Source organism: Billgrantia sp. NRB1, assembly GCF_056921725.1.
In genome coordinates this window covers 2,940,208-3,169,184 of the sequence record NZ_CM167783.1, presented here as the reverse complement: position 1 = coordinate 3,169,184, position 228,977 = coordinate 2,940,208, and the positions used below count along the sequence as shown (strand labels likewise).

Annotated in this window: 203 protein-coding genes, 1 tRNA gene and 2 pseudogenes (2 of these 206 only partly in view); 160 read left to right on the top strand and 46 right to left on the bottom strand. The window is 66.4% G+C overall.

The window, feature by feature from the left end; all coding sequences use genetic code 11:
• From surE to lpxL, 8 genes are all read left to right on the top strand, one after another.
• Window positions 1–133 carry the final stretch of a 5'/3'-nucleotidase SurE gene (surE, locus tag ACZIYR_RS14375; RefSeq protein WP_473034432.1) on the top strand. It extends 614 nt beyond the left edge of the window, so the window shows 133 of its 747 coding nt (coding positions 615–747); the start codon falls outside the window, past its left edge; the stop codon is at window positions 131–133.
• Window positions 120–800 carry a protein-L-isoaspartate(D-aspartate) O-methyltransferase gene (locus tag ACZIYR_RS14370; protein WP_473034431.1) on the top strand — a complete coding sequence of 227 codons (681 nt, stop codon included), beginning with the start codon at window positions 120–122 and terminating at the stop codon, window positions 798–800. The genes surE and ACZIYR_RS14370 overlap by 14 nt, the downstream gene beginning before the upstream one ends.
• Complete coding sequence (locus ACZIYR_RS14365; protein WP_483527163.1) at window positions 797–1,795, top strand: DUF368 domain-containing protein; 999 nt, start codon at window positions 797–799, stop codon at window positions 1,793–1,795. Before ACZIYR_RS14370 ends, ACZIYR_RS14365 begins: the two co-directional genes overlap by 4 nt.
• Window positions 1,788–2,828, top strand: coding sequence for a peptidoglycan DD-metalloendopeptidase family protein (locus tag ACZIYR_RS14360; RefSeq protein WP_483527162.1), 1,041 nt, complete (start codon window positions 1,788–1,790; stop codon window positions 2,826–2,828). The genes ACZIYR_RS14365 and ACZIYR_RS14360 overlap by 8 nt, the downstream gene beginning before the upstream one ends.
• A gap of 147 nt (window positions 2,829–2,975) precedes the next feature.
• Window positions 2,976–3,971 carry an RNA polymerase sigma factor RpoS gene (gene rpoS / locus ACZIYR_RS14355; protein WP_473035068.1) on the top strand — a complete coding sequence of 332 codons (996 nt, stop codon included), beginning with the start codon at window positions 2,976–2,978 and terminating at the stop codon, window positions 3,969–3,971.
• A gap of 667 nt (window positions 3,972–4,638) precedes the next feature.
• Window positions 4,639–6,084 (top strand): TolC family outer membrane protein, encoded by a 1,446-nt coding sequence (locus ACZIYR_RS14350; RefSeq protein ID WP_483527161.1) that lies wholly within the window; start codon window positions 4,639–4,641, stop codon window positions 6,082–6,084.
• 180 nt (window positions 6,085–6,264) lie between these two features.
• A complete protein-coding gene (gene alr, locus ACZIYR_RS14345) occupies window positions 6,265–7,377 on the top strand; it encodes an alanine racemase (RefSeq protein WP_483527160.1) in 1,113 nt (370 codons plus the stop codon).
• Window positions 7,378–8,204: 827 nt separating this feature from the next.
• A complete protein-coding gene (gene lpxL, locus ACZIYR_RS14340) occupies window positions 8,205–9,119 on the top strand; it encodes an LpxL/LpxP family Kdo(2)-lipid IV(A) lauroyl/palmitoleoyl acyltransferase (RefSeq protein ID WP_483527159.1) in 915 nt (304 codons plus the stop codon).
• Between the two features lie 194 nt (window positions 9,120–9,313).
• Here the strand turns inward: lpxL and ettA are convergent, their stop codons facing one another.
• The 4 genes from ettA to ACZIYR_RS14320 form a co-directional block, all read right to left on the bottom strand.
• Window positions 9,314–10,975 (bottom strand): energy-dependent translational throttle protein EttA, encoded by a 1,662-nt coding sequence (gene ettA, locus ACZIYR_RS14335; protein ID WP_473034428.1) that lies wholly within the window; start codon window positions 10,973–10,975, stop codon window positions 9,314–9,316.
• A 156-nt stretch (window positions 10,976–11,131) separates the two neighbouring features.
• Entirely contained in the window at window positions 11,132–11,335 is a 204-nt protein-coding gene (locus ACZIYR_RS14330; protein WP_483527158.1) for a PA3496 family putative envelope integrity protein, read from the bottom strand.
• Between the two features lie 388 nt (window positions 11,336–11,723).
• Window positions 11,724–12,158 carry a PAS domain S-box protein gene (locus ACZIYR_RS14325; RefSeq protein WP_483527157.1) on the bottom strand — a complete coding sequence of 145 codons (435 nt, stop codon included), beginning with the start codon at window positions 12,156–12,158 and terminating at the stop codon, window positions 11,724–11,726.
• A gap of 109 nt (window positions 12,159–12,267) precedes the next feature.
• A complete protein-coding gene (locus tag ACZIYR_RS14320; protein WP_473034425.1) occupies window positions 12,268–13,581 on the bottom strand; it encodes an MFS transporter in 1,314 nt (437 codons plus the stop codon).
• 55 nt (window positions 13,582–13,636) lie between these two features.
• Between ACZIYR_RS14320 and ACZIYR_RS14315 the strand changes: the two genes are divergently transcribed.
• From ACZIYR_RS14315 to ACZIYR_RS14305, 3 genes are all read left to right on the top strand, one after another.
• Complete coding sequence (locus ACZIYR_RS14315) at window positions 13,637–13,906, top strand: Rdx family protein (protein ID WP_473034424.1); 270 nt, start codon at window positions 13,637–13,639, stop codon at window positions 13,904–13,906.
• Between the two features lie 50 nt (window positions 13,907–13,956).
• Window positions 13,957–14,259: a nucleotidyltransferase domain-containing protein gene (locus tag ACZIYR_RS14310; RefSeq protein WP_473034423.1), complete on the top strand. Its 303-nt coding sequence runs from the start codon at window positions 13,957–13,959 to the stop codon at window positions 14,257–14,259.
• Between the two features lie 107 nt (window positions 14,260–14,366).
• A complete protein-coding gene (locus ACZIYR_RS14305) occupies window positions 14,367–15,260 on the top strand; it encodes a DMT family transporter (protein ID WP_473034422.1) in 894 nt (297 codons plus the stop codon).
• Here the strand turns inward: ACZIYR_RS14305 and ACZIYR_RS14300 are convergent.
• The gene (locus ACZIYR_RS14300; protein ID WP_473034421.1) at window positions 15,248–15,445 is read right to left on the bottom strand and encodes a hypothetical protein; all 198 of its coding nucleotides are present in this window, start codon (window positions 15,443–15,445) and stop codon (window positions 15,248–15,250) included. The genes ACZIYR_RS14305 and ACZIYR_RS14300 overlap by 13 nt on opposite strands.
• Window positions 15,438–16,076 carry an arylesterase gene (locus ACZIYR_RS14295; protein ID WP_473034420.1) on the bottom strand — a complete coding sequence of 213 codons (639 nt, stop codon included), beginning with the start codon at window positions 16,074–16,076 and terminating at the stop codon, window positions 15,438–15,440. Before ACZIYR_RS14295 ends, ACZIYR_RS14300 begins: the two co-directional genes overlap by 8 nt.
• A 25-nt stretch (window positions 16,077–16,101) precedes the next feature.
• Here ACZIYR_RS14295 and ACZIYR_RS14290 point away from each other — a divergent pair, with 25 nt between their 5' ends.
• Window positions 16,102–16,854, top strand: coding sequence for an ABC transporter ATP-binding protein (locus ACZIYR_RS14290; protein ID WP_483527156.1), 753 nt, complete (start codon window positions 16,102–16,104; stop codon window positions 16,852–16,854).
• A complete protein-coding gene (locus ACZIYR_RS14285; RefSeq protein ID WP_483527155.1) occupies window positions 16,851–19,439 on the top strand; it encodes an ABC transporter permease in 2,589 nt (862 codons plus the stop codon). Before ACZIYR_RS14290 ends, ACZIYR_RS14285 begins: the two co-directional genes overlap by 4 nt.
• A gap of 327 nt (window positions 19,440–19,766) precedes the next feature.
• Here ACZIYR_RS14285 and ACZIYR_RS14280 read toward each other — a convergent pair whose 3' ends face one another.
• Window positions 19,767–20,195, bottom strand: coding sequence for an REP-associated tyrosine transposase (locus ACZIYR_RS14280; RefSeq protein WP_473034419.1), 429 nt, complete (start codon window positions 20,193–20,195; stop codon window positions 19,767–19,769).
• Between the two features lie 249 nt (window positions 20,196–20,444).
• Here ACZIYR_RS14280 and ACZIYR_RS14275 point away from each other — a divergent pair, with 249 nt between their 5' ends.
• A complete protein-coding gene (locus ACZIYR_RS14275; protein ID WP_483527154.1) occupies window positions 20,445–21,860 on the top strand; it encodes a hypothetical protein in 1,416 nt (471 codons plus the stop codon).
• A 107-nt stretch (window positions 21,861–21,967) separates the two neighbouring features.
• On the opposite strand, the gene ACZIYR_RS14270 is transcribed toward ACZIYR_RS14275, so the two are convergent.
• Window positions 21,968–22,222, bottom strand: coding sequence for a hypothetical protein (locus ACZIYR_RS14270; RefSeq protein ID WP_483527153.1), 255 nt, complete (start codon window positions 22,220–22,222; stop codon window positions 21,968–21,970).
• Window positions 22,223–22,475: 253 nt separating this feature from the next.
• Between ACZIYR_RS14270 and glyA the strand changes: the two genes are divergently transcribed.
• The 35 genes from glyA (at window position 22,476) to ACZIYR_RS14095 (ending at window position 73,361) form a co-directional block, all read left to right on the top strand.
• The gene (glyA, locus tag ACZIYR_RS14265) at window positions 22,476–23,741 is read left to right on the top strand and encodes a serine hydroxymethyltransferase (RefSeq protein ID WP_473035066.1); all 1,266 of its coding nucleotides are present in this window, start codon (window positions 22,476–22,478) and stop codon (window positions 23,739–23,741) included.
• 288 nt (window positions 23,742–24,029) lie between these two features.
• On the top strand, window positions 24,030–25,052 hold the full coding sequence (locus tag ACZIYR_RS14260) for an NAD-dependent epimerase (RefSeq protein WP_483527152.1): 1,023 nt from the start codon (window positions 24,030–24,032) through the stop codon (window positions 25,050–25,052).
• A gap of 131 nt (window positions 25,053–25,183) precedes the next feature.
• Window positions 25,184–25,531 (top strand): four helix bundle protein, encoded by a 348-nt coding sequence (locus ACZIYR_RS14255; RefSeq protein ID WP_483527151.1) that lies wholly within the window; start codon window positions 25,184–25,186, stop codon window positions 25,529–25,531.
• 174 nt (window positions 25,532–25,705) lie between these two features.
• A complete protein-coding gene (locus tag ACZIYR_RS14250; RefSeq protein WP_483527150.1) occupies window positions 25,706–27,058 on the top strand; it encodes a UDP-glucose dehydrogenase family protein in 1,353 nt (450 codons plus the stop codon).
• A 29-nt stretch (window positions 27,059–27,087) separates the two neighbouring features.
• Entirely contained in the window at window positions 27,088–28,542 is a 1,455-nt protein-coding gene (locus tag ACZIYR_RS14245) for an MBL fold metallo-hydrolase RNA specificity domain-containing protein (RefSeq protein WP_483527149.1), read from the top strand.
• Window positions 28,543–29,168: 626 nt separating this feature from the next.
• Window positions 29,169–30,476 (top strand): oligosaccharide flippase family protein, encoded by a 1,308-nt coding sequence (locus ACZIYR_RS14240; RefSeq protein WP_483527148.1) that lies wholly within the window; start codon window positions 29,169–29,171, stop codon window positions 30,474–30,476.
• A complete protein-coding gene (locus ACZIYR_RS14235) occupies window positions 30,460–31,464 on the top strand; it encodes a nitroreductase family protein (protein WP_483527147.1) in 1,005 nt (334 codons plus the stop codon). Before ACZIYR_RS14240 ends, ACZIYR_RS14235 begins: the two co-directional genes overlap by 17 nt.
• Window positions 31,465–31,475: 11 nt before the next feature.
• On the top strand, window positions 31,476–32,591 hold the full coding sequence (locus ACZIYR_RS14230) for a polysaccharide pyruvyl transferase family protein (RefSeq protein WP_483527146.1): 1,116 nt from the start codon (window positions 31,476–31,478) through the stop codon (window positions 32,589–32,591).
• Between the two features lie 11 nt (window positions 32,592–32,602).
• Window positions 32,603–33,460 carry a glycosyltransferase family 2 protein gene (locus ACZIYR_RS14225; RefSeq protein ID WP_483527145.1) on the top strand — a complete coding sequence of 286 codons (858 nt, stop codon included), beginning with the start codon at window positions 32,603–32,605 and terminating at the stop codon, window positions 33,458–33,460.
• Entirely contained in the window at window positions 33,457–34,590 is a 1,134-nt protein-coding gene (locus ACZIYR_RS14220) for an EpsG family protein (protein WP_483527144.1), read from the top strand. The genes ACZIYR_RS14225 and ACZIYR_RS14220 overlap by 4 nt, the downstream gene beginning before the upstream one ends.
• A gap of 9 nt (window positions 34,591–34,599) precedes the next feature.
• Entirely contained in the window at window positions 34,600–35,649 is a 1,050-nt protein-coding gene (locus tag ACZIYR_RS14215) for a glycosyltransferase family 4 protein (protein ID WP_483527143.1), read from the top strand.
• Window positions 35,650–35,709: 60 nt separating this feature from the next.
• Complete coding sequence (locus ACZIYR_RS14210) at window positions 35,710–37,083, top strand: undecaprenyl-phosphate glucose phosphotransferase (RefSeq protein ID WP_483527142.1); 1,374 nt, start codon at window positions 35,710–35,712, stop codon at window positions 37,081–37,083.
• A 17-nt stretch (window positions 37,084–37,100) separates the two neighbouring features.
• The gene (galE, locus tag ACZIYR_RS14205) at window positions 37,101–38,114 is read left to right on the top strand and encodes a UDP-glucose 4-epimerase GalE (protein WP_483527141.1); all 1,014 of its coding nucleotides are present in this window, start codon (window positions 37,101–37,103) and stop codon (window positions 38,112–38,114) included.
• A gap of 517 nt (window positions 38,115–38,631) precedes the next feature.
• Window positions 38,632–40,776: a putative bifunctional diguanylate cyclase/phosphodiesterase gene (locus tag ACZIYR_RS14200; protein WP_483527140.1), complete on the top strand. Its 2,145-nt coding sequence runs from the start codon at window positions 38,632–38,634 to the stop codon at window positions 40,774–40,776.
• A gap of 167 nt (window positions 40,777–40,943) precedes the next feature.
• Window positions 40,944–42,725 carry a type I secretion system permease/ATPase gene (locus tag ACZIYR_RS14195; RefSeq protein ID WP_483527139.1) on the top strand — a complete coding sequence of 594 codons (1,782 nt, stop codon included), beginning with the start codon at window positions 40,944–40,946 and terminating at the stop codon, window positions 42,723–42,725.
• The gene (locus ACZIYR_RS14190; RefSeq protein ID WP_483527138.1) at window positions 42,725–44,107 is read left to right on the top strand and encodes an HlyD family type I secretion periplasmic adaptor subunit; all 1,383 of its coding nucleotides are present in this window, start codon (window positions 42,725–42,727) and stop codon (window positions 44,105–44,107) included. Before ACZIYR_RS14195 ends, ACZIYR_RS14190 begins: the two co-directional genes overlap by 1 nt.
• Window positions 44,107–45,573 carry a TolC family outer membrane protein gene (locus ACZIYR_RS14185; protein ID WP_483527137.1) on the top strand — a complete coding sequence of 489 codons (1,467 nt, stop codon included), beginning with the start codon at window positions 44,107–44,109 and terminating at the stop codon, window positions 45,571–45,573. Before ACZIYR_RS14190 ends, ACZIYR_RS14185 begins: the two co-directional genes overlap by 1 nt.
• A gap of 19 nt (window positions 45,574–45,592) precedes the next feature.
• A complete protein-coding gene (locus tag ACZIYR_RS14180; RefSeq protein WP_483527136.1) occupies window positions 45,593–46,927 on the top strand; it encodes an exopolysaccharide biosynthesis polyprenyl glycosylphosphotransferase in 1,335 nt (444 codons plus the stop codon).
• 133 nt (window positions 46,928–47,060) lie between these two features.
• Entirely contained in the window at window positions 47,061–48,500 is a 1,440-nt protein-coding gene (locus ACZIYR_RS14175) for a mannose-1-phosphate guanylyltransferase/mannose-6-phosphate isomerase (protein ID WP_483527135.1), read from the top strand.
• A 19-nt stretch (window positions 48,501–48,519) separates the two neighbouring features.
• Window positions 48,520–49,641 (top strand): glycosyltransferase, encoded by a 1,122-nt coding sequence (locus tag ACZIYR_RS14170; protein ID WP_483527134.1) that lies wholly within the window; start codon window positions 48,520–48,522, stop codon window positions 49,639–49,641.
• Between the two features lie 106 nt (window positions 49,642–49,747).
• Window positions 49,748–50,542, top strand: a complete 795-nt coding sequence (locus tag ACZIYR_RS14165) for an ABC transporter permease (RefSeq protein ID WP_483527133.1) — start codon at window positions 49,748–49,750, stop codon at window positions 50,540–50,542.
• A 10-nt stretch (window positions 50,543–50,552) separates the two neighbouring features.
• A complete protein-coding gene (locus tag ACZIYR_RS14160; RefSeq protein ID WP_483527132.1) occupies window positions 50,553–51,839 on the top strand; it encodes an ABC transporter ATP-binding protein in 1,287 nt (428 codons plus the stop codon).
• Entirely contained in the window at window positions 51,832–54,744 is a 2,913-nt protein-coding gene (locus ACZIYR_RS14155; RefSeq protein WP_483527131.1) for a glycosyltransferase, read from the top strand. Before ACZIYR_RS14160 ends, ACZIYR_RS14155 begins: the two co-directional genes overlap by 8 nt.
• Before the next feature lie 21 nt (window positions 54,745–54,765).
• On the top strand, window positions 54,766–55,788 hold the full coding sequence (gene gmd, locus ACZIYR_RS14150; RefSeq protein ID WP_483527130.1) for a GDP-mannose 4,6-dehydratase: 1,023 nt from the start codon (window positions 54,766–54,768) through the stop codon (window positions 55,786–55,788).
• On the top strand, window positions 55,788–56,729 hold the full coding sequence (locus tag ACZIYR_RS14145; protein WP_483527129.1) for an NAD-dependent epimerase/dehydratase family protein: 942 nt from the start codon (window positions 55,788–55,790) through the stop codon (window positions 56,727–56,729). The genes gmd and ACZIYR_RS14145 overlap by 1 nt, the downstream gene beginning before the upstream one ends.
• Before the next feature lie 416 nt (window positions 56,730–57,145).
• Window positions 57,146–60,304: a DUF4214 domain-containing protein gene (locus ACZIYR_RS14140; protein ID WP_483527128.1), complete on the top strand. Its 3,159-nt coding sequence runs from the start codon at window positions 57,146–57,148 to the stop codon at window positions 60,302–60,304.
• Between the two features lie 269 nt (window positions 60,305–60,573).
• Window positions 60,574–63,231 (top strand): DUF4214 domain-containing protein, encoded by a 2,658-nt coding sequence (locus ACZIYR_RS14135; protein WP_483527127.1) that lies wholly within the window; start codon window positions 60,574–60,576, stop codon window positions 63,229–63,231.
• A 107-nt stretch (window positions 63,232–63,338) separates the two neighbouring features.
• Complete coding sequence (locus tag ACZIYR_RS14130) at window positions 63,339–64,115, top strand: SapC family protein (RefSeq protein WP_483527126.1); 777 nt, start codon at window positions 63,339–63,341, stop codon at window positions 64,113–64,115.
• Between the two features lie 251 nt (window positions 64,116–64,366).
• Window positions 64,367–66,829, top strand: a complete 2,463-nt coding sequence (locus ACZIYR_RS14125; RefSeq protein ID WP_483527125.1) for a DUF4214 domain-containing protein — start codon at window positions 64,367–64,369, stop codon at window positions 66,827–66,829.
• Between the two features lie 122 nt (window positions 66,830–66,951).
• Window positions 66,952–67,773: a SapC family protein gene (locus tag ACZIYR_RS14120; RefSeq protein WP_483527124.1), complete on the top strand. Its 822-nt coding sequence runs from the start codon at window positions 66,952–66,954 to the stop codon at window positions 67,771–67,773.
• 131 nt (window positions 67,774–67,904) lie between these two features.
• Window positions 67,905–69,830 carry a hypothetical protein gene (locus ACZIYR_RS14115; RefSeq protein WP_483527123.1) on the top strand — a complete coding sequence of 642 codons (1,926 nt, stop codon included), beginning with the start codon at window positions 67,905–67,907 and terminating at the stop codon, window positions 69,828–69,830.
• Complete coding sequence (locus ACZIYR_RS14110) at window positions 69,827–70,816, top strand: glycosyltransferase family 2 protein (protein ID WP_483527122.1); 990 nt, start codon at window positions 69,827–69,829, stop codon at window positions 70,814–70,816. The genes ACZIYR_RS14115 and ACZIYR_RS14110 overlap by 4 nt, the downstream gene beginning before the upstream one ends.
• Window positions 70,806–71,213, top strand: a complete 408-nt coding sequence (locus ACZIYR_RS14105) for a GtrA family protein (protein ID WP_483527121.1) — start codon at window positions 70,806–70,808, stop codon at window positions 71,211–71,213. Before ACZIYR_RS14110 ends, ACZIYR_RS14105 begins: the two co-directional genes overlap by 11 nt.
• A gap of 458 nt (window positions 71,214–71,671) precedes the next feature.
• Window positions 71,672–72,730 carry a DUF4214 domain-containing protein gene (locus tag ACZIYR_RS14100; RefSeq protein ID WP_483527120.1) on the top strand — a complete coding sequence of 353 codons (1,059 nt, stop codon included), beginning with the start codon at window positions 71,672–71,674 and terminating at the stop codon, window positions 72,728–72,730.
• Window positions 72,731–72,842: 112 nt separating this feature from the next.
• Window positions 72,843–73,361, top strand: a complete 519-nt coding sequence (locus ACZIYR_RS14095; RefSeq protein ID WP_483527119.1) for an opioid growth factor receptor-related protein — start codon at window positions 72,843–72,845, stop codon at window positions 73,359–73,361.
• A gap of 20 nt (window positions 73,362–73,381) precedes the next feature.
• Here ACZIYR_RS14095 and ACZIYR_RS14090 read toward each other — a convergent pair whose 3' ends face one another.
• Entirely contained in the window at window positions 73,382–74,011 is a 630-nt protein-coding gene (locus ACZIYR_RS14090) for a hypothetical protein (RefSeq protein WP_483527118.1), read from the bottom strand.
• A 526-nt stretch (window positions 74,012–74,537) separates the two neighbouring features.
• Here ACZIYR_RS14090 and ACZIYR_RS14085 point away from each other — a divergent pair.
• The 9 genes and pseudogenes from ACZIYR_RS14085 to ACZIYR_RS14045 all read left to right on the top strand — a co-directional run bounded on the left by ACZIYR_RS14085 (window position 74,538) and on the right by ACZIYR_RS14045 (window position 78,975).
• Window positions 74,538–74,780 (top strand): hypothetical protein, encoded by a 243-nt coding sequence (locus ACZIYR_RS14085; protein ID WP_483527117.1) that lies wholly within the window; start codon window positions 74,538–74,540, stop codon window positions 74,778–74,780.
• A gap of 248 nt (window positions 74,781–75,028) precedes the next feature.
• A pseudogene (locus ACZIYR_RS14080) lies at window positions 75,029–75,199 on the top strand (Rpn family recombination-promoting nuclease/putative transposase); the annotation flags it as partial.
• Between the two features lie 115 nt (window positions 75,200–75,314).
• Window positions 75,315–76,046 (top strand): Rpn family recombination-promoting nuclease/putative transposase, encoded by a 732-nt coding sequence (locus ACZIYR_RS14075; protein ID WP_483527116.1) that lies wholly within the window; start codon window positions 75,315–75,317, stop codon window positions 76,044–76,046.
• 263 nt (window positions 76,047–76,309) lie between these two features.
• Window positions 76,310–77,278 carry an Rpn family recombination-promoting nuclease/putative transposase gene (locus tag ACZIYR_RS14070; RefSeq protein ID WP_483527115.1) on the top strand — a complete coding sequence of 323 codons (969 nt, stop codon included), beginning with the start codon at window positions 76,310–76,312 and terminating at the stop codon, window positions 77,276–77,278.
• Between the two features lie 207 nt (window positions 77,279–77,485).
• A complete protein-coding gene (locus ACZIYR_RS14065) occupies window positions 77,486–77,740 on the top strand; it encodes a DUF4258 domain-containing protein (RefSeq protein WP_483529089.1) in 255 nt (84 codons plus the stop codon).
• Between the two features lie 2 nt (window positions 77,741–77,742).
• On the top strand, window positions 77,743–77,934 hold the full coding sequence (locus ACZIYR_RS14060; protein WP_483527114.1) for a DUF2283 domain-containing protein: 192 nt from the start codon (window positions 77,743–77,745) through the stop codon (window positions 77,932–77,934).
• Between the two features lie 212 nt (window positions 77,935–78,146).
• Window positions 78,147–78,286: pseudogene (locus ACZIYR_RS14055) on the top strand (transposase); the annotation flags it as partial.
• A gap of 108 nt (window positions 78,287–78,394) precedes the next feature.
• Window positions 78,395–78,628: a DUF2281 domain-containing protein gene (locus ACZIYR_RS14050; RefSeq protein WP_483527113.1), complete on the top strand. Its 234-nt coding sequence runs from the start codon at window positions 78,395–78,397 to the stop codon at window positions 78,626–78,628.
• Window positions 78,625–78,975, top strand: coding sequence for a type II toxin-antitoxin system PemK/MazF family toxin (locus ACZIYR_RS14045; RefSeq protein WP_483527112.1), 351 nt, complete (start codon window positions 78,625–78,627; stop codon window positions 78,973–78,975). The genes ACZIYR_RS14050 and ACZIYR_RS14045 overlap by 4 nt, the downstream gene beginning before the upstream one ends.
• 183 nt (window positions 78,976–79,158) lie before the next feature.
• Here ACZIYR_RS14045 and ACZIYR_RS14040 read toward each other — a convergent pair whose 3' ends face one another.
• Entirely contained in the window at window positions 79,159–79,722 is a 564-nt protein-coding gene (locus ACZIYR_RS14040; RefSeq protein WP_483527111.1) for a hypothetical protein, read from the bottom strand.
• A 247-nt stretch (window positions 79,723–79,969) separates the two neighbouring features.
• Between ACZIYR_RS14040 and ACZIYR_RS14035 the strand changes: the two genes are divergently transcribed.
• The 3 genes from ACZIYR_RS14035 to ACZIYR_RS14025 all read left to right on the top strand — a co-directional run bounded on the left by ACZIYR_RS14035 (window position 79,970) and on the right by ACZIYR_RS14025 (window position 83,276).
• On the top strand, window positions 79,970–80,182 hold the full coding sequence (locus ACZIYR_RS14035; RefSeq protein ID WP_483527110.1) for a DUF6447 family protein: 213 nt from the start codon (window positions 79,970–79,972) through the stop codon (window positions 80,180–80,182).
• A gap of 53 nt (window positions 80,183–80,235) precedes the next feature.
• The gene (locus ACZIYR_RS14030; protein ID WP_483527109.1) at window positions 80,236–80,763 is read left to right on the top strand and encodes a ScoMcrA-related endonuclease; all 528 of its coding nucleotides are present in this window, start codon (window positions 80,236–80,238) and stop codon (window positions 80,761–80,763) included.
• A 338-nt stretch (window positions 80,764–81,101) separates the two neighbouring features.
• A complete protein-coding gene (locus tag ACZIYR_RS14025) occupies window positions 81,102–83,276 on the top strand; it encodes a CHASE2 domain-containing protein (protein ID WP_483527108.1) in 2,175 nt (724 codons plus the stop codon).
• A gap of 3 nt (window positions 83,277–83,279) precedes the next feature.
• Here the strand turns inward: ACZIYR_RS14025 and ACZIYR_RS14020 are convergent, their stop codons facing one another.
• The 8 genes from ACZIYR_RS14020 to ACZIYR_RS13985 all read right to left on the bottom strand — a co-directional run bounded on the left by ACZIYR_RS14020 (window position 83,280) and on the right by ACZIYR_RS13985 (window position 94,957).
• Entirely contained in the window at window positions 83,280–85,646 is a 2,367-nt protein-coding gene (locus tag ACZIYR_RS14020) for a FecR domain-containing protein (RefSeq protein WP_483527107.1), read from the bottom strand.
• Window positions 85,647–85,682: 36 nt separating this feature from the next.
• Window positions 85,683–87,092: a tetratricopeptide repeat protein gene (locus ACZIYR_RS14015; protein WP_483527106.1), complete on the bottom strand. Its 1,410-nt coding sequence runs from the start codon at window positions 87,090–87,092 to the stop codon at window positions 85,683–85,685.
• Window positions 87,093–87,140: 48 nt separating this feature from the next.
• Window positions 87,141–87,902 carry an MBL fold metallo-hydrolase gene (locus ACZIYR_RS14010; protein WP_483527105.1) on the bottom strand — a complete coding sequence of 254 codons (762 nt, stop codon included), beginning with the start codon at window positions 87,900–87,902 and terminating at the stop codon, window positions 87,141–87,143.
• A 90-nt stretch (window positions 87,903–87,992) separates the two neighbouring features.
• Entirely contained in the window at window positions 87,993–88,625 is a 633-nt protein-coding gene (locus tag ACZIYR_RS14005) for a cyclic nucleotide-binding domain-containing protein (RefSeq protein ID WP_473034324.1), read from the bottom strand.
• A gap of 167 nt (window positions 88,626–88,792) precedes the next feature.
• Window positions 88,793–92,755, bottom strand: coding sequence for a DUF4347 domain-containing protein (locus ACZIYR_RS14000; protein WP_483527104.1), 3,963 nt, complete (start codon window positions 92,753–92,755; stop codon window positions 88,793–88,795).
• A 108-nt stretch (window positions 92,756–92,863) separates the two neighbouring features.
• Entirely contained in the window at window positions 92,864–93,541 is a 678-nt protein-coding gene (locus tag ACZIYR_RS13995; RefSeq protein ID WP_483527103.1) for a phage tail protein, read from the bottom strand.
• A 179-nt stretch (window positions 93,542–93,720) separates the two neighbouring features.
• Window positions 93,721–94,260 carry a FlgO family outer membrane protein gene (locus ACZIYR_RS13990; RefSeq protein ID WP_483527102.1) on the bottom strand — a complete coding sequence of 180 codons (540 nt, stop codon included), beginning with the start codon at window positions 94,258–94,260 and terminating at the stop codon, window positions 93,721–93,723.
• A 4-nt stretch (window positions 94,261–94,264) separates the two neighbouring features.
• Window positions 94,265–94,957: a hypothetical protein gene (locus ACZIYR_RS13985; protein WP_483527101.1), complete on the bottom strand. Its 693-nt coding sequence runs from the start codon at window positions 94,955–94,957 to the stop codon at window positions 94,265–94,267.
• A 166-nt stretch (window positions 94,958–95,123) separates the two neighbouring features.
• Here ACZIYR_RS13985 and ACZIYR_RS13980 point away from each other — a divergent pair, with 166 nt between their 5' ends.
• The 19 genes from ACZIYR_RS13980 to ACZIYR_RS13890 all read left to right on the top strand — a co-directional run bounded on the left by ACZIYR_RS13980 (window position 95,124) and on the right by ACZIYR_RS13890 (window position 112,168).
• Complete coding sequence (locus ACZIYR_RS13980) at window positions 95,124–95,345, top strand: DUF6447 family protein (protein ID WP_473034321.1); 222 nt, start codon at window positions 95,124–95,126, stop codon at window positions 95,343–95,345.
• Between the two features lie 113 nt (window positions 95,346–95,458).
• Window positions 95,459–97,138, top strand: coding sequence for a DUF4214 domain-containing protein (locus ACZIYR_RS13975; RefSeq protein ID WP_483527100.1), 1,680 nt, complete (start codon window positions 95,459–95,461; stop codon window positions 97,136–97,138).
• Between the two features lie 30 nt (window positions 97,139–97,168).
• The gene (locus ACZIYR_RS13970) at window positions 97,169–98,419 is read left to right on the top strand and encodes an O-antigen ligase family protein (protein WP_483527099.1); all 1,251 of its coding nucleotides are present in this window, start codon (window positions 97,169–97,171) and stop codon (window positions 98,417–98,419) included.
• 60 nt (window positions 98,420–98,479) lie between these two features.
• On the top strand, window positions 98,480–99,889 hold the full coding sequence (locus ACZIYR_RS13965; RefSeq protein ID WP_483527098.1) for an MBL fold metallo-hydrolase RNA specificity domain-containing protein: 1,410 nt from the start codon (window positions 98,480–98,482) through the stop codon (window positions 99,887–99,889).
• Between the two features lie 212 nt (window positions 99,890–100,101).
• Entirely contained in the window at window positions 100,102–100,689 is a 588-nt protein-coding gene (locus tag ACZIYR_RS13960; protein WP_473034314.1) for a rhodanese-like domain-containing protein, read from the top strand.
• 73 nt (window positions 100,690–100,762) lie between these two features.
• Window positions 100,763–101,239 (top strand): DsrE family protein, encoded by a 477-nt coding sequence (locus ACZIYR_RS13955; RefSeq protein WP_483527097.1) that lies wholly within the window; start codon window positions 100,763–100,765, stop codon window positions 101,237–101,239.
• Window positions 101,240–101,327: 88 nt separating this feature from the next.
• Complete coding sequence (locus ACZIYR_RS13950; RefSeq protein WP_473035060.1) at window positions 101,328–101,519, top strand: YgaP family membrane protein; 192 nt, start codon at window positions 101,328–101,330, stop codon at window positions 101,517–101,519.
• Window positions 101,520–101,719: 200 nt separating this feature from the next.
• Window positions 101,720–102,367 (top strand): peroxiredoxin, encoded by a 648-nt coding sequence (locus ACZIYR_RS13945; protein ID WP_483527096.1) that lies wholly within the window; start codon window positions 101,720–101,722, stop codon window positions 102,365–102,367.
• A 259-nt stretch (window positions 102,368–102,626) separates the two neighbouring features.
• A complete protein-coding gene (locus ACZIYR_RS13940; RefSeq protein WP_483527095.1) occupies window positions 102,627–103,535 on the top strand; it encodes an MBL fold metallo-hydrolase in 909 nt (302 codons plus the stop codon).
• Between the two features lie 120 nt (window positions 103,536–103,655).
• Window positions 103,656–104,522, top strand: a complete 867-nt coding sequence (locus tag ACZIYR_RS13935) for an MBL fold metallo-hydrolase (RefSeq protein ID WP_483527094.1) — start codon at window positions 103,656–103,658, stop codon at window positions 104,520–104,522.
• Between the two features lie 22 nt (window positions 104,523–104,544).
• Window positions 104,545–104,976, top strand: coding sequence for a protein tyrosine phosphatase family protein (locus ACZIYR_RS13930; protein WP_483527093.1), 432 nt, complete (start codon window positions 104,545–104,547; stop codon window positions 104,974–104,976).
• A 3-nt stretch (window positions 104,977–104,979) separates the two neighbouring features.
• Window positions 104,980–106,737, top strand: a complete 1,758-nt coding sequence (locus tag ACZIYR_RS13925) for a SulP family inorganic anion transporter (protein ID WP_483527092.1) — start codon at window positions 104,980–104,982, stop codon at window positions 106,735–106,737.
• A gap of 176 nt (window positions 106,738–106,913) precedes the next feature.
• On the top strand, window positions 106,914–107,375 hold the full coding sequence (locus ACZIYR_RS13920; RefSeq protein WP_483527091.1) for a YeeE/YedE family protein: 462 nt from the start codon (window positions 106,914–106,916) through the stop codon (window positions 107,373–107,375).
• On the top strand, window positions 107,372–107,800 hold the full coding sequence (locus tag ACZIYR_RS13915; RefSeq protein WP_483527090.1) for a DUF6691 family protein: 429 nt from the start codon (window positions 107,372–107,374) through the stop codon (window positions 107,798–107,800). Before ACZIYR_RS13920 ends, ACZIYR_RS13915 begins: the two co-directional genes overlap by 4 nt.
• 168 nt (window positions 107,801–107,968) lie before the next feature.
• Entirely contained in the window at window positions 107,969–108,667 is a 699-nt protein-coding gene (locus ACZIYR_RS13910; RefSeq protein WP_483527089.1) for a response regulator, read from the top strand.
• Window positions 108,664–109,983: an ATP-binding protein gene (locus ACZIYR_RS13905; RefSeq protein WP_483527088.1), complete on the top strand. Its 1,320-nt coding sequence runs from the start codon at window positions 108,664–108,666 to the stop codon at window positions 109,981–109,983. Before ACZIYR_RS13910 ends, ACZIYR_RS13905 begins: the two co-directional genes overlap by 4 nt.
• 40 nt (window positions 109,984–110,023) lie before the next feature.
• The gene (locus tag ACZIYR_RS13900; RefSeq protein WP_483527087.1) at window positions 110,024–110,674 is read left to right on the top strand and encodes a c-type cytochrome; all 651 of its coding nucleotides are present in this window, start codon (window positions 110,024–110,026) and stop codon (window positions 110,672–110,674) included.
• A 12-nt stretch (window positions 110,675–110,686) separates the two neighbouring features.
• On the top strand, window positions 110,687–111,718 hold the full coding sequence (locus tag ACZIYR_RS13895) for a c-type cytochrome (protein WP_483527086.1): 1,032 nt from the start codon (window positions 110,687–110,689) through the stop codon (window positions 111,716–111,718).
• Window positions 111,719–111,847: 129 nt separating this feature from the next.
• On the top strand, window positions 111,848–112,168 hold the full coding sequence (locus tag ACZIYR_RS13890) for a hypothetical protein (RefSeq protein ID WP_483527085.1): 321 nt from the start codon (window positions 111,848–111,850) through the stop codon (window positions 112,166–112,168).
• Between the two features lie 242 nt (window positions 112,169–112,410).
• Here the strand turns inward: ACZIYR_RS13890 and ACZIYR_RS13885 are convergent, their stop codons facing one another.
• The 4 genes from ACZIYR_RS13885 to ACZIYR_RS13870 all read right to left on the bottom strand — a co-directional run bounded on the left by ACZIYR_RS13885 (window position 112,411) and on the right by ACZIYR_RS13870 (window position 115,008).
• A complete protein-coding gene (locus ACZIYR_RS13885) occupies window positions 112,411–112,725 on the bottom strand; it encodes an addiction module antidote protein (RefSeq protein ID WP_483527084.1) in 315 nt (104 codons plus the stop codon).
• Between the two features lie 4 nt (window positions 112,726–112,729).
• A complete protein-coding gene (locus ACZIYR_RS13880) occupies window positions 112,730–113,014 on the bottom strand; it encodes a type II toxin-antitoxin system RelE/ParE family toxin (RefSeq protein WP_483529088.1) in 285 nt (94 codons plus the stop codon).
• Between the two features lie 221 nt (window positions 113,015–113,235).
• A complete protein-coding gene (gene dsbG / locus ACZIYR_RS13875) occupies window positions 113,236–113,991 on the bottom strand; it encodes a thiol:disulfide interchange protein DsbG (protein WP_473034301.1) in 756 nt (251 codons plus the stop codon).
• Window positions 113,992–114,024: 33 nt separating this feature from the next.
• Entirely contained in the window at window positions 114,025–115,008 is a 984-nt protein-coding gene (locus ACZIYR_RS13870; RefSeq protein ID WP_473034300.1) for an OmpA family protein, read from the bottom strand.
• A gap of 395 nt (window positions 115,009–115,403) precedes the next feature.
• On the opposite strand from ACZIYR_RS13870, the gene nrdR reads away from it, so the two are divergent.
• The 9 genes from nrdR (at window position 115,404) to lon (ending at window position 124,917) form a co-directional block, all read left to right on the top strand.
• Entirely contained in the window at window positions 115,404–115,892 is a 489-nt protein-coding gene (nrdR, locus tag ACZIYR_RS13865; RefSeq protein WP_483527083.1) for a transcriptional regulator NrdR, read from the top strand.
• Window positions 115,882–117,021 (top strand): bifunctional diaminohydroxyphosphoribosylaminopyrimidine deaminase/5-amino-6-(5-phosphoribosylamino)uracil reductase RibD, encoded by a 1,140-nt coding sequence (ribD, locus tag ACZIYR_RS13860; RefSeq protein ID WP_483527082.1) that lies wholly within the window; start codon window positions 115,882–115,884, stop codon window positions 117,019–117,021. Before nrdR ends, ribD begins: the two co-directional genes overlap by 11 nt.
• Window positions 117,022–117,285: 264 nt before the next feature.
• Complete coding sequence (gene ribBA, locus ACZIYR_RS13855) at window positions 117,286–118,443, top strand: bifunctional 3,4-dihydroxy-2-butanone-4-phosphate synthase/GTP cyclohydrolase II (protein ID WP_483527081.1); 1,158 nt, start codon at window positions 117,286–117,288, stop codon at window positions 118,441–118,443.
• Window positions 118,444–118,491: 48 nt separating this feature from the next.
• Complete coding sequence (gene ribH, locus ACZIYR_RS13850) at window positions 118,492–118,995, top strand: 6,7-dimethyl-8-ribityllumazine synthase (RefSeq protein ID WP_473034296.1); 504 nt, start codon at window positions 118,492–118,494, stop codon at window positions 118,993–118,995.
• A complete protein-coding gene (gene nusB / locus ACZIYR_RS13845) occupies window positions 118,992–119,498 on the top strand; it encodes a transcription antitermination factor NusB (protein ID WP_473034295.1) in 507 nt (168 codons plus the stop codon). Before ribH ends, nusB begins: the two co-directional genes overlap by 4 nt.
• A 10-nt stretch (window positions 119,499–119,508) precedes the next feature.
• Complete coding sequence (thiL, locus tag ACZIYR_RS13840; RefSeq protein ID WP_483527080.1) at window positions 119,509–120,477, top strand: thiamine-phosphate kinase; 969 nt, start codon at window positions 119,509–119,511, stop codon at window positions 120,475–120,477.
• The gene (locus ACZIYR_RS13835) at window positions 120,474–120,947 is read left to right on the top strand and encodes a phosphatidylglycerophosphatase A family protein (RefSeq protein ID WP_473034294.1); all 474 of its coding nucleotides are present in this window, start codon (window positions 120,474–120,476) and stop codon (window positions 120,945–120,947) included. Before thiL ends, ACZIYR_RS13835 begins: the two co-directional genes overlap by 4 nt.
• A gap of 48 nt (window positions 120,948–120,995) precedes the next feature.
• Window positions 120,996–122,234, top strand: a complete 1,239-nt coding sequence (locus tag ACZIYR_RS13830; protein WP_483527079.1) for a DUF945 family protein — start codon at window positions 120,996–120,998, stop codon at window positions 122,232–122,234.
• Between the two features lie 250 nt (window positions 122,235–122,484).
• The gene (gene lon, locus ACZIYR_RS13825; protein ID WP_483527078.1) at window positions 122,485–124,917 is read left to right on the top strand and encodes an endopeptidase La; all 2,433 of its coding nucleotides are present in this window, start codon (window positions 122,485–122,487) and stop codon (window positions 124,915–124,917) included.
• Here lon and ACZIYR_RS13820 read toward each other — a convergent pair.
• Window positions 124,914–125,648, bottom strand: coding sequence for an SDR family NAD(P)-dependent oxidoreductase (locus tag ACZIYR_RS13820; protein WP_483527077.1), 735 nt, complete (start codon window positions 125,646–125,648; stop codon window positions 124,914–124,916). The genes lon and ACZIYR_RS13820 overlap by 4 nt on opposite strands.
• 105 nt (window positions 125,649–125,753) lie before the next feature.
• Here ACZIYR_RS13820 and ACZIYR_RS13815 point away from each other — a divergent pair, with 105 nt between their 5' ends.
• From ACZIYR_RS13815 to ACZIYR_RS13805, 3 genes are all read left to right on the top strand, one after another.
• Window positions 125,754–126,719: a TAXI family TRAP transporter solute-binding subunit gene (locus tag ACZIYR_RS13815; protein WP_483527076.1), complete on the top strand. Its 966-nt coding sequence runs from the start codon at window positions 125,754–125,756 to the stop codon at window positions 126,717–126,719.
• Between the two features lie 50 nt (window positions 126,720–126,769).
• Entirely contained in the window at window positions 126,770–128,575 is a 1,806-nt protein-coding gene (locus tag ACZIYR_RS13810; RefSeq protein WP_483527075.1) for a TRAP transporter permease, read from the top strand.
• 459 nt (window positions 128,576–129,034) lie between these two features.
• Complete coding sequence (locus ACZIYR_RS13805) at window positions 129,035–129,583, top strand: hypothetical protein (protein ID WP_473034289.1); 549 nt, start codon at window positions 129,035–129,037, stop codon at window positions 129,581–129,583.
• A 35-nt stretch (window positions 129,584–129,618) separates the two neighbouring features.
• Here the strand turns inward: ACZIYR_RS13805 and hepT are convergent, their stop codons facing one another.
• Both hepT and ACZIYR_RS13795 read right to left on the bottom strand, forming a co-directional pair.
• Window positions 129,619–130,050 (bottom strand): type VII toxin-antitoxin system HepT family RNase toxin, encoded by a 432-nt coding sequence (gene hepT / locus ACZIYR_RS13800; RefSeq protein WP_483527074.1) that lies wholly within the window; start codon window positions 130,048–130,050, stop codon window positions 129,619–129,621.
• On the bottom strand, window positions 130,043–130,468 hold the full coding sequence (locus ACZIYR_RS13795; RefSeq protein ID WP_473034288.1) for a nucleotidyltransferase domain-containing protein: 426 nt from the start codon (window positions 130,466–130,468) through the stop codon (window positions 130,043–130,045). Before ACZIYR_RS13795 ends, hepT begins: the two co-directional genes overlap by 8 nt.
• 202 nt (window positions 130,469–130,670) lie before the next feature.
• On the opposite strand from ACZIYR_RS13795, the gene ilvD reads away from it, so the two are divergent.
• Together ilvD and ACZIYR_RS13785 are read left to right on the top strand one after the other, a co-directional pair.
• Window positions 130,671–132,515 (top strand): dihydroxy-acid dehydratase, encoded by a 1,845-nt coding sequence (ilvD, locus tag ACZIYR_RS13790; RefSeq protein ID WP_473034287.1) that lies wholly within the window; start codon window positions 130,671–130,673, stop codon window positions 132,513–132,515.
• 57 nt (window positions 132,516–132,572) lie between these two features.
• Window positions 132,573–133,658, top strand: coding sequence for an oxidoreductase (locus ACZIYR_RS13785; RefSeq protein WP_483527073.1), 1,086 nt, complete (start codon window positions 132,573–132,575; stop codon window positions 133,656–133,658).
• 28 nt (window positions 133,659–133,686) lie between these two features.
• Here the strand turns inward: ACZIYR_RS13785 and nudE are convergent, their stop codons facing one another.
• Window positions 133,687–134,274 (bottom strand): ADP compounds hydrolase NudE, encoded by a 588-nt coding sequence (gene nudE, locus ACZIYR_RS13780; protein ID WP_483527072.1) that lies wholly within the window; start codon window positions 134,272–134,274, stop codon window positions 133,687–133,689.
• A gap of 80 nt (window positions 134,275–134,354) precedes the next feature.
• Here nudE and yrfG point away from each other — a divergent pair, with 80 nt between their 5' ends.
• The 9 genes from yrfG (at window position 134,355) to rsd (ending at window position 145,202) form a co-directional block, all read left to right on the top strand.
• Window positions 134,355–135,056 carry a GMP/IMP nucleotidase gene (gene yrfG, locus ACZIYR_RS13775; protein WP_483527071.1) on the top strand — a complete coding sequence of 234 codons (702 nt, stop codon included), beginning with the start codon at window positions 134,355–134,357 and terminating at the stop codon, window positions 135,054–135,056.
• Window positions 135,049–135,435 (top strand): ribosome-associated heat shock protein Hsp15, encoded by a 387-nt coding sequence (hslR, locus tag ACZIYR_RS13770; RefSeq protein ID WP_483527070.1) that lies wholly within the window; start codon window positions 135,049–135,051, stop codon window positions 135,433–135,435. Before yrfG ends, hslR begins: the two co-directional genes overlap by 8 nt.
• 234 nt (window positions 135,436–135,669) lie before the next feature.
• A complete protein-coding gene (gene hslO / locus ACZIYR_RS13765; protein ID WP_473034283.1) occupies window positions 135,670–136,545 on the top strand; it encodes an Hsp33 family molecular chaperone HslO in 876 nt (291 codons plus the stop codon).
• A gap of 277 nt (window positions 136,546–136,822) precedes the next feature.
• Window positions 136,823–138,379, top strand: a complete 1,557-nt coding sequence (locus tag ACZIYR_RS13760) for a phosphoenolpyruvate carboxykinase (RefSeq protein ID WP_483527069.1) — start codon at window positions 136,823–136,825, stop codon at window positions 138,377–138,379.
• Between the two features lie 124 nt (window positions 138,380–138,503).
• Window positions 138,504–139,001: a peptide-methionine (R)-S-oxide reductase MsrB gene (gene msrB / locus ACZIYR_RS13755; protein WP_473034282.1), complete on the top strand. Its 498-nt coding sequence runs from the start codon at window positions 138,504–138,506 to the stop codon at window positions 138,999–139,001.
• 503 nt (window positions 139,002–139,504) lie between these two features.
• Window positions 139,505–141,880: a Tex family protein gene (locus ACZIYR_RS13750; RefSeq protein ID WP_483527068.1), complete on the top strand. Its 2,376-nt coding sequence runs from the start codon at window positions 139,505–139,507 to the stop codon at window positions 141,878–141,880.
• Window positions 141,881–142,261: 381 nt separating this feature from the next.
• Complete coding sequence (gene gshA, locus ACZIYR_RS13745; protein WP_483527067.1) at window positions 142,262–143,884, top strand: glutamate--cysteine ligase; 1,623 nt, start codon at window positions 142,262–142,264, stop codon at window positions 143,882–143,884.
• A 2-nt stretch (window positions 143,885–143,886) separates the two neighbouring features.
• Window positions 143,887–144,426: a disulfide bond formation protein B gene (locus tag ACZIYR_RS13740; RefSeq protein WP_483527066.1), complete on the top strand. Its 540-nt coding sequence runs from the start codon at window positions 143,887–143,889 to the stop codon at window positions 144,424–144,426.
• A gap of 275 nt (window positions 144,427–144,701) precedes the next feature.
• The gene (rsd, locus tag ACZIYR_RS13735) at window positions 144,702–145,202 is read left to right on the top strand and encodes a sigma D regulator (protein ID WP_473034279.1); all 501 of its coding nucleotides are present in this window, start codon (window positions 144,702–144,704) and stop codon (window positions 145,200–145,202) included.
• 9 nt (window positions 145,203–145,211) lie between these two features.
• On the opposite strand, the gene ACZIYR_RS13730 is transcribed toward rsd, so the two are convergent.
• On the bottom strand, window positions 145,212–148,334 hold the full coding sequence (locus ACZIYR_RS13730) for an efflux RND transporter permease subunit (protein WP_483527065.1): 3,123 nt from the start codon (window positions 148,332–148,334) through the stop codon (window positions 145,212–145,214).
• A gap of 2 nt (window positions 148,335–148,336) precedes the next feature.
• On the bottom strand, window positions 148,337–149,479 hold the full coding sequence (locus ACZIYR_RS13725) for an efflux RND transporter periplasmic adaptor subunit (protein WP_483527064.1): 1,143 nt from the start codon (window positions 149,477–149,479) through the stop codon (window positions 148,337–148,339).
• 452 nt (window positions 149,480–149,931) lie between these two features.
• Here ACZIYR_RS13725 and ACZIYR_RS13720 point away from each other — a divergent pair, with 452 nt between their 5' ends.
• On the top strand, window positions 149,932–150,906 hold the full coding sequence (locus ACZIYR_RS13720) for a malate dehydrogenase (protein WP_483527063.1): 975 nt from the start codon (window positions 149,932–149,934) through the stop codon (window positions 150,904–150,906).
• 291 nt (window positions 150,907–151,197) lie between these two features.
• Here the strand turns inward: ACZIYR_RS13720 and ACZIYR_RS13715 are convergent, their stop codons facing one another.
• Entirely contained in the window at window positions 151,198–151,854 is a 657-nt protein-coding gene (locus ACZIYR_RS13715; RefSeq protein ID WP_473034274.1) for a histidinol-phosphatase, read from the bottom strand.
• A 197-nt stretch (window positions 151,855–152,051) separates the two neighbouring features.
• Here ACZIYR_RS13715 and ACZIYR_RS13710 point away from each other — a divergent pair, with 197 nt between their 5' ends.
• From ACZIYR_RS13710 to ACZIYR_RS13645, 14 genes are all read left to right on the top strand, one after another.
• Window positions 152,052–152,543: an RNA pyrophosphohydrolase gene (locus tag ACZIYR_RS13710; RefSeq protein WP_473034273.1), complete on the top strand. Its 492-nt coding sequence runs from the start codon at window positions 152,052–152,054 to the stop codon at window positions 152,541–152,543.
• A gap of 108 nt (window positions 152,544–152,651) precedes the next feature.
• Window positions 152,652–154,913 (top strand): phosphoenolpyruvate--protein phosphotransferase, encoded by a 2,262-nt coding sequence (gene ptsP, locus ACZIYR_RS13705; RefSeq protein WP_483529087.1) that lies wholly within the window; start codon window positions 152,652–152,654, stop codon window positions 154,911–154,913.
• Between the two features lie 5 nt (window positions 154,914–154,918).
• Window positions 154,919–155,728 (top strand): NRDE family protein, encoded by an 810-nt coding sequence (locus tag ACZIYR_RS13700; RefSeq protein ID WP_483527062.1) that lies wholly within the window; start codon window positions 154,919–154,921, stop codon window positions 155,726–155,728.
• Between the two features lie 115 nt (window positions 155,729–155,843).
• Window positions 155,844–157,247 carry a response regulator gene (locus tag ACZIYR_RS13695; RefSeq protein ID WP_483527061.1) on the top strand — a complete coding sequence of 468 codons (1,404 nt, stop codon included), beginning with the start codon at window positions 155,844–155,846 and terminating at the stop codon, window positions 157,245–157,247.
• Window positions 157,244–158,038, top strand: coding sequence for a sulfite exporter TauE/SafE family protein (locus ACZIYR_RS13690; protein WP_483527060.1), 795 nt, complete (start codon window positions 157,244–157,246; stop codon window positions 158,036–158,038). Before ACZIYR_RS13695 ends, ACZIYR_RS13690 begins: the two co-directional genes overlap by 4 nt.
• A gap of 9 nt (window positions 158,039–158,047) precedes the next feature.
• The gene (lgt, locus tag ACZIYR_RS13685) at window positions 158,048–158,833 is read left to right on the top strand and encodes a prolipoprotein diacylglyceryl transferase (protein ID WP_483527059.1); all 786 of its coding nucleotides are present in this window, start codon (window positions 158,048–158,050) and stop codon (window positions 158,831–158,833) included.
• 46 nt (window positions 158,834–158,879) lie between these two features.
• A complete protein-coding gene (locus ACZIYR_RS13680) occupies window positions 158,880–159,179 on the top strand; it encodes a nucleotidyltransferase domain-containing protein (protein ID WP_473034269.1) in 300 nt (99 codons plus the stop codon).
• 20 nt (window positions 159,180–159,199) lie between these two features.
• Window positions 159,200–159,718: a hypothetical protein gene (locus ACZIYR_RS13675; protein ID WP_473034268.1), complete on the top strand. Its 519-nt coding sequence runs from the start codon at window positions 159,200–159,202 to the stop codon at window positions 159,716–159,718.
• Between the two features lie 45 nt (window positions 159,719–159,763).
• Window positions 159,764–160,585: a thymidylate synthase gene (locus ACZIYR_RS13670; protein WP_483527058.1), complete on the top strand. Its 822-nt coding sequence runs from the start codon at window positions 159,764–159,766 to the stop codon at window positions 160,583–160,585.
• 38 nt (window positions 160,586–160,623) lie between these two features.
• Window positions 160,624–161,148 carry a dihydrofolate reductase gene (locus ACZIYR_RS13665; RefSeq protein ID WP_483527057.1) on the top strand — a complete coding sequence of 175 codons (525 nt, stop codon included), beginning with the start codon at window positions 160,624–160,626 and terminating at the stop codon, window positions 161,146–161,148.
• A 301-nt stretch (window positions 161,149–161,449) separates the two neighbouring features.
• Entirely contained in the window at window positions 161,450–162,565 is a 1,116-nt protein-coding gene (locus tag ACZIYR_RS13660) for a ProQ/FINO family protein (RefSeq protein WP_483527056.1), read from the top strand.
• A gap of 421 nt (window positions 162,566–162,986) precedes the next feature.
• The gene (locus tag ACZIYR_RS13655; protein ID WP_483527055.1) at window positions 162,987–163,985 is read left to right on the top strand and encodes a porin; all 999 of its coding nucleotides are present in this window, start codon (window positions 162,987–162,989) and stop codon (window positions 163,983–163,985) included.
• A 283-nt stretch (window positions 163,986–164,268) separates the two neighbouring features.
• Entirely contained in the window at window positions 164,269–165,018 is a 750-nt protein-coding gene (gene fnr, locus ACZIYR_RS13650) for a fumarate/nitrate reduction transcriptional regulator Fnr (RefSeq protein ID WP_473034264.1), read from the top strand.
• Between the two features lie 166 nt (window positions 165,019–165,184).
• Window positions 165,185–167,164, top strand: a complete 1,980-nt coding sequence (locus tag ACZIYR_RS13645) for a sensor domain-containing diguanylate cyclase (protein WP_483527054.1) — start codon at window positions 165,185–165,187, stop codon at window positions 167,162–167,164.
• A gap of 4 nt (window positions 167,165–167,168) precedes the next feature.
• On the opposite strand, the gene ACZIYR_RS13640 is transcribed toward ACZIYR_RS13645, so the two are convergent.
• A tRNA-Arg gene (locus ACZIYR_RS13640) sits at window positions 167,169–167,245 on the bottom strand.
• A 172-nt stretch (window positions 167,246–167,417) separates the two neighbouring features.
• Here ACZIYR_RS13640 and ACZIYR_RS13635 point away from each other — a divergent pair.
• Genes ACZIYR_RS13635 through ACZIYR_RS13615 form a run of 5 tightly spaced genes read left to right on the top strand, consistent with a single transcriptional unit; the run spans window position 167,418 to window position 175,287 of the window.
• The gene (locus tag ACZIYR_RS13635) at window positions 167,418–168,677 is read left to right on the top strand and encodes an efflux RND transporter periplasmic adaptor subunit (RefSeq protein WP_483527053.1); all 1,260 of its coding nucleotides are present in this window, start codon (window positions 167,418–167,420) and stop codon (window positions 168,675–168,677) included.
• Window positions 168,674–171,814: an efflux RND transporter permease subunit gene (locus ACZIYR_RS13630; RefSeq protein WP_483527052.1), complete on the top strand. Its 3,141-nt coding sequence runs from the start codon at window positions 168,674–168,676 to the stop codon at window positions 171,812–171,814. The genes ACZIYR_RS13635 and ACZIYR_RS13630 overlap by 4 nt, the downstream gene beginning before the upstream one ends.
• Before the next feature lie 15 nt (window positions 171,815–171,829).
• Window positions 171,830–173,362, top strand: a complete 1,533-nt coding sequence (locus tag ACZIYR_RS13625; protein ID WP_483527051.1) for an amidase — start codon at window positions 171,830–171,832, stop codon at window positions 173,360–173,362.
• Between the two features lie 33 nt (window positions 173,363–173,395).
• A complete protein-coding gene (locus ACZIYR_RS13620) occupies window positions 173,396–174,214 on the top strand; it encodes a methyltransferase domain-containing protein (RefSeq protein WP_483527050.1) in 819 nt (272 codons plus the stop codon).
• A gap of 2 nt (window positions 174,215–174,216) precedes the next feature.
• Entirely contained in the window at window positions 174,217–175,287 is a 1,071-nt protein-coding gene (locus ACZIYR_RS13615; RefSeq protein ID WP_483527049.1) for a methyltransferase, read from the top strand.
• Here ACZIYR_RS13615 and ACZIYR_RS13610 read toward each other — a convergent pair whose 3' ends face one another.
• The 3 genes from ACZIYR_RS13610 to greB are packed head-to-tail and all read right to left on the bottom strand — an operon-like array spanning window position 175,288 to window position 176,318.
• Window positions 175,288–175,542: a DUF2442 domain-containing protein gene (locus ACZIYR_RS13610; RefSeq protein WP_473034256.1), complete on the bottom strand. Its 255-nt coding sequence runs from the start codon at window positions 175,540–175,542 to the stop codon at window positions 175,288–175,290.
• Window positions 175,517–175,768 (bottom strand): DUF4160 domain-containing protein, encoded by a 252-nt coding sequence (locus ACZIYR_RS13605; protein ID WP_473034255.1) that lies wholly within the window; start codon window positions 175,766–175,768, stop codon window positions 175,517–175,519. The genes ACZIYR_RS13610 and ACZIYR_RS13605 overlap by 26 nt, the downstream gene beginning before the upstream one ends.
• A 10-nt stretch (window positions 175,769–175,778) precedes the next feature.
• Complete coding sequence (gene greB / locus ACZIYR_RS13600; protein WP_473034254.1) at window positions 175,779–176,318, bottom strand: transcription elongation factor GreB; 540 nt, start codon at window positions 176,316–176,318, stop codon at window positions 175,779–175,781.
• Window positions 176,319–176,496: 178 nt separating this feature from the next.
• On the opposite strand from greB, the gene ACZIYR_RS13595 reads away from it, so the two are divergent.
• The 10 genes from ACZIYR_RS13595 to ACZIYR_RS13550 all read left to right on the top strand — a co-directional run bounded on the left by ACZIYR_RS13595 (window position 176,497) and on the right by ACZIYR_RS13550 (window position 183,737).
• Window positions 176,497–177,132 (top strand): tetratricopeptide repeat protein, encoded by a 636-nt coding sequence (locus ACZIYR_RS13595; protein WP_483527048.1) that lies wholly within the window; start codon window positions 176,497–176,499, stop codon window positions 177,130–177,132.
• 275 nt (window positions 177,133–177,407) lie between these two features.
• Window positions 177,408–178,052 (top strand): NUDIX domain-containing protein, encoded by a 645-nt coding sequence (locus tag ACZIYR_RS13590; RefSeq protein ID WP_473034252.1) that lies wholly within the window; start codon window positions 177,408–177,410, stop codon window positions 178,050–178,052.
• A 1-nt stretch (window position 178,053) separates the two neighbouring features.
• Window positions 178,054–178,500, top strand: a complete 447-nt coding sequence (locus tag ACZIYR_RS13585; protein WP_483527047.1) for a DUF1249 domain-containing protein — start codon at window positions 178,054–178,056, stop codon at window positions 178,498–178,500.
• 31 nt (window positions 178,501–178,531) lie between these two features.
• Window positions 178,532–179,266 carry a phosphodiesterase gene (locus tag ACZIYR_RS13580; protein ID WP_483527046.1) on the top strand — a complete coding sequence of 245 codons (735 nt, stop codon included), beginning with the start codon at window positions 178,532–178,534 and terminating at the stop codon, window positions 179,264–179,266.
• A 126-nt stretch (window positions 179,267–179,392) separates the two neighbouring features.
• Window positions 179,393–180,358, top strand: coding sequence for a sulfate adenylyltransferase subunit CysD (gene cysD, locus ACZIYR_RS13575; protein ID WP_483527045.1), 966 nt, complete (start codon window positions 179,393–179,395; stop codon window positions 180,356–180,358).
• Between the two features lie 78 nt (window positions 180,359–180,436).
• Complete coding sequence (locus ACZIYR_RS13570; RefSeq protein WP_473034249.1) at window positions 180,437–180,796, top strand: four helix bundle protein; 360 nt, start codon at window positions 180,437–180,439, stop codon at window positions 180,794–180,796.
• A gap of 53 nt (window positions 180,797–180,849) precedes the next feature.
• Window positions 180,850–182,274, top strand: a complete 1,425-nt coding sequence (cysN, locus tag ACZIYR_RS13565; protein WP_483527044.1) for a sulfate adenylyltransferase subunit CysN — start codon at window positions 180,850–180,852, stop codon at window positions 182,272–182,274.
• Between the two features lie 166 nt (window positions 182,275–182,440).
• Window positions 182,441–183,115 carry a zinc metallopeptidase gene (locus tag ACZIYR_RS13560; protein ID WP_483527043.1) on the top strand — a complete coding sequence of 225 codons (675 nt, stop codon included), beginning with the start codon at window positions 182,441–182,443 and terminating at the stop codon, window positions 183,113–183,115.
• A 68-nt stretch (window positions 183,116–183,183) separates the two neighbouring features.
• A complete protein-coding gene (locus ACZIYR_RS13555; RefSeq protein WP_473034248.1) occupies window positions 183,184–183,423 on the top strand; it encodes an AbrB/MazE/SpoVT family DNA-binding domain-containing protein in 240 nt (79 codons plus the stop codon).
• A complete protein-coding gene (locus tag ACZIYR_RS13550) occupies window positions 183,411–183,737 on the top strand; it encodes a type II toxin-antitoxin system PemK/MazF family toxin (RefSeq protein WP_483527042.1) in 327 nt (108 codons plus the stop codon). Before ACZIYR_RS13555 ends, ACZIYR_RS13550 begins: the two co-directional genes overlap by 13 nt.
• Window positions 183,738–183,750: 13 nt before the next feature.
• Here the strand turns inward: ACZIYR_RS13550 and cmoB are convergent, their stop codons facing one another.
• From cmoB to cmoA, 3 genes are all read right to left on the bottom strand, one after another.
• Window positions 183,751–184,737: a tRNA 5-methoxyuridine(34)/uridine 5-oxyacetic acid(34) synthase CmoB gene (gene cmoB / locus ACZIYR_RS13545; RefSeq protein WP_483527041.1), complete on the bottom strand. Its 987-nt coding sequence runs from the start codon at window positions 184,735–184,737 to the stop codon at window positions 183,751–183,753.
• 228 nt (window positions 184,738–184,965) lie between these two features.
• The gene (locus ACZIYR_RS13540; protein WP_483527040.1) at window positions 184,966–186,396 is read right to left on the bottom strand and encodes a phospholipase D-like domain-containing protein; all 1,431 of its coding nucleotides are present in this window, start codon (window positions 186,394–186,396) and stop codon (window positions 184,966–184,968) included.
• Window positions 186,397–186,405: 9 nt separating this feature from the next.
• A complete protein-coding gene (gene cmoA / locus ACZIYR_RS13535) occupies window positions 186,406–187,146 on the bottom strand; it encodes a carboxy-S-adenosyl-L-methionine synthase CmoA (RefSeq protein WP_483527039.1) in 741 nt (246 codons plus the stop codon).
• A gap of 82 nt (window positions 187,147–187,228) precedes the next feature.
• Here cmoA and pgi point away from each other — a divergent pair, with 82 nt between their 5' ends.
• The 8 genes from pgi (at window position 187,229) to leuA (ending at window position 198,925) form a co-directional block, all read left to right on the top strand.
• Entirely contained in the window at window positions 187,229–188,908 is a 1,680-nt protein-coding gene (gene pgi, locus ACZIYR_RS13530) for a glucose-6-phosphate isomerase (protein WP_483527038.1), read from the top strand.
• A gap of 39 nt (window positions 188,909–188,947) precedes the next feature.
• A complete protein-coding gene (locus ACZIYR_RS13525; RefSeq protein WP_483527037.1) occupies window positions 188,948–189,595 on the top strand; it encodes a YqiA/YcfP family alpha/beta fold hydrolase in 648 nt (215 codons plus the stop codon).
• On the top strand, window positions 189,592–191,472 hold the full coding sequence (gene parE, locus ACZIYR_RS13520; protein ID WP_483527036.1) for a DNA topoisomerase IV subunit B: 1,881 nt from the start codon (window positions 189,592–189,594) through the stop codon (window positions 191,470–191,472). The genes ACZIYR_RS13525 and parE overlap by 4 nt, the downstream gene beginning before the upstream one ends.
• Window positions 191,473–191,869: 397 nt before the next feature.
• On the top strand, window positions 191,870–194,122 hold the full coding sequence (parC, locus tag ACZIYR_RS13515) for a DNA topoisomerase IV subunit A (RefSeq protein WP_483527035.1): 2,253 nt from the start codon (window positions 191,870–191,872) through the stop codon (window positions 194,120–194,122).
• Window positions 194,123–194,316: 194 nt separating this feature from the next.
• Window positions 194,317–195,537 carry a phosphoserine phosphatase SerB gene (gene serB / locus ACZIYR_RS13510; protein ID WP_483527034.1) on the top strand — a complete coding sequence of 407 codons (1,221 nt, stop codon included), beginning with the start codon at window positions 194,317–194,319 and terminating at the stop codon, window positions 195,535–195,537.
• Window positions 195,538–195,616: 79 nt separating this feature from the next.
• Window positions 195,617–195,877, top strand: a complete 261-nt coding sequence (locus tag ACZIYR_RS13505; RefSeq protein ID WP_473034241.1) for a TIGR02647 family protein — start codon at window positions 195,617–195,619, stop codon at window positions 195,875–195,877.
• Window positions 195,878–196,028: 151 nt separating this feature from the next.
• Window positions 196,029–196,886 (top strand): ion transporter, encoded by an 858-nt coding sequence (locus ACZIYR_RS13500; RefSeq protein WP_483527033.1) that lies wholly within the window; start codon window positions 196,029–196,031, stop codon window positions 196,884–196,886.
• A 332-nt stretch (window positions 196,887–197,218) separates the two neighbouring features.
• Window positions 197,219–198,925, top strand: a complete 1,707-nt coding sequence (leuA, locus tag ACZIYR_RS13495) for a 2-isopropylmalate synthase (protein ID WP_473034240.1) — start codon at window positions 197,219–197,221, stop codon at window positions 198,923–198,925.
• Between the two features lie 326 nt (window positions 198,926–199,251).
• Here the strand turns inward: leuA and epmB are convergent, their stop codons facing one another.
• Window positions 199,252–200,298, bottom strand: a complete 1,047-nt coding sequence (epmB, locus tag ACZIYR_RS13490; protein WP_483527032.1) for an EF-P beta-lysylation protein EpmB — start codon at window positions 200,296–200,298, stop codon at window positions 199,252–199,254.
• 102 nt (window positions 200,299–200,400) lie between these two features.
• On the opposite strand from epmB, the gene efp reads away from it, so the two are divergent.
• A complete protein-coding gene (efp, locus tag ACZIYR_RS13485) occupies window positions 200,401–200,967 on the top strand; it encodes an elongation factor P (RefSeq protein ID WP_473034238.1) in 567 nt (188 codons plus the stop codon).
• Window positions 200,968–201,185: 218 nt separating this feature from the next.
• Window positions 201,186–202,172 carry an EF-P lysine aminoacylase EpmA gene (gene epmA, locus ACZIYR_RS13480; protein WP_483527031.1) on the top strand — a complete coding sequence of 329 codons (987 nt, stop codon included), beginning with the start codon at window positions 201,186–201,188 and terminating at the stop codon, window positions 202,170–202,172.
• A 126-nt stretch (window positions 202,173–202,298) separates the two neighbouring features.
• Here epmA and asd read toward each other — a convergent pair whose 3' ends face one another.
• From asd to rsgA, 3 genes are all read right to left on the bottom strand, one after another.
• Window positions 202,299–203,141: an archaetidylserine decarboxylase gene (asd, locus tag ACZIYR_RS13475; RefSeq protein WP_483527030.1), complete on the bottom strand. Its 843-nt coding sequence runs from the start codon at window positions 203,139–203,141 to the stop codon at window positions 202,299–202,301.
• Window positions 203,142–203,259: 118 nt separating this feature from the next.
• On the bottom strand, window positions 203,260–204,090 hold the full coding sequence (locus ACZIYR_RS13470; protein ID WP_483527029.1) for a sulfurtransferase: 831 nt from the start codon (window positions 204,088–204,090) through the stop codon (window positions 203,260–203,262).
• A gap of 66 nt (window positions 204,091–204,156) precedes the next feature.
• Window positions 204,157–205,188: a small ribosomal subunit biogenesis GTPase RsgA gene (gene rsgA / locus ACZIYR_RS13465; RefSeq protein WP_483527028.1), complete on the bottom strand. Its 1,032-nt coding sequence runs from the start codon at window positions 205,186–205,188 to the stop codon at window positions 204,157–204,159.
• Window positions 205,189–205,277: 89 nt separating this feature from the next.
• Between rsgA and orn the strand changes: the two genes are divergently transcribed.
• Window positions 205,278–205,862 (top strand): oligoribonuclease, encoded by a 585-nt coding sequence (gene orn, locus ACZIYR_RS13460; RefSeq protein ID WP_483527027.1) that lies wholly within the window; start codon window positions 205,278–205,280, stop codon window positions 205,860–205,862.
• A 153-nt stretch (window positions 205,863–206,015) separates the two neighbouring features.
• On the opposite strand, the gene queG is transcribed toward orn, so the two are convergent.
• Window positions 206,016–207,128: a tRNA epoxyqueuosine(34) reductase QueG gene (gene queG / locus ACZIYR_RS13455; protein WP_483529086.1), complete on the bottom strand. Its 1,113-nt coding sequence runs from the start codon at window positions 207,126–207,128 to the stop codon at window positions 206,016–206,018.
• A gap of 101 nt (window positions 207,129–207,229) precedes the next feature.
• Here queG and ACZIYR_RS13450 point away from each other — a divergent pair, with 101 nt between their 5' ends.
• From ACZIYR_RS13450 to ACZIYR_RS13400, 11 genes are all read left to right on the top strand, one after another.
• The gene (locus tag ACZIYR_RS13450) at window positions 207,230–208,807 is read left to right on the top strand and encodes an NAD(P)H-hydrate dehydratase (RefSeq protein WP_483527026.1); all 1,578 of its coding nucleotides are present in this window, start codon (window positions 207,230–207,232) and stop codon (window positions 208,805–208,807) included.
• Window positions 208,808–208,835: 28 nt separating this feature from the next.
• Window positions 208,836–209,336, top strand: coding sequence for a tRNA (adenosine(37)-N6)-threonylcarbamoyltransferase complex ATPase subunit type 1 TsaE (gene tsaE / locus ACZIYR_RS13445; RefSeq protein ID WP_483529085.1), 501 nt, complete (start codon window positions 208,836–208,838; stop codon window positions 209,334–209,336).
• Complete coding sequence (locus ACZIYR_RS13440; protein WP_483527025.1) at window positions 209,333–210,796, top strand: N-acetylmuramoyl-L-alanine amidase; 1,464 nt, start codon at window positions 209,333–209,335, stop codon at window positions 210,794–210,796. Before tsaE ends, ACZIYR_RS13440 begins: the two co-directional genes overlap by 4 nt.
• 140 nt (window positions 210,797–210,936) lie before the next feature.
• Window positions 210,937–212,907: a DNA mismatch repair endonuclease MutL gene (mutL, locus tag ACZIYR_RS13435; protein WP_483527024.1), complete on the top strand. Its 1,971-nt coding sequence runs from the start codon at window positions 210,937–210,939 to the stop codon at window positions 212,905–212,907.
• A gap of 207 nt (window positions 212,908–213,114) precedes the next feature.
• Entirely contained in the window at window positions 213,115–214,053 is a 939-nt protein-coding gene (gene miaA / locus ACZIYR_RS13430) for a tRNA (adenosine(37)-N6)-dimethylallyltransferase MiaA (protein ID WP_483527023.1), read from the top strand.
• A gap of 87 nt (window positions 214,054–214,140) precedes the next feature.
• Window positions 214,141–214,389 (top strand): RNA chaperone Hfq, encoded by a 249-nt coding sequence (gene hfq, locus ACZIYR_RS13425; RefSeq protein ID WP_473034231.1) that lies wholly within the window; start codon window positions 214,141–214,143, stop codon window positions 214,387–214,389.
• A 9-nt stretch (window positions 214,390–214,398) separates the two neighbouring features.
• Window positions 214,399–215,721 carry a ribosome rescue GTPase HflX gene (gene hflX / locus ACZIYR_RS13420; RefSeq protein WP_473034230.1) on the top strand — a complete coding sequence of 441 codons (1,323 nt, stop codon included), beginning with the start codon at window positions 214,399–214,401 and terminating at the stop codon, window positions 215,719–215,721.
• Between the two features lie 141 nt (window positions 215,722–215,862).
• A complete protein-coding gene (hflK, locus tag ACZIYR_RS13415; protein WP_483527022.1) occupies window positions 215,863–217,089 on the top strand; it encodes an FtsH protease activity modulator HflK in 1,227 nt (408 codons plus the stop codon).
• A complete protein-coding gene (gene hflC / locus ACZIYR_RS13410; RefSeq protein ID WP_473034228.1) occupies window positions 217,090–217,974 on the top strand; it encodes a protease modulator HflC in 885 nt (294 codons plus the stop codon).
• Window positions 217,975–218,135: 161 nt separating this feature from the next.
• Window positions 218,136–219,311: an ATP phosphoribosyltransferase regulatory subunit gene (locus ACZIYR_RS13405; protein ID WP_483527021.1), complete on the top strand. Its 1,176-nt coding sequence runs from the start codon at window positions 218,136–218,138 to the stop codon at window positions 219,309–219,311.
• Between the two features lie 99 nt (window positions 219,312–219,410).
• Window positions 219,411–220,706 carry an adenylosuccinate synthase gene (locus ACZIYR_RS13400; protein ID WP_483527020.1) on the top strand — a complete coding sequence of 432 codons (1,296 nt, stop codon included), beginning with the start codon at window positions 219,411–219,413 and terminating at the stop codon, window positions 220,704–220,706.
• A gap of 87 nt (window positions 220,707–220,793) precedes the next feature.
• Here ACZIYR_RS13400 and cobO read toward each other — a convergent pair whose 3' ends face one another.
• Both cobO and ACZIYR_RS13390 read right to left on the bottom strand, forming a co-directional pair.
• Window positions 220,794–221,393 (bottom strand): cob(I)yrinic acid a,c-diamide adenosyltransferase, encoded by a 600-nt coding sequence (gene cobO, locus ACZIYR_RS13395; RefSeq protein ID WP_473034225.1) that lies wholly within the window; start codon window positions 221,391–221,393, stop codon window positions 220,794–220,796.
• A 62-nt stretch (window positions 221,394–221,455) separates the two neighbouring features.
• Window positions 221,456–222,994 (bottom strand): RimK family protein, encoded by a 1,539-nt coding sequence (locus ACZIYR_RS13390; RefSeq protein WP_483527019.1) that lies wholly within the window; start codon window positions 222,992–222,994, stop codon window positions 221,456–221,458.
• 166 nt (window positions 222,995–223,160) lie between these two features.
• Between ACZIYR_RS13390 and ACZIYR_RS13385 the strand changes: the two genes are divergently transcribed.
• The 5 genes from ACZIYR_RS13385 to pepN all read left to right on the top strand — a co-directional run bounded on the left by ACZIYR_RS13385 (window position 223,161) and on the right by pepN (window position 228,116).
• Window positions 223,161–223,628 (top strand): GNAT family N-acetyltransferase, encoded by a 468-nt coding sequence (locus tag ACZIYR_RS13385; protein ID WP_473034223.1) that lies wholly within the window; start codon window positions 223,161–223,163, stop codon window positions 223,626–223,628.
• A 68-nt stretch (window positions 223,629–223,696) separates the two neighbouring features.
• On the top strand, window positions 223,697–224,182 hold the full coding sequence (locus ACZIYR_RS13380; RefSeq protein WP_473034222.1) for a YajQ family cyclic di-GMP-binding protein: 486 nt from the start codon (window positions 223,697–223,699) through the stop codon (window positions 224,180–224,182).
• 147 nt (window positions 224,183–224,329) lie between these two features.
• Complete coding sequence (locus tag ACZIYR_RS13375; RefSeq protein WP_483527018.1) at window positions 224,330–224,863, top strand: Hsp20/alpha crystallin family protein; 534 nt, start codon at window positions 224,330–224,332, stop codon at window positions 224,861–224,863.
• Between the two features lie 142 nt (window positions 224,864–225,005).
• Window positions 225,006–225,413 (top strand): YbaN family protein, encoded by a 408-nt coding sequence (locus ACZIYR_RS13370; protein ID WP_473034220.1) that lies wholly within the window; start codon window positions 225,006–225,008, stop codon window positions 225,411–225,413.
• Window positions 225,414–225,482: 69 nt separating this feature from the next.
• Entirely contained in the window at window positions 225,483–228,116 is a 2,634-nt protein-coding gene (pepN, locus tag ACZIYR_RS13365; RefSeq protein ID WP_483527017.1) for an aminopeptidase N, read from the top strand.
• 73 nt (window positions 228,117–228,189) lie between these two features.
• On the opposite strand, the gene ACZIYR_RS13360 is transcribed toward pepN, so the two are convergent.
• The 3 genes in view from ACZIYR_RS13360 to ACZIYR_RS13350 are tightly spaced (at most 23 nt apart) and all read right to left on the bottom strand, a layout consistent with a single transcriptional unit that may run on beyond the window.
• Window positions 228,190–228,477 carry a hypothetical protein gene (locus ACZIYR_RS13360; RefSeq protein ID WP_473034218.1) on the bottom strand — a complete coding sequence of 96 codons (288 nt, stop codon included), beginning with the start codon at window positions 228,475–228,477 and terminating at the stop codon, window positions 228,190–228,192.
• Window positions 228,478–228,497: 20 nt separating this feature from the next.
• On the bottom strand, window positions 228,498–228,884 hold the full coding sequence (locus ACZIYR_RS13355) for a CBS domain-containing protein (RefSeq protein WP_483527016.1): 387 nt from the start codon (window positions 228,882–228,884) through the stop codon (window positions 228,498–228,500).
• Between the two features lie 23 nt (window positions 228,885–228,907).
• A protein-coding gene (locus ACZIYR_RS13350; RefSeq protein ID WP_473034216.1) for a P-II family nitrogen regulator crosses the window boundary here: on the bottom strand, window positions 228,908–228,977 show its 3' portion. It continues 281 nt past the right edge of the window; the window shows 70 of its 351 coding nt (coding positions 282–351); its start codon lies beyond the right edge, outside the window; it ends in the stop codon at window positions 228,908–228,910.

Below are 228,977 nucleotides of genomic sequence, written 5' to 3'. Positions count from 1 at the left end.
CGCCGATGATGGGCCGGATACCGACTTCGCCGCCGTAGAGGCGGGCTATGTATCGATCACGCCGCTGCAGACCGACCTGACCCGGCGCGGCGCCATCGAGGATGTAAAGGGCTGGCTGGATGCACTCACCTGATACCTTGCCCGACCTGTTGCGCGGGGTCGGCATGACATCGCAGCGCACGCGCGACCGCATGGCGGCTCGGCTGGCCCGCCAGGGCATCGAGGATGCCCGGGTGCTCAGCGTCATGGCCGCCGAGCCGCGCCACCTGTTTCTCGACGAGGCGCTCGCGCACCGCGCCTACGAGGACACCTCGCTGCCCATCGGCCACGGCCAGACCCTCTCCCAGCCGTGGATGGTGGCGCGCATGACCGAGCTGGTGCTGCGCGAATCCCCCCGGCGGGTGCTGGAGATCGGCACCGGTTCGGGCTACCAGACGTTGATCCTGGCGCGGCTGGTGCCGGAACTCTACTCCCTGGAGCGAATCAATGCCCTGCACCATCGGGCCGCGTCGCGGCTGCGCCTGCTGGGAGCGTCCCAGGCGCAGCTGCGCCTGGCCGACGGCGGTCACGGCTGGCCGGAGGCGGCGCCGTTCGAGGTCATTCTGCTCACCGCCTGCGCTGGCGAGCTGCCCGAGGCGCTTTTGTGTCAGCTCGCCGAGGGCGGGGTGATGATTCTGCCGCTGGCGGACGCCGACGGGGAGCAGTGGCTGACCCGGGTGCGTCGCCAGGGCGACCAACATGAAGTCCAGCGGCTGGAGAAGGTTCGCTTCGTGCCGCTGCTGCAAGGAGTCATTCGTTGAAGCCACATTTTAGCGTGTTCCTCAAGGGCGCGGGCATGGGCGCCGCCGATGCGGTGCCCGGTGTGTCCGGCGGCACCATCGCCTTCGTCACCGGCATCTACGAGGAGCTCATCCACACCATCAAGCAGTTTGGTCCCAGCGCTTTCACCGCCTGGCGTCGCGGCGGCCTGGCGCAGCTTGCCGCCCACCTCAACCTGACCTTCCTGATCCCGCTGCTGGTCGGCATCCTCGCCAGCCTGATCAGCGTGGCCCACCTGGTGGTGTGGCTGATGGACGACCATCCGCTGCTGCTCAACGGCTTCTTCTTCGGCTTGGTGGCAGCCTCGGCCCTGGTGGTTAGCCGCCACCTCGACGACTGGAAACTGTGGCACGTGCTGCCGCTGGTGGGGGGGCTGCTGCTGGCCCACTGGCTGCCCTCGCTGATGCCGCTGATCACCCTGATGGGCAGCCCCTCGCTGATGCTTGTCGTGGGCGGCGCCATCGCCATCAGCGCCATGCTGCTGCCGGGGGTTTCCGGCAGCTTCCTGCTGCTGACCATGGGGCTCTACGGCCCCGTGATGAACGCCATTCGCGAGTTCAACCTGGAGCTGCTGGCGATCTTCGCGGTGGGCTGCGCGATCGGTCTGGCCGGCTTTTCGCGGCTGCTCTCCTGGCTGCTGCGCCGCTTCCATACCGCCACCCTGCAGCTGCTGCTCGGCTTCATTCTCGGCTCGCTGCCGGTACTCTGGCCATGGCGCGAACTGGTGCGCTATCAGCTGGGGCCGGAGGGCCAGATGATCCCTCTCGACTACCGCTACCTGCTGCCGTCAGACTATGCGGTTCTGACCGACCAGTCCGGTCTGCTGCTGCCGGTGCTGACCGCCATGCTGGTCGGGGCCGCGTTGGTCCTGACCCTGAGCCACTACCAGGGGAGCAGGCCGACCGCTGCGGCGGCGCCGTCCCCCTCGCCCGGCTCTCGAATGACACCCGACAAGGAGGATGGTCCCCATGCGTAAGGTGTTTCTGGTTTCCGCCATCGCGCTGGCGATGGCCGGCTGTGCGGCCCAGGAGGAGCGTTCCGCGCCGCAGGTCCGGGACCTCTCCGCCAGCCGCGAACGCGCGCCCGACAGCCACTACACCGTCGAGGCCGGCGACACCCTCTACGGCATCGCCTGGCGCCACGACATGGACTACCGCGATCTGGCCCAGCTCAACCAGATCAGCCCGCCCTACCGCATCCACCCGGGCCAGCAGCTGCGCCTGAGCCGGGAGGCCGGCGCGCCCTCATCCCGCCCGGCGGAGGCGAGCGGCCGCGACCGGCAGGTAGCCACCGCCACGCCGCTGGGCGAGGCACCGGCCGACTCGGCCGACACCGACTGGCTGCAGCCCGACGATGCCGCCATCGAGCGCAGCCGGCGCCTTACCGCCGAGCCGCTGACCCCGGACGACTCGGGGCCCAGCCAGGTGGCCGTGGAGGGCGCCGAACAGCTGGCCGCCGCATCCCCCCAGCCGGAGCCCGACCCCGAGCCCCAGCCTGAACCGCAGCCCGAGCCCGAGCCGGAACCCGAGCCGGAACCCGAGCCGGCAGCCGAACCCCAGCCGGAGGTGGGCACCGAGGTGGCCGGGGCCCCGGAGCGGCAGCCGGATCGCAGCGACCGCAGCTACACGCCGGTGGCCGAGGTCGAGTGGCAGTGGCCGGCGGACGGCGACATCGTTGGGCGTTTCGGCGAGGGCGGAAGCATCACCGCCGGCATTGATATCGCCGGGCAAAAGGGGCAACCTGTCAGGGCAGCCGGGCCGGGGATCGTGGTCTATGCCGGCAGCGGGGTGAGGGGCTACGGCAACCTGATCCTGCTCAAGCACAACGACCAGTACCTGAGCGCCTACGCCCATAACGACAGCCTCAGGGTCACCGAGAACGACGTGGTCGAGGCCGGCGAGGTCATCGCCACCATGGGCGACAGCGACGCTGAAGACGTCAGGCTGCACTTCGAGGTGCGCCGGGATGGCCAGCCTCAGGATCCCCTGAACTATCTTCCGGAACGATAGGGCTGCCGGAGCGTTCGCCGCGGCTTCGGCCCTCCGGGTAGTCTCGGCGGCGGACGAGATCGACACAATAACAACAGCCGGCGTTGCCACTGATGTCGAGGCCATGCCGGTATCCAGGACGCAACCATGGGGTAGCCACCGATGAGTATGCTTGAACGGAACCTTCAGGACGTGAGTCTCGACGATGCCACCGAGACCGACGATGGCCTCGATCGTGATGCGGCGGTTGAGGACGAAGACGAGGAGAGCGCGGTTCGCGACGAGGACGCCTTCGAGAAGGCACTGAGCCGCGAGGATCGCCACTACCACCATAGCCTGGACGCCACCCAGATCTATCTCAACGAGATCGGCTTCTCGCCGCTGCTGACGCCCGAAGAGGAGGTTCATTACGGCCGCCTGGCGCAGCAGGGCGACCCCGCCGGTCGCGCGCGGATGATCGAGTCCAACCTTCGCCTGGTGGTCAAGATCGCCCGGCGCTATCTCAACCGCGGGCTGACCCTGCTCGATCTGATCGAGGAGGGCAACCTGGGGCTGATTCGCGCGGTGGAGAAGTTCGACCCCGAGCGCGGCTTCCGCTTCTCCACCTACGCCACCTGGTGGATTCGTCAGACCATCGAACGGGCGCTGATGAACCAGACGCGCACCATTCGTCTGCCCATCCACGTGGTCAAGGAGCTCAACATCTACCTGCGGGCGGCCCGCGAGCTGACCCAGAAGCTCGATCACGAGGCCTCCGCCGAGGAGATCGCCGACTACCTCGACAAGCCGGTGGAAACCGTCAAGAAGATGATGGGGCTCAACGAGCGGGTCTCCTCGGTGGACTACCCGGTGGGCGGCGAGAGCGACAAGCCGCTGATCGAGACCCTGGCCGACGACAACGAGCAGGGCCCCGAGTCGTCGCTGGTCGACGTCGACGTCAAGCAGCACGTCGACGACTGGCTCGCCGAGCTCACCGAGAAACAGATGGAAGTGGTGGTGCGCCGCTTCGGCCTGCGTGGCCATGAGGCTGCCACCCTCGAAGAGGTCGGCGACGAGATCGGCCTGACCCGCGAGCGGGTACGCCAGATCCAGGTCGAGGCGCTCAAGAAGCTGCGCCGCGTGCTGGAGAAGCAGGGGCTCTCGCTGGACGCCATCTTCGAGTAGCGCCTGGGCTGGGCCTAAAAATGACTCTTCGCATACTGGCGTGAATGGGCCTGTGGGAGGGACGGTTCGACGTCTCGACTTCAGCTCGCGAAGCAGCGCGCAGCGCTGCCGGAAGATACCGGGGCGCCTGCGGCGCCTTCGCCCGGTAAACCGGCCTCCCACAACTGAGCGCGCTTTTGCCGCTGTGGTAGGGAGCTTTAGCTCGCGAAGTAGCGCGCAGCGCTACCGGAAGATACCGGGGCGCCTGCGGCGCCTTCGCCCGGTGAACCGGCCTCCCACAGCTGAGCGCGCTTTTGCCGCTGTGGGAGGGAGCTTTAGCTCGCGAAGCAGCGCGCAGCGCTGCCGGAAGATACCGGGGCGCCTGCGGCGCCTTCGCCCGGTGAACCGGCCTCCCACAACTGAGCGCGCTTTTGCCGCTGTGGGAGGGAGCTTTAGCTCGCGAAGTAGCGCGCAGCGCTACCGGAAGATACCGGGGCGCCTGCGGCGCCTTCGCCCGGTGAACCGGCCTCCCACAGCTGAGCGCGCTTTTGCCGCTGTGGGAGGGAGCTTTAGCTCGCGAAGTAGCGCGCTAACGTGCGATGAACCAAAAATTAGGGGGCCATCAGGCGTCAGGCATCCGCCTGAGGCCACTCAGGCATCCGCTTGCCGCTACAGGGAATTGTCGAACATGCCACGCTTCAGCTCTCACCCCTCTCACCGCCGGCGCTGGCTGGTTGGGCTCGCCACCCTGGCGATGGCCGGCAGCGTCCAGGCCACCGACCTCTGGACCATCACCCGCGACGCCCTGGACAACGATGCCGATCTGGCCGCCGCCCGCGCCGGCTTCCAGGCCACCGAGGCGGCCCGCGACGTCCAGCGCGGCTCGCTGCTGCCCCAGGTCTCGGCCGGCGGCAATCTCGCCCACTCGCGCCTCTACAGCAACCAGGCCACGGCCGTACCGAGCGGTCAGCCCGGCGCGACGGTCGACAGCGACGACAACGTCACCAGCATCGGCCTTAGCCTGGAGGCCGAGCAGGCGCTCTACGACCCCACCCGGCGCGCCCAGCTGGCGCAGGCCGAGCGCGAGATCGAGCGCGAGACCCTGTCGCTGAACGTGGCCGAGCAGGCGCTGCTGTTCGAGGTGGCCGAGGCCTACTTCGAGATCCTGCGCGCCCACGACATCCTCGCCGCGCGCCGCTCCCAGGAGACGGCCATCGAGCGCCAGCTGGAGCAGGCCCGGGAGCGCTTCGAGGTGGGGCTGATCGCCATCACCGACGTGCACGAGGCCCAGGCCTCCTTTGACCTGGCCCGCGCCCAGCGCATCGCCGCGGAAAGCGCCATGCAGGTCAGCTTCGAGGCCCTGGAGCGGCTCACCGGCCAGCGCTACGAGAGCATCGACGCCCTGGCCGAGGAGATTCCCATCGAGGCGCCGACCCCGGTCGATCGCGACGACTGGGTAACGCTCGCGCTGGACAACAGCCCCATGCTGCAGATGGCCGAGGCCGGCATCGAGGTGGCGCGCAGCCAGCTGGACATCTCCCGCGCCGGCCAGCAGCCGGTGCTCTCCGCCTTCGCCAGCTACAACTGGTCCGAAAGCGATCGCAGCGGCCCCTCCGAGCGTTCCGAAAGCCAGGTCGGGCTACGCGCCAGCCTGCCGCTCTATACCGGCGGCTCGACCCAGGCGCAGATTCGCCAGAGCGGCTTCGCCCTGGAGGTCAGTCAGTACGATTTCGAGGCCCAGCGTCGCGACACCATCCAGCAGGTGCGCTCGCTGTTCACCCGGGTCAGCAACGACGTGGAAACGGTCGAGGCGCGCCGCCAGGCGATCGTCTCCAACCAGAGCGCCCTGGAGGCGACCCGCTCCGGCTACGAGGTGGGGACGCGCAATATCGTCGACGTGCTCAACGCCGAGCGCAATCTCTTCAATGCCATTGCCGATCACGCCGAGGCGCGCTACGACTACGTGCTCGGGCTGCTGCAGCTGCAGCAGCAGGCCGGCCTGCTGGGGCCCGAGGCGGTTCGTGCGGTCAACGACTGGCTGACCCCCGAAGGGGCCGTCTCCCTGGAGCTGCCCGACGTGGGCAACGACGACCCGGTGATGAACATCGGCGAACGCCCCAGGGCGCCATCCTGATAAACGCCTGCATGGCAGCGCATATTCAATAATTCACGCTGAAAACCATCGAATATACGGTGGTTTTCTTCGTGATATTGGCTTCTGTCTTGTCGATAATTTCGGCTCTTTACACATTGGCGTGAAGCCGTGCTGCACCGCCGTGTCTCGACCCCGACCCCATGCCTTCAGGAGGACGCCATGGCCCGGCCGCTGGTTGCCGATATCGACCTTGACGCCCTGCGTCACAACTACCGCCTGGCGCGTGGCCTGGCGCCGCACAGCCGCGCCGTGGCGGTGATCAAGGCTGACGGCTACGGCCACGGCGCGTTGGCCTGCGCCCGGGCCCTGGAGGCCCAGCCCCCCGAAGCGTGCCCCCCGGCCTTCGCCGTGGCCTGCCTGGAGGAGGCCGAAACCCTGCGCGAAGGGGGCGTGCGCACGCCCATCGTGCTGCTGGAGGGCATCTTCGAGGCCGCCGAGCTGGCCCGGGTCGAGGCGCTGGGGCTGTGGATGGCGGTGCACAGCGACTGGCAGGTCGAGGCCCTGCTGGCCTACCGCCCGGCGCGGCCGATCCCGGTGTGGCTCAAGGTCGACTCCGGCATGCACCGGCTGGGCTTCTCCCCCGAGGTGGCGGTCGGTGTCTGGCAGCGTCTGGCCGCCGCCCCCGACTGCGCCACCGACCTTCAGCTGATGAGCCACTTCGCCACCGCCGACGCCGTGGAGGCGGACTACTTTCGCCGCCAGCTGGCGCGCATGCAGGCCCTCGGCGAACGGCTGGGGGCGCCGTTGTGCCTGGCCAACTCCCCGGCCACCCTGGCCTGGCCCGACGCCCACGGCGCCTGGGTGCGTCCCGGGGTGATGCTCTACGGCAGCGACCCCCTGGAAGTGGCCAGCGAGGCCAGCCGCCGGCTGCAGCCGGTGATGACGCTGCGCTCGGAGATCATCGCCGTGCGCGAGCTGGAGGCGGGCGAGCCGGTGGGCTACGCGGGGCGTTGGCGCGCTCCCCGCCGCTCACGCATCGGCGTGGTGGCGGCAGGCTACGGCGATGGCTACGACCGCCACGCCGTGGACGGCACCCCGGTGCTGGTGGCCGGGCGACGCACCGCCATCGCCGGCAAGGTCTCCATGGACATGCTCACCGTGGACCTCACCGAGATCCCCGAGGCCGAGATCGGCAGCGAAGTGGTGCTGTGGGGGCGGGCGGCCAGCGGCGAGGTGCTCAGCGTGGATGAGGTCGCCCGCCACTGCGACACCATCAGCTATACGCTGCTCACCGGAATCCTGCCCCGCGTGCCCCGGCGCTACTCTCCTTAACGGGGTAGTTATCGCCAGCCTCGCCAACGCCGCCGGGAGGCTGACGCCTCCAGTCGCGAGCTGAAGCTGCTCCTACATTAGAAAGTTTCGGCTGTAGGAGCGCCGCTCTGCGTCGCGACTGGCGCCGCCAGGCGCCCCGGCGGAGGCACCGGCGTCGGCATTGATCGCCAGCGCAGGCAACACCGCCGGGAGGCTTCGCCTCCAGCCGCTAGCTAAAGCTTCTCCTACATTAGAAAGTTTCGGCTTTAGGAGCGCCTCTCTGCGTCACGACTGGCGCCGCCAGGCGCCCTGGCGGAGGCACCGGCGTTGGCATTGATCGCCAGCGCAGGCAACACCGCCGGGAGGCTTCGCCTCCAGTCGCGAGCTGAAGCTTCTCCTACATTAGAAAGTTCCGGCTGTAGGAGCGCCGCTTTGCGTCGCGACTGGCGCCGCCAGGCGCCCTGGCGGAGGTGCCGGCGTTGGCATTGGTCGCCAGCGCAGGCAACACCGTCGGGAGGCTTCGCCTCCAGTCGCTAGCTAAAGCTGCTCCTACATTAGAAAGTTCCGGTTGTAGGAGCGCCTCTCTGCGTCGCGACTGGCGCCGCCAGGCGCCCTGGCGGAGGTGCCGGCGTTGGCATTGGACGCCAGCGCAGGCAACACCGTCGGGAGGCTTCGCCTCCAGTCGCTAGCTAAAGCTGCTCCTACATTAGAAAGTTTCGTCTGTAGGAGCGCCGCTTTGCGTCGCGACTGGCGCCGCCAGGCGCCCCGGCGGAGGCCGCCGCGGCCCCCTGCCTTCAGCAAGGCCGGGCATCGCGGTATGATGCGCCTTTTGACCGAAGGGAACTCGCATGCCCAAGCGCAACTGGCCCGCCTCCTTCGCCCATCCCCGCTACTGGCCCGCCTGGCTCGGCATCGGCTGCATGCGGGTCGGCGCCTGGCTGCCGTGGCGGCTCAAGCTGGCCGTGGGGCGCGGCATCGGGCTGTTCGCCTGGTGCGTCGCCCGGCGGCGGCGGCATATCACCGATACCAACCTGCGGCTCTGCTTTCCGGAACTGGATGAGACACAGCGCCGTCGCCTGGTGCGCGAGGCCTTTATCGCCAACGGTATCGGCATTCTGGAGACCGCCACCGGCTGGTGCCGCGACCCCGAGCACCTGCGCCATCGGGTCACCTACAAGGGCCAGCACCATCTCGCCGAGGCTCATGCCCGGGGCAAGGGGGTGCTGGTGGTGGGCATCCACTTCTCCACCCTGGACCTGGGCGGAGCGCTGCACTCGCTCTACTTCCCCTCCGACGTGGTCTACCGCCCCCACAACAACCCGCTGTTCGACCGCTTCATGACCCGGGCGCGCTCGCATATCTTCGGCCAGGCCATCGACCGCCACGACCTGCGCGGCGTGGTGCGCCGCATCAAGGAGGGGCATATCGTCTGGTACGCGCCGGATCAGGACTACGGCCGCGAGGTCAGCGTCTTCGCCCCCTTCTTCGGCATCCCGACCGCTTCGATCCGCCTCACCGCCAAGATTGCCCGCATGACCGGGGCGCCGGTGGTGCCGCTGATGTTTCACCGCAACCCGGACAACCGCACCTATACCATCGAGTGCCATCCGCCCTTCGAGGACTTCCCCAGCGGCGACGAGGTGGCCGACGCCGCCCGGGTCAACGCCTATGTCGAAACGGCCATCCGCAAGCACCCCGAGCAGTACATGTGGCTGCATCGCCGCTTCAAGACCCGGCCCGAGGGCGATCCCGGTTTCTACTGAAGCGGCGCTTCAGGAGAAACCGGGCCGGGAGCTGTAAGCGTTAAGCCGTAAGCCATAAGCCGTAAGCCGTAAGCCGTAAGCCGTAAGCCGTAAGCCGTAAGCCGTAAGCCATAAGAAAACCCCACTAACCTTCTCGGTTGTGGGGTGTTCTCTTACAGCTTAAAGCTTACAGCTGGCAGCTGGCGCGCAGCGCCCTAGGCGTCGATGCGCTTGTACTTCATGCGGTGCGGGGTATCGTTGCCCACCCGCTTCTTGTGGTCCGCCTCGTAGTCGGTGTAGTTGCCCTCGAAGAACTCCACGTGGGAGTCGCCTTCAAACGCCAGGATATGGGTGGCGATGCGGTCGAGGAACCAGCGGTCGTGGGAGATCACCAGGGCGCAGCCGGGGAAGGCCAGCAGCGCCTCTTCCAGTGCCCGCAGGGTCTCGATGTCCAGGTCGTTGGAGGGCTCGTCGAGCAGCAGCACGTTGGCACCCTGCTTCAGGGTCTGGGCCAGCTGCAGGCGGCCGCGTTCCCCGCCGGAGAGGTCCTTGAGGAACTTCTGCTGGTCGTTGCCCTTGAAGTTGAAGCGCCCGACATAGGCCCGCGAGGAGACCTCGTAGCCGTTGATGTTGAGCATGTCCTGGCCGTCGGATACCGCTTCCCACACCGTCTGCTTGTCGTCCAGGGCGTCACGCAGCTGCTCCACATAGGCGATGTCGACGGTCTCGCCGATCACCACCTCGCCGCCATCCGGCTGCTCCTGGCCGTTGATCAGCTTGAACAGCGTCGACTTGCCCGCGCCGTTGCCGCCGACGATGCCGACGATGGCGCCCTTGGGCACGCTGAAGCTGAGATCCTCGTAGAGCAGCTTGTCGTCGAAGCGCTTGGAGACGCCGTTGAACTCGATCACCTTGTCGCCCAGGCGCGGGCCAGGCGGAATGTAGATCTCGTTGGTCTCGTTGCGCTTCTGGAAGTCGCCGGACTGCATCTCCTCGAAGCGGTTCAGGCGCGCCTTGCTCTTGGCCTGGCGGCCCTTGGCGTTGGAGCGCACCCACTCCAGCTCGTGCTTGATCGCCTTCTGGCGCGAGGCCTCCTGCTTGGCCTCCTGCTCCAGGCGCTTCTCCTTGGATTCCAGCCAGGCGGAGTAGTTGCCCTCGAAGGGGATGCCCTGGCCGCGGTCGAGCTCGAGGATCCAGCCGGCCACGTTGTCGAGGAAGTAGCGGTCGTGGGTGATCGCCACCACGGTGCCGGAATAGTCGTGCAGGAAGCGCTCCAGCCAGGCCACCGACTCGGCGTCCAGGTGGTTGGTGGGCTCGTCGAGCAGCAGCATGTCGGGGCTGGAGAGCAGCAGCCGGCACAGCGCCACGCGGCGGCGCTCGCCGCCGGAGAGATGGCCGACCCGGGCCTCCCAGGGCGGCAGCCGCAGCGCCTCGGCGGCGACTTCCAGCTTGCGCTCCAGGTTGTGGGCGTCGGCGGCCTCGATGATGTTCTCGAGCCGCGCCTGCTCGCTGGCCAGGGCGTCGAAGTCGGCGTCCGGCTCGGCGTAGGCGGCATAGACGGCGTCGAGCTTCTCCTGGGCGGCCTTGATCTCGCCCAGCGCCTCTTCCACCGTCTCGCGGACGTTCTTGTCGTCCTCGAGCTCGGGCTCCTGGGGCAGGTAGCCGACGTTGAGCCCCGGCATCGGGCGCGCCTCGCCCTCGAACTCGGTATCGACGCCGGCCATGATGCGCAGCAGGGTCGACTTGCCCGCGCCGTTGAGGCCCAGCACGCCGATCTTGGCGCCGGGGAAGAAGGAGAGCGAGATATCCTTGAGGATCTGCTTCTTGGGGGGCACGACCTTGCCCACCCGATTCATGGTGTAGACGTATTGCGCCATGGAATTCCACTGGGTTGAGGATTTCAGTGGCCACGATGATAGAGCCCAGGCAGGGGAAAGGCTAGGCCCTGGGGTCAGGAGGCGAGGCTCGAGGTTCGAGGTTCGAGGAAAACAGCATTGCTCGCCCCTCGCCCCTCGCCCCTCGCCCCTCGCCCCTTACTCTTCCTCGTCCAGGGCCCAGTCGTCCTCGATGGCGCGCCTCAGGCGACGCTCTTCCAGCAGCGCTTCGACGCGGCGACGGGCGCGCAGGGTCTCGGCACGGCTGGAGGGGCGGGGGCGGGTGTAGTCTTCGTCGTTGACGGCCTCGAAGACGTCCTGATCGTCGTCGAGCGAGTCATCCAGAAGGGGTTTGCGGCTCATGCGATGTCCTCCCATGGCCATGGCCGACCGCTCTGGCGGTCGCGGCATCACAGTTTCGCCTCGTGTCCGAAGCGACGGACCGGAAGCGCCATGGCGCCGCGCGGCGGCACCTGACGGCTATATAAAGCGGGAGGCCGCGAACTGCAATACCCCGGGGCGACTTTTTTGGGGCTTCGCACTTTCGCGTGAAAATGTTTGGCAGGTTTTTCGGTGGGAGGCCGCGGTTCGACGTCTCGACTCTGCCGGCGGTTCGACGCTTCGACGAAGGCGCCCCTTGGGTAGCGCTGCGCGCTACTTCGCGAGCTGAAGCTCCCTCCCACCTCCCACAACGCCACTTCACGCCAGTCTGCGATGAACCACTTTTGTCGGGTGGGGCGGTACTCGGCGCTTAGCTCAGGCCGTGCTCGGCCTTCAGCCGCTCCAGCTCCTGCTGCGCCTCGACCCGCTCGGTGACGTCCTTCTGCACGCCGATATAGTAGGTCAGCTTGTCGTTTTCATCGTACATCGGGGTGATCGACAGCTCGTTCCAGAACAGCGTGCCGTCCTTGCGGTAGTTGCGCAGCACCTCGCGGCAGGGGCGGCCTTCGGCGAGGGCCTTGCGGATGTTGTCGAGGGCCGGCTGGTCGCGATCCTCGTTCTGCAGGAAGCGGCAGTCCCGATAGAGGATCTCGTCGGCACTGTAGCCTGTCAGGCGCTCGAACCCCTGATTCACGTAGATCAGGATGTTCTCGTCGCCCTCCTGCTCGGCGACCACGATGCCGTCTTCCGAGGCGTCGATGATGCGCTCGAGCAGTTCCGGGCTGATCAGTGGGGATCGTTTCATACTAGGTGTTCCTGTCGCGGTTCCTGGCATACGGGCGTGCCGCAGCGGTTCGTTTCCATGCTATATCATGGCCAGCCGGCGGCGCGTTGACAATCACAACGCGCCGCGACTACTCCACTTCCGGCAGCTGCTGGGCGCTGGCGGCGGCGGCCAGCGCCATGACCGCCAGCACCACCAGCAGGGCGGCGGCCCCCAGCCACTGGGCCAGGGCGCCCACCGCGCCCCCCACCACCAGCATCAGCACCCCGGTCAGGGAGTTGGAGAGGGCCACGTAGAGTGCGCGCTTGTCGCTGCCGGCCATGTCAACCACATAGGTCTTGCGCCCCAGTCGCACCCCGGCATGCACCACCACCAGCAGCGCATAGACCAGCGCGTAGGGCCACACGGTGGCGCTCCAGGTCCCCGGCAGCCAGGCGAAGGCGGCGCCCAGCAGGCAGCAGGCCGCCGCCCCCAGGCCGGCGTCGCGCATCACGCGGCGGCTGGAGGCATCGGCGCGCTTGCCCCAGATGGGGCTCGCCAGCATGCCCGCCACCCCCGAGACCACGATCAGGATGCCCAGCCCGCCCAGCTCGGCGCCGCTCTGCTGCTGGCCCAGCAGCGCCACATAGGGCAGCGCCAGGGCGCTGGCCAGCAGCAGCGCCCGCGACAGGTTGAAATGCAGGAAGGTGCGGTCGTCGCGCAGCAGGCGCAGCCCCAGCTTGACGCTCTCCCAGGCGTTCTCGCCGCCTTCCACGGCGCCGGGCGCCTCGGCAATACGCGCCGCGCACAGGGCGTTGAGTGCCCAGCCAAGGGCCGCCACGCCGAGCAGCACCGCCAGGGCCAGCTCCCCGGGGCGGTCGTCGAAGAGCATCAGCACCGCCCCGGCGGCCAGCGTTACCGCCCCCGCCACGCTGCCGCTCCAGCCCATTAGGTTGCCGCGGCGCCGCTTGGCGATGGTCTTGCCCAGTACGTCCTTGGTGGCGATCGAGGAGATCCCGCGGGCCAGGGAGAGCAGCACCAGCGCCGCCAGCACCAGACCGCCGCCGACACCGCCGCTGCCCATGAGGGCCAGCAGCGCCAGAGCCGCCGCCGCCAGCGCCTGCAGCAGGCCACCCACCACCCAGGCCCACTTGCGCTGCGGCTTGAGGCGGATGAAACCGGCCACGAACAGCTGCGGCAGCAGCGCGCCGGCCTCGCGGATCGGCACCAGCAGGCCGACCATCCACAGCGGGGCGCCGATCACCCCCAGCAGCCAGGGCAGCACCAGCCGGGCGCTGGACAGCTCGTCGGCCAGCTTGTTGCCCAGCGAGGCGAACAGGTGCAGAAAGAAGTTGCGCGGCTGCTCGTCGCAGGCCTCGTCGGGGATGTCCTTGCACATGCGGCTGTCGTCGTCGCCGGTCAGCCATTCATAGAGGCGGGACTGGCTGATATCGGGTTCGGCCATGCGGGGTCCTTGGCTGGTATCATCAAAGGAACCATTGTTGCGACGGAAAGGGCCTATGTCACGGATTCGTATCCACTACTGCACCCAGTGCCAGTGGCTGCTGCGCAGCGCCTGGCTGGCCCAGGAGCTGCTCTCCACCTTCGGCGAGTCGCTCGATGAGGTTGCCCTGGTGCCCTCCCACGGCGGCTATTTCGAGATCTTCTACGACGACGAATCGATCTGGGAGCGCAAGCGCGACGGCGGCTTCCCCGACAGCAAGGTGCTCAAGCGCAAGGTTCGCGACCGCCTCGACCCCGAACGCGACCTGGGGCATGTCGATCGTTAGCGGGGAGGGAGATATACCATGATCAAGCCAAGTATCAGCGGGAGAGCGCCATGAGACTGTCAGACCAGCAGATCGAGGCGATCAAGGAAGTCGTGGCCGAGGTGCTGGGCCCCGATGCCCGGGTCTACCTGTTTGGCTCGCGGGTCGACGACAGCCGGCGCGGCGGCGATATCGACCTCTATATCGAGGTCCATGCCTCGCCCATGCCCTCCTGGCTGGATGCCAAGGTGGCGCTGCAGCGCCGCCTCTGGGAGCGGTTGGGAGCGCGACGTATCGACCTGCTGATCCGCAGCGATGACCAGCCGCTGCGGCCCATTCATCGCGACGCCTTGCAACAGGGAGTGCGCCTGTGACCTCCACACCGGAAAAGATTCTTCTCGATCAGCTGGAAGTGGCAGCGCGAATGGCGCAGCACCTGGATTTCCAGCGTCGCCATATCGCACGTTAGACAGGGGAAAGCATGACACAGGATCGTCAGGCGATGCTCTTCGGACTGGGCGCGGTGGCGCTCTGGTCTACGGTGGCCACCGCCTTCAAGGTGGCGCTGGGCTACATGTCGCCGCTGGCGCTGATGTGGCTCGCCTCGCTGGTCTCCTGGGCGCTGATCGGCGCGCTGGTGGTGCGCCAGGGGCTCGCCGGCCAGGCGCTTAGGCAGGGCTGGCGCACCGCCGCCTGGGCCGGGCTGATGAACCCGGTGGCCTACTACCTGCTGCTGTTCGGCGCCTACGACCGCCTGCCGGGGCAGGAGGCCATGGCCCTCAACTACACCTGGGCGCTGGCCATGGCGCTGCTGGCCGTGCCGATCCTCGGGCAGCGCCTCACCCGCATCGATGTCCTGGCCGGGCTGATCGCCTACTCGGGCGTCTGGGTGATCGCCACCCGCGGTGCCGTCCTGGATGTCGCCTTCGCCGACCCCCTGGGGGTGGGGCTGGCCCTGGCCTCGACGCTGATCTGGGCGCTCTACTGGCTGCTCAACGCCCGCGATCACCGCCCGCCGCTGGTGGCCCAGTGGCAGAACTTCAGCGTCGGGGTACCGGTGCTCACGCTGCTGCTGCTGGCCGGCCCGGGCTTTCCGTGGCCCGGCTGGGCGGGGCTCACCGCCGGCATCTACGTGGGGCTGTTCGAGATGGGCATCGCCTTCGTGCTGTGGCAGCTCGCCGTGCACCGGGTGTCGCGCACCGCCAAGGTCTCCAATCTGATCTTCCTCTCGCCGCCGGTGTCGCTGCTGCTGCTCTTCTTTATCGTCGGCGAGCCGATCCTGCCCTCCACCCTGGTGGGGCTGGTACTGATCCTCGGCGGGCTGGGCCTGCAGCAGCGCCAGAAGAGCCCGGCGCCGGCGGCTCAGGTTGAATGATCGTGTTCGCTGGACAGTCTCTGTTGATCCCGCTGCCACTCTTGCCGAGACCGCAGTTTGGCCATGAACTCATCAGGGGTCATGCTCTTGCCGGCTGCTCGGCTCTCTTCGCCTAGCTGTAGCAGTTCCAGCAAGGCTTCAGCCTGTTCCTTACGTTCCTGCTTGTCCCAATCTGGATTACCCATGGTTCATCTCCTCTATCATGGGTTTCAGTTTAGGCCAGACGTTATCGAGGATGATCGGCTGGGCCTCGGCGGTGGGGTGGATGCCGTCGGACTGCATCAGCCCCTCCTCCAGGGCCACGCCGTCGAGCAGGAAGGGCACCAGCGCCACCTCGTAGGCCTCGGCGAGCTCGAAGAAGACCCCGGTGAAGGCGTCGCGGTAGGCCTGGCCGTAGTTGGGCGGAATATCGATGCCCAGCAGCAGCACCTCGGCCTCGGCTTCGAGGCTCGCCTCGATCATGCGGGTCATGTTGGCCCGGAACTGGCCCGGCGGCAGGCCGCGCAGGCCGTCGTTGCCGCCCAGCTCGAGCAGAACAATGTCCGGCTCGTGCTGTCCGATTAGCTCGGGAAGCCGGCTGGCACCGCCGCTCGAGGTCTCGCCGCTGATGCTGGCGTTGACGACGCTGGCCTTTCCGTCGAGTCGCGCTTCCAGCAAACTGACCCAGCCCTGCTGCTGCTCGATGCCGTAGGCGGCGCTCAGGCTGTCGCCCATCACCAGCAGCCGCGGGCGATCGTCCGCCACGGCTACCAGCGCGGCCAGCCACAGCGCGGCACCGGCCATGATGGCCAGGCCAAGCCGGCGATATGTCACCATCCAACCTCTGGGGAAGCCCTTCACCATGTCCCACTCCTCGACTCGTGATGCTGTTTCGACGCCCGATGCCCCGGCAGCGGGGGAGATCAGGCCGATTCTACACGCCGAGCGGCTGGTCAAGCAGGTCACCAGCGGCGAACGGCAGCTCACCATTCTGAGTGGTCTGGACATGACGGTGTTCCCCGGCGAGAGCGTGGCGATCCTCGGCCAGAGCGGCGCCGGCAAGTCGACCCTGCTGGGGCTGCTGGCCGGCCTCGACCAGCCCAGCGGCGGCACCCTGGCGCTGTTCGGCCAGTCGCTGGGCGATCTGGACGAGGACGGCCGGGCCCAGCTGCGCGCCGGTCGGGTGGGCTTCGTGTTCCAGAACTTCCAGCTGCTGCCGACCCTCACCGCCCTGGAGAACGTGCTGCTGCCGCTGGAACTCTCGCCGCTGCCGGACACCGCCACCCGGGCCCGCGACTGGCTGACCCGGGTGGGCCTGGCCGAGCGCCTCGACCACCTGCCCAAGCAGCTCTCCGGCGGCGAGCAGCAGCGGGTGGCCCTGGCCCGCGCCTTCGTCACCGGCGCCGAGCTGGTGTTCGCCGACGAGCCCACCGGCAACCTGGACCAGGCCACCGGGGCGCGCATCATCGACCTGCTGTTCGCGCTCAATCGCGAGGCCGGTACCACCCTGGTGCTGGTGACCCACGACCACGCCCTGGCCCGGCGCTGCGACCGCTGCCTGTCGCTCGAGAACGGGCGTCTGAGCGAGATGCGTCTGGACGAGGTGAGCGCATGAGCCAGGCCGCCGCCCATCCCACCCCCGAGGCCCGGGGCGCGGCGGGGCGCACCCTGCGCCTCTCGGCCCGGGGCCTCTTGCGCGACCTGCGCGCCAGCGACGTGCGGGCGCTATTCCTGGCGCTGGCCCTGGCGGTGGCCGCCTCCACCATGATCGGCTTCTTCCTCGACCGCCTGGACCGCGGCCTGACCCGCCAGGCCGGTCAGCTGCTGGGCGGCGACCTGGTGCTGGAGCAGAGCCGCCCCTTCGAGGCCGAGCTGCGCCGCACCCTGGCGCAAGCGGGCCTCGAGCTCAGCGACCAGACCGGCATGGTCACCATGGTCAGCTTCGACGACGCCTTCCACCCCGCCAGCCTCAAGGCGGTGGACGGACGCTACCCGCTCTACGGCGAGGTGCTGGTGGACCTGGGGCAGGGCGAGGAGAGCGTCCCCCATGGCCCCGCCCCCGGCGAGGCCTGGCTGGCCCCGCGCCTGGCGCTGCTGCTGGAGGCCGAGCTCGGCGACCGGGTGCAGGTGGGGGAGGTGGCGCTCACCGTGGCCGGCCTGATCGAGCGCGAGCCCGACCAGCAGGGCGGCTTCGGCAACTTCAACCCGCGGCTGATGATGCACGCCGACGACCTGGAGGCGAGCAACCTGGTCCAGGACGGCTCCCGGGTCAGCCATACGCTGCTCGGCGCCGGCGAGCCCGCCGCCCTGGACGCCCTGGCCCCGCGGCTGCGCGAGCTGGCCCGGGACGGCGTGGAGGTGCGCGACGTGCGCCGCGACCGGCCTCAACTGGGCAACGCCCTGGAGCGCGCCGAGAAGTACCTGAGCCTGGCCGGGCTGGCGGCGGTGCTGCTGGCCGGGGTGGCGGTGGCCATGGCCACCCGCCGCTACGTGGACCGCCACCTGGACACCGCGGCGCTGCTGCGCTGCTTCGGCGCCACCCAGCGCGAGCTCACGCGGCTGTTCGCCCTGCAGCTGCTGTGGCTGGCGCTGGCCGCCTCGCTGCTGGGCGCCGTCCTGGGGCTGGTCGGCCAGGCGCTGCTGCTGCGCCTGCTCACCGCCTTTCTGCCGCTGACCCTGCCGCCGCCGGGCATGCTGCCCCTGGCGCTGGGCGTACTCACCGCCCTGGCGGTGCTGGTGGGCTTCGCCGGGCCCACCCTGCTGCGGCTCAAGCGGGTCAGCGCCCTCAAGGTGCTGCGCCGCGAGCTCGACCCGTTGCCGGCCTCCGCCTGGCTGGTGGTGGCCGTGGCCAGTCTGGTGTTCGGCGGCCTGCTGTGGCTCTACTCCGGCGATCTCGGGCTGGCCGCGGCGCTGCTGGTCGGTGGCCTGGCGATGCTGGTGGTGCTGTGGGGGCTGGGGGCGCTGCTGCTCGCCGGGGTGCTGCGCCTCGCCGCCCGGCTGCCCCGTGCCGAAGGCGGGCGCGGCGAGGTCTACCAGGCGCTGCGCCTGGGCGGGCGCCAGCTGGCGCGGCGGCGCAGCGCCAGCCTCGGCCAGCTGCTGGCCTTCGCGGTGACCTTCTTCGCCATGGCGATGATCGCCATGGTGCGCGGCGACCTGCTCACCACCTGGCAGGCCCAGCTGCCCGAGGACACCCCCAACTACTTCGCCATCAATATCCAGCCCGCCGAGCGCGACCCCTTCATCGCCGCCCTGGAGGACGCCGCCGACGACCGCACCGCCCTCTATCCCATGGTGCGCGGGCGCATCAGCGCCATCAACGACCAGCCGCCCCGGGAGGCGGTGCCGGTGGAGTCCCGCGGTGACAACGCCCTGCGCCGCGAGCTCAACCTCACCTGGCAGGCCGAGCTGCCCGAGGGCAATCGCCTGGTGGCCGGTGAGTGGTTCGATGCCCTGGACGACGGCGCCTTCGCCAACGGCGAGCGGGTGCCGATCTCCATGGAGGATGGCCTGGCGGCGCGCTTCGGCCTGTCGCTTGGCGACACCCTCACCTTCGCCATCGGCGGCCAGGAGATCGTCGGCGAGCTCACCAGCCTGCGCAACCTGGACTGGGACAGCTTCCGGCCCAACTTCTACGTGGTCTTCCCGCCCGAGGTGCTGGAGCGCTTCGGCCACAGCTATATCACCGCCTTCCATCTGGAGGCCGACCAGAGCGACACCCTGCGCCGCCTGGTGCGCGACTTCCCCGGGGTCTCGCTGCTCAACGTGGACGCCATCCTCGGCCAGGTGCGCGAGGTGCTCACCCAGGTCACCCGGGCGGTGGAGCTGGTGCTCGGCTTCGTGCTGCTGGCCGGCGTCAGCGTGCTCTATGCGGCGCTCACCGCCAGCCGCCCCCAGCGCGCCCACGAGAGCGGCCTGCTGCGGGTGTTCGGCGCCGGCAACCGGCTGATCTCGCGGGTCCAGGGGGCGGAGTTCGCCATCCTCGGCCTCGCCAGCGGGCTGATGGGGGCGCTGCTCGCCGAGCTCGCCACCGCCGGCATCTATATCGCCTGGCTCGACCTGGCGCCGCGCCCGCACCCCTGGCTATGGCTCGTCCTGCCGCTGGGCGGCGCGCTGCTCATCGGCACCATCGGCCACCTGCTCTCCCGCGGCCTGCGCCGCCAGGCCCCCACCGCCAGCCTGGGGCTGCTGGGGGAGGCGTGATTCGGGGGAGTGGAGCAAGGCCGTGTTGTGGGAGGCCGGCTGTTGTGGGAGGCCGGCTCCGCCGGGCGAAGGCGCCGCAGGCGCCCCGGTGTGGCAGGCGCCCCTTAGGTAGCGCTTCGCGCTACTTCGTCGAAGCGTCGAACCGGAGCTGAAGCGCCCTCCCGCGGTGCCGCCTGCTGACTGTTGTGGGAGGCCGGCTCTGCCGGGCGAAGGCGCCGCAGGCGCCCCGGTGTGGCAGGCGCCCCCTGGGCAGTGCTGCGCACTGCTTCGCGCGCTGAAGCGCCCTCCCACGAAGGCGCCGCAGGCGCTCCGGTTGGCAGCACTGGCTCAGAGCCAAATAGCATTCCAGTAAGGATAGTTGCCAATGTCTTTGACCAAGCCAGCGCGTAACGGATTGGCCACGATGTATCGAGCAACCTGCCTTAAGTCGTCGTCATCACGAAGGGCATGATCGTGGAAACCATCCTGCCAGAGTCGAGTGCCCACGCTGAGGGATACCTTGGCCTTGTAGAGCCTCACGGCCTGTGACAGGTCTCCTTCTAGTCGCAACAACCAGTGAATGTGGTCCGGCATCACGACAAAGCTCAAAGTTTGTCCATGCCGCTCCACTGCCTCGGCATAGAATTGTTGGCATGCTGAACAGGCAGGTTGGAATTCTGCAAAATAGGGTTGGCGTTTTCGAGTCACGATGGTGATGAGATAGTCATGTCCGGGCAGTGATCGTCGCCCAAGCCGGAGGCTCTGGCTGTTGAACATCGCGTTTCATCCTTGAAGACGTTTGGTCTCAGCCTAGTTCACTTCAGCCTTCTGGGGATTGGCAGTGCTGGCTGTTGCGGGAGTGGGAGGCCGGCTGTTGTGGGAGGCCGGCTCCGCCGGGCGAAGGCGCCGTAGGCGCCCCGGTGTGGCAGGCGCCCCGGTGTGGCAGGCGCCCCGGTTGGCAGCACCGACTCGCATCTTTCGGAGCGGCTGTTAGACTCAAGGGTTCCATCACAACGGAGGTGACGAATGACCATTGCAACCTGTACCCGTCCGGCCCGGGCCGGCTCCGCTCTGGCCCTGGCCGCGTTGCTGGGGGTCTCCGGCAGCGCCCTGGCCGATGCCGAGCGTCTGGAAGCCGACCTGCGCGCCATGTTCGGCGGCTACGGCAGCGTCGAGATCGGCGATGTCTCCAGCGCCATGATGCGCTCGCGGGTGACCGCCGAGGACTTCGTCTTCGAGGCCGATGAGGGTGAGCGCCTGATCATCGACCGCTACGTGGTCAGCGGCGACTACGACAGCCCCGACGAGGTGACCCTGGAGGGGGTGCGCATCGAGGATGGCCTCACCGACCTGACGTTGATGAGCGCCGCGCGCATCGTGCTGGGCGAGCCCTCCCGGGCGGTCTTCCCGCTCGACGACAGCCTGGCGCCGGAGGACTTCCGCCTGGGCCGCCTGGCCATCGACGATATCGTCGTCGACCTGGCCTCGGAGATCGCCGAGGACCTCTTCTACGGCACCCCCTTCACCGCCAGCGAGGGTCGCCTGACCATCGACAGCCTGCGCGGCGAGGCGCTGGCCCATGACGCCATCGGCATGCTGGAGATCGAGGGCGTGGCCGGTGCCGGCGAGAATCTCGACGAGCTGGGCTCGGGCTCCTTCAGTCTGGCCTCGCTGCGCATCGATGGCCTCGCGGGCCTGGACGGCGATGAGGAGCGCCTCGACGCGCTGCTGATGCGCGACTTCGCGGTGGAGTCCGACCGCCTGGTGGGCAGCCTGTCGCGGCTCGAGATCGACGGCGACTTCAGCGACGGCGAGGGTGGCCTGCGCCTCGAGGCGTTCGCCCTCGACCTGGCCAAGATGATCGAACTGGCCCCGGAGAGCGAGCGCGCCCAGCTGCGCATGGCCAGCAACGTGCTCACCGACGGCAGCGGCACGCTGCGCCTGGACGCCGCCTTTCTCGGCAACTGGGAGGAGGGCGGCGACCACAGCCGGGTGAAGAGCGACAGCCATATCACCGCCCATGACGCCGTGCGCCTGCTGTTCGATATCGACCTGCCGCTGCTGCTGCCCGAGGGCGCCGAGCCGGCCGACGTCTTCGCCGATACCGGCCTGATCGAAACCGCCACCCTGCTGGGCGGCGACATCCGCCTGACCATCGGCAACGAGGGCCTGTTCGGCCGCCTGGCCACCCTGGGCGCCGCCATGGAAGGGGTCACCGAGGCCCAGTTCATCGAGCAGGCGCGCACCCAGGCTGAAGGCTTCGGCATGATGTTCGGCCCCGAGGCGCAGGCGGTCCTGATGGGGCTGGTGGAGCTGCTGGAAGGCAACGCCAGCGAACTGGAGGTCGCTATCGGCCTGCCGGCGGAGAGCAACCTGGCCACCTACACCGGCGACCCCCTGGGCCTGCCCGACAAGGTCTCGTTCAACGTGGAGACCCGCTGAGGCGGTCGCCACTCGTCAGCCGCCGGTCGATGGCGGCTGACACAAGCCAACACGCCCCGCTCGGCATGGTCGAGCGGGGCGTGTTGATGCTGGCACAGCGCGTCTCGTCAGTGCGTCGAAAGCACCTGCTGGGAGCGGCGCAGGTGGCGAAACGCCGCCAATGCCGTCAGCCCCGAGAGCACGATCACGGCGGCCACCAGGGCCGGCTCCAGGGTGGTGCGCCAGGCGAGATCAGTGGTGACGAGCAAGGGCACCAGTTGCAGCCCGATACAGGCGATCGAGGTGGCAACGGTGGCGATCAGGCAGGCGCAGAACAGGCGATCTTGCGTCAAGGCAGGCAGCGGTACGTCGGGCGTCATCATGAGGGAGTCCTTCCGGTTGTCGAATCGGGTAGTCGGAACCGCGGATAGGACGACTCTATTGCAAATGAAAACTGTTATCAATAGTTGGCGTAATGTTGCCGCCATCCCCGCACACCCGCCTGTGACCGCGCTCTCTCTAAACCTCGCATGAGAATTCTTGCACCCACCCATGACGCCCTTTCATGTGAAAGGCGTCATGGGCTGGGGTATCATGCCCGCTCAGATTCTCCCCGAGATGCGAGGTTTCCCGCCGATGTTCAGCCGTGACATGCAGATTGCCGGTTTCGATGACGCCCTGTTCGATGCGATGCAGAAGGAAGTCGCTCGCCAGGAGGCGCACATCGAGCTGATCGCCTCAGAGAACTATGCCAGCCCGCGTGTGCTGGAAGCCCAGGGCAGCCAGCTCACCAACAAGTATGCGGAAGGCTACCCCGGCAAGCGCTACTACGGCGGCTGCGAATACGTCGACATCGTCGAGCAGCTGGCCATCGACTACGCCAAGGAGCTGTTCGGCGCCAGCTACGCCAACGTCCAGCCCCACTCCGGCTCCCAAGCCAACAGCGCCGTCTTCCAGGCGCTGGTCAAGCCGGGCGACACCGTGCTGGGCATGAGCCTGGACGCCGGCGGCCACCTCACCCACGGCGCCAAGCCCAACTTCTCGGGCAAGCACTACAACGCCGTGCAGTACGGCATCGACGACAGCGGCCGCATCGACTACGCCGAAGTCGCCCGCCTGGCCCGCGAGCACCAGCCCAAGATGATCATCGCCGGCTTCTCCGCCTACTCCCAGATCATCGACTGGGCCAAGTTCCGCGAGATCGCCGACGAAGTGGGCGCCTACCTGCTGGTCGACATGGCCCACGTGGCCGGCCTGGTCGCCGCCGGCGTCTATCCCACGCCGCTGCCCCACGCCCACGTGGTCACCACCACCACCCACAAGACCCTGCGCGGCCCCCGCGGCGGCCTGATCCTCTCCAGCGAGGGCGACGAGGCCATCGAGAAGAAGCTGCAGTCGGCGGTCTTCCCCGGCGGACAGGGCGGCCCCCTGGAGCACGTCATCGCCGCCAAGGCGATCTGCTTCAAGGAGGCCATGGACCCCGAGTTCAAGACCTACCAGCAGCAGGTGGTGAAGAACGCCCAGACCATGGCCGGGGTGTTCATCGAGCGCGGCTACGACATCGTCTCCGGCGGCACCGAGGACCACCTCTTCTTGCTCTCGCTGATCAAGCAGGGCCTGACCGGCAAGGACGCGGACGCCGCCCTGGGCCGCGCCCATATCACCGTCAACAAGAACGCCGTGCCCGGCGATCCCCAGAGCCCCTTCGTGACCTCGGGCCTGCGCATCGGCACCCCGGCGGTGACCACCCGCGGCTTCGGCGAGGCCGAGTGCCGCGATCTGGCCGGCTGGATCTGCGACATCCTCGACGCCATGGCCAAGGGGCAGGACACCGCCGCCCTGGAAGCCGAGGTGAAGGGCAAGGTCGAGGCCGTCTGCGCCAACTTCCCGGTCTATCGCTGAGGGGCGAGGCCGGGGTATGCCGGGCATGGAGCGATCGGCGCCATGCCCGGCAGCCTGCTAGCCTGGTGGAGTGAAAGATTTGGTTCTTCGCACTTTAGCGTGAACATGTTTGGCAGGTTGTATTGTGGGAGGCCGGCTCTGCCGGGCGAAGGCGCCGCAGGCGCCCCATGGGTAGCGCTGCGCTGCGCGCTACTTCGCGAGCTGAAGCTCCCTCCTACAGGGCAAGTTCACGCCAGTCTGCGATGAGCCAAAAATTCTCCGCCGCAGCTTGATCGAGGACGCCACACCATGAAACTGCTGGTTACCGGAAACGCCGGGTTCATCGGCTACCATGTGGCCAGGCGGCTGCTCGAGCGCGGCGACAGTGTGGTCGGCTTCGACAGCGTCAACGACTACTACGATGTCTCGCTGAAGGAGGCCCGGCTGGCCCGGCTGGAAGCGACGGCCCGCCAAACCGGCAGCGACTACGCCTTCATTCGCGCCGATCTGGCCGACCCTGCGGCGGTGGAGCAGTGCTTCATCGATCACGCCTTCGACCGGGTGATCCATTTGGCCGCCCAGGCCGGGGTGCGCTACTCGCTGGAAAACCCCCACAGCTACGTGCAGAGCAACCTGCTGGGGTTCACCAATATTCTGGAAGCCTGCCGCCACGGCAAGATCGCCCACCTGACCTACGCCAGCACCAGCAGCGTCTACGGCGCCAACACCGCCATGCCGTTCAGCGAGCACCACGGCGTGGACCACCCGCTGCAGTTCTACGCTGCCACCAAGCGCGCCAACGAGCTGATGGCCCACAGCTACAGCCATCTGTTCGGCCTGCCGACCACCGGCCTGCGCTTCTTCACCGTCTACGGCCCCTGGGGCCGGCCCGACATGGCGCTGTTCAAGTTCACCCGGCATATCCTGGCCGGCGAGCCGATCCCGGTGTTCAATCACGGCCACCACAGTCGCGACTTCACCTATATCGACGACATCGTCGAAGGCGTGATTCGCGCCAGCGACGATATCGCCACGCCCGACCCCGAGTGGCGCAGCGGCGCCCCCGACCCCGCCAGCAGCAACGCCCCGTACCGGCTGTTCAATATCGGCAACAACGCCCCGGTCAAGCTGAGCGACTATATCGAGGCCATCGAGGAAGCGCTGGGCAAGCCCGCCATCAAGGAGCTGCTGCCGCTGCAGCCTGGCGACGTGCCCGACACCTACGCCGACTCCAGCGCCCTGGCGCAGGCGGTGGGCTACCGGCCCTCGACGCCGGTCAAGGAGGGGGTAGCGAACTTCGTGGCATGGTATCGGGACTTTTACGGGGTGTGAGGGGCGAGGGACGAGGAGATAGGGACGAGGGGGCGAGGGACAAGGGGCGAGGAGCGAGGGGCGAGGAAATAGGGGCGAGAGGCGAGGAAGCTTCTTGGATATCATGCGTCATTCAAGGATGAGGGGGCGTCATGCAGTTCGAGGATCTGGAGGTATGGAAGCGTGCTGCGCGCCTTTGCACGTGTATCTACCGTCATTTCGGGGATTCTCGGGACTATGGCTTCAAGGATCAGACCACCCGCTCATCGCTCTCAGTTGCGAGTAACATTGCTGAAGGATACGAACGTGTCGGTGAGAAAGATCGCATCCGTTTTCTCAACTACGCAAAAGGCTCGTGTGGCGAGCTGCGCACTCAGATATATATAGGCATGCAGGTCGGTTATATCGACAGAGCTTCTGGTAAGCAGTGGGTGGAAGAAACCCACGAACTCTCCCGGATGCTCTACGGCCTGATGCAACACTTCCGGCAGCGTCAATAGCTTTCTCGACCCTCGAACCTCAACCCTCGACCCTCGACCCTCGACCCTCGACCCTCGAACCTCGAACCTCGAACCTCGAACCTCGAACCTCGGACCTCGAACCTCGAACCTCGAACCTCGAACCTCGAACCTTGGCCCTCGAACCTCGAACCTCGAACCTCAACGGAGTGATCAATGAACATCACCATCTTCGGCACCGGCTATGTGGGCCTGGTCACCGGCGCCTGTCTCGCCGACGTGGGCCACGACGTGATGTGCATGGACGTGGACGCCGCCAAGATCGAGCGCCTGACGCAGGGGGAGATCCCCATCTACGAGCCCGGCCTGGAAGGGCTGGTCAAGGAGAACGTTGCGGCGGGGCGGCTCTCCTTCACCACCGACCCTGCCGCGGCGGTGGCCTTCGCCACCGTGCAGTTCATCGCCGTGGGCACCCCGCCGGACGAGGACGGCAGCGCCGACCTGCAGTACGTACTGGCCGTGGCCGCGACTATCGGCGAGCACATGGCCGACTACAAGGTGATCGTCGACAAGTCGACGGTGCCGGTGGGAACCGCCGACCGGGTGCGCGAGACCGTGGCCGGCGTCCTCGACTCCCGGGGCAAGGCGCTGGTCTTCGATGTCTGCTCCAACCCGGAGTTTCTCAAGGAAGGGGCGGCCATCAACGACTTCACCCACGGCGCCCGAATCGTGGTGGGCACCGAGGCCGAGCGGGTAAAGGCGCTGATGCGAGAATGCTACGCGCCCTATATTCGTCAGCAGGAAAAGCTGATGTTCATGGACGTGCGCAGCGCCGAGCTCACCAAGTACGCCGCCAACGCCATGCTGGCCACCAAGATCAGCTTCATGAACGAGATCGCCAACCTCGCCGAGCGGCTGGGCGCCGACGTGGAGCAGGTGCGCCTGGGCATCGGCTCCGATCCGCGCATCGGCTACCAGTTCATCTACCCCGGCTGCGGCTACGGCGGCTCCTGCTTTCCCAAGGACGTCCAGGCGCTGGCGCGCACCGCCGGCCAGGTGGGGTATCGCGCCGAGCTGCTCGGCGCCGTGGAGGCGGTCAACCAGCGCCAGAAGCGCAGCCTGTTCGCCAAGCTGCTGCAGGCCTTCGACGGCGAGCTGGCCGGCAAGACCGTTGCCCTCTGGGGGCTCGCCTTCAAGCCCAATACCGACGACATGCGCGACGCCCCCAGCCGCACCCTGATGGAGGCGCTGTGGGAAGCCGGCGCCAGGGTGCAGGCCTACGATCCCCAAGCCATGGCCGAATGCCGCCGCCTCTACGGCGAGCGCGACGACCTGATGCTGGCCGGCGATCGCATCCAGGCGGTGAAGGGTGCCGACGCCCTGGTGATCTGCACCGAGTGGAAGGACTTTCGCGCCGTGGACTTCCACTGGCTCAAGGCCCAGCTCGCCACCCCCGTGGTGGTCGACGGCCGCAACCTCTACGACCCGACGCTGGCGCGCCAGGCCGGCCTGCTCTACTACGCCGTGGGGCGGGGCGAATCGCTGGCTGCCGTGCCGCAAGGCGTGTGAGCCCGGCCCCACCCACAAGGAAACCGGTCATGGACGACTACCCTCGCATCATTCACCACGGTGGCGCCTCGGGTGTCACCGGCAGCTGCCACCGCCTGCAGCTCGCCCCCGACCGGGCGCTGCTGTTCGACTGCGGCCTGTTCCAGGGCCAGGACGTGGCGGACCAGGCCGCCGAGGGCCACGGCGGCGCAGGGCAGGGCGCGTTCGAGCAGCACCAGGTGCGCTTCCCCGTCGACGACGTGCGGGCCCTGGTCGTCACCCACGTGCATATCGACCATATCGGGCGGCTGCCCTACCTGCTGGCCGCCGGCTACCAGGGGCCGATCCTCTGCTCGGTGCCCTCGGCGCGGCTGCTGCCGCTGGTGATCGAAGATGCTCTGAAGATCGGCTTCACCCGCGACCGGGCGCTGATCGAGCGCTTTCTTGCCGAAGTGGAATCGCGCCTGGTCGCCCTCGACTACAAGAGCTGGCACACCCTCCTCGACGACGAGCGCCACCGCCTCAGGGTCCGGCTGCAGCGCGCCGGGCACATCCTTGGTTCCGCCTATGTGGAAATGGATACGCAAGACAAGAGCAGTGGGAAACGCCAGCGCACGGTGTTCTCCGGCGACCTGGGCGCGCCCCATGCGCCGCTGCTGCCCGCGCCCCGCCCGCCCAGCCGCGCCGACGTGCTGGTGCTGGAAAGCACCTACGGCGACCGCCTGCACGAGGACCGCCGCCGGCGGCAGGCGCGGCTCAAGGCCGCCATTGACGGCGCCCTGGAAGACGGCGGCACCGTGGTCATCCCCGCCTTCAGCATTGGCCGCACCCAGGAGCTGCTCTACGAGCTGGAAGGCTTGTTTCACCGCGCGCGGGACAGCCGCTGGCGCGAGCTGGAGATCGTCGTCGACTCCCCCCTGGCCGCCCGCTTCACTCAGGTCTACCGCGACCTCAAGCCCTGGTGGGACGCCGAGGCCCACCGGCGCCTGCGCAGCGGCCGCCACCCGCTCAGCTTCGAGAATCTCTACACCGTCGAAAGCCACGAGGAGCACGAACGCAGCGTCGACTACCTGGCCACCAGCCACCGCCCCGCGGTGGTCATCGCCGCCAGCGGCATGGTCAGCGGCGGGCGGGTGGTCAACTACCTCAAGCGCATGCTGCCCGACCCGCGCCACGCCGTGCTGTTCATCGGCTACCAGGGAGAGGGCACCCCCGGCCGCACGATCCAGCGTTACGGGCCACGGGGCGGCTGGGTGGAACTCGACGGCGAGCGCATCGACATCCGTGCCCGGGTGGCAACCGTCAGCGGCTACTCCGCCCACGCCGATCAGCGCAACCTCCTGGATTTCATAAGGCGCATGCGCCGCCCGCCACAGGAGGTGCGGCTGGTACACGGCGACCCCGACGCCCAGCGGGCCCTCAAGGCCGCCATCGACGCCTGGGCCGAGGCGGCGGGGCATCCGATCACGGTGGTAGAGGGTTACAAAAAGCCACCCGATAGCTGATCTGACGTATCGAGTTCCCCTGAGGCATTGGTTAGAATCGCCCCACTTTTGGACGTCCCTTTTTGGCTACCCTTATTTTCCTGAATGTGCAGGATGCCTAGAATCGATCTTCCATCTATAGGGTATGGGAATGCGCCCGGCATCAATCCCCGGGCGGTAGCGTGCCTGAATAATGTATTAGAGAAGACCCATGCGAAACCACTCCTTGGCGAGTAGCCATCGTATTCTCCAGATGACGTGCTAAGGGGGATGGGGCTGCTGTTGCGGGCGTAACGGAGCGTGCTGGCTGAGTACGTGCGAAGCTGCCATGACGTGATCGAGGGCGCTAGTGAGGTTCTGTGCTAATAGCAGCATGCTGATTGGATGTACTGCTACTCCAAGGGGAGGGATGGTCAGTACCTTCGGCTTCGGAGCGACGAATGGTAGATGGATCGATATGGCTGAGAGGCCCAATTGAGGTCATGATACCCCCAAATTGCTATACTTTCTCATGCTGCAATACTACCAGGTGACAGTCGATATCATGCTGTCCAAGGGAAGAAAAGAGTTGGCATGCGCTATGCGCCGAATTTCCGGCAACGTTTTATATTTCTGGTACATTTGGATGAACTTGAGATGCATGAATAATGGTAAAGACTAGTGCTTTTCGTGCAATTTCTTTCCTTTGGCTAGGGTCTCTTCTGGGTGCAGGATGTGCATTTTTTGCTCAGGTGATTTTAGCTCGTGTTTTGGGGAAGACTGACTTTGGTATCTTCGCATCTTCCTTGGCAATGGTGACTTTATTGGTGCCTCTTGCTGGATTTGGAGTGGCCCCATTCTGGCTGAAAGTGTTTGGCGAAGAGGGATGGAATGCAAGACGCTGGTGGCGTGGCTCGTTTAAGTTTGTAGCTTTCTCAACGCTTCTCGTAATGCTGGCACTAATTTTTTGGGCTACTTTTGGACCCCATGATGATGCAATGAAATCGGTTCTTTGGTTGTTGCTTTTCTACGTATTTGGTCAGTTGGTTATTGAGCTGGTGAGTAGTAAGTTGCAACTTGAAGAAAAGTATATGAGGTTGGCGCTATGGCAATTTTTTCCACATTTCTTTCGATTGGTTATAGTGATGGCGGGGGCTTGGTTTTTTTCCAGTAGGTTTGATGTTTATCAGGCTGCCTTGGCTTACTCTGTAGTGTCAATGTTGATTTTTTTTACAGGCTTCTGGGTGTTGTCAAGGATGTGGTGCGGTAACTTTTCGCTGCATGGACATGGGGGGGCAGGTGAGAGACTAGATGGTGAGTTATCTTCACCCTCTGCTATGCATGTCGCTTGCAATGCATGGCCGTTCGGTGTTGCCGGTTTGTTCCACCTAGTGCTTTTTCAAAGTGTAGTCATTCTGTTGCAGTACCTTGATGGTGCTGATTCGGCAGGTGTTTATAATGCAGCCTTTGTGGTAATGATGGCTGTTTATCTTTTCCCATCAGTCATCTATCAGAAGTTTCTTTTGCCAAAATTGCACCGCTGGGCTAGTCATGATAAAGAGGCACTGATTCGTAGCTATCAGCGCGGAAATCTATATATGCTCCTTATTGGAGTTGTTGCCCTGGTTATGCTGGTTGCGAATTCTTGGTGGGCAATGCCTTTATTGTTTGGCGAAGAGTTTGTTGATTCCGTTTATATTATTAATATTTTAGCACTAGGTGTGCCTGTGCGCTTTTTGGCAAGTAGCGTTGGGTCGGTCCTGGTTACCCAGAATAATATGAGGCTGAAGGTCCGGTGTATGGGGGTTGTGGCTGCATTCTGTGTCACGATGAATATTGTCATGATTCCAATGGTTGGCGTGATAGGAGCTGCCTTGTCGGCTGTGTTGAGTGATATTTTACTGTTGATGTTGTATTATTGGGCGGCCCAGAAGTATGTGGTAAATCCAGCAGTGGTTCATGAGATTGTGGAGTGAGGTCCAGGTGGCGAAAAAATTGCTTAAATGGCTTGCGCAGACGGTGTGGTTAGAGGTCAATGCGACATATGACTATTGGCGATTCAAGAGGTTTTATGCCAAAAAAACTTCAATAAAAAGTGACCGGCAGACTCTTGAAGCATGGGTTCTTCAGGATAAGCACCGTCTTGAAAAAGCCTTCTCTCTCCCTTCACCCCGTTTGGGTTTTGGGAAAGAGGTAATTGCTCGTTTATGTGAAAATTTGGTGCTTTATCGTGATAAATATGGCAAGCAAGAAGTGTACTATATAGGATTGGGTGCGCTTAAGGCCTATCGTTTATTTCATGTAAAGCACCAAGTGGCTGAGCCTGATTTCTTTACAGGTGCGGTGCAGCCTTTCATAATAGATTTTGATCATTCCATATGCGAGCGTGCAGGCTTTTATGCCCTTGAGGTGTGGTCTGATAATGGCACCAACTCTGGTTTCAAGAGTCTTTGTCACTCTCGTCGCTCTTGTCGTCACTACGATTTGGAGAGAAGCCGTAATATTGGAGAAGCTGAGTTGGCTGAAATAATGTCGATGGCAATTACTTCTCCTTCAGTGTGTAATCGTCAGCACTGGCGTGTTCATTTTTTTACGGGTAGCAAGGTTGCCGACGTTCTTCGATATCAGAATGGTAATGCCGGTTTTAATGAAAATATACCATGGTTGGCGCTTGTGACCAGTGATGTGCGGGCATTTTATAGTCCAGATGAGCGTAACCAGCCATATGTGGATGGGGGGATATTCTCAATGAACCTGATGTATGCAATTCAGGCGATGGGTATGGCCTCCTGCCCTTTGAATTGGTGCAATTCATTCTTCAAAGATTGGTCATTTCGCAAGATGAGATATGTGCCAAAAAACGAAGTCGTTGTCTTGGCCATAGCTTTTGGGTATCCCTTCGATGAAGCTATTTATGCTAAGTCTCCAAGGCTTTCATTGTCAGAGTTTTATAAAATACATTGAGTGGGATCGAGATGTTGCATAAATCATGGGCTAAAAGAGTCGGTGTTTTAACCCTGCCTTTAAAGGATAATTATGGTGGGATTTTACAGGCAGTTGCGCTGTATGGTTACCTTGACCGGATAGGGTGTCAGCCTGTTCTTATCAGGAAGGAGTTTTATCATCCTTTATGGAAGAGGCTGTTGATAAAATGCCTTGAGATGCTACCTGTCCAGAATTTTAAGAAGTTTCGGTCAGTGCGTATAAATAGTGCCCTGCATAAGCCATTTATTGATTCTGCCTTTCCCCGTCAAACACGATTCGTGGTGACAAAGGAGGAGCTTAAGGCCGTTGTTCAGGAGAGCAATCTTGATGCTGTTGTGGTCGGCAGTGATCAGGTATGGCGGATGCAATACATTGACAAAGTGTATTATGGTGCATATTTTTTGGATTTTTTAGAAAGCTCTAGGGTGCGCCGTGTTTCCTTTTCCGCCTCTTTTGGAGTGGATCACTGGGAATATCCAGAAAAAGCAAATGAGGTAAAACACTGGCTGGCTGCTTTTGATGCTGTTTCGGTACGTGAGACGTCAGGACTGGCTTTGTGTGAAGAGTTCGGCCGGACTGATGCTGTTCATGTTCTTGACCCGACCTTATTGGTAGGGCTTGAGTTCTATGAGTCCATGATTCAGGATATTCCTGACGCCGAACATCAAAGTTTCCTGTACTACGTGCTGGATGAGTCTTCCTTTAGTGAATCGCTCCTTGATGACTTATTATCGGAGCTTAATGGCTCGGGTGGAGTTGAGCGAATTTACGAAAAGCATAATGCATTTCAGACCTACTCTATTGCCGAATGGGTGAAAGCTTTTTCTGATGCCAGCTTTGTGCTTACAGACTCGTTCCACGGCATGCTGTTTTCTGTTCTTTATAATAAGCCTTTTGTTGTGATTGCAAATAAGAAGCGTGGAGCTAGCAGGTTCGAGTCATTTCTTGGACGGCTGGGACTACAGGATCGTTTGGTGAACGAAGGTGGTAGCATTTCAGTTGCAATATTGATGAATCGTCCGATCAATTATGAGGCAGTAAATGCTGAGCTCGAGCATTGGAGATCTGAATCTGAAAATTTCATTAAAGAAGCGCTTGCGTTGTGAGGGGGCAACGCATGAAGAATGAGCAACTTGTTCATGGATATACTATCCCCGTCAGTGTAGTTATCCCTTGCTTTTGTTCAGGTGATGTTATCCAGCGTGCCGTAGACTCAGTGTTGGCACAAACCCTGCAACCCCTAGAAGTGATTGTGGTGGATGATTGTAGTAGCGATAATACGTTGGATAAGCTTTATGAGCTGGTCAGGCGCTATGATGATGGCTGGTTAAAGATCATTGCATTGCCTGAGAATAAAGGCCCAGGAACTGCACGTAATACGGGTTGGGCTGCTGCCAGTGGTGATTATATCGCCTTTCTGGATGCCGATGATGCTTGGCATCCTAATAAACTGGAGATTCAGTATAGTTGGATGAAAGCTCATCCGGAGGTGGTGCTATCCGGTCACGCATTTGTTCTTCGCTCAGAGAGCGAAGCTGAAGACAGTGTCGTGCCTTCAAGAGGAAGTATCCATACAGCATTTTTTCCGATTAGTAAGTTTCGCTTGCTGGCGAAGAATTATTTTCCTACTCCCACGGTCATGGTGAGGCGCGATGTTTCGGAACGCTTCTTGGAGGGGAAAAAGTATAGTGAAGAATACCTGTTAGCATGCGAAATATGTTCCAAGGACTATTTGTGCGCCGCATCGGCCTTTCCGTTGACGTACATTTACAAAGATGCTTATGGGGCTGGTGGGCTGAGTGGTGACCTTTGGGAAATGGAAAAAGGGGAGCTGGAGGTTTACTATCTGTTGTTTAAAAGAGGGCGTGTGAGCTCGATAGAATTTATGGGGTTTAGTGCTTTTTCCTTTTTGAAGTATATTCGGCGATTTATGATTGTTGGTTTCCGTAGGTTTTTTTCTAGGAGATATGGTTGATACTGACTTTAGCAGTTTTTCTGCTTTTTTCTTTTATGGCCCATTTTTATGCTGATCATGGGCGACTTGTCTGTGGGCGAAGAAGCTCGCTTTTGCGAAGTGATCGTATTGTTGACTTGGCGTTTCTGGTCTTCCCCGTTTTTTCTGTTGGGCTGATTATTATTGGTTTTCGTCCTCTTGATGCGGGTTTTGATACTCAAAATTATGTAAGGGCGTGGTTGGCTTTGGATGGGGCATGGTCAGCTTGGAGTGTCGGAGCTGCTGAGTATGGCAATACGGAATTTTTATGGTGGCCTTTTCAAAGTTTGTTTTCAGGGTGGCTCTCAGCCAGAGGCTGGTTGTTGGTAAACTATGTACTGGCTTTTGCGATGGTGTTTTGGGCATATCATAAAGTATGTCGATACTATACAATAAACCCTTTGATCTTTGCTTTGGTGTTTTTGACATATTATTTCGTATACAGTGGAAATGCAATGCGTCAGACATTGGCTCTTCCTGTGGGGCTGCTTGCATTTTGCTGGTTTTTTGAGCGCCGCTATTTTAAGTTTTTAGCGGGCGTGATTGTGTCGGTTGGAATGCATTGGTCCGCGTTGCTGCTGATTATTGTTCCTTTGCTAAAGATTTCGGTTTTTAAGAAACACGTTGCTCTTCTTGGCATTCCGATGCTGATGCTGGTTGGAGCGTTCCTATTCGAGGATGTCGCTAGACTAGTTGTGGGTTTTGTAGGAATTTCAGGGCTCGATGAAAAGTATTTTCTCTATTTTGAGGGAGGTAGGGAGGCTCATGTTGGTGCGGTGTGGACTCGGCTGAATTTTTGGTTATGTGCCGTGGTTTCGCTGCTGTTTCTTTATGTTTGCCCTCCAGAAAGATATTCATCGGCAGTGTTGCAGTTATATGTTATGCTTTTTTTAAGTTTAATGTTTTTTAGTATGTCTGTTGGCGATGTTTCTGAGCGCTTCTTTCCAGCTATTTTCCTTGTGATGCCGGTTATGGTTGCACTAGTTGTTCAGAGGCTTTGGTTTCTGAGAAGTATATCAGGGTTTGTTTTGATGTTCTCTTTTCTGGCACTTTGGGTTATGATTGTCTCCACGAAGAGTGCCCGGGATACGTTGGGATATACATTTTTCTGAGGTGTTGGTGTGAATATTGTTCATGTTGTCGAGGCGTGGAAAGGTGGCATTGCTAGCTACGTAGAGGTGCTGATTAGAGATCAAGTCGCCCGTGGCTATCGTGTCCACTTGCTTGCAGACTCGGATCAACTTGCATTGGATAGTCGTGAGCTGGACGTCTCTGTCTTGGGGTATCGGTCATCCCGAAAACCGTGGGAATTCGGTCGGATTTCTAAGAAGCTGGAAGGAATAATTAGAGATTTGGGCGCTGATGTAGTGCATTGTCACAGTACATTTCCCGGTCTGTATGTTAGGCTAAGGCGTCATCAGGCAAAGGTTATATATACGCCACATTCGTGGAGCTTCTTCAAGCAGGACGTGACTAAAGCTGTTAGAATGTCTTTCAGGTTTGTGGAAAGGTGGCTGGCGGGGCGGTGTGATAATATTGTTTGCATGTCTATGGAAGAAATGATCGCAGCCACTAAGGTAGGGTTTCCTCCAGAGAAGATTAGCCTCGTTTATTCCGGAATTCCAGACCTCAGTTATGAACAGGTGAGTCTGCTCGAAGCACGTCCCGAGGGGCCTTTGAAAGTGGGCTTTTTTGGGAGGTTTGATTATCAGAAGGGGTTTGACCTCCTCGAGAGGGCTGTCTCTTCTTTAGATGATAGAATAGAAGTTCACCTGTTTGGTGGCCCAGTGAGAGGTAAGGAGCGTGACATCGATCCGGCCTTTTTTAATCACGGCTGGGTTGGGCATAAAAGTATTCTAGAAAAAATGGCCTCAATGGATGTGATAATAATTCCTTCACGATGGGAAGGATTTGCTCTAACACCTCTAGAGGCAATGCGTGTAGGCAAGCCTGTGATAGTATCAAATTGCACCTCCCTGCCTGAGGTCGTGATTCACGGTTTTAATGGCCTTGTCTTGTCAGATGGAACTGCTGATAACTTGGCTGGCGTGCTAGAAAACCTCTCTCGCGATGAATGTCTTCGGATGGGGAGGAATGCCAGGCTGGTGTTTGAGAATTCATTTAGGTATGGTGACTTTTTGGATAATATGAATTCAGTTTATTTGGCATAGTGTGCCAGTTTTTTCTTAATTGATGCTATATTGAGACAAATGATAAGTCCGGCTAAAGGTTTGACAGAGCGCTATCCCGCTCAGTTAATAGTGCCCGTCGTTGATGCGCTTGCCGTCGCTTTGGGCGGCTTGCTGGCACATTGGTGGCGTTTTGGCAATATTCAGCTACCAGAGCGCTTTGTTCTGGCCATGGTCATCATGGCCCTGCTGGTGGTGATGCTCAACGCTGCGCTGGGAGGGTATGCTCGCTGGCGGGTAACCACTATCTCAACGCTCTTGGGTCGATTGCTTCTGGTTTGGCTAGCGGTCGGGGTCCTGGCCACCTCAATCATCTACTTTGCCCATGTGGCCGAGCGCTACTCACGGCTGTGGGTCGGGATGACCCTACTCATGTCATTCGTGCTGGCAGGCGGAGTCCGTGTGCTGGCTCAGCTTCTGCTGCGTCAGGCACGCATCAAGGGGCTGGCACGGCGTTCGGTGTTTCTGGTTGGGCCCGGTCCAAACCTGGTGGAAGTAGCGCAAGGGATGCGGGCATCTGCCGAAGAAGGTTTCTCCATAGCAGGCGTTGAACGGCTGGGCCCTGCGGCATTGGAAGCTGTGCCACAGAGCGGTTTGGATAGGCTGGCCAGGCGCGTTCAGCAATCCGGTGCCCGTGAAGTGTGGATCTGCGTGCCGCTCGAACGCGGCTATGTGGTGCGCTCGATTTTCTTTGCGTTGCGAAACCATACGGCCGAAGTGCGATTTATCCCCGAGTTCAAGGATATGCGCCTGCTGAACCATCGTATTAGTGAAGTGGCGGGGCACTATGCCATCGACCTGAGCGTGTCGCCGATGAATGGCATGGCGCGGGTTGTCAAACGCCTGGAGGATGTCGTGCTGGGGGGGCTGCTCAGCCTGATGATTCTGCCCGTTTGCCTGGCCATCGCGGTGGCTATCAAGGTCAGCTCCCCGGGGCCTGTGCTTTTCAAGCAGTATCGCACCGGAGTGAATGGCAAGCAGTTCAAGGTTTACAAGTTCCGCTCCATGAGAATTCATCAGGAGTCAGCAGGCCAGGTCACTCAGGCGACCAAGGGCGATGCCCGCGTCACGCCTATCGGAGCCTTTCTTCGCCGTACCTCCCTGGACGAGCTCCCGCAGTTCTACAATGTACTGCAGGGGCGTATGTCCATCGTGGGACCAAGGCCCCACGCCCTGGCTCACAATGAACACTACAAGGAGCTGGTCGAATCCTACATGCGTCGCCACAAGGTCAAGCCGGGCATTACCGGCTGGGCACAAGTCAACGGCTTCCGCGGCGAGACGGATACCCTGGAGAAAATGGAGAAGCGCGTTGAGTACGACCTTTGGTATATCGACAACTGGTCACTCTGGCTGGATCTTCGCATTATCTTCCTGACCATTTTCAAGGGTTTCATCAACAAGAACGCGTATTGAGGCATATCAGACAACCCATGGCGATTTTGGTAACCGGCGGTGCCGGCTACATTGGCTCGCATACCGTGGTGGAGCTGCTGCAGGCCGGGCATGAGGTGGTGGTAGTCGATAATCTCTGCAACGGCTCACGAGACGCCCTGCGCCGCGTGGGGAACATCGCCGGCCGGCAGGCAACCTTCATTCATGGCGACATTCGTGACCGCACCCTACTGGATGACGTGTTCGCCGCGCACAGGATAGCAGCGGTGATCCATTTCGCCGGTTTAAAGGCGGTGGGGGAGAGCGTCGGCCAGCCGCTCGAGTATTACCATAACAACGTGTACGGCACCCTGGTGCTCTGCCAGGCGATGGCAGCGGCCGGGGTCCATCGCATCATCTTCAGTTCCTCAGCCACGGTGTACGGCATCGAAGCACCGGTGCCTTACCTGGAAACCATGCCCCGGGGCACCACCTCCAATCCCTATGGGGCCTCCAAGGCGATGGTGGAGCGGGTACTGGAAGATATGGTGGCAGCCGACGGGCGGTGGAGCGTGGCGCTGCTGCGCTACTTCAATCCCATTGGTGCCCATCCCTCCGGGCAGATCGGCGAGGACCCGCGAGGAACGCCCAACAACCTGATGCCCTATATCAGCCAGGTGGCGGTAGGGCGGCTGCCGGAGCTTGCCATCTACGGCAACGACTACCCGACTCCCGACGGCACCTGCGTGCGTGACTACCTGCACGTCGTCGACCTGGCTCTGGGCCACCTGATGGCGCTGCAGGCGCTGAATCAGCCTGGCGTCAGGCGCTATAACCTGGGCACGGGCAAGGGCGTATCGGTGCTCGAGATGGTCAAGGGGTTCGTGCAGGTCACCGGGGTTGATGTTCCGTACCGGTTTGCGCCACGCCGCAGCGGTGACCTGCCGGCCTTCTGGGCCGATGCCTCCAAGGCTGAACAGGAGCTCGGCTGGCGAGCCGAGCGTGATCTGCTGGCAATGCTGCGGGACACCTGGCGCTGGCAGTCGACCAACCCTCAAGGCTATGCGGAGTGACTCGCCTGATGGCACGCCGCTGTCAGGAGGGTTTGCCACGCCCCCGCGCGGCTCCACACCGAATGGCGAAGTGCCCCTCTCGGCAGCTGTCGGCACATGGCGCAGTGAGAGGCGTTCGGCAGAATGGACTAGATGCGCCATACTGCTGGAAGTCATATGGGGGCCCGGGTTGCCACACAGAAATTTTAGGTTCATCGCAGACTGGCGTGAATGGGCCTTGTGGGAGGGAGCTTCAGCTCGCGAAGTAGCGCGCAGCGCTACCCAGGGGGCGCCTGCGGCGCCTTCGCCCGGCAGAGCCGGCCTCCCACCATAGAACCTGCCAAACATGTTCACGCTAAAATGCGAAGAACCAAATTGTAGTCTCCTGGTGCGCAAGGTATGGGCTGAAGCATGCTGATGGAGTCAGCCGCTCATGGACGATTCGACAGACTCACCGTCTGAACCTGCCAGATCGGTAGCAAGATGCGCATGGCTTGCCTATCTGATCACGCTACTGGTCGCTGCACTTTTCGCAGCCTTGCTGTTCTACGAGCGCAGCGCGCAGCCGTTCGGCGGCTGGCAGTACCTTTTGCTGCTGACCGGTAGCTGGCTGCTGCTGGCCGGGCTTGGTCTGTGGGGCGTGTGCCACTACCTGGGGCTGCGGGCCCGCGAACGGCGGCACCGTGCCCATGAGGTCCGTCTCGAGGCGCTGGTCGGCGCCATACCCGATCAGCTCTACGTGCTGGACCGCCACGGCCGGGTCGTCTTCGCCAACGGCCAGCCGCGAGCTGAGCAGGGCAACGCCCAGCGACTGGTCGATCTGCTGCCGGCGCTGTCCGCCGCCCCGCTGGAAGAGGCCATGCGGCAGGTTTGGCGCGAAGGCGCCGCCGAGCTGGAATACGCCGAAGCCAGCGATGAGACAAGGCTGGCTCACCGCCATGCCGTGCTAAGCCCGCTCAATACAGGTGACGATGCCGATCATCTGGTCATGGTCGTGCGCGACGTGACCGAGAGCAAACGCGTGGAAGAGCGCTTGCGCATCGCCGCCACGGCATTCGAGACCCACCTGGGCATGATGATCACCGATGCCAGCGGCGAGATCATCGATGTCAATGCCACCTTCACCCAGATCACCGGCTACCTGCGTCACGAGGTGCTGGGTCGCAATCCCCGCCTGCTGAGTTCCGGCCTGCAGGATGCCGCCTTCTACGAGCGCATGTGGGAGTCGCTTAAGCTCAACGGCCGCTGGCAGGGGGAAATCTGGAATCGCCGCAAGGGAGGCGATGCCTACCCCCAGTGGCTGACCATCAGCGCCGTGCGCACCCCTTCGGGGGAGCTTACCCACTATGTTGCCACCCTCCATGACCTGACCGAGCGCAAGGCCGTGGAGCAGGAGCTTCACGACCTGGTGTTCTTCGACCCGCTGACCGGGCTGCCCAACCGCCGGCTGCTGCTGGACCGCCTGGACGGGGTCCTCAAGGACAGCTACCGCAGTGGCAAGCTGGCTGCGCTGATCCTCCTCGACCTCGATCACTTCCAGACGGTCAATGATACCCAGGGGCACCGGGTCGGCGATCAGTTGCTGTTCGCCCTGGCCGGCCGCTTCGGCACCATCCTTCGCGACACCGATACCCTGTCGCGCTTGAACGGCGACGAATACGCCATCCTGCTCCACGACATTCACGACGACCCGGATGCGGCCGCCATTGCGGTCGAGCGGGTCGCCGGCAAGCTGCTGGAATCGCTCAAGGAACCCGTGACGATTACCGGGCAGCCGCTGGTGGTCACCGCCAGCCTGGGCGTTAGCCTGTTTTGCCGGCACGGGGTCTCCGTTGAAGACGTGCTCAAACAGGCCGACCTGGCGCTGATGCAGGCCAAGCAAAGCGGTCGCAACCAGGTCTGCTTCTTCGACCCTCAGGTCCAGTCGCGGCTCAAAGCCAGGGCGCAGCTCGAGATCGACCTTCGCCAGGCGCTAAGCAGGGGAGAGCTGGCGGTAGCGTACCAGCCGCAGGTGAACGTTCGGGGCAGCACCGTGGGAGCCGAAGCCCTGCTGCGCTGGCGGCATCCGGTGCGGGGCGAGGTGTCGCCCGTCGAATTCATCCCCATAGCCGAGCAGACCCGGCTGATCGTCGAGCTGGGCGAGTGGGTGCTGGAAAGCGCCTGCTGGAAGCTCGTGGCCTGGGCCAAGACGCCTGCCACCGCCGGCTGGACGGTATCGGTGAACGTGAGCCCGGTGCAGTTTCGCGAGGCCTGCTTCGTGGAGCAGGTGCAGGCCGTGCTGGCCCGCACCGGCGCCGAGCCCTCCCGGCTCAAGCTCGAAGTGACCGAGTCGCTGCTGATCGACGACCCCGAGGCAGTGCGCGAGCGAATGGTCGCCCTCAAGGCGTTAGGGTTGCGCCTGTCGCTGGATGACTTCGGAACCGGCTATTCATCGCTCGCCTATCTGCGCCGGTTGCCCCTCGATCAGATCAAGATCGATCAGTGCTTCGTGCGTGAACTGCTCGAAGACCGGGCCAGCGCCGCCATCGTCGAGACCATTATTTCGCTGTCGGCCAGCCTGCATCTCGAAGTGATAGCCGAAGGGGTGGAAACGCCCGCCCAGCACCGCTGCCTCGCCTCCCGGGGATGCCAGCTCTTTCAGGGGTTTCTGTTCGGTCGGCCGGAGATACCCACGGAGCCATAGGCCAGCGGCTGTGGTGCCTGATCGCTCGCTAGCAGCTATCCGCCAGAGTGGCAGGCACGTCTGATGAGAAAGTCCTAGCCCCCTACCGTGGGGCGGGGGGGTCTGGTATCCTCCCGCGGTTGACCCTCCCCGCTTGACAGTCTTTATCTCTAACGGTGACTCGCCATATGGCAAAGCAACAGGACGCTACGGACCTCCAGCGTGCGCTCAAGGCATGCAGGGGCTCTTTCGCATCGGTGGGCTTCTTCAGCATGTTCGTCAACCTGCTCATGCTGGTGCCGCCGATGTACATGCTGCAGGTCTACGACCGCGTGCTTACGACCCAAAGCGTCGAAACGCTGCTGATGCTCACCCTGCTGGTGGTCTTCCTGTTCATGGTCATGGGCGGGCTCGAGCTGGTCCGCTCGCGGATGCTGGTCAGGGTGGGCAACCGGCTCGACACCGATATCAACTCGCGCCTCTACAGCGCCATGTTTCGTCGCAGCGTGGTCAGCCAGGGTCAGCAGAGCGCCCAGCCGCTCAACGACCTGACCAGCCTGCGTCAGTTTTTGACCGGCAACGGCCTGTTCGCCTTCTTCGATGCCCCCTGGGTGCCGGTCTACCTGGCCGTGCTGTTCCTGTTCCACCCCTGGCTGGGGATCTTCGCCACTATCTCCGGCATCGTGCTGCTGATCCTGGCCATCGCCAACGAGAAGGCCACCAAGACCCTGCTGGCCGAAGCCAACAGCGAGAACATCCAGGCCCAGAATCTGGCCAACTCCAACCTTCGCAACGCCGAAGTGCTGCACGCCATGGGCATGCTGCCGGGGATCATGGGCCGCTGGGCCAACAAGCACCATGAGTTTCTCTCCAAGCAGTCCCAGGCCAGTGACCGCGCCGGCGCGCTGACCAACACCTCCAAGGTGCTGCGCCTGCTGGCCCAGTCGATGATCCTCGGTCTCGGCGCCTTCCTGGTGCTGCGCAACGAAATGACCCCGGGCATGATGATCGCCGGCTCCATCATCATGGGCCGGGCGCTGGCCCCCATCGACCAGATGATCGGCGGCTGGAAAGGCTTCGTCAGTGCGCGCGGCGCCTACGACCGCCTCAACGAGCTGCTCACCCAGATTCCCGAAGAGCAGCCGCGCATGTCGCTGCCCGCCCCGCACGGCAGCGTCGCCGTGGAAGGCGTGGCCGCCGCGCCGCCCGGCGTGCGCATGGCCACCATTCGTGGCATCAACTTCGAGGTGCCCAAGGGCGAGCATGTCGGCATCATCGGCCCCAGCGCCGCCGGCAAATCCACGCTCGCCCGGGTGCTCCTGGGCGTCTGGCCCTCCCAGGTGGGCAATGTGCGCCTCGACGGCGCCGATATCGCCCAGTGGAACCGCGACGAGCTGGGCCCGCACATCGGCTACCTGCCCCAGGATATCGAACTGTTCGACGGCTCGATCAGTGAGAACATCGCCCGCTTCGGCAAAGTCGACCCCCAGAAGGTCGTCGCGGCCGCCAGGAAAGCCGGGGTCCACGAAATGATCCTCGAGCTGCCCAACGGCTACGACACCGTCATCTCCTCTACCAGCGGCGCCCTCTCCGGCGGCCAGCGTCAGCGTATCGGCCTGGCGCGGGCGCTGTATGGCAACCCGGTGCTGGTGGTGCTCGACGAGCCCAACTCCAACCTGGATGACGCCGGTGAACGGGCCCTTGCCCAGTCAATCCAACAGCTCAAGGCGGAAGGCACCACGCTGTTCGTCATCAGCCACCGCACCAGCGTGCTCAAGAACATGGACCAGCTGCTGGTCATGAAAGAGGGCCAGGTCAGCATGTTCGGCCCGCGCGACCAGGTGCTGGCCCAGTTTGCCAAAAAGCCCCAGCAGCGGGTTGCCCAGGCCGCCAACAGCCGCGTGGCCGCCATTCGTGGCGGCCGCGAGGGCGGTCAGCCCGGCGGTAGCAATCCCGAGGAGCAGAAGTAATGACCGACCAAACCTCGAACCAGGACGTCGCCAAGCGCTCCGAGATCGACGTGACACCCAAGCCCCAGACCCTTGAGGGCGAGTACGCCGAGGTGCTGCCCACCAGTGACAAGGGCTATCGGCGCCTGGGGTTCGTGATTTTGCTGCTGGCCTTCGGCGGCTTCGGCACCTGGGCGATGACCGGCTCCCTGGCGGTGGCCGTCGTGGCGCCGGGCAATGTCTCCGTGGAATCCTTCAAGCGCAGCGTTCAGCATCTGGAAGGCGGCATCGTGCGCGAGATCCTGGTGGAAGACGGCCAGCACGTCGAGGCCGGCGATCCGCTGGTGGTGCTCAGCGATACCCAGGCGCGCTCCCAGCTCGAGATCGCCCGCTCTCAGTACCTGATCAATCGCGCCATGGAGGTGCGGCTATTAGCCGAGCAGGAGGGAGCCGACGCCCTCGAGTTCCCCCAGGAGCTGGTGGAGAGCGACAGCGCGCGCGTCCAGCAGGTCATGGCGGTGCAGCAGAGCCTGTTCGTGGCACGGCGCGAATCTCTGCGCGGCGCCCTGGAATCCCTCGACGAGCAGAGCCAGCAGATGCGCGAGCAGATCGAAGGGCTCGAGCAGCTGGTGAACGTCAACACCCGGCGCATCGCCTCGCTGAGAAGCGAAGCGGAAGACTTCCGCTCGCTGTTCCGCGAAGGGCTCGGCGACAACCAGCGGCTGCGTGAGCTCGAACGCCAGGTGCTCCAGTTCGAAGGGGAAGTCGCCCAGCACCGCGCAGAAATCTCCCGGCTGCGCTCACAGATCAGCGAGAACCGCCTACAGCGTGAAGTGCGCCAGCAGGAGTTCCAGTCAGAGGTAGGCGAGCAGCTGCGCCAGGCCCAGGCGCAGATCGCCGAAGCCGAAGAGCAGATCACCTCGCTGAGCGACCAGGTCGAGCGCACCGTGATCGTCGCACCGGTCTCCGGCAGCGTGGTAGACCGCCAGGTCCACAGCGCGGGTGCCGTGATTCGTGCTGGCGACACCATCATGGACATCGTGCCCTCCAGCGACGGTTTCGTCGTGGAAGCGCGGGTGCCCAACCGGGATATCGACAACATCTTCCTCGGCCAGGACGCCAACATTCGCTTCTCCGCCTTCAATCAGCGGCTGACCAACGAGATACCTGGCGAGATCATCTACGTCAGCGCCGACAGCTTCGAGGACGAGGCCACCGGCCAGCGCTACTACCGTGCCAGGGTTCGCGTCACCGAGAAGGGGCGCGACAGAATGACCGAAGAGATGCAGCTGCTCTCCGGCATGCCGGCCGAGGTGATGATCCGCACCGGTGAGCGCACCTTCGCCAGCTACATCGCCAAGCCGATCACCGACATGCTGGCTCGCGCGGTTAGGGAGGATTGATGGCAGGGTTGACTATCTCGACGAAGGCGCCGTCAGGCGCTCTGGCGCTGGCGGCGCTGCTGGTCTTGGCGCCCGTGGCGGCCGTCGCCCAGGACGACGTGCCCGCCGGCGATGCCGCCATGGCCGAGCTGTCCGCCCTGCAGGAGGTCGAGGCCGGCTCCCTCGCCGGGAGCCTGCCTTCGCTGCCAGGCCTGTTCGAGCGTGCGCTACAGCATGACGCCCAGCTTTCCCAGCAGCGCTTCAGTCTCGAGGCCACCGAGCAGGAGGTGCCCATGGCGCGCTCCCACCTGCTGCCCGAGCTGTCGGCGTCTGCCAGCTACATGTGGCAGGACTCCACCAATATCCAGACCAGCCCCGAAGACTTCGGTCTCGACCAGCCCGCGCAGCGTCCCGGCGAGATCGACGAAACCTTCTGGCAACTGCAGCTTCGTCAGCCGCTGTTCAGCCTCGAGCGCTGGCGAGGCATGGAGCGTGCCAGATCCCAGGTCGGCGTGGCAGAGCTGGAAGTGGCGCTCGCCGAGAAGGACCTTGCCCTGCAGGTCGCCGAAGCCTACGTCAATGCCTACCTGGCATCGCGTACCCTAGGGCTTCTCGAAGCCCAGCAGGAGGCCCTGGAGCTTCAGACGCGTCAGGCAAGCCGTGCCTTCGACCTCGGCGTGGGGGATCGCATCAACCTTCTGGAAGCCCAGTCACGGCTCGACCAGGCCATTGCCGATGCGGTCATGGCCCAGAACGACCTGGACGATGCCCTCAGTGAGCTGGAACGGCTCACCGGCGTCGCCCCGAACTTCGGCAGCTCTCAGCTGGGCGACGTTTCGGTGGCCGATGTACGGCAGGATTGGGGCGATGAAAGCGACTGGATGGCGCGTATCGGCGACAACCTGGCGGTGCTGCATGCGCAGGCCGAAAAGCAGGTGACCGACAGCGATACCCGCGTGCGCCGCGGCGGCTACTATCCCGAACTCAACCTCAATCTGAGCTACTCCGACCGCGACAGCGACGACGAGCTGCGCTCGAGCGAAGACTACCGCGCCACCGTGGAGCTGAGCGTACCCCTCTTTCGTGGCGGGCGGACGCGCGCCAGCGTGCGCCAGGGCGAGCTTCGCACCATGGCCAGCCAGGAAGCACTCGACCACCAGCGCAACCTGGCCAAGCAGGAAGTTCGCCATCGTCTGCGCTCGCTGAACGGCAACGCTCGTCGCCTCGATGCCCTCACCCGTGCCATCGAGTCCAGCCAGCTCTTCCTCGACGCCGCCGAGCGTGGCGAACAGCTCGGCCTGCGCGACCTGGTCGACGTGCTGGATGCACGAGCCAGTCTCTATGACCAGCAGATTCAGTTCGTCGATACCCTGGGAAGCTTCGTGCTCGATCGTCTCGCCCTGCAGTCGGCGGTAGGGGCGCTGGGCAGTCAGGATCTCGAGCGGGTCATGGTGCTGCTGGCGCGCATCACCCACCCGGCCGAATGAGCGGAAGAGCCGCGGCTCGATGAACCCTGGTCACAGCGGCAACCTGCGGTTTGCCGACGCCCTCGGCCTGCTCGCCGTGGCGCTGCTGCTGTGGCCGTGGTTGCCAGTATCCGGCGATGTCGATTACCCGCTGCTGGTCGTCACCGCCAGCCTGTTACTGCCGGTGGCCTGCGGCCTGTTGGGGGGCTACCGGCCCGGCCGTGGCCTGCTCGCCGTGTCGGCCGCCTTTACGCTGGGCTGGATCGTCAGCGTCACGCTGCTCGGGCTGCTTCTGCTCCACACCCGCAGCGTCGAACCTGACGCGTGGCGCTGGATGGGTCTCGTCGCGCTGGGCGGGCTTGCCGGCGGCATGGTCCTGCGTGCGGCGCTGCATCGCCTGCCGCTCGGGCGCAGCGGTGCCCCGCGGCGTGTCTTGCTGATCGCCTCGGCGAGCTGTGCCACGCAGATCGAGCGCCGGCTGGCCGAGCTGCCCCGCCCGGCCTACCGGATTACCCAGCGCCAGGTTGGCCGGCCCGAGCCCGGCTTCATTGCCGCCGCGCAGCGGCTCGCCCGGCAAAGTATCTTCCAGCGCGACTTCGACGAAGTCTGGATTGGCTACCCGCTGACCGAGGGGCCCGCCGTCAGCCGGTTGGCTCGCGCCTTCCTGGCGGTCCCCGTCAACCTGCGCTACCTGCCCGACCTTGCCGACCTCACCCCCCGCTGCTCGCCGTCGCCAGCAGCGGCCTCTCCTGCGTTGAACCTCAACCTCAGCCCGCTGCGCGGCCCGTCGCGCCTGGCCAAGGCCCTGGAGGACCGCCTGCTGGGGCTGGTCCTCTTCCTGGCCTTCCTGCCGTTGATGCTATGCATCGCCGCGCTGATTCGTTGGCGGATGGGGCAGCCGGTGCTGTTCAAGCAGTATCGACACGGCCTCGACGGCAAGCCCATTCGCATCTACAAGTTTCGCACCCTTCGCGAAGACACCCGCCATCCCCCCGTCGGCAGCCCCTCGGCGCGCCGGCTGGGTGCCTTTCTGCACCGCACCAGCCTCGACGAGCTGCCGCAGCTGTTCAATGTGCTGCAGGGGCGCATGTCGCTGGTCGGTCCGCGGCCGCATGCCATGGACCAGAACGACCACTTCAAGGACCTGATCGACGCCTACATGCTGCGCCACCGGGTCAAGCCGGGCATGACCGGCTGGGCCCAGGTCAACGGCCTGCGCGGCATGACCATGTCGCTTCACGAGATGCAGCGACGCGTCGACTACGACCTCCACTACATCCAGCACTGGAGCCTCGGGCTCGATCTCAAGATCCTCGCCCTTACCGCCATCCGCGGCATGTTCAGCGGCGCCTCAAGAGGCGATACCCTGGCCTGAAAGGGCCGCTCGCGGCGGGTGCCGATGCTCATGACAAGTGTTATCATCAGCCGTCGTTCAGGTCGCCGCAGAGCGGCCAGGGCGATCCGTTGCGCCGGGAACGCTGATGCGTCACGACTTCAAGGAGGACTTCATGATACTGCCCGTCATCCTGTCTGGCGGCTCCGGCTCCCGGCTATGGCCCGTTTCTCGCGAGCACTACCCCAAGCAGTTCCAGCGCCTCAACTCCCCCGAGCACAGCCTGCTGCAGGAGGCCGCGCTGCGGCTCGCCGGCGTCGAAGGCGCCCAGCCGCCGCTGGTGGTCTGCAACGAGGCCCACCGCTTCCTGGTGGCCGAACAGCTTCACGCCCTGGGCATGCAGCCCGAGCGCATCGTACTCGAACCCTTCGGCCGCAACACCGCCCCGGCCCTGGCGCTGGCCGCCCTGGCGGCCAGCGAGAGCGACCCCGCTCGGCTGATGCTGGTCATGCCCGCCGATCATGTCATCGAGAACCGCAGCGCCTTCCTGGCGGCGATCGAGCAGGGCAGGGCGCTCGCCGAAGACGAGCAGCAGCTGGTCACCTTCGGTATCCAGCCGGCCAGCCCCCACACCGGCTACGGCTACATTCGCCGGGGCGAGATGCTGGGCACCGGCTACCGCGTCGCCGCCTTCGTCGAAAAGCCCGGTCGCGACCGCGCCCAGGGCTATCTCGACAGCGGCGACTACCTGTGGAACAGCGGCATCTTCCTGTTCTCCGCCGAGCGTTACCTGCAGGAGCTCCAGCGCCAGGCGCCCGATATTCATCGGGCCTGCCAGGCGGCCTACGCCGGACGCCGCGAAGACCTCGACTTCCTGCGCGTTGACAGCGACGCCTTCAGCGCCTGCCGCAGCGAATCCATCGACTACGCGGTCATGGAGGCGACCCGCAGCGCCGCCGTGGTGCCCATGGACCCCGGCTGGAGCGACATCGGCGCCTGGGACGCCATCTTCGACCTCAAGTGCGACCCGGCCACCGGCGGCAACGCCGTGCAGGGCGATGTGCTGCTCCACGACACCCGTGACAGCCTCGTTCACAGCCAGTCGCGGCTGGTGGCCACGGTAGGCGTGCAGGACCTCATCGTGGTGGAGACCGAAGACGCCGTGCTGGTCGCCGACCGCCGCCACGCCCAGCACACCAAGCGCATCGTCGAATCGCTCAAGGCTCACGGGCGCTGCGAAAGCCAGGCGCTGCCCCAGGTCTACCGCCCCTGGGGCCACTACCGCACCATGGTGCTCACCGACAGCTTTCAAGTGAAGGAGATCGTCGTCAAGCCAGGCGCCAAGCTCTCCCTGCAGATGCATCACCACCGCGCCGAGCACTGGGTCGTGGTCGAGGGCACCGCCCAGGTAACCCTGGGGGAGGGGCACGGCGACACCGAGCACCTGCACAGCTTCCTGCTCAGCGAGGATGAGTCCACCTACATCCCGCTGGGCACCGTGCACCGGCTGGAGAACCCCGGCGTGATTCCGCTCAAGCTGATCGAGGTCCAGACCGGCAGCTACCTGGGCGAAGACGACATCGTGCGATACAGCGACGACTACGGCCGCGGCTGAACAGCGAACAGGGGATCACGTGAAGGTTGCCATCATCCACGACTGGCTGGTCACCTGGGCCGGAGCCGAACGCGCCATGGCCGAGCTGCTGGCGCTCTATCCCCAGGCCGAGCTGTTCACCACGGTCAATTTCCTCGACGCCGAGGCCTACGACGCCCTTCGCGGTCGCACCATCCACACCAGCTTCATCCAGCGGCTGCCCCTGGCGCGCAAGCACTACCGCCACTACCTGCCGCTGATGCCGCTGGCCGTCGAGCAGTTCGACCTCAAAGGCTTCGACCTGATCATCTCCAGCAGCCACGCCGTGGCCAAGGGCATCATCCCTGACCCCGAGGCGCTGCACCTCTGCTACTGCTACAGCCCCATGCGCTACGCCTGGGACATGCAGCACCAGTACCTGCGCCAGACCGGCAATGCCAAGGGCATCAAGAGCGCCCTGATGCGCTGGCAGCTGCACCGCCTGCGCAGCTGGGACTACCTCAGCGCCCAGCGGGTCGACCACTTCATCGGCATCTCGCACTACATCCAGCGTCGCATTCGGCGCACCTACCGGCGCAGCGCCGAGGTCATCCATCCGCCCGTCGATGTCCGGCGTTTCCGGCCCGACCGCCCCCGCGACGACTTCTACCTGGCCGCCTCGCGCATGGTGCCCTACAAGCGCCTCGACCTGGTCATCGACGCCTTCAACCGCATGCCCGACAAGCGCCTGATCGTGATCGGCGACGGCCCCGAGCGGCGCCGGCTTGCCGCCCTGGCCGGCAGCAACGTCACCCTGCTCGGCTACCAGCCGGACAGCGTGCTGGCCGACCACCTCGAGCGCGCCCGCGCCTTCGTCTTCCTCGGCGAGGAAGACTTCGGCATCCTCCCCGTCGAAGCCCAGGCCGCCGGTGCCCCGGTGATCGGCTACGGCGTGGGCGGCGTCGCCGAGACCATCGAGCACGGGCGCACCGGCATGCTGCTCGATGCCCAGACCCCCGAGGCCATCATCGCCGGCGTGAGCGACTTCGAGCGCCAGCGCCACCGGGACGGCGACTTCCTTGCCGCTGCCGCCTGTCGACGCCGCGCTGAACGCTTCGCCAGCGAGCATTTTACCCAGCGGTTTGCCGCGCTGGTGGAGCGCCTGATGGCCGAGCGGCCCTGAGGTCGCCGCCGCCCGCTGCGGCTGGCCGTGGCGTCGGGCATGGCTTACCATGTTCGGCCCCGTCGCCTTCTCCCAAGGCGGCGTCAGAGTGACACAAGGAACCCGGATGCTAGGCCCGCTCCCGATGCTGTGGCACTTTCGCCACTTCATTGCCACCTCCATACGCCACGAAATCGCCTCGCGCTTCGCCCGCAGCCGGCTGGGCGGCACCTGGATGGTGCTGCATCCGCTGGCCATGGTGCTGATCTACGCCCTGGTGCTCTCGGCGGTGCTGGCCGCCAAGCTGCCCGGTATCGACAGCCGCTATGCCTATGCCATCTACCTCACCGCCGGCATGCTCTGCTGGAGCCTGTTCATGGAGCTCACCCAGCGCTGTCTGGGGCTGTTCGTCGACAACGGCAACCTGATGAAGAAGATCGCCTTTCCACGGCTGGCCCTGCCGGTGATCGCCGCCGGGGCCAGCCTGGTCAACTACCTGGTGCTGCTGGTCATCATCCTGGTGGTCTTCGCCCTGCTTGGCCATTTCACCCCCGGCTCGCTGATCTGGCTGCCGCTGCTCACCCTGATCGCCCTGGCCTTCTCGCTGGGGCTCGGCATGCTGCTGGGCGTGCTCAACGTCTTCATTCGCGATATCGGCCAGGTCATGCCCATCGTGCTGCAGTTCCTGTTCTGGCTGACCCCGGTGGTCTACCCCGTCAGCATCGTCCCCGACGCCTTCCGCCAGTGGCTGTTTCTCAACCCGCTCTACCATCTGGTCAGCGGCTATCAGGCGGTGCTCGCCTACGGCCAGCGCCCCGACCCGCTCGCCCTCACCGTGGTGGCGGTACTTTCGCTGGGGCTGCTGGTGGCCGCCTTCACGCTCTATCGCAAGGCCAGCCCCGAAATGGTCGACATGCTCTGAGGCCAAGTCCATGCAACCGCACAACCTGATGGAAGTTCGTGGGCTCGGCAAGGCCTACCGTAAATACCGCAACGAAGCCCAGCGCATCCTCGGCTGGTTCACCCCGGTGCGCCCCCTGGAAGAGACCTGGGTGCTCCAGGACATCAGCTTCGACCTGGGGCGTGGCGAAGCCGTGGGCATCGTCGGCCAGAACGGCGCCGGCAAGAGCACCCTGCTCAAGATGATCACCGGCACCCAGCGCCCCAGCGCCGGCGACGTGCTGGTCGACGGCCGGGTGGCGGCGATTCTCGAGCTGGGCATGGGCTTCAACGGCGAGCTCAGCGGTCGCCAGAACGCCCGCCATGCCGCCGCGCTGCTGGGCCTGCCCCCCGCGCAGATCGACGCCGTGATGCCCGAGATCGAAGCCTTCGCCGAGATCGGCCACTACTTCGACCAGCCCATGCGGGTCTACTCCAGCGGCATGCAGATGCGCGTCGCCTTTGCCGTGGCCACCGCCGTGCGCCCCGAGATCCTCATCGTCGATGAAGCCCTCTCCGTGGGCGATGCCTACTTCCAGCACAAGAGCTTCGACCGCATCCGCCAGTTCCAGCGCGAAGGCACCTCGTTGCTGATCGTCTCCCACGACCGCGAAGCGATCATGCGCCTGTGCGACCGCGTGCTCCTGCTCGACGAGGGCCGCATCCTCATCGACGGCCCGCCGGCCCGGGTCATGGACTACTACAACGCCCTGATCGCCGACCGCCAGAGCCACCGGATCGAGGTGCGCCAGCTCGACGACGCCACCCAGCAGACCAGCTCCGGCACCGGCGAGGCGCGCACCGAAGCCATCTCCCTGCACGACGCCGAAAGCGGCCTGGCCCTCGAGCAGGTCGCCGTTGGCCAGCAGGTCGAGCTGCGCCTGGAAGTCCAGCTCTACGCCCCCATCGACCAGCTGGTGGTGGGCTACATGATCAAGGACCGCCTGGGGCAGACCATCTTCGGCACCAACACCTGGCACACCCGCCAGCTGCTTACCGACCTCAAGGGCGACGAAACCCTGAGCTTTCGCATGCGCTTCGCCATGAACCTGGGGCCGGGCAGCTACACCGTCTCGACCTCGCTGCACAGCGCCGACACCCATCTCGAACACAACTACCACTGGCTCGACTACGCCCTGGTGTTCAAGGTGCACAACGCCGACCAGCCCTACTTCATCGGCACCAGCTGGTTGAAGCCCCAGATCGACTATCACTGCCACGGCCAGGGCACCCGCGCGGCCCTGCCCGATACCCAAGGTGGAGCGACCCCCCATGGCTGATCTCACCGACCCCCGCGACGACGCCCGCCGCGCGCTTCCCGAGGCCGCCTCCCAGGATGCCGCCCCCGAGGCCCCCCCCGCGGATGAGCCCGAAACCCGCGAAGCGCTGCAGCACGAACTGGAACAGATCCGGCAGCGGCTGCGCAGCGCCGAAGCGCGCAGCCTGGCGCTCACCCGCGAGCTCGAATGGGTCTACGCCAGCCGCTCCTGGCGGGTGACCGCGCCGCTGCGCTGGTGGCTGCACCGCTGGCACCTGTTCCGCGGTGCACGCCAGGCCGGGGGCGCTGACGGCGCCGCCCCGCGGCTGCCCGGCAGCGCCCCCAAGCGGGCGCTGATCGCGCTGCTGCACCGCCTCGCCGGCATCGGCTGGCTGCGCCAGCTCGCCCTGCGCGTGCTCAACCGCCTGCCGGGGGTGAAGCATCGCCTGCAGCGCCTGCTGGCCCAGGTGCCCAGCCAGGCCGGTATCCTGGTGCGCCAGTACGCCCCCCAGGAAGACTTCCACGACCTGCTGCCCGCCCAGCGCTCGGCGGTCTGCCAGCAGGCCCTGCAGCAGCGCGACACCCTGCTGCCGCGCTCCGCCCTGCAAGCGACCATCGGCGGGCTGCGCCTGCAGGGCCATGTCGAAGGCACCTACAGCCTGGCGGCCGTCAATCGCCACCTGATCAAGCGGCTGGCCGCCGACACCGAGCTGCCGCTGCTGCTCGCCCCCCATGAAGGCCAGCCCGCCGCGCGGGTCCACCACACCCCGGGGGGCGCCGAGGAACAGCAGCAGCTCAACGCCCTGCTGGACCCCGCTGGGCTGGCCCCGGTGGCGGCAGAGCGCCGCATGGCGCTCTACCATCACTACCCGCCGATCGAGGCCCCCGACCCCGCCCAGGGGCTGCCCGTGGCGCTGTTCTTCTGGGAAGAGAGCGAAGTGCCCGCCGAGATCGTGGCCACCTTCAATCGCGGCTACGCCGGGGTGGTGGTCACCGCCTGGAGCGTCAAGAAGGCGCTGATGGACAGCGGCTGTCGGGTGCCGGTGCAGGTGGTCACGCTGCCCCTGGAGGCCAACCCCCGCGCCGCCGGGCACGGCCCCCACGAGCTGGCCCGCGTGGCGGAGCGCAAGCACATCGCCCTGCTGCACGTCAGCTCCTGCTTTCCGCGCAAGGGCGCCGACGTGCTGCTGGAAGCCTTCGACCAGCTCGCCGCCCGGCGCCGCGACGTCACCCTCACCCTCAAGACCTTCCCCAACCCCCACAACCGGGTCGAGGCGTGGATCGACAGCAGCGTGCGCCCCGAGCACCGCGACCGCCTCACCCTGATCATGGAAGACTACGACGCCGACGCCATGGCCGAGCTCTACCGCCAGGCCGATGTGGTCGTGCTGCCCACCCGGGGCGAAGGGCTCAACATGCCCGGCATCGAAGCCGGCGAGTTCGGCCGCGCCCTGGCCGTCACCGGCTACGGCGCCCACACCGACTTCGCCGACGGCGCCAACAGCCTGCACATCGCCTATCGCTTCGCCCCGGCCCAGAGCCACCTGGCCACCGGGCTCTCGGTATGGGCCGACCCCAGCCCCCGCGACCTCGCCCAGCGGCTCGACACCCTCTGCCGGGAGCTGCTGGCCGGGCGCCGCGAGCCCCTCGACCGCGCCAAGCACCTGCACAGCCACGTGCGCCAGCGCTTCCTGGCCCCCCAGGCCAGCGACGCCTTTCTCAGCGGCCTGTGGCGCATTCGCCGCTACCACGACGACCCCGCCGCCCGCGAGGCCGCGCAAGCGCCCCTGGGCATTACCCTGGTCACCACCTGGGGCGAAGCCTGCGGCATCGCCGAGTACAGCCGCTACCTGGTGGAGCACCTGCTCGAGCACCCGGTCAGCCTGCGCGTGCTGGCCCCCCAGGGCCGCCCGGTGCAGCATGACGATCTGGACGGCCGCATCGAACTGCGCGAAGACTGGCAGCACGGCCAGGCCCCGGATATTCAATGGTGCGACCTGCACGGCGATATCGTCTGGCTGCAGCACCACTTCGCCTTCTACAGCCTCGGCCGTCGGCTGGGGGAGGGCGTCGCCGCGCTGCGCGAGCAGGGCAAGCGCGTCTACCTCACTCTGCACACCACCCGGCCGCTGCTCGGCTTCGAGAAAGGCCGCCAGCAGAGCGCCGCCGCCTGCCTGGCCGCCTTCGACCGGGTCTTCGTGCACACCCACGACGACCTCAACGCCCTCAAGCGCCTCGGCATCACCGACAACGTGACCCTCATGCCCCAGGGCGTGCTCGCCCCGGCCGCCGCCGACGCGCCCCCGGCGGCCGAGGGGGGCTCCCCCCGGCTGCTCGGCAGCTTCGGCTTCCTGCTGCCGCACAAGGGCATCGCCCAGCTTATCGAGGCCTTCGCCCTGGCCCGCCGCCAGGGCCTGCTGGCAAGCGACAGCCGCCTGCGCCTGGTGACCGCCGTGCGCGACGACTCCACCTCGCCCCACGAGCTCGAACGCTGCCGGCGCCTGGCCGACCGCCTCGGCGTGACGGAGGCCCTGGAGTGGCACACCGACTTCCTGCCCCTGCCGGAGGTCCAGCGGCTGCTCGGCGAGTGCGGCCTGGTGCTGCTGCCCTACCAGTTCACCAACGAATCGAGCAGCGCCGCGGTGCGCACCGCCGTGGCGGCCTGCCCCCATGTCGCCACCACCCCGGCGCCGATCTTCGACGAAGTGCGCGAGATCACCTGGCCGGTGGCCGGCTTCGAGCCCCAGGACATCGTCCAGGCCCTGGCCCAGGCCGGCCCCGCCGCCGACGAGCCGGCGCGCCAAGCGCTGCTGGAGGCCCGTTACCGCTGGCTCGAACAGCGCCAGTGGCACCAGCTGGCCAGCCGCTACCACGCCCTGCTGCAGGCCGGACGCATCGACGAGCGCCTGCTCCACCCCCATGACTGAACCGCAGACAAGGAAACCGCAATGAAGGCCATCGTAACCGGTATCACCGGGCAGGACGGCGCCTACCTCGCCCAGCTGCTGCTGGAAAAGGGCTATACCGTTTACGGCACCTACCGCCGTACCAGCTCGGTCAACTTCTGGCGCATCGAGGAGCTGGGCATCGCCGAGCATCCCGCCCTGCACCTGGTGGAGTACGACCTCACCGACCTCTCCGCCAGCATACGCCTGCTCGAGCGCACCGGCGCCCAGGAGGTCTACAACCTGGCCGCCCAGAGCTTCGTCGGGGTCTCCTTCGACCAGCCCGTGACCACCGCCGAGATCACCGGCCTGGGCGCGGTCAACCTGCTCGAAGCCATTCGCATCGTCAATCCCGGGGCGCGCTTCTACCAGGCCTCCACCTCCGAGATGTTCGGCAAGGTGCAGGAGGTGCCCCAGACCGAGGCCACCCCCTTCTACCCGCGCAGCCCCTACGGCGCCGCCAAGCTCTACGCCCACTGGATGACCGTCAACTACCGCGAGTCCTACGACCTCTTCGCCACCAGCGGCATCCTCTTCAACCATGAATCGCCGCTGCGCGGGCGCGAGTTCGTCACCCGCAAGATCACCGACGGCGTGGCCCGCATCAAGCACGGCCTGCAGGCGCGCCTGGAGCTTGGCAACATGGACGCCAAGCGCGACTGGGGCTACGCCAAGGAGTATGTAGAAGGCATGTGGCGCATGCTCCAGGCCGACACCCCCGACACCTACGTGCTGGCCACGGGGCGCACCGAGAGCGTGCGCGACTTCGTCACCCTGGCCTTCCAGGCTGCGGATATCGCCCTGGCGTGGCAGGGCGAGGGCGAGCAGGAGGTCGCCATCGATCGTGCCAGTGGCAAGGTGGTGGTCGCGGTCAACCCGGCCTTCTACCGCCCAGCCGAAGTGGACCTGCTGATCGGCAGCCCCGACAAGGCCCGCCGCGAGCTGGGCTGGGCCCCCACCACCAGCCTCGAGGCGCTGTGCCGGATGATGGTCGAAGCCGACCTCGCACGGCTGGCGCCGCGCTGATGCCTTCCCGCGTACTGATCACCGGGGTCAGCGGCTTCATCGGCCGCCACCTGGCCGCCGCCCTGGCCGCCGCCGGCCACCGGGTGCTGGGCACCGGTACCGCCGCCGCCCCGGATGACGCCCTGGCCGCCCATCTCGCCGACTACCGCCCCCTGGAGATCACCCGGGCCGAGGCGGTGGCCCAGTGCATCGACGCCTGGCGGCCCGAGGCCGCGGTGCACCTGGCCGCGCTCTCCTTCGTCGCCCATCCCCAGCCGCTGGACTTCTACCGGATCAACGTGCTGGGCACCCAGCACCTGCTGGACGCCCTGACCAGCCTGCCCGAGCCCCCCGGCCGCGTGCTGCTGGCCAGCAGCGCCACCGTCTACGGCCGCAACGCCGGCGGCCGCGTGGGCGAGGACACCCCGCCGGCGCCGGTCAACCACTACGGCCACGCCAAGCTGGCCATGGAGCACCTGGCCGCCACCTACGCCGAGCGCTTGCCGCTGCTCAGCTTCCGGCTGTTCAACACCACTGGCCCCGGCCAGCGCGAGCCCTTCCTGGTGCCCAAGCTGGTCAACCACTTTGCCCGCCGCGAGCCGACCCTGCGGCTGGGCAACCGGCAGGTCAGCCGCGACTTCTCCGATGTAAGAGATATCGCACACGTCTTGACGTCTCTGCTGACATGCCCGCTGCCGCCGGACCAGCACGGCCGCGCTCTCAACCTGGCCAGCGGCCAGGCCATCCCGCTGCAGGCGCTGATCGACCAGCTGATTCGGCTGACCGGCCACGCCCCGCGCATCGAGACCGACCCCGCCCTGGTACGCGCCAATGAAATCGCCCGCCTGTGTGCCAGAACCGAACGGCTGGCCTCGCTGGTCGGTAAGCGCTCGCTTACGCCGCTGAGCCTGACATTAGGCGACATGCTCAAAGACGCTGAGTCTATTCTGGTGAAAAAGTGACCGTTACTGATCAAAAAGTGAGCATCGGCAATCCAAAATAGACGTGCGAACAGTGTTCACTTTGATCTTTTGACGGCTTGGTTTCGTCACACTGGCGTGGCATGCTTGCCATGCGGTAATGCCGGAAGGGGGGCCTGGGCAGCAGCATGGTAAGCCCGGCCCGGCGCCGCGAAAAGAGGTTGTCCGGCGAGGGATACGCCTTGCCGCCCGCCCGCCTTGGGGCGCCGCGGGGACGCTAGACCTTTGGGGTTCAGGGTTTACACTTCTCAACCCCGAGGACTAGAATGCCAATCTGGTGTGGGAGGGTATCCGCACCCGGCAAGTTCAAGGAGGCTCGTTGCACAACCATGTGAATGGCTCGGCACCGCTTCTTGGCAAAATAAATTGATCAATTTATTTGTAACGCTAACGATTTGATGGAGAAGAACCAGATGGCGTTTAATCCAAGCGAACTCCACGTGATTCGTGCATACATCGCGCTGACCGGCGAAGCGCCGACCCAGCAGCAGCTGGCGGAAGCTTTTGAATTCTCGAGCTTTGGTGCCCTGACTCGTTCCCTGGTGGAAGGTAACGACCAGTCCAACGTCGAGTTTGTCACCAGCCTCTACGAGAACCTGCTCGGTCGCGAGCCCGATGCCGAAGGCCTCGAGTACTGGGCGTCCCTGATGTCCTCCGCTCAAGGTTTCCAGGCGCTGACCAAGGCCGAGGTGCTGGCCAACTTCCAGCATGCTGCCCACGTCAACGGCGAAGCCGAGCTGGACGAGGAAGCTCTGGAAGGCCTGACCAGCGTCGACGGTGAATTCGGCCAGGTGGAAGAACCCGAGCCGCCCACCGACATCCAGAAGACCTTCACCTTCAACACCGCCGAAGGCGAGTCCGACGTCAATTTCTGGACCAACGCCGATGGCGACAGCACCAACCAGGGCGCCGACGAAGGCATCGAGTTCTTCCAGTCTCAGTCCCACAAGATCTACAACGTGGGCAAGGAAGCCATCGACGCCGATGTGTCCACTCGCAGCGCCGACTACACCTTCGAGGTCAAGAACCAGCTGGGTGAGAAGGGCGCCTACGAGGCCTACTTCCTCAGCCCCGTGCTGACCAACCAGGTAACCGACCTGGGCTCCACCCTCACCCTGGAAATCATCGACCGTATGGCCGATGCCGGTGACAAGGAAACGGCCCTGGAAGTGGTGGCCATCCAGTCCTTCAGCTTCCGCCTGAACGGCGAGCTGGTGGTCGTCAGCTCCGAGGACATCCTCAACGCTGCCACCTACGCCGACCTGCGCGACGCCATCGAGGCCGAGCTGCAGGCCATGGCCGAAGAGCGTCCCGAGCTGGCCGACATCGTCGTCGAGCTGGGCGGCGAGTTCACCCGTGCCCAAGTGGATCCGGACACCCTGGAAACCACCGGCGACCGCGTGCTGGGTGACCAGATCGTGCTGACCGCCGAAGGTCAGGAGCTGACCCGTGGTGGCTTCGAGTTCGGTGAGCGCTCCGTGGCCGACCGCAACGTCGACCCCTCCGGTCGTCAGGACACCGCTGCCCTGGGCACCGAGGAAGACCTGATCTCCACCAACCTGGAACTGCAGAACGTCGGTTACGGCTCTCAGGGTGGCAGCGTCAACCTCTCCGGCCAGTCCAACTCCAAGATCGGCATCGAGCAGTTCAACGTTGACGCTCAGGCTCACAGCCAGGGTCTTGGCGTATGGCTGACCTCGCTCGCCTCCAACCCGCTGCGCGACGCTGAACAGAACGCCCTCAAGGTGATCAACCTGTCCGGCGACGCGGCCTACTTCCACGTGGGTGAGCAGGACGGTGAAACCGTGCAGGCCGACGGCGAAGGCGGCCTCACCGACGTGCGCGCCTTTAACGGCGGCAGCTTCCACGGCAACATCCGCCTGGATGCCGAGGTGACCCACAACGTCATCGCCCGCGACCTCAACCTGGTCGACACCCAGGGCAACCCGGCCAACGACAACGTTGACTACGCCTACAGCCTGGGCAACGGCAACAACGAACTCTACCTCGAGTTCAGCCAGGAAGTGATCGCCCACGAAGATGCGTCCCTGACCATCACCGGCGGCAACGGCGGCAACACCATCGTGACCGACCTGGTCTCCTCCAGCGACAACCTGGAAACCAACTGGCTGGCCGACCAGCAGGATCTGGGCAACTTCGAGATCACCACCGGCTCCGGCAACGACGTTGTCTGGACCAAGGGCGAAGGCGACGCCACCATCAGCACCGGTGCCGGCAACGACGTGATCTACACCGATAACTCCGGTGTTCAGACAGGCCTGCTCGATGCCTCTGGTGAGGAGTTCGAAGCCAAGGCGCACTGGGTCTTCAATAACGACTCTACTGTAGATGATAACAACATCTTCGATCTGCGTGGCGTCGGTGGCGAGAATGCCGTAATCGGCTTTATGCCGAAGGCGGCCCTTACCGTGACCTTCTCTGGTGCACAAACTGCTGGTGCCAGCGGCCTGACCAGCGCTGCAGCAGCGGCTTTCCAAAACGGCTTCGAGTCCGTGGTGGAGATCCCCACTGGTAGCAACTTCGAGGTAACTCGTGCTCACCTGAACCAGGCAGTCAAGGACGCTATCAACAACGACAGCGTGTTGAGCCAGCTGCTGGTCGCCAAGGATGGTCCGGACAACACCCTGATCATCGAGTCGCTGATTGACGGCGAGTTTGCTGAAGACGATTTGCAGTTTAGTGTGGGCAACACCGCGACAGATTTCACTGCGCTGACCCAGTCCGAGCAGAATCAGATCGAGTCTGCCTTCAAGAGCTTCTCTCAGGACTCCACCGTTAATCTCGCTGATGCACAGGCCGCCAATGCTGCTAGCGTGACTGCGGCTGAGGGTATCAACCCGGCACAGGCTGAAGATGCTGAGAGTACTGCGATCGTGGGTGCTGCCTCTGATGCCAACAGCAACAACACCATCAATGCCGGCAGCGGTAACGATGTGATCGTGCTGGGGACTGAGAGCGAGAGCAGTGACACCGTTGTCTTTGAAGGCAGCTTTGGCCATAACACCATCGTCAATTTCGATCAAGACTTTGGTGATGGTGCTAACGCAAGCCAAGACTTCCTCGACTTCAGTGCTTACCTGCAGAGCATGGTGTTTAATGACGCCAGCCAAAGCACCAGTCAAGAGTCTCGTGGTTTTGCAGCAACTGACTTTAGTAACTCCTTGGGTGCCAACGATATCCTTGTATACAATGATTTCGATGACACCTCATCTGCCAATGTCGATAACTCCTGGGGCTCGCTGACCGGTCAGCAGCTTCTGGCTGCCCTGAATGACAGCAATGTCAGCTATGGCAGCATTGTTAATGGCACAGCCACTGCTGATAATGCTGCTGCCGCAAACGGCAATGCTGTTGGCTCCACCCTGGACCACCTGATGTTTGTCGAAAACGACAACAATGATGGTGAGTACAAGGTGTTCAAGCTGACCTCTCAGATCGTCGAGAGCGATGCCGGCTCCTTCCAGAGTGCCGAGCTGGTCGGTATCTTCGACCTGGGTGACACCCTGACCGACTTTACTGCCATCATTGGTCAGTAAATCAGGTCCTCTGGGCTGCCGGCAATAGCGGCAGCCCAGCGCCAAGCGTTAATTCTTGGTGACAATAAGCCCCCGCGTCATATTGCGCGGGGGCTTTTTTGCGCGCTCATCTCTATCGCAAACCAACCGTGTTAATCATACATTCTCTTGACGACAAAGGCTTGCCTACGTCTGTCGAGTTCGTTAGTGTCAAGAAGGATTTATTGCTCGCGATGGACGATAAATCGCGAGTATTTTGCGTGTACTGCGCGTTAATGGAGAAATAAACTATGCGTGAAGCGCTGATCGATATTGCCGTTGCCACTCTGGGGCGTGCCCCTTCCCCGTCCGAGCTCGCCCAGTGGGAGGTGGAGTTTAATGCGGGCGCGCTCTCCATGGGGCAGCTTGCCGCCGATCTGCTGACCAGTGACGAAGGCCAGGCCCGCTTTCCCGCAGCGGACAGCAACGTGGCCCTGCTGACCAATGCCTATCAGGTACTGTTTGGCCGCGAGCCGGACACCGAAGGCATGAACTACTGGCTGGCTCAGCTTGAGGAAGGCAATATCGAAGCCGGCACTCTGGTAGCCGTGCTGCTGGAAGGCGCGCGCGCCGAAACCGGCAACCCCAACGACGCCGCGCTGGCCAATGCCCGTGCCGATGCCGCCAGCACCTACCTGGCCCAGGTGGAAGCCGGTGAGGCCGAATATGACGCCGACGCCGCTGCCGCTGCGGTCAGCGCCGTCAGCCGTGGCGACGTCGCCGACCCCAACCTGGAGTTCGGCCCCGACGACATCTTCGACCCGGACGCCGACCCCGGCGACGATGACGACTCGGGCGACACCGGTGGTGACACGGGTGGCGGCGGCGGTGTGGTACCGCCCCCTGTTGTCCCGAGCACTCCGACGTTCGGGGTCACTGAAGAGAGCGCGTATCAGCCGCTTGTAGAAGCTCAGCCTGCTCAGCTGGTGATTGACCTCGGCAACCTGGATCTTGATAGCACCTTCACTGTTACCTACCTCTCGGTCACCGTGGACGGTGCCGAAGAAGCGGTTACGCTGGTTGATGGCACTTATGGTGATTCAGCAGAGTTCCTGGATGCTTTGAATGGAGTGTTGGAGGATGTCGCAAGCGCTGCTATTCCGACCGAAGGTGATAACGCTGGGAAGCTTGTTATAATCACAGAGTCTACTGGTGTTGGCGCCTCATTAACCGTTGACGCTTTCAGCTACAGCGTTGAAGCTCAAGATAACGTAGAGCTGGTCGGCACAGAGCCTCTGACTGCTGAAGGGGCGAAAGAGCAGGTTGGGGAACAAGCGCTAGAGAATGTTGCCAGTGACATCAATGCTGCTGACGAAGGTGTCGACGCTGATGTAGATGCAGATCGCACCGTTGATCTGGCTGGCACGGAAGTAGTGGTAGGCGCAACTTACACCGTGAATATCGGTGAAGATGCGTTCAACTACGAAGCTGCTGAAGACGACACGCTGGAAGACATCGTGTCTGAGCTGGCCGGTCTGATCGAAGCCGACGAGTCGTACTCTGCTGCGGTTAATGGCGACACAGCGACACAGATCGACATCACCGAAGGCGCTGGCACGGCTGAGATCGACGTGGCTGCGACACCGGCTGAGCCGGAAGACGTCACGGTTGCTGGTAACATCAACGAAGCTGACGAAGGTGTCGACGCTGATGTAGATGCAGATCGCACCGTTGATCTGGCTGGCACGGAAGTAGTGGTAGGCGCAACTTACACCGTGAATATCGGTGAAGATGCGTTCAACTACGAAGCTGCTGAAGACGACACGCTGGAACACATCGTGTCTGAGCTGGCCGGTCTGATCGAAGCCGACGAGTCGTACTCTGCTGCGGTTAATGGCGACACAGCGACACAGATCGACATCACCGAAGGCGCTGGCACGGCTGAGATCGACGTGGCTGCGACACCGGCTGAGCCGGAAGACGTCACGGTTGCTGGTAACATCAACGAAGCTGACGAAGGTGTCGACGCTGATGTAGATGCAGATCGCACCGTTGATCTGGCTGGCACGGAAGTAGTGGTAGGCGCAACTTACACCGTGAATATCGGTGAAGATGCGTTCAACTACGAAGCTGCTGAAGACGACACGCTGGAACACATCGTGTCTGAGCTGGCCGGTCTGATCGAAGCCGACGAGTCGTACTCTGCTGCGGTTAATGGCGACACAGCGACACAGATCGACATTACCGAAGGTGCTGGTACAGCGGAAATCGAAGTCGCTGCAACACAGCCCGTCTTTGAAGACCTGCCCGCCGTATTGGCTGTCGAGCTTACAGGCATCGTAGATGCTGATAGCGAGCTAACCATTGATAGCTTTGTGCTGAGTGATGCTCAAGGCGAAATTGTCAATCTGGAACACCAAGCTTACGACAATCTGGATGCATTCGTCACGGCTCTGAATGTTGCGCTGGACGACAATGGTACGGCTGAAATTCCGACTGAAGGTGAAAACGCTGGCAAGCTGGTGATCACTTCCGCAGCGGAGGGTGAGGAAGTTGGTCTCAGTTTGAGTGCATTTACTTACACTGTCGGTGAGCAGGCGGTGGATCTCGTTGCTGACGAAGCGCTCTCTGCTCAGGGTGAAGCTGAAATCTCGGAAGAGTTTTGGTCAGCCACCTTCGACATTGAAAACCTTGAAGCAGGTGAGAGTTATGACTTCAGCCTGAGTCTCAAGGATGGAGAGGATAAAGATGTTGTTCTTGACTTCACAGTTGAGGGCTATGAAGATCTCGGCAGCATTATCGAGGCCTTTAATGCGCTTGAAGGTGAAGCCACGTTTGATCTCTTTACTGCCTCTGAAGAAGGTGGCGAATTGAAAATTGAAGCGGATGAAGCAGGCGACTACAGCATCCAAACCGAACTGGTGGGCGTTGCTGTAGCTGAGCTGGATGAAGGTGGCATTCCAGGCTAATCCAGCTCATTCATAACCTAGCGCAGTAATGGGTTGAGGAATGAAGCCCCCGGCCTAGGCTGGGGGCTTTTTCCATTCAGCGAATTACCTAATGGAGTCGAGGTGTTATGTCTCAGATTCTTCCGTTAAGCCCCAAGCTCGCCCACCAGCGCTGGCGGCGCTATACCGACTACCGCCACGCCGAGGCGTTGGCCACCGTGCCGGTGATGGCCCCTGAAGCCGCCCAGGCGGCGGCTCACCTGCCGCTGGTGTTTGTCAAACAGGGCGAGCAGTTTGTGCTCTCGGCCTTGTTGGGGTTGGCCAGCGAGGTCAACCACTGCCTGAACGCCCAGTACGGCTGGGAGGCGGGTTACGTACCGGCGTGGCTACGTACTCCGCCGTTTCGTATTATCACGCCACCCGGTGCCAAGGCCACGCAGCGGGCGCTGGGTATTGACCAGCAAAGCCCCTGGTTGGACACCACCGGGCAGGCAGGCTTTGAAGAAGTCCTGCTGGACGACCAGCGCGAGCTTGCCCCGGCGGTGAAAGAGGTCTTTGCGTTTCTCACCAAGCTGGAAAAGCACGTGATCAAAACCCAGCAGGCGGTAGATGCCCTGGCTGCTCACAGGCTGCTAACGCCGTGGAAGCTGCAGGCCGTGGGTGGCGTTGCCGCACCTAACCTCTACCGGATTGATGAAAAGGCGTTCAATGCCCTGCCGCAAAGCGCCTTTAACACCCTGCGAAAAAAGGGTGCGGTCGCACTGGCCTACACCCAGATGATCAGCAGTCATCAGCTACCCACGCTGAAACAGCGCGCCGAACAGACCGCCGTGCCGGAGAACATCGACCTGGATGCGGTGTTTGGCGAAGGCGATGATGAGCTGAGCTTTGATTTTGATCGCTAAGGCCCATGGAGCCGCGCTTTGTCACCCCTCGCCATCGGCCTTTCGCTCACCGCCTGCGAACAGGTGCCGAGGGGCGCTGCTCTGAGAGGAGGGCTTTCGCCACCGGCATGCCGGACTCCCGCGCTGCCTGGCCGGCCGGGCGGCCGGTGGTAGCGTTGCAAGCTCGTTAAGGGGCGAGCATATGGTACATGCTAATGTAGGGCGGGATGCCGCACGCCCCCCGGCTTTGGCACAACAATAAGGAGAACCACGTGAAGGACGCACTGACCCACCTGTATCTCGCCATCCTCGGCCGCGCCCCGGACCCCGACGGGCTGGCCTACTGGCAGGCGCGCCTTGATGAGGGGCGATCCGTCGCCGAGGTCTCGTCGCTGATGATGGCCTCGCCGGAAGCCGAGATGCGCTTTGTCGATACCCACGAGCCCGAGGCGGTGGTCGCCGCCTACTACCAGCAGCTTTTTGGCCGCCAGCCGGATGCCGAGGGGCTGGCCTACTGGCTGGGTGAGGTCGACGCCGGGCATCTGACCCTGGCCTCGCTCCCCGCCTACCTGCCCGCTGGCGCCCGCGCCAACCCGGATTCCGCCGGCGATGTCTCGGTGATGCAGGCGCGCACCGCTGCCGCTAGTGACTACCTGGCGCTGTTGGATGCCGGCTGGGGCGTGTTTGACCTCGACCACGCCGGCCGGCTGATGGCAGAGCTTACCCGCGAGAGCGTGTTGAACCCGCCGCTCGAACCCGCCCCGGAGCCCGGCCCTCAGCCCCCGTCACCGCCCCCCGCACCGAGCTTCTTTCTCGCGGAGAACGCTGACGGCAGTCTGTCGCCGGCCGGCACCGCAACCGGGCCGATCAGCGTGGCAGTCAGCCTGCAGCCTGAACTCTCCCTGTCGTTGTCGAGAGAGGGCATCAGCCGGCAGTGGCAGCCACTCGATATACAGAGTGAGGGGCCCGACACCCAGAAGCCCCTGCGCCTGGATGGGGAGAGCGTGAGCTGGAATCTGAGCGGCACGGCCTTGAAGGCCTTTCTGGTGATGTTTGCCGGCGACGACCCGGAAGACCTCAATGATCAAGGCATTCAGGCGCTGGTCGAGCTGCTGATCATAAGCGGTCTCGTACCCGAAGAGATCGTCATGGAGTGGGTGAAGGAGCAAGACGAGAAGCTCATTGGCTGGCCGCAGCTGCGCGAGCTGGCCGAGGCGCAGGGAGTGATCGAGTCGGAGCCGACGGATATGGCAGCCTATGAGGCGCTGCTTGAAACCATTGTCGAGGCGGTGGTGCCACGCGACCTCGACGAGAGCGGGGAGCAGTGGGGATTGCTGGATGTTCTGGTAGGCGAAGTGTTTGCCTGGACCGAAGAGCACATGGCGCTGTTCGTTGGCCAGGGCGACCTGATGCTGGAGCCGGCGATCCAGATGCGGCCACTGCCGGATGGCGGCGATATCACGCTCCACTATCGCATGCTGGGGGATACCGGCGATGCCTTCACCATCCATGGGCAGGTGCCCGAGTTCAAGCCGGGCTTGCTCGCGGCCTTGAGCCAGGCTCAAGCCCTCTTTTTCCGCGACCCTCTCGATCTGGCTCAGCTCGCCCTTCTCCACGAGTCGGGCCTTGCCGACAAGGCGAGCTACGCTATCCGGGATGATTCGACAGCCCTGGTCGAGGCGTTGGCCAAAGAGGATGCGGGGCTGCTGGCGGCCATCAACGGGGCGGCCGAGCTGACGATCGACGACCTGCAGGACACTCTGGAGGCGGATTTCTCGGCGATTGCCGTTGAGCCCTTCGCATTGCAGATGATGCTCGGCGAGACGTCACAGACGCTGGCGGCCAAGCTCCCTCCCGATGCTGCGCTGTCGGTCGAAGGCGAGGGCGAGCTGGTGTTCACCGATGCCACCCCGTGGGATGCGCTACAGATCTCCCTTGGCAGCGAGGTGGAGGTGGTGCTCGATGAGGGCGTTCGGCTGGCGGTCAATCAGAACTTGGGGGCGCGAGCCGAGGGGCAGGGTAGCCTGGTCTACTGGCTGGATGACGAGGCTGGCTCGACCTTCCAGGCCACGGAGCAGGTTCGCCTCACCGAGTTCGTTTTCACCGATGATAGCCCCCGCCATGACCTGCTGATCGATGATTTCGCCGCAGGCGGCTTCGCTATCGCGCCGGACGAGGGTGCGCCGGCCGGGTCGCATCGGCTCGATGTCTCCCCGCTACTGGGTGATGCGCTTACGTTCGCCGCCTTCGAGACCATGGCCGACTATGCGTCAGCGCTCCAGGGCCTGGAGGCTGGAGCCGCGGGCCCGGATATCGTGGCCTTTACCCACACTGGCTACTCCACTGCGGCCAGCAGCCTGGAGAGCAATGCCGCCAGCACCATGGCCAACTGGTTCTTCCGCGATCACCAAGCCGGCAGCGAGGGCGACAGCAAGCTGTTTCTGGTTTACGACAGCCAGCACACCCATGTCCGCGATGTCGCGCTGTGGCTATGGACCGATGGCCAGGCGGGCCAGAGTCAGGGCAGCGGCTCGGGTGAGGTCGTCAGCAATGGCCAGGTGGATACCGGTGAGCTGACCTACCTGGGACGGCTGGCCAATGATGCCTGGACGGTGGCCGGTACCTCGGGTAGCGAGCTCGATGGCGAGCATAGCGGCCTGGCCGAGTTCTCCGCCGAGGCCAACCTGGTGGGGGTGAACGACTTTCTGGCGGGCGGCGACTTCGAGCCCGCCTGACCAGGCCCCCTCTAGTGGAGAGTGGGGGCGGGCGGCGGCGGGTCTTGGGCCGATCGCCTGCCCCTGACACGGTGCCTATGGTACCCTTGGCGGCTGGCTTACTTTCCCCGCAAGAGGTGCCCATGCCGCGTTACGTTCCCCTCTCTCGCACCGCCCATCTCGCTTCTGGCGTTGCCGCCAGCGGCTACGCTTTTGCCCTGACCCAGGCCGTGGTGCCTGTGGTGGCCGAGGAGGTGCCGCAGCTGCTGCCCACCATGATGCTGGGGTTCGTGAAGCCGGCCGAGAGCGAGGGCTATCAGTTGGTGGCCATCCAGGCCCTGGAGGCCGGCAGCAATATGTATGTGCACACCAACGGTCGCTGGATCGGCGGCTATATGCCGGCCTGGTATCGCGCCCACCCGTTCCGGCTGCTTCCCGAGACCGATGGCGACCGCCTGGTGCTGTGCGTGGATGAGGCCTCGCCGGCCTTCCACGCTGAGGCCGAGCCCGACGATCAGGCGCTGTTCGATGACGAGGGCCAGCCTACCGAACGTATCAACCAGCTGATGGAGTTCCTCGGCAAGCTGGAAAAGAATCGCCAGGTGACCCAGCGGGCGGTAGATCAGCTGGCCGAGGCAGGGGTGATCGCACCTTGGAAGATCGAGCATCGCCAGCGTGGCGATGAGACCCAGTCGGGGCGTCAGCGTGAGGTGACCGGGCTGTTTCATATTGACGAGAACGCGCTGCGCGGCCTGGAGCCCGAGCGTCTGGCCGCTCTCAGTGACAGTGGGGCACTGTCACTAGCCTACTCGCAGCTGCTCTCCGAGCATCGCCTGAAGGCGCTGGCGCGGCTCTACGAGTTGCGCGCCGAGCATCATCGCCAGCAGGGGGATTCCGAGCGGGTCGATGTAGAGTCGTTGTTTGGCAGCGGCGAGGACGATTTCAGCTTCGATTTCGATAGCTGAGGGCGCGTCTCACCTTTCGGACAAGCCCGCGATGGCCAGGTCGGCTCCGCTCCTGGCTTGTGGGCGGTCGGGCAGCGATTCCGGCCGGCTTTTGGGTGCTTAGCGCAGGGAAGCAGATGAGAGTGAATGTAATGCGATCACGCTGGCTCGGCGCAGCGCCAGGCCAGCCTATTATCGGTGCGGTCTTGGCGGCGCTGTTTCTCTTTCAGCTGGTGCATTTCACCTCGGGCTATCGGCTCACCGCCGATGATGCCATGTTTCTGCAGTATGCCTGGCGTGGCTGGGATCAGGTGTGGGAGGCGGCGCGTGAGTTTGCCTACCTGACCGGGCGTATAGGTCACTTCTTCATGACCCCGCTGAATGCGTTGGGCGCCTACTGGGCCGCCGAGTGGCCGGCACGCTGGCTGATGGTGTCCGGCTATTTCGGGGTCATGGTGCTCTTTGCGCGCTATGCCAGCCGTCTGCTTGCCGAAGGCGAGTGGCGTGTGACGGCCTTCATGCTGGTGAGCATGCTGGCGCTGCATCCTCTGGCCTATGAGCATATGCCGCCCACGGCGTATCCGCTGCAAAATACCTTGCCCTTCCTGCTGATATTGGCGGCGCGCCTGTGGCTGTGGAACCGCGATCGGGTTGCGTTGCCGCTATTGCTGTTTCTGTACGCCTTGCAGGGCATGGCGATGCTGGTCAGCGAGTATGTGATACTCCTGGCTTCGGCCCTGATGGCGGTGGAGCATCTCTCCCATGCCACGACACCGGCAGTGGCGCGACGCAGGCTGCTAGGCGTGCCGGTGCGCGGCTCCCGCCTGCTGGCCGACACGCTGCTGGCGGTCCTGGTGTTGGCGATTTACCTCCTGTTTCAGCTGATGTTTCCTTCCCAGTATGAAGGCAACAGCATCGATGCGCTGACCGATATTCGGCGCTTCTTTCTGACCTCGGTCTATCATGTGCTGGCCGGTATGTCGTTTTTTCGCTTGTCGCTTTCCGGGGCTACGGCTGCTACTTGGGCGGTAGCCTCAGTGGTGGCGCTGCTGACCTTCGCCAGCGCATGGTATCTGCTGTTGCGAGTGGCTCTACCGGGACGCCGAAAGGCACTGCTCATCATGCTGGTCACCGCCTTCTTTATGCTCTACATGGCGTTTCCGTTGGCGGCTACCTCACGGCAACAGGCGTGGTGCCTCGAGTACGGTAGCTGTGGCTATCTGGACAGCCGCACGTCTTTCCTGGGCGCGGGCGTGCTGCTCTATTGCCTGGCGGGGTTATTGATGGCGGGGCAGTCACGCCGCATTATGGCGCCGGTGCTGGCTGCTCTGTTGGCTATCATGGCAGGCCTGAACCATACCGAGAACCAGCGCGTTGCCAACGATATGGGACAGCGCTCGCAGCCCTGGCAAGCGGCACATGAGCAGGCCTGTGAGCTACCCGCAGGAGCCGTGATACGTTCGGAGGTGCGTGAGAGGATCGACCCCCATCAGCTGGTGAGTTTTCATCACCATATCGAGCCCAGGGTCTACTGGCTCGAATACATGAATCATCTGCGCGCCTCAGGACGCTGTGGTGCTGAGCTTGGCGATGAACAGGCCGAGTTGCGTAATCCCTTCTATCTGCCGCTTTCGTCACCCGGCTTCGTCACGGTGGGCGAGCGGCGTGGGGCTGGCCATGAGGCATTGGGTGAGGGGTGGTCTTATGTCGAGTCCTGGGGGGTGTGGAGCGACGGGCCTTCATCTACCCTAAGGCTCGATCTTGCCGATCCGGCCCTGGCAAACGTAGAGGCGCTGGAGCTGTCGTTCAATGTCTACCTGGGGCCTTCCGTTGATGAGCAGCGAGTGGATGTCGAGGTACAGGGTGAGCTGGCGGGAAGCTGGCACTTCACGGCCGATGAAGCAGGGAACTGCTGCCGGCGTCGGATTGACCTATCGGCCCAGATAGGACAGACGGACGCGGAGGTTCGATTGTTCTACCACCATCTACGTGATCCTGATCACCCGGCAGAGGGCGGCGACCCTCGGCAACTTGCCCTGGGGCTGCATTCGTTGGAGTTAGTGGAGCGGGTTGAATGAGCCAGGAAGTGCATTGTATCGAGTCGAGCGCATCGACACTCGCCGGCAAAACCGTGTCATTGGTGGTGCCGGCCTATAATGAGGAGGCTTCCCTTCCTCTATTCATCGAGGCGTTTCTGACGGCTCGCGAGGAGTGGGTGTTTAACAGCCAGGTGATCTTCGTTGACGATGGCTCTAGCGATGGCAGTCTGGCTTTGTTGCGTGACTATGCCAGCCAGCATGCGTGTGTTCACTATGTGGCCTTTTCGCGTAATTTTGGTAAAGAAGTCGCGCTTTCCGCGGGAATTGACCATGCTGCCGGTGATGCCGTGGTGCTGATGGATGTAGACCTTCAGCATCCTTTGGCTACGGTTCCCGAGTTTGTGAAGGTATGGCATGAACAGGGCGTGGACATGGTCTATGGCGTGCGTAATCGGGATAATCAGGAGAGCCCGTTGAAGCGCTGGACGTCTCGTCAGTTCTATCGCTTCTTCAATATGTTGGCGCATACCCGCCTGCCTGAGGGTGGCGGCGACTTTCGGCTGCTTGACCGGCGCGTTGTCCAGGCATTGAAGAGTTTGCCCGAGCGAAATCGCTTCATGAAGGGGCTCTATGCCTGGGTGGGGTTTAGCACCCATGCCCTGACCTATGAACAGCCCACTAGGGCTGCCGGGGAGACTCGCTTCAATTACTGGAAGCTGTGGAATTTTGCCCTGGATGGCATCGTCAGCTTTACCACCTGGCCCTTGCGCGTATGGTCCTATATCGGAGTGGGGGTGGCGCTGCTGTCTTTCCTGTATGGAGGCTACATCGTTGCTAGAACCCTGTGGATGGGCGTTGACGTTCCCGGCTTCGCCTCGCTTTTCGCGGCAGTGATGTTTCTTGGTGGCATGCAGCTCATTTCCATTGGCGTGCTCGGTGAGTACCTGGGGCGGCTGTTTATCGAGACCAAGGACCGCCCCTTGTATATCGTGGCCGAGGCTAGAGTGCCCGATAATGAAGGTTGAGCTGAAAGGAGCCGACGTTCGTCGCCTGCTGGGCCAGTTGGTGCGCTTCGGCCTGGTGGGGGGGCTGGCTACCGTGGTGCATCTCTCGGTAGCCTGGTGGATGCTGCGGCTGTGGCCCGAAGGCTCCCCGTTCATCGTCAATCTGGTGGCCTTTGTGGTGGCCTTTCAGGTGTCGTTTTGGGGGCATTCCCGCTATACCTTTCGTCAGAAGGGAAGCGCATGGCGTTTTCTGGCGGTCACACTAGGTGGTTTTGCCATCAACAATGGCCTGCTATGGGCCTTCTTGGCACTGGGGGTGGACTCGGCGTTTCTCGCGATCTGCCTGTCTGTGTTGCTGGTGCCCCTCTTCGTGTTTACCGCGTCACGCTTCTGGGTGTTCTCCTCTGCGTCGAGATGATCGCCCGCGGCACATCGCGGGGTGGGCGTTGCCTGGGCTGTGTCCGAAAAGCCGGCGTGCAACGCCCACCGCCGGGCTTAGCCGAGGAACATGTCGTGCGTCCATGATGGCGCTGTAGGTGCCGATCAGCAGGGTATAGGACTGCTCCGGCCCGTTGATCCCTCTGGAAAGACCGGCTTGGTGTGGCAGCGTGCATGGCGCCTTACTCCCTGTTGCGCCCGGCAATTTTTCAATGGGCCTGCGGCGATGTCAAATGCCACTTAGGGCGCCGGGCGAAGTCGCCTCAGGCGCCCTATGTCCCTCCCACAAAGCCAGTTCACCCGCAGTCTGCGAAGCGTCTTTTTTTGTGCTCTGTCAAGCATTCAATCAGTCATTGCTGAAATGAGGCGGCGCTCCCGATATGATGGCTGGGCACAGTTGACGTGCGAAAAACGACATAACACCAAGGGAGCTGCAAGATGCAGAAGTCACTGATTGAACTCGGGGTCATGATATTGGGACGGGCGCCAAGCCGGCAGGAGCTGGAGAGCTGGGCAGAGGCTCAGGCCGGTGGGGCAGGGCTTGCCGCCTTGTCGGGCGCCATGCTGCAGCAGCTGCCCGAGGCGCAGACCCGCTTTGCCGAGGGGGGAAGCGACGAAGCCTTTCTGGTGAACGCCTATGCGCTGCTGTTCGATCGCCTGCCCGATGTCGAGGGGCTGCAGTACTGGATGGCTCAGCTGGAGGCGGGCAATCTCACCCGCGAGAGCCTGATCCCGGCCCTGGCCGAGGGCGCCCGCGCCGAGACCGGCAACCCCAACGATGCCGCGCTGCTGGCGGCGCGGGTGGAGGGGGCCGAGGCCTATCTGGATACCCTGGCGGGCGCTGGCCAGAGCTTTTCCACCGCCCAGGCGCGTAACGCGGTGGCGGTAGAGCGGGCCGAGGTGGCCGTTCCGGCGCTGGAGTTCCAGCCGGATGCGCTCTATGCCGGCCCCGGCGACGAGACCCCGGCGCCGCCTTCGGAAGGGGTCGGCGTGACGCTGGAGAAGGGCAATCTGGTATATGGCTTCGAGGCCCAGAGCGTGCCGGTCAACGGCGAGGCGGTGCTCACCATCACCCAGCAGGAGATCGATGCCTTCGAGGGGCAGTGGGAGGCGCTGTTCTCGGGCTCGCAGAACTTCGGCAGCCATCTGACGCTGACCACCGGCGACGATGTGCTGGAGCTGGCGACCATCGAGTTCATCGGTGACAGCGAGATTCGTGATCTTGCCAGCGGCTCCGGCTGGGCAGAGGAGTGGATCGACCTCGCCATTTTCAACGGGGAGCTGGTCACGCCCGAGAGCCTGAACGTCACCGAGCATGAGTTCTTCTGGGGCGAGACCGGCCTGGAAGGGTTCTTCGGTTACCAGTGGCCCTGGGTCGATGAAGGCGACGAGACCATCACCCGGCCAGACGGCCAGGCCTTCAAGCTCGAGGTCGAGCTGCTCGACGCCCTGGGGATCGCCAACCTGCAGGAAGTCTGGACCGAGCTGGCCTGGTAAGGCAGGGCCAGCGATACCCAACCCGCTGAATGGCGCCTCCCCTGGTTGGGGCGGTGCCACGGGCTGCCGCCAGGTGGCCCTGGTGCCGATTATTTGACCAGGAGGTAGTGCCGTGAGCGATAGAGCGGGAAGCAGCCGACTTGTCGAGTTTTGCCGGGGCAGGGCGGTTGACCACAAGGGCCGCACGATCGAGGACATCTGGGCGCTGCCGCCCTTCTGGCTGGAACACACACACGACTATATCCAGTGGCTGTTCCCGATTCCCGAGGCGGGGCGCTTCAACGGCTTTGCCCCGCTGCTGGACGAGCCGGCGCGAGCCCTTTTCGCCAACGACGAGGCGCTGCGTGCCAATCAGCGTCGCTCGCTCGACGTGATGCTGGTGTTCTTCGGCCTTGGTCGACGGGAGCATGTTATCGAGGCGCTGCCTGAGCTCAACATGCGCGAGCACATTTGGCTCAAGCGGGGCGGGCACAACCACCTGCGCATCTCGCGGATCATCCGCAGCCTGCACCTGTGTCATCAGCCCGAGCTCGCGGCCGCCTTCCAGTACGCCGTGATCGAGATCGGTTCCACGCGGGGAGTGGTGTCGGAGCAGTCAATTGCTTACTGGCGTGCGGCCTCCCAGCCCTGAGAACGTGTGACCGATACCCGTTACCCCTGGACCTCGAGAATCACGATCTGGAACGCGCGATTGGCCTTCGGCAGGTGGTCGTGATTCAGGAACGGGTGCAGTGGTTTGGAGGCGATCAGGTTGACGTCGAGGTCGTCTAGACCCGCCGTGTGCAGGGCGTTACCGAGTCGTTCGATCAGGCGCTCGGTGGTATCCCGCTCCGCCGGGCAGCGGCGGGTCAGCACCAGGTAGTTGGTCTTGAGGCTATGTCGTCTGGCATGGCGGCTGACCTTGGCCAGCCGGCGGATATCGCTGATCAGCCCGCGCAAGGCATCGCCCCGCTTGAACTCCAGGATATGCGCCGTGCGTCCCCGTTTGCCCGTGTGCAGTACCAGGTCGAAACGCCCGTCGGGACGCAGGTCGGGCTCACTAAGCAGCTCGGCGATGTCGTCGACCTGCATGTCTGAGGCCTCTAAAGTACGTTTGACCTGCGCCTCCAAGCGATAGCCGAAATTGTCAAAATGGACAGCGAAGTAGTCGGCCACCCGCATGGCCATGAAGAACTCCGGCATGCGATGCAGCGAGGAGCGCGACAGCCGTTGAGCGTCGTCATGGGCGGCCAGCAGAGCCTCCATAATGGCGTTGAGGCGGTTATTGGGTGAAGACCTCATGGGCGACCTCCCTGGTCAGGAGTAGAGCCGTGACCATGACAGGCACGCTGAGCAGCCAGGCGGTGATCGATACGATCGGCATCTCAAGCTCCCTTTGATGGCTGGTGTCGGTGATACGGTGATAGATCGGCAGAGGACGTCGATTCTTGAATGACCTCCTGGAAGCCTTGCGCGCTTCGGCGCTGGCGATAGCGCTGCTGGTGGCTGGCGGCCATGGGGGTAACCTCACGTCGTGATGGGGAGAAACTGGGTATGGCGTCACGACGTGAGGGGGCGTGGTCACTCATTATTGAGCGCTATGACGGGGCTTCTTTGCCCGGATCGAGCCGGCCCGCAACGCGCCCAGACCGTTTGGAGGGTCGGCCGGGGCATCCGGGTGTGCAAGGGAGAGGCGTCGAGCCGGGACAATCGCTCAGCCGGCAAGGCTCGGCACCACGTCTACCGGCGGTGCAGGCAGTGCCTCCGGGCACCGGGAATGGAGCTGCCCGAGTTCAACGACTTGCAGGATCTACACGAGGTACATGACATGCTGGCCGAACGCATCAAGAAGTGGCCCGAGCGGTGGATCGAGGAAGGGCGCCAGGAAGGCCGAGAAGAAGGGCGAGAGGAAGGGCGCCAGGAAGGGCGCCAGGAAGGCCAGTTAGAGGCCAAGCGTGAGACCGCCCGGAATCTGATCGCCCGCACCGAGATGGACGACGCCATGATTGCCGAGATCGCCGGGCTGCCCATCGACGACGTGGCGCGGCTGCGTGCCGAGAGCCGGCACTGATCGCTTGCATCGCCCGGACCGACCGCGCCCTGAACGAGCAACTGCCCAAGGACGCCCACTGATGGTCAAGCGCAGCCGGCTCCTGCTACTGGCCCTCGCCGCCGTGGCCCTCGCCGGCTGCGGCCGGGTGCCGCTGGTGCCGATTATTTGAATGGACGGTGGTAGCCCTGCCGATGGGGCAGGACCATACGGAAGCCAGTGGGGCTGTGGTAGGCTGAGCCGCACTACCCCGAGACACAGAGCCCCGCATGGCCAGCCACCACGACCACAGCTACAAGCTGCTGTTCTCCCATCCCGAGATGGTCAAGGACCTGCTCACCGGCTTCGTCAAGGAAGCCTGGGTCAGCCAGCTCGACTTCGCCACCCTGGAGAAGGTCAGCGGCTCCTACGTCACCGACGAGCTGCGTGACCGGGAAGACGACATCATCTGGCGGGTGCGCTGGGGAGACGACTGGCTCTACGTCTACTTGTTGCTGGACAAATTCATCGGGAATGAATTTGGGCGCACTTCAGTGCGCCCGAAGGGTGGGCGCCATGGATGGCGCACATCAATTCCAGTCGAGCGTCGACCGCTTCATGGCGGTGCGGATCATGAGCTACCTGGGACTGCTGTACCAGGACCTGATTCGCCAGAAAGCCCTGACGCCCAGTGGCAAGCTGCCCCCGGTGCTGCCCGTGGTACTCTACAACGGCGAAGAGCGCTGGCGTGCCGCACAGAACGTCAGCGAGCTGGTCGAACGGGTACCGGGTGGCCTGGAGCGCTACCGACCCGAGCTGAGCTACCTGCTGCTGGACGAAGGCGCCATCGTCGAGGCGCCCGACTGGTCGGACGAGACGCGCAACGTGGCCGCGGCCCTGTTCCGCCTGGAGCACAACCGCGACGAGCAGGACATGCTCGACGTGCTGGGCCGGCTGGTGGAGTGGCTCAAGGCCCCGGAGCAGACCGGGCTACGACGTGCCTTCGTGGTGTGGATACGTCGCGTCATGCTCCCCCACCGGGCACCGGGAATGGAACTGCCCGAGTTCAACGACTTGCAGGATCTACACGAGGTACATGACATGCTGGCCGAACGCATCAAGAAATGGCCCGAGCGGTGGATTGAAGAAGGGCGTCAGGAAGGTGAGCAGCTGGGCGCCGAGAAGGCCAAGCGCGAGACCGCCCGCAACCTGATTGCCCGCACCGAGATGGACGACGCCATGATTGCCGAGATCGCCGGGCTGCCTATCGAGGAGGTGGCACGGCTGCGTGCTGAGAGCCGGCACTGATCGTTTGCATAGCCCTGACGCCCAGCGCCGCCTATGCCCGCGCCCTGAATGAGCCGCTGCCCAAGGAAGCGCACTGATGATCAAGCGTCACCGGCTCCTGCTGCTGGCCCTCGCCGCCGTGGCCCTGGCGGGCTGCTGCGCAGCGCACCAGACCCGCTACCTGCGCGGGATGCGGGTGGCGAGCGAACTGTATGAACGCCGGGCGGCGGCTTGCCGGCGGCGATGCGTGGTAAGCTATCGGCAGTTGATTGCAAGGAAGCCCCATGGCCACCCACCACCACGATACCGGCTACAAGGAGCTTTTCAGCTACCCCGAGTTGGTTCAGCAGCTGCTCGAAGGCTTTGCGCCGTCCGAGATCGTCGAGCTGATGGATTTCTCGACTCTCAAGAACCACAGCGGCAACTACATCACGCCGCTGTTCGAGGAGAAGTTCGAGGATGTGGTGTGGTCCGTGGAGGTGACCTGGGAAGGTGTGACCCAACAGGTCTTCCTGTACATCCTGTTGGAGTTCCAGTCGGGTGTGGACAGCACCATGCCGATCCGGTTGATGCACTACGTCGCCTGCTTCTACAGCCACCTGATCAAGACCAAGGTCACGACCGCTGCTCAAGGGATGCCCCCGATCCTGCCCATCGTGCTCTACAACGGGTCCCGAGACTGGACGGCCAAGCAGGACATCTACGATCTGGTCACCCCGGAACCGCCGAGCTTCCTGCGGGTCTACCAGCCCCGCTTGCGCGACTACCTGGTGGACGAAGGGCGCTACACTGATGAAGAACTGGGGTTACGCCAGACGCCACTGAGCGGAGTGTTCAGTGTGGAGAACGCCGGTGAGAGCTGGGAGGCCCTGCAGCAGGCCGTGGATCGGGTCGTGGCGATCATCCAGGCCGACCCCAACAAGGAACGTATCGACCGGATCATCACCCGCTGGCTCAAGCGCCACCTGCAGCGGGTCGCCCCCAAGGCCAGGCTTGACCTGGATTGTCTCAACAGCCTGGTGGAGGATAGAGACATGTTGGCAGAGAATTTAGAGAACCTGGTGAAGAAAGAGCGGCTGCAAGGCCGAGAGGAAGGCCGAGAGGAAGGGCGCCAGGAAGGCCAGTTAGAGGCCAAGCGCGAGACCGCCCGCAACCTGATCGCCCGCACCGAGATGGACGACGCCATGATTGCCGAGATCGCCGGGCTGCCTATCGAGGAGGTGGCGCGGCTGCGTGCCGAGAGCCGGCACTGATCGTTTGCATCGCCCAGACCGACCGCGCCCGAACGAGCAACTGCCCAGGGAGGCGCACTGATGGGCAAGCGCAGCCGGCTCCTGCTGCTGACCCTTGCCGCCGTGGCTCTGGCGGGGTGAGGCCGGGTGCCGCTGGTGCCGATTCTGTAGTCCCTGCTGAGAGGTTCATGGTACGGTAAAACCATGATGAAGCAGCGGTAAACCTTGATGTTCTGTCAGCGATTCGGCTTGGAAGTCCACGTCACGCGTCACGCACGCGAGCGTATGGTGCAACGGGGTATCACTGAAGCTATGCTGGGTGAGCTTCTGGAAACCGGTGAGGCGCGCTATAAAGACGATAGCCGGCTATGGGTCGCCAAGACCATGCAGGGCCGCCACGACAATCTCGTCTGTGCCGCCGTGGTGCTGGAAGATAGACTGATCGTCAAGACCGTCATGCACCACTTCCAATGGGAGAATTGACCGTGCGTACCACCTACGAAGAAGCTGACGATATTCTCGTCTTGCACCTCTCCGAAAAAGCCATTGCCAAGGAAGTCTCGCAGGACTGGAACACCCATGTCAGTTACGCGGAGGATGGAAGCATCGTGGAGATCGTGATTCTGGAAGCCTCCAAGCAGGGCGCCTGGCCCCTGTTGCGCAGCCATGCGGCTTGAAAAGCATCACGGGTAGCGTGGCTAAAGGCCCCGGAGCAGACCGGGCTATGGCGTGCCTTCGTGGTGTGGAGTCGTCGCGTCATGCTTCCGCACCAGGCACCGGGAATGGAGCTGCCCGTGTTCAACGACTTGCAGGATCACCACGAGGGTCATGACATTGAAGTGGTCCAATTGGAGCGGACACCCCGATAAGCCTCATAATGGAGGTGTTCATGACCAAGAAGACTCGACGTCGGTTTTCCGATGAATTCAAGGCGGATGCGTGAGCCTGGTGATCGTTCAGGTGTATTCCGTATCCGAGGCCGCCCGGCGCCTTGGCGTAGAGCGCAGCGTGCTGGACCGCTGGTGCCGGTTCTGTAGTCCGCTGTAGTGGCCCTGCCGGTGAGGCGGGGCCACAGGGAAGCCGGTGGGCAGTATGCTATCCTGATGACGGTAACAGGGTTCCCATGAGGTAAGCGCGATGCAGCTTGAAGAGCTCATTTCCAAGGTCAGCCGTCTATCGGCCGCTCGCCAGCAGGAGGTTATTGATTTCGTTGACTTCTTGGAGCAGCGCTACGGTGATGAACAGGGTGCTGAGCAGGCCGACTGGTCAGATCAGCAGTTCCAATCCCTGAGCGTTGAGCAAGCAATGCGTGGGCTCGAGGACGAGCCTGACCTCTACTCTGAGGATGATCTCAAGGAACACTGGCAATGAAGCGTGCCGGTCAGATTGCCTTGATGCCCTTTCCCTACACCGACCTCACCCACAGCAAGAAACGGCCAGTGCTTTTGCTGCGTCAACTCGATCATGCTCAGGATGACTGGCTCGTCTGCATGATTTCCTCTCGGCTGCATCAGACAGAGCCAGGTCTCGACTGGGTGCTGACGTCGGAGAGTGAGGAGTTTGCGCCCTCCGGCCTCAAGGTCTCCAGCGTATTTCGGCTGTCACGTATCGCGGTGCTGGACGGTGCGTTGCTGCTGGGGCAGATGGGGACGGTGACCGAGACCAGACTGTGTGACCTGAGAAGTCGGCTGAGCCGCTGGATTACCTGTACAGAGTGAGTGACCGAGCTACGGCGTGCCTTTGTGGTGTGGAGTCGTCGCGTCAAGCTTCCGCGTGCCGAGAGCCGGCACTGATCGTTTGCATAGCCCTGACGCCCAGCGCCGCCTACGCCCGCGCCCTGAACGAGCCGCTTTCCAGGGCGGGGCAGTCGAAGATGATCCGGCTTGCCGGGGTGAATGGCGTTAACCTTGCAGGCCCTTCAGGTCTGCCACCAGCGCTTCCAGGTTGGCCTTGTAGCCGGCTTCCGCCACGCGCCGCTCGGTCATATAGTAGCCGCGCAAGGCGTTGTAGCTGGTGAACCGGCCGACCGCAGTGATTTCCTGGTCATAAATCACGTCGCCATCGGGGTTGGTAACCACGTAGTGGATAACTACGGTGCGTCTGAGCGGACCCAGCGAGACCACGCGATGGCTGATCAGTCCCCACTCACCACCGTCTATCAGGGTGGCATCCAGGGTGTAGCCCTCTCCCAACAGGTTGGCGCCTTGCAGGGTATCGTGGAGCAGCTTGGTGAAGCCTTCGTCGCTCGCGTTGGGGCTCACCCGCCCCGAGAGGGTAATGATGCTGGTGCCCTTGAAGTCTGTTGCCGAATTCACGCTGATGCCTTGATAGAGCGGGTGCTCGGCGCCCACCGGGTCGGAATCTTCGTAGAGGGTGTGTTCGTGCCTTGGCTCTCCGGTGAGGGTGACACACCCAGTCAGCATCGCCATGGTGAGGAAGGCGATGAAGAGTTTATTGATTTTCATTCTTTTGGTTCCCTGTTTTGTCCCTGCTTTCCTGTGCAGTGGTCAGTCGATAGTACCAGCCATTATGGTGTTTTGAGTCAACGAAGCATCGTTACCCTCATGTCGCGAGCATGGTGTATCTGCACCGAGAGCCGGTGCTGGCTGATAGGCATCTTTGGTCGGCTGGTAGCCTCCTGTGTCGGGAGGGTGGAATGCGGTATGATGCTTGCCCATTTTTCAAGCTCGCCCAATGACAGGAGATATGGCCATGGCTGAGCAGCCCAAGGGACAAACCGTCACTATTGATGGCACCGAGTACCCGTTCGATGACCTCTCCGAGCAGGCCCGCGCCCAGCTCACCAACCTGCGCGTTACCGACCAGGAGATCGCCCGCCTCAACCAGCAGCTGGCCATCGCCCAGACCGCCCGCGCCGCCTATGCTCGCGCCCTGAACGAGCAGCTGCCCAAGGACCAGCACTGACCCACGGGCGGCGCTGCTCGGCGCCGTTCGGCCCACCTGAACGAGAGTCTCCTATGACCTGGCAACAGGCCAGCATCACGCTAGATCACCTTCAGGACGCCATGGCCCGCTGCGACCGGCTGGGGCTGGCGGCGTTTCGCAGAGCCACTCATCCCGGCTTCAAAGCCGCCAAGGGTAAGCGCGTGACCTATCAGGGCCGTGGCCCGTACGAGCCGCGCCCGCTGCTCGCCGCCGCCTATGCCCTGGCGTGCCCCGACCAGCCTGCCCTCGGCCCCAAGGCCTTCTCCGGCGACAGCGCCCGTCAAACCCTTATCCGTCACTACGGCTTCATGCTGGAAGGCGAGCAAGCGGAAAACGTGCCCGCGCCAGAGGCAGCGTCGCACGAAGCCCCCGGCGTGACGATCGATGGCACCCGCTACCGTCTTGGCGACCTCTCCGAACAGGCCCGCGCCCAGCTCACCCACCTGCGCGTTACCGACGATCGGATCAACAATCTCAAGCGGCGCCTGGCTATCGCCCGGACCGCGCGCCAAGCCTATGCCGAAGCGCTGGCGGCGGCGCTGCCGAAGGAGGTGCACTGATGAGAAAGCGTTACTTGTTCCCGCTGTTTGTGCTTGCTGCCGCTATAGTGCTTACCGGCTGTGGCCGAGTGCCCTTGGTGCCGATTCTGTAAACGCGATACCGTGTTGCTGATTCCGGCTCATCCCGCCATCTGGCCGACATGTGGCCGGCGCGTTTCATGCTGATAGGCGGGGATGCCAACGTAAGGCGCCAGCTGCAGCTACTGCCCATATGACGGGGCCGCTGCGCTGGGCTAGGCTGGAGGCGGGCACGGCGCAAGCCGTGCCCGCTTCGTCGTTATGCCGGGATCGGAGAGTGTGTGGCTGGTATGCGCAGAGAGGCCCGCGGGCAGGGGGCCATGGATCGTCGCTGGCGCCGTTGGCAGCGCCTGGGCGGCGCGGTGCTGATGGCGCTGGTAGTGGCGGCAGCGCTGGAGCTGCTGCCCTGGAAGTGGCTAGAGCGCCTGGAGTGGCAGGCCTTTGATCAGCGCGTACGGCTCGATCTGAACGGTACGCCAGACCCGGCCTTGAAGATCATCGATATCGACGAGCGCAGCCTGCAGGCGCTGGGGCAGTGGCCGTGGCCCCGGACCATGCTGGCGGAGCTGGTCGAGACGCTGTTCGAGGAGCATGATGCCGCGCTGCTGGGCATCGATGTGGTCTTCGCCGAGCCTGAAGTCTCGCTGTGGGAGAGCCACTGGCAGCAGCTGCGCGAGCAGTATCCGGCTCTCGAGGAGGCGCCGCCGCCCGATGACGGCGACCAGCGCCTGGCCGAGGCGCTGGCCGGCTACCCGGTGGTGCTGGGCTACTACTTTCAGTCTGACGTGTCTGCCCAGGCGCTGGTGTCCACCGGGGCGCTGCCGGCGCCGCCGACCCTGTCCGGCGATCACGCCCTTCCGCTTCCCGAGCCGGGCCGCTATACCGGCAACCTGGAGGTGCTGCAGCAGGCTGCCATGAGCGGGGGCTTCTTTGACAATCCCCGTGTCGATGCCGATGGGGTCTATCGACGCATGCCGATGCTGCAGCGCTGGCAGGGTGAGGTGTACCCTTCGCTGCCCTTGGCCATGCTGCTGACCCTGTTAGGCGGGCCGGAGGTGACGCCACGGGTTGCCGAGGGGGGCGGCCAGGCCCAGCTCGAGGCGCTTGACGTGGGGGGCTTCGAGATCCCGGTGGATGGTCAGGGCGCCGCACTGGTGCCCTGGTATGGGCCTCGCGGGCACTTCGAGTACGTCTCGGCCGTGGACGTGCTGGAGGGCGAGGTGGCACCGGGGGAGCTGGCCGGCGCGACCCTGATACTTGGTGCCTCGGCCCCGGGCCTGATGGACCTGCGTGCGACCCCGGTGGGGGCGGTGTTTCCCGGGCCGGAGATTCATCTGAGCCTGCTGGCCGGCATGCTGCATCAGTCGTTCATGGCCGAGCCGCCCTGGGTGGCCGGCGTTGAACTGGTGACTCTGGTGGGCCTCGGGGCGTTGATGGTGGTGGTCTACCCGCTGGTGGGCGCGCCCTGGCTGGTGGTACTGAGCCTGGGCCTGGTGGCGCTGAGCCTGGGCGGCAACTGGTGGGCCTGGCAGCAGGGTCTGGTACTGCCGGTGGCGGGCTTGCTGGTGCTGCTGATCGTACAGCTGCTTTGGCATCTCACCGCCAATCTGCTGCGTAGCCATCGCCACAAGCAGTGGGTGGCGGCACGCTTCGGCCAGTACGTGCCGCCGGCGCTGGTCGATGACATGGTCGAGAGCGATGAGGATTTCGGGCTTGCCGGTGAGGAGCGCGAGCTGACCGTGCTGTTCTCTGATATCCGCGACTTCACGGCGTTTTCCGAGTCGCTGGCGCCTGGCGAGCTGACCGCGGTGATGAATCGCCTGCTGACGCCGCTGACCGCCGCCATTCATCGTCACGGCGGAACCATCGACAAGTATATGGGCGATGCGGTGATGGCCTTCTGGGGGGCGCCGCTGCGCGATGCCGATCATGCCGATCACGCCCTGCACGGTGCCTGGGCGATGCGTGAGGCCCTGGACACGGTCAACCGCGAGCTGGTCGCCGAGGGCAGGCCGCCGCTGTCGATGGGGATCGGTCTGAACAGCGGCGAGATGAGCGTCGGCAACATGGGGTCACGCTTTCGCATGGCCTATACGGTGATGGGCGACAACGTCAATCTCGGCTCGCGCCTGGAGGGGCTGACCAAAGTCTATGACGTCGACCTGATCGTCAGCGAGTCGGTGGTGTCGCTAGCGCCGGCATGGGTGTTTCGGCGGCTGGACAGGGTCCAGGTCAAGGGGCGCGAGGCGCCGCTGTGGATCTACCAGCCGCTGGGCCTGGCGGAGTCGCTCCCGGCGGCACAGCGCCAGTGGCTGCGGGCCTATGAAGCGGCCGTCGAGCGCTATCAACGGGGCGACTTCACTGAGGCGGCGGCAGCCTTCGGGGCGCTGCCCGACGACGATCCGGTGACCCGCCTCTATGTCGCGCGGCTGGCAGAGCTTTGCCGCCAGCCGCGCGGCGAGTGGGATGGGGTATGGCGGCATCGCGACAAGTGAGTGCTAGGGGTCGATGATGGGGCCATCTTCCGTGAATTGTCGGTCGAAGACACCGCTGCCGCCGAAGATGGCATCGTCATTCCAGGCTTCGATGATGGCCATGATGGCTTCGGCGTCCTCGCCGACATATTGGCCGGTAAGGCTGGCACCGTCGAAGAAGCTCTCTCCGAAAATCTCCAGTGGTATATCGTCGAGGCTGAAATCCTCAGGCAATTCGGACCCGCCGAGAAGCTCCCCCATGTCGTCTCCGAAGCTCAGGAAGACTTCGAGTGCCCCAAACTGATCCATCCATATCTCCCCCTCTTCGATAGGGATGGGGTCTTGCTCGCCGGCGAGGTCGACCAGCGCCGTCCCGTCCTGCCAGTCGAAAATGAAGACCCCCTCCGGTGACTCCTGCAGTGCTTCCTGAGCGCTCTCGGGTAGTGTGTCGCTGATCGTCGTCTCCGGCGCGACGCTGATAAAGGCCAGCGCCTGGGGGAGGTCGTCCCCCTCCGGCACCGGGGTGCCGGCGGCCCAGTAGCCCCAGGTGATTTCGCCGTCGTCGACCTCGTAGACGCCGAGCCCCTCGGGCGTGACGTTCTGCTCATAGAGCTCGCCCAGGCGCCCGGCGCTATCGCTGGCGCTGAGCAGGGTGCTGTCGCTGTCACTGGGGTCGTAGTCGATCCAGCTGGGCTCTGGCTCGGGCTCGATCAGCTCAAGCTCGGCGAAGATGCCGCTGGCGGTATAGCCGCCGCCGATGCCCCAGGCGTCGAGCTGGGCCATCAGCGCTTCGGCGTCGTCGCCGACATACAGGCCTTGCAGGGTGCCGTCCTGAATGTCGGCCGTGTCATCGGTGTTGACGAGCTGGATGCCCTGGAGCATGAAGCTTTCAGTGTCGAGATCGCCCTCCAGTTCGCCGTGGTCGTCGGCCAGGCTGAGCCGCACACCGATCTCGCCGCCGAGGCCCTCGCCAAGCGAGGTGAGCGTCAGCTCGCCGTCGACGATATCCACGCTGGTGTCGTCCTCGAAGCTGACCAGCGGGGTGCCCTCGATCCAGGAGAAGGCCAGCGTGGTGCCTTCGTCGAGTTGGTCGGCAAGCGAGGCGGGCAGGCTATCTTCGACATCGAGCCCGGGGGAGGCCGAGATAAAGGCCAGCGATTCGACCAGCGGCATGTCATCGTCGGGCAGGGTGGTGCCGGCGGGCCAGTAGCCGTAGGTGAGGGTGCCGCCGTCGACCTCGTAGACGCTGAGGCCCTCGGGGGCGACGTTCTGCTCATAGAGCTCGCCCAGGCGCCCGGCGCTGTCGCTGACGCTGCGCAGGGTGTTGTCGCTGGTGCTCGGGTCGTAGTCGATCCAGTCCGGCTCGGGCTCGGGCTCGGGCTCGGGCTCGGGTTCCGGTTCGGGTTCCGGTTCGGGCTCCGGTTCGGGTTCTGGCTCGGGCTCCGGGTCGGGTTCGGGTTCGGGTTCCGGTTCGGGCTCTGGCTCGGGCTCCGGCTCGGGTTCTGGCTCGGGCTCCGGTTCGGGCTCCGGCTCGGGTTCCGGTTCGGGTTCTGGCTCGGGTTCCGGTTCGGGTTCTGGCTCGGGTTCCGGCTCGGGCTGTGGGGGCTGGATACTCTGCTCGAGCTGCTGTGTCTCGCTGCTTTGCAGCGGCTCCTGTACCTGTTGCGGGTCGGCTTGGGTGACCAGCATCACGCCATCCTGGTCAAGCGAGGTGTCGCCGGGGGTGGCGACTTCGCCAGCCTGGCCGAACAGCGCGCTGGCTTCCGGGCGCAGCTGCGGCGGCTGATCGGCGGCCGAGGAGAAGAAGACGTCGCCGGGACGGGCCAGGCGCGTGCCGGCGTCGGTGATGATCGCGACCAGTCCGCTCTCGACCTTGAGGTAGGTGCCGGGCTCGGCATCGGGAAGTGGAGCGTATCCCTGCTCGGGGATGTGCAGGGCCGCCAGACTGGTGCCACGGATGCCAAGGGTGGCCACCGGGGTCTCGTGACTGACGTTTTCCGGCGTGGCCTGGCCGATGGCCCCGGTGATGGCACGCATGCCGCCGCGCAGCAGCTCGGTGCGCTTTTCACCTTCCTGAGTATCCTCCTCCTGCTGGTACTGGGTGAGGGTGAAGTGGCTGTCGGGCTTGATCGCCTGGGTGCCGCCGTCCTGGTAGCGAATCTGCACGCTGGCAGCGGAGCCAGTCTCGATGCTGTCGCCGGGGTAGAGCTCGTCGCCACGGCTGGCGCTCAAGCGCGTGTCGCCGCGAATGATCTGGGCATCGCCATGCACGAACATCAGCTGACCGGCGGGCGTTTCGGCCAGGGCCGGCAGGCTGAACATGCCGACGAACAGGGCGCCGCCAAGGCTGGAGGCGAGGGGCCGGAGGTGTGGGCGAGTCGTGTGGTCCATGTGTGACACCTTGAAGACGGCTGGGTGGCCGCTACCTCAGAACAGGTAGCTAAGGCCCAGGCGAGCCTGTAGCCGGTGGCTATCGAAGAAGTCGATGCTTGAGTGGCGCCGCTCGTAGTCTGCCGCGGCGTGCAGCAGCCAGTCGCGGTCGAGCTGAAGGTGCCAGGCAACGCTGGCCTCCCAGCTGCGATCATGCCGCGTGGCGGGGGTGAAGTCGTTATAGACAGCGAAGCCTGCATCCTGGTAGCGGCGCCAGCGATGATCGAGATCCAGGCGCCACTGCTGGCGCTGGCCGACGGGGATGTCGACGCCCACGCCGAGACGCAGGTGGTCGAGATCGCCGCCGTCTCGGCGCGCCTGTCCGGCCTGGCGGCTGGCCCGCTCGTGCTCGGCGAGACCGCTCAGGCGCAGGGTCCAGCCGTCCTGTGGGAGGCGCAGCTCCGCCCCCAGCCCGGCGCTGCGGTAATCGTTGTCGGTGTTCTGGTCGAAGCGGTTGTCGTGGGCGTGGCCGTGCCAGCGGAGCTGGCTGCTCTGAGCCAGCGGGTGGCGGTATTCGGCGCTCAGCCCCCAGCGGCGCAGCAGCCGACTGAAGTCGGTGTCCTGCCAGGCGCGTAGCGCATCGAGAGAGAGGGTCAGCCGGCGCTCGGCGTCGAGAGCGTAGTCCCAGCCGAGGCGCCCTTGAACGACCGAGAGGTTGTAGGCCTGGGCCGCTTCGCGCTGGTAGTAGCGGCTCTGGGCGCCGGCCTCGAATAGCAGTCGCTGGTCGTCGCCGAGCGGTTGACTGCCCCGGTAGTGGCCGGCGAGACGCTGGAAGTGGCTTGCCTTGCGTGCCAGCTCGATGCGCTCTGCCTCTTCGACCAGCGGGCGTAGCGCTTCGGGGATCAGCTGGTTGGGATCGATCAGAAAGCGGCCGGGAAACCGTTGAGCGTTGCTGTCGTAGCCGGTCTCGAGCATCAGTCGGGTCTGGTGCCGGCGGCCTTCATCGCGCTGGCGCTGCTCGTCGATGCCCCGCTGGTAGCGCCGCATGGCCTGGCGCGCCCGGGGCGGCGGTTTCAGTGTGGCGAGGGTGTCCAGCTCGCGCTGGGCGGCATCGATCTGGCCGAGCCGCAGGTAGGCGCCTACCCGCTCCATCCTGGCAGCGGCATGCTGGGGTTCGAGCTGAATCACCCGATCGAGGGCCAGCAGTGCCTCGCTGGGGTGGCCGGCGCGCAGTGCCGCCACGCCAAGCCAATAGTCGAATTCAGGCGCTCCGGCGTGGCGCTGATCGAGCTCTCTGAGCTGCCGGTAGGCGGTCTCGGGGGCATCGGCCTGAAGCTGCTGGCGCGCTTTGTCCAGTACCGTCTGGTGGGCCTGTGCCGCTGGTCCGCCAAGGCTTGCAGTGAGTACGGCCAGCGATAGCAGGCCGGCGGGCGGAGGGCGAAAGACACGGAGAAGTCGCTGTGGCATGGGCATGGCGGTGTCATTGTTGTGGTGAATTCAGTGGCGGTGGCGAGCTCAGAGGCACTGCCAGCGCTGTGCACCCAGGACCGTGGCGAGCTCGGCGATGACTTCCTGGCGATATACCGGCTTTACATGGGTGATCCACAGCTGGCCGGGTTGCTGGGTCAGGCTTGCCAGCAGCTTGGCCACCAGTGCCGGGGTCATGTGGCCCGCCTGGCGTGCCAGGGAGAAATGCCGGTCGGGAAAGGCGCACTCCAGCATCAGGATGTCGATGTCGCCGCAGGCGTCGAGATGCTCGACGACGCTGGGCGCGTAGGTGGTGTCGCCGCTGAACACGAATGTTGTCTCTGGCGAAGCAACCCGAAAGCCACAGGCCGGCACCCGGTGGCTGACCGGAAACGGCGTGATCGTTAGGGCGCTATCCTCATCGAGTGGGAGCGCCCGCCCGGGCGTCAGCGGGGCAAAGCGCAGCACCGGGTGCTTGGTGCTGGGTAGCGCGCTGAAGTCCGGCCACAGCTGCTGGTTGAACAGGTGCCGGCGCAGGACATCGATCACTTCCGGCAGGGCGTGGACGGTTAGCGCCCTGTCGCTGCTGACGAGCCGCTCGAACAGGCTGTCGATGAGCAGCGGTAGACCGGCAACGTGATCCAGGTGCGCATGGCTGAGGTACACATGCCGGATGGCGAAGGCCTCGTCGCAGGAGAGGCGCGCCAGGCCGGTGCCGGCGTCCAGCAGGGTCGTCTCTCCGATCAGCAGGGCCGTGGTGGCGCTGTCGCCACCGATCCCGCCGCTGGCGCCCAATACACGTAATTTCATTGTTTAGCGTTCCGTTACATCATCATGTCGAGATAGCACTTGCAAGGGGGTGGCGCTTTCATGAGCCGAGATAGCGCAGCACGGTAGCGCTCAGCGGGTCAGTTTTCTGGCCATGTCGGCACCAAGCACGCCGAGCATGGCGTCTTTGAGGCTTGGATCGCGCTGATAGAGCGCCTCGAGATCACGGCGTTGCCAGGCCAAGTAGTCGACCGGCCCCTTGGTTACCACGGTGGCGCTGGCGGGTTTGCCGGTGACGAAGCTCATCTCGCCGGCGAAGTCGCCCGGGCGCAGCGTGGCGCGGTGCTGGCCGTCGGCGTGGACTTCTGCCTCACCGTCGAGCAGCAGAATCAAGTGGTCGAGACGCTGATCCTGCTCGATCAGCGCAGCATTAGGCGGGCAGCGGTCGCGCTGGGTAGGCCGCAGTACCTTGAGCATCTTCCGCGGGGACAGCATGCGGAAAGTGTGCTGATGCAGCCACCGCTGGTCGTCGTCGAGGGCGACGGGGCGCCGTGACAGGAGCAGCACGGTGAGATTGAAGGCATTGATGACGATGAAAGCGAGCTGCCAGCCGAGTGCCGAGTAGAGCGGCGTTTCGAGAAAATAGAAGTAGGGCAGTGTACTTAGCGCAGCGAGAATGGTGATGGCCCGTAGGTAGGCCATGTCGCGCACCAGGTACGCAAGACAGAACAGCAGGTTGGCAAAGAAAAACAGACCGGTGGTCATGGTGGTACCGTCCTCTGGCAGTAGCCCCGGGCATTGCTATGCCGATGCGTGTGTGGCGTATGCTACCCACGCCATGAGCCTGGGTAGCAAGTTTTCCACATTTGCCGCGTACTGAGGTGCGGTCAGCGACGGCCCCGATGGGGCCGTTTTCGCGCGAGCCGTTGGGATCAGAACATATCGTCTTGCAGGTTGCCGATGAGCTCGGCGAGGCCCGTCTCCACCGTGGCGTCTTCCAGCAGCTGGCGGTGGAATTCGGCCCCGTTGTCGGTCTCTTCCCACTGCTCGCGCAGCAGCAGCTGATCGTGCAGGCTCAGCGGCTCCTTGAACTGCCGCAGCGCCAGGGCATCCACGGCGACGCTGGCCGCCATCACCTGCTGAGCTTCTTCACTCAGCAGAATGCTGCTGACGACCTCGTGGCGGACTTGGCCCTGTTCGAGCTGGGCCAGCCAGTAGGCGTGCCCTTCGGCGTCCGGCGCGCGGTCCAGCACCTCCCGGTAGAGCCTATCGATAAAGGCCGTGTCATCCTTGTCGTCCCAGGCGAGGGCGAACTCGGCGCTCTGCATGATGTGCTCGACCAGTGGCACGGCGTTGCTCTCCTCCTGCAGCACATCGATCCAGTAGGTCAGGCCGTCGGCGTCGGCGCTGCGCGACAGCAGCCCCTGGTAGGTCTGCAGGATCAGCCCGGTGCCGTGCTGGAACTCGGGGGACTCGAGCATCGCCGCCACGACATCGAAGCGGTCCAGCCGGTCCGACTGCAGCTGGCCCTTCCAGTAGGCCAGGCCCCCGTCATCGGGGTCGCGACCCAGCAGATCGCGATAGAGCGGCTCCAGCAGCGGGCTCTCGGCGTCGAACAGGCCGGCGTTGAGGGGCTCTGGCTCGAACTGGTGGAGCTGGGACAGGCCCGGTGCGCCGGGGTCGACGATGACCCCGTTGGCCTGTCCATCGGCATCGAAGGGGCCTCCATCCTCGATCACGAAGTCGAGGCGCGTCTTGTTCCCCATATGATAGGTACGCCCGCCGTGTGCGGGGCTGGCCAGGTTGACCCAGTCGCCCTGGGCATCCTGTTTCCAGTAGCCATCGACGAGCACGCCGCCGTCGAGAAACAGCGAGAAGTTCTGCGGCTCGCCCACGGTGGACAGGCTGGCCTCGAAGCTGAGCATGCCCACCGGCATCTCCAGGGTGTCGGGGCGGTCGTCGGGGGCGTCCCACTGGGCCATGTTGAAGAGCCGGGCGCCGGTGGGGTCGGCGTTGGTGTCCTCGGTGGCCAGGGTGATGAACACCTCCTGAGCCTCGCCGGGGCGGGAGCGGGGCGTGCTGGTATGGAGCAGCCCCTGGGAGACCACATGGTCCTGCTGATAGTCGGGAATGCCGTCACCGTTGCCATCGCCATGCCCCGAGCCATCGGGGTTGGGCACTCGATCCTGTTCCTCGGCGGGGGGAATCTCGGGCTCGGGCTCGGGTTCGGGCTCTGGCTCTGGCTCTGGCTCTGGCTCGGGATCGGGCTCTGGCTCTGGCTCGGGTTCTGGTTCGGGATCGGGATCGGGAGACTGTTGGGGGGGCAGTACTTCGATGGTCACGCTGGCGGTGGCCTGGTTGCCGGCGGCATCCGTGGCCTCGACCAGCAGGGTATGCTGAGCATCCGTGTCGCGGTCGAGGGCCTGGGTGTCGATGAGGCGTAGCTTGCCGGTGTCGGCGTCGATGGCAAATCGACCCTCGGCATCCTCCAGCAGGGCGAAGCTCAGCGGCGAAAGGTTATCGGCTGCGATGCTGCCAAGGGCGGTGTCGTTGCTGGCATCTTCATGAACCTCGAAGGCCTGGTCGCTCAGGTCGGGCGGGGTGGTGTCGATCACCCAGGCCTGGTCGTTGCTTGCCGGCGCGCCGAGGTTGCCGGCGAGGTCGGTCTGGCGCACCTGCACCTGGCCGGCAGCGTAGTCGCCTTCGGGCAGGTCGAAGTGGTCGCCGCTGCCGGCCTGCCAGCTGTTGCCGCCGTCCAGGCTGTACGCCCAGCTGGCGCCCTCCACCAGGTCGCCGACCTCGATGCGGCCGTTCTGGGTGATGCCGTCACTGTCGCTGGCGCCGGTGTCCTCCGCCAGGGCCAGGCTTGGCGCCTCGGGCGGGGTGGTGTCGATCACCCAGGCCTGGTCGCTGCTTGCCGGCGCTCCTAGGTTGCCGGCCAGGTCGGTCTGGCGCACCTGCACCTGGCCGGCAGCGTAGTGGCCTTCGGGCAGGTCAAAGTGGTCGCCGCTGCCATCCTGCCAGCTGTCGCCGCCGTCCAGGCTGTATGCCCAGCTGGCGTCGGTTTCCAGGTCGCCGATCTCGATGCGGCCGTTCTGGGTGACGCCGTCGCTGTCGCTGGCGCCGGTGTCTTCGGCCAGGGCCAGGCTTGGCGCCTCGGGCGGGGTGGTGTCGATCACCCAGTCCTGGTCGCTGCTTGCCGGCGCGCCGAGGTTGCCGGCGAGGTCGGTCTGGCGCACCTGCACCTGGCCGGCAGCGTAGTCGCCTTCGGGCAGGTCGAAGTGGTCGTCGCTGCCATCCTGCCAGCTGTCGCCGCCGTCCAGGCTGTATGCCCAGCTGGCGTCGGTTTCCAGGTCGCCGATCTCGACCCGGCCGTTCTGGGTGATGCCGTCGCTATCGCTGGCGCCGGTGTCCTCCGCCAGGGCCAGGCTTGGCGCCTCGGGCGGGGTGGTGTCGATCACCCAGGCCTGGTCGTTGCTCGCCGGCTCGCTGGTATCACTCGAGGGGGCGGTCTGGCGCACCTGCACCTGGCCGGCAGCGTAGTCGCCCTCGGGCAGGTCGAAGTGGTTGTCGCTGCCATCCTGCCAGCTGTTGCCGCCGTCCAGGCTGTATTCCCAGCTGGCGTCGGCCTCCAGTTCGCCCACCTCGACGCGGCCGTTGCTGGTGATGCCGTCGCTGTCGCTGGCGCCGGTGTCTTCCGCCAGGCTCAGGGTGGGGGAGGGGCTGGGCTGCGAGTAGCTGGTGCTGCCGTAGAAGTCCTTCAGCGTGAAGTGGTAGAAGTCATCACTGGTGAATAGCAGTCTGTCGATGCCTAAACCGTCGCTGTCGAAGTCGACCGTGTTGCCATGGTAGTTGGGTGAGGCGCCTTGGCCAGGCACCGTAAAACTGCCGACTTCCATGCCATCCAGGTAGGCTTGAATCAGCGTCGGTTCCGCACTGGATTCATTGAGGACCCAGAGGCTCTCGAAGGTGAAGGGCTCGCCGTCTACCCTTGCGATATCGAAATAGCCGATGCGATCCAGGTTGTCGGGTATTTCACCGCCGACCTCATAGTCGCGGTGGCTGATCGAGATGCTGGGGCCGTCGTCGCCATCCGGTGGAACGTTATCCTCATCGTTGTAGGTGAAGGACCTCCCTCTGAGGTTCAGGTCGGCATCTCTGTCGGGATCGTCCCAGAGCAGGGTGACCCGGAAGTCGACGCCGTGGTGGCTGAACTCGATATAGGGGTCGAAGTCGGGGTCGTTGATGTCGCTGCTGAAGATGTCGGCATCGGTAAAGTCATCAAAGGGCTCATGGAACTGGCCCAGCAGGCCGGGATAGTCCGGAACGTTCAGCAGCGCCTTGGCCTGCGACGCAACATGGCCTCGCACCACGTCGAGCGCCCAGTCGCCACCCAGCTCCCTGGCGCCGGTCGGGCCACGGGAGGCGGCAACCGCGGCACCGCTATGCTCGGCGATGGCGTTGACAAAGGCCTCACCCTTGCTGCCCTTGGCGAGATCGCAGCCATAGAGCAGCAGGGCACCCTGGGGCGTCAGGCTTCTGCCGATGACCGCCAGGTCCAGGGCGTAGTGCTCCATTGTCTGGGCATCCAGAGTGACGGCCCCAAGCTGGAGGACGCCGGGACGCCCATGGCACAGCAGATGAAGGGCATCATAGTCCTGTGCCAGGGCGGCCCATCTGGCCATCTGGGCCAGGCCGTCGCCATGGGCATCGAGCAGTTGCACTTCCACCCCCATGGGCAGCGCCTCGATCAAGGCATCTCGGTGCTCCAGGCTCGCGTCGATAAACACGACGTCGCGCCGGCCCGGGGTGGAGCCGGTAACGGCCTGGGAGAAGGGCTCAGGCGCCGGGGGAGTAATGGCCAATCGTTCGGATCGAAATGCGCTGCTTTCCATGGGAAACTCCCTGAGTACCGATCGGGTCATGGCCGCCTGGTTGACGGCTCTTCTTCATGCTGATCAGTAAAACCGATCTCTGGCTGGGCTGACCGGATCACTCCGGTATCAGTTGCGCTGTGGAAAGATGCCCTGGACCGCGATGCAGTAGGTCATGCCAAGCTGTGGCGGCAGGTTGCTGAAGGGGTAGTTGCCACCGGCAGGCCGAATGTCGACGTGGGCGTCCTCCTGCTGGATCATCACGCCCTGGAGTTCGACCAGGTTGTCGTCGCTCTCGGAATAGAGATTGTCGTTGCGTCCACCGCTCAGCTTTCCGAGCCTTCTGTCGGATGCCGGTGTCTTATGCCCCCCTTCCGAGGTGGTCGCCACGATCTTGCCGCTGAAGTCGCCGGGAGAGTAGTGGGCTCCATGGGTGTGGCTGGGCATTTGCGCTTCGGTGAGCGTGACCTCCTCCTCACCGCGCTGCTGAGCGAGCTCTACGGATTGACCGCCTGGGCGTTGGCCGGTGCCCACCATGCTGCGGCCTCGCAGGTCGGGCAAGGCGAAGGTGGTATGGCCGTTGCCCCCGTAGTTTGGGCCAAGCAGAGCGAAGAGGGCATTGTATTCAGAGACTTGAAGCACTTGGCCGTCGGCTGCCATATAGCCTCTTGGACAGAAGTCGGCCGCCGTGGCGCAGACCGAGCCTATGTAGGGCTCCGAGCTGCAGGCCTGGGCCGCAGGGGCGGCCATGACGAGCAGGCCGGCGGTGGCAGTGAGCAGGGTGAGCGGTGGCTTGGGCGTTGGCATCGGTAAGCTCCGAACGACATGTACATTGGATTCACAACGGTGCATGCAATCTACGTCGTTACGGGTTTCGCTTACGGATCACCTTGGGATCACTTGCGCTCGCGCCAGGGGCAAGGTGCTTGACCATGCCCCTTCATTTCAGTCGCGAAGCCTCCCGGAAAAGGAGGCTTTCTGCTGTGCTACCAGCCCCCGCCGAGCATGGCGCGTAGGTTGTTGTTGAGCGGCACGGCGAGATTGGTGCTACCGAGCACCATGGCGTCGCTCGAGCGGACGACCCGCACGCTGAGGTAGAGAGTGTTCTGCCCCTGGGCGTAGGTGCCCATCAGGATGGAGCGCGCGTTGTGCGCCTGGCTGAGCCGCTGCACCTCCCGGGACAGGATCAGCTCGCCGATGTCCTCTTCGATATAGAGGCTGTCGCGCATCTTGACCTCGCGCACCTGCATGCCGGCACGCGACAGCGCCGAGGCGAACAGCTCCGAGCCGATACGCCCCAGAGTGGAGGACTGCGTGAGGTTGTCGATGCTGACAAAGGTGGCGGCAATCATCGGACTGTAGCGGGTCAGGTCCGGATTGGCGTCCAGCATGCGCTGGGCGGCTTCGTCGATCAGCTCGTCAAGCTCGGGCTCGGGCGGCTCGACGGGGCCGTTGCTGCTGCAGCCGCCGAGCAGTACCAGGCTCGAAAGCAGCAGGATGACCAGGAGTGAGGGTAGGCGTTTCATGGCGTTACCAGCTGTCGGTGACGGTGATGGCAGGAACGGGCTCTGGGCGGGGGATGCGATGCGGTGCGTAGTGGCGGCGGTCGCCGGCGTTGATGTAGTAGAGATTCGAGGACGAATACAGGATGGTACCCCCATCGATCACCTGGGTGGTGATGATCACCTCCTCGTTGCCGGTGTAGGTCCAGTTGCCGCTGGCCACGTCGGCGGTGATGGCGGCGGCCGGGATCAGCCCGACGGCGGGGCGGCTCCAGTGGTTGAGCCCCAGGTTGGCCACGCCGATGCCGGCTGCCAGTGAGGTAAAGGCGCCCACCGGCGGTCGGATGAAGCTGCGGTCGCGGTGGCTGATGACTTCCACGTCGACATGAACCTCGGCGCTGAAGCCGGGCTGGGTGGTGACATGGGCGCCGCGGGTGACCAGCTCGCTGGTCAGCAGGGTGCGAAAGCCTCGAGCAAATTCGCCGTTGGCATGGGGCTCGGCGTCTGGAAGATGCAGGCTCTTCAGGCGCAGCCGCTCGCTGCGCAGGATGCCGTTGGCTTCATGCCGAGCGAGAATACCCCAGTGATGCGCGGCCTGCATGCGCTGCTGTTCGCTGTAGGGATAGGTGGTGGCGATTGGCGCCTGGGCGCTGTGGTACTGGGTACAGCCGGCCAGCAGGAGGCCGGCGGCCAGGGCCGTGGCAAGGGTAATGAGGCGCAAGCTGACATCCTTATTTCTGCAAGCTGGAAGGTTAGGCCCTATATCGGCCGCCGGTCGGGATTCTTTAGCCTGCACGGCCTGTGTCAGGCTCTTGGAATGGGGTATCATGCCAACCTTTTACGATAGCGACTTTCCCATGGCTATCCCGATATCAGGAGTCTCTACTATGGCAGAGCAGCGCAAGGATCAGACCGTGACCATCGACGGCAAGGAGTATGCCGTGGATCAGCTCAGCGAAGAGGCGCGCAATCAGCTGATGAACCTGCGTGTGACCGACCAGGAGGTCGCGCGCCTCAATCAGCAGCTGGCCATCGCCCAGACCGCGCGTGCCGCCTATGCCAATGCGCTCAAGCGCGAGCTCGAGGGTGCCGAAGCCACCGCTCACTGAGCGATTGGGCCGAGGCCAGCCATCCTGGCGGAGCGTGACGGCGGGGTGCCCATGGCACCCCGCCGTGCTGTCTGCCCGGGAAACGTGACCAGTGCCATGCTCCAGGGGGACTCATGACAACCTTCGTAGCCGATGAGAGCACCAACTTTCCCTACAGTGCCGTTACCTATGTGGAGGCAACCTTTCCCGATGGCACCCGGGTCTCCGGCTCGGGCGCCGTGGTGGGCATCAACGATGTCCTGACGGCGGCGCACGTGGTTTACAGCCCTGAAAATGGCGGCATGGCCGAGCAGGTGACGGTCTATCCGGGGCACGATGGCCAAATCGATCCGGCAAGCGGCCATGCGGCCCACTATGCCGAGTATTACCAGCTGGAGCCGGCCACGTCGGGGAGGCTGACCGTGCAGGAGAGCCAGGATGACCTGGCCCTGCTGGGCTTCGATAAGGCCCTGGGCCTGGAGACCGGCTGGTTTACCCTGGGGCCCTACGCGGCGGGAGAGGCGTATCATCTTGCCGGTTATCCCGGCCGCTATGCCGATGCCAGTGGGCCGCGTCTCATCGAGGACCGCGGCTGGGTCGGTGACAATGCCCGCTATGGGGTGCTGGACATCGAAGCGCTGGATGTCAGTCCCGGTAACAGCGGGGGGCCCATCTGGTACGACGACAACGGCCAGGCGATGCTGGTGGGGGTGGTGTCGACCTCTTCATGGGCCGTTAGCGTGCAGGCTCAGTACGATACGCTTCAGGCCTGGATGGCCGGCAACGACCATCTGCTGCCGCCCGAGCTGAGGGAAGCCGCCGTTCCGAGCGAGGCCGAGGAGGCGCTGGCGACGTTCATGATACGGCTTGCCTCCGAAGGCTGGGAGCTTCCCACGGGCCTGTCGGAGGAAATCGTCCAGACGGAGACCTTCTTCGCCTATGCCGATCTGGAGAGCGTCATCGATCCGGTGGTGCGTCTCTATACCGGCCTGCTGGGCCGTGCGCCTGATCGAGACGGGGCGGAGTACTGGGTCAGCCAGCTCAATGACGGCCATTCGCTCGTCGACTTGGCGCAGGGCTTTCTCGACTCTGCTGAGTTCGCTCAGCAGCTGGCCTCCCAGGGCGGGGGCGAGGCCGCTCTGGTGGAAACGCTCTATCGGCATGTGCTGGGGCGCGAGCCCGATGCCGGGGGGCGCGACTACTGGCTGGGTGAGCTGGAAAGCGGTCGCCTGGAGCCGGTGGAGCTGGCGCTGGCCTTTACCGCCTCCGATGAGTACGCGGCATCCTCCCACTCCTTGGTCCAGGGGGCGAAGCTGATGCTTTGGGGCCCCAATCTGGAGCGCCTCGATCCCGCCGAGCTGGGCTTCGACGTGGCCGCTTTCGAGAGCGCCCGGGAGTCGGCCGAGTCAATCGTGCGGCTCTATAGCGGCATCCTCGACCGCATGCCGGATCGCGATGGGTTCGACTACTGGCAGGGTGAGGTGGAGCAGGGCGCGTCGCTGGCCGATGTCGCCGGGGCATTCTTCGTGAGCGATGAGTTTCTGGGCGGCATGCTCGAGCCAACCCCGGAAGAGGCCATCGAGGCGCTCTATCAGAATGTGCTCGATCGTGAGCCGGATGCGCCGGGTTACGCCTACTGGCTGGCCGAAGTGCAGAGTGATGAACTCGGCTTCGGTGATCTGGCGCTTGCGTTCACCGAGTCGGCCGAGTTCATCGATGCCAGTCGTGGCCCGGTCGATGACTTCATGCTGGAGCACTATCACGGTGGACTGGTCGGCGAGCCGATACCGCTCGATGAGTATCTGTTTGGTTAAGGTCGGCCCCGCCAGAGACAAGGTGACATGTTGAGAAACGATGCATTCTGGAACGCCTACACCAGCCTGGCGGTATTGCTGCTGGGTGGTCTGGGGCTGGTAGTGCCCAGCGGCTATTCCGTGGGAGCGGTGATGCTGCTGCTGGGTAGCGCTGTGCTGCTGGTCAGGCGGCCAAGTCTGGCGCTGGGCCGTCAGGACTGGCTGGTGATTGGGGCCATGGCGATATTTGCGGTGTATAGCATGCTGGAGGCAGCCGTAAGCGGTGCCGGGTCGAGCAGCATCGATCGGCCGAGCCGCATTCTTCTGGCAGTGCCGGTTTTACTGCTGGTGGTGGCTTACCCGCCAAGGCTGGCCTGGCTATGGTCGGGGCTCGCGCTGGGGGCGGTACTGGCCGGGAGCATGGCGGGGTGGCAAAGCCTGGTGCAGGGCGTGCAGAGAGTGGAAGCGTTCACTCACCCGATCCAGTTCGGCAATATCAGCATGCTGATGGGCATGCTGTGCCTCGCCGGGCTGGGTTGGGCGGCGGTGCAGCCGCGCCGCCGCCTATGGGTGGCGCTGCTGTTGCTGGGTACCCTGGGTGGCGTGCTGGGGTCACTGTTCTCCGGTAGCCGCGGCGGCTGGATCGGCGTGCCGGTCATCCTGGGGGTGCTCTATCGCTGCTACGGAGCTGAACTGACCCGCACCGCGAAGCTGGCCCTGGTGGCAGCGCTGATCGGCGGGGCCACGGTAGCCTATGCGGTGCCGCAGGTTGGCGTGCAGCAGCGCGTTCACCAGGCCGTCGATGATATCAGCCGCTATGTCAGTGGAGAGAACCGGGTCACCTCGGTCGGGTCGCGCTTCGAGATGTGGCGGGGGGCCAGCCGGCTGGCTCTGGAGGCGCCCTGGCTGGGCGTTGGCAGTGGCCACTATCAGCAGGCCATGAGCGGGCTGGCCGATCAGGAGATCATCGACTCCGGGGTGCTGATCTACGACCACGCACACAACGAGTTTCTGGATACGCTGGCCAAGCGGGGGCTGCTGGGGCTGGCGATGCTGCTGGCGCTGTACCTGTTGCCCATGAAGCTGTTCGTGCGTCAGCTGCATGCTCGCGATATGGAGCTCAGGTCCCTGGCAGCGGCAGGGGTGATCCTTCCCGTTGCGTATATCGATTTCGGCCTGACTCAGGTGTTCTTGTCGCACAACAGCGGGGTGATGATCTACGGCTTCTGGCTGGCGGTACTGTGGGGCAGCTACCGGGCAAAGACCGTCGACCTGCGGTTGGCGCAAGGCTCGACGGTGTAGCGTCTGCCCTTGTCCGTTATGCTTAAGGCATGATCAAGCCACGGGCAAGGACGAAACCCCATGTCGACATTGACCTTCCAGGGCGCGGTGGGGGAAGTCACCGGCTCGCGCTACCTCATCGAGACCGACGGCGACACCGGCTCGAAGAAGCTGCTGCTGGAGTGCGGGCTGCACCAGGGCGGCGGCGATGCCGACGAGGCCAACGCCAGGCCCTTCGGCAGGCTGGCCCGGGAGCTCGACGCGGTGGTGATCTCCCACGGCCACCTGGACCATTCCGGGCTTCTGCCCAAGCTGGTGCGCGAGGGCTATCGCGGCCCCATCCACTGTACCCGCGGCACCCGCGACCTGCTGGAGATCATGCTGCAGGACGCTGCCTTCATCATGGCCAAGGACGTGGAGTGGGAGAACAAGTGGCGCCGGCGCAACGACAAGCCGCTCATCGAGCCTCTCTATGAGCTGGATGACGTGGCCCGAACCTTGGCGCTGTGCGAGTCCCATCCCTACGGCCAGCCGGTGAACCTGCCCGGCGGCGTGACGCTGGTGTTCCGCGATGCGGGGCATATCCTCGGCTCGGCCATCGTCGAGCTCGCTGTTCCCTCAGGCGGCCAGCAGAAGCGGCTGGTGTTCTCGGGGGATCTGGGCAATCCCAGCTCGGTGCTGATGCGCGACCCCGGCAAGGTCTTCGAAGCCGATGTGGTGCTGATGGAGAGCACCTATGGAGACCGCGACCACCGCCCGCTGGAGGAGACCATCGACGAGTTCGCCGAGGTGCTGGAGCAGGCCCATGAGGCGGGCGGCAACGTGCTGATTCCCGCCTTTGCGGTGGGGCGCACCCAGGAGATCCTCTACCACCTGAGCGTGCTCTACCACGAAGGGCGGCTGCGCCAGCAGATGGTTTTTCTCGACAGCCCCATGGCGATCAAGGTCACCGAGCTCTACCACCGGGCGCGCAAGGCGCTGGACGCCGACGATCTCAAGGTGCTCAACAAGGCGGCCAGCGGCGACACCCGCCAGTACCTGCCGATCCTGCGCATGACCCGCACCGTGGAGGAGTCGATGGCCATCAACCGCATTCGCGGCGGGGCCATCATCATCGCCGGGGCCGGCATGTGCAACGGTGGGCGCATCACCCACCACTTCCGCTACAACCTGGCCCGGCCCAGCACCCGGGTGGTAATCGTCGGCTTTCAGGCCGCCGGTACCCTGGGGCGCTCCCTGGTCGATGGCGCCGAGCAGGTCAAGGTGCTGGGCGAGATGCTGCCGGTGAAGGCGAAGGTCCACACCCTGGGCGGCTTCTCGGCCCACGCGGGCCAGACGGAGCTGATCGGCTGGGCCGGCGCCTTCCGCCACCGCCCGCGTTTCTATCTGGTGCACGGCGAGCCCGGCGCCCAGCAGGCGCTTCAGGCGGTCCTGGCCGAGGCCGATATCACCGCCGAGATTCCCGCCTATGGTGATACGGTGCCGCTCTGAGCGGCGCTCTCCTCCCGCTTGCTCCCACCCGGCGAAGCCGGCCCTCGAGGCCGGCTTCGCGGTTTCTGGCTCGAAAAAGAGCAGCGCATTACGTTGGCAAGATTGATTTTTGTCAAATCGAGACAATTTGTCGCATGCAGGCCGGCGCAGGAGGCGCTATTCTTCGCAAATGACATTAGGTTATTTGCTTAGAACTTAAATAGGTCCTTATGATGATGTGCCGTAAACTGCTTGGTGGCGCCTCGCTGATGGCGATGACCCTGGTGGCGACGCCGCTGCTGGCCGAAGATGCGCCGGCCTACCGGGAGACCCAGCTGGGGCTCTACGTTTCCGCAGCCGAGGCCTATGCGCTGATGCAGGAGAACGAGCGGGCCGTGCTGATCGATGTGCGCGACCCCATCGAGATCAAGTTCACCGGCTTCGCCGAACCCACCGACATCCATGTGCCCTGGGTTGTGGCCGATCGCAACAGCTTCGATGAAGAGGCCAAGACCTGGCCGATGGTGCGCAACACCGGCTTCGAGGCGCAGGTGAAGGCACGTCTCGACGCCCTGGGCGTGGCCGAGGACGATCCCATCATCGTGATGTGCCGCTCCGGCGCTACCCGCAGCGCGCCGGGGGCCGACGTGATCGCCGAGCTGGGCTTCAGTCAGGTCTACTCCGTTAACGACGGCTTCGAGGGTAGCACCCTCCAGGAAGGCGACTCCCAGGGCGTGCGTGCCGTGAATGGCTGGCGCAACTCCGGGCTGCCGTGGAGCTACGAGATCGACCCCGAAGTGGCCTGGCGTCCGACCCACTGAGCGCCAGCCGAGATGTGATCCGCACCGCCCCGGCTCGGGGCGGGCCGAACCCCTAGAGTGAAGAGGTGATCGTATGACCATCAAGACGACCCTGACCCTGGCCGCCGCGGCCACTGCCATCGGCCTTTCCGGCGTTGCCCTGGCCGATAGCCACGGCGACGACCATGCCCATGACGACGACCGGGCACTGGTGATTCTCACCAGCGATTCGCTGCAGACCCAGGGCATGGCGATGATTCTCTCCAACGCCATGCAGCAGCAGGGCACTCAGCTGCACATCCTGCTCTGCGACGCCGCCGGCGACCTGGCCGTGGAGGGCTACAGCAGTGAAGGCATCAATACCCCGCCGGGCCATCCCATGGATCAGGTGACGCCGGAAGGCATCATGCAGATGCTGATGGGCGAGGGCGCCAACGTGGATGTCTGCGCCATCTACCTGCCCAACAGCGACCACGAGGAAGGCGATCTGCGTGAAGGCGTCGGTATCGCCGCTCCCGGCCCCATGGCCGAGATGATGCGCGATCCGTCCATCCCCGTTTACAGCTTCTGAAGCCCTATGCCGGCGCTGCCGAGCCGCTGACGAACAGCGCATCGTCGGGCGGGGCGGCGCCAGGCCATGAAGGAGAGTCCTCATGGAAATGAAAAGCAACGTCGGTGGGCCCGACAAGATCGCCCGCATCGTGATCGGCGCGCTGCTGATCGGCCTGGCGATCACCGGTGTCATCGGCGCCTGGGGCTGGATCGGCATCCTGCCCCTGGCGACCGGGCTGTTCAACTTCTGCCCCGCCTATCGGCTGCTCGGTATCAATACCTGCAAGCTGAAGAAGTAGTCTGAGGCGGGCAAGGGCCTGCTCTCTCGATGGCGTCATCGCTTTACGGCGGTGGCGCCATTTCTTTTTCAGATCAGGGGTTAGGTTTTCTATCGTGATCATCGTCAGGCTCAATTGGCCATGATATCCACTTTTAGAATAACATTATAACCGTAATCGAGGTGAGGCCCGCTCACCACCACGCCTGAAGGAGATGCATGATGGATAACCCGACCCAGCAGCCCGTGATGCCCCAGCTCAACCGCCCAGCGCCGGATTTCACCGCCAAGACCACTCATGGCGAGAAGTCCCTGGCCGATTACCAGGGCAAGTGGCTGGTGCTGTTTGCCCACCCCTCCGATTTCACTCCGGTGTGCACCACCGAGTTCTCGGCCTTTGCCACTCGCGCCGAGGACTTCAAGGCGCTGAACACCGAGCTGCTTGGCCTGTCCGTGGACAGCGTGCATTCGCACATCGCCTGGGCGCGCAGCATCAAGCAGAACTTCGGCGTGGAGATTCCCTTTCCGATCATCGCCGACCTGAACATGAAGGTGGCCAATGCCTACGGCATGATTCAGCCCGGTGCCAGCGACACCGCAGCGGTACGTGCCACCTTCGTCATCGACCCGGAGGGGGTGCTGCGCGCCATGCTCTACTACCCGATGACCAACGGTCGCTCCGTCGACGAGGTGGTGCGCCTGGTGAAGTCGCTGCAGACCAGCGATGCCCATGGGGTAGCCACGCCGGAAGCCTGGCAGCCCGGCGAGCCGGTCATCGTGCCGCCGCCCGCCACCATGGAAGACGCCGAGGCGCGCGCCAGCGAAGGCTACGAGTACACCGACTGGTACTTCTGCAAGATGGCACTGTAAATCGATGTTCTTCGCTCTTTAGCGTGAATATGTTTGGCAAGGCTTAAGGTGGGAGGCCGGCTCTGCCGGCGGTTCGACGCTTCGACGAAGGCGCCGTAGGTGCCCCTTGGGTAGCGCTGCGCACTACTTCGTCGAAGCGTCGAACCGGAGCTAAAGCTCCCTCCCACAGCCCACAGCACCAGTTCACGCCAGTCTGCGATGAACCTAAATCGAGCCCCATCTGGCCAGAAGACCCCTCTCCAACGTAAGGAGGCCGAGCATGAAGACCTTCTCTCTCTCCCGCAGCCGCGGTGCCGGCAGCCCCGACGTGGCCGGCTTCTTCGACCCGCGCACCTTCAGCGTCCAGTACGTGGTCAGCGACCCGGCAACGCGACACTGCGCGATCATCGACCCGGTGCTCGACTTCGACGAGAAGTCCGGTGCCACGGCCACCCATCACGCCGACGAGCTGCTCGCCTATGTGGAGGCGCAGGGCCTCGATGTGCAGTGGGTCCTCGACACCCACCCTCATGCCGACCACTTCTCCGCCGCCCACTATCTGGCCGAGAAGACCGGCGCTCCCACCGCCATCGGTGGCTATGTCACCCGGGTTCAGGCGCTCTGGAAGGGTATCTACCACTGGCCCGACTTCCCGGATGACGGCCGGCAGTGGGATCAGCTGTTCGTCGACGGAGACACCTTCCGCATCGGCGAGCTGGAAGCCAGGGTGATGTTCTCGCCGGGCCATACGCTGGCGTCCATCACCTACGTGATCGGCGATACCGCCTTTGTCCACGACACCCTCTTCCAGCCGGACTTCGGCACCGCCCGGGCCGACTTCCCCGGCGGTGACGCCCATCAGCTGTGGCGCTCCATCCAGGCGATCCTGGCGCTGCCGGACGATACCCGGCTGTTCACCGGGCACGACTACATGCCGGGAGGACGCGAGCCCGAGTGGGAGAGCAGCGTGGGCGAGCAGCGCCGCCGCAACCCTCACCTGGCCGGGGTGGCCGAGGCGGACTACGTGGCCATGCGCGAGGCGCGGGACAGCGAGCTGCCGATGCCCAAGCTGATCCTGCATGCCCTTCAGGTGAATACCCGGGGCGGTCGCCTGCCGGAGCCCGAGGCGAATGGCAGGCGCTATCTCAAGATCCCGCTGGATGCCCTGGAGGGCGCCGCCTGGGACTAGCGGCCAGCGCTTGGCTGGCGCGCCTTATATAGCAATATAGTCTATCCTTAGAACCCTGCTTGAGCTATGCTGGTCCTAGCACGCAGCGTCTGCGACTCACCATGACGGAGGTTGTCAGCCATGTCCCGGCCTATCGTGACCCACTTCTTCGACGAGCCCACCAACACCTTCAGCTATGTGGTGCAGGACCCCGACAGCCGGGCCTGCGCCATCCTCGATTCGGTGCTCGACTTCGACTACGCCGCTGGGCGTACCGACGTGCGCTCCGCCGACGAGATCATCGCCTTCGTGCGCGACAATGACCTTCAGGTCGAGTGGATCCTCGAGACCCACGTCCACGCCGACCACCTCTCGGCCGCGCCCTACCTGCACGAGCAGCTGGGCGGGCTGACCGGCATCGGTGCCAAGATCACCGTGGTGCAGGACGTCTTCGGCAAGGCGTTCAATGCCGGCACCGAGTTCGCCCGGGACGGCAGCCAGTTCGACCGCCTGTTCGAGGAGGGCGACACCTTCGCTATCGGCAACCTGGAAGGGCGGGTGCTGCACACTCCCGGTCATACCCCGGCCTGCCTGACCTATGTGATCGGTGACGCCGCCTTCGTGGGCGACACCCTCTTCATGCCCGACTACGGCACCGCCCGCTGCGACTTCCCCGGCGGTGACGCCCGCACCCTCTACCGCTCCATCCAGAAGGTGCTGGCCCTGCCCGGGGAGACTCGTCTCTTCCTGTGCCACGACTACAAGGCGCCGGACCGCGAGACCTACCAGCACGAGACCAGCGTGGAGGAGCAGCGTCGCCTCAACGTCCACGTGCACGAGGGCATCAGCGAGGAAGAGTTCGTGAAGATGCGCACCGAGCGGGACGCCACCCTCGACATGCCGCGGCTGATCCTGCCATCGGTGCAGGTCAATATGCGCGCGGGCCACATGCCGCCCGCCGAGGACAACGGCCAGGTCTATCTCAAAGTGCCGATCAACAAGTTCTGAGTGGCCCAGGAGACAAGATTCCATGCAGATCCATGAACTAGAACCTGGCTTCGCCATCACCGAGGCCATCACCCCCGCCGATCTCGAGGAGGTCGCCCGGCGCGGCTTCCGTTCGGTGGTCTGCAACCGTCGCCCCGGCGAGGCCGAGGATCACCCGGACGATCGTGCCCTGAGCGAGCGGGCCTCCGAGCTCGGCCTTGAGTGGCGCTGCATCCCGGTCACTCCGGGCGAGTACAGCGAGGCGGACATCGCGGCCTTCGGAGAGGCGCTGGAGAGCCTGCCCACGCCGATCCTGGCCTTCTGTCGAACCGGCAAGCGCGCCGTCCACCTCTGGGCTCATTCCCGCAGCCAGGGCGAGAGCTGCGATATCCCGGCGCTGCTGGCCGCGGCCCGCGCCGCCGGGCATGACCTGGAGGAGCGTCGCCCGCTGCTGGAAGCCGCCGGGAAACGCTGAGCGATGAATCCCAAGCGCTACCTCCCCATCCTGCAGTGGCTGCCGCATTACGGTCGGCGGACCCTGGGCAGCGACCTGCTGGCAGCGGTGATCGTCACCATCATGCTGATCCCGCAGTCGCTGGCCTACGCCATGCTGGCCGGGCTGCCACCGGAAGTCGGGCTCTACGCCAGCATCGCCCCGCTGGTGATCTACGCGATCTTCGGCACCAGCCGCACCCTGGCGGTGGGGCCGGTGGCGGTAGTCTCGCTGATGACCGCGGCGGCGGTGGGGCAGGTGGCGCCCCAGGGCACGCCGGAATATCTGGGCGCGGCCCTGGTGCTGGCGCTGATGTCGGGGCTGATCCTCACCCTGATGGGGGTGGCGCGGCTGGGCTTTCTGGCCAACTTTCTCAGCCACCCGGTGATCTCGGGCTTCATTACCGCCACCGGCCTGATCATCGCCGCCGGCCAGCTCAAGCATGTGCTGGGGGTGGAGGCCGCCGGCCACAACCTGCTGGAAGTGGGAGGGAGCCTGGCCGCCAACCTGGGGCAGGTGAACGCCCCGACCCTGGTGATCGGCGTCTCCGTGCTGGCCTTCCTCTATGCCGCCCGGCGCTGGCTCAAGGGCGGGCTGATGGCGTTGGGCGTGTCGGCGCGGTCGGCGGACATGCTCACCAAGGCGGCTCCCATCCTGGCGGTGGCGGTGACCACCCTGGCCACCTGGTGGCTGGGGCTGGACGCCCTCGGCGTGGCGGTGGTCGGCAAGGTGCCGGCGGGCCTGCCGCCGCTGACCCTGCCCGGCATCGAGCTCGACCTGTGGCGCGAGCTGTTCATGGCGGCACTGCTGATCAGCGTCATCGGCTTCGTGGAGTCGGTGTCGGTGGGGCAGACGCTTGCCGCCAAGCGTCGCCAGCGCATCGATCCCGACCAGGAGCTGGTGGGCCTGGGCACCTCGAACATCGCCGCCTCCTTCACCGGCGGCATGCCGGTGACCGGCGGCTTCGCCCGTTCGGTGGTCAACTTCGATGCCGGCGCCGAGACGCCGGCGGCCGGGGCCTTTACCGCCGTTGGCATCGCTGCCGCAGCGCTGCTGCTCACCCCGCTGATCGCCTACCTGCCCATCGCCACCCTGGCGGCCACCATCATCGTGGCGGTGCTGTCGCTGGTGGACCTGCCGGCGATTCGCCGCACCTGGGGCTACTCCCGCTGTGACGCCGCGGCCATGCTGGTGACCATCGCCGTCACCCTGGGCAGCGGGGTCGAGAGCGGCCTGGTGGCGGGGGTGGGGCTGTCGCTGGCGCTGCATCTCTACTATACCAGCCGCCCCCACAGCGCCGTGGTGGGGCGGGTGCCCGGCACCGAGCACTTCCGCAACGTGCAGCGCCATGCGGTGGAGACCGACGAGCGGCTGGCCATCCTGCGGGTCGACGAGAGCCTCTACTTCGCCAACGCTCGCTACCTGGAGGACACGGTGATGGCGCTGGCCGCGCGCCAGCCGGGCCTCGAGCACATCGTGCTGGCCTGCCAGGCGGTCAACGTCATCGACGCCTCGGCGCTGGAGAGCCTGGAGGTGATCTGCGCGCGGCTCAAGGACGCCGGGGTCTCGCTGCATCTCGCCGAGGTGAAGGGGCCGGTGATGGACCGGCTGCAGCATACCGACTTCTGCCGGGAGCTCACCGGCCGGGTGTTTCTAAGCACCTACGACGCCTGGCGAACCCTGCACGGGGCCGAGCCGGGCATGGGGGCTCGCTGCGGCCAGCTTTGTGGGAGGGAGCTTTAGCTCCGGTTCGACGCTTCGACGAAGTAGCGCGCAGCGCTACCCATCGGGCGCCTGCGGCGCCTTCGCCCGGCTGAGCCGGCCTCCCACCAAAAAGCTTGCCAAACTTGTTCACGCTAAAGTGCGAAGAACCCTTTGTTTAATTGTGCAACACCGCACCGATTGGGAGGAATGTAAACATGGATTGGATTGCAAGTGTACAGGGGCTGATCGGCGGCGTGCTGATCGGGCTCTCCGCCGTCTGGCTGATGGCCACCCTGGGGCGCATCGCCGGCATCAGCGGGATCGTAGGCAACCTCATTACCGTTCGCCCCAAGGGCGACAGCGCCTGGCGGGTGGCCTTCGTGCTGGGGCTGATCAGCGGCCCGCTGCTGCTGATGCTGCTGGGGGGTGGCCTGGGCAATGTCGCCGGCGCCCCCGGCGAGGTGGTGGGGGCGCCGGCGGGCGGCGTGCCGCTGATGCTGCTGGCCGGTGTGCTGGTGGGCCTGGGCACCGGGCTTGGTAGCGGCTGCACCAGCGGCCACGGCGTGTGCGGCCTCTCCCGGCTGTCGCCGCGCTCCATGGTGGCGACGGTGACCTTTCTGGTCTGCGCCATCGTCACCGTCTATGTCGTCCGTCATGTGATCGGAGGTGGCGCATGAAGACCGAGACCCTGCGTACCGTCATGGGCTATATCGCCGGGCTGCTGTTCGGCCTGGGGCTGGCGCTGGCCGGGATGACCGACCCGGCCCGGGTGCTGGGCTTCCTGGATATCGCCGGCGCCTGGGACCCCACCCTGATGTTCGTGCTGGGCGGGGCGGTGGTGACCACCTTCATCGGCTATCGGCTCGTGTTCCGGCGCCTGCGGCCGCTGTTCGGCGACGCCTTCCAGCTGCCCACCCGCCGGGACCTCGACGCCCGGCTGATCGGCGGCTCGGCGCTGTTCGGCATCGGCTGGGGGCTCTCCGGCTACTGCCCGGGGCCAGCCATCGCCTCGGTGGGCGGCCTGACCGCGCCGCTGCTTGCCATGCTGGTGGCCATGGTCGCCGGCTGGTTCCTGGCCAGGGCGATACCCTCCTCCCGCTGATCGTCACCGCATCCCACTTCTTTCCCCGCCGGCAACCCCGGCGGGGTTTGTGTGTTTAGAAAACATGATTTAGATCAATAAAACTTGGTTTCCAGTTGAACGTAAAGGTCATCTTAATCCCTTGCTAATCCTGGGCTGCGACCCTGCCTGCATCGAGAGGAACCCGCTATGCACGTACTGCTGATCGAAGACGATGCGCTGGTGGCATCGGGCATCCAGGCTGGCCTGGGAGTTCATGGCTTCGTGGTTGACCATGTCGACAGCATGGCCGATGCCCGCTGCGCCATGTCAGCGGTCTCCACCGATGTGGTCGTGCTCGACCGGGGTCTGCCGGATGGCGATGGCCTGGCGCTGCTGGAGGCCTGGCGGACGCAAGGCATCGACGTGCCGGTGCTGGTGCTGACCGCGCGGGATGCCGTTCCCGACCGGATCGAAGGGCTGCAGGGAGGCGCTGATGACTATCTGGTCAAGCCCTTCGATCTGGATGAGCTCGTAGCGCGTCTGCAGGTGCTGCTGAGGCGCTCGGCCGGACGCGCCAGCACGGTGATAGTGCACGGGGCGCTGCGCCTCGATCCGCTGGCCCGGGAGGTCAGCCTAGACGGTCGGCCGGTGGCACTGACGCGACGCGAGCTGGTGCTCCTGGAAACCTTCCTGCAGTCGCCGCGCAGCGTGCTTTCCGCCGACCAGCTCAAGGATAGCCTCTACGGCATGAGCGACGAGGTGGGGAGCAATGCACTCAATGTGCATATCCACCACCTGCGCCGCAAGCTTGGCAGCGGAGTGATCGAGACGGTGCGCGGGCTCGGCTACCGGCTGGGCAAGCCCGGCGAGAGAGGGCATGTCGCACCCCACGGGAGGCGTGGATGAGCCTGCGTGCCCGGCTGCTGATCACCCTGGGGCTGACCCTGTTGCTGCTGTGGGGGCTGGCCGCCGCCTGGATGATGCGTGACCTGCACCAGCAGGTGGTGGCCACCCTGGACCAGCGCCTGGCCCAGTCCGCGCGCATGGTGGCCGGCCTCATGGCCCAGCTGCCCGAGGAGGTATGGCTGCAGGCGGATCGCCGGGCGCTTTCCATTCCCCCCATCGAGGGGCTTGCCTGTCAGGTGCATTCGCCCCGCGGCGAGATCATGGCGCGCACCCATTCCGATCTGGAGAGCATTCTTCAGGCCGGCGAGCGAGGGCACACCTACCGAGAGGCCGAGGGGGTTACCTGGCGCGTGTTCATCTATGAGCGGGGCGGGCTGACCATCACCACCGCCGACCGCATGGATGAGCGCGACATGCTGCTGCGCGACGTGGTCATGGTGGCAGTGGTGCCTTTCGTGGTGGCGCTGCTGGGGAGTCTGGTGGCGCTGTGGTTTGGCGTGGTGCGTGGGCTGGCACCCCTGCGGCGGTTGAGCGTGTTGCTGGCCGGGCGGCACCCGGATGCGCTGGAGCCGGTGACCACGGCCGGGGTGCCGGCGGAGGTCCGGCCGCTGGTGGTAGCGCTCAATACGCTGCTGGACCGGGTCAGTCAGGCCTTCCAGCGTGAGCAGCGCTTCACCAGCGACGCGGCTCATGAGCTACGCACCCCGCTGACTGCCATCAAGACCCATCTGCAGGTGGCCAGGCGCGTGGAAGGCGTGGCGGCACAGACCGCCGTGGCACACGCCGAGGAGGGGGTAGGGCGCCTGTCACGCACGCTCGACCAGCTGCTGATGCTGGCGCGTCTGGAGGGCCGGGGGCGCTTCGATGATGGGGAGCCCAGTCGGGTCGCTGAGGTGATGGAGCTGGCCCTGCGCGATAGCGGGTGTCAGCCGCAGCGTTTCACGCTTCCCGGTGCCTGGCCCGAGGTGGAGCTGGACTTGCCTCGCGAGCTGGCCGTTGCCGCGCTGCGCAATCTCATCGATAACGCCCTGCGTCACGGCGACGACGTCACGCCGATCGTGCTGGATGCCAGCCTCGATGAAGCCGGCAACGAGCTGACATTCACCGTGCGTAACCGGGGGAAGCGGCTGGATGAGCCGGCGCTGGCCCAGATGTCGCAGCGCTTCTGGCGGGCCAGCAAGCAGCAGGGCAGCGGCCTGGGCCTGGCCATCGTGGTGGCCATCGCCGAGCGCTTCGCCGGAAGGCTCGATTTTGCCCGCCCCGAAGCGGGCGGGCTGGATGCCCGCCTGACCGTTCCGGTCCGGCGGGGTCGCTGAACCCCTGCCAGGGGCTCATGACACAACGAGGGGGAACGACATGATCAGCAAGAGGATCACGAGTGGGCTCGGCCTGCTGCTGTGCGCAGGCCTGGTCAGCGGCCAGGCGGTAGCGCTAGAGGGCGATGCCGAGCGTGGCCAGGCGGCCGCGGTGGCTTGCGTGGCCTGCCATCAGGCCGACGGCAGCGGAAAGAATGTGCCCGACGGGGAGTCCTGGCCACGGCTGGCGGGCCTGGATGCCGGTTACCTTGCCAAGCAGCTGCATGATTACCAGGCCGGACGGCGACAGAATGCCAGCATGCAGCCCTTCGCCAACATGCTCGATGCGCAGCAGATTGCCGACGTGGCGGCCTACTACAGCCAGATGCCGGTCTCTCGGGCCCAGGGGGGCGACGTCGAGGATGCCCTGTTGGCGCGGGGCGAGCAGCTGGCCCTGCGCGGCGATTGGGACGCCTACATCGTCTCCTGTGCAAGCTGCCATGGCCCTCGCAACGAGGGTGCCGGCAGCCACTTCCCGGGCATCGCCAGTCAGCACGCCGGTTATATCGAGGCTCAGCTGCGCGCCTGGCAGGCCGACGAGCGCGACAACGATCCGCAAAATCTCATGGGGGCCATCGCCAAGCGCATGAGTGACGAGGATATCCGCGCCGTTTCCGCCTGGCTGGCCAGCCAGGCCGTTGCGTTCGAATAAAGGGAGCAGATCATGAAACTTCACAGGACAACCCTGGCCGTGGCCTGCGTGGCGCTGGCCGCCGGCATTAACCTGTCCGCTTTCGCCGACGCCAGGCACGAAGCGGTCGAGACCCTGGTGGCGCTGGGCTATCCGGCCCCGCAGGAGGGGGAGCTGGTCCACATTCCGCCGACCATGGCTGACCTCGACGCCTCCGACCTCCACCCAGAGACCAAGCGGGTCATTCGCCGCGGCTATGACCTCTTTACCGATACTCAGCAGCTACGCGGCGAGAACGTGTTCAACGACATGAACTGCTCGAGCTGCCACCTGGGCGAAGGGCGCCAGCCGTTCAGCGCACCGATCTGGCCGGCGGCGGTCCTGCTGCCCAACTTCCGCGGCAAGAATCAGCACGTCAACAACCTGGAGGAGCGCATCGCCGGCTGCTTTGCCTACTCCATGAACGGCACGCCTCCGGCGTATGGCAGTGACGATATGCTGGCGCTTTCTGCCTATCATCAGTGGCTGGCCAAGGGGGTGGCCATGTATCCCGACCAGCCGATCTATGGCCGTGGTTTTCCGGCCCCCGAGCGTCCCGAGGAGCTCAGCTACGCGCGCGGTGAGCAGGGCTATCTGGAGCACTGCGCCATTTGTCACGCCGAGGATGGCGCCGGTTACTTCCAGGACGGCGAGTATGTCTTTCCGGCAACCTGGGGGGATGGCTCCAACAACTGGGGGGCGGGCATCGTGCGCACCTTCACCGCGGCCGGGTTCATCCAGAACAACATGCCGCTGGGTCAGCCCAACTCGCTCTCTGATCAGGAGGCGTGGGATATCGCCTACTACATGGTTCAGCAGGAGCGTCCTCAGGACCCGCGTTACACCGGCGACGTGGCCGAGACCCTGGAGCGCTTCGGCCCGACGTTCCATCGCCACTCTCACTATGGGCAGCGGCGCGAGCATGACGGCCACCGTCTAGCCGACCATGCCAACTGGGGAGAGAAGGGCGACGAGATCAAGCCGTGGAATATCGGCGTACCGCGTTTCGAGACCCTTGCAGACTGAGGCCCGCCGGCTCAGAAGCGGCAGGCCCATGGCAAGGCCCCGCCTGGAGAGTCGAGCCAGGCGGGGCCTCGAGTGTTGGCAGCGTGCCGGCCTGGTGCGAGGCGCTGCCGCTGCAGCCGCTGATACCGTTTGACGCCACGCCACACCACGGCGCCGCTGCCCGCTGCCATTCCCTTCAGCCTCGAAGACTATCTCGAACTGGTCGAGACCACCGGCCGCTGCCAGCGTTCCGACAAGCGCGGGCTGATCGAAGGCCGCGTGCCCCGGCTGCTCGACCGGCTGGGCATCGACCCCGAAGCCTTCATCGCCGCTTCCACCACGCTGCTCACGCGTTTTGGCAGCGCCGTGGGCACCCCCGAGAGCCTGACTGCCTGCTGTGCCGCCCGCCAGGCTCGCCACCTGCGCGGGATGCGCGCGGCGGGCGAGCTGTATGAACGCCGGGCGGCGTGAGGGGGCGGCGTATCGTACTAATTGCCGCCCTGGGGCTACCCCAGGGCGGCTGTGTGCCGTTCGTGCCGATTATTTGACCGGAGCTTCGCTATGCACGGTTTCACTGCCTTCAAGTATTTCGGCGCCGAGCGAGCGGTGCAGTGCCTCAAGGGTGGCACCCTATATCTGGCGAGCCCTGACCAGCTGAACGACGCCCTGGAGGCGCGTTTCAACACCGCCAGTACGGAAGCCTATCTGGCCATTCAGCCGTGCGCTTCCGGCCGTGAGAGCGGTTCAATCGTCAGGCGCAGCCCCAGGGCATTGGCCACCTTGCTGATAGTGGAGAAGGCCGGGTTGCCTTCGCCGGACAGGGCCTTGTAGAGCCCCTCGCGGCTCATGCCCACCTCCTTGGCGAGCTGGCTCATGTTGCGGGCGCGAGCGATGTCACCCAGCGCGGCGGCAAGGAGCGCGGGATCGTTCTCCTCCATCACCGCCTCGAGGTAGGCGGCAATGTCCTCCTCGCTCTGCAGGTAGTCCGCAGCGTCGTAGTGGCTGAAGCTGGCGGCTTGCTCAGTCATGACGTTACTCCTTCCATTGCGCAGCAAGGGTTTTGGCTTGATCGATGTCGCGGGCCTGGCTGGCTTTATCGCCACCGCAGAGCAGCACCACGATCACGGGCCCTCGAGTGATGTAGTAGACGCGGTAGCCGGGACCATAGGGAATGCGCAGCTCCGAGATGCCTTCCCCGACCGGCTTCACGTCGCCGGGATTGCCCAGGCTCAGGCGCCGAATACGGGCCGTGATCCTGGCGCGAGCGCGTGTATCCCGCAGCCCGCGCAGCCACCGATCGAAGACATCGGTTTTTATGAGTTCGATTATCTGATAACTCTAGTTAACAGCCAAGGATGTGTCAACCATGGTTCACACATCAGGCAGACAGAGGCCGCTCGAGAGAGCGGCCCGGAGCGAAGAAAGGACTGGAGCGAAGAAAGGACAGCCACTTTGTTGACCGCGCACCAGGGGATGCAGCCGATCCTGCCGCCCCTGCCGGCCAGCCTGGCAGGGGCGTTTATCGGTAGATCGGTGCCTCAGGGCGCCTCGCCGCCCATCATCTCCTTTAGGCGGTCCGGCTCGGGCATGCCGTCCACCCGCTCCAGGCGGCCATTACGCTGAAAGACGGTAGTGGGAGTGGCATACAGCCCCAGTTCGTCGAACAACCCGTTGTTGCGATAGATCTGGTCCTCGATCTCCCGGGGCTGGGCCGAGGGGGCTATCTCGTCGCCGCCGCTGTGGGCGTGCAGGGCGGCCTCGGGGTCCTCGGCGCCGAGTAGCGCCGAGGCCTTGGCCGGGCTGTTCTGCTGCAGGATGCCAACCATGACATGGCGCAGCTGCACCTCGCCGGCCTCCACCCAGGGCCGGGCGGCTTCCCAGAACCGGCGGCAGTAAGGGCAGTTGGGGTCGGTGAAGGTGTAGAGCACCCTGGGAGCCTCGTCGCTGCCGTCGGCGATCCAGGCGCTTGCCTCCAGCCGCTGCCAGACGTCGGCTTCCTGGGGAGCGCGTACCAGCTCATCCAGCGGCGCCTCGCTGAGGTCGTTGCCCTCGGCGTCGATCATGGTGCCGACAATGGCATGCTCGCCATCGGGGGTGAGGTAGACGGCCATCTCACGGCCCTGGTGGCTCGCGGCGAAGCCGGTAAGCCCGCCGGGGGCCTCGAAGGTGCCGTGAATCTCGAGCCCCTGATCGGTCAGGGCACGCACCGGCGCCGGCCAGTCGTCGGCGTAGGCCAGCGGAGCGGCGGCGAGAGCGGCCAGGGCGGCCGTAAGCAGCGCGTTGCGACGCACCATGTCGGTTATCCTCAAGTGGGGTGGGTAGGGCGCTTATTGTGCCAGCTCGACCAGTTCCACGCGCCGGTTCTGGGCACGACCGCTCTCCGTGCGATTGGTGGTGATAGGCGCCATCATGCCGGCGCCAGCACTCTGCAGCCGGTCTCCGGCGATGCCATGCTCATTGCGCAGCCATTCGACGACCGCCTGGGCGCGCTCCATGGACAAGGTCAGGTTGTAGTCGACACTGCCCACGTTATCGGTATGCCCTACCACCATGAGCCGCATGGTGTCCTGCGCCTGCATCAGCGAGGCGATGGTGGACAGCGCCTCGGCGGATTCGGGCAGGATCCTGTCGCTGTCGAACTCGAAGAGGATATCCTGAACGGCCACGCGGCCGTCCTGGATCAGCCCCGCTTCCATCTCGTCGGCCGTCAATGGAATGTGCTCCATGGCGGTATCCATCTCATCGGCGGTGACGATGCCTTTGGCAACCGAGGTGCCGACGCGTCGCGCATTGTAGATGGCGATGCCGGCGAGCACGCTGCCGTCGGCGGAGCGAGCGGCAATATAGCGGACCTGCCGGTCGCGGTTGCTTAGGTGGCAGCAATCCCGGGCGCCCCGTTCGAAAAGCGTTGTGCCATGCACCAGGAACAGTCGCCCGTCTCCGGCGGAAAGCTCTTCCTCGCTGGCGGCATAGAGTATCTCGAAGCCGCGCTCTTCAAGGGCTTGGAGGTAGTTGCGCTTGACGCGAAGCGTCGAGGTGTCCGGATCCCGGAAGGCGTAGCTGAGTTTCGTCACCTGGCCTTCCAATGCCTCGCTGCTCGTCAGCTCGCCGTCCTCATAGGGGCCGGTCGGGATGGCCTGGCGGTCGAAATCGACGAGGTCCTGGTAGACGATGTAGGAACCGGCCACCCGAGGAATTTGCGGATGGTCGCCCGAGCCATCGATATCTTCCTGAGCCACTGCGCCGCCGGCCAGCCCCATGGCTCCGGTCAGCAGCAATCCCCTAGCCAGTTGCTTGAAAAGCGTATCCATTGTTCTCTCCCTTGAATGGCTGTCGTTGACGGGTCATGCCAATCCTGGCAAGCCTGCCTGCCCAGCGCCAGTTGCGCCGACCAACGGATACGGTTTCCACCCGCTGCGGCGGCGTGCAAAATACCGTGTGCACAGCGCTTTTCACACGAACGCATCGGCGCCTGTGCTGGGCGGTCAGCGGGTGAGCGGGTACACTACTCTCGGCACGCCGGGTTGATTAGCAGAACAACCCGAGCTTTGGAAGCGCTGAACAAATCGCCGAGCGAGATGAAGCGCAACGCCGCGATTCGTTCGCGCCGGCATTTGTGCAGTGTTTCCCTTTCGGCCAGTTCGCCCATTGCCTATGTCCCACGAGCGGCCATGAGGTCGCACCGCTTTACGTTCGGATCGATATCATGCATTGCCCCTTTTGTGGCGCCCACGATACCCGAGTGACCGACTCCCGCCTGGTGGCCGAGGGCGACCAGGTGCGTCGCCGCCGCCAGTGCTCCTCCTGCGGCGAGCGCTTCACGACCTATGAGACCGCCGAGCTGGTGATGCCGCGGGTGGTCAAGGCCGACGGCTCCCGGGAGAGCTTCAACGAGCAGAAGCTGCGCGCCGGCATGCTGCGCGCCCTGGAGAAGCGACCGGTCAGCGCCGAGGCCATCGAGGCGGCGGTGGAGCGTATCCGCCAGACCCTGCGCGCCCGCGGGGAGCGGGAGGTCCAGGCCCGCGACATCGGCGAGGCGGTGATGCAGGCCCTCAAGGGACTGGACCAGGTCGCCTTTATCCGTTTCGCCTCGGTCTATCGCCGCTTTCAGGACATCGACGAGTTTCGCGCCGAGATCGACCGCCTGTCTCAGGAACCCGACCAGACGCCGGGTGGCGATGGCGATGTCCGCTGACTCCTCGCCCAGTCCGTCACCCGCTCCCTGGATGGCCCGGGCGCTCGCGCTGGCGCGTCGCGGGCTCTATACCACCGACCCCAATCCCCGCGTGGGCTGCGTGCTGGTCCGCGACGGCCGCGTTGTCGGCGAGGGCTTCCACGAGCGGGCCGGTGAGCCCCACGCCGAGGTGCACGCCCTGCGCGCCGCCGGCGAGGCCGCCCGGGGGGCCACCGCCTACGTCACCCTGGAGCCCTGCTCCCACCATGGCCGCACCGGCCCCTGCGCGGTGGCGCTGATCGAGGCCGGCGTGAAGAAGGTGGTGGTCGCCATGGCCGATCCCAATCCCCGGGTAGCCGGCAACGGCATTGCCATGCTGCGCGAGGCCGGCATCGCGGTGGAGGTGGGGCTGCTGGAGGAGGAGGCCAGAGCCCTCAACCCCGGCTTCATCCAGCGCATGACCCTGGGCCGCCCCTATGTGCGCTTGAAGATGGCCATGAGCCTGGACGGCCGCACCGCCATGCGCTCCGGCGAGTCCCAGTGGATCACCGGGCCCCACGCCCGCCGCGAGGTGCAGCGGCTGCGGGCCCGTTCCAGCGTGGTGATGACCGGGGTGGAGTCGGTGATCTTCGATAACTCGCGGCTCACCGTGCGTGCCGACCAGCTGGGCCTGGCCAACGCCGAGGCCGTGGCCGAGCGCCAGCCGCTGCGGGTAGTGGTCGACACCCGGCTGCGGCTGCCGCTGGCCGCCGCCTGCCTGCGCGAGCCGGGGCGTACCCTGGTGGCCACGGTGAGCGGCTGCGACGACGACAAGCGCCGACGCCTGGAGGAAGCCGGGGCCGAGGTGCTGGCGCTGCCGCCCTGGGAGGATGGCCGGGTCGATCTGGAGGCGGTACTGCGCCACCTGGCCGCCCACGAGCAGGCCAACGAGGTGCTGCTGGAGACCGGGGCGACCCTCGCCGGCGCCATGCTCGACGCCGGCCTGGTCGACGAGATGCAGCTGTTCGTGGCGCCAACCCTGCTCGGCGGCGAGGCGCGGCCGCTGTTCGCGCTGCCGGGGCTGGAGCGCATGGCTCAGCAGCGCCCGCTGGAGATCCTCGATATCCGCGCCATCGGCCGCGACTGGCGCATCACCGCCCGGCCCCGGTAGCGCGCTACTGTGCGGTAGCGAGGGGAGTCTTTCACTTTGGTAGGATAATGCCGTGTGGGAGGGCGGCTTTGCCGCGCGAAGGCGCCGACAGGCGCCCCAATGGCAGCGCTGCGCGCTGCTTCGCCCGCTGAAGCGGCCTCCCACAGTGGCGCCCGGGGCCGCGCCAAGGTACCCTGACGCCCATTCGAGGCGGGGCGTCGACCTTCGGCAACGGTTATGTTGCGGTCGGGCGACGCCCTGCACGCTGAACCATTCGGAGATTCCATGGTGCAATCTTCCCAGGGGGGCCTGGCCCCCATCGAAGACCTGATCGAGGACATCCGTCAGGGCAAGATGGTCATCCTGATGGATGACGAGGACCGCGAGAACGAAGGCGATATCATCATGGCCGCCGAGAAGGTCGAGGCCGAGCATATCAACTTCATGGCTCGCCACGGCCGCGGCCTGATCTGCCTGCCCATGACCCGCGAGCGCTGCGAGCGGCTCAAGCTGCCGCTGATGGTAAGCGACAACGGCTCCGGCTTCGGCACCAAGTTCACGCTCTCCATCGAGGCGGCCACCGGGGTGACCACCGGCATCTCCGCCGCCGACCGGGCGCGTACCGTGCAGGCCGCGGTGGCCCCCGACGCCCGGGCCGAGGATATCGTCCAGCCCGGCCACATCTTCCCGCTGATGGCCGAGCCGGGCGGGGTGCTGCGCCGCGCCGGCCATACCGAGGCCTCCTGCGACCTGGCGGCGCTGGCCGGCTTCGACCCCAGCGGCGTGATCTGCGAGATCATGAACGACGACGGCAGCATGGCCCGGCGCCCTGAGCTCGAGCGCTTCGCCGCCGAGCACGGCCTGAAGATGGGCACCATCGCCGATCTGATTCACTACCGGATCCACAACGAGCACACCGTGGAGCACCTGGAAGCCACGCCGGTGAAGACCGCCTTCGGCGAGCTGACCCTGCATGTCTTCCGCGACAGCATTCAGGGCACCCACCATCTGGCGCTGGTCAAGGGGCGCCCGCACCCCGACCAGCTGACCACGGTGCGGGTTCACCTGGCCGACGTGATGCGCGACCTGCTCTGCCTGCAGAAGGGCGAGGGCGGCAGCTGGACCGCCCACGGCGCCATCGAGCAGGTCGCCGCCGCCGAGCACGGCGTCTTCGTGCTGCTCGACGACGGCCGGCAGCGCCAGGACCTGCGCGACTACCTGGAGGTGTTCCTGGAGCGCCGCCGCCCGCCGCGCACCAGCGACTCCGACGGCGCCGGCAACTACCTGACCATCGGCACCGGGTCGCAGATCCTGCGCTACCTCGGGGTGGGGCGCATGCGTCTGCTCAGCTCGCCGTGGAAGTTTTCCGCGCTGTCCGGCTTCGATCTCGAAGTGGTCGAACTGGTCGGGCCGGGCGAGCATGACGCCGCGTCCGACGCCTGAGCCGCGCGGCGTTCAGAATCTTAAACCGTATTTCGCAGGACAATCCGAATGCATACCCTGTCCCAACTCGAAGGCAACTTCGTCGACGTCGATGGCCGCTACGTGATCGTGGTGGGCCGCTTCAATCATCACGTGGTCGACAGCCTGGTGGAAGGTGCCGTCGATAGCCTGACCCGCCATGGCGTGGACCCCGAGCATATCGACATCGTCCATGTGCCGGGCGCCTGGGAGCTGCCGCTGGCGGTCAAGCGCGCCCTCAAGGTGGCCCGTCCCGACGCGGTGATCGCCCTGGGCGCGGTAATTCGCGGCGGCACCCCGCATTTCGAGTACGTGGCGGGCGGCTGCAACGCCGCCCTTGGCAACCTGCAGCTCGAGTTCGAGACCCCGGTGGCCAACGGCGTGCTGACCGTCAACTCCATCGAGCAGGCCATCGAGCGCTCCGGCACCAAGGCCGGTAACAAGGGCGCCGAGGCGGCGATGGCGGCCATGGAGATGGTCTCGCTGCTGCGCGGCCTGGGCGATGACGAGCCCGATGCAGGAGAGGCGTCATGAGCGCAGGGCGTTCTCCCCGTCCGCCCTCGGCGGGCCAGCAGGCGCGCCATGCGGCCCGCGAGCTGGCCGTCCAGGGGCTCTACCAGTGGCAGATGACCGGCAAGTCGATCACCGCGGTGGAGGCCGAGTTTCGCGGCCAGCTGCCCGACGACGACCTGGAGGATCATGAGAACTGGACCAAGGTGATGCAGATCGCCGACCAGGCGCTGTTTCGCGAGCTGCTGCACAATGTGGCGCGCGACCGTGCTGAGCTGGACGCGGCCATCGCGCCGTTGCTCGACCGGCGCCTGGTGGACCTCGACCCCATCGAGCTGGCGATCCTGCGCCTGGGCGCCTACGAGCTGACCAAGCGCCTGGAGGTGCCCTACCGGGTGGTGATCAACGAGGGCGTGGAGCTCGCCAAGTCCTTCGGTGCCACCGACGGCCACAAGTACGTCAACGGCATTCTCGACAAGCTGGCCGCGCGGCTGCGCAGCGCCGAGGTCAGCGCCCGTCGTCGCTGAAGGTGCCAAGGTGGCCAGTGAATTCGACCTGATCGCCCGCCACTTCACGCCCGCCGCCTCCGGCCCGGAGGCCGGCGTGGGACTGGGCGTGGGCGACGACTGCGCGCTGCTGGCGCCCCGCGCCGGCCAGCGGCTGGCGGTGAGCGTCGACACTTCGGTGGCCGACGTGCACTTTCCCGCCGACGCCCCCGCCGAGGCGATCGGCCACCGCGCCCTGGCGGTGAGTCTCTCCGACCTGGCGGCCATGGGCGCCGAGGCGCGCTGGTGCCTGATGGCCTTGGCGCTGCGCGATGCCGACGATGCCTGGCTGGCCGACTTCGCCCGCGGCTTTCACGCCCTGTGCGCGGCCACCGACACGGCCCTGGTGGGCGGCGACGTGACCCGCGGCACGCTCTCCATTGGGGTAACGGTGATGGGCGAGGTGCCTCCCGAGCTGGCCCTGACCCGCGGCGGCGCTCGCTCCGGCGACCTGGTGGCGGTCACCGGCGCCCTGGGCGGCGGGGCCGGGGGGCTGGCGGCCTGGCAGCGTGGCGAGCGCGACCCCAACCATCCGCTGCTGAGGCGCTACCTGCGCCCCCAGCCCCGCCTGGCCGCCGGGCTGGCGCTGCGCGGGCTGGCCAGCGCCGCCATCGATATTTCCGACGGCCTGCTGGCCGACCTGGGTCATGTGCTCGAGGCCTCCGGCGTCGGCGCCCGGCTGGAGGTCGAGGCGCTGCCCCTGGCCGCGGGCCTGGAGGCGATGCTGGGCCGCGAGGCCGCCCGCGAGGCCGCCCTGGGCGGCGGCGACGACTATGAGCTGCTGGTCAGCCTGCCGCAGGATGCGATGGCCGAGGCGCGCCGGCGCCTGGCCGGTCAGGGGCTGACGCTGACGCCGATCGGGCAGATCACCGCCGAGCCGGGCCTGGTGGGGGCCGGCGAGGTCGGCCTGCGCGGCTGGCAGCACTTCCATGCCGGGGATCACCAGGGGGGAGCGTCATGAACCGCGCCCCCGCCAGCGTCTGGCGACGCCCCGTGCACTTCTTCGCCTTCGGGCTCGGCAGCGGTGCCGTGCCCTGGGCGCCGGGGACCTTCGGGACCCTGGCGGCGATTCCCTTCTACTGGCTGATGTCCGAGCTGCCGCTGAACTGGTACCTGCTGCTGGTGGCGGTCTCCTTCGTGGCCGGGATCTGGCTGTGCGACAAGACCTCCCGCGACCTGGGGGTTCACGACCATTCGGGTATCGTCTGGGACGAGTTCGTCGGCTACTGGATCACCATGGCCGCGGTGCCCTTCTCCTGGGAGGCGGCGCTGTGGGGGTTCATCCTGTTTAGGATCTTCGATGTCTTCAAGCCGTGGCCCATCCGCTGGGCCGACCGCCGGGTGGCCGGGGGCTTTGGCATCATGATCGATGATGTCCTGGCCGGCATCTACGCCTGGAGTACGATGCACCTGTGGCTCTGGCTACACTGACAGGCAGGTGGCCAGGCGGACGTAGGGAAGCGACAAGGGAGGAGGAAGATGCGCAAGGAACGTCTCATCGTCCCTCTGCTGGCGGTGGCGCTGCTGGGCTGGATGGCCGGACAGGCCGCCTCCAGCCTGCTCTTCCAGCGTGAGATGGGGCGTGCCCTGGAGGATCTGGAGGCGCGCGGCGAGCTGGCGGTGGCGCATGTCGATGTGGAGCGCGGGTGGTGGTCCTCCACCGGCTACATCGAGCTCGAGCCGCTGTTCGGCGAGGCCTGGCGCCTCGAGCTCGACTACCGGGCACGCCACGGCATCCTCAGCACCCATCTGGACGGCGAGGCGGTGCTGCGCCATGGCCCCGAGGGCAAGCGGCTGTTTGGCGACTCCCTGGACTCCTCGGCGCCGCGCTGGGAGGCGAGCTATCATACCCTGAGCGGCACCCTGGAGGCGGGCATCCGCCTGTCTCCCCTTCGGATTACCCAGCAGGAGCGTGAGCTGCGCTTCGACGGCGGGCGGCTGACCGTCAGCGGCGAGCAGGGCAACTGGCAGCTGCGCGCCGAGCTGGCCGACTGGGAGCTCAGCGACGGCGATACCCGGCTGTGGGTGGGGCCGGCCGTTCTCAACAGCCGGTACGCCTATACCGAAGGGGCCCATACCTTCACCCAGACCGACCGTCTCAGCGTCAGCGCGCTGACCTGGCAGCAGCCGCAGCTGCGGCTCGACGCCCGGGACCTGGCGCTGACCAACCGCATGACCCTCGACGATCAGGAGCTGCGCCTGCGCCTGGATCTCGACCTGGGCGAAGTGCACAGCGCCGAGCAGGTGCTGCTCGAAGGCGAGCTGGAGGCGGAGCTGTCGCGCCTGAATGCCGATGCCCTGCGCGGCGTGATGGCCCAGCTGCGCGACCTGGCGGCCAGCGGCGATCACCGCCTCGACCGTCGTGAGGCCCTGGCATGGCTCGAACCGCAGCTGCTGCAGGTCCTGCAGGATTCACCGCGTCTCGATGTGCTGCAGCTGGTGCTCGACAGTCCCATGACCGGGCTCTCGGCGCGCATCGACGGCGCGCTGTTCTTCGACGGGCGGCGCCTGGAGTCCCTGAGCCTGGTCGAGCTCGACGACCCGGCCATGCAGGCCCAGTGGCAGCGGCGGCTCGACGGTGACTTCACCTGGCACGACCTGCCCACCGTGGTGGCGCTCTGGCTGGGGCTGCCGCTGGATACCCGTACTCTGCAGATCGACATCGGCCGCGGCCAGGTGAGGGTGAATAGTCGGCCGCTGCCGCCGCTCTGGCGCTAGGGGCCAACACCGGTTCTTCGCAGACTGGCGTGAACTGGCTCTGTGGGAGGGAGCTTTAGCTCGCGAAGTAGCGTGCAGCGCTACCCATGGGGCGCCTACGGCGCCTTCGCCTGGCAGAGCCGGCCTCCCACCTTGGAGCTTGCCAAACATGCTCACGCTAAATTCCGATGAACCCAAAAACCGCCCTGGCGACTTGAAGTTGGCGTGCCTCGCCCGCATTCCACAGGGCATTGCCTTTCGGGAGGATGCCATGAGCGAACACGACCACGACGAGCGGGACTGGCAGGAAGCCTTCGAGAATGCCTCGGACGAGGGGCCAGGCTCGGATGGCGAGGAGACCTCGCACCACGCGGTGGTCCCGGCCAGCGACTACCTGCCCGAGCGCATCTATCTGCTGCCGATTCATAACCGCCCCTTCTTCCCCGCCCAGGTACAGCCGCTGGTGATCAACCGCGAGCGCTGGGAGGAGACCATCCGGCGGGTCGGCAAGACCCCTCACCACACCCTGGGCGTCGCCTTCGTCGGCGATGCCGGGGTCGACAATCTGTCCCACGACCACTTCCCGGCGATCGGTACCGCGGTGAAGGTGCACAAGCTGCAGGGCGAGGATCAGCAGCTGCAGTTCATCGCCCAGGGCCTGCGGCGCTTTCGCATCGTGCGCTGGCTCTCCAAAACGCCGCCCTACCTGGTGGAGGTGACCTACCCCCGGGAGCCGGTGGAGGCCGAGGAGGACGAGACCCGCGCCTACGCCATGGCGATCATCAACGGCATCAAGGAGTTGCTGCCGATCAACCCGCTCTACGGCGAGGAGCTCAAGCACTACCTCAACCGCTTCAGCCCCCACGAGCCGGGTCCGCTGACCGACTTCGCCGCGGCCATCACCTCCGCCAAGGGCCACGAGCTGCAGTCGGTGCTGGCCACGCTGCCGGTGCTCGACCGCATGCAGCGGGTGCTGCCGCTGCTGCGCAAGGAGATCGACGTCGCCCAGCTGCAGACCGAGATCAGCGAGCAGGTCAACGCCCAGATGCAGGAGCGCCAGCGCGAGTTCTTCCTGCGCGAGCAGCTCAAGGTGATTCAGCGCGAGCTCGGCATCTCCAAGGACGACCGCGAGAACGACGTCGACACCTTCCGCGAGCGCCTCGAGGGCCTGGTGGTGCCCCCCAAGGTGCTCACCCGCATCGAGGAGGAGCTCGACAAGCTCGCGGTACTGGAGACCGGCTCGCCGGAGTACGGCACCACTCGCAACTACCTGGACTGGCTGACCAGCATGCCGTGGGGCGTGCAAAGCGACGATAAGCTCGACCTGGCCCAGGCGCGCACGGTGCTCGACCGCGACCACGACGGCCTCAAGGACGTCAAGGAGCGCATCATCGAGTTCCTCGCCGAGGGCACCTTCAAGGGCGATGTGGGGGGCTCGATCCTGCTGCTGGTGGGCCCGCCCGGGGTGGGCAAGACCTCGGTGGGCCGCTCCATCGCCGAGGCGCTGGGCCGGCAGTTCTACCGCTTCTCGGTGGGCGGCATGCGCGACGAGGCCGAGATCAAGGGCCACCGGCGCACCTACATCGGCGCCATGCCCGGCAAGCTGGTGCAGGCGCTCAAGGAGGTGGAGGTCGAGAACCCGGTGATCATGCTCGACGAGATCGACAAGCTGGGCCAGTCGTTCCAGGGCGACCCCGCCTCGGCGCTGCTCGAGGTGCTCGACCCGGAGCAGAACGTCGACTTCCTCGACCACTACCTGGACGTGCGCCTGGACCTCTCCAAGGTGCTCTTCGTCTGCACCGCCAACACCCTGGACTCGATCCCCGGGCCGCTGCTCGACCGCATGGAGCAGATTCGCCTCTCCGGCTACATCGCCGAGGAGAAGGTGGCCATCGCCAAGCACCACCTGTGGCCCAAGCTGCTCAAGCGCGACAAGATCCCCAAGAAACGCATCAATCTCACCGAGGCGGCCCTCAAGCAGGTGATCGAGGGCTATGCCCGCGAGGCGGGGGTGCGCCAGCTGGAGAAGCAGCTGCACCGCATCGTGCGCAAGGCGGCGGTCAAGATGCTGGAGAACGACCAGCAGACGGTGAAGGTATCGGTCAAGAACCTCGAGGCGTTCCTCGGCGCGCCGGTGTTCCGCCAGGAGCAGGTGCTCAAGGGGGAGGGCGTGGTCACCGGGCTCGCCTGGACCGCCATGGGCGGGGCGACCCTGCCCATCGAGGCCGGCAAGGTGCACTCGCTGACCCGCGGCTTCAAGCTCACCGGCAAGCTCGGCGAGGTGATGCAGGAGTCGGCCAATATCGCCTACAGCTATGTGCTGGGTCACCTGCCCGAGTACGGCGCCGATGCCGATTTCTTCGACTCCGCCTTCGTGCACCTGCACGTGCCCGAGGGCGCCACGCCCAAGGACGGCCCCTCGGCGGGGGTGACCATGGCCACGGCGCTGATCTCCCTGGCCCGCCACCGGGCCGTCGGCCGCCCCCTGGCGATGACCGGCGAGCTGACCCTGACCGGGCAGGTGCTGCCGGTGGGCGGGATCCGCGAGAAGATCATCGCCGCCCGGCGCAGCGAGATCTTCGAGGTGATCCTGCCCGACGCCAACCGCCGCGACTACGACGAACTGCCCGACTACCTCAAGGCGGGGGTGACGGTGCACTTCGCCAAGCGCTACCGGGACGTGGCCAGGGTGGTGTTCGGTTAGGCGCCCAGGCTGGCGGTGGCCCCGCCGTCGAGCACCAGTGTCTGCCCCGTGGTAAAGGTGTTCTCGGGGGCGGCGAGCTGAAGCACGGCGCGGGCCACCTCGTCGGCTCTGGCCACGCGCCCCAGCGGTGTGGCTTGCTGCCAGCGCCGCCGCGAGTCCGAGGCGGCGTCCTGCATGCCGGCGCTGACCGGCCCCGGCGCCACCGCATTGACCAGGATCCCGCGGGGCCCCAGCTCCACGGCAAGCGCCCGGGTCAGCGCCAGGATGGCCCCCTTGCTCATGGCGTAGGCGCTGCGCTCGGGCCCGGTACGCAGGCCGTGGGCCGAGGCGACGTTGACGATGCGGCCGCCTTGCGTCATCAGCGCCACCGCCCGCTGAAGGGCCAGAAAGGGGCCCGTGACGTTGACGCCCATGATGCGCTCCAGGTCGGTGGGGTCGGTATCCGCGAAGCTCGCTCGGTGAATGACGCCGGCGGCGTTGATGCAGGCGTCGAGGGAGGGGGTGTCGGCCGCGATGACCCCAAAGGCGGAGGCGATGGATGCCGGATCGCGCAGGTCCAGAGGCACAAAGCTTGCCTGCCCTGGCCAGCGCTGCAGCAGGTCGTCGAGCGCTTCGCGACCCTCGGCAAGGTCCAGCAGCCAGAGCCGGTCCCCCTGGGCCAGCAGGGCCTCGGCGATGGCCCTGCCCAGGCCGCCGGCCGCCCCCAGCAGAACGACTTGCGGTTTCTCCATGACAGAACGGTTCCTCGTCCAGAAAATCGGCATTATAGTGTTTTGGTGATCATCACTGATAACAATCACCATCAAACGCATTAATGGACACTATTGGAGATCGACATGCCTCAGTTCACCCGCCCGCTGCTGGCGACCGTGGCCGCGCTCGTGATGGGCGCAACGGCGTTCCAGGCCCAGGCCGAGACCCGCGTCACCTACAAGTCCGCTTCCGCGGGGACCGCCTACTACCAGATGGGGGTCGAGCTCTCCGAAGCGATTCGCCGCGGTAGCGACGGCGAGATCGTGGTGACCCTGGAAGAGAGTCAGGGCTCGGTGCAAAACGTCATGGAGGTCATGGCGCGCCAGGGCAACTACGTCTTCACCACGCCGCCGGGGCTGGTCACGCAAGCCTTGGAGGGGGAGGGCGCCTTCGCCGAGCGCCAGAGCCCGCGCTTCCAGGAGATCCGCGGCCTCTTCCCGATCCCGGCGATCACCATGCACTTCGTGGCGGCGGGTGACGAAGGGGTGATCGGCCTGGAGGCGCTCGAAGACAAGCATATCCTGATCGGCCGTGGGACCTTCGGTGCCCGCGAGGCGGAGCGCTATCTCGAGCTGTTCGACATGATGGATCGGGTGCGTATCGCCAGCGCCGGCATCGGCAGCGGCCCCGATGCGCTCAAGAATGGCCAGATCGATGCCTTCGTGACCGCCAGCTCCTTTCCCACGCCCAACGTCATCGAGACGGCCGCCAGCATGCCCATCAGCCTGGTCAGCCTGACCGACGAGCAGATCGAGGCGACGGGGGCGGCCCGCCAGACGATTCCGGCCGGCACCTACTCGGGCATCGACCAGGACGTCGAGACCACCTCGCTGCCGGTGATCGCCTACACCACCACCGGCATGGATGACGAGACCGCCTACACCTTGACCAAGACTTTCTGGGAGCGCCGCGACGCCATGGCCGAGGAAACCGCCTGGTGGGGCAGCATCACCCACGACATGATCGGCAACATCGCCGGCACCCTGCATCCGGGGGCGGTGCGCTACTACGATGAGGCCGGTATCGACGTTCCCGACGCGCTGCGCTGATGCCTCAACCGGGCCCCGCCCCAGGGGCCCGGACCTGTAACGGAGTCCGAATGTCTGTCATCTCTTCCCCGTCGTCGGCCAGGGCCGACGACGCCGAGGCGTCGCGCCTGCACTCGGCCTGGGTGGTGCTGGGGGCGATTAGCGTCATCTTCCATCTTGGCTTGATCTTCTACGGCCTGACCCCGGCGCTGGTCAGCCGTCCCATCCATATGGCCCTGGCGCTGCCCTGGATCCTGATCCTGCTGGCGCGGACGCGCTTCGAGCGCTGGAGCGGCTGGGTGCTCACCGTCCTGGGCGTGGCCGCCTGCGGCTATATCGCCTTTAACGAAGAGGCGCTGGCCAACCAGTTCGGCTTCATCGATACCCATTTTCAGATGGCCGTAGGGGTCTTCTTGATCGGCCTGGCGCTGGAGACGGCGCGCCGGGCGATCGGCTGGCCGCTGCCCACCGTGGCGCTGTGCGCCCTGCTGTACGGGGTGTTCGGCATGCACATCCCCGGCCAGTTTGGCCATCCCGGGATGCCCATGCAGAGCTTCGTGGGTACCCTGACCATTGCCGAGGGAGGGCTGTGGGGCTCGCTCACCGGCGTCAGCGTTGGCGTGGTGGCGATCTTCGTGATCTTCGGCGCGGTGCTCAACGCCGGGGAGGCGGGGCGCGGCTTCATGAACATGGCCGGTGCCGTGGCGGGGCGGCTCACCGGCGGCGCGGCCAAGGTGTCGGTCATCTCTTCGGCGCTGATGGGGTCCATTTCGGGGTCGGCATCGGCCAACGTGGCGTCCACCGGGGCGATCACCATTCCCTCCATGGTCCGCCTGGGCTATCCGCGCGCCATGGCCGGCGGGGTCGAGGCCGTGGCCTCTTCCGGCGGACAGATCATGCCGCCGTTGATGGGGGCAGGCGCCTTCGTGATGGTCGAGCTGACCGGTACGCCCTATACCCAGATCATGGCGGCGGCGATGCTGCCGGCGATTCTCTACTTCGCCACCGTCTGGGTGGGGATCAACGCCTACGCTACCCGTCATGACCTCAAGCCCATGCCCGAGGAGGATCGCCCCTCGGGACGCGAGGTGCTGATCACCTCGCTGTTCTTTGCGATCCCCTTTGTGATCCTGTTGGAGCGCATCTTCCTGGGCGGCTATACGCCACAGTTCGCCGCCAGTCTCGCGGTCTTCGCCGGCCTGGCGCTGCTGTTCTTCGACGTGACGCTGACCTTCTCCCTGCGCGGCTTCGCCTCACGCCTGGCCACGGCGCTGGTGACAGCGGGGCGTCAGGTGGCGGTGATCGGCTCCATCATCATCTGCGCCTCGCTGGTGATCGGGGTGCTGTCGCTGACCGGCTTGGGAGTCAAGATCACCTCGGGCATCCTGGCCCTTTCCAACGACATGCTGTGGCCGGCGCTGCTGCTCACGGCGCTGGCCTGCCTGATCCTGGGCATGGAGGTGCCGACCACGGCGGCCTACGTGATCTGCGTCTCGGTGGCAGGTCCGGCACTCACCGCGCTGGGGCTGGAGCCGCTGCTGGCCCACCTCTTCGTGTTCTGGTTCGCGCTGCTCTCGACCATCACGCCACCGGTGTGCGGTGGGGTCTTCATCGCCGCCGGCATGGTCGGCGAGAACTGGCTCAAGGTAGCCATGAAGGCCATGGCGCTGGGCATTGGGCTCTATATCATTCCGCTGGCCATGGTCGCCAACCCCGACATCATTCGACTGGCCTTCGACCCCGGCAGTGCCGTGCTCAATGCGGTCAAGATCGCGGTGGGGCTGGCGGCCATCTCCTTCGGGGTGATCGCCCGCCGGGCGGCCTGGCTGCGACTGCTGCTGATCGTGGTCGGAGCGCTGGTGATCTTCGCGGTGTAGGAAGCACGCGGTGATTGCCAACCTTGGCAACACCGCCGGGAGGCCTGCGGCCTCCAGTCGCGATCTAAAGATGCTCCTACATCAGAGGCTTGCGTCTGTAGGAGCGCCGCTCCGCGTCGCGACTGGCGCCGGCAGGCGCCCTGGAGGAGGTCACCGGCGCTGGCGGTGATCGCCAGCGCGGGCAACACCGCCGGGAGGCCTGCGGCCTCCAGTCGCGATCTGAAGATGCTCCTACATCAGAGGCTTGCGTCTGTAGGAGCGCTGCTCCGCATCGCGACTGGCGCCGGCAGGCGCCCTGGAGGAGGTCACCGGCGCTGGCGGTGATCGCCAGCGCAGGCAACACCGCCGGGAGGCTGTCGCCTCCAGTCGCCCACACAGTGTGGGAGGCCGATTCATCGGGCGAAGGCGCCGTCAGGCGCCCTGGCGGAGGCCGCAACGAGAGTTCTAAGGAGAAGAGTGATGATCTTTGCCACGCTGGGCCCCGAGGGCAACAACCACGTACTGGTGCTGGGCCGCTACCTCGAGGCCCGCGGCCTCGCCGATGCCGAGATACGGCTGATCGACGACTTTCCGGCCGCCTTCGCGGCGCTGGTGGCCGGCGAGGTGGACCGCGTGCTGCAGTGCACTGCCCACTTCAGCCATGCCGACTGCGTGGGCCGCTACATGCATCGGGCGTTTCCGGTGGATACCTTCGTGGCCGGCAGCCACCCGCTGGCGCTGCTGGCGCGCCGTGAGATCGCCGAGCCGCGTCGGGTGGCGCGCCAGCCGGCCACCCGCTACTACACCGACCTCTCCGGCTACGATGAGGAGATCGACGTGCCCACTACCGTGGGGGTGGCCGAAGGGCTGCTGGACGGTCGCTTCGAGGCGGGCATCTGCGCCCGGCAAACGCTTGAAGCCCACCCCGATACGCTACGCCTGATCGCCGACCTGGGCCCGGCGCTGGACGTCTGGGTGGTGTACGGCAGAGAGCCGCTGCCCGAGGAGAGCCCGCTGGTGCTGCCTTGAGTCGCTCGAGGCCCTTCAGCCTGGTTGAGCCGGGGCTACTCGCCCCGTTCGAGCGCTGCCAGGGCCTGATGACCGAAATCGATCATCGTGCGGTAATGCTGATGGTCGATCACGCTCTTCACGATCTCAGGATCGACATCCAGATAGTCATGCACCAGGACGTTGCGAAGTCCGATGATCTTGCGCCATGGCATGTCGCTATCGACCTTGCCGGCGTCCCTTAGCCGCTCGAAGCCGGTAACGGCATCCCGGCAGACCATCCCCGTTTCGCTTCGTGCCCAGTGCTTGGCCAGGCCGATGCAGGCTTCGATCAGGATTTGCAGGGTGCGCTCGGCGGCATGTCGCTCCAGTCGGCTCCACTGCCGCTGTTGCAGAATCGTCCTGAGGTCGGCGAGATCCTGTGCACACTCGGCAAGGTGTTGGCGTTGGGCGAGCAGGTAGGCGCTTTGGGGCGAGCTGTCAGGCATGGATGCCCTCCGGATGAAGGTAGTCGATCTCCCAGCGAGAAAGAATGCGGGATTCCTGGCGCATTCTGATCTCCCGATGGAAGTCTGCCAGCAGCGCGCCCTGGCTGAGGATGCTCCAACCCAGGGGAATGGGGGCGATCGCCAGGTCCACCACGCTTAACATATGCTCTTCCAGGCCCAGCGCGCGTTGCCACTCCAGCGCCAGCAGTTCGGGGCGAAGACGCCGCTCGAGCGGGTCTGTGATCCAGGAAGTAAAGGCAACGGCCAGGTCATAGTCGCTGTATGGTTGGTGCTCCCCGCGTGCTCTTGAGCCATAGAGCCAAATGGCCGCCAGGTCTTCGCGCTCGCGTGCCAGAGACACGATGGCTTCCAGCATGACCGCTTGCTTCGCATCTTCGTCAACTGCGGCAGATGGCATGGCGGCTTTCTCCTGGATAAGGTTGCGGCGCCGTGAAGGCTACGGACTATCTTCCTGCCAGCCGTCTCGAGGTGCAAGACGTCCAGCTCAGGGCCTGGCCTGACGGCCGGCCCCATGCCAGAATCTATGGCCAACCTGGACACCCAGACCGTGCGCCATCGCGAATGGCCGAAAACGGCGTGACTGAGCATAAGAGGACACCATGCCCGAGTATCGTTCCCGCACCACCACCGCCGGCCGCAACATGGCCGGCGCCCGCGCCCTGTGGCGCGCCACCGGCATGAAGGATGACGACTTCCACAAGCCGATCATCGCCGTGGCCAACTCCTTCACCCAGTTCGTGCCCGGGCACGTGCACCTGAAGGACATGGGGCAGCTGGTGGCCCGCGAGATCGAGAAGGCCGGCGGAGTGGCCAAGGAGTTCAACACCATCGCCGTGGATGACGGCATCGCCATGGGCCACGACGGCATGCTCTACTCGCTGCCCAGCCGCGACCTGATCGCCGACAGCGTCGAGTACATGGTCAACGCCCACTGCGCCGACGCCCTGGTGTGCATCTCCAACTGCGACAAGATCACCCCCGGGATGCTCAACGCCGCCATGCGCCTCAATATTCCGGTGATCTTCGTCTCCGGCGGGCCCATGGAGGCGGGCAAGACCAAGCTGCTCGACCATGGCCTCGACCTGGTGGACGCCATCGTCATGGCCACCGACGACAGCGTCGACGACGAGACCCTGGCGGAAGTGGAGCGCAGCGCCTGCCCCACCTGCGGCAGCTGCTCCGGCATGTTCACCGCCAACTCCATGAACTGCCTGATGGAGGCGCTGGGCCTGGCGCTGCCGGGCAACGGCACCGTGGTGGCCACCCACGCCGACCGCCGCCGCCTGTTCGAGAACGCCGGCCACCGCATCGTCGAGCTGGCCAAGCGCTACTACGAAGGCGACGAGGCCCACCTGCTGCCCCGCGCCATCGGCGCCAAGGCGGCGTTCAAGAACGCCATGACCCTGGACATCGCCATGGGCGGCTCCACCAACACCATTCTGCACCTGCTGGCCGCCGCCCAGGAGGCCGAGGTCGACTTCACCATGGCCGACATCGATCGCCTCTCCCGGGAGGTGCCGCAGCTCTGCAAGGTGGCCCCCAATACCCAGCAGTACCATATCGAGGACGTGCATCGCGCCGGCGGGATCATGGCGATCCTCGGCGAGCTCGACCGCGCCGGGGTGCTGGATACCCGGGTGCCCACCGTCTACGGTGACAGTCTCGCGCAGGCGCTCGACGAGTGGGACATCATGCGCAGCCCCAGCCCCGAGGTGGTGGAGTTCTACCGCGCCGGCCCCGGCGGGGTGCCGACCCAGGTGGCCTTCTCCCAGAGCGCCCGCTGGCCGAGCCTGGACGGCGACCGCGCCAGCGGCTGCATCCGCGACCTGGCCCACGCCTTCTCCCGGGAGGGTGGCCTGGCGGTGCTCCAGGGCAATATCGCCGTGGACGGCTGCGTGGTGAAGACCGCCGGCGTCGACGACTCCATCCTGGTCTTCGAGGGGCCGGCCCATGTGGTGGAGTCCCAGGACCAGGCCGTGGAGCATATCCTCACTGGCCAGGTGAAGGAGGGCGAGGTGGTCATCATCCGCTACGAAGGGCCCAAGGGCGGCCCGGGTATGCAGGAGATGCTCTATCCCACCAGCTATCTGAAATCCAAGGGCCTCGGCAAGGCGTGCGCGCTGCTCACCGACGGGCGCTTCTCCGGGGGCACCTCGGGGCTCTCCATCGGCCACGTCTCGCCGGAGGCCGCGGCGGGCGGCGCCATCGGCCTGGTGGAGAGCGGCGATATCATCCAGATCGATATTCCCAACCGGGCGATCAACGTCAAGCTCAGCGACGCCGAGCTCGCCGCGCGCCGCGAGGCGGAGGAGGCGAAGGGGGCGGCCGCCTGGAAGCCAAGCATCCAGCGCGACCGCAAGGTCTCTCCGGCGCTCAAGGCCTATGCGCTGCTGGCCACCTCGGCCGACAAGGGCGCGGTGCGCGATCTCTCCAAGCTCGATTGAGTCACGGCGAAGCGCCGGGGCCCCGGCGCTTCGCGACCTGGCAGGGATGCGTTGTCCATGATCAAGCACAGCTACGGCGTTGGCCTGGTCGGTTTCGGCAGTGCCGGCCGGACCTTTCACGCGCCGCTGATTCAGGCGACCGAGGGGCTCGAGCTCCTGGCGGTGGTCAGCAGCCGACCCGATGACGTCGAGGCGGCACTGCCCGAGGTGGCGGTGCTGCCCAAGGCGGCGGCGCTGTTCGCCCGGCGCGATATCGACCTGGTGGTGATCGCCACGCCCAACGACACCCACTTTCCGCTGGCCAAGGCGGCGCTGGCGGCCGGCAAGCACCTGGTGATCGACAAGCCCGTCACCGTGACCCTCTCCGAGGCGCGGCTGCTCAAGGCCCAGGCGGAGAAGGCCGAGCGGGTCGTCAGCGTCTTCCACAATCGCCGCTGGGACAGCGACTTCCTGGCCCTGCAAGCGGTGTTGAAGGCCGGCAGCCTCGGGCGGCCGGTTTCCTTGGCGCTGCGTTTCGACCGTTTCCGCCCCTCGGTCAGCGACCGCTGGCGCGACCGACATCGCCCCGGCAGCGGCATCTGGTACGACCTGGCGCCCCACCTGCTGGATCAGGTCCTGCAGCTGTTCGGCATGCCCCGGGCGATCCTGCTGGAGCTGGCCACGGTGCGCGATGGCGCCGAAGTGGATGACGACTTCCTGGCGCTGCTGGAGTATGACGGCCTGAGGGTCAGCCTGCAGGCCAGCTCGCTGGTGGCCGAGGCCACGCCCCGGGCGGTGCTGCATGGGACCCGGGGCAGCTTCGTCAAGTACAGTGGTGATCCCCAGGAAGCGTGGCTGAAAGAGGGCCGCCGGCCGACGCCGGGCTGGGGCATCGACGAGCGCCCGGGCACGCTGACCGTCAACCAGGGCGAGGAGGACAGCGTGGCCCTGGTCTCCCGGGACTATCCCGCCCCGGCGGGCGACTATCCGGCCTTCTATGCCGGCATCTTCGATGCGCTGGCAGGCCTAGCGCCCCCGCCGGTGACCCTGGACGAGGCCCTGGCGGTCATGACCCTGCTCGAGGCGGGGCTCGACAGCTACCGCCAGGGGCGCTGGATTCGGCTCAAGGAGGGGGGCGGCCGGCGGCGCCTGCACGGCCACTGAGCCCTCGCTGATGACAGGCGCGGAATGGCTACCAGCTCGGCGGGATATCCGCCTCCTGGCGCTGGCGCAGGGTGTCTCGGGCGATATAGAGCGCGGCGATGGCCCGCGCCTCGTGGAAATCCTCTCGCAGCAGCAGCGAGGGAAGTTCCTCCAGGGCGTGGGTCTCGACGATCAGGGGCTCCGGCTCGTCGCCGGGCAGGCGCCTGGGGTAGAGCTCGGTGGCAAGCAGCACCTGCATGCGGTGGCGCATGTAGTTGGGGGCCAGCGACAGTTCCACCAGCGGCTCGATGCGCTCGGCGCCGAAGCCGCACTCCTCCATCAGCTCGCGGTTGGCGGCACTGACGATGTCCTCCCCCGGGTCGATGAGCCCCTTGGGCAGGGTCAGCACATAGTCCTCGAAGCCGGCGGCGTACTCGCGGATCAGCAGCACATGCTCCGGGTCGGGCATGGCGACGATCATCACCGCACCCTGGTCGCTGCCGGTCAGCCGCTCGAAGGTGCGCTCGGCGCCGTTGGAAAAGCGCAGCTCCAGCGACTCGACATGAAAGAGGCGGCTTCTGGCCACCGACTGGCAGGACAGCACCCGGGGTTTCGGCGGCCACTGGGAATCGGGCATGGGAACTCCATTTCGGCGTGACAGGGCTGGCTGGTACAATAGCATGCCTTCCCCTTGACCCGATGCCACCCGGAGCCGCGATGATCGACTGGCGCGCCATCGACACCGTTCTGCTGGACATGGACGGCACCCTGCTGGACCTGCACTTCGACAGCCACTTCTGGCTGGAACACCTGCCGCGTCGCTACGTGGAGCTGCACCGCCTGGACGAGGCCACCCAGGAGACGGTGCGCTCGCGGATCATCCGCGAGAAGGGCACCCTCAACTGGTACAGCCTGGCCTACTGGAGCCGTGAGCTGGGGGTCGACATTCTCGCCCTCAAGCGCGAGGTGCAGCACCTGATCGGCCTGCGCGGCGACGCCCTGGATTTTCTCCGGTGGCTCAGGCATGCCCATCCGCGGGTGGTGCTGGCCACTAACGCCGACCGCGAGAGCCTGGAACTCAAGCTGCCGCTCACCGGCCTCGAGGAGTACCTGGATGCCATCGTCTCCTCGGCGGACCTGGGGGTGCCCAAGGAAGCTCAGGAGTTCTGGTTCGCGCTGCAGGAAGTGGAGCCCTTCGATCCGGCGCGCACCCTCTTCATCGATGACAATCCCGAGGTGTTGGAGAGCGCCCGCGAATACGGCGTGCGCCATCTGCTGGGCATCAAGCAGCCCGACAGCACCCGGCCGGAGAAGGAGCTCGAGGCGTTCATCGCTCTGGATCGCTTCGCCGCACTCCTGCCCGGGGAGCTGCCCGCCGAGATGCGCCGGGAGACGCCACGGGAGGGCGCCGATGAGTAGCGTCAGGCTCGACAAGTGGCTATGGGCGGCGCGCTTCTTCAAGACCCGCGCCCTGGCCAAGAAGGCCATCGAGGGCGGCAAGGTGCACTACAACGGCGCCCGGGCCAAGACCAGCAAGGGCGTCGAGGTGGGCGCTATCGTTCGCGTGCCCCAGGGCTGGGACGTCTGGGAGGTGGAGGTGGTGGCGCTCTCCGACCAGCGCCGCGGCGCTCCCGAGGCCCGCGAGCTCTACCGCGAAACCCCCGAAAGCGTCGAACGACGCAACCGAGAGGCCGAGGGGCGCAGGCTGACCCAGCAGGCGATGCAGCACCCGCTCAAGCGCCCCGACAAGAAGCAGCGCCGCGATATCCGGCGATTCAAAGAGAGCGGCGAGGACTAGCCTACACGGATGGCCTTCTTTTGGCGCTTGCGTCGCCTTCGCCGAAGCGTCGAACCGCCGAACCGCCGAACCGCCGAACCGCCGGAAGCGTCGAGACGTCGAACCGCGGCCTCCCACACTGGCTTGCTGCATCGGTGACTCGTCCCGTGGGAGGGCGATTTATCGCGCGAAGCAGCGCGCAGCGCTGCCCGAACCTGGCGCCTGCACCTATACACTCAGTTGGTAACTCACGACATGACCGACCAGATCCAACGTTTCCTTTTCGACGACACCAACGTGCGCGGCGAGATCGTCACCCTCGAGCGGGCCTACCGAGAGGTGCTCGACCGCCACGCCTATCCTCCGGCGGTCAATCGCCTGCTCGGCGAGCTGCTCGCCGCGGTGGCGCTGCTCACCGACACGGTGAAGCTCGACGGCATTCTCAGCCTCGAGGTGCGCGGGCAGGGGGCGCTGGCGCTGCTGATGGCCGAGTCCAATCCCGGCGGCGAGCTGCGCGCCATCGCGCGTCTGGCCGAGGACGCTCCCATGCCCGACGAGGGTGCCGGCTTTCGCGACCTGCTCGGCGACGGCCAGATCGTGATCACCCTGGACCCCCGCGAGGGCAACCGCTACCAGGGTATCGTGGCGCTGGACCACGACAGCCTGGCCGGCTGCCTGGAGGCCTACTTCGCCCAGTCCGAGCAGCTGCCCACCCGGCTGTGGCTCGAGGCCGACGGTGAGCGCGCCGGTGGGCTGCTGCTGCAGCGCCTGCCCGATGAGTCGCAGAACCAGGACCGTGATGCCTGGGGCCGCACCGTGCACCTGGCCGATACCATCAAGCGCGAGGAGCTGCTGGGCCTTGCGCCCCTCGAGGTGCTGCGCCGCCTCTACCACGAGGAGACAGTACGGGTGTTCGACCCCAAGGCGCTGCGCTTCGGCTGCAGCTGTTCCCGGGAACGCCTGGCCAACGCCCTGGTCAGCCTGGGGGCAGACGAGCTGCGCGAGATCCTCGCCGAACGGGGTGCCATCGAGACCCAGTGCCACTTCTGCCACACCCACTACCGCTTCGAACCGCCGGAAGTCGAGGCCCTGCTGGCCGGCGACGGCGCTCAGCCGCCGACCCTTCACTGATCCCCCGCTACGCCCGCCCTGTCATGCTGCAATGCACAAGGGCGGGTGCGGCAACCTGTCGCGATGTAGTCGGCATGTAGTAGTAAAACTACATGATCTTCGGCCAACGGCAGCGTTTCCCGCCGCGACGCTTTTTGCCATAATGGCGCCGCTTTCAGGCCGATTAGCCGACCACAAGACGGCAAGACCCGCCCGGGCTGATCGGAACCCTCACTGCAATGGCGTTACGGACGCCTGGCCCACGAGAGAGAACCGGCCGCAAGGCCCAGGAATCGACATGACCACAACCCAAGCCGCTCCTCAAGCCCACGTCAATCTCAGCAGCGCCGAGCTCATCGAGCGTGCGGTGGCGCGCGGTGAAGGCCGCCTGGCCGCCAATGGCGCCCTGGTGGTGAAGACCGGCGAGCGCACCGGGCGCTCCCCCAAGGACCGTTTCATCGTCGACGAGCCGTCCACCAGCGCCCAGATCGACTGGGGCAGCGTCAACCGCCCCTTCGATGCCGACAAGTTCGATGCCCTCTGGGGGCGCGTCGAGGAGCACCTGGGTAGCGGCGAGCATTTCGTTTCCGAGCTGCATGTGGGCAGCGACCCGGTTCACTACCTGCCGGTGCGGGTCACCACCGAGACCGCCTGGCAGAACCTCTTCGGCCGCACCATGTTCGTGCGCCCCGAGGCCTACAATGCGGCGGCCAAGGACGAGTGGACCATTCTCAACGCCGCCGGCTTCCAGTGCGATCCGGATCGCGACGGCACCAACACCGACGGCACCGTGATCATAAACTTCGCCCAGAAGAAGGTGCTGATCGCCGGGATGCGCTACGCCGGCGAGATGAAGAAGGCCATGTTCTCGGTGCAGAACTTCCTGCTGCCCGAGGCCGATGTGCTGCCCATGCACTGCTCGGCCAACGTGGGCGAGGACGGCGAGACCACGCTGTTTTTCGGTCTTTCGGGCACCGGCAAGACCACGCTCTCCGCCGACCCGGCGCGCTACCTGATCGGCGATGATGAGCACGGCTGGGGGCCGGGCACGGTGTTCAACATCGAGGGCGGCTGCTACGCCAAGTGCATCGATCTCTCCGAAAAGAACGAGCCGATCATCTGGAAGGCGATCAAGTTTGGCACCGTGCTGGAGAACGTAGTGCTCGACGACCGTCGCGAGCCCGACTACGCGGACGACAGCCTGACCCAGAACTCCCGGGCCGCCTACCCGCTGGAGCACGTCGAGAAGCGCGTAGCGGAGAATCGCGCCGGCGAGCCCAACGCCATCATCTTCCTGACCTGCGACATGAGCGGCGTGCTGCCGCCGGTGTCGGTGCTCTCCAAGGAAGCCGCCGCCTACCACTTCCTCTCCGGCTACACCGCCAAGGTGGGCTCCACCGAAATGGGCTCTTCCGCCGGCCTCGAGGCGACCTTCTCTACCTGCTTCGGCGCTCCCTTCTTCCCGCGCCCGGCCCGCGAGTATGCCGACCTGCTGATCAAGCGGGTGGCCGAGAAGGATGCCCAGGTGTATCTGGTCAACACCGGCTGGACCGGCGGCGCCTACGGCGAGGGCGGTTCGCGCTTCTCCATTCCCACCACCCGGGCGATCATCAGCGCCATTCAGACCGGCGTGCTGCGCGAGGTCGAGACCCAGAGCATCGAGGGCCTCAACCTGGCCGTGCCGGTGGCCGTGCCGGGGGTAGACTCCCGCCTGCTCGACCCCCGCGAGACCTGGGAGGACAAGGCCGCCTACGACCGTCAGCTCAAGGAGCTGGCCGCCAAGTTCGTCGAGAACTTCAAGAAGTTCGACGGCGTGAGCGACGCCATCGTCAAGGCGGGCCCCAGCCTGACCTGATCGCGCCGGGGCGAACCGCCGGCACCGGCTGGCGGTCATAACGGGGGAGGGGCCTTGGCCTCTCCCCCGTTGTCGTTGGCAGGCCGCCGGCGCACGCCGACCGCCTGGCCCCAGGAGTTCGCCGATGAAACGCCGCCATTTTCTGGGTCTCTCCGCCGCCACCGGCGCGGTGGCCCTGCTGCCGGGAGTCTCGTTCGGCTTCCCGCGGCTCGACCTATCACCGGCCCCGGGCCTCGAGCGCCTGGAGCTCAGCGCCGCCGAGTGGCGCGAGCGACTCACCCCGGAGCAGTTCGAGATTCTCCGCGAGCACGGCACCGAGCCGCCGTTTTCCAGCCCGCTCGACGACGAGTGGCGCGACGGCGAGTATCGCTGCGCCGGCTGCGACCTGCTGCTCTTTCGCAGCGACACCAAATACGACTCGGGTACCGGCTGGCCGAGCTTCTACGACCATGTCGCCGGCCATCTGCTGAGCCGTCTCGACTTCCGCATGATCTGGCCCCGCACCGAGTACCACTGCGCCCGCTGCGGCGGCCACCAGGGCCATGTGTTCAGCGACGGCCCCGAGCCCACCGGCCTGCGCTGGTGCAACAATGGCCTGGCGCTCACCTTCGTGCCGGCGTGAAGCGGCGGTGCTACCAGGATTGGGCGCCTATCGGCGCCGGTCGCGATGGAAACTAGCGCTCCTACAGCCGCAATGCTCTAATGTAGGAGCATCTTTAGATCGCGACTGGAGGCCGCAGGCCTCCCGGCGATGTTGCCCACGCTGGCCGATCAGCGCCAGCGCCAGCGCCAGCGACCTTCTCCAGGGCGCCTATCGGCGCCAGTCGCGATGGGAACCAGCGCTCCTACGGTCGCAATGCTCTAATGTAGGAGCATCTTTAGATCGCGACTGGAGGCGACAGTCTCCCGGCGATGTTGCCCACGCTGGCCGATCAGCGCCAGCGCCAGCGCCGGCGACCTCCTCCAGGGCGCCTACCGGCGCCGGTCGCGATGGGAACCAGCGCTCCAACAGTGGGCCTTGTCAATCTTGTAGAGGCGACAGCCTCCCGGCAGTAGCGTCTGCCGTCGAGGAGGCGTTTATGCTACCTTGGCGCGATCTTTCGTTGCCGCAACACCAAGGAAGTCATGGACGCCACGACCCGGATCATTTCACGCCTCGCCGAAGAGCTCGCCGTTCGTCCCCAGCAGGTGCAGGCCACGGTCGAGCTGCTCGACGGCGGCGCCACCGTGCCCTTCATCGCCCGCTACCGCAAGGAAGTCACCGGCGCGCTCGATGATAGCCAGCTGCGCCAGCTCGACGAGCGGCTGCGCTACCTGCGCGAGCTGGAGGAGCGCCGCGTCGCGGTGCTCGCCGCCATCGACGAGCAGGGCAAGCTGACCCCGGAGCTCGAGGGACAGATCCAGGCCGCCGACACCAAGCAGCGCCTGGAAGACCTCTACCTGCCCTACAAGAAGAAGCGCCGCACCAAGGCCCAGATCGCCCGTGAGGCGGGGCTCGAGCCCCTGGCCGATGCGCTGCTGGCCGATCCCACCCTGGACCCCGAGGCCGAGGCGGCCAAGTACCTCCGGCCCGCGGAAGGCGATATCCCCGCCGTGGAGGACGCCAAGGCGGCGCTGGACGGCGCGCGGCAGATCCTGATGGAACGTTTCGCCGAGGACCCCGAGCTGGTCGGGCAGCTGCGCGAGCGGCTCTGGCAGGAGGGCGAACTCAGCGCCCGGCTGATCGCCGGCAAGGAGCGCGAGGGCGCCAAGTTCTCCGACTACTTCGAGCACGACGAGCGGCTCGCCAAGGTGCCCTCGCATCGGGCGCTGGCCATGTTCCGCGGCCGCAACGAGGGCGTGTTGACGCTGGCCATCAGGCTGCCCGGCGAGGAGGAGGCGCCGATCCATCCGGCCCAGGTGGCCATCGCCCGGCACTTCGATATCCGTGACGAAGGGCGCGCCGCCGACAAATGGCTTCGCGACGTGGTGCGCTGGACCTGGCGGGTCAAGCTCTACACCCACCTGGAGACCGAGCTGATGGGGCGGCTGCGCGAGCGCGCCGAGCTCGAGGCCATCGAGGTCTTCGCCGCCAACCTCAAGGACCTGCTGCTGGCCGCCCCGGCGGGGCAGAAGGCGACGCTGGCCATCGACCCGGGCCTGCGCACCGGCTGCAAGGTGGCGGTGGTGGACGCCACCGGCCAGTTCCTCGCCCATACCACGATCTATCCCCATGCGCCCCGCAACGCCTGGGACGCCTCGCTGGCCGAGCTCGCCAAACTGGTGGAGCGCCACGATGTGGCGCTGATCGCCGTGGGCAACGGCACCGCCAGCCGCGAGACCGACAAGTTGGCCGGCGAGCTGGTCAAGCTCTTTGCCGGGAAGCGAGCGCTTGCCAAGGTGATGGTCAGCGAGGCCGGTGCCTCGGTCTACTCCGCCTCGGAGTACGCCAGCCGGGAGCTGCCGGAGCTGGACGTCACGGTGCGCGGCGCGGTCTCCATCGCCCGGCGCCTGCAGGACCCGCTGGCCGAGCTGGTCAAGATCGAGCCCAAGTCCATCGGCGTAGGGCAGTACCAGCACGACGTCTCCCAGCTGCAGCTCTCCAAGAGCCTGGAGGCGGTGATCGAGGACTGCGTCAACGCCGTGGGCGTGGACCTGAACACCGCCTCCAGTGCGCTGCTCTCGCGGGTCGCCGGGCTCAATGCGGCGCTGGCCGAGAACATCGTCGCCCGGCGCAACGCCGAGGGGCCCTTCGCCAGCCGCAAGCAGCTGCTGAAGGTGAGCCGGCTCGGGCCCAAGACCTTCGAGCAGTGCGCCGGTTTCCTGCGCATCATGAACGGCGACAACCCGCTGGACGCCAGCGCGGTGCACCCGGAGGCCTACCCGCTGGTGGAGCGCATCGCCGAGCAGAGCGGGCGGCCGCTCGCCGGCCTGATCGGCGACAGCGCCACCCTGAAGGCGCTCCGCCCGGAGGCGTTCGCCGACGAGCGCTTCGGCGTGCCCACCGTCAGCGATATCCTCACTGAGCTTGACAAGCCGGGCCGCGACCCGCGCCCCGAGTTCAAGGCCGCCGAGTTCCGCGAGGGGGTCGAGACCCTGAAGGACCTGGAGCCGGGGATGATCCTCGAGGGCAGCGTCACCAACGTCACCCACTTCGGCGCCTTCGTCGATATCGGCGTGCACCAGGACGGCCTGGTGCATATCTCGGCGCTCTCTAACACCTTCGTCGAGGACCCGCGTTCGGTGGTCAAGGCGGGCGATATCGTCAAGGTCAAGGTGATGAGCGTGGACCTGGAGCGCTCGCGCATCGGCCTCACCATGCGTCTGGACGACCAGCCCGACGACGAGGCCGGCGAGGGGGGCCGCGGCCGGTCGCGGCGCGACGGCGACGCCTCGCGTCGCGGCAGTGGCAAGCCGGCGCGTAAGCAGAGCCGGCGTGGCGCGACCAAGCAGGACGCCGGGGCAGGCGGGCAGCTGGGGGCGCTGGGCGAGGCATTGTTGAAAGCCAAGCAGAAAAAATGAGGTTCTTCGCACTTTAGCGTGAACATGTCTGGCAGGTTTTATGGTGGGAGGCCGGCTCTGCCGGCGGTTCGACGCTTCGACGAAGGCGCCGCAGGCGCCCCATGGGTAGCGCTACGCACTACTTCGCGAGCTGAAGTCGAGGCGTCGAACCGTCCCTCCCACAGGGCAAGTTCACGCCAGTCTGCGATGAACCAAAAATGAACAGGGGCGGCTGGCGATGTCGGTGGGATCGCGGCAAAACATAGCCGGCTAACCTTTGATTCGGTGCCGGCGGGCGGCATAATTCGGGCATGCCCGGTGCCGGCGCTGTCCGCCGCCATGAAGTGTGAAACGCCTGCTTGCCAGCGTCCACGACCGTTCTTCAAGACAGGGGTGACCAACTTGTCCGATTCACTCGCCTCCCTCATCAAGCGCCTCGAGGGGCCCGCCGCCGAAGGTCGCTTTGGTCGACTGCGCCGCGGCCTGGAAAAGGAAGGGCTGCGCGTCGACCCGGCGGGCCGTATCGCCGGGACGCCGCATCCGGCCGCCTTCGGCTCCAAGCTGACCCATCCGCATATCACCACCGACTATTCGGAGGCGCTGCTGGAGTACATCACCCCGGTCTACGGCCGGCCGGAGGATGCGGCGGCCTTTCTCGCCGACCTGCACCGTTACAGCTACCGCCACCTGGGCGAGGAGCTGATCTGGCCGGCCAGCATGCCGGCGCGGCTGGCCGGCAACGACAGCGTGACCATCGCCGACTATGGTAGCTCCAACGTGGGCACCATGAAGCACGTCTACCGCAAGGGGCTCGACGTGCGCTACGGGCGCATCATGCAGGCCATCGCCGGCACCCACTACAATGTCTCGCTGCCCGACGAGCTCTGGTCGCTGTTGCGCGAACTGGACGGGGCCACCGGCGAGGCGATGAGTGACTACCGCTCCGGCAGCTATTTCGGGCTGATTCGCAACTTTCGCCGCCACAGCTGGCTGCTGCTCTACCTGTTCGGCGCCTCGCCGGCGCTGGACCGCAGCTTCCTGCCGAGCGGCGAGGTGCCCGACAAGCTCCAGGCCCACGGCCGCGATACCCTGGTCTCGCCCTACGCCACCAGCCTGCGCATGTCGGACCTGGGCTACCAGAACAAGGTCCAGGCGCAGCTCAAGATCTGCTTCAACTCGCTCTCCAACTACGTGGGGACCCTGCGCCACGCCATCTCCACGCCGTGGCCGGCCTACGAGGCGCTGGGGGTGCGAGTCGACGGGGAGTGGCGCCAGCTCAACGCCAATATCCTGCAGATCGAGAACGAGTACTACAGCGATATCCGCCCCAAGCGGGTCATGCGCCACGACGAGACCCCTAGCCAGGCGCTGGAGGCGCGCGGCGTGGAGTACATCGAGGTACGCTGTCTGGACCTCGACCCCTTCCTGACCCTGGGCATCGACGCATCGCGGATGCGCTTTCTCGATACCTTCCTGATGTGGTGCCTGCTCAAGGAGAGCCCCTGGATCTCCGACGAGGAGTGCGACCGCCTCGACGACAACCGCCAGCGGGTGGTGGAGCGGGGCCGCGACCCGACCATGCGCCTGGTCCACGACGGCCAGCGCCGCTCGGTGGCCGACTGGGGCGGCGAGATCTTCGACGAGATGGCCGCAGTGGCCGGGCTGCTCGACCGTCTGGAGGAGGGCGCGCCCCACGCGGCGGCCCTGGCAGACCTGGCGCCGAGCCTCGCGGAGCCTGCCCTGACCCCCTCGGGGCGGCTGCTCGCGCGGCTCGAGGAGCGCGATGAGGAGTTCGTCGATGCCATGCTGGCGCTGGCCAGGGAGCAGGCCGAGCAGCTGCTTGGCGAGCCCATGGACCCCGCCTGCGAGGCGCTCTTCGCCGAGCTGGCCCAGACCTCCCATCAGCAGCAGCGCGACATCGAGGCGGGGGATACCCAGAGCTTCGAGGCCTTCCTTGGCGACTACTTTGACCGCGCCCGGGAGCCCCGGATCGCGCCACGGCGGCTGGGAGGCAGCGAGGCATGACGATGACGGCGAGACTGCGGCGGATGAGCGTTCGCCAGTGGAGCTTGGCCGGCCTGGCCTTCTGCGTGCTGATGATGGCCGTGGCCCTGGGTCTCGAGCATATCGCCGGGCTCGCCCCCTGCCCGCTGTGCATCTTCCAGCGCGTGGCCGTCCTCGCGGCGGCGGCGGTGTTTGGGGTCGCCGCCATCCACAATCCCGCCGGACGGCTGGGGGCGGCGGCCTACGGCGGCCTGTCGCTGGTCGCGGTGCTCGGCGGCATCGGCGTGGCCTGGCGCCACCTGTGGCTGCAGTCGCTGCCGCCGGAGCAGGTGCCCAGCTGCGGCCCCGGGCTCGACTACATGATGGAGATCCTGCCGCTGCGCCAGGTGGTGTCCATGGTGTTTTCCGGCTCCGGGGAGTGCGCCGAGATCGATTTCCTGCTGGCCGGCATCTCGCTGCCCGGCTGGACCCTGATCGGCTTCGTGGTGCTGGCCCTGGTGCCGCTGGGCCTGCTACGCCTGGCACTGAGCCCGCGGCGCCAGGACACCCAACACTCTGCCTAGCCGCTGGCAGGTCAGTGTGGGAGGCCGGCTCTGCCGGGCGAAGGTGCCGTCAGGCGCCTGGCGGTTGCCGCCTTGGCAGTGCTGCGCACTGCTTCGTCGAAGCGTCGAACCGGAGCTGAAGCTCCCTCCCACGGGGTAGCGGGTGATAACCCAGAGAAGGCCGGTTTCAGGATTGACAGCGACACCGTCCACGAGCGAGTCTGAGACTCCCCGGCGAGAGAACCCTGAGGGCTTGCCGAGGTGGGGTCAGGTCGATAGCCGCAAGGGAGGCGTACATGCTGGAAGACTGCAAGACGGCCCAGGAGCGCTGGGGAGGCGTTCACAAGCTGGTCGACCGCTGGCTCGACGAGCGTCGTGAGCTGCTGGTCAGCTTCCTGGAGCTCAAGGAGGCCTGCGATGCCGAGCTGGAGGCGGTGGGCAAGGCGCAGATCGACCGCTTCAGCGAGCTGCTGATGGACTATATCAGCGCCGGTCACTTCGAGATCTATCCCCAGCTGCGCGAGGAGGCCCGCGCCTTCGACGACGACGACGCCCTGGGCATCGCCGACAAGCTGCTCGAGCGCCTGGACATGTCCACCGAGCTGGTGCTCGCCTTCGATGCCGACTACTCCACTCCGGTGCGCTGCCAGCACTACCTGCCGCGCCTTCCGGCCTGGCTCGATCGCCTGGCCAAGGGGCTCACCGAACGCTTCGCCCTGGAGGACCAGCTGATCGCCCGGCTGCATGCCGCCCACACCCCGGGCGCCTCGTCCAGCGCCGCCCAGCCCCACGCCTGACGTCATCCCTTAGATCCCATCTCCTTCATCCAGCCCGGGCCCTCGTTCCTGGGCCCTTGCTCCTCGCCCCTCGTTCCTCGCCCCTCTAGGCACTCCCAGCACCAGCATGCAGGGGGTGAGCAGCAGGGTCAGGCCGGTGGCGAAGACCAGGCCCCCGGCGATGGCGCTGGAGAGCTGGGTCCACCACTGGGTCGAGGGCGCGCCGATGCCCAGGCTAGGGGCGAAGAGATTGACGTTGACGCCCAGCACCATCGGCATCAGTCCCAGCACCGTGGTGATGGCGGTGAGCAGCACCGGGCGCAGCCGCAGGCCGCCGGCCTCCAGCGCCGCGGCAGCGGGGGCGAGCCCCTCGCGGCGCAGCTGGTTGTAGGTGTCGATCAGCACGATATTGTTGTTCACCACGATGCCCGCCAGGGCGATGATCCCCATGCCCACCATGACGATGCCGAACGGCTGGCCGTTGATCAGCAGCCCCATCAGCACTCCCGCGGTGGAAAAGACGATGGCCGAGAGCACCAGCGCCGCCTGGTAGAGGCTGTTGAACTGGGTGACCAGGATCATCGCCATCAGCGCCACCGCCACCAGGAAGGCGGTGATCAGGAAGCGGCTGGCCTCGTCCTGCTCCTCCTGCTCGCCGGCCACGTTGACCAGCACGTCCTCGGGCGGCTCGCCGAGCGCTTCGAGCAGCGCCTGCAGCCGCTCGTCCGGGCGGTAGCCCTCGGCCACGTCGGCCTCCAGGGTGATGGCGCGCCGCCCGTCGATACGGTGCAGTGTGCCCACCCGGGGGGCCGGCTCCAGGCTGGCGAAGTGCGCGACGGGTACCTGGCCGCGGGGCGTGTTGAGGGTCAGCTGGCCGAGCTGGTCCAGCGAGCGCCAGGCCTCGGGCAGGCGCACGCGGATGTCCACCTCGTCGCGGGCCTCGGGCGGACGATAGCTGGCCACCTGCAGGCCGGTGGTGACCAGCTGCACGGCGCTGCCCACCGCGGCCACGTCGGCGCCCAGGCGGGCCGCCGCTTCGCGGTCCACGTTCAGTCGCCACTCCACCCCCGGCAGGCTGCGATTGTCCTCGATATCGCGAAAGCCGCCCAGCCGGGCCATGGCATCGCGCAGCGTTTCCACCGCCGCCGCGGCGCGCTCGGCGGTGGGCGCGCTGATCTCCAGCACGATGGGCTTGCCCGCGCCCGGTCCCATGTCCTGTTCACGAAACTCCAGGGCGATGCCCGGCAGCGCGGCGGTGCGCTCGGCCATCTCGGCCATGATGGCCCGGGCCGGGCGCCGCTGGTGCCAGTCGACCAGCTGGAACTGCACCACGCCGATCACGTCGCTGCCGAGCTGCTCGTCGGGGGTGGCGTAGGAGCGCGCGTAGAGGGCCTCGACCTCGCCCATGCCGGCCAGTCGCGCCTCCACCCGGCGTACCATGGCGTCCTTCTCCACGGCGGAGAAGTCGCCCCGGCTGCGCACCAGCACCTGGGCGCTGTCGGGATCCACCTCGGGAAAGAACTCCACCCCGTGGTGGAAGCGGCCGTAGCCGGTGTAGATCAGTGCCATCAGCAGCAGGGCGAGCAGCAGGGTATAGCCCGGCCACGCCAGCAGCCGGGCCAGCGCCGTCCGGTAGAGGCGCCCGCCGGCGCTGACCGGATTGCCGGGCTCGCCGCCCTGGTGCCGGCGGGCGCTGAACACCCCGCCCAGGGTGGGCAGGAACACCAGCGCCATGGCCAGGGACGCCAGCAGGCAGAGGATCACCGTGGCCGGCAGGTACTTCATGAACTCGCCCACCACCCCGGGCCAGAACAGCAGCGGCACGAACACCGCCAGGGTGGTCGCCGTGGAGGCGATCACCGGCCAGCTCATGCGCGCGGCGGCGTTGATCCACGCCTCGCGGGGCGGCTGGCCGTCGCGCAGGTGGCGGTCGGCCAGCTCGCTGACCACGATGGCGCCGTCCACCAGCATGCCGGCCACCAGGATCAGCGCGAACAGCACCACGATATTGAGGGTGTAGCCGATCGCCCAGATCAGCAGGATGCCGGTGAGAAAGGCGCCGGGAATGGTCAGGCCCACCATCAGGGCGCTGCGCAGCCCCATGACGGCAAGGATCACCACCAGTACCAGCACCACCGCGGTCATGACGTTGTTGAGCAGCTCGTCGAGCATGGTCTCGACCATCTCGGACTGATCCATGATGGTGGTGATGGTCAGTCCCTCGGGCAGCAGCGGTGCGGCCTCGTCGAGCACCGCGCGCACTCCCTCCACGGTGGCGATGAGGTTGGCACCGGCGCGCTTGACCACCTCCAGCACCAGGGCCGGCTCGCCGTCGATCCGCGCAAAGCCTTCGGGGTCCTTGAAGGTGGGACGAATCCAGGCCACCTCGGCGAAGGTCACCACCCGGTCGCCCTCGACCTTGACTGGCATCTGCAGGACATCGTCCAGGGCGTCGATCACCCCGGGCACCTTCACCGGCGTGCGCCCGGCGCCGGTGTCGAGGCTGCCGGCAGCCACCAGGCGGTTGTTGCGGCTGATCAGGCCGAAGAGCTCTTCGAAGTCGACCCCGTAGCCGTCGAGCACTTGGGGGTCGATGACGATCTCCAGCAGCTCCTCCCGCTCGCCGCCGAGCTCCACCTCCAGCACTTCGGCGATGCCCTCCATCTCCTCCTGCAGACGGCGGGCGACGGCCAGGCGCTGAGCCTCCTCCAGGGGGCCGGCGAGTCCCAGGGTGAGCACTGGGAAGAGGCCCACGTTGACCTCGAAGACGCGGGGTTCCTCGGCCTCGTCGGGCAGCGAGGCGCTGGCGATGTCGACCTTCTCGCGCACGTCCGCCAGCGCCTGGCGCGGGTCGAAGCCGGCGTCGAACTCCAGGGTCACGGCGGCGTGGCCTTCGCTCGCCTGGGCGGTCATCTTGCGCACGCCCTCGATGGCGCGCAGCTCCTGCTCCATGGGGCGCACCAGCAGACGCTCACCATCCTCCGGGCTCACCCCCTCCAGGGCCAGCGACACGTAGATGATGGGGATGGCGATGTCCGGGTTGGCCTCCTTGGGGACCGCCTGCCAGGCGGCCAGGCCGGCCAGCAGCAGGGAGGCCAAAAGCAGCAGGGTGGTGCGTGAACGGTCCAGCGCCGCTTCGATCAGGGTGCGCATGGTCAGGGCGAGGCGTCATCGTTGATGGCCCGGTCGGTCGGGCCGCGTTCGGTCGGGCCGCGCTCGGTCGGGCCGCGGTCGGCCGGTACCGGCGTGACCCGCTCATCGGGCTCGACGAAGCCGCCGCCCAGGGTGATCAGCCGCACCCGCTCGGGCAGGCCGGCGACGCGGGCCTGGCTGGCATCGGCCTCCACCAGGGTGACCGGGGTGGCGACGACGCGGTCCTGTTCGTCCAGGTGCTTGACCCGCAGGCGGTTGTCGGCATCGAGTTCCAGCAGGGCGGGGGAGAGGGCGTGAACCTCGCGTGGCGGCAGGGTGATCGTCAGGCTGGTGCTGGCGCCGGCCAGGCGCAGGCCCCTTGGATTGTCCAGGGTCACTTCGAGATAGAAGGTGCGGGTGGCATCGTCGGCGCGGCTGGCCACGTGGGTGAGCTCGCCCGTCAGCGTCTCGCCGTCCAAGAGGCGCACCTCGGCGGGCAGTCCCGGGGCGAGGTGTCGGGCGTCGCGCTGGGCCACCCAGGCGCTGGCGATCAGTCGGCTGTCGTCGACCAGTCGGCCGTAGGCCTCGCCGGGCTGCAGGATGTCGCCGAGCTCGGCGTCCAGGCGGTCGAGCACGCCGTCGAAGGGAGCGGCGGGGCGGGTGTCGTCCAGCGCCCGGCGCAGTTCGGCCACCTCGGCGGCGGCGCGACTGACGCCGGCTTGCAGGCCCAGCTGCTCGGTGCGGGAGATCAGTTCGCGCTGGCGCAGCTGTTCGGCGCCGGCCAGCTCCGCCCGGGCCAGGGCCAGCTCGTCCTCGGTGCGCTCGAGCTGGGCCGCCAGGGCATCCTGGGCGAGTGCCAGCAGGGTGTCGCCGGCGGCGACCCGGGTGCCGACGGCGACCGGCAGCTCGGCCACTCGGCCCTCGCGGCGGGTGCGCAGCTCGACCTCGCGGAAGGGGCGCAGCTGGCCCTGGACCTGCAGCCGGGGAAAATGCGGCGTGGCCTGGCTGTGGCGATACTCGACCCGGATGGGGGCTGGCTCGGGCGCGGGTTCATCGGCCGGGGCGCGGGTCTGGAAGCGCTGCAGGTCGCCAAGGGCCAGCCACGCCAGGAGGGCCAGAAGCACGCCGGCGGCCAGCAGGTAGGAGAGCGGAGGTCGACGTGGCATGGGGCCATCCAATGGCGAAACCGAATGGCCCCAGCATAGCGCAGCCACGGCGAGGTTTTCGACCGAACGAGCCGAGGCGCGGGGCGATCATTGTTAAGAAAAGACTTTTCGCAGACTGCCGTGAACTGGCTCGGTGGGAGGGATGGTTCGACGCCTCAACTTCAGCTCCGGTTCGACGCTTCGACGAAGTGGCGCGCAGCGGTACTCATAGGGCGCCTGCGGCGCCTTCGCCCGCTGAAGCGGCCTCCCACGGTAGGAATCACCCCTTGACGAGAGTCATTCTTGCCGTGTGATTGCCCTAGCGATACCCCTTCCCTAGTCGGAGGTCGGATTGAGTTTTGTGCACTGCAGGCATACCATCTTGGCGGTTCGAATCCCGGCCAGGGCGGGCGTACCCCGTCAGGCCCATCCTCACGGCGTCAACCCGCGCGTTGAAAACCCAAGGAGCCACGATGAAAGATCCCGTCCGTATTGCCATTACCGGTGCCGCCGGTCAGATCAGCTACTCCCTCGCTTTCCGCATCGCCTCCGGCGACATGCTCGGCAAGGACCAGCCGGTCATCCTGCAGCTGCTCGAGATCACTCCGGCAATGGAAGCCCTCAAGGGCGTGGTAATGGAACTCAACGACTGCGCCTTCCCGCTGGTGCAGGAGATCGTTGCCACCGACGACGCCAACGTCGCCTTCAAGGATGCCGACTTCGCCCTGCTGGTGGGCGCCCGCCCGCGCGGCCCGGGCATGGAGCGTAAGGACCTGCTGGAAGCCAACGCGGCGATCTTCTCCGTCCAGGGCAAGGCGCTCAACGACAACGCCAGCCGCGACGTCAAGGTGCTGGTGGTGGGCAACCCGGCCAACACCAACGCCCTGATCGCCTCCTGCAACGCGCCGGACCTGGATCCGGGTCAGTTCACCGCCATGACCCGCCTGGACCACAACCGCGCCCTGACCCAGCTGGCCCAGAAGACCGGCCAGCACGTCACCGACGTCGAGGGCATGATCATCTGGGGCAACCACAGCGCCACCCAGTACCCCGACATCGCCCACTGCAAGGTGGCCGGTACCCCCGCCGCCGAGCTGGTCGAGCGCGACTGGTACGAGAACACCTTCATTCCCGACGTGCAGCAGCGCGGCGCGGCCATCATCAAGGCCCGCGGTGCCTCTTCCGCCGCCTCCGCCGCCTCTTCCGCCATCGACCATATGCGCGACTGGGCGCTGGGCAGCGACGGCATCGTCAGCATGGCGATCCCGTCCGACGGCAGCTACGGCGTCGAGCCGGGCATCATCTACTCCTACCCGGTCAAGTGCCAGGGCGGCAAGTACGAGATCGTCCAGGGCCTCGAGCTGGATGGCTTCAGCAAGCAGAAGATGAAGGCCACCGAAGACGAGCTGCGTGAAGAGCGCGCCGCCGTCGAGCACCTGCTGGGCTGACCCTCGACCCCAGCCGTAAGCCGTAAGCCGTAAGCCGTAAGAAAAGGTTCATCGCAGACTGGTGTGAACGGCTTTGTGGGAGGGAGCTTCAGCTCGCGAAGTAGCGCGCAGCGCTACACAAGGGGCGCCTGCGGCGCCTTCGCCCGGCAGAGCCGGCCTCCCACCTTGAAGCTTGTCAAACATGTTCACGCTAAAATGCGAAGAATCTAAGAAAAACCCCGCCAAGGCACGCCTGGCGGGGTTTTTCGACTGTAGGAGCGCCAGCGTTGGCACTAACCGCCGGCGCCTCCGTCACTCCCGCAGGCTGATGATCCGCCAGCCGCGCTGCTTGGCCACTTCGCGCAGGGTGTCGTCCGGGTCCACCGCTACCGGGTGGTCCACCTGCTCCAGCAGCGCCAGGTCGTTGTGGGAGTCGCTGTAGAACCAGGCGTCGTCCAGGGTCAGCTCCTTGTCGGCAAGCCACGCTTCCAGACGCTCGACCTTGCCCTCCCGATAGCTCGGCGTGCCGCTGACCCGTCCGGTGTAGCGGCCGTCGACGACTTCGGGCTCCACGGCGATCAGATGATCCACGCCCAACCGCTCGGCGATGGGGCCGGTGATGAAGCGGTTGGTGGCGGTGATGATCAGCAGGGTATCGCCCCGGGTGCGGTGGCGGGCCAGCAGCTCCTCGCCCTTGGCGAGGATGCTGGGCTCGACCTTGCTGGCCATGAACTGCTGATGCCAGGCGGCCAGCTGCTCCGGCGAGTTGTCCGCCAGCGGCTTGAGCGCCACCTCCAGAAAGGCGTGGATATCCAGCGTGCCGGCGTCGTAGTCGGCCATGAAGCGGTCGTTGGCTTCCCGGTAGGCGACCGGGTCCACGGCGCCCTGTTCCAGCAGGAACTCGCCCCAGGCATGGTCGCTGTCGATGGACAGCAGGGTGTTGTCCAGGTCGAAGATGGCCAGACTCACGGCTTACCCCTTGCGGTTGTTGAATGGCGGCGCAATGCGCGAAAGCCCGCGATTATGGCAGACATCCGCCGTCGGTGCTAAGCGACACGCCCCGGCCGGATGGCGACGCCCAGGACAGACTGCCACTTTGTTGTATTGATGCGCTTTGTGCCCTTGTGGAAGAATGGCTCCAATGACGATTTTATAAGGTGACGTCCGTGATCGACGCTGACGGCTTTCGCCCCAACGTTGGCATCATCATCGCCAACGCCCAGGGGCAGCTGCTATGGGCGCGTCGGGTAGGACAGAATGCGTGGCAGTTTCCCCAGGGAGGCATCAAGGCATCCGAGACACCGCAACAGGCCCTCTATCGCGAGCTGGAAGAGGAAATCGGCCTGACTGCCGATGACGTCGAAGTGCTTGCCTGTACCCGGGGATGGCTGCGCTATCGCCTGCCGCGACGCATGGTTCGCATCAACTCCCGGCCGGTGTGCATCGGCCAGAAACAGAAGTGGTTCCTGCTGCGGATTCACTGTCAGGAAAGCCGCATTTGCATGGATGGCTCGCCCAAACCGGAATTCGATGGCTGGCGCTGGGTGAGCTACTGGTATCCTCTGGGGCAGGTGGTGCCGTTCAAGCGCGAGGTCTACCGCCGCGCCCTGAGGGAGCTGTCTCCCCGCGCACAGCGGCTGGCCCTGGAAGGCCGCTGATCCCTTTGCCGCCCGGCGGGCGGCGCAAGCCCGGAACCCCCACGGCGGCGTGATCGTCATCAAGTCCTCAGCAGGCGGGAGACAACAACCATGGAACGCAAGACGCCGATGCTAGAGGTGCTGCGACGGATCATTCAGGAGGTCAACTCGGCCCGCAGCCTGGACGCCGCCCTGGCCACCATGGTGCGCCGCATCCGCAAGGCGATGCGCACCGATGTCTGCTCCTTCTATCTCTATGACGCCGAGCTCGAGGAGCTGGTGCTGATGGAGACCATCGGCCTGCACACTCAGGCGGTGGGGCGGGTGACGCTGCGCGTGGGAGAGGGCCTGGTGGGGCTGGTGGCCGAGCGCGAGGAGCCGCTGAACCTCGAGGACGCGCCGGCACATCCGCGCTTTCGTTATTTCGAGGCCACCGGCGAGGAGCGCTACTCGAGCTTTCTCGGCGTGCCCATCATCCATCAGCGCCGCATGCTCGGGGTGCTGGTGGTGCAGCAGGGCGCCAAGCGCCGCTATGACGAAGAGGACGAAGCCTTCCTGGTCACCATGGGGGCCCAGCTGGCCGGCGTGCTGGCCCATGCCCTGGTGACCGGAAGCCTCAGTCGCCCCAGCCTGGAGGGTGGCCAGGCGATGTTCACCGGGGTTGCCGCCTCGCCCGGTATGGCCATCGGCGAGGCTGTGGTGATCGCCCCGCCGGCCGACCTGGACAGCGTGCCCGATCTCATTCCCACCGATGTCGACCACGAGATCGAGCGGCTCCGGGTGGCCATCGAGCGCGTCCGCGAGGAGATCCGGGCCGCCGGCGAGCGGCTGGCCAACCGGATCTCCGCCCAGGAACTGGCGCTGTTCGAGGTCTATCAGCAGATGCTGGGCGAGGCCGCGCTCTCCCAGGAGATCAAGAAGCGTATCCGCGAAGGGCAGTGGGCGCCGGGGGCCCTGGCCGATGTGGTGCGCCGTCACGTCCAGTATCTGGAGCGGGTCGACGACGACTACCTTCGCGAGCGGGCCGCCGACGTTCGCGACCTGGGCCGACGGGTGCTGGCCCATCTTCAGGAGGAGTGCGCGAGTACGCCGAATCGCTACCCCGAGAACAGCATTCTGGTGGGCGACGAGATCAGCGTGGCGACGCTAGGGGAAATCCCCCGCGAGCGGCTGGCCGGGCTGGTGTCGGTGCGCGGCTCCAGCACCTCCCACGTGGCGATCATCGCCCGTGCCATGGGCATCCCCACGGTGCTGGGCATGGTCGACCTGCCGCTGCCACGCCTCTCTGGGGCGCCGGTGATCCTCGACGGCCACCGCGGACGCCTCTTCGTGCGCCCCTCCTCGGAGCTGGAGAGTCACTACCAGGGGCTGATCACTGAGGAAGAGGCCTTGAGCGAGCTGCTGGAGCACGAGCAGGACCTGCCCAGCGAGACCCCCGATGGCCACGTCATGCCGCTGATGGTCAACACCGGGTTGGCCATCGATACGGTGGGTCCGCTCAAGAAGCGCATCGGCGGGGTGGGGCTCTACCGCACTGAAGTGCCCTTTATGATTACCGAGCGCTTCCCCGGCGAGCAGGAGCAGACGCGGCTCTACCGCGACCAGTTGGAGAGCTTTGCTCCGCTGCCGGTGGTGATGCGCACCCTGGATATCGGCGGCGACAAGGACCTGCCCTATTTTCCCATCGAGGAGGCCAATCCGTTTCTCGGCTGGCGCGGCATTCGTGTCACCCTGGACCATCCCGAGGTGCTGATGGTGCAGCTGCGCGCCATGCTGCGCGCCTCCCAGGGGCTCGACAACCTGCAGATCCTGCTGCCCATGGTCACCAACGTCGATGAGGTCGACGACGCCCTGCGCCTGCTGGACCGCGCCGTGCTTGAGCTGGGCGAGGAGGGGGTCGTGGTGGAACGGCCCAAGGTGGGCGTCATGTTGGAGGTCCCGGCGACCCTCTACCAGCTCGATGCCCTGGCCGAGCGCACCGACTTCTTCTCGGTGGGCAGTAACGACCTGACCCAGTACCTGCTGGCGGTGGACCGCAACAACCCGCGGGTCGCCGACCTCTACGACGCCTGCCACCCGGCGGTGCTCTCGGCCCTGTCGCGGCTCTCCGAGGATGCCCACAAGCTTAAGATGCCGCTGTCACTGTGCGGCGAGCTGGCCGGTGACCCGGCCGGGGCGCTGCTGCTGATGGGCATGGGGTTCGATTCGCTCTCCATGAATGCGCCCAGTCTGCCGCGGGTGCGGGCGGCGATCCGCCGCGTGCCCCTGGATGCGGCCCAGGCCCTGGTGCAGGAGACCCTGGCCCTGAACACCCCTCGAGCGGTGCGCGACCACCTGATCCGCCGCATGACCGAGTGGCAGCTGTCGCATCTGCTGCCGCCCCGGGACTGAATGCCATGTGCCTGATCGCTTTCGATTTTCGGCCTGATAGTGCGATTCCGCTGCGGCTGGTGGCCAATCGGGACGAATTTCACCAGCGCCCCGCCGCTCCCCTGGGAGTCTGGCAGGATGCGCCGGCGATCGTCGGTGGTCGCGACCTGGAGGCCGGCGGCACCTGGCTGGCCGTGCACCGCCGCGGCCGCGTCGCCGCAGTGACCAATGTCCGCGACCCCGAGCTCAAGGTGTCGGCGAGCGCCCCGAGCCGCGGTCAGCTGGTGCGGGAGGCGTTGGAGTGCGCCGATCTGCCCGCCTGGCTGGAGGAGCTGGCCGGTGGAGAAGGGTGGCGCTTTGCCGGCTTCAACCTGCTGGCCGGCGACGGCCACCGGCTCTGGCATTTGCACCGGGGGCGCGACCTGCTGCGTCTGACGGCGGTCAGCCCCGGCGTCCACGGGCTCTCCAATGCCAGCCTGGATACCCCCTGGCCGAAGCTGATCAGCGTGCGCCAGGGGCTGCTGGAGGCGCTGCGTCGCGGGCGCTGGCCGGACGAGGCGCTGGCCGCGCTGGGCGATACCCAGCCCGCCGATGACGCCCATCTGCCGGAGACCGGCGTCGGGCTGGAGCTCGAGCGGCGGCTGTCCTCTCCTTTCATTCTCGGCGAGCAGTACGGCACCCGCGCCATGACCTGGCTCGAGTGGCAGGCCCAGGCCGGCTGCATTCGCCTCGGCGAGCGCCGCTTCGGCCCCGGCGGCCGACCGCTCGGGGAACACCAGGAGCGCATCTTGCTGGACGCTGCCCCCGCTGAGGGCACTCGCGTCGCTCGGGGCTGACTTTGCCGGTATGCCTGTCGTAACCGCCAAGGCGTTGAACCCCGCCGCGCTGCCATGACAGCGGCGGCCCGGCCACGTACACTCGGTCCATCGTTGCATTGCCACAGGGATGAGCATGCCCGCTGCACCTTGCAAGGACCGCTTCTGGTCGCGACTTGTCTGGCCACTGCTATGGCCCTTTCTGCTGGCCCAGCTGGTACTGGTGCTGCTGTGTCTGGCGGTGGGGCTGTTTCTGTGGCTGGGTACCCCTGAGCCGACCTCCTGGGCTGAGGCCGGCTGGCTGCTGCTGATGCTGCTGGTCGGCACCACCCTGACCACGGCGGCCTTCCTGCTGCAGCTACGCCATCGCCTGAGCGACTTTCAAGCCGGCGTCGACGACGGCCTGGCGCGGGTCGAACGACGCCTGGGGGGCCTGGCGGATAGCCTGCCGGAGTGGCTGCCTCCGCCGGAGACACCGTCATCGGGGGAGCCGCCTGCCGCAGACGATCGACTGGCCGAACGGCTCGGTCGGCTCGACCAGGCGCTCGGCCAGCTGCAGGCACGCTGGCAGCAGTCGCCGGACCTGACGGGGCTGCTGGTGGCGGCCTCCCGCCCGGCGCTGCTGCTGTTCGAGCAGCGTGTCGTGGCGGCCAATCTGGCCATGGAGCAGCTGCTGGGGCAAAGCGCCGCGGCGCTGCGCGGCCAGAGCGCCGCAACGCGGCTGCGCGGCAGTCACGGTGAGGGCGGCGAGCCGGCCACCATGCAGGTGCGCGACGCCGAGGGCCGCTGGCGCCGGCTGGCGGTGGAGCGCCTCGAGACCCAGGGCTATGAGCTGCTGCTTTTCGACGAGCCCCAGGGGGGGCTGCCACAGCTGGGTGGCCTGCTCGCAGCCCGTGAGCGGGCCCGGGAGGATTCGCGGCTCAAGTCGCGCTACCTGGGACTGCTGCAGCGCGAGCTTGCGCCGCTGCTGGGCGATCTGGCCGCCGAGCTGGAGCGCGCTGGGGGAGGCGTCGAGGCCCGGCGTCTCGCCGAGCTGCGCGAGCGCATGGCCGACGTGACCCTGCTGCTCAACAGCCTGGCCGACGACCGCGACGGCCTGGCGGAAGCCGATGCGCCTTCGCTGCCCGACCGGGGACCGAGCCTGCGGGTGCTGGTGGTCGACGATGGGCCCGTCAATCGCATGCTGGCAAGCCAGGTGCTGGAAGGGCAGGGCGTGACGGTGGATAGCGTGGCCGGTGGCCAGGAGGCGCTGGAGAGCCGCCGCCGTCACGCCTACGATCTGGTCTTCATGGATATCTTCATGCCCGATATCGATGGCGTGGAGACTGCGCGGCGCTGGCGGGAGGCGGAAGCCGACGACCCCGGCCGCGCCCGCAGCGTGCTGGTGGCTCTGACCGCCAATGCCACCGAGAGTGACCGCCGGCGCTTCCAGGAGGCCGGCATGGACGACTATCTGGCCAAGCCGTACCGGCCCCGGGCGCTGATCGACATGCTTCGCCACTGGCGGCCGGATGCCTTCGAGGAAACCGCATCGACATGACCCTGTTCATTACCCTTCTCGGCTACCTGGCCCTGGGCGCCGCCGCCGGCACCATGGCGGGCCTGTTCGGCGTGGGCGGCGGGCTGATCATCGTGCCGGCCCTGGTCTTCGCCTTCGGCCTGCAGGGCGTCGATCCCGCGATCGCCATGCACCTGGCGGTGGGCACCTCGCTGGCTACCATCGTGATCACCGGGGCGTCGTCGGCCTGGGCCCACCATCAGCGCGGCAGCATCCAGCGCCGCTGGTTCGTGGCGCTGTTGCCGGGCCTGGTGCTGGGCGCCATCGCCGGGGTCTTCGTGGCCGGGGCCCTCTCCGGCGGGCTGCTGGGAAGCCTCTTCGGTGTCTTCGTGCTCCTGGTGGCGGGCAAGATGGCGCTGGGGCTTGGCCCCAAGCCCGGCACGGTGGCGCCGGGGCGGCTGGGCATGGGCCTCGCCGGTGGCACGATCGGCGGCGTCTCGGCGCTGTTCGGCATCGGTGGCGGCACCCTCTGCGTGCCCTGGCTCTCGCGCTGCGGGGCGACCATGACCCAGGCGGTGGGGACCTCCGCCGCCTGTGGCCTGCCCATCGCGCTGTTCGGCGCGGCCACCTTCATCGTGGTCGGCTGGGGGCACCCGCTGCTGCCCGCCGGTGCCACCGGCTTCGTCATGTGGCCCGCCTTCCTCGGCATCGTGATCGCCAGCGTGCCCTTCGCCCGGGTTGGTGCCCGCCTGGCTCACGTGTTGCCGGCCCACGTTCTGCGCCTCGCCTTCGCCGCCCTGCTGGCGGTGGTGGGGCTGCGCTTTCTGCTCTGAGAGGCTGCCATGACCTATCCCGACATCGACCCGGTGGCCATCTCCCTGGGCCCCTTCCAGGTGCACTGGTACGGCCTGATGTACGTCATCGGCTTCGTCGCCGCCTGGTGGCTGGGGCGCCGACGCGCCGCCCGCTTCGGCCTGAGCGGCGACGACGTGGGCGACCTGCTGTTCTATGCCGCCATCGGCGTGGTGCTCGGCGGCCGGCTGGGCTATGCGCTCTTCTACGGCATGGGCCAGTGGCTGGCCGACCCGCTGTGGATCCTGCGTATCTGGGACGGCGGCATGAGTTTCCATGGCGGGCTGATCGGGGTGCTGCTGGCCGCGCTCTACTTCGCCCGCAAGAAGCGCATGGCCTTCTTTACCCTCACCGACTTCATCGCCCCGCTGGTGCCCATCGGCCTGGGTGCCGGGCGTATCGGCAACTTCATCAACCGCGAACTGCCCGGCCGGGTCACCGAGCTGCCCTGGGGCATGCCCTTTCCCGGCATGGGGCCCGAGCCGCGCCACCCCACGGCGCTTTACGAGGCCTTCCTCGAGGGGCTGGTGCTGTTCGTGGTGCTGTGGTGGGTGTCGGCCAAGCCCCGTGCCCGCGGCTTGGTCTCCGGGCTCTTCCTGCTGCTCTACGGGGTGTTCCGCTTCAGTGTGGAGTTCGTGCGCCTGCCCGACGCCCATATCGGCTTCATCGCCTTCGGCTGGGTGACCATGGGCATGCTGCTGACCCTGCCGATGATCGCCTTCGGCATCACCCTGATCCTCTGGTCGCGCCGGCAGCCGGTGGATGCCAGAATATAAAGCCCGATACATCGCGAGATTTGCTCATCGATCAGGATGGTGTCCGATGCGATTGACGCCGGAACAAGTGGAAATCATCAAGCAGTCGGCGGCCGAGGTGTTCGGCGATGAGGTAAGCGTCAGGCTGTTCGGTTCACGCCTGGATGACGGCGCCAGGGGAGGTGATATTGACCTTCTGGTGGAAAGTCCGCGTGAAATCGTCGGCAAGATGGACAAGATGCTGACTCTCACGGCACGCCTTCAGCTTCGTCTCGGTGATCAGCCCATCGATATCCTGGTGGTCGACCCGACCACTCCCTTGAACCCGGTCCACCGCCACGCACGTGACACGGCCCAGACGCTATGACAGATGAAAAGCAGACACTCTTGCCGATCGATCGCTTCCTGTGGACGCTCGAGATCGTGCGTCGGGAGGGGCATCATCTGCGCTACAGCTGGAGTTCCCTGTTCGAGTCCGGCGTCACTCTCGATGCCCATTGGGTCGCGTCGCTCGATCAGCGGCCCGAGGAAGCGGTCAGGCTCGAAGCCTTCGTCTCGCGTTACAGCCGAATGCAGGACACCATTGCCGACAAACTGATACCACGCTGGCTGCAAAGTCTTGCCGAGCATACCGGTAGCCAGATCGAGAACCTCAATCGAGCCGAACGGCTCAGTGTGTTGGAAAGCACGGAAAGCTGGCTGGCGGCCCGCAAGTTACGCAACCAGCTGGTCCATGAATACATGCAGGATCCGGAGGCTTTTGCCGAGGCGCTGAGCGCCGCCAGGAAGGCCTCACTGATGTTGATGGCGACCTATAACCGAATACGTAGCTACGCCGAGCAGCGGATGGCCCTTGAGGCGGAGCTGCCCGATTCACTGGTAATGCCCGATCAACATGCCAGCTGAGATCCGGTAGAATTCTTTCCCCCATTTTCCAGCCCAGGCTACGCCGTGACCGACCCGACGCTTCCGCCCCTCGAACAGCCCTACCTGGATCTGATGCGCCAGGTGCTCGACCACGGCGTCGAGCGCGACGACCGCACCGGGGTGGGGACCCGCTCGCTCTTCGGCCACCAGATGCGCTTCGATCTCGCCCGGGGCTTTCCGCTGTTGACCACCAAGAAGCTGCACACCCGCTCGATTTTTCACGAGCTTCTGTGGTTTCTGGCCGGCGATACCAATATCGCCTACCTCAAGGCGCACGGGGTGCGCATCTGGGACGAGTGGGCCGATGCTAACGGTGACCTGGGCCCGGTCTACGGCTACCAGTGGCGCAGCTGGCCCGACCCCCGCGGCGGCCACGTCGACCAGATCGCCACCCTGCTGGAGCAGATCCGCACTGATCCGCAGTCGCGCCGGCTGATCGTCTCGGCCTGGAACCCGGCGCTGGTGGACGAGATGGCCCTGCCGCCATGTCACTGCCTGTTCCAGTTCTACGTGGCGGATGGGCGGCTCTCCTGCCAGCTCTACCAGCGCAGCGCCGATATTTTCCTGGGCGTGCCTTTCAATATTGCCAGCTACGCCCTGCTGACCCAGATGATCGCCCAGGTCTCGGGGCTCGCGCCGGGGGAGTTCATCCATACCCTGGGCGATGCCCACCTCTACCGGAACCATCTGGCGCAGGCCGAAGAGCAGCTCAGCCGTACGCCCCGGCAGGCGCCGCGCCTGGTGCTCGACCCCGGCGTTACCGACCTGTTCGATTTCCGCTTCGAGCACATTGCCATCGAGGGCTACGACCCCCATCCCCATATCAAGGCCGCCGTGGCGGTATAAGCGAGGCCCGCTTCGTGACCGACGAGACAACAAGCGAGATGACCGACGAGACCCTGGTGCCCATCGCCATGATCGCCGCCATGGATCGTAACCGGGTGATCGGCGTGGACAACCGGCTGCCCTGGTACCTGCCGGAGGATCTGACGTTCTTCAAGCGCATGACCCAGGCCAAGCCGCTGGTGATGGGCCGCAAGACCTTCGCCTCCATCGGCCGCCCGCTTCCCGGGCGGCTCAATATCGTGGTGACCCGCGACCCCGACTTTCACCACGACGGGGTGCGGGTCTGCCACGACCTGGCCGCGGCCCTGGCCCTGGCCGACCAGCAGGCGACCATCGATGCCGCGGAGGAGATCATGGTGATGGGGGGCGGGGAGATCTACGCCCAGGCGCTGCCCCATGCCAGCCGGCTCTACCTCACCGAGGTCGATATCGAGGTGGAGGGCGACGCCCGCTTTCCCGAGCTCGACCCGGCCGAGTGGCAGGAGACCCAGCGGGTGCCGGGCAGTCCCGCCGCCGGCCAGCCCGCCTACGATTTCGTGGAGTATCGCCGCCGCGGTGAGTAAGCAGATTGTCAGGTACTTCGCACTTTAGCGTGAACATGTTTCGCAGGCTTGATGGTGGGAAGCCGCGGTTCGACGTCTCGACTCTGCCGGCGGTTCGACGCTTCGACGAAGGCGCCGCAGGCGCCCCATGGGTAGCGCTTTGCGCTACTTCGCGAGCTGAAGCTCCCTCCCACAGAGCCAGTTCACGCCAGTCTGCGAAGAGTCATTTGTCATGACGAGGCTTCTGGCACAGACTTGCACCCGTGGGCGGCACGGGCCGCATGACGGATACGCAAGAAGAGTCTGCCTGGAGGGTTCCGGTTTGACCGAAGAACGTTCACACCGCCTGCTGGACGCGCTGGAAGCGCGCACCGACACCGCCCTGGGTCAACTGCAAGCCTTCCATGAACGACTCGAGGCGCTCAACGCCCGACTCGCCGAGCTGGAGGCGGAGCGCCTGGAGCTCAAGGAGGAGAACCGCGAGCTCGACGAGCAGAATCGCGAACTCGAGGAGCACAACGCGCGGCTGCTCGAGCGGCTCAAGAGCGGCGAGCCGGCCCCCGCGCCGCCCGCCCGGGGGAGGCGGCGCGCCCAGGGGCTCTCCGCCCTGATCGGCCATCGTTCGGCAGAGACCGCGCCGCCCAGCGCCGAGCCCGAACGCCCCGAGCCTTCCGCCTCCGCGCCTTCTGACTCAGCGGCCGCTGAGACGACGTCTGCTGACACGACGTCCGCTGACACGTCGCCGACGCCAGGGCCAGACGAGGCGGCCGAGGTCAACACCGGGGCGTCCAGCGGCGGGGCAGGGGCGCCGGTCGAATCCGACCAGCAGGGCAGCCTGGCCATCGAGCCCGCGCCCTCCGCCGAGGCGCTGCTCGACCAGTGGTACCGGCGCTATCCCCAGGCCTTCTTCAAGGGCCACACGAGACCCCTGAAGGTGGGCATCCACCTTGACCTGGCCGCCGACGAGCCCTGGCCGGAGAAACTCGTGCGCCGCGCCCTGGCCGGCTACGTCAACCTGCCCCGCTATCTCAAGGCGGTGCGCGAGGGCGCCGAGCGCATCGACCTGGCCGGCCGCCCCCAGGGGCGGGTCGACGCCCAGGCCGCCGAACACGCCCGGCGCAAGCTCGAGCGGCTGCAGGCCGAGCGGCGCCGCAAGCCCTCGGCAGCCGGTGGCAAGGGCCGCGCCGCCAGAGGGGGCAGGAAGGCAAAGCCCGCAGCTGCGGCCAGCGGGGGCGTCCAGCCCGATACGTCGCGTAAGGCGCCCCGGCCCGACGCCTCCCGGGCGACCCCGACAACCGCGGCGGTGCCACCCGGCTCGGCCGCGCAGGCGGACACCGAGCTCCCGCCGGGTGCCGACAGCGCCAGCCCCGAGCAGCGCCTGGAGGCCAAGCTCTCGGCGCTGCTCGCCAAGCACGGCGGCGGCCAGCGCCGCCGCTGAGCCCCTCGCCCTTGTTCTGCATCAAACGTTGAAGCGCCCCGCACTTGCCTCCCGCTGTATCAGCGGGGCATCATGTGCGGGCTCATCGCTGCCAGGTCGCTGTTTTGACAGGCCGGCGGCCGCGGCTCGCGTTAGGATGCGCGATGACCGCTTTAGCAGGGGAAGGTTCCGTGGTTAGGGGCAGGCGTGAAGGAAAACAGTGTTTTTTCTTGTTGCGTTCCCGAAAATCCCGGTATAGAGTTCTACCTGCGAGCATTGGACTATAACAAGGCTTCGCTGCGGACATGTCCGGCCTGGCGACCCTCCTGGGAAGGAGCCGCGCCAACCACGGCGAGACGCATGCCCGGCAAGCTACCCTGCACCGATCATTCCGATCGGGCAGCAACGATCGAAACAGTAAGCTAGTAAAGGAACTATCGCGATGAAAAAGACACTGTTAGCGACTGCCGTTGCCGGCGCCATGGCCCTCACCGGCACCGCCGTACAAGCCGCCACCGTTTACGACCAGGACGGCACCCAGCTGAACATCGGCGGCCGTGTGGCCGTGGGTGTGTCCAACACTGATGCTGCTGCTACCGACGGTTCTGGCTCCGAGTTCCGCAATATCTACTCGCGCCTGAACATCAATGGCTCCAGCCAGATCGACCCGGACCTGCGCGGCTTCTTCGAAGTCGAGTGGCGCTTCGACGGCGATGAGCGTACTAACCCGAATGATCCGTCGAACTCCAATTCTGGTTTCACCGAAGTGCGTACCAGCCTGCTGGGCGTAGAGAGTCAGCGGTTCGGTACCCTGATGGCGGGCAACTTCGCCGGCCTGTACAACAGCCAGGTGCTGATCCCGTTCGACGTCTATCTGGATCGCGGCTACGCCAACGATTGGACCGGTCATCCGTTCAACTCCCGCGGCGACTCCGTGGCCTATATGACGCCGAACCTGGAGGGCTTCCAGGCCTATATCCAGGGCAAGCACTACAGCGCCAACGACACCGCGCTGGACAGCAGCAAGGTGCGCTCCCAGGGCGGCGCGACCTACGAAGTGGCCGGCCTGCGTCTGGCCGCCGGCTGGGCCGAGCCGACGCCCATCGAGATTACTGGCAACCAGAGCAGCAAGACCCGCTACGGTGCCACCGCTCAGTATGCCTTCAACGACATGTTCAGCGGCCGCTTGGGTATGGATGCCCAGCGTGATGTGGACCGTGATGTCTACGGCCTGGGCGGTACCTTCAGCATGGGTCAGTTCGCCCTGACCGGCGACTACTACTACGCTGATGAGCCGGACGGTGTCGACAGCCGTAACATCTTCGTTGCCGGTGCCTACTACCGTCTGAACCAGAACGTCAACGTCTTCACCGAGTTCCACGAGAGTGACATCGACAACGAAGACACCTACGTGCTGGCCGGCGCTCGCTACATGTTCTAAGCAGCGCCTAGCTTAGGCTAGACACAAGCCGGCTCCTTCGGGGGCCGGTTTTTTTGTATGTGTTACCAGCGGCTGATTTGCTGTGGGGCGTTGCCTGAGGCGGCAGCCTGGGCTGCTACCCGGGGCGAAAGCGGTAGTATTGGTGCTTGATACACGTCAAAATATCACTCATCTTGTAGTGACGCCCGGAACCCTCCGAACCAGCCGCCGCTGCCTGTCAGCGCCTGCGGTCGGGTCGGTTGGGGCGTTGAGCACGCTAGGCAACACGAGGCAAGGAGAGTCCATGAAGCCTGAGTCTAGTCGGCGCCAGCCGGTCAACGAGACCCGCTGCGAGCGCTGTAGCCTGCATGCGCGCTGCTTGCCCCTGGGGCTTGATGTCAAGGCGCTGGAGTCCTTTGATGCCATCATCGAGCGGCCGCGACCGCTCAAGCGGGGCGAGGCCTTGGTGCGCCAGGGCGACCGCTTCGAGAGCCTCTACGTGGTGCGCTCGGGCAGCCTCAAGCAGTCGGTCGCCCAGGATGCCCAGCGTGACCAGGTCACCCACTTCTATCTGCCCGGCGAGCTGGTGGGGCTCGACGGCATCGGCGACAGCGCTTGCTATGGCAGCGTGACGGCGCTGGAGTCCGCCTTCGTCTGCGAGCTGCCCTTCACCCGCCTGGAGGACCTCGCCGAGCGGCTGCCGGAGCTGCGCGGCCAGCTCTACCGCTGCATGAGCCGCGAACTGCGCAACGACCAGCGCATGATGTGCCTGCTCTCCGGGCGCACCGCCGACCAGCGCCTGGCCAGCTTCGTGCTGGGACTCTCCGAGCGCTTCCGGGCCCGGGGCTGCTCCCCCTATCGCTACCACCTCTCCATGTCGCGCTCCGATATCGGCAGCTACCTCGGCCTGGCGCTGGAGACCGTCAGCCGGGTGCTGGGCCGCTTCCAGGAGCAGGGGCTAGTGGCGGTGGAGGGCCGTGAGCTGACCATCCACGACCATCCGGCGCTGGTGGCCCTGGCCGAAGAGGGCGTCGGGCGCCACTCGGGGATCTGACGCTGGCGATTGTTCGGCGTTGGGTATCTAACGCTGGCAGTCATTTGGCGTTGAGGCTCGGTTTATGGCCCCCCTCTATCGGCCCGATAGTTGACGCCGCTCCTTTTGCTGGCGGGTCGCCGGTGTCATGATCGAGTCTCAACCCACTGTTCACGGGTGCTACCCCTTGCCGGAATGGATGCTTCCCACCCTGCGTTCCCGCCTGCTGTTTGGCGTCAGCCTCGGCTGGCTGGCGCTGGTGGTGGCGCTGCTGGGCTACAGCCATATCAGCGGGGGCGCCCTGGCGCAGCGCGAGAACCTGACCCACCTGGCCTACGAGGCCGAGCTGATCGCCGATCAGCTGCAGCGCTCCGTCGAGGATCGTCAGCGGGCGCTGGCCCGGCTGCGCCCCAGCCTTTCCGTCGATGACCCTGCTCTGCTGGATAAGCTGCGTGCCCAGGAGGGGCTGCTGGCGCTGTTCGACCGGCTGATGGTGTTCGATGCCGAGGGCGAGCCGGTGGCGGCCTGGCCACCCTTCCCGGAGGGCGGCCCCAATATCGCCGAGCGTGACTACTTTCATCAGGCGCGGGGCTTTCGCCGCCCCCTGGTTAGCGAGCCCTACCGCGGCGGCGAGACCGGCATCGATCAGGTGATGGTGATCGAGCCGCTGCTCGATGAGGCGGGAAACTTCACCGGCATCCTGGGCGGCAACACCAGCCTGCGCAACGGTGATGCCTTCCTCAACCTGCAGTCGCGGCGCATCGGCGATGAGGGGCACGTGTTGCTGGCCACCGTCGAGGGGCGGGTGATCAGCCACCCGGATGCCAGCCGGCTCATGCAGCCGGTGCCGGACGCCGAGCAGCTGCCGCTGCTGGAGCTGGCGCGCTTTGGCTGGGAGGGGAGCGGCGTGGGCCAGCAGCTGGACGGCGAGCCGGCGCTGATGGCCTTTCGCCAGGTGTGGTCGGCCGACTGGGTGGTGGGGGTCTTTCTTCCCACGAGCCAGGTCAACGCCCCCATTCAGCGCTACGCCAGCGAGCTGCGCTGGGTGGGGCTCGCCACGGTGGCAGTGATGCTGCCGCTGCTCTGGTGGCTGCTGGGCCTGGGGCTGGCGCCGCTGCATCGCCTGGAGCAGCAGATCATCCGGATCGGTCGCGGCGACGCCGAGCGGCTGACGTTGCGTACCTCGATGAACGAGCTGCGCCAGGTCGCCGACGCCTTCAACCGCCTGGAAGGCAATCGCCGGGAGGCCCTCGCCTCACGGGAATCCCGCGAAGCCTTCCTGCACGCGGTGCTGGCCTCCTCGCCGGTGGGCATGTTCCTGGTCGACATGCACGGTCGGGTCAACTACGTCAACACGGAGCTGGAAGCCATTGCCGGCTACGCGGTCGGCGACCATCCCGACAGCGAGTGGCTGCGCCACGTGCATCCCGAGGATCGCCGCCCCTTCGTCGAGCGCTGGCGGGCCATGCTGAGCGGGGAGGAGGAGCGGCCCCACCAGTATCGTTTCCAGCGCGACGACGGCGAGCTGCTCTGGCTGGAGGTGCAGGTCAGCCAGGTCACGCTGGGCAAGACGCCGCTGGGGTTCGTGGGGACGGTGCAGGACATCACCGAGCGACAGGCCCGGGAAACCAAGCAGCGCTGGGAGGCCGAGCACGACCCGCTGACCGGCTGCCTGAACCGCCGCGGTTTCGAAAATCGGCTGGAAGAGGCCTGCACCCTGCATCGCCGCGACAGCGACAAGGTGCTGTCGCTGATCATGATGGACCTGGACCACTTCAAACCGGTCAACGACACCGCCGGCCACGGGGCCGGCGACGAGCTGCTGCGCTTGATTGGCCAGCTGCTGCAGGAGACGGTTCGCCAGCAGGATGCCGTGGCCCGGCTCGGCGGCGACGAGTTCGCGCTGCTGCTGCCGGCCTGTCCGCTGGCCCAGGCGCGGGAGATCGCCGAGCGGGTGCGCGAGCGCATTGCCGACCTGGCCTTTCGCGCCGAGGGGCACTGCTTTCGGGTAACCGCCAGCATCGGGGTGTCGCGGCTGGATCCGGATGACCGGGACGGGGGGCCGCTGGTGAAGCGCGCCGACCGCGCCAGCTATCATGCCAAGCGCCAGGGGCGCAATCGCGTGGTGGTGGCCCAGGACACGCTGAGCGAGGCGGTGGAGCCCTGAGGGCTGGCGCCCCCATCAGGATTCGAACCTGAGACCTTCCCCTTAGGAGGGGGACGCTCTATCCAGCTGAGCTATAGGGGCGCGACCGGGCGCATTATAGGGAATGCGGCGAGGGAGATAAACCGCCGGTACGCTCGGTGCGGCGCTTTGTCTCCGTGATATTCCCCTTGGGCGTCTCTTCTTCCGAGGCCGAAGCCGGTATAGTGGCATCCTGTCATTCCATTTTGTTCTTAGCTTGTTCCGGGATTTTCCGATGATCAAACGCTTGGTTCCCGTGCTGATACTGGCCATCGGCGTGGCCGGCTTTCTCGCCCTGCGCCTGACGCGGCCCGAGCCGCCGGCGGTGACGCCCCAGGAGCGCAGCTGGCGGGTGGAGGCCATGTCGGTAAGCTTCGCCGAACGGGTGCCGGTGCTGCCGCTGTTCGGGGAGGTGGTGGCGCCTGAGCGAATCCAGCTGGTGGCGCCCTTGGCCGGGCGGGTGGCCGAGCGCCCGGTGCGCGATGGCCAGCGGGTCGCCGCCGGTGCCCTGCTGGTGGCGCTGGACGAAGCCGATACGCTGCCGCCGCTGCGCCAGGCCGAGGCCGAGGTGGCGGACCTGGAGGCGCAGATCGACAACGAGCGCCTTCGCCACGACAACGACCGCCAGGCGCTGGAGCGCGAGCGTGAGATCCTCGGCAACGCCGCCCGCCAGCTGGAGCGCACCCGCTCGCTGGTGGAGCGCAACCTGTCGTCGCAGTCGGAGCTGGATGCCGCCCGCGACGCCGTGGCCCAGGCGCGCCTCACCGTGACCCAGCGCGAGAGCCAGCTGGCGGAGCATCCGGCGCGGCTGCGACGCCTCCAGGCGCAGCTGTCCCGGGCCGAGGCGCTGCGCGATGCGGCCCGGCGCGACGCCCAGCGCAGCCGCGTGGTGGCTCCCTTCGAGGGGGTGGTCAGCGGCGTGCAGGTGGCCCCGGGCGACCAGGTGGGCGCCCGTGCCGCGCTGCTCTCGCTCTATCCCCCCGACGGCCTGGAGCTGCGCGCGCGCCTTCCCCAGCGCTATCAGGCCGAGCTCGGCGCGCGGCTCGACCGGGGCGAGACGCTGACGGCCCGGGCCGTGGAGGGCGACCAGCGCTTCGTGCTCGAACGCCTGGCCGGGGAGGGCGACCCCGCCGGCACCGAGGCGATCCTGAGCCTGGAGGGGCCGGCGGCAGGGCTGCGTCCGGGCAGCCTGGTGGCGGTGGTGCTGGAGCGCCCCGCGGTGGAGCGGGCGCTGGCGGTGCCCTTCAGCGCCCTGCACGGCAGCGACGTGCTCTACCGTATCGATGCCGATAGCCGCCTGGCGCGTACCCGGGTCGAGCGGCTCGGCGAGACTCCGGGGCCCGAGGGCGAGCGCTGGCTGCTGGTGCGCGCCGCTGAGCTGGAGGAGGGGGATCGCATCGCCGTCACCCATCTGCCCAACGCCATGCAGGGGCTGCGCGTGGAGCTCGCCGAGGCCGGCGGCCGGGATGGCGACGGCGAGGAGCCCGAGGCATGACCCGTCGCCGCGGCCTGATCGGCTTCTTCGTTCACCACCGGGTGGCCGCCAACCTGGTGATGCTGGTGATGCTGCTGGGCGGGGCGCTGGGCATCGCGCGCATGAATGTCCAGTTCTTTCCCACCTTCGCCCTGGACGTGGTCAGCGTGCGGGTGGTGTGGAGCGGGGCCTCCGCCGAGGATGTGGAGGCCGGCATCACCAATCCCCTGGAGCAGCGCCTGCGCAGCCTCCAGGGACTCAAGCGCATGACCTCCACCTCCGCCCAGGGCATCGCCAACATCACCCTGGAGTTCGTCGAAGGCACCGACCCGGTGCTGGCCCTGGACGAGGTGCGCCAGGAGGTCGACGGCTTTTCCCACCTGCCGGCGGACGCCGAGACGCCCCAGGTCACCCGGCTAGCCCGCTTCGAGCCGGTGGCGCGGCTGCTGGTGTACGGTGAGCTGGACCGGCGCGAGCTGCGCCAGCTGGCCCAGCGCTTCGAGGACGAACTGCTGGCCCGGGGCATCGACCGGGTGGAGATCGCCGGACTGTCCGAGCAGCAGATCAGCATCGAGGTGCCGGCCGAGCGGCTGCAGGGCCTGTCGCTCTCCCTGGAGGCGATCGCCGATCGGGTGCAGGGCATGTCGCGGGACCTGCCGGCGGGCATCCTGGGCCAGCAGGACAGCGCCCGTGAGCTGCGCTCCCTGGAGCAGCGCCGCGATCCCCTGGCCTTCGAAGACTTGGCCATCCTCAGCGGCGACCGGGTCCAGCTGCGCCTGGGCGATATCGCGGTGGTGCGCCAGGAGTCGCGGGAGGGCGAGGTGGCGCTCAGCCGGCTGGGCAAGCCGGCGGTGGAGCTGCAGCTGCAGCGCGCCGAGGCCGGCAACTCCCTGGCCGCGGCCCGCCTGCTCGATGACTGGCTCGACGAGACCCGCCCGACGCTGCCGGACAGCGTCACCCTGGAGGTCCACGACGAATCCTGGCAGCTGATCGACGAGCGCATCAAGCTGCTGGTCACCAACGGCGCCACCGGCCTGCTGCTGGTGGTGATCCTGCTCTACTTCTTCCTGCCGGCGCGGGTGGCGCTGTGGGTGGCCATCGGCATTCCCACCGCCTTCATGGCCGCCCTGGGGGTGTTCTGGGGCATCGGCGGCTCGATCAACATGATGTCGCTGTTCGCGCTGATCATGGCCCTGGGGGTGATCGTCGATGACGCCATCGTGGTGGGCGAGGACGCCGATGCCCACCATCGCCTGGGCGAGGCGCCGCGCAACGCCTCGGCGGGAGCGGCGCGGCGCATGCTGTGGCCGGTGCTGGCCTCGTCGCTGACCACGGTGGCGGCCTTCATGCCGCTGCTGATGGTAGGCGGGGTGATCGGCAACATCCTCGGCGACATCCCCATCATCATGATCTGCGTGCTGATCGCCTCGCTGCTGGAGTGTTTCGTGGTGCTGCCGGCGCACCTGCGCAACGCCTTCGTGCCGCGCCGCGGCGGCGAGCGGGCCCCGCGCGGGCTGGCCCGCTGGCGCGCCGGCTTCGAGGCCGGCTTCCAGCGTTTCCGCGAGGGCCCCTTCCGGCGCTTCTCGGCGCTGACCCTGCGCCACCGGGCGGCCACCCTGGCAACGGCCCTGGCGGTGACCCTGGTCACCGTGGGACTGCTGGCCGGGGGGCGCATCGGCTTCAACTTCTTCCCGGCCCCGGAGCCCAGCGTGCTCTATGCCAACGCCAGCTTCGTGGCCGGCACCGACCGCGGCCGCGTCGCGGCCTTCCTCGATCACCTGGAAGAAAGCCTCGAGGAGACCGACCGCGCCCTGGGCGGCGGGCTGGTCGAGATCGCCGTGACCCGCTATGGCGCGACCCTGGAGGGCGGGGCGCCCAGCCGCAGCGCCGACGAAGTGGGCTCGCTGATGATCGAGCTGACCTCGCCGGACGACCGCGACGTGCGCAACACCGAGTTCATTCGCGCCTGGCGCGACCGCATCCAGGAACCGGCCGGGCTCGACGCCCTGGCCATCAACGAGCGCGCCGCCGGCCCGCCCGGGCGCGACGTCAATATCCGCCTGACCGGCGAGGACCCCATGGCCCTGCGCCGCGCCGCCGACTCCCTCAACCAGTCGCTGGCCAGCCTGCCCGGGGTGCTCGACACCGCCGACGACATGCCCTGGGGGCGCGAGCAGCTGGTCTATTCGGTCAACGCCTTCGGCGAGGCGCTGGGGCTGACCACCGCCGAGCTGGGCAACCAGCTGCGCACCGCCTTCGACGGTCGGGTGGTCCAGGTGCACCAGGCGGGCGCCGACGAGGTCGAGGTGCGCGTCCAGCTCCCCCGGGAGCAGCGCGAGCGCCTGGCGACCCTGTCGAGCCTGGCCGTGGCCCTGCCCGACGGCCGCCAGGTAGCCCTGGATCAGGTCATGACCCTCTCCCATCGCCAGGGCTTCGAAGCGCTGCGCCACGCCGACGGTCGGCTGGCGGTGGAGGTCACCGCCGAGATCGATACCCAGGCGACCTCCGCCGAGCAGATCCGCGAGAGCCTCTCGGCCTCGGTGCTCCCGGCGCTGGCCCGGGACCACCACCTGAGCTACAGCTTCGAGGGGCGCGCCGCCGACCAGCGCGAGACCCTGGCCGATATGCGGGTCGGGCTGCTGGTGGGGCTGGGCCTCATGTACGGCGTGCTGACCTGGGTCTTCGCCTCCTGGAGCCTGCCGCTGATCGTCATGGCGATCATTCCCTTCTCGCTGGTGGGGGCGCTGCTCGGCCACTGGCTGCTGGGCATCGAGCTGACCATCCTGTCGCTGTTTGGTCTCTTCGGCCTCTCCGGTATCGTGGTCAACAACGCCATCATCCTGGTGACCTTCTACCGCGAGCAGCGCGACCGCGGCCTGGCCATCGACGAGGCGCTCAACGAGGCGGTGGTGCAGCGGGTGCGGGCGGTGCTGCTCACCTCCCTGACCACCATCGGTGGCCTTCTGCCGCTGCTCTTCGAGACCTCGCTGCAGGCGCAGTTTTTGATCCCCATGGCGGCCTCCATCGCCTTTGGGCTGGGCGGCTCGACCCTGCTGGTGCTGCTGGTCACCCCGGCGCTGCTCTCCTATCTCGAGCACGGCCGGGAGCGGTTGGCGGGCTGGCAGCGTCGACGCGAGGCAGGGGGCACCGGGGGCTGACCGAGGAGGCGATCCATGGAGAGTCATGAGTACCGGCGCTACGACGGCCTGGGCCTGGCGGCGCTGATTCGTTCGGGGGAGGTGAGCCGCGACGAGGTCTTCGCTGCCGCCTGCGCGGCCATCGAGGCGCACAATCCCTCGCTGGGCGCGGTGGTGCGCACCCGCTTCGCGCGCGCCGCGAAGGAGGGGCGGGCGGTCGCCGCCGACGCCCCCTTCGCTGGGGTGCCGACGCTGACCAAGGACCTGCTGATGGCCATCGAGGGCGAGCCGCTGGCCTTTGGCAGTGCGGCCCTGGCCGACTGGCGGCCGCCGCAGGATGCCACCCTGGTCACCCGGCTGCGCGAGGCGGGCCTGACGATCCTCGGCCAGACGGCCACCCCGGAGCTCGGCCTGATGGGCATCACCGAGCCGCGCGCCTTTCCCCACCCGGTCAATCCCTGGGCGCCCGAGCACTCGCCGGGCGGCTCCAGCGGCGGGGCGGCGGCCGCGGTGGCCGCCGGCCTGGTGCCGCTGGCCATGGCCGGCGACGGCGGCGGGTCGATCCGCATCCCCGCCAGCTACTGCGGGCTCTTCGGCCTCAAGCCCTCCCGAGGGCGGGTGCCCCTGGGGCCGATGTTCGCCGAGGTGTGGCAGGCTGCGGTGGTGGAGCACGCCCTGACTCGCAGCGTGCGCGACAGCGCCGCGCTGCTCGACGCCGTCAACGGCATGGACCCCGGCAGCCCCTGGCCGCTGCCCCGGGAGCAGGGCTTCCTGGCGGCCACCGAGCGAGTGCCCGGCCCGCTGCGGGTGGCGGTCTCGCTAGGCGAGCCGCTGGGCAATGCCCTTGGCACCCGGCTCGACCCCGAGGTGCGGCAGGCCGTGGAGCGGGCCGCCACGCAGCTGGAGGCGCTGGGGCACCGGGTCGAGTGGGCCGACCCGCCGGTGGACGGCGAACGGCTGGCCGACAGCTATCTGACCCTCTACCTGGGCCATCTCTCGGCGGACCTGGCCTGGATCGCCCGGCAGACCGGGGTGCCCGTGTCGCGGCTGGCCATCGAGCCCTCGACCCGCGCCATCGGCCGGCTGGGGCGCCGTCTGCCGGTGCGCGACTACGAGCTAGCCAAGCGCTACTGGAACGACGTGGCCCGGGCCATGGCGGATTTTCACCGCCGCTTCGACGTGCTGCTGATGCCGGTGGCCGCCGCTCCGGCGCCGCGGCGGGGCGAGCTCTACCCGCCGCCGGCCAGGGAGCGGCTGATGGCGCTGCTGGCCCTGCCCGGGATGCCTGCGCTGGCGCTCAAGGCGGGGATGCTCAAGCGTCTGGCCCGGGAATCCCTGGCGCGTACCCCCTTCACCCAGCTGGCCAACCTCACCGGCCAGCCGGCCATGTCGCTGCCGCTGCATATCACGCCCGAGGGACTGCCGGTGGGCGTGCAGGTGCTCGGCCCCATGGGCGAGGAGCGGCGCCTGCTGGCTCTGGCGGCGCAGATCGAGGCCGATACCCCCTGGGCCCACCATCTGCCGCGCCCGGCCGCCGTTGATCGTGAGTCCTCGGGCAAAGCCGGGTAGAATGCGGCCACCCGCGACCACCGATGCGCCGCCATGCCCGACACCGATGCCTTTCTGACGCCGGCCGGCGACCGCCACTTCGACGGCCTGGCCGACAAGTTCGCCGCCAGCCTCTATGGCAAGGCCCGCGGCGAGCTGCGCCTGGCGCTGCTCGACCGCCTGCTGCCGGAGATGCTGGCCCTCAAGGGGCAGCCGCTGCTCGACGTGGGCGGCGGACTGGGCCAGCTGGCCGCCTGGTTTGCCGAGCGCGGCCACGCCGTGACCCTGGTGGAGCCCGCCGCCGAGATGCGCGAGCGGGCGCGCGCGCAGCTGACCGGATGGCCCGTGACACTCGTGGATGCGCCGCTGCAGCGGCTTCCCGACGTCGCGCCCGGCCCCTGGTCGCTGATCGCCTGCCATGCGGTGCTGGAGTGGCTCGCCGACCCGCGCGCGGCGCTGGCCACCCTGGCGGCGCGGCTGGCGCCGGGCGGCCAGCTCTCGCTGATGGTCTTCAATCGCGACGCCCTGCGGCTCTCCAACGTGGTCAAGGGCAACCTGGAGAAGGCCCTGGCGGATCGCCTGGAGGGCAAGGGGCTGCGCCAGCGGCTGACGCCGATCTCGCCCCTGACCCATGCCCAGATCGCGGCCTGGAGCGCCGAGTGCGGCCTCGAGCTGCGCGCCGTGGCGGGGATTCGCGTCTTCCACGACTACCTGCGCCAGCCGCCGGCCGCGGGCGACGACCTGACCCGGCTGATCGAGCTCGAGTGGCGCTACTGCCGGGTCGACCCCCACTGGCGGCTGGGTCGCTACCTGCTCTACACCCTGGTGCGCCCAGAGGCCGCCGTCACTGCGACATCCGCCGAGGAGCCCTGACCTTGACGCAAGACGCCGGACCCGAGACGACCCGTGCCGTGACCCCGGTCTGCCAGCTCTTGGCGCGCCAGGACGCCGACTACCGCGGCTGGTGGTGGGTGGCCCCGCCCCGGGACCCCTGGCTGGAGGGGGGGCGGGGCACCGCGATCAGCGCCGATCTGGCGGTGCGCGCTGCCTGGCAAGCCGCCGGGCGGCCCGCCGTCTCGCCCTTCGAGGTGGCGCCCGGCACGCCGCCGCCCCCCGGGGCGGTGCTCTTCTGGCCCAAGAGTCATGCGCTGGGGGAGTGGTGGCTGCTGTGGCTGTGCGCCGCGCTGCCGCCGGGGACGCCGCTGCAGCTGGTGGGGGAGAACCAGGGCGGCATCAAGCGGGTGCTCAAGGTGCTGGCCGCGCTGGGCCTGGGCTCGCGCAAGCGCGACAGCGCCCGGCGCTGCTCGCTGTTCCAGACGCGACTGGACCGGGTGGCACTCGACCCCGAGGCGGCCTGGACCTCCTTCGAGGTCGACCCGGGAGCCGAGCGGCTCACCCTGGCCAGCCACCCCGGCGTCTTCGGCCACGGCAAGCTCGACGACGGCACCCGGCTGCTGCTGGAGACCCTGCCAGGCGCGCTGCCGGCAGGCGACGCTTCGGGAGGCGCGCTGGGCGATATTCTGGATATGGGTTGCGGCGACGGCATCCTGGCCGCCTGGCTGGCCCGCCGGGGGCACGCGGTCACCGCCGTGGACGTCAACGCCTTCGCCGTGGAGGCGACCCGGCGCACCCTCGCCGCCAATGCCCCGGCGGGCGACGCCCTGAGGGCAGAGGCGCTGGAGAGCGATGTCTACTCGGCGCTGGCCGAGCGAACCTTCGATGCCATCGTCAGCAACCCGCCCTTCCACCAGGAGCGGGCCATCGACTACGGCCCGGCCGGGCGGCTGATTCGCGAGGCCCCGGCGCACCTGCGCCCCGGCGGCGCGCTGATCCTGGTGGCCAACGCCTTCCTGCCCTACCCGGACCTGCTCGAGCGCGCCTTCGGCGGCTTCGAGATACTCGCCGACGACCGCCGCTTCCGGGTGTACCGGGCGGTCAAGCGCTGATCAGGCGACACGCTCGTGGTGCTGTGTCATGTCCCCACGGCCGGCAAGTAGCCCCTCCACAGAGATATCCTCATCGAGCTCATCCCAGTGCAGGCCCTTGCCGGAATAGCTGATGCGGCACTGAGTCCTTTCGGCAGGGCTGGCATGCAGGAGGCGCGGAAACCAGGCCAATGGCACACCCAATGTCCTGCCGTCATTGAGCTCGACCCACATGGTGTAGTCATCAAAGCTAACGGTCTTGGCGGAAATGCTCATTCCAGGCCCTCTCGATCTCGTCACGATGTGCTTCCACCAGCTGCATGAGCTGTGAAAGCTGCTTTCGATTGTAGCCAGCGCTGCTGCCGATAGCGATCTGAGGCTCGAGCCAGATCTTGGCTTCTCCGTCCCCGCTCTCTGCATGGATATGTATAGGCTCTAGCGGATTTCCCTCGTTGGAATAGAAGAAAAACCTGATTCCTTTGTAGCGAAAGACGACCGGCATGGCAGGGCTCCTATGCCTGAGGATCGCGATAGGCGATCTCGGTGATCACGTAGGTGGTCTCGCCGCCGGGGGCGGCCACCGTGACCTCCTCGTCCAGGGGCTTGCCGAGCAGGGCCTTGGCCAGCGGCGAATCGACGCTGATCCAGCGCTTGGCGGTGTCGATCTCGTCGTGGCCGACGATACGGATGCGGGTCTCCTCGCCCTCGTCGTCCTCCAGGGTGACGAAGGCGCCGAAATAGACCTTGCCGGTGTCCGCCGGCAGCCGATCTACCACCTGTAGCTCGTCGAGCCGCTTGGTCAGGTAGCGGATGCGGGCGATGACCCGGTTGAGTTCCTTCTTGTTGTAGGTGTAGTCGGCGTTCTCGCTGCGGTCGCCGAGCGCGGCGGCTTCGCCCACCTTGGCCGAGAGGGCGGGGCGCTTGACCCTCGAGAGATGGTCGAGAATGCCGCGCAGCCGCTCGGCCCCCTCGGCGGTGATCAGGTTGCTCTTGGGCTCCTGGCGCGGGTCCTTGGCGGGATCGCGCCAGCGGGTCATGTTGCGGCCTTTCATGAGGTTCCTCGCTGTCTCGCCTGTGGCTGGAACATACGCCAGGTGGGCGTCGGCGCCAAGGGGACAGCGGCATCGCATGGCCCCATGAGTGGCGGATCATTCAAACGTTCGTTACATTGCGGGTGTGGCAACGCGGCGCTGCCGCGGCATAACAACGAACCGAACAAGGAGACACCCGATGTTGCGACCCCGATTGCTGGCCACTGTCCTGGGCCTCGGCCTGACCCTGGCACCGCTTTCCAACGCCCTGGCCTGGGAGGCGGAGGTGGAGACCCTGACCGAGCGCTGGGAGGCGATCACCACCGGAGCGGCAGGCGGTGATGCCCGGCGCGCCCTCGACGCCCTGGCCGATGAGGCCGAGGCGCTGGTGGCCGCCCACCCCGACGAGGCGATGCCGCTGATCTGGCACGGCATCATCGAAGCCTCTCACGCCCGGGAGCGCAGCGGCCTGGGGGCAATGTCCAGCGCGCGCAGCGCCCGCGATTCCCTGGAGCGGGCCATCGAGCTCGACCCCGAGGGCGGCAACGGCTCGGCCTATGTGACCCTGGGCGCGCTCTACGACCGCGTGCCCGGCGGCCTGGTCGGCTTCGGCAGCAGCGACACCGCCGAGCAGATGTTCCAGCGCGCCCTCGAGATTCGCCCGGACGGCATCGACGTCAACTTCTACTACGCCGCCTTCCTGGAGGAGGAGGGACGCCTGGACGAGGCGCGCGAGCACGCCCGCCGCGCCGTGGAGGGCGAGGCCCGAGCCAGCCGCCCCGCCTCCGACGAGGCGCTGCGCGACCAGGCGAGCGCGCTGCTCGACCGGCTCTGACCCCCGCGCGGCGCCCCCTTCCGTGTCGGCAAAAGGACTATCGCCGTTACGAAAAGCGTGGGGCGCTGGGGGCAAGCCGAAAAGGAGGTCCTGCGCCATGGATGGCGCCGGTAGCGCCCAGGGAGGGGTTCACAGCGCCTCCTTGCAGGCTTGCCGACAGTCAGCCCCGAGCTATGCAAGCTATCTGCGATATCCTTGATGTCGGCAAGATGGAGGTTGGCAGGCCCCGCTCCGGTCATGATAATGGTCGCCATTCGTCGAATTCGGAGACCCGCATGCCCGACCGCAGCGACCCGAGCCGGGGCGCCGGCCTGCTCGAGCCCTTCACCGCCGCCGACGTGGAGGTGATAGAGCGGCGTTGCCTGCACCAGGGGTTCTTTCGCCTGGAGCAGGTGCGCCTGCGCCACCGTCTCTTCGAGGGCGGCTGGAGCGGCGAGGTGGTTCGCGAGGTACACTGTCGCCACGATGCCGTGGGCGTGCTGCTCTACGATGTGGAGCGAGACGCCGTGGTGCTGGTCGAGCAGATCCGCGCCGGCGCCCTGAGCGACCCCGACTCACCCTGGAAGCTCGAGGTGGTGGCGGGCCTGGTGGAAGCCGGCGAGAGCCCGGCCGAGGTAGCGCGCCGCGAGGCCATGGAGGAGGCCGGCTGCCCGGTGGGCGAGCTGGTCGAACTGCATACCTACTACCCAAGCCCCGGCGCCTGCGACGAGCGGGTCACCCTGTACTGCGCCCTGGTCGACAGCAGCGGGCTCGGCGGGGTGCACGGCGTCGACGAAGAGCACGAGGACATCCGCGTCCATGTGCTGGGGTTTTCCCAGGCCTGGGAACTCCTGCAGGCCGGGCGACTCGACAATGCCATGTGTCTGATCGCCTTTCACTGGCTGGCCGGCCAGCGAGCGTCCCTGAGAGCAAGGAGGTAGCGTGGCAAGAAGCGCCTATGTGACCGACCTGAAGGGCCTGCAGGGGGAGTGCAGCGCCAACTACCTGCGCCTGACCCGGCTGCTGGGCAATCTGGCGGCCGGCGAGACGCGGGAGCTCGAGCTGGCCGGCAAGCGCGGCCGCTTCGGCACGCTGCTGATGGCGGTGCTCGAGCGCGCGCCCTACACCACCATCGTGCGGGTCACCCAGAGCGGCCTCATGGACGCCCTGATCGAGCCGCCGCGCATGCGGGTACACCTCTATCACGACGTGCGCATGGCCGAGGTCACCGACTTCCAGCGCGAGCGCCACTTCGACGGCCGCTACCGCTACCCCAACCTGCGCATGTTCCAGCCCGACGAGAAGCTGCAGCTGAACCGTTTTCTCGGCGAGTGGCTGGCCCACGGCCTGGCCCACGGTCACGCCGCCGACCAGCCCCAGCTTCCCTGATCCCCCGCTTCCTTGACGAGATATTGCCCCGATGCGCCTGGTACAGATCACCGATTGTCATCTTCACGCCGATCCCGCCGCGCGCTCCCGCGCCGGTTTCCCGCTGCGCCAGCTCGAAGCGGTGGTCGAGGCGGCCGGGCGGGAGCGCCCCGACCTGGTGGTGGTGACCGGCGATATCAGCCAGGACGAAACCGATGCCTCCTACCGGCTGGCCGACCAGACGCTGTCGCGGCTGGGCTGCCCCTGGTTCTGGCTGGCCGGCAACCACGACGAGCCGGCGTTGATGGCGGCGGTCCGCGAGACCCACGATGAGATTGACCTCGGCGACTGGCGCCTGCTGGTATTGGACTCCCGGGTCAGCGGCCAGCCCCATGGTGAGCTGGGGCCGGAACGCCTCGCCGCTTTGACCGAGCGCCTCGAGGAGGACGATCGCCCCACGCTGCTGGCCATGCACCATCCGCCGCTGGCCATCGGCTCCGCCTGGCTCGACGAGATCGGCCTCGCCGACCGCGACGCCTTCTGGCAGACCCTGGCGGCCTATCCGCAGGTCAAGGCGATCCTCTGTGGCCATATCCATCAGGCCTTTGCCAGCCATCAGCACCAGGTCCAGGGCGAGGTGGCGGTCTACGGCTGCCCCTCCACCACCGACCAGTTCCTGCCCGGCGCGACGACCTTCGCCATCGACGAGGCCTCCCGCCCCGGCTATCGGGTGCTGGATCTGGGCAGCGAGGAGTGGGTTACGTGGGTAGAGCGCGTCGACCTCTGAGGCGTATCTGATATTCTTTGTTGGCCTAAAAAGATAGGCAATCATTCTTTTACGTTATGATTGGCCCGGCGGTACCCTGTCTCGCATGATCCTTTTCGCCCATCGTCATGCGAGGTATCCGGGCCGATGACCAGTCTTCATGCACCAACGCGAGAGCCGGCTGCCCCCCCGGTCGGGGCAGCGCCGACGCCCCAGCGGCTGACTCACCTCAAGCAGCTGGAGGCCGAGTCCATCCACATCATCCGCGAGGTGGCCGCCGAGTTCGCCAACCCGGTGATGCTCTACTCCATCGGCAAGGACTCCTCGGTGATGCTGCACCTGGCGCGCAAGGCCTTCTATCCCGGCCCGCCGCCCTTCCCGCTGCTGCACGTGGATACCACCTGGAAGTTTCGCGAGATGATCGAATTCCGCGACCGCATGGCCGCGGAAGCCGGCATGGAGCTGCTGGTCCATACCAACGAGGAGGGGCGCGCCGCGGGCATCAACCCCTTCGACCATGGCTCCAGCGGCTACACCGACGTGATGAAGACCCAGGCCCTCAAGCAGGCCCTGGACAAGTACGGCTTCGATGCCGCCTTCGGCGGCGCGCGCCGCGATGAGGAGGCGAGCCGCGCCAAGGAGCGGGTGTTCTCCTTCCGCGACAAGTTCCATCGCTGGGACCCCAAGAACCAGCGTCCCGAGCTGTGGAACCTCTATAACGCCCGGGTCCAGAAGGGCGAGTCGATCCGCGCCTTTCCGCTCTCCAACTGGACCGAGCTGGATATCTGGCAGTACATCCATCTCGAGCAGATTCCCATCGTGCCGCTCTACTACGCCGCCCCGCGTCCGGTGGTGGAGCGCGACGGCATGCTGGTGATGGTTGACGACGAGCGCCTGCCGCTGCAACCCGGCGAGGTGCCGGAGGAGAAGTGGGTGCGCTTCCGCACCCTGGGCTGCTATCCGCTCACCGGGGCGGTGGAGTCACGCGCCGACACCCTCCCGGAGATCATCCAGGAGATGCTGCTGACCCGCACCAGCGAGCGCAGCGGCCGGGCGATCGATCACGATCAGGCGGGCTCCATGGAGAGGAAAAAGCGCGAGGGGTACTTCTAGGCGCGGAGCGCCTAGAAGAGCCGTAAGCCCTAAGCTGTAAGCTGTAAGTACTTCCAACAGTTTGCAGAGGTGGCGGCAATGAATTTTGAGAAGCTGCAAGTATGGAAACGCTCGGCAAGGCTGTCAGCAGAGCTCTACAAGGCGATGCGGGACCTCAGAGATTTCGGCTTTAAGGATCAGATAACAAGGTCCGGCCTATCCATACCCAGCAATATCGCGGAAGGGATGACGCGCTATACCACCAAGGACAAACGGCATTTTCTGATTATCGCAAGAGGTTCCTGCTCTGAGCTGCGTACGCAGATCTATATCGGCATGGATATTGACTATATCGACTCCCAGCAAGGTCGACATTGGCTGCTGGAGACTCGTGAAATTTCCTCCATGCTATATGGCTTGATCACCTCGCTGGACAAAGATGACTTTGCTGCAAGCTAGGGTTGGTTTTACTTACAGCTTATCGCTTACGGCTTATAGCTAAAGGGTTTTGTATGGCACATCAATCGACTCTGATCGCCGACAATATCGAGCAGTATCTGCACGAGCATGAGAACAAGGACCTGCTGCGCTTCATCACCTGCGGCAGCGTCGACGACGGCAAGTCGACCCTGATCGGCCGGCTGCTGCACGACTCCAAGATGATCTTCGACGATCACCTGGCGGCGCTGACGCGGGACTCCAAGAAGAGTGGTACCACCGGTGAGGCCGTGGACCTGGCGCTGCTGGTGGACGGCCTGCAGTCCGAGCGCGAGCAGGGCATCACCATCGACGTGGCCTACCGTTTCTTCTCCACCGACAAGCGCAAGTTCATCATCGCCGACACCCCGGGCCACGAGCAGTACACCCGCAACATGGCCACCGGGGCCTCCACCGCGAGTCTCGCCATCATCCTGATAGATGCGCGGTATGGCGTTCAAACCCAGACCCGGCGCCACAGCTTCATCGCCGATCTGCTGGGTATCCAGCATCTGGTGATCGCGGTCAACAAGATGGATCTGGTGGACTTCGACCAGGCGCGCTTCGATGCCATCGTCGCCGACTACCGCGCCTTCGCCGAGCAGCTCTCAGCCCGGGATATTCGCTTCGTGCCGATGTCGGCGCTGGAGGGTGACAACGTGGTCAACCGCAGCGAGCGCACCCCCTGGTATGCAGGGCCGCCGCTGCTGGAGCTGCTGGAGAACGTGGAGGTGTCGCGGGACCGCAACCTGGTCGATCTGCGACTGCCGGTGCAGTACGTCAACCGCCCCAACCTCGACTTCCGCGGCTATGCCGGGACCCTGGAGGCGGGGGTGCTGCGCCCTGGGCAGGCGGTCAAGGCGCTGCCCTCGGGCAAGACCTCCACCGTGGAGCGGGTGGTCACCTTCGACGGCGACCTGGAGGCGGCCTGGCCGGGCGAGGCGATCACCGTGACCCTGGCCGACGAGCTGGATATCTCCCGCGGCGACTGGCTGGTGGCCGAAGACGCCGAGGTGGCGATGTCCAACGCCTTCGAGGCCGATATCGTCTGGATGCACGAGCAGCCGCTGGTCCCGGGGCGTCCGGTGGACATCCGCCTGGCGGGCCGCTCGGTCTCGGGGCAGGTCGGCGAGATCCTCCATCAGGTGGACGTCAACACCCTGGAGCGCCACGCGGCCGAGCGACTCGAGCTCAACGCCATCGCCCGCTGCCGGGTGGAGCTGACCGCCGAGGTGCCGCTGGACGCCTACGACAAGAGCCCCGGCACCGGCAGCTTCATCGTCATCGACCGGCTCTCCAACGTGACGGTGGGCGCCGGGATGGTGCGCCGGGTGGCCGAGGGCGGAGAGACGCCGACTGGCGAGGTCGACTGGGCCGGCTTCGAGGTCGAGCTCAATGCCCTGGTGCGCAAGTACTTCCCCCACTGGGAGGCCAAGGACATCCGCGAGCTGCTGAAGTAGCAGCGTTGGGAGGCAAGGCAATCGCAGTTGCCTATGTCGCGCCAGCGAAAGGCGCCGGGGACAGCCTTGAGCAATGCTGGAGCAATCCTTAAGGAATGATCGCCGAGGAAACCCGCTCTGGTAGGCTGTGTCCAATGCATCACAGCCGACCCGGAGCCCCGCCTCGATGATCGTTATTGCCGTTCTCCTGCTGCTGGCCATCTTCCTGCTGCCCAATGTCTGGGCCCAGTGGGTCATCAAGCGCCACGCCCAAGCTCGCGATGACTACCCGGGCACTGGGGCGGAGCTGGCCGACCATCTGCTGCGTCGGCTGGGCATCGAGGGGGTCAAGGTGGAGCCTACCGATCACGGCGATCACTACGACCCGGAGGCGCGCCGGGTGCGGCTCTCGCCGGAGGTCTATGGGGGGCGCTCGCTCACCGCGGTGACGGTGGCGGCCCACGAGGTGGGCCACGCCATCCAGCATCATCAGGGCTATGCGCCGCTGCTGGCCCGCTCACGGCTAGTGGCGGTGGCCCAGAAGGCCGAGAAGCTGGGCGCCGTGCTGATGATGGCGGCCCCCTTCCTGTTCGTGCTCACCCGCCTGCCCGGCGGCCTGGCCATCGTGGTGGCCGCGGCTGTGATCAGCTTCGGCACCGCGGCGCTGGTGCATCTGGTGACCCTGCCGGTGGAGTTCGACGCCAGCTTCCAGCGGGCCCTGCCGCTGCTCAAGGAGTACATCCCCCCCTACGACATGCCCGGCGCCCGCCATGTGCTGACCGCCTGCGCCTTCACCTATGTGGCGGCGTCGCTTGCCAGCATCCTCAACCTGGGACGCTGGCTGGTGATCCTGAGGCGTTGACATCCTGATGCTCAAGTGTAATAACCATGTTATTACATACGCAGTGCCTATTTGGCAGGAGGGGTGAAGTGAGGACGCATCTTAGAAAGATCGGAAACTCGAAAGGGGTACTGATTCCGGCTGCCATGCTGGCGGAGCTGGGGGTCAGTGATGAAGTCGAGATTCATCTGGAGGGGCAGCGGCTGGTGGTAGAGCCGGTCAAGCAGCCGCGCCGTCACTGGTTTGATGGCTATGATGCCAGCCATGATGATGCGGTTTGGGATGAGCTGGTTGAGAGTGAAGCTGATGAGGAAGAGTGGCAGTGGTAGGCCGAGAGATCCGCCGCGGCGAGGTCTACTGGGTCAACCTCGATCCCACGGTGGGCACCGAGATTCGCAAGACACGTCCTGCGCTTATCATCTCGCCAGATGATATGAATGCGGCGCTCCCCAGGGTCATCGTGGCGCCGGTCACCAGCAAGGGGCAGCCCCTAGGCTGCCGGCCGACGCTGATCTTTCAGGACAAGCCGGCACGGGTACTGCTTGATCAGCTGCGTTGCATCGATAAACGTCGGATCCTGGGCAAGATGGGGGACATTCCCGAGTCGGCCTGGCACGCCACCCTGCTGGAGATGTTCCAGTAGTTCCCAGCGCATTTCATCTCGGCCGGTTGGCCATGACCACGGCGCGGCGCGGCGCGGGGTAGCCTTCGCGGGTCTTGGTCGGGTCCTCGGGATCGAGGAAGTCGGCCAGCGACTGAAAGGTCATCCACTCGGTGGCGCGCTGCTCGTCCGTGGTGGTCACCGCCTCGTCCACCACCCGGACATTCTCGAACCCGCAGCGCACGAGCCACTGGCAGAGCGCGGCCGACGACGGCAGGAAGTAGACGTTGGGCATCGCCGCGTAGCGGCTGCCGGGCAGCAGCACGGTGGTCTCGTCGCCGGCTACCACCAGGGTCTCCAGCACCAGCTCGCCGCCGGGGCGCAGGGCCTCCTTGAGCTGCTGGAGGTGCTCCAGGGGCGAGGGACGGTGGTAGAACACCCCCATGGAGAAGACCGTATCGAAGAAGCCGAGCCGGGCCGGGACCTCCTCGATGCCCACCGGCAGGAAGTGGGTGCGGTGGCCGTCGGCGTCGCCGACGAAGTGGCGCAGCGCCTGAAACTGGTAGTAGAAGCGCGGCGAGGGGTCGATTACCAGCACGAAGTCGGCGCCGGCGCCGGCCATGCGCCAGCCGTGGTAGCCGCTGCCGCCGCCCACGTCGAGTACCTTCCTGCCCGCCAGCGGCGCCAGGTGAGGGGCCACGCGCCGCCACTTCCAGTCGGAGCGCCACTCGGTGTCGATAAGGATGCCGGCAAGCGAGTAGGGGCCCTTGCGCCAGGGCATCAGCGCCCGCAGCAGGCTGTCGCACTGGCGCCGCCGGCTGTCGTCCAGCTCACAGGCCACCGTCACCGTGTCCCGGTCGAGATGCACCCGGCGCGCGTCGGGCAGCGCCGGCAGCTTGGCCACGGCCTTCTCCCAGGCCGGCAGGTCGCCGTAGCGTCGGCGGTCCAGGCCGGCGGCGAGCTGGTCGGGAAGCCGGGCCAGCCAGGCATCCAGCCCCTGGTCGACGAAGGCGTGGTAGAGGTCGCGGTGGGGGTGGGGCATGCTGAATCCTGTGGGTGGTAGGGGGGGCAGTGAGCGCCGCAAGAGATCAGGGCTCGCTTAAAAAGTGATTCTTCGCACTTTAGCGTGAACATGTTTTGCAGGCTTTATGGTGGGAGGCCGGCTCTGCCGGGCGAAGGCGCCGCAGGCGCCCCATGGGTAGCGCTGCGCGCTACTTCGCGAGCTGAAGCTCCCTCCCACAGAGCCAGTTCACGCCAGTCTGCGAAGAGTCTAAAAAGTGCACCAGCCGGTGGCCTCCATCAGCCGGTAGCGCCAGTAGCGAAGCCGTGAGCGGTCGGCGTAGGCCGAGTAGTCGGTGCTATAGCGCTCCTCGGGGCCATTGTGCCAGTGGCGCTCGAAGGCGGCCCGGGCGTCGGTCATGACCGGATGGTCGTGCTCGGCCTCGAGCTGGACGTTGGCCTCCAGGTTGAGGTCGTCGAGGCTGCGACGGGTGAAGTTGGCCGAGCCGAGCAGCAGCATCGCCGGGCGCTCGCCGCCGCTGCGCAGCAGCAGCTTGGCGTGGGCCTGTTCGTCGCGGGTGTCGCTCCAGCGTACCGCAATCCCGGCAGCGTGCAGCTCGCCGGCCACCGGGCGGTTGGGAATCCCGGGGCTGGGGCGGCCGAAGTGGGCCTTGCTGGGGTCGAGCAGCACGCGCAGGATCACCCCGCGGCGGTGGGCATCGTGCAGCGCCGCGATCACGCCGCGGTGCGACAGGTAGAGCACCTCGATATCCAGCCGCTCCTCGGGTCTGGCGTCATGGATCGTCGCGAGCAGGGCGTCGCGTATCGCCCCTTCGCTGAGCACTCGCAGCCGCGGCGTTCCCCTTCGTGAGGCGGCGACTCCCGCCGTGGCAGGCGGATCGACGGGGGTGCCGGAATAGCCGGCGATACGCTGCTCCGAGGCCAGCAGGTCCAGGGCGGCGGGCCCGGCGAAGCTGAGCCCCAGCTCTCGGTAGTGGCTGCTGGTATCGTTGAGGTTGCAGGAACTGACCACCGCTCGCCAGCTATCGCCATGATCGGCGATCAGGGTCTTGCGGTGATTGGCGTTCAGGTTCAGCGAGGCCAGGTAGCTGCGCAGGGTGACCTTGCCCGGCCCCACCGGGTTGGGCAGCCAGCCGCTGCGCGGCGAGTTGCCCCACCAGCGCATGGTCAGGCGCCACAGCGCGCTCCAGCTGGGGTTGGGGTCGCGGGAAGCGGGCAGGTGGGTTTCCACCACCCGGATGCCCGCCCGGCGCAGGGTCTCGAAGTGGCCGGCCGGCTGACCGCCGTAGACGTGGTTGATGGGGTCGGTGATCAGCACGATCGCCAGCGTCGGCACCTCGCGCCGGCGCGTCAGCAGCGCCTGGATCAGCTCGGCGGAGACCCGGCGGTGGCAGTCGGGCGGCGCCTGCTCGGGGTCGTTGAGCTGGAAGATATCGATGACGATCAGCCGCTGGGCCTGGGCGATCAGGCCCAGCAGCTCGTCGACGATCTGCTGGCGGCAGCGCTGCCGCCCCTGGGCGTCGATAAAGGTCTCGTCGAGCAGCAGTCGCGCCTCGGTGGCGTCCCGCCAGGGACCCTCCAAGCGCAGCCCCGGCGGCAGCGGCTTGCGCGAGTGCCACCAGGCGGTGGCGAGATAGAGCGCCAGACCGAGGCCCAGCGCGACTCCCCAGGCGGCGCTCATGGCGGCTCCTCAGCGCTTGAAGGCGATCATCGAGGCGAAGTTGAGGTACTGAAACCAGGTCAGCGAGCGCGGAAAGCCGCCCCGTGCCAGGCGGGCGTGGTGCCCTTCGAGGCTGTCCGGTAACAGCACGTTCTCCAGGGCGGTGCGCTTCTGGCTGATCTCCAGGTCGCTGTAGCCGTTGGCACGCTTGAAATCGTGATAGCGCTCCACCCGCCAGGCGTTGTCGGCCTCGTCGGGGTCAACCACCTTCTCCGACAGCACCAGCACGCCGCCCGGTTCCAGGGCCTCGTACAGCCGGGCGATGACGGCGTCGCGATCCGCCGGAGGCAGAAACTGTAGGGTGAAGTTGAGCACGATCATCCCCGAGGGGCGGTAGTCGAGGGTGCGAATGTCGCCCTCGATCACCTCGATGGCGTGGTCGGGGCATTCGGCGGTCAGGGTCTCCCGGGCGCGGGCCACCATGGCCGGCGAGAGGTCCACCCCGGTGAGGCGAAAGGCCTCCGGCGGCAGGCTGCCGGCCAGCGCCAGGCCGGCCGCCCCCAGCGAGCAGCCCAGGTCGTAGACGTGGGCGCCGTGGCGCAGGTGGCGCTGGGCGATCAGCCCCAGCATGCCCAGTATCTGGCCGTAGCCGGGCACCGAGCGGCGGATCATGTCCGGGAAGCAGGCCACCACCCGCTCGTCGAAGGAGAAGCGCGCGACCCGGTCCAGGGGTGTGGAAAAGATCGCGTCACGGTAAGATGCGTCACTCATGGGAATGCCGAAAATGCAGGTTGGCCGTTATTTTACGCGTGTCGCGCCCCGCCTGCACGACTGGATACCGAGGAGTCACCGCATGAGCCACCTTCCGATCGATCAGACCGCCGCCTGGCAGGCCCTGGCGGCGCATGCGGACCGGGTGCGTGGGCGTCATCTGGGCGAGCTGTTCGCCGATCCGCAGCGGGGGCTCGCCTTCACCCGTCATGCCGCCGGGCTGACCCTGGATCTCTCCAAGCAGCGCTGGTGCCACGAGACCCTGGCACGGCTGCTGGACCTGGCCCGGGCGGCTCGCCTGCCCGAGGCCATTGGCGATCTGCTCGCCGGCGAGCGGGTCAACGTCAGCGAGGACCGCCCGGCCCTGCACACCGCCCTGCGGCTGCCGCCGGAGGCCTCGCTGACGGTGGCGGGCGAAGACCTGGTGCCCGGCGTGCAGGCCACCCTGGCCAGGATGGAAACCATGGTGGAGCGCTTTCATGCCCGCCAGTGGCGCGGGGCTACCGGGCGGCCGATCCACGACGTGGTCAACCTGGGGGTGGGCGGCTCCGACCTGGGGCCGCTGATGGTCACCCACGCCCTGGCCGACTATCGGCCCGCCGATGCCCATCACGTCGAGGTGCATTTCGCCTCGACCATGGACGGCTCCCAGCTGGTCGACTACCTGACCCGCTTCAACCCTGAGACCACGCTGTTCGTGATCTCCTCGAAGTCCTTCACCACCATCGACACCCTCTCCAACGCCCGCACGGCGCGGGACTGGCTGATGACCCGGCTGGTGCAGCCCGGGACAGAGGGCATCGATGAGGCGCTGGTGATGCGCCAGCACTTCATCGGCGTCTCGGCCAGCCCCGAGAAGATGGCCGAGTGGGGGATTGCCGAGGCCAACCAGCTGGAATTCTGGGAGTGGGTCGGCGGGCGCTACTCGCTGTGGGGCGCCATCGGCCTGCCCATCGCCCTGGTGATCGGCATGGCCCACTTCCGCGACCTGCTGGCCGGCGCCCACGCCCTGGATCGGCATTTCGCCGAGGCGCCGCTGGCCGACAACCTGCCGGTGCTGCTGGCGTTGGCGGGCATCTGGAACGTCAACTTCCTGGATATCCGCGCCCACTCCATCCTGCCTTACGACGGCCGTCTGGCGTACTTCGCCGCCTATCTTGAGCAGCTGGAGATGGAGTCCAACGGCAAGTCGGCGACGCTCGAAGGCCGCCAGGTCGGGTATTCGACCTGTCCGGTGCTGTGGGGCCAGCTCGGCCCCAACGCCCAGCACGCCTTCTATCAGCTGCTGCACCAGGGCACCCAGCCGGTGGTCTGCGACTTCATCGCGCCGCTGGTGCGCTACGATGACGTGCCCGACCCGGCCACCCGGGACCACCTGATGGGGCAGCACCGCCTGACCCTGGCCAACTGCTTCGCCCAGTCGCGGCTGCTGATGCTGGGCGATGCGGCCATCGACGAACCCGGCGAGCGGCCGGGTCATAAGCACTATCGCGGCAATCAGCCCTCCACCACGCTGCTGCTCGACCGCCTGACGCCCACGACGCTGGGCGCGCTGATCGCGCTCTACGAGCACAAGGTCTTCGTGCAGGCCACGATCTGGGGCATCAACCCCTTCGATCAGTGGGGCGTGGAGCTGGGCAAGCAGATCGCCGGCGAGACCCAGCGCATCCTCGAGAGCCACAGCGGCCACGAGCGGATGGACGCCTCGACCCGCGCCCTGGTCGAGGCGGCCTGGCGGGCGGAAGCCGCCAATCATGAGTGACTTTCCGAAAAGACTGGCCATGCATACAGGGTTTTGGGTATGCTGAATCCTCCCTACGCCTGCCCGCCGGCCAGCGGCCTGCTCTATCTGCACGGCTTCAACAGCGGTGCCGGCTCGCCCAAGGCGGCGCTGATGCGGGCGGCCTGCCGCCGGCTGGGGGTGCCCTGCCAGACCCCGCAGCTGCCCCATCGGCCCGGGGCGGCCTTCGCCCTGGCCGAGGCGCTGCTGGCTGGCCTGGGGCCGGCGCCGCTGGTGGCCGGCAGCTCCCTGGGGGGCTTTCTCGCCACCTGCCTGGCGGAGCGCCACGCCCTGTCCGCCGCCCTGATCAATCCGGCGGTGCGGCCGGCGACGCTGGTGGCGGGCTGGGTCGGCGAGGCCTTCGTCAATCACGACAGCGGCGAGCGCTTCACGGTAGGCGAGGCGCATCTGGCGGAGCTCGAGGCCCTGACGCCCGAGCGTATCACCGCCCCCGAGCGCTACCTGCTGCTGCTGGGCAGCCGGGACGAAACCCTGGATCCGGCCCAGGCCTTCGCTCTCTACCGCGGCGCGCGTACCATCGTGCACCCGCGCAGCGACCACGGCTTTGACGTGCTGGCGGACTATCTCCCGGCGATCTTCGCCCACGGTGGCCACCGTCTGGCGCCCGGGCGCCTTCCCGATCAGGATCTGGATATGGACGACGCATGACACAGTACAGCGCCAGCTCAATCGAAGTACTCTCTGGGCTCGACCCGGTGCGCAAGCGCCCCGGGATGTACACCGACACCAGCCGCCCCAACCACCTGATCCAGGAGGTGATCGACAATAGCGTCGACGAGGCCCTGGCCGGCCATGCCCGCGAGGTCAGCGTGCGACTGTTCGAGGACGGCGGCATCGAGGTGACCGACGACGGTCGCGGCATGCCCATCGACCTGCACCCCGAACACGGCGTCGTCGGGGTCGAACTGATCCTCACCCGGCTGCACGCCGGCGGCAAGTTCTCCGCCTCCAGCTACCGCTTCTCCGGCGGGTTGCACGGGGTCGGCGTCTCGGTGGTCAATGCGCTCTCCCGGCGCCTGGAAGTCGAGGTGCTGCGCGACGGAAACCGCTACGCCATGGCCTTCGAGCACGGCGACAAGGCCTCGGAACTGACGGTCATCGGCAGCGTCGCCAAGCGCGCCACCGGCACCCTGGTGCGCTTCTGGCCGGATCCCGGCTACTTCGACAGTCCGCGTTTGGCGTTGGGGCGGCTCAAGCACCTGCTGCGCGCCAAGGCGGTGCTCTGCCCGGGGCTCAAGGTCACCCTGGTGGAGGCCGACGGTAGCGAGAGCGTCTGGCAGTACGCCGACGGCCTGCGCGACTACCTGGCCCAGGCCACCGACGGCTATGAGGTGCTGCCGGCCTCGCCCCTGGTGGGGCATTTCGCCGACGACGAGCAGGGAGTGGACTGGGCGATCCAGTGGCTGCCGGAGGGCGGCGAGCCGCTCATGGAGAGCTACGTCAACCTGATTCCCACCCCCCAGGGCGGCACCCACGTCAACGGCCTGCGCTCGGGCCTGCTCGAGGCGCTGCGCGAGTTCTGCGAATACAGGAGCCTGCTGCCGCGGGGCGTCAAGCTCACCGCCGACGACCTCTGGGAGCGGGTCGCCTACGTGCTCTCGGTGAAACTCCTCGATCCCCAGTTTGCCGGCCAGACCAAGGAGCGCCTCTCCTCGCGCACCGTGGCGGGCTTCGTCTCCGGGGTGGTCAAGGACGCCTTCTCGCTGTGGCTGAACCACCACGTGGACCAGGCCGAAGCGCTGGCCGAGCTCGTCATCAGCGCCGCCCAGCGGCGCCAGAAGAGCGCCAAGAAGGTGGCCCGCAAGAAGGTCACCGCCGGCCCGGCGCTCCCCGGCAAGCTGGCCGACTGCTCCGGCCAGGACCCGGCCCAGAGCGAACTCTTCCTGGTGGAGGGGGACAGCGCCGGCGGCAGCGCCAAGCAGGCGCGCAGTCGCGAGAGCCAGGCGATCCTGCCGCTGCGCGGCAAGATCCTCAACACCTGGGAGGTGGAGTCCCACGACATCTACGGCTCCCAGGAGGTCCACGACATCGCCGTGGCCATCGGCATGGACCCGGGCAGCGACGATTTCTCCAAGCTGCGCTACCACAAGATCTGCATCCTCGCCGACGCCGACTCCGACGGCCTGCATATCGCCACCCTGCTCTGCGCGCTCTTCGTGCGCCACTTCCCGGCGCTGGTGGACGCCGGCCACGTCTACGTGGCCATGCCGCCGCTCTACCGCATCGACCGGGGCAAGGAGGTCTTCTACGCCCTGGACGAGAGTGAGAAGGCGGCGATCCTGCGCCAGCTGGAGGGCAAGCGCGGCACGGTGAACGTGCAGCGCTTCAAGGGGCTGGGCGAGATGAGCCCGCTGCAGCTGCGCGAGACCACCATGGCCCCGGAGACCCGCCGCCTGGTGCAGCTCACACGCGAGGCCGACGATGGCACCATGGAGATGATGGACATGCTGCTGGCGAAGAAGCGCGCCGGTGATCGCAAGAGTTGGCTCGAGGACTACGGTAATCTCGCCGATATCGAGGTTTGACCCGGCTGCGCCGGGAGCTGTAAGCCATTCAGGCCTCGCCTGTAGCTGTAAGCTGTAAGAAAAAGGGACATCGCACTTTAGCGTGAACATGTTTGGCAGGTTTGATGGTGGGAGGCCGGCTCTGCCGGCGGTTCGACGCTTCGACGAAGGCGCCGCAGGCGCTCCATGGGTAGCGCTGCGCGCTACTTCGTCGAAGCGTCGAACCGGAGCTGAAGTCGAGGCGTCGAACCGTCCCTCCCACATAGCCTGTTCACGCCAGTCTGCGAAGAACCAAGAAAAACCGGTGCAGCTATGGGGTGACTTACAGCTTAAAGCTTACGGCTTACAGCTCTTCCAGAACGTATCGTGCGGGCCACGGCCCGCGAAGTTTCCATGATGGCAGATAGGGCCCAACCCCATGACCATGGATATCCAGGTGGCGGAGGGCGACGTCGAGCGCCTTTCGCTGCGCGAATACACCGAGAAGGCGTACCTCGACTACTCGATGTACGTGATTCTCGACCGGGCGCTGCCCCATATCGGCGACGGCATGAAGCCGGTGCAGCGGCGCATCGTCTACGCCATGCGCGAGCTGGCGTTGAACGCCAATGCCAAGTACAAGAAGTCGGCGCGCACCGTCGGCGACGTGCTGGGCAAGTTCCACCCCCACGGCGACAGCGCCTGCTACGAGGCCATGGTGCTGATGGCCCAGCCGTTCAGCTACCGCTACCCGCTGGTGGACGGCCAGGGCAACTGGGGCAGCCCCGACGATCCCAAGTCCTTTGCCGCCATGCGCTACACCGAGGCGCGGCTCTCGAAGTTTTCCGAGGTGCTGCTCGCCGAGCTGGGCCAGGGCACCGTGGACTGGACCCCCAACTTCGACGGCACCATGAGCGAACCCGTGGTGCTGCCGGCGCGCCTGCCCCACGTGCTGCTCAACGGCGGCACCGGCATCGCCGTGGGCATGGCCACCGACATCCCACCCCACAACGTGAACGAGGTGGTCGAGGCGACCTGCCATCTGCTGCGCCATCCCGAGGCCACCACGGCGGATCTCGTTGCCCACCTGCCGGCGCCGGATTTTCCCAGCGAGGCGGAGATCATCACCTCCCGCGCCGACCTGCGTAAGGTCTACGAGAGCGGGCGCGGCTCGGTGAAGCTGCGCGGGCGCTATGTGATGGAGGAGGGCAGCATCGTGGTCACGGCACTGCCCTACCAGGTGAGCGGTGCCAAGATTCTCGAGCAGATCGCCGCCCAGATGCAGGCCAAGAAGCTGCCCATGGTGGCCGACCTGCGCGACGAGTCGACCCACGAAGAGCCCACCCGCCTGGTGATCGAGCCGCGCTCCAACCGCGTCGACATCGAGGCGCTGATGGCACACCTCTTCGCCACCACCGACCTCGAGAAGAACATCCGCATCAACATGAACGTGATCGGTCTCGACGGCCGGCCGCGGGTGATGCCGCTGCCCGACCTGCTCGGCGAGTGGCTGCGCTTTCGCCGCGCCACGGTGCGCCGGCGCCTGGAACACCGCCTGGGCAAGGTCGAAGATCGCCTGCATATTCTCGAGGGGCTGCTGATCGCCTACCTCGATATCGACGAGGTCATCCGCATCATTCGCGAGGAGGACGCCCCCAAGCCCGCCCTGATGGCCGCCTTCGGCCTCTCCGACCGCCAGGCCGAGGCGATCCTCGAGCTGCGCCTGCGCCACCTGGCCAAGCTCGAGGAGATGAAGATCCGCGGCGAGCAGGACGAGCTCGCCGCCGAGCGGGGGCGGCTCCAGGAGCTGCTCGGCAACGAGGGAGCGCTCACCGACCTGATCGAGGAGGAGATACGCGCCGCCGGGCAGGAACACGGCGACGGGCGCCGCGCGCCCATCGTGGAGCGCGAGGAGGCCCGGGCCCTCTCCGAGGTGGAGCTGCTCGGTGCCGACCCCATCACCGTGGTGCTCTCCGAGAAGGGCTGGATTCGCAGTGCCAAGGGCCACGAGATCGACCCGGAGGGGCTCTCCTACAAGGCCGGCGACCGCTTCGCCCTGGCCGCCCGGGGCAAGACCAACCAGCCTCTGGTGCTGCTCGACGACACCGGGCGCGCCTACACCCTGGCCGCCCATAACCTGCCCAGCGCCCGCGGCCAGGGCGAGCCGGTCACCGGGCGGGTCAATGTCGTCGCCGGCGCGCATATGGCGGGCCTGATGCTGGCTCCACCCGAGAGTCGCTACCTGCTCGCCAGCGACGGCGGCTACGGCTTCGTGGCCCGGCTCGAGGCGCTGACCGGCAAGAACAAGTCCGGCAAGGGAGTCCTCACGGTGCCCAAGGGCTGTCGTGTGCTGCCGCCCGTGGCGGTGCCGGAGGGCGAGGATAGCTGGGTGGCGGCGGTCTCCAACGAGGGGCGGCTGCTGGTGTTTCCGCTCGACCAGCTGCCCGAGATGGCCAAGGGCAAGGGCAACAAGATGATCGACATCCCCGGCGCCCGGGCGGCGCGGCGTGAGGAGCTCGTGCGCGACCTGGTGGTGCTGCCCGCCGGCGCCAGCCTGGTGGTCCATGCCGGCAAGCGGCATCTCACCCTCAAGGCGGCCGATCTGGATTACTATCGCGGGGAGCGCGGCCGCCGCGGCAGCAAGCTGCCCCGCGGCCTGCAGAAGGTCGATCGCCTTGCGGTGGATACCTGACCTGCGTTGCCCCATTTCGTGAGGCGGGAGCGGAAAGTCTCAATAGGTCGCCGGGAGGCAGAATTGTGGGAGGCCGGTTTACCGGGCGAAGGGAGCCGCAGGCTCCCCATCTCCCTGGCAGCGCTGCGCGCTGCTTCGCGAGCTGAAGCTCCCTCCCACAGGCATTCCATGCTTGTGAAGGATACGAAAACGCCATGACACGACGAGTACTGATTCGCGCCACCGGCGCGGCACGACCCGGCCAGCTGGCCGGCCTGGGCCAGGCCATGGCGCGCAGCGGCGCCCGCCTGCTCGACATCAACCAGAGCGTGACCTTCGGCATGGTCTCGCTGGAGGCGCTGGTGGGCCTGGACCACGACAGCGACCTGGAGGGGGCGCTCAGCGCGGCCGGCGCCAGCCTGGGCCTGGACGTCCAGGCGATCCAGGTCGGTGCCGAGGACTACCAGCGCTGGAGCGTGCAGGCCAGCCAGCCGCGGCTGATCCTGACCCTGCTGGCGCCGCATCTCCCGGCCGGTATCCTGGCCGAGGTAGGGGCGCTGACCGCCGAGCACGGTCTCACCGTGGAGCTGATCCACCGCCTCTCCGGTCGCGAGCCCCTGGACGGCGGCGTGCCCCGCGACCACCACACCCAGGGCGCCTGCGTGGAGTGCTGGCTGCGCGGCGAGGAGGTCGACCTCGACGCCCTGCGCGAGAAGGCCCTGGCGCTGGGCGCCATGCACGGCGTCGATATCGCCATCCAGGAGGACTCCATCTGGCGCCGGCATCGCCGCCTGGTCTGCTTCGACATGGACTCCACCCTGATCCAGGCCGAGGTGATCGACGAGCTGGCCCGGCGCCACGGCGTCTTCGAGGAGGTGGCCGAGGTCACCGAGCGCGCCATGCGCGGCGAGCTGGACTTCCAGCAGAGCTTCCGCGAGCGCATGGCCAAGCTCCGCGGACTCGACGAGGCGGTGCTGGCCGAGATCGCCGAGGAGCTTCCGCTGATGGATGGCGTCGAGCGCCTGATGCGCCATCTCAAGCGCCTGGGCTATCGCACCGCGATCCTCTCCGGAGGCTTCACCTACTTCGCCCGTCACCTTCAGGAGACGCTCGGCTTCGACGAGATCCACGCCAACGAACTGGTCATCGAGAACGGCAAGGTCACCGGCGAGGTGCGCGAGCCGATCCTCGACGCCAGCCGCAAGGCCGAGCTGCTGCGCGAGATCGCCGAGCGCGAGGGCCTGACCCTGGAGCAGACCATCGCCGTGGGCGACGGCGCCAACGACCTCAAGATGCTGGCGGCGGCCGGGCTCGGCATCGCCTTTCGCGCCAAGCCGCTGGTACGCAGCCAGGCGCGCCAGTCGATCTCGACGCTGGGCATCGACGCCGTGCTCTACCTGATGGGCTATCGCCAGGTGGATCTGGAGGACGAATAGCCCCAGGCGAGCGACGGGGCTGGTCGTCGGCCCCATTGTGGCTTACCTTCGGGGAACCCCATCGGACCCGGAGGTCGCCATGCCCCAAACGCGTTTCACCGCCGAACAGCTCGAGGAGCTCAATCTGCTCTGCCTGTTCAACCCGGACTCCACCCAGGAGGGTATCAAGGTGCACGCCGGCACCGCCGCACCCGAAGCGGTGGCGGCCGTCGCGCGACTGCATGCCAAGGGCCTGGTGACCCAGACCGACGGCGGCTATCTCACCGCACTCGGCCGCGAGGCGGCCGCCCACGCCCAGGCCCTGCGAGGTATTCTCGACCCCGTCGAACTCACCACCTGATCCCCCTGTCTCTCGTTGGCGCCCGCTTCTCCCTGAGGCGGGCGGCAATACTTTGCCCACCGGCGGCAATCGGCGATAATCCGCCCCCGTCATCCACTTCCCGCGAGGCGTCCCCTGGGGGACGCATACGCCAGCGCCGACCGATATGCTCATGAGCACCCGCTTCGAGACCTGGCGCGACCGCTTCGAGCGGCTGCGCGCCAACAAACTGTTCGAATCCGTCGTCATCGCCATCATCATCCTCTCGGCGCTGCTGATCGGTGCCAAGACCTACGAGGAGACCACCCGCTTCGAGCAGCTGCTGCTGGTCTTCGACGTGGGAGTGACGGTGTTCTTCCTGGTGGAGATCCTGATTCGCATGGCGGCGGAGAGGCGCCTGCGCGACTTCTTCAAGAAGGGCTGGAACGTCTTCGACTTCCTGATCGTCACCGCCAGCCTGATCCCCATGGACGACTCAGAGATGGTGCTGCTGGCGCGCCTGCTGCGTATCTTCCGCGTGCTGCGCCTGGTGTCGATGATCCCGGAGCTGCGCATCCTGATGGTGGCGCTGTTCAAGTCGATCCCGCGGATGGGCTATGTGGCGCTGCTGATGTTCATCATCTTCTACATCTACGGGGCCATCGGCAGCTTCCTGTTCGCCAGCGTCGATGAGAAGCTGTGGGGCAATATCTCGCTGGCCATGCTGACGCTGTTTCAGGTGGCCACCTTCGAGAGCTGGGCCACGGCGGTGCTCTATCCCACCATGGAGCACTACCCCTACGCCTGGATCTACTTCCTGACGTTCATCTTTCTCAACGCCTTCATTTTCCTCAACATGATGATCGGCATCGTGCTCGACGTGATGCAGAAGGAGAGCCTGGCCATCGAACTGGAGACCGGCGAGGGGGAGGCCGCCGAGCTCCATGGCCTGCGCGATGACGTGCGCGAGCTGCGCAGTCAGTTGACGCGAATGGAGGCCATGCTGGGTGAGCGGGCCGCGTCCGGAGTTGACAAAGAGGCCCGAGGCTGATTCTCTAGTAGCCATGAACACGACAGCGTACCGCCTCGACCTCGATCTACGACTACTAGCCCGCTCTTGAGCGCGCTGGGCAATGCCGCCTGCATTGCCACTGTCCAGATCGAAACGAGGTGGTACCATGTCAGTCACAGCTAACGTCTTCCCCATGAGAGTCCGCGCCGCTGCCGTCGGCCGCTTCGCCCATGCGATGCCGAGCAGCCCGCCCGTTTCGCTCGACCGCAACGCCCCGACCGGCTCCGGCCGTCGGGGCGTTGCCGTTCGTGTCGTCATCGAATCGACCGTAACCGATCACTGCCCCACCGCCAGCCAGGGAGAATGCCGCCATGATGCTCGATAACCCCGCCACCAAGTACCGTCCTTTCGTTGCCGTCGACCTGCCCGACCGCCAGTGGCCCGCCCAGCGGATCGAGACGCCGCCGCTGTGGTGCAGCGTCGACCTGCGCGATGGCAACCAGGCGCTGATCGACCCCATGGACCATGAGCGCAAGCAGCGTCTCTTCGACCTGCTGGTGAAGATCGGCTTCAAGCAGATCGAGGTGGGCTTCCCCTCGGCCTCCCAGATCGACTTCGACTTCGTGCGCGCCTTGATCGAGCAGAACAAGGTGCCGGATGACGTCACCATCCAGGTGCTGACCCAGGCGCGTCCGCACCTGATCGATCGCACCTTCGAATCTCTCAAGGGGGCCAAGAACGCCATCGTCCACGTCTACAACGCCACCGACCCGGTCTTCCGCCGGGTGGTGTTCAACGTCGACAAGGCCGAGTGCACCCAAATCGCCGTGGACGCCACCACCCTGATCAAGCAGCGCATGGACGAGGCGCCGGAGACGAACTGGACCTTCCAGTACTCGCCGGAGCTGTTCACCACCACCGAGATGGACTTCGCCGTAGAGGTGGTCGAGGCGGTGATGGCCGCCTATGGGCCGACGCCCGAGGCGCCGATGATCGTCAACCTGCCGGCCACCGTGGAGGCCGCCACCCCCAACAACTATGCCGACCAGATCGAGTGGTTCTGTCGCCATGTCAACAACCGTGACAGCCTGATCGTCAGCCTGCACCCGCACAACGATCGCGGCACCGGAGTGGCAGCGGCGGAGTTGGGCCTGATGGCCGGCGCGGATCGGGTCGAGGGGACGCTGTTCGGCAACGGCGAGCGCACCGGCAACGTGGATATCGTCACCCTGGCCATGAACCTCTACACCCAGGGCGTGCACCCGGCGCTGGACTTCTCTAACATCACGCCGATCATGCGCGAGGTGGAGTACTGCAACCAGCTGCCGGTGCACCCGCGCCACCCCTACGTGGGCGATTTGGTGTTCACTGCCTTCTCCGGCTCTCACCAGGACGCCATCAAGAAGGGCATGACCGAGCGTCGCGCCAATCCCGAGGCAGTCTGGGAGGTGCCCTACCTGCCCATCGATCCCATGGACGTGGGGCGCAGCTACGAGGCGGTGATCCGGGTCAACAGCCAGTCGGGCAAGGGCGGGGTCTCCTACCTGCTGGAGCAGGAGCACGGGATCGAACTGCCGCGGCGGCTCTCCATCGAGTTCAGCCAGGTGGTGCAGGAGGTGGCCGATCGCACCGGTCGCGAGATCACCTCGCAGATGATCTACCAGGCGTTTGCCGACGAATACGTGGAGCAGACCGCGCCTTTCGCGCTGGTCAACCACCGGCTCTCCTCCGAGCCGGACAGCCCCCGGGTGCATCTGGAGGCCCAGGTCACCGAAGGCGGCGAGCGCCAGGTGATTCGCGGCGAGGGCAACGGTCCGCTGGCCGCCTTTATCCGGGCCCTGGCGGCCCAGGGGCACGATGTCGAGATCATCGACTACCACGAGCACTCCCGCGGCCAGGGCGCCGACGCCGAGGCGATCGCCTATGTGGAGGTGCGTCTCGACGGCAAGGCGGTGTTCGGCGTGGGCATCGACGAGAGCATCACCACGGCATCGATGAAGGCGGTGATGAGCGCCATCAACCGTCACGTCTCCACCCAGGCCCCGGCGGCCAATGTGACGGCTGCCACCCTCGCTTGACCGGCTACGCCGGGCTCGGGAGCCGTAAGCGGTAAGCTTTAAGCTGTAAGTGACAAACCCCCAAGGCTCAGTTCAGAGCCTTGGGGTTTTTCTTAGGTTCTTCGCACTTTAGCGTGAACATGTTTCAGGCTTTATGGTGGGAGGCCGGCTCTGCCGGCGGTTTGACGCTTCGACGAAGGCGCCCCCATGGGTAGCGCTTTGCGCTACTTCGTCGAAGCGTCGAACCGGAGCTGAAGTCGAGGCGTCGAACCCTCCCTCCCACTTAGCCAGTTCACGCCAGTCTGCGAAGAGTCTTTTCTTATAGCTTACGGCTTATGGCTTTCAGCTCAAAGCGGCGTCTTGCTTGCCTCGCCGGGGATCTCCCTGACCAGTCTCGGCATCAGAAATCCCGGCAGTATCTCCCTCAGGCCCGCGACCAGTTCGCGGGCCTCTTCGTCCGGGACGTCGAAGTGGGCGGCGCCAGCCACCGGGTCGAGGACGTGCAGGTAGTAGGGCAGCACGCCGGCCTCGAAGAGCCGTTCGGAGAGCGCGGCCAGGGCATTGACCGAGTCGTTGACGCCGCGCAGCAGCACGCTTTGGTTGAGCAGGGTAACGCCCGCCCCCTTCAGCCGTTCACAGGCCGCGACTACGTCGTCATCGATCTCGTGGGCGTGGTTGATGTGCAGCACCACCACCTTCTGCAGGCGCGTGCCACCGAGCCAGTCGAGCAGGGTGTCGTCGATGCGGTCGGGGATCACCACCGGTAGCCGGGTGTGAAGGCGCAGCCGCCGTAGATGGGGAGTGGCGTCCAGGCGCTCGACCAGCCAGGCGAGCTGGCGGTCGCTGGCGGCCAGCGGATCGCCGCCGGAGAGGATCGCTTCAACGATGGTGGGGTCGCCGCGCAGATGGTCGAGGCTCTGCTCCCACTGGGCGCGGGAAGGGGCGTTCTCGGCGTAGGGGAAGTGGCGACGAAAACAGTAGCGGCAGTTCACTGCGCAGGCGGGGCTGGCGATCAAGAGCACCCGGCCGGCGTACTTGTGGATCAGCCCGCGCGCCGGGGTATGCTGGGCCTCGGCCAGGGGGTCGGCCACATAGCCGGGCGCCGGCGCGGCCTCATCGCCTAGCGGCAGTACCTGACGCAGCAGGGGGTCCTGGGGATCGCCCGGCCGCATCCGGGCCAGGAAGGCCTCGGGCACGCGGACCTCGAACAGGGCATGTCCCCTTCGTGCGCCGGGCAGCCACCGCTCATCGAGGCCCAGCCGTCGGCACAGCTCGGCGGGGTCGCGGATGGCCCCGGCCAGCTGGGACTGCCAGTTGGATCGCGGGATCAAGGGCGTCGCGTCAGGCTGCGAGGTCTCCTGTCTCTGCAAAACGACAGGGCTTCGGGTTATCATGCGGCACACCAGTCACTAGGGGCGAGGGCTTGGGACCTCGTCGATACGATTGTTTCGCGCGCCCGGTGCTGCCGGGGCGCGCCCCATCATTCGAGAGGCAACATGGCGAACTATTCTACCAATGAATTCAAGGGCGGTCTGAAGGTGATGCTGGACGGCGACCCTTGTGCAATCCTCGAGAACGAGTACGTCAAGCCGGGCAAGGGCCAGGCCTTCAACCGGGTCAAGCTGCGCAACCTGATCACCGGCCGCGTCTGGGAGCGCACCTTCAAGTCCGGCGAGTCGCTGGAAGGCGCCGACGTGCTCGACCTGGAGATGGAGTACCTCTATAACGATGGCGAGATGTGGTACTTCATGAGGACCGACGGCTCCTTCGAGCAGTATCCGGTGGAGAAGAAGGCGCTGGGCGATACCGAGAAGTGGCTCAAGGAGCAGGTGGCCTACACTGTGACCCTGTGGAACGACAATCCCATCAACGTGACCCCGCCGAATTTCATCGAGCTGGAAGTGGTCGAGACCGACCCCGGCCTCAAGGGTGACACCGCCCAGGGTGGCTCCAAGCCGGCGACCCTCTCCTCCGGCGCCGTGGTGCGGGTGCCGCTGTTTATCAACCAGGGCGAGGTGCTCAAGGTCGATACGCGCAGCGGCGAGTACGTCTCCCGCGCCTGAGCCGGGCTGCGCCCGGAGCCGTAAGCTTGAAGCTGTAAGCTTTAAGAAAAACCATTGCCATTAGCGAATCATTTGGCAGTCTCTTGGCTTACGGCTTACGGCTTACGGCTTACGGCTTACGGCTTACGGCTTACGGCTTACGGCTTACGGCTTACGGCTTACGGCTCTAAAGGCCACGCTGATTCGGCGTGGCCTTCGTCTTTCTGGAGTAATCTTCGATGGCAACCGACTGGCGCCCCACGGCGACGATCGAGACCCTGCGCGAGCGGGCGCGGCGGCTGGCCGAGGTACGCGCCTTCTTCGCCGAGCGCGGCGTGCTGGAGGTGGAGACTCCGGTGCTGGGTCACGGCGGCAGCACCGACCGCCACTTGGCCTCGCTCTCGGCCGAAGCGACCACCCCGGCCGGGCGCGAGCGGCTATGGCTGCAGACCTCGCCGGAGTTCCATATGAAGCGCCTGCTGGCCGCCGGCTCCGGGCCGATCTTCCAGCTGGCCAGGAGCTTTCGTGACGGCGAGGTGGGAGGACGCCACAATATCGAGTTCACCATGCTGGAGTGGTACCGCCCCGGCTTTACCCTCGACGAGCTGATCGAGGAGACGGCCGAGCTGGTGCGCCGGGTGCTGGGCCGAGAATCCGGGGATGAGGTGGGGCCGCTTCGGCTGCGCCGCTATCGGGAGCTGTTTCGCGACGCCCTGGCTCTCGACCCCTTTGCCGCGCCGCTGGCCGAGCTGCGCCGCCTGGCCGCCGAGCGGGGCGGATTGGCCATGGACGAGGCCCCCCGGGACGACTGCCTCGACCTGCTGCTGAGCCTGGTAATCGAGCCGCAGCTGGGCCGTGAGGGTATCGACGTGGTGGTGGACTACCCGGCGAGCCAGGCGGCCCTGGCGTGGCGCCATCGCGACCCGGAGGATGGCGAGTGGGTGGCTTCGCGCTTCGAGCTCTATCTGGAGGGCCTCGAGCTCGCCAACGGCTATGACGAGCTCACCGACCCCGCCGAGCAGGCCGCGCGCTTCGCTGCGGACAATGCCGAACGCCGGGCTGCGGGGCTTGCCGAGGTGGAGGTGGATACGCGCCTGCTGGCGGCGCTCGAGCATGGCATGCCGGCCGGCAGCGGCGTGGCATTGGGCATCGACCGGCTGATCCAGCTGGCGCTGGGCAAGACAAGCGTGGCGGAGGTGATGGCCTTCGCCACGCCGCGCTGCTAGGCCTGGGAGACCAGGGCGCCGGGGGGAAGTCGAAGCGGAGGTCCTATGCCAGGGATGGCATCGGTAGCGCCCAGGGATGGGGTTACAGCGCCTCCGGGCAGACTTTCCACCGAGAAAGCCCTGGTCCTAGCGAGTCTGTTCGCCCAGCGACTGCCCCATCTGCACCTTGGCGCCGGGTTCGAGCTTTTCGGCGAAGGCGACCGGCTCGGCGAAGCCCATGACCACCGTGGAGCCGAGCTTGAAGCGCCCCATCTCCGCGCCGCGCTCGAGGTGCACCGGGGTGTCGAAGCGGATGCGCTGCACGCCGCCCCGGGGCAGCGGCGTGATCTGCCCGGCCCACACCGTCTCGATAGCGGCGACGATCATCGCCCCCACCAGCACCAGCACCATGGGCCCGTGCTCGGTATCGAAGTGGCACACCAGCCGCTCGTTGCGGGCGAACAGCCTGGGCACATGGCGGGTGGTGGCGGCGTTCACCGAGAACAGCCGGCCCGGCACATAGACCATCTCGGTGAGGGTGCCCGCCAGCGGCATATGCACCCGGTGGTAGTCCTTGGGCGACAGGTAGACGGTGGCGAAGCTGCCGTCCCGGTAGCGCTCGGCGGCCTCATCGTCGCCACCCAGCAGGTCGGCCATGGTGAAGCGGTGCCCCTTGGCCTGGAGCAGCTCGCCCGCCGTTACCCTGCCGAACTGGGAGAGAGTGCCGTCGGCGGGACACAGCAGGCCCTCGCCCAGCGGGCGGGCGCTTTCCTTGAGCGGGCGGGTGAAGAAGTCGTTGAAGCTGGCGTAGGCGGTGGGATCCGGCTCGGCGGCCTGGCGCATATCGACCTTGAAGCGCTTGATAAAGGCCTTGATCAACAGGTTCTTGAGCCAGCCGACCCGGGTCTCGGCGAGCCGGCCCACCAGCCGCGAGAGCAGGTGGTGGGGCAGCGGGTACTGGATCAGGGCAAATAGCTTGGCGGCAGTCACGAAGGAATGGTTCCTCAAAGGGGAGGGGGATTAGAGAGAGTGATGCGCTGAGCTGTAAGCCATAAGCGTTAAGTCAATCCCTGTTGCAAGACTTGGCGGCTGCATACTGGCTTACGGCTTACTTTTCTATCGGCGTATCGTCGCGGTTGCCCCATTCCATCCAGGAACCGCCGTAGCCGCGCATGCGCTCGAAGCCCAGCGCCCGGCCCACCAGCCAGGTGAAGCCGCTGCGGTGGTGGCTCTGGCAGTGGGTGACCACTTCCATGTCCGGGGTCAGGCCCAGGGCCTCGAGCTCGGTGATCAGTTCCGCGTAGTCGCGAATGCGCAGGCCGCGCTCCGGGTCCATGGCCCGGGTCCACTCCAGGTTCACGGCGCCGGGAATATGGCCGAGGCGGCGGTTGTTGCCGCGCTCGCCGCGGTACTCCTCCGGCGAGCGGGCGTCCCAGATGGCGAAGCCCTTCTCGCCGAGGCGCTCGGCCAGCTCGATCCGGTCGATCGCCACCTCGGGGTGGAGAATCTCGGCCTCGTAGTCGCTGGGCGTGGGGGCCTGGGGCTCGGTGGACACCGGCAGCTCGGCCTGGCGCCAGGCGTGGATGCCGCCGTTGAGATAGGAGTAGCGGCCGTGGCCGATCAGCTCCAGGGTCCACAGCAGGCGTCCCGCCCAGCCGCCGCCCTCATCGTCGTAGGCGACCACATGGGTGTCGCGGGTCAGTCCCAGCGACGAGAAGAGCCGTGACAGCGCCTCGGCGGAGGGCGCGTCGCTGGGCGCGTCGCCCTCGCCGCGCAGCAGCAGGCGATGGTCGAGAAAGATCGCCCCGGGAACATGCCCCTCCTGGTAGCTCTCGGCACGCAGGGGCACGTCGATGATCAACAGCTGGGGATCATCGATATGGGCGGCGAGCTGCTCGGGCTCGACGATCAGCGGTAGCAGGTTGGCTTCAGAGCTCATGGCACACCTCCTTTATGCGGCCTGTTCCGGCCTTGTGCGGGGCGGAGTCGATGCACGGCGGCGTCATCAGCTCTCATCGAGACTGTCGACGATACGCCGGTAGCTGGCAAAGCGTTCGGGGTGAATGGTGCCCTGTTCCACGGCCTCGAGCAGCGCGCAGCCGGGCTCCTGGCGATGCCGGCAGTCGCGGAAGCGGCAGCGTCCCAGCAGGGGACGGAATTCGATGAAGCCCTCGGCGACCTGTTGCTCGTCGAGGTGGGTCAGGCCGAACTCGCGAATCCCCGGGGAATCGATCAGCTCGCCCCCCCGCGAGGCGGGCAAGGAGTAGAGCCGGGCCGTGGTGGTGGTGTGGGTGCCCTTGCGGGAATCCTTCGACAGCGCGCCGATGCGAAGGGCCTCATCGGGGAGCAGGCGGTCGATCAGCGAGGACTTGCCCACCCCGCTCTGACCCACGAACACCGAGGTGCGTTCATCGAGGCGCGCGATCAGGGAGGCGAGCCCGGCATCCTGGGCGGCGGTGGCAGTGACCACCGGATAGCCCAGCGCCGCATAGCGCTCGAGCAGGGTCATGAGGTCGCCGCCGCCCTCCGGCAGCAGATCGATCTTGTTGAGCACCAGCACCGGGGGAATGCCGGTGGCCTCCGCGGCCACCAGGTAGCGGTCGATCAGGTTGGCGTGGGGGGCGGGTTCCACGGCGAAGACGATCAGGATCTGGTCGATGTTGGCGGCCACCGGCTTGAGCTGGCCGCGGGCGTCGGGGCGCTCCAGCACGCTGTCGCGCTCGCCCCGCGCCACCACCACGCCGTCCACCACTCGGCCCTGGTCGTCCTCGGCGGCACGCCAGACCACCCGGTCGCCGGTGACCAGCCCGTCGAGATTGGCGCGCAGGTGGCAGCGCACCGCGGTGGCGTCCTCGCCGCGAACGTCCAGGGTGCGGCCGTAATGGGCGATCACCCGGCCGGGCCGCTCGAGGCCATATTCGCCGGCGGCGAGCTTCTGTGCCTCCCGGGCATCGCGCTGCTCGGCGCGGCGGTTGCGCTCGGCCTGAACCTTCTCGATGCGCCAGCGCTGCTGGCGGGTCAACTTGCGTTTGCTCATGGGCGCCTGAAGATCGTTACAATGTCGGCATTGTAACCAGCGTGGCCCGGCCTGTCCTGCTGCGCGCGCTTTAGCCTGGAGCCTTGCCCATGACCGATACTTCCGCCCCGCGCCAGGACCTGCTGGTGTGGATCGACCTGGAGATGACCGGGCTGGACCCGAATCGTGAGCGTATCATCGAGGTGGCGACCCTGATCACCGACGGCGACCTCAATACGGTAGCCGAGGGGCCGGTGATCGCCGTCAAGCAGCCCGACAGCCTGCTCGACGCCATGGACGACTGGAATCAGAAGACCCACGGCGAGTCGGGGCTGGTGGCGCGGGTCAAGGCGAGCCGGGTCGACACCGCCGACGCCGAGCGGCGCACCCTGGACTTCCTCAAGGCCTACGTGAAGCCCGGCAGCTCGCCGATGTGCGGCAACAGCGTGCACCAGGACCGCCGCTTCCTGGAGCGGGAAATGCCCGAGCTGCTGGCCTTCTTCCACTATCGCAATCTGGACGTCTCCACCCTCAAGGAGCTGGCCAAGCGCTGGAACCCCGGCGCCAAGGCTGGCTTCGAGAAGCGCAACGTGCATCTCGCCATGGACGATATCAAGGAGTCCATCGCCGAGCTTGCCCACTACCGCAATACGTTCTTGAAGCTTGCCGGCAGTGAGCGGGACGAGGAGGAGTGATCCCGCGGCTATTCCGTCGACAGGTCTTTGCGGAGGCGCTGTGAACCCATCCCTGGGCGCTACTTTTGCCATCCCTGGCAAAAGACCTCCGCTACGACCTGTCCCCGGCGCCGCTCGCATTGGCATCTTTCGCAGCGGCTCCAGCCACCACGGTCAGCCGCTGGCGATCAGCTTGCCGCGCTTCTCCCGCTGCCGGGCCAGCGCCCAGCGCACGTGCTCGCGAACCAGGTCGGAGGGGTAGGGCAGCCGCGCCCGCAGGGCGGCTTCCACGCCCTCGCTCCAGGGGGCGTTGCCCAGGCCCACCGCCAGGTTGCGCAGCCAGCGCTCGTAGCCGATGCGCCGGATCGGGCTGCCGGCGGTCTTCTCCAGGAACTCCTCCTCCCCCCAGGCGAACAGCGACACCAGGCTGGCGCGGTCCAGGTCGTGGCGCGGGGCGAAGTCGTCTTCCCGGGTGGCCCGGGCGAAGCGGGTGAAGGGGCAGACCAGCTGGCAGTCGTCGCAGCCGAACACGCGGTTGCCCATAGCCTCGCGAAAGTGCTCGGGAATGGGCCCGAACAGCTCGATGGTGAGATAGGAGATGCAGGCGCGGGCGTCCACCACCCGGTCCTCGACGATGGCCTCGGTAGGGCAGGCCGTGCGGCAGGCGCTGCAGCTGCCGCAGTGCTCGCTGTCGAAGGGCGGGTCGACGGGCAGCGGCAGGTCCACGTAGAGCTCGCCGAGAAAGAACAGCGAGCCGGCCTTGGGATTGAGCAGCATGGCGTTCTTGCCCACCCAGCCGAGCCCGGCCTTGCGGGCCAGGGCGCGCTCCATCACCGGCGCCGAGTCGACGAAGGCGCGATAGCCGAAGGGCCCGGCCTTCGCCTCGATCCACTTGGCCAGGGTGGCCAGGCGCTTGCGCATCAGCTTGTGGTAGTCGCGGCCCACCGCGTAGCGTGACACATAGGCCGTCTCCGGCTGGCCCAGTACCTTGGCGCTCTCCACCTCGGCCGGCAGATAGTCGAGCCGCACGCTGATTACCCTCAGGGTGCCGGGCACCAGCTCCTCGGGGCGGGTGCGCTTGGTGCCATGCTTGGCCATGAAGCCCATTTCGCCGTGGTAGCCGGCGTCCAGCCAGCGCTGCAGATGCGCCTCGTCGGCCGTGAGGTCGACGTCGGCGATGCCGACCTGCTGGAAGCCCAGTTCGCGGCCCCAGATCTTGATGGTGTCGGCCAGGGTCGCCAGGTCGCTGTCATCCAGGGCGGTGGGAGCGGTGGAGGGGAGTGTCATCTTCAAGCAAAAACCACGGAAAAGCGCGCGGGTGGGTTGGCGAAGCCGCCATCGGGATTACACTCTCCATGATAAAGCAATGCCACCAGGGGAGACACCGGATGTCCAAGCGTCACATCGACACAGCCGACCGGGAGGCGGCCCTCCGGCCGCTGCGCCCGCTCTACCGCGCCGAGCAGGTCCGGGAGCTCGACCGGCGCACCATCGCCGGCGGCATCGAGGGCTTCGCGCTGATGCAGCGCGCCGCCACTGCGGCCTGGCAGAGCCTCAAGGGGCGCTGGCCGAGGGTGCGGCGTCTGACCGTGCTGTGCGGTGGTGGCAACAACGGCGGCGATGGACATGTGCTGGCCGCTCTTGCCGCGGTGGCCGGCCTCGAGGTGCAGCGCGTCGGGCTGAAGGCGGCAGATGAGCTGACCGGCGATGCCGCCCGGGCCGCCGAGATGGCCAGTGCCGCCGGCGTCGGCCTGGTGCCCTGGCGCCCGGGCATGACCTTCACCGGCGAGGTGGTGGTGGACGCCCTGCTGGGCACCGGCCTTGGCGGCGAGGTGCGAGGCGCCTTCCGCGAGGCCATCGAGGCCATCAACGCAAGCGGGCTGCCGGTGCTGGCCATCGACATTCCCTCCGGGGTCGCCGCCGACACCGGGGCCAAGCTTGGCGTGGCGGTGCGCGCCACCCGCACGGTGACCTTCATCGGCGACAAGCTCGGTCTGCACACCGGCCGGGCGCCGGCGCTCACCGGCGAGGTGGATTTTCGCGCCCTGGGGGTGGACGCCGAGACCCACGACGACCTGCCCCCCGCCGCTCGGCTGCTCGACGAGAGCCTGGTGGCCCGACTGCTGCCGCCGCGGGAGCGCGACGCCCACAAGGGCGATATGGGCCACCTGCTGGTGGTGGGCGGGGCCCCGGGCTTCGGCGGTGCGGCGCTGCTGGCCAGCGAGGCCGCGGCGCGGCTGGGGGCGGGCAAGGTCAGTCTGGCAACGGCGCCGGCCCATGTCGCCGCCTGCCTGGTGCGCCGCCCCGAGGTGATGGTCCATGGCGTGCGCGGTGCCGCCGACCTTGGCGAGCTGCCCAGCCACGCCGATGTGCTGGCGGTGGGGCCTGGGCTGGGGCAGGGCAGCTGGGGGCAGGGCATGCTGCAGGCGGCCCTGGGCAGCCACCGTTCGCTGGTGGTGGATGCCGACGGTCTCAACCTGCTGGCCGCGAACTTTCCCGAAGCGCGTCGCGACGACTGGATCCTCACGCCGCACCCGGGCGAGGCCGCCCGACTGCTGGGCCTGCGCCCCGCCGAGGTGGAGGCCGACCGCCCCGCCGCCGCCCTCGAGCTGCAGCGCCGTCGCGGAGGGGTCGTGGTGCTCAAGGGCGCCGGCAGCCTGGTGGCCGGGCCCGGTGGGCTGGCGGTCTGCCCCTATGGCAACCCGGGGATGGCGTCCGGCGGCATGGGCGACGCCCTGACCGGTATCCTGGGCGCGCTGCTGGCGCAAGGGGTGGCGCTGGAGAGTGCCGCTCGACTCGGCGTGCTGGTGCATGCCCTGGCCGCCGACCGCGCCGCCGATGATGCCGGTGAGCGTGGTCTGCTGGCCGGCGATCTGGCATCCTATGCGCGGACTTTGATCAACCCTGAGGGAGCCCCCGACACGGCGGGGCGCGGAGGGCATCGGGATGCCGAATCGTGGCGATAATCGGTGCAACGAAGGACAGAGGGTGACGATGCGCGTACGGCTGGAAGATGAAGAGCGCCAGGTCACCTTCGGCGAACGCCTGGGGCGCGCCTTGGCCGGCGAGGGGCGCGTCTACCTGGAAGGTGAGCTCGGCTCCGGCAAGACCACGCTGGCGCGGGGTATCCTGCGCGCCTACGGCTACCATGGGGCGGTGAAAAGCCCCACCTATACCCTGGTCGAGCCCTATGCGCTCGACGGACAGCGTATCTACCACTTCGACCTCTACCGCCTGGGCGACCCGGAGGAGCTGGAGTTTATCGGCGGGCGCGACCTCTTCGCCGACGCGGCACTCTGCCTGGTCGAGTGGCCCGTCCGCGGCCGCGGTTGGCTGCCGACGCCGGATCTGGCGGTGACCCTGAGCCTGGGCGAGCCGGGCCGAGACGCCCAGCTCGTCGCCTGCTCCGACCACGGCGAGGCGGTGCTGACGCGGCTGGCCCAGGAGGCTAAGCTGGAATTCGCGACCATCGAGCAGGAACCCAGACCATCGTGACGACGACCCGATCCTCTGGCCCCGCGACCCTTGCCGGACGCTGCTGCCTGGTGCTGCTGGCGCTGTGCCTGGTGCTGCTTGGGGGGCGGACCCAGGCGGCCCAGGTCGACAACGTTCGCCTGTGGGCGGCGCCCGATCACGCCCGCCTGGTGTTCGACCTCTCGACCCACGCCGATGCCAACGTCTTCACCCTGGAGGATCCGCGACGGCTGGTCATCGACCTCGACGACAGCGGCCTCAATACCGACCTCGCCAAGCTCAACCTGGACGGCAGCGCCATCACCACGGTGCGCAGCGGCGTGCGGGACGGCACCGGCCTTCGGGTGGTGCTGGAGCTCTCCCGCGAGGTGGAGCCGCGCCACTTTACCCTGCCCCCCAACGACCAGTATGGCCACCGTCTGGTGGTGGACATGGAGTACCCCGGCGAGAGCGCGGTGGAGAATCCCATCGACCCCATCGAGGCGATGATCCGCGAACAGGAAATGGCGGCCAACCGGCATAGCGCTGAAGCGGCACCCCGCGTCGATCCCGAGGTGGTGGCGCGGCAGGAGGCCAAGCCCCATCCCCGGCGCGACATCATCATCGCCATCGACCCCGGCCACGGCGGCGAGGACCCCGGCGCCATCGGCCCCGGGGGCACCCGCGAGAAGGACGTGGTGATGGAGATCAGCCGCCGGCTGCAGAAGCTGGTGGACGGGGCCGAAGGCTTCCGCGCGGTGATGATCCGCGACGGCGACTATTACGTGGGGCTGCGCCAGCGCACCCAGATCGCCCGCGAACAGAAGGCCGACTTCTTCGTCTCGATCCACGCCGACGCCTTTACCAGCCCGCGTCCCCACGGCAGTTCGGTCTACGCGCTCTCCCAGCGCGGCGCTACCTCCGAGACCGCCCAGTGGCTGGCCGAAAGCGAGAACCGCGCCGACCTGATCGGCGGGGTGGACGGCAATCTCTCCCTCAACGACAAGGACGAGGTGCTGCGCGGCGTGCTGCTCGACCTGACCATGACCGCCACCCTCAACGACTCGCTGGCTATCGGCGGCCAGGTGCTCGACCAGCTCGGGCGGGTCAATCGCCTGCACCGCAGCCGGGTCGAGCAGGCCGGCTTCATGGTGCTCAAGTCGCCGGACATCCCGTCGCTGCTGATCGAGGCGGGTTTCATCTCCAATCCCGAAGAGGAGCGCCGGCTGCGCGACCCGGGCCACCAGCAGAAGCTTGCCGAGGCGATCCATGCGGGACTTCGCGATCACTTCCGCCGCAACCCGCCGCCGGCCAGCCTGCTGGCCTGGCAGCGCGACAACCAGCGCAGCCCCACCAGCAACGAGTACCGCATCCAGCCCGGGGATACGCTTTCGCAGATCGCCGCCCGCCATAATGTCTCCACGTCTCGGCTCAAGCAGGCCAACGAGATCAACGGCGACGTGATTCGGGTGGGGCAGGTGCTGAGGATTCCCCGTTCATAACCCCTTCGGGGAGCGATAAGCTGTAAGCTTTAAGCTGTAAGAGAAACCCGTTGCCAGCGACGGGGCTGGGGGTAACGTCTCGGCTTATGGCTTATGGCTTACGGCTTACGGCTTACGGCTTATGGCTTTAGTGGAGTGATATGTCAGAACAGCGACGCATCCGGGTCCTCGACCCGCGTCTGGCCAACCAGATCGCCGCTGGCGAGGTGGTCGAGCGCCCCGCCTCGGTGGCCAAGGAGCTAGTGGAGAACGCCATCGACGCCGGCTGCCGGCGCATCGAGGTCGAGCTCGAGGCCGGTGGCGCCCGTCTGATTCGGATCCGCGACGACGGCAGCGGCATCGGCGAGGAGGATCTCCCCCTGGCGCTGTCGCGCCATGCCACCAGCAAGATCGCCTCTCTGGAAGAGCTCGAGGGGGTGGCGAGCCTCGGCTTTCGCGGCGAGGCGCTGGCCTCGATCAGCTCGGTGTCGCGCCTGGAGCTGGTCTCCAACGTCGAGAACGACCCCCGCGGCGGCTGGCGGGTGGTGGCCGAGGGGCGCCAGATGGCGCCGCGGGTCACCCCGGCGCCGCATCCCCGCGGCACCTCGGTGACGGTGCGCGACCTCTTCTTCAATACCCCGGCGCGGCGCAAGTTCCTGCGCACCGAGAAGACCGAGTACGGCCACGTGGAAGAGGCCTTTCGTCGCCTGGCGCTGTCGCGCTTCGATATCGCCTGGGTGCTGCGCCACAACCAGAAGACGGTGCACCAGCTGCCCCCCGGCGATGAGCCTGCAGCCCGTGAGCGGCGCATCGCCGCCCTGCTGGGCAGGCGCTTTCTCGACAACGCCCTGCACTTGGATCTCGAGGCCGGCGGCCTGCGGCTGTGGGGCTGGGTGGGCCTGCCCACCCACTCCCGGGCCCAGGCCGACCAGCAGTACTTCTTCGTCAATGGCCGAGTGGTGCGCGATCGCCTGGTGGCCCACGCCATTCGTCAGGCCTACCGTGACGTGCTCTTCCACGGCCGCCATCCGGTCTTCGTGCTTTACCTCGAGGTGGACCCGACGGTGGTGGACGTCAACGTCCACCCCACCAAGCACGAGGTGCGCTTTCGCGACGGCCGCCTGGTCCACGACTTCCTGTTCTCGAGCCTGCACCGGGCCCTGGCCGAGGCGCGCCCGGGGGAGTCGGAGGCAGAAGACGCCGAGGCGCCGGCCTCCCCGCAGGCCGACACCCCGGGGGTGCGCGAGAGCGCCGGGCGTTGGCAGCAGCAGCCCATGGCGCTGCATCAACGCCCAGACGGCGAGCCAGATCGGGTCACGCCAGACCGGGTCACGCCAGACCGGGTCACGCCAGACCGGGTCCGGGCCTTTATGGACGGGTATCGCGCCCTGCATCCCGAGCACGAAGAGCAGCTGCTGACCCCGCAGCCGGCCGCCCCCGGCGGCCTGGCCGCCGAGGTGGCTACCCGCGAGCGCCGCCCCGAGGCCGGCTCGGATGTCGCCGTTGCCGCGCCGCGCCCGGCCATGGCCGAGCAGGACGATACCCGGGCGCCGCCGCTGGGCTACGCCATCGCCCAGCTGCACGGCGTCTATATCCTCGCCGAGACCGAACGGGGCCTGGTGATGGTGGACATGCACGCCGCCCACGAGCGCGTCGTCTACGAGCGCATGAAGGCCCAGGTGCACGACGGCCGGCTGGACGCCCAGCCGCTGCTGGTGCCGGTCTCGCTTGCCGCCAGCGCCGCCGAGGTCGCCACCGCCGAGGCCGAGCACGAGGCCTTCGCTCGCTTCGGGGTGGAACTCGACGTGGCCGGCCCCGAGACGCTACTGGTGCGTCAGCTGCCGGCGCTGCTGATCGACGCCGACGTGGAGCCGCTGATCCGCGATATGCTCGCCGACCTGGAGCGCTACGGCCGCTCCGACCGGCTCGAGGCGCATATCAACGAGCTGCTCGCCACCATGGCCTGCCACGGCAGCGTGCGCGCCAACCGCCGCCTGACCCTGGCCGAGATGAACGCCCTGCTGCGCGACATGGAGCGCACCGAGCGCAGCGGGCAGTGCAACCACGGCCGCCCCACCTGGACCGAGATGAGCATGAAGGACCTGGATCGGCTCTTTATGCGCGGCCAGTGATCGGACAGAGTAGACGCATGATGCAATGGTTTCCCCATGACGGTTTCCTGGCTGGTCAGGAATGCCGGGTGGGAGGGCGGCTCTGCCGCGCGAAGGCGCCGTCAGGCGCCCTGTTCGGGCAGCGCTGCGCGCTGCTTCGTCGAAGCGTCGAACCGCCGCTGAAGCGGCCTCCCACAGTTGGAATCGCCTTGACAGGCTGGACAGGCCATGACTGATTCTCGCCCCCTGGCCATTCTGCTGCTGGGGCCCACCGCTGCCGGCAAGACCGATCTCGCCATCGCGCTCCACGAGCGCCTGGGCGTCGAGCTGATCAGCGTCGATTCCGCCATGGTCTATCGCGGCATGGACATCGGCAGCGCCAAGCCGTCCCCGGAGGAGCTGGCCCGGGCGCCGCATCGGCTGATCGATATCCGCGACCCTGCCGAACCCTATTCGGCGGCGGACTTTCGCGAGGATGCGCTCGTCGAGATGCGACAGATCAGCGCAGCCGGCAAAATACCGCTGCTGGTGGGCGGCACCATGATGTACGCCAAGCGGCTGCTCGAGGGCGTGGCCAACCTGCCGGCCTCGGATCCGGCGGTGCGGGCTGAGCTGGAGCAGCTGGCCCATCGGCACGGCCTGGCCGCCCTGCACGATGAGCTGACCCGAGTCGATCCGGCCTCGGCGGCGCGCATTCACCCCAACGATCCCCAGCGCCTGATGCGGGCGCTGGAGGTCTATCGAATCAGCGGCCAGACCCTCAGCGACCTCTGGCAGGCACAGCGCGCTGAAACCTTCCCCTGGCAAGTGCTGTCGATAGGACTCACGCCCTTCGACCGGCGCGTGCTGCATGGCCGTATCGCCGAGCGCTTCGATGCCATGCTCGCCGCCGGATTGCGGGAAGAAGTGGCGGCGCTCCGGTCCCGGGGCGATCTGCACCTGGGCCTGCCGTCCATGAAGAGCGTGGGCTACCGCCAGGTGTGGGAATACCTGGACGGGGAGGGGGGCCTGGCGAGTCTGCGCGAGCGTGGCGTGATCGCCACGCGGCAGCTGGCCAAACGCCAGCTGACCTGGATGCGCAGCTGGCGCGGGCTGTGCTGGGTCGATGCCCTGGGCCCTGACCCGCTGGGCCAAGTCCTGAAACTCGTGCGCGAATCCGGCTGTTAGCGTAAGATGTTGGCGTCAAGCGGCCGGGTGACCAGCCCCAATAATAGAATTTCCACCCCTCAAGAGAATGAATTTGGGAGAGGCAACATGTCCAAAGGGCAGTCCCTTCAAGACCCGTATCTGAACATCCTGCGCAAGGAGCGCATTCCGGTGTCGATCTTCCTGGTCAACGGCATCAAGCTGCAGGGACAGATCGAATCCTTCGATCAGTTCGTCATTCTGCTGCGCAACACCGTCAGCCAGATGGTCTACAAGCACGCCATTTCCACCGTGGTGCCGTCGCGCAATGTGCGACTGCCGGTCCAGGATCCTGCCCAGCAGGACAGCAACGCGTGAGGTCATTGATTGTTTTTTGAACGTCCCGACGCCGGCGAAACGGCGGTACTGGTACATGTGGACTTTCAGGATGAGCGTGAGCGCGAGGATCCGGGCGAGTTCCTGGAGCTGGTGCGCTCTGCCGGGGCCGAGCCGGCGACTCTGCTGAGCGGGAGTCGGCAGCGCCCCGATCCTCGCACCTTCATCGGCAGCGGAAAGCTAGAGGAACTTCGTCAGGCCCTGGCCGTTCATGCGGCGGAGCTGGTGATCTTCAATCATGCCCTGAGCCCTTCCCAGGAACGCAATCTGGAGCGCGAGCTCAAGTGTCGCGTCCTGGATCGCACGGGGCTGATCCTCGACATCTTCGCCCAGCGGGCGCGTACCCACGAGGGCAAGCTGCAGGTCGAGCTGGCTCAGCTGGGCTACATGTCTACGCGGCTGGTGCGGGGTTGGACGCACCTGGAGCGCCAGAAGGGTGGCATCGGCCTGCGCGGGCCGGGGGAAACCCAGCTCGAGACCGACCGCCGCTTGCTGCGGGCGCGGATCAAGGCGATCCACAAGCGCCTCGACAAGGTGCGTGGGCAGCGCAGCCAGAACCGTCGGGCGCGGGCCCGGGCCGAGATTCCCAGCGTCTCGCTGGTCGGCTATACCAACGCCGGCAAGTCAACGCTCTTCAACGCCCTGACCGAGTCCAAGGTCTATGCGGCCGACCAGCTGTTCGCTACCCTCGACCCGACCCTGCGGCGCCTCGAGATCGACGACGTCGGGCCGGTGGTGCTGGCCGATACCGTCGGGTTCATCCGCCACCTGCCGCACAAGCTGGTGGAAGCCTTCCAGGCCACCCTGCAGGAGGCCGCGGAGGCCGAGCTGCTGGTGCACGTGATCGATGCTGCCGACCCCGATCGGGAGCTCAACGTGGAACAGGTGGAGGGCGTTCTTGCGGAGATCGGCGCCGATGAGGTGCCCAGTCTCAGGGTCATGAACAAGATCGACCTGCTCGACAGTGCCCCGCGCATCGAGCGCGACGCCCACGGGCGTCCCGAGGTCGTCTGGCTCTCGGCCCGGGAGGGGCGCGGACTCGAGCTGCTTGCCCAGGCGCTCTCGGAGTGTCTGTCCGACGATGTCATCGACTTCGGCCTGACGCTGACGCCACAGCAGGGGCGTCTGCGGGCAGCGCTGCACGAGCTGGGCGCGGTGCGGGAAGAGCGTTTCGATGAGCACGGCCTCAGCCGGCTCGAAGTGCGCCTGCCGCGTCGCGATTTCCTGCAGCTGATGGCGCGGCTGGGCGAGCGCGCCGACGACTACCTGCCGGTGGAGCTGCAGGAGCGACCGGTCTGGGAAGGCGAGACATGACAGCGAGCGTGCCGTCGAGGCTGGACGGCGCGCCGGATAACGAACACGGCCACGGCGCCGGCGGCGCCGACAGGATGGCAACCGACCTGCTTGCTACCGGGCTAACGGTGGCAGGGAGGCAACGCAGAGTGGAGACGACGTATGGCTTGGAATGAGCCTGGTGGTGGTGGCAACCAGCACGACCCCTGGAGCGGTGGCGGCCGACGCGGCGGTGGCGGCGGTGGCGGTAACCGCGGTGGCAATCAGGGGCCACCCGATCTAGACGAGGCCCTGAAGAAGTTTCAGGACAAGCTCAACAACATGCTGGGCGGTCGCGGCGGCAAGGGCGGCGGCGGCAAGGGCGGCAAGGGGGGCGGCGGCAAGCCGCGCAACACCTTCGCCCTGCCGGGCCTGCTGATCGTGATCGCCCTGGCGATCTGGGCGGCAACCGGCTTCTACCTGGTGGATCAGGCCGAACGCGGCGTGGTGCTGCGCTTTGGCAAGTTCCAGGAAGTGGTGACGCCGGGCCTGCACTGGAACCCGCCGCTGATCGACGACGTGCGAATGGTCAACGTCACGCGGGTTCGCTCGCTGACCCAGACCCAGTCGATGCTGACCCGCGACGAGAACATCGTCGAGGTCGAGATCTCGGCCCAGTACCAGGTCGCCGATCCCCGCGACTTTGTGCTCAACGTGCGCAACCCGCAGCTCTCCATCGAGAACGCGCTGGACTCCGCGCTGCGTCACGTGGTCGGCGGTACCGACATGATCGAGATCCTGACCTCGGGTCGTGAGATCCTCGGCAGCTCGGTGCGCAGCCGCCTGCAGACCTACCTGGACAGCTATGGCACCGGGATCAGCCTGCAGACCATCAACATCGAGTCTACCTCGGCGCCGGCGCCGGTCATCGACGCCTTCGACGACGTGATCCGGGCCCGCGAGGATCGCCAGCGGACCATCAACGAAGGCATGGCCTACGCCAACGCCATCATCCCGGCGGCCCAGGGTCAGGCCCAGCGCCTGGTCGAGCAGGGTCAGGGTTATCGTGAATCCGTGGTCGCCGAGGCGCGCGGTCAGGCCAACCGCTTCAATGCGCTGCTGGCCCAGTACCGCAATGCCCCGGAGATCATGCGTGAGCGTCTCTACCTGGATGCGATTGCCGAAGTCTTCGGCAAGACGCCGAAGGTGCTGATCGACGTCAGCGACGAGACCCCGCTCATGTACCTGCCGCTCGACCAGCGCCCCGGCGGCGTGCGTAGCGGCGAAGGCGATGGCGATCGCGCCCGCGGCGAGAGCGGCGAACTCGACCCGCGCGTCCTCGAGCGTTTGCGCACCACCACCTCGACGCAGGGCGGAAGCACCACGGGTATCCGCCGGGAGGGCCGCTAAATGATCAATAATCGTTCCCTGATTATCGTTGGCGGCCTGGCCGCCGCCGCCTGGCTGGCCAGCAACAGCCTCTACGTGGTTGACGAGACCGAGCGCGCCGTCAAGCTGCGCTTCGGTGAGGTCATCGAGGAGAACATTCAGCCGGGCCTGCACTTCAAGGTGCCGATCACCCAGACGGTGCGCAAGTTCGACACCCGGGTGCTGACCCTGGATACCGACACCAGCCGCTATCTGACCCTCGAGCAGAAGGCGGTGATCGTGGACTCCTACGTCAAGTGGCAGGTGGTCAACCCCACCCGCTACTACGAGGCGACCGCCGGCGACGAGATGATGGCGATCCGCCTGATCCAGCCGCGGGTCGACGAGAGCCTGCGTAACGAGTTCGGTCGCCTGGATCTGCAGCAGATCATCGCCGAGCGTCGCGACGACCTGATGATCCGCCCCACCGAGGAGCTCGATGCGCTGATGCGCGAGGAGCTCGGGGTGGCGATTCGCGACATCCGGGTCAAGCGGATCGACCTGCCGGAAGATGTCTCCGCGGCGGTCTTCGACCGCATGCGCTCCGAGCGTGAGCGGGAGGCACGCGAGTGGCGCGCCCAGGGTGAGGAAGAGGCCGAGCGGATTCGCGCCAACGCCGACCGTCGACGCCAGGTCTTGCTGGCCCAGGCCACCGAGCGTTCCGAGACGCTGCGCGGTGAGGGTGACGCCGAGGCGGCCGCCATCTTCGCCGAGGCCTACGGCCAGGACCAGGAGTTCTTCACCTTCTGGCGCAGCCTCAACGCCTATCGCGACAGCTTCGACGGCGAGCAGGACATGCTGGTGCTCGATCCCTCCAGCGACTTCTTCCGCTATCTGAAGAGCGCGATGCCCGGTGGGCTCGACTGAGCCCGGCATCGATGGCGTGGACGTCAACCCCGCCCGGTGGGCGGGGTTCAACCCGGCGCCAAACGTGGTAAACTCCTTCAACCGGGCGTGGCCCGGTTTTTTTGTGGGCATCGTTCGGTGTTCCGCCGCTGCGCCCTCTACCGTCTAGCAGGATTGACATCATGACCATTGCTGACCGCTGGCTGCTGCCCGACGGCATGGACGAAGTGCTGCCGCCCCAGGCGAGCCGCATGGAAGAGCTGCGCCGGGCGCTGCTCGATCTCTACCATCGCTGGGGTTACGACCAGGTGATGCCGCCGCCCGTGGAGTTCCTCGACTCCCTGCTCACCGGCACCGGCACCGACCTGGATCTGCAGACCTTCAAGCTCACCGACCAGCTCACCGGCCGTCTGATGGGGGTGAGCGCCGATGTCACCCCCCAGGTGGCGCGTATGGACGCCCACTCCATGCGTCACCAGGGGCCGGCGCGCCTCTGCTACTGTACCAATGTGCTGCGCGCCAAGGCCGACCAGCTGCAGGGCGGACGCAGCCCCGTGCAGGTGGGCGTCGAGCTGTTCGGCCATGCCGGCCTGGAGGCCGACCTGGAGATCCTGCGTCTGGCGCTGACCAGCCTCAAGGAGGCCGGCGCCGACGAGCTCCACCTGGCGCTGGGCCATATCGGCATCTACCGCAGCCTGGTGCAGGCGGCCGAGCTGGGACGCGACGAGGAGCGCGCTCTGTTCGAGGCGCTGGAGCTCAAGTCGCCGGTGGAGCTGGCGGCCCAGGTATCGGACAGCGTGAGCGACCCGGCGCTGGCCGAGATGTTCCAGGCCCTGGGTACCCTGCACGGCGGCCCCGAGGTGCTGGACGAGGCGCGCGAGGCCTTCGCCGGCGCCCCGGCGGCGGTAGGCGAAGCCCTGGCCCAGCTGCGTGCGCTCCATCAGGGCGTGGCCGCAGCCCACCCCGAGGTCGACCTCTATTTCGATCTGGCCGAGCTGCGCGGCTACCAGTATCACACCGGCATGATGTTCGCCGTCTTCGCCCCTGGCTACGGCCAGGCGCTGGCCAAGGGCGGGCGCTATGACGACACCGGCCGCGCCTTCGGTCGGGCACGCCCCGCCACCGGCTTCTCCATGGACCTCAAGCTGCTAGCATCGCTGATCCAGAGCGAGCCGCCCAGCGATGGGATCTGGGCACCGGCGGAGGGCGAGGGCATCGCCGAGGCCATCGCCGCGCTGCGCGAGCGCGGCGAGCGCGTCGTGCAGGCGCTGCCCGGCCAGACCACCGGCCCCGAGGCCCACCGCTGCAGCCGTCGCCTGACGCAGCGCGATGGCCTGTGGCAGACGGTGACACTGTAGACGAGCATGGCCGGCCCAGGCAGGCCGGTTGCGAACGCGGCCTGCGGGCCGGACATCAACGCGCAGCCGCGCGGCGCTGACACGAGAGACGAGAGACCAATGGGCAAGAACGTAGTCGTACTGGGCACCCAGTGGGGTGACGAGGGCAAGGGCAAGGTCGTCGACCTGCTGACCGAGTCGGCCTCGGCGGTGGTTCGCTTCCAGGGCGGGCACAACGCCGGCCACACCCTGGTCATCGACGGGGAGAAGACCGTCCTGCACCTGATTCCCTCCGGTATCCTGCGCCAGGACAAGACCTGCGTGATCGGCAACGGCGTGGTGCTCTCGCCGGAGGCGCTGATCAAGGAAATTCGCGAGCTCGAGGCCAAGGGCGTCCCGGTGCGCGAGCGCCTGCGCCTCTCCCCGGCGTGCCCGCTGATCCTGCCCTATCACGTGCGCCTCGACCAGGCCCGCGAGAAGGCTCGCGGCGTGGCCAAGATCGGTACCACCGGCCGCGGCATCGGCCCGGCCTACGAGGACAAGGTCGCCCGCCGCGGCCTGCGCCTGGGCGACATGCTGCACCGCGAGCGCTTCGCCTCCAAGCTCGGCGAGGTGCTCGACTACCACAACTTCGTGCTCACCCGGTACCATGGCGAGACCGCGGTGGACTTCCAGCAGGTGCTCGACGAGGCCCTGGAGATGGCCGAGGAGCTGCGCCCCATGGTCTGCGACACCGTCAGCCTGGTGCACGACTATCGCAAGGCCGGCGAGAACATCCTCTTCGAGGGCGCCCAGGGCTCGCTGCTGGACATCGACCACGGCACCTATCCCTTCGTGACCAGCTCCAACACCACCGCCGGGGGCACCGCCACCGGCTCCGGCGTGGGGCCGCTCTATCTCGACTACGTGCTGGGCATCACCAAGGCCTACACCACCCGGGTCGGCTCCGGGCCTTTTCCTACCGAGCTGTTCGATGATCATGGCCGGCACCTGGCCGAGCGCGGCCACGAGTTCGGCGCCACCACCGGCCGCCCGCGCCGCTGTGGCTGGTTCGATGCCGTGGCCCTGCGCCATGCGGTGCAGATCAACTCCGTCTCCGGCATCTGCTTGACCAAGCTCGACGTCCTCGACGGCCTGGAGACCATTCGCGTCTGCGTGGGCTATCGCAGCAAGGATGGCGAGGTGCTCGACACCCCGGTGGATTCCGAAGGGTATGAGGCCATCGAGCCGGTCTACGAGGACCTGGCCGGCTGGAGCGAGTCGACCCTGGGCGCCAAGCGGGTCGAGGACCTGCCGACCCAGGCCCGTGCCTATATCCGCTATCTGGAGGAGAAGGTGGGGACCTCCATCGACATCATCTCCACCGGCCCCGACCGCAACGAGACCATCGTGCTGCGCAACCCCTTCGCGGGCTGAGCGCGGCCGGCTCCGGCTGGCTCCAGCCGGACCCGAGCCGAGGGTCCGGAACAGAAGGCCCCGCGCAAGCGGGGCCTTCTATTCCCGTCAGTAGTCGATGCCGCGGCGCGCCTGCACCCCGGCGTTGAAGGCGTGGCGCACCTCCTGCATCTCGGTGACGGTGTCGGCCATGGCGGTGAGCTCGCGGTGTGCATTGCGCCCGGTGACGATCACGGTCTGCTCGCGTGGGCGGTTCGACAGCGCCCGCTTGACCGTGGCGATGTCAAGATAGCCGAACTTGAGCATGTAGGTGATCTCGTCGAGCACCACCAGGTAGACCTCGGGGTCGGCGAGCATCCGCTCCGCCTCGGCCCACACCGCCTGGCAGGCGGCGGTGTCGGCCTCGCGGTTCTGGGTCTCCCAGGTGAAGCCGGTGGCCATGATGGCGACTTCCAGCCGGGGATCCTCGGCCAGCCGCTCTCGCTCGCCGCACTCCCACATGCCCTTGATGAACTGCACTACCCCCACCCGGTAGCCGTAGCCGAGCGCCCGGGTCACGGTGCCCCAGGCGGCGGTGGTCTTGCCCTTGCCGTTGCCGGTGAACACCATCAGCAGGCCGCGCTGTTCGGTGGCCGCGGCGACCTTGTCGTCCACGTGGGCCTTGAGTTTTTGCATCGCCTGCTTGTGTCGGGTCTCGCGTTCGCTCATGGGGACTCCATCGTCGGGGGCAGGGGGAAAGCGTTCGAGCGTAGCCTACGTCACTGGCCGGTTCACGTCAGCTCGCAAGGGGCGGTCATGGGCGGCGCTTTCTCGATCTGTCGCCGCTGCGCCTCCATGCGGGCCAGGAACACGCCCATGATGCGCTCGTAGAGCGCGCGGCCCAGGACCGCATCTTCGATGCCGGCATCGACGTTGGGGTTGTCGTTGACCTCGATGACCACCGCCCGCGCCCCGGTCTGCTTGAGGTCCACGCCATAGAAGCCGTTGCCGATCAGGCGGGTGGCCTTGAGCGCCGCCTGGATCACCGCCGGCGGCGCCTCCGCGGGGTCGTGGGTGGTGAAACCGCCGCTCTTCACGCGGGCGCCGGAGTGGTCGTAGATCTGCCAGTGGCCGCGGGCCATGTAGTAGCGGCTGGCGAACAGGACCTGGCCATCAAGTATGCCGATGCGCCAGTCATAGTCGGTGGGCAGCCACTCCTGGAGGAGCAGCAGCGCGGAGGTGGCAAACAGCCGGCCGGCCTCGCGCTCCAGCTCGGCGAGGTCGGCGACCTTGACCACCCCGCGGGAGAAGGCGCCGTCGGGGATCTTGAGCACCAGCGGAAAGCCCAGGGCCCCGAGCCGTTCGCCCAGCTGCCCGAGATCCCCACGCTTGATCAGGACGCCGTCGGGCGCCGGGACACCGCGGGCGCGCAGCAGCGCATGCAGGTAGACCTTGTTGGTGCAGCGCAGGATGTCCCGGGGGGAGTCGATCACCACCAGCCCCTCGTACTCGGCGCGTCGCGCCATGCGATAGGTGTGGTGGTCCAGCGCCGTGGTCTCGCGAATGAACAGGCCGTCGAACTCGGCGAGCCGGCCGGCGTCGCGCTTGGTGATCAGCGAGACGTCGATGCCCAGGCGGCGTCCCGCACGGATGAAGGCCCGCAGCGCGCCGCGGTTGCTGGGAGGCAGTGTCTCCTTCGGGTCGATCAGGATGGCGAGATCGTAGCGGTAATGCTTGCGGGCCTTGGGGGTTCGCCAGACCCGTCGCGAGTGGTAATTGAGTGCCGCGGCGAAGCGGTCCTGCTCGGTCGGGAGAAGGTCGCGCAGGCGCAGCGGCCTGAGCCGAACCAGCCGCCAGCGGCCTTGGCGCAGGGCCAGTTTCGCCTCCAGCAGCGGACAGGGCAATCGCTCGAAGAGGCGGCGGGCGAGACGTGCCAGTCCCGGGTCATGGCACTCCCCGAACAGCACGCGCAGGGTCAGCGGCTCGCCGCTCAGGCTACCCCGGCGGGTTAGCTCGTCGAGCAGCGGGGCCAGGCTGTCGAGCTCCAGGTCGATCAGCGCCTTGCGGGAGAGGGCGTTGAGGGTTTCCACGGCGGGCAGCACGCGCTGACCGCGAGCCTCGGCGAGCAGCGACACATAGTAGCCGCTGCCCAGGTAGTCCAGGTCGCTGCACAGGTTGATGATGCGGGTGGCATGATGCTGGCTGCTGTCTCCGGGGGCGCGATGCCTCCGGTCGAGGGACAGGAAGTCGTCGACGCTGACCAGGTCCTCGGTAGGGTAGTAGGGAGACCAGTCGTCGAGACGGTCGACGACGATGCGCAATGCACACATGGGGCGTTACCTGCCGAGATGAGGGGGCATGACCGAACGCTCAGCATGCCCTTGAGACGTTCACCGGACAAGCCGCAAGAAGCGTGAAAATATTTCACTCAGCGATGCGCTGACAGGCGGCATCCAGGTGGTCACAATCCGCTTCGGACTCCCGGGAAGGCACGACATGACCATCACGCTGCGCCAGGCGCTGGCCAAGGATCTGGACGCCCTCGTGCGCCTCGAACAGCTCGCCTTCGAGGGCGATCGCTTCAGCCGCCGCCAGCTGTGGCACCTGCTCAATCGCGCCAACGCCCTGACCCTGCTGGCCGAAGATGAGGCGGGGCGGGTGTTGGCCTACGGCGTACTGCTGTTTCGACGCAGCAGCCGGCGGGTTCGCCTCTACTCCTTCTGCGTGCATCCCGAGGCCCGCGGGCTGGGGCTGGGGCGCCAGCTGCTGCAGGTGCTGGAAGCCCATGCCCGGCGGCGAGGCGGCGAGCGGCTGGGACTGGAGGTGCGGGTCGATAACCGCGTGGCCCTGAAGCTCTATCGGCGCATGGGCTTTCGCCTGGTGCGCTGGCTGGCGGACTACTATGCCGATGGCTGCGCCGGCTGGGAGATGGAAAAAGCGCTGGAGCCGGCGTGCGGCGGGTGAATGGCCCCCGGGGCTGCTAGAATGCGTCCTTTCCATTCACTTTCTTTATCGACCAGCGGAACTTGACCATGCCTTCCTTCGATATCGTCTCCGAGTTCGACAAGCACGAAGCCAGCAACGCCGTGGACCAGGCCAATCGCGAGATCCAGGGACGCTTCGACTTCAAGGGCGTCACGGCAAGCCTGGAACTCAGCGGTGAGACCGTGCAGCTCGAGGCCGAAGTCGACTTCCAGCTCAAGCAGATGCTCGATGTGCTGCGCAACAAGCTGATCGGACGCGGCATCGACCCGCGCTGCATGGAAGTGCAGGAGCCGGTGCTGTCCGGCGTGCGGGCCCGCCAGGAGGTGACCCTCAAGCAGGGGCTGGAGCAGAAGGAGGCCAAGGATATCGTCAAGCGGATCAAGGAGACCAAGCTCAAGGTCCAGGCTCAGATTCAGGGCGACAAGGTCCGCGTCACCGGCAAGAAGCGCGACGACCTGCAGCAGATCATGGCGCTGCTCCGGGGAGAGAACGGCCCCGATCTGGCCCTGCAGTTCGACAATTTCCGCGACTGAACGGCGGCGCTGATCCAGGTCAATGACGGGGTGTGGCAGCATTGAAAAATGCTGAGGCGCCACCAATTCTGTAGATGCCAAGGGCGAAGCCCGAGGTTCCACTGTTGTATTGCGTCACGCATCGACTGAGTGAACAGGAGGTGGCGTATGAATCTGCAGAAATTCTCACCCTGGAACTGGTTCAAGAGTGAAGGAGTCGACGCCCCCGCGGCGCCGACCCCGACCGAGCCCCGTCGCGGCGAGCTCTCGCCGCTGCTGGGCATGCATCAGGAGCTGGATCGCTGGATGGACGGCGTCATGCGCCAGTTCGGCATGCCCGCCCTGGAGAGCCGCTTCGGCGACATGCCGACCATGCTGCGCCCGCAGCTGGATATCGCCGAGCGCGACGACGAGTACCTGATCAGCGTCGAGGTCCCGGGCGTGGAGGAGAAGGACATCAGCCTGACCCTGGACGAGCACCGCCTGGTGATCGAAGGTGAAAAGCGCCAGGAGAGCGCCAGCGGGGATGACCGCTACCAGCGTGTCGAACGCGCCTACGGCAGCTTCCGGCGCGTCCTCGATCTGCCCGCCGATGCCCAGGCGGAGGAGATCAAGGCGTCCTTCACCAACGGCGTCCTGCAGGTCAGCGTACCGCGCAGCGCAGAGCGCAAGGCGGCGCGCCGCGAGATCCCCATCAAGTAGACAGCTCCGACGCGACGAACCCGCCAGCCGGCGGGTTCGTCGCATCGGGGGATGAAACGCCATTATAGCCACAGCCGATTGGCCAGACGGCGGGCCATGGGTTTCAATGAATGAAGACGCCCCCAGCTTCCGGAGGAAGTGCATGCCGTCGCTTCGCCGCGCCGCCTATATCGTCCTGGCATGGTTCAGCTTTTCGCTGGGCGTCATTGGCGTCTTCGTACCGCTGATGCCCACCACCTGCTTCATGCTGCTGGCGGTCTGGGCCGCCTCACGGGGCTCGCCCCGCTTCGCGCTGTGGATTCGCGAGCATCCGCGGTTCGGTCCCGCCGTGGTGGCCTGGGAGGGCGAGCGGGCGATTCCGCGCCGTGCCAAGTGGGTGGCCTTGCTGATGCTGGCATTTTCCGTCGCGGTACTGGCCCTGACCCTCAGCCTAGGCTGGCTCAAGCTCGCGCTGATCCTCGGCCTGGCGCTGCTGGGGCTGTGGATCGTTACGCGCCCCGAGCCGCGGCTGGTGGATGAGGTGCCGGCCAGCCGCCTGCTGCGCCACTGAGTTCCCTTTGAGGTTCCCGGGGCGGCGGCCGTACAATGTGCGTCGATTCCTGACAGGAGCCTGATTGCGATGTCCGACCCCAAGCCGACCTACCTGCGTGACTATCGGCCCCCGGCCTACCGCGCGACGCACACCGAGCTGACCTTTGATCTCGACCCGACCGCGACGCGGGTCAAGGCGCGCCTGCACCTGGAGCGTCACCCGGAGCGCGAATCGGGCCTGCCGCTCACGCTGGACGGCGAGCGGCTTGCGCTCAAGGCCATCGCCATCGACGGCCAGCCGCTGGAGGACCACGAGTATGCGGTGACCGAGCATGGGCTGACCGTGCATCGCGTGCCGGAACGCTTCTTGCTCGACACCGAGGTGGAGATCGCCCCCGAGGCGAATACTGCCCTGGAGGGGCTCTACCAGTCGAACGGCATGTACTGCACGCAGTGCGAGGCCGAGGGCTTCCGGCGCATCACCTTCTATCCGGACCGCCCCGACGTGATGGCGACCTTCTCCACCACCGTGATCGGCGACGCCCGGCGCGAGCCGGTGCTCCTCTCCAACGGTAATCCGGTGGAGCGGGGCGAGCTGCCGAACGGTCGTCATTTCGTCACCTGGGAAGACCCGCACCCCAAGCCCTGCTACCTCTTTGCCCTGGTGGCCGGCGACCTTCAGAAGGTGGAGGACCGCTTCACCACCATGAGCGGGCGCGAGGTGACCCTGCAGATCTGGGTGGAAGCGGAGAACCTCGGCAAGACCGACCATGCCATGGCCTCGCTCAAGCGCGCCATGGCCTGGGATGAGCAGACCTACGGACGCGAGTACGATCTCGATCTGTTCATGATCGTGGCGGTCAACGACTTCAACATGGGCGCCATGGAGAACAAGGGGCTCAACATCTTCAATTCGGCGGCGGTGCTGACCCACCCCCACACGGCCACCGATGCCGCCTTCCAGCGAGTCGAGGGCATTGTCGCCCACGAGTACTTCCACAACTGGTCGGGCAACCGGGTCACCTGCCGCGACTGGTTTCAGCTCTCCCTCAAGGAGGGCTTCACGGTCTTTCGCGATCAGTGCTTCTCCGCCGACACCAACTCGGCGCCGGTCAAGCGCATCGAGGACGTCTCCTTCTTCCGCACCGCCCAGTTCGCCGAGGATGCCGGCCCCACCGCCCATCCGATTCGCCCGGACCACTATATCGAGATCACCAACTTCTACACCCTGACCATCTACGAGAAGGGCGCCGAGGTGGTGCGCATGCTACGCAATCTGGTGGGCTGGGAGGCCTTCCGGCGCGGCAGCGATCTCTACTTCGAGCGCTTCGACGGTCAGGCGGTGACCATCGAGGATTTCGTTACCTGCATGGAGGAGGCGTCTGGCCAGGACCTTGACCAGTTCATGCGCTGGTACTCCCAGGCCGGCACGCCGGAGATCGACGCCCATGGCGAATACGACTATGCCAACGCCGAGTATCGCCTGATCCTGCGTCAGCGCACCCCGGCCACCCCGGGCCAGCCCGACAAGCTGGCGCTGCATATCCCCATCCGGCTGGGGCTGGTGGGTACCAAGAGCGGCCGTGACCTGCCGCTGACCCTGGACGGCGAGGCGCTGGGCAGCGACGCGGTGATCCACCTGCGCGAGGATGAGCAGGAGTTCGTTTTCACCGACGTCAGCGAGGCGCCGGTGCCGTCGCTTGCTCGCGGCTTCTCGGCGCCGGTCAAGCTGCGTTTTCCCTACGGCCGCGAGGATCTGGCCTTCCTGCTGGCCAACGACAGCGACGGCTTCAACCGCTGGGATGCCGGTCAGCGCCTGGCGATGCTGGCGCTGGACGATCTGATCGCCGCCCACCGCAACGGCGTCGAGAAGGTCATGGACAGCCGGGTGGTGGAGGCCTTCCGCAGCCTGCTCAAGGCCGAGACCGATGACAAGGCGGTGCTCGCCGAGATGCTGAGCCTGCCCTCGGAGGCCTATATCGCCGAGCAGCAGCCGCTGGTGGACGTGGACGCCATCCATGCCGCCCGCACCTTCGTCAAGCAGTCCTTGGCGGCTGCCCTGCGCGACGACTTCCTGGCCGTCTACCAGGCCAACCAGTCCGAGGCTCCCTATGCGCCCGAGCCAGAGCAGATCGCCGCGCGCAGCCTCAAGAACGTAGCGCTCTCCTATCTCATGGCCATCGAGGACGAGGAGGGCATCGAGCTGGCGCGCCGCCAGTACGCGGCGGATCACAACATGACCGACGTCCGCCACGCGCTGACGCTGCTGGTGCACAGCTCCCGGGACGACCTGGCCGAGCCGGCGCTGCGCCGTTTCGGCGAGAAGTGGGCCCAGGATCCGCTGGTGATGGATCAGTGGTTCGCCATTCAGGTGACTCGGCCGCAGTCCGATGCGCTCGACCGGGTCAAGTTCCTGATGGAGCACCCGGCCTTCTCGCTCAAGAACCCCAACAAGGTGCGCGCGCTGATCGGCACCTTCGCCGGTCAGAACCGGGTCAACTTTCATCGCCTCGACGGCGAAGGGTATCGGCTGCTGGCCGACGTGGTGATCGAGCTCAACCGCCTCAATCCGGAGATCGCCGCGCGGATCATCACTCCCCTGACCCGCTGGCAGCGCTTCGACGAGGCGCGCCAGGCGCTCATGAAGGAGGAGCTGGAGCGCATCCGGGCCGAGGAGCTCTCGCCGAACGTGTATGAAGTCGTCGAGAAGGCTCTCGCCTGAGGAAAGGGTAATGTCCTGCTAGCGAGAAAAAAGCGCCGCCCCCAGGGGCGGCGCTTTCACGAGCGGGCTTGATTCAATAGATCAGCCAGCTCAGCACCACCACGCCGAGAAACGCCCAGAGCAGCCCGCCGATCAGGCGCCGGCGCAGCAGGGCGCGCAGGGCGAGATAGAGCAGCCATAGCCCCAGCAGCAGCACCAGCAGGCTGACCAGCGACGGTGCGATGCCCAGCGAAGCGGCGAGGCCGTCCAGGAAGCCCTGGGCGGCCTCGCCGAGGTTACGGAAGAACTGGATCAGCAGGTCGACGACGAAGCGGATGATCTCGCCGAGGGTGGTGCCAAGCCAGGTAAAGAACTCCTGCATGCCGGAACCTCAGTCGGGATTCACTCGATCATGTCGAGCACGGTGCCGACGATATCGTCCATGGTGACCAGCCCCAGCAGCTCGTTGTCATGCAGCACCAGGACCCGCTTGACTACGCTGTCGGTCATCAGGCGCGCCACGTACCGCACGTCCAGCGACTCGCCGACGCCGATGGCCGGCTTGGCGCAGACGTCGTAGACATTGATCAGGTCGATGTCGCCCGCTTCGGCAACGATGGTCTTGAGGATGTTGGTGTAAGTGATCAGCCCCCAGGCGTCGTGGGGGTCCTGGCGCTCCACCACCAGATTCTTCAGGTCGTGCTTCTTCATCAGCCCGAGCGCTTCGCGCAGGGTAGCGAAGGGGGAGACGGTGACCACGTCCCGCGTCATGATGTCCTTGACCAGCATATCTCTACTCCGTCATTCAGGGGTCAGACGTCGTGCCTGAGGCGCTCCTCGAAGCGCTTGACCTGGGCCATGTCGATGCCGCCGAGGTGCTCC

Coding starts and splice junctions, on each gene's coding strand:
- hslR (WP_483527070.1), top strand. CDS start 135,049: ATGAGTAGCGTCAGGCTCGACAAGTGGCTATGGGCGGCGCGCTTCTTC.
- ACZIYR_RS14290 (WP_483527156.1), top strand. CDS start 16,102: ATGTCCCACTCCTCGACTCGTGATGCTGTTTCGACGCCCGATGCCCCG.
- nusB (WP_473034295.1), top strand. CDS start 118,992: ATGAGCGCAGGGCGTTCTCCCCGTCCGCCCTCGGCGGGCCAGCAGGCG.
- ACZIYR_RS13905 (WP_483527088.1), top strand. CDS start 108,664: ATGAGCCTGCGTGCCCGGCTGCTGATCACCCTGGGGCTGACCCTGTTG.
- ACZIYR_RS14370 (WP_473034431.1), top strand. CDS start 120: ATGCACTCACCTGATACCTTGCCCGACCTGTTGCGCGGGGTCGGCATG.
- pgi (WP_483527038.1), top strand. CDS start 187,229: ATGAGCCACCTTCCGATCGATCAGACCGCCGCCTGGCAGGCCCTGGCG.
- ACZIYR_RS13895 (WP_483527086.1), top strand. CDS start 110,687: ATGAAACTTCACAGGACAACCCTGGCCGTGGCCTGCGTGGCGCTGGCC.
- ACZIYR_RS13580 (WP_483527046.1), top strand. CDS start 178,532: ATGCGCCTGGTACAGATCACCGATTGTCATCTTCACGCCGATCCCGCC.
- msrB (WP_473034282.1), top strand. CDS start 138,504: ATGAAACGCCGCCATTTTCTGGGTCTCTCCGCCGCCACCGGCGCGGTG.
- ACZIYR_RS14110 (WP_483527122.1), top strand. CDS start 69,827: ATGAGCCAGGAAGTGCATTGTATCGAGTCGAGCGCATCGACACTCGCC.
- ACZIYR_RS14020 (WP_483527107.1), bottom strand. CDS start 85,646: ATGGACCACACGACTCGCCCACACCTCCGGCCCCTCGCCTCCAGCCTT.
- ACZIYR_RS14270 (WP_483527153.1), bottom strand. CDS start 22,222: ATGATGACGCCCGACGTACCGCTGCCTGCCTTGACGCAAGATCGCCTG.
- ilvD (WP_473034287.1), top strand. CDS start 130,671: ATGCCCGAGTATCGTTCCCGCACCACCACCGCCGGCCGCAACATGGCC.
- hfq (WP_473034231.1), top strand. CDS start 214,141: ATGTCCAAAGGGCAGTCCCTTCAAGACCCGTATCTGAACATCCTGCGC.
- parC (WP_483527035.1), top strand. CDS start 191,870: ATGACCATGGATATCCAGGTGGCGGAGGGCGACGTCGAGCGCCTTTCG.
- ACZIYR_RS14285 (WP_483527155.1), top strand. CDS start 16,851: ATGAGCCAGGCCGCCGCCCATCCCACCCCCGAGGCCCGGGGCGCGGCG.
- ACZIYR_RS14025 (WP_483527108.1), top strand. CDS start 81,102: ATGGATCGTCGCTGGCGCCGTTGGCAGCGCCTGGGCGGCGCGGTGCTG.
- ACZIYR_RS13920 (WP_483527091.1), top strand. CDS start 106,914: ATGGATTGGATTGCAAGTGTACAGGGGCTGATCGGCGGCGTGCTGATC.
- ACZIYR_RS14295 (WP_473034420.1), bottom strand. CDS start 16,076: ATGGTGACATATCGCCGGCTTGGCCTGGCCATCATGGCCGGTGCCGCG.
- orn (WP_483527027.1), top strand. CDS start 205,278: ATGACCGATACTTCCGCCCCGCGCCAGGACCTGCTGGTGTGGATCGAC.
- fnr (WP_473034264.1), top strand. CDS start 164,269: ATGAAGCCTGAGTCTAGTCGGCGCCAGCCGGTCAACGAGACCCGCTGC.
- parE (WP_483527036.1), top strand. CDS start 189,592: ATGACACAGTACAGCGCCAGCTCAATCGAAGTACTCTCTGGGCTCGAC.
- ACZIYR_RS14195 (WP_483527139.1), top strand. CDS start 40,944: ATGGCAAAGCAACAGGACGCTACGGACCTCCAGCGTGCGCTCAAGGCA.
- pepN (WP_483527017.1), top strand. CDS start 225,483: ATGTCCGACCCCAAGCCGACCTACCTGCGTGACTATCGGCCCCCGGCC.
- ACZIYR_RS14040 (WP_483527111.1), bottom strand. CDS start 79,722: ATGAAAATCAATAAACTCTTCATCGCCTTCCTCACCATGGCGATGCTG.
- ACZIYR_RS14135 (WP_483527127.1), top strand. CDS start 60,574: ATGCGTGAAGCGCTGATCGATATTGCCGTTGCCACTCTGGGGCGTGCC.
- ACZIYR_RS13960 (WP_473034314.1), top strand. CDS start 100,102: ATGATGTGCCGTAAACTGCTTGGTGGCGCCTCGCTGATGGCGATGACC.
- ACZIYR_RS13990 (WP_483527102.1), bottom strand. CDS start 94,260: ATGAAACGCCTACCCTCACTCCTGGTCATCCTGCTGCTTTCGAGCCTG.
- ACZIYR_RS13500 (WP_483527033.1), top strand. CDS start 196,029: ATGAGCACCCGCTTCGAGACCTGGCGCGACCGCTTCGAGCGGCTGCGC.
- ACZIYR_RS14280 (WP_473034419.1), bottom strand. CDS start 20,195: ATGTTCAACAGCCAGAGCCTCCGGCTTGGGCGACGATCACTGCCCGGA.
- ACZIYR_RS14160 (WP_483527132.1), top strand. CDS start 50,553: ATGCAACCGCACAACCTGATGGAAGTTCGTGGGCTCGGCAAGGCCTAC.
- ACZIYR_RS14030 (WP_483527109.1), top strand. CDS start 80,236: ATGACCTGGCAACAGGCCAGCATCACGCTAGATCACCTTCAGGACGCC.
- ACZIYR_RS13450 (WP_483527026.1), top strand. CDS start 207,230: ATGTCCAAGCGTCACATCGACACAGCCGACCGGGAGGCGGCCCTCCGG.
- ACZIYR_RS13610 (WP_473034256.1), bottom strand. CDS start 175,542: ATGAGCATTTCCGCCAAGACCGTTAGCTTTGATGACTACACCATGTGG.
- ACZIYR_RS14070 (WP_483527115.1), top strand. CDS start 76,310: ATGGCCACCCACCACCACGATACCGGCTACAAGGAGCTTTTCAGCTAC.
- ACZIYR_RS13620 (WP_483527050.1), top strand. CDS start 173,396: ATGCCCGACACCGATGCCTTTCTGACGCCGGCCGGCGACCGCCACTTC.
- ACZIYR_RS13900 (WP_483527087.1), top strand. CDS start 110,024: ATGATCAGCAAGAGGATCACGAGTGGGCTCGGCCTGCTGCTGTGCGCA.
- ACZIYR_RS13360 (WP_473034218.1), bottom strand. CDS start 228,477: ATGCAGGAGTTCTTTACCTGGCTTGGCACCACCCTCGGCGAGATCATC.
- ACZIYR_RS13355 (WP_483527016.1), bottom strand. CDS start 228,884: ATGCTGGTCAAGGACATCATGACGCGGGACGTGGTCACCGTCTCCCCC.
- ACZIYR_RS14045 (WP_483527112.1), top strand. CDS start 78,625: ATGAAGCGTGCCGGTCAGATTGCCTTGATGCCCTTTCCCTACACCGAC.
- ACZIYR_RS14330 (WP_483527158.1), bottom strand. CDS start 11,335: ATGAGCCGCAAACCCCTTCTGGATGACTCGCTCGACGACGATCAGGAC.
- lon (WP_483527078.1), top strand. CDS start 122,485: ATGAGCGAACACGACCACGACGAGCGGGACTGGCAGGAAGCCTTCGAG.
- hflK (WP_483527022.1), top strand. CDS start 215,863: ATGGCTTGGAATGAGCCTGGTGGTGGTGGCAACCAGCACGACCCCTGG.
- ACZIYR_RS14310 (WP_473034423.1), top strand. CDS start 13,957: ATGAGACTGTCAGACCAGCAGATCGAGGCGATCAAGGAAGTCGTGGCC.
- ACZIYR_RS14115 (WP_483527123.1), top strand. CDS start 67,905: ATGCGATCACGCTGGCTCGGCGCAGCGCCAGGCCAGCCTATTATCGGT.
- miaA (WP_483527023.1), top strand. CDS start 213,115: ATGACTGATTCTCGCCCCCTGGCCATTCTGCTGCTGGGGCCCACCGCT.
- ribD (WP_483527082.1), top strand. CDS start 115,882: ATGTCCGCTGACTCCTCGCCCAGTCCGTCACCCGCTCCCTGGATGGCC.
- ACZIYR_RS13505 (WP_473034241.1), top strand. CDS start 195,617: ATGCCCCAAACGCGTTTCACCGCCGAACAGCTCGAGGAGCTCAATCTG.
- ACZIYR_RS14065 (WP_483529089.1), top strand. CDS start 77,486: ATGTTCTGTCAGCGATTCGGCTTGGAAGTCCACGTCACGCGTCACGCA.
- ACZIYR_RS13720 (WP_483527063.1), top strand. CDS start 149,932: ATGAAAGATCCCGTCCGTATTGCCATTACCGGTGCCGCCGGTCAGATC.
- ACZIYR_RS14275 (WP_483527154.1), top strand. CDS start 20,445: ATGACCATTGCAACCTGTACCCGTCCGGCCCGGGCCGGCTCCGCTCTG.
- queG (WP_483529086.1), bottom strand. CDS start 207,128: ATGACACTCCCCTCCACCGCTCCCACCGCCCTGGATGACAGCGACCTG.
- ACZIYR_RS13525 (WP_483527037.1), top strand. CDS start 188,948: ATGCTGAATCCTCCCTACGCCTGCCCGCCGGCCAGCGGCCTGCTCTAT.
- mutL (WP_483527024.1), top strand. CDS start 210,937: ATGTCAGAACAGCGACGCATCCGGGTCCTCGACCCGCGTCTGGCCAAC.
- ACZIYR_RS14230 (WP_483527146.1), top strand. CDS start 31,476: ATGTTGCATAAATCATGGGCTAAAAGAGTCGGTGTTTTAACCCTGCCT.
- cobO (WP_473034225.1), bottom strand. CDS start 221,393: ATGAGCGAACGCGAGACCCGACACAAGCAGGCGATGCAAAAACTCAAG.
- hepT (WP_483527074.1), bottom strand. CDS start 130,050: ATGCCTGACAGCTCGCCCCAAAGCGCCTACCTGCTCGCCCAACGCCAA.
- ACZIYR_RS14235 (WP_483527147.1), top strand. CDS start 30,460: ATGAGATTGTGGAGTGAGGTCCAGGTGGCGAAAAAATTGCTTAAATGG.
- ACZIYR_RS13385 (WP_473034223.1), top strand. CDS start 223,161: ATGACCATCACGCTGCGCCAGGCGCTGGCCAAGGATCTGGACGCCCTC.
- ACZIYR_RS14165 (WP_483527133.1), top strand. CDS start 49,748: ATGCTAGGCCCGCTCCCGATGCTGTGGCACTTTCGCCACTTCATTGCC.
- rsd (WP_473034279.1), top strand. CDS start 144,702: ATGCTGGAAGACTGCAAGACGGCCCAGGAGCGCTGGGGAGGCGTTCAC.
- serB (WP_483527034.1), top strand. CDS start 194,317: ATGACACGACGAGTACTGATTCGCGCCACCGGCGCGGCACGACCCGGC.
- ACZIYR_RS14245 (WP_483527149.1), top strand. CDS start 27,088: ATGGACGACTACCCTCGCATCATTCACCACGGTGGCGCCTCGGGTGTC.
- ACZIYR_RS13380 (WP_473034222.1), top strand. CDS start 223,697: ATGCCTTCCTTCGATATCGTCTCCGAGTTCGACAAGCACGAAGCCAGC.
- ACZIYR_RS13835 (WP_473034294.1), top strand. CDS start 120,474: ATGAACCGCGCCCCCGCCAGCGTCTGGCGACGCCCCGTGCACTTCTTC.
- ACZIYR_RS13655 (WP_483527055.1), top strand. CDS start 162,987: ATGAAAAAGACACTGTTAGCGACTGCCGTTGCCGGCGCCATGGCCCTC.
- ACZIYR_RS14260 (WP_483527152.1), top strand. CDS start 24,030: ATGAAACTGCTGGTTACCGGAAACGCCGGGTTCATCGGCTACCATGTG.
- ACZIYR_RS14325 (WP_483527157.1), bottom strand. CDS start 12,158: ATGAAACGATCCCCACTGATCAGCCCGGAACTGCTCGAGCGCATCATC.
- ACZIYR_RS13830 (WP_483527079.1), top strand. CDS start 120,996: ATGCGCAAGGAACGTCTCATCGTCCCTCTGCTGGCGGTGGCGCTGCTG.
- ACZIYR_RS14305 (WP_473034422.1), top strand. CDS start 14,367: ATGACACAGGATCGTCAGGCGATGCTCTTCGGACTGGGCGCGGTGGCG.
- glyA (WP_473035066.1), top strand. CDS start 22,476: ATGTTCAGCCGTGACATGCAGATTGCCGGTTTCGATGACGCCCTGTTC.
- cmoB (WP_483527041.1), bottom strand. CDS start 184,737: ATGCCCCACCCCCACCGCGACCTCTACCACGCCTTCGTCGACCAGGGG.
- ribH (WP_473034296.1), top strand. CDS start 118,492: ATGCATACCCTGTCCCAACTCGAAGGCAACTTCGTCGACGTCGATGGC.
- ACZIYR_RS13930 (WP_483527093.1), top strand. CDS start 104,545: ATGCAGATCCATGAACTAGAACCTGGCTTCGCCATCACCGAGGCCATC.
- galE (WP_483527141.1), top strand. CDS start 37,101: ATGGCGATTTTGGTAACCGGCGGTGCCGGCTACATTGGCTCGCATACC.
- ACZIYR_RS14360 (WP_483527162.1), top strand. CDS start 1,788: ATGCGTAAGGTGTTTCTGGTTTCCGCCATCGCGCTGGCGATGGCCGGC.
- ACZIYR_RS13795 (WP_473034288.1), bottom strand. CDS start 130,468: ATGCCATCTGCCGCAGTTGACGAAGATGCGAAGCAAGCGGTCATGCTG.
- epmA (WP_483527031.1), top strand. CDS start 201,186: ATGGCAACCGACTGGCGCCCCACGGCGACGATCGAGACCCTGCGCGAG.
- ACZIYR_RS14130 (WP_483527126.1), top strand. CDS start 63,339: ATGTCTCAGATTCTTCCGTTAAGCCCCAAGCTCGCCCACCAGCGCTGG.
- ACZIYR_RS13625 (WP_483527051.1), top strand. CDS start 171,830: ATGGAGAGTCATGAGTACCGGCGCTACGACGGCCTGGGCCTGGCGGCG.
- ACZIYR_RS13940 (WP_483527095.1), top strand. CDS start 102,627: ATGAAGACCTTCTCTCTCTCCCGCAGCCGCGGTGCCGGCAGCCCCGAC.
- ACZIYR_RS14050 (WP_483527113.1), top strand. CDS start 78,395: ATGCAGCTTGAAGAGCTCATTTCCAAGGTCAGCCGTCTATCGGCCGCT.
- ACZIYR_RS13945 (WP_483527096.1), top strand. CDS start 101,720: ATGGATAACCCGACCCAGCAGCCCGTGATGCCCCAGCTCAACCGCCCA.
- ACZIYR_RS13810 (WP_483527075.1), top strand. CDS start 126,770: ATGTCTGTCATCTCTTCCCCGTCGTCGGCCAGGGCCGACGACGCCGAG.
- ACZIYR_RS14255 (WP_483527151.1), top strand. CDS start 25,184: ATGCAGTTCGAGGATCTGGAGGTATGGAAGCGTGCTGCGCGCCTTTGC.
- ACZIYR_RS13690 (WP_483527060.1), top strand. CDS start 157,244: ATGACCCTGTTCATTACCCTTCTCGGCTACCTGGCCCTGGGCGCCGCC.
- ACZIYR_RS13820 (WP_483527077.1), bottom strand. CDS start 125,648: ATGGAGAAACCGCAAGTCGTTCTGCTGGGGGCGGCCGGCGGCCTGGGC.
- ACZIYR_RS13870 (WP_473034300.1), bottom strand. CDS start 115,008: ATGGATACGCTTTTCAAGCAACTGGCTAGGGGATTGCTGCTGACCGGA.
- ACZIYR_RS14175 (WP_483527135.1), top strand. CDS start 47,061: ATGATACTGCCCGTCATCCTGTCTGGCGGCTCCGGCTCCCGGCTATGG.
- ACZIYR_RS14350 (WP_483527161.1), top strand. CDS start 4,639: ATGCCACGCTTCAGCTCTCACCCCTCTCACCGCCGGCGCTGGCTGGTT.
- ACZIYR_RS13910 (WP_483527089.1), top strand. CDS start 107,969: ATGCACGTACTGCTGATCGAAGACGATGCGCTGGTGGCATCGGGCATC.
- dsbG (WP_473034301.1), bottom strand. CDS start 113,991: ATGGTGCGTCGCAACGCGCTGCTTACGGCCGCCCTGGCCGCTCTCGCC.
- ACZIYR_RS14085 (WP_483527117.1), top strand. CDS start 74,538: ATGCTGGCCGAACGCATCAAGAAGTGGCCCGAGCGGTGGATCGAGGAA.
- ACZIYR_RS14300 (WP_473034421.1), bottom strand. CDS start 15,445: ATGGGTAATCCAGATTGGGACAAGCAGGAACGTAAGGAACAGGCTGAA.
- ACZIYR_RS14105 (WP_483527121.1), top strand. CDS start 70,806: ATGAAGGTTGAGCTGAAAGGAGCCGACGTTCGTCGCCTGCTGGGCCAG.
- ACZIYR_RS14225 (WP_483527145.1), top strand. CDS start 32,603: ATGAAGAATGAGCAACTTGTTCATGGATATACTATCCCCGTCAGTGTA.
- ACZIYR_RS13540 (WP_483527040.1), bottom strand. CDS start 186,396: ATGAGCGCCGCCTGGGGAGTCGCGCTGGGCCTCGGTCTGGCGCTCTAT.
- ACZIYR_RS14320 (WP_473034425.1), bottom strand. CDS start 13,581: ATGGCCGAACCCGATATCAGCCAGTCCCGCCTCTATGAATGGCTGACC.
- ACZIYR_RS13560 (WP_483527043.1), top strand. CDS start 182,441: ATGATCGTTATTGCCGTTCTCCTGCTGCTGGCCATCTTCCTGCTGCCC.
- ettA (WP_473034428.1), bottom strand. CDS start 10,975: ATGGCGCAATACGTCTACACCATGAATCGGGTGGGCAAGGTCGTGCCC.
- ACZIYR_RS13815 (WP_483527076.1), top strand. CDS start 125,754: ATGCCTCAGTTCACCCGCCCGCTGCTGGCGACCGTGGCCGCGCTCGTG.
- cmoA (WP_483527039.1), bottom strand. CDS start 187,146: ATGAGTGACGCATCTTACCGTGACGCGATCTTTTCCACACCCCTGGAC.
- ACZIYR_RS13605 (WP_473034255.1), bottom strand. CDS start 175,768: ATGCCGGTCGTCTTTCGCTACAAAGGAATCAGGTTTTTCTTCTATTCC.
- ACZIYR_RS13400 (WP_483527020.1), top strand. CDS start 219,411: ATGGGCAAGAACGTAGTCGTACTGGGCACCCAGTGGGGTGACGAGGGC.
- ACZIYR_RS13725 (WP_483527064.1), bottom strand. CDS start 149,479: ATGCCACGTCGACCTCCGCTCTCCTACCTGCTGGCCGCCGGCGTGCTT.
- ACZIYR_RS14155 (WP_483527131.1), top strand. CDS start 51,832: ATGGCTGATCTCACCGACCCCCGCGACGACGCCCGCCGCGCGCTTCCC.
- cysN (WP_483527044.1), top strand. CDS start 180,850: ATGGCACATCAATCGACTCTGATCGCCGACAATATCGAGCAGTATCTG.
- ACZIYR_RS13925 (WP_483527092.1), top strand. CDS start 104,980: ATGAATCCCAAGCGCTACCTCCCCATCCTGCAGTGGCTGCCGCATTAC.
- ACZIYR_RS13805 (WP_473034289.1), top strand. CDS start 129,035: ATGATCTTTGCCACGCTGGGCCCCGAGGGCAACAACCACGTACTGGTG.
- ACZIYR_RS14075 (WP_483527116.1), top strand. CDS start 75,315: ATGGATGGCGCACATCAATTCCAGTCGAGCGTCGACCGCTTCATGGCG.
- ACZIYR_RS13680 (WP_473034269.1), top strand. CDS start 158,880: ATGCGATTGACGCCGGAACAAGTGGAAATCATCAAGCAGTCGGCGGCC.
- lgt (WP_483527059.1), top strand. CDS start 158,048: ATGACCTATCCCGACATCGACCCGGTGGCCATCTCCCTGGGCCCCTTC.
- ACZIYR_RS14015 (WP_483527106.1), bottom strand. CDS start 87,092: ATGCCACAGCGACTTCTCCGTGTCTTTCGCCCTCCGCCCGCCGGCCTG.
- greB (WP_473034254.1), bottom strand. CDS start 176,318: ATGAAAGGCCGCAACATGACCCGCTGGCGCGATCCCGCCAAGGACCCG.
- ACZIYR_RS14140 (WP_483527128.1), top strand. CDS start 57,146: ATGGAGAAGAACCAGATGGCGTTTAATCCAAGCGAACTCCACGTGATT.
- ACZIYR_RS13995 (WP_483527103.1), bottom strand. CDS start 93,541: ATGCCAACGCCCAAGCCACCGCTCACCCTGCTCACTGCCACCGCCGGC.
- ACZIYR_RS13730 (WP_483527065.1), bottom strand. CDS start 148,334: ATGCGCACCCTGATCGAAGCGGCGCTGGACCGTTCACGCACCACCCTG.
- lpxL (WP_483527159.1), top strand. CDS start 8,205: ATGCCCAAGCGCAACTGGCCCGCCTCCTTCGCCCATCCCCGCTACTGG.
- nrdR (WP_483527083.1), top strand. CDS start 115,404: ATGCATTGCCCCTTTTGTGGCGCCCACGATACCCGAGTGACCGACTCC.
- yrfG (WP_483527071.1), top strand. CDS start 134,355: ATGATCGACTGGCGCGCCATCGACACCGTTCTGCTGGACATGGACGGC.
- ACZIYR_RS13590 (WP_473034252.1), top strand. CDS start 177,408: ATGCCCGACCGCAGCGACCCGAGCCGGGGCGCCGGCCTGCTCGAGCCC.
- ACZIYR_RS13595 (WP_483527048.1), top strand. CDS start 176,497: ATGTTGCGACCCCGATTGCTGGCCACTGTCCTGGGCCTCGGCCTGACC.
- efp (WP_473034238.1), top strand. CDS start 200,401: ATGGCGAACTATTCTACCAATGAATTCAAGGGCGGTCTGAAGGTGATG.
- ACZIYR_RS13760 (WP_483527069.1), top strand. CDS start 136,823: ATGACCACAACCCAAGCCGCTCCTCAAGCCCACGTCAATCTCAGCAGC.
- gmd (WP_483527130.1), top strand. CDS start 54,766: ATGAAGGCCATCGTAACCGGTATCACCGGGCAGGACGGCGCCTACCTC.
- ACZIYR_RS13405 (WP_483527021.1), top strand. CDS start 218,136: ATGACCATTGCTGACCGCTGGCTGCTGCCCGACGGCATGGACGAAGTG.
- ACZIYR_RS13975 (WP_483527100.1), top strand. CDS start 95,459: ATGACAACCTTCGTAGCCGATGAGAGCACCAACTTTCCCTACAGTGCC.
- epmB (WP_483527032.1), bottom strand. CDS start 200,298: ATGATAACCCGAAGCCCTGTCGTTTTGCAGAGACAGGAGACCTCGCAG.
- tsaE (WP_483529085.1), top strand. CDS start 208,836: ATGCGCGTACGGCTGGAAGATGAAGAGCGCCAGGTCACCTTCGGCGAA.
- ACZIYR_RS14100 (WP_483527120.1), top strand. CDS start 71,672: ATGCAGAAGTCACTGATTGAACTCGGGGTCATGATATTGGGACGGGCG.
- cysD (WP_483527045.1), top strand. CDS start 179,393: ATGACCAGTCTTCATGCACCAACGCGAGAGCCGGCTGCCCCCCCGGTC.
- ACZIYR_RS13740 (WP_483527066.1), top strand. CDS start 143,887: ATGACGGCGAGACTGCGGCGGATGAGCGTTCGCCAGTGGAGCTTGGCC.
- ACZIYR_RS13955 (WP_483527097.1), top strand. CDS start 100,763: ATGACCATCAAGACGACCCTGACCCTGGCCGCCGCGGCCACTGCCATC.
- rsgA (WP_483527028.1), bottom strand. CDS start 205,188: ATGAGCAAACGCAAGTTGACCCGCCAGCAGCGCTGGCGCATCGAGAAG.
- ACZIYR_RS13665 (WP_483527057.1), top strand. CDS start 160,624: ATGACCGACGAGACCCTGGTGCCCATCGCCATGATCGCCGCCATGGAT.
- ACZIYR_RS14010 (WP_483527105.1), bottom strand. CDS start 87,902: ATGAAATTACGTGTATTGGGCGCCAGCGGCGGGATCGGTGGCGACAGC.
- ACZIYR_RS13635 (WP_483527053.1), top strand. CDS start 167,418: ATGATCAAACGCTTGGTTCCCGTGCTGATACTGGCCATCGGCGTGGCC.
- ACZIYR_RS13965 (WP_483527098.1), top strand. CDS start 98,480: ATGTCGACATTGACCTTCCAGGGCGCGGTGGGGGAAGTCACCGGCTCG.
- ACZIYR_RS14180 (WP_483527136.1), top strand. CDS start 45,593: ATGAACCCTGGTCACAGCGGCAACCTGCGGTTTGCCGACGCCCTCGGC.
- ACZIYR_RS13885 (WP_483527084.1), bottom strand. CDS start 112,725: ATGACTGAGCAAGCCGCCAGCTTCAGCCACTACGACGCTGCGGACTAC.
- leuA (WP_473034240.1), top strand. CDS start 197,219: ATGATGCTCGATAACCCCGCCACCAAGTACCGTCCTTTCGTTGCCGTC.
- alr (WP_483527160.1), top strand. CDS start 6,265: ATGGCCCGGCCGCTGGTTGCCGATATCGACCTTGACGCCCTGCGTCAC.
- ACZIYR_RS14005 (WP_473034324.1), bottom strand. CDS start 88,625: ATGACCACCGGTCTGTTTTTCTTTGCCAACCTGCTGTTCTGTCTTGCG.
- ACZIYR_RS13630 (WP_483527052.1), top strand. CDS start 168,674: ATGACCCGTCGCCGCGGCCTGATCGGCTTCTTCGTTCACCACCGGGTG.
- ACZIYR_RS14315 (WP_473034424.1), top strand. CDS start 13,637: ATGTCACGGATTCGTATCCACTACTGCACCCAGTGCCAGTGGCTGCTG.
- ACZIYR_RS13980 (WP_473034321.1), top strand. CDS start 95,124: ATGGCAGAGCAGCGCAAGGATCAGACCGTGACCATCGACGGCAAGGAG.
- ACZIYR_RS13570 (WP_473034249.1), top strand. CDS start 180,437: ATGAATTTTGAGAAGCTGCAAGTATGGAAACGCTCGGCAAGGCTGTCA.
- ACZIYR_RS13700 (WP_483527062.1), top strand. CDS start 154,919: ATGTGCCTGATCGCTTTCGATTTTCGGCCTGATAGTGCGATTCCGCTG.
- ACZIYR_RS13470 (WP_483527029.1), bottom strand. CDS start 204,090: ATGAGCTCTGAAGCCAACCTGCTACCGCTGATCGTCGAGCCCGAGCAG.
- ACZIYR_RS14250 (WP_483527150.1), top strand. CDS start 25,706: ATGAACATCACCATCTTCGGCACCGGCTATGTGGGCCTGGTCACCGGC.
- ribBA (WP_483527081.1), top strand. CDS start 117,286: ATGGTGCAATCTTCCCAGGGGGGCCTGGCCCCCATCGAAGACCTGATC.
- ptsP (WP_483529087.1), top strand. CDS start 152,652: ATGCTAGAGGTGCTGCGACGGATCATTCAGGAGGTCAACTCGGCCCGC.
- ACZIYR_RS14120 (WP_483527124.1), top strand. CDS start 66,952: ATGCCGCGTTACGTTCCCCTCTCTCGCACCGCCCATCTCGCTTCTGGC.
- ACZIYR_RS14185 (WP_483527137.1), top strand. CDS start 44,107: ATGGCAGGGTTGACTATCTCGACGAAGGCGCCGTCAGGCGCTCTGGCG.
- ACZIYR_RS13750 (WP_483527068.1), top strand. CDS start 139,505: ATGGACGCCACGACCCGGATCATTTCACGCCTCGCCGAAGAGCTCGCC.
- ACZIYR_RS13375 (WP_483527018.1), top strand. CDS start 224,330: ATGAATCTGCAGAAATTCTCACCCTGGAACTGGTTCAAGAGTGAAGGA.
- ACZIYR_RS14190 (WP_483527138.1), top strand. CDS start 42,725: ATGACCGACCAAACCTCGAACCAGGACGTCGCCAAGCGCTCCGAGATC.
- ACZIYR_RS13950 (WP_473035060.1), top strand. CDS start 101,328: ATGAAAAGCAACGTCGGTGGGCCCGACAAGATCGCCCGCATCGTGATC.
- ACZIYR_RS13695 (WP_483527061.1), top strand. CDS start 155,844: ATGCCCGCTGCACCTTGCAAGGACCGCTTCTGGTCGCGACTTGTCTGG.
- ACZIYR_RS13390 (WP_483527019.1), bottom strand. CDS start 222,994: ATGTGTGCATTGCGCATCGTCGTCGACCGTCTCGACGACTGGTCTCCC.
- hflC (WP_473034228.1), top strand. CDS start 217,090: ATGATCAATAATCGTTCCCTGATTATCGTTGGCGGCCTGGCCGCCGCC.
- ACZIYR_RS14000 (WP_483527104.1), bottom strand. CDS start 92,755: ATGGAAAGCAGCGCATTTCGATCCGAACGATTGGCCATTACTCCCCCG.
- ACZIYR_RS13785 (WP_483527073.1), top strand. CDS start 132,573: ATGATCAAGCACAGCTACGGCGTTGGCCTGGTCGGTTTCGGCAGTGCC.
- ACZIYR_RS14240 (WP_483527148.1), top strand. CDS start 29,169: ATGGTAAAGACTAGTGCTTTTCGTGCAATTTCTTTCCTTTGGCTAGGG.
- rpoS (WP_473035068.1), top strand. CDS start 2,976: ATGCTTGAACGGAACCTTCAGGACGTGAGTCTCGACGATGCCACCGAG.
- nudE (WP_483527072.1), bottom strand. CDS start 134,274: ATGCCCGATTCCCAGTGGCCGCCGAAACCCCGGGTGCTGTCCTGCCAG.
- ACZIYR_RS14035 (WP_483527110.1), top strand. CDS start 79,970: ATGGCTGAGCAGCCCAAGGGACAAACCGTCACTATTGATGGCACCGAG.
- hslO (WP_473034283.1), top strand. CDS start 135,670: ATGACCGACCAGATCCAACGTTTCCTTTTCGACGACACCAACGTGCGC.
- ACZIYR_RS13935 (WP_483527094.1), top strand. CDS start 103,656: ATGTCCCGGCCTATCGTGACCCACTTCTTCGACGAGCCCACCAACACC.
- ACZIYR_RS14145 (WP_483527129.1), top strand. CDS start 55,788: ATGCCTTCCCGCGTACTGATCACCGGGGTCAGCGGCTTCATCGGCCGC.
- ACZIYR_RS13915 (WP_483527090.1), top strand. CDS start 107,372: ATGAAGACCGAGACCCTGCGTACCGTCATGGGCTATATCGCCGGGCTG.
- ACZIYR_RS14090 (WP_483527118.1), bottom strand. CDS start 74,011: ATGAGGTCTTCACCCAATAACCGCCTCAACGCCATTATGGAGGCTCTG.
- ACZIYR_RS13370 (WP_473034220.1), top strand. CDS start 225,006: ATGCCGTCGCTTCGCCGCGCCGCCTATATCGTCCTGGCATGGTTCAGC.